Origin of the sequence: Citrobacter sp. BDA59-3 (assembly GCF_015167655.1) — a bacterium.
GTDB classification, from domain to species: Bacteria; Pseudomonadota; Gammaproteobacteria; order Enterobacterales; family Enterobacteriaceae; genus Phytobacter; species Phytobacter diazotrophicus.
This window is the reverse complement of record NZ_CP063427.1, coordinates 2,071,339-2,302,024: the sequence shown is the minus strand read 5'-3', so window position 1 is coordinate 2,302,024 and position 230,686 is coordinate 2,071,339. Positions and strand designations below refer to the sequence as shown.

Here is a 230,686-nt window from a genome sequence, read left to right as displayed (position 1 = left end):
GGGGCTGGCTTCATGGGTTATTCTTTCGCTGATGATATTACGCGTAATCGACCCGGCAATTCTCTTTGCTAATTCTGGCTCTGCTTCGGGTAAGATAACTACAAACTCTTCGCCGCCATACCGGGCTGTCACAGCATTAAACTCTGTTAAACTCGCTTTTATTATTGCCGCCACACTGCGTAAACAGTCGTCTCCGGCCACATGGCCATACTTATCATTGTAATTTTTAAAAAAATCAACATCGATCAGCAAAAGCGATATCGATTTTTTATTTTTCGCACACTCCGAAATTGTTTGAGGGAAAATGTCATCAAACTCCCTGCGATTAGCCAGTCCTGTTAAACTGTCAACCGAAGCCATCTCTTTTAATTGTGCATTAGCAGACATCAATGACTCTTTTGCATTTGTAAGTTCTTTATTAATCTGCACACGTCTGCTCATTTCTTTAAAAACATAACCACCTGAAAAACAAGCACACCCAACAAGGAATATAATGGTCGCGCTCAGAATCTCTGCGTGATGCCGCCATGAATTTAAGGCTTCATCTGTACTTACCGCAACCGTTGTGACTAACCCATAACGCTTATTTTTCTGAAAAGCGAAAATACGCTCAATATGGTCAACACGAGAAACCACGGTTGCCGTTCCTGAGTCACTCTCTTTCAGATAATGGGTGAACAGAAGCGAATCAGAGAACGCCTTCCCGATATATTCCTCACTGAACGGAAAGCGGACCATAAGCGTTCCTGAGTCGCTAATCAGCGAGATAGAACCATTTTTTCCAATATCTAATTTGCCGTATGTTTCCAGAAAATTTTCAACGTTCAGCGTTAAAACGACCACACCTCTGAACAGGGCATTAGCATCCTCCAGCCTTCTACTGATGGTAATAACCCACTTACCCGTTGTTCTGCTGACAACAGGAGGACCAATAAAGATATTTTTAGAGGGATTATTACGATGATAGATAAAGAAAGATCTGTCTGCGCCATTTCTGCTTCCCTTGGGGATATCACGCATGGCAAGGATCTCCCCTCCATTTTCATCGTAAATGACGATATTATTCAGTTGTTCAAGAAATATTGTTTGTTCCGACAAGAGTGTTCGGATGCGTGAGATATTCTGATGATTTAGCCCATAGATTTCTGTCATGCTGGAAATGGTTTTAATAAGCATCTCACCTTGACGAATAATGCCTTCCGAATAAGTATCAAGCGTGCGACTTAAGTTTATGACATTTATATTAAGCTCATTTATAGTCTGAGTACGCGCTGAGAACATCTGGAATGTCAATAAAACTGAAGCGATAAGGAAAGCAACCGTGACCACCAGTGATATTAATAATTTCTTTTTCTTCATGTTGCTTACCCATACCTGCAACTAAAAAAACACCAGAGCATGCAGAAATCTGTCCAATCACATTTGCGCATAGTATGTCATCAGAAAAGGCAAAATAAAATAGGAACATGCATCGTAACAATATCAAGAGTGCGCTGTGAAACCGGCGCCTGATGCCCCTGGTTAAGTACCCGCATACTGTATCGATTCTCAATTTCATCAAAAAAGCAGGCAAATCATCTCGCTTGCAAGTTGCGCAACAAACGGTGAATGTGCAATAAGTTTGCGTGAGCAACGTTTCAAATGCGATAAGGGAATCGCGGCTGTTAACTTATCGCGAGAAAATTCAAGTAACACACTGGTTAATATTTAAATTGATATAGTAACCCTATTTAAAATAGTGAATAAGCCAGAATACAAACCTGTTTAGCCGTTCTGAATCTTAACCCTTATGATGTCTGCAAAAAAAGTCGGAACACCCGGCGACAAAATAAAAAACCACCCTAACAGAGCAGAACCCCGAATGCTTATGCAAATAAACTTTCAAACGTTATTCTCGCCAGGGGAAATTTAATGTAAAGATACTCTTTTGTACCGTGGAGCAAATGCATGAGTCTGACGTCCGGTTCCCCCGATAACACGCATCCGGTTAGCCTCGAAAAGTCACAAAGTCGCAAAGTTCTGGGGGCAACCAGTCTTGCTCACCTTTTCCATGACGGCGCCACCGACCTGCACTACGTCCTTTTTGCTATCTGGCAGCAGCAATTCGGGCTTTCCATGGCTCAGATAGGCCTGCTTAAAATGCTGTTCTCCGGCGCGATGTCAGCCTTTCAGATCCCCGCAGGAGAATTAGGTCGAAAGTACGGCGAACGCAAAGTCTTGATGGCTGGCACCCTGCTTTTGACCGTCGCGCTGCTCCTCTACGGCACCTCATCAACGCTGATACAGCTCATGGTACTCATTGTCATCGGTGGGCTGGGCGCCAGCGTTCAGCATCCCTTATCGTCCAGTTGTATTACGCAATATTATTCCGCGAAGCAGGCCCGTATTGCGCTTAGCACATATAACTTCTTTGGCGATGTCGGCAAAGGGGTGATTCCCAGCACGCTGTCGGCCTGCCTGCTCGTCATCTCCTGGGGAAGCGCCCTGCAGTGGATTGCCCTCTTTGGCTTCCTCGTCACCCTGGGCCTGTACCTGTTATTGCCGGTTGGCAGCAAGGCCGCGCAGGCAAAGCCGCTCGCCGCCAAAGAGACACACAGCCAGCCTCATCAACAGGCGATAAATCTTCCCGACCCCTTGCGTCGCAGGGCTTTCGCCGCGTTATGCGTGATCGGCAGTATTGATAACGCAACGCGCACGGGCACGCTGACGTTTCTGCCTTTTTTGATGGCCGCACGCGGGGCATCGGCGACGCAAATTGGCTTTGCGCTGACCTTAATCTTTATTGGCGGGGCATTTGGTAAGCTGGTTTGCGGAATATTGTCGACCCGGCTTGGTATCATCAAAAGCGTCGCGGCCAGTGAGATAATCACCTCCGCTATCGTGCTGGGGATGGCGTTTGCCCCGCTGCACGTTATCTGGTTATTGTTGATTCCTCTGGGTGTGGCGCTCAACGGCACCTCCTCGATTCTCTATGGCAGTGTTGCCGAGCTATCCCGCCCGCAACAGCAAACCCGCGCGTTTGCCATTTTCTATACCGCGTCACTGGGGTGTGGCGCCCTGATGCCAGTCATCTACGGTATGGCAGGCGATGTGATGGGGGTACAACAAACCTTAATTCTTGTCGCGCTACTGGTGCTTTGCATCCTGCCTTTGCTCATTCCCATCAGAAGCGCAACCAGGTATAGCGGGCAGTAAGTGACGAAAACAGTCTCCCTGTCACCCGTCGCTCAAGGCCTGGACGGGTGTTCGCATTTTCTAAACTAAAGCCTCGGATTATGCTGTTTTGTTTGTTTTGCCTGTGCGGGTATACCTTGCGGGGAACCCACTTACTGGCAGGACACGATGAGCACACATACCCGCATTCGCAAATTTAATACCAAAGACACCTACCCCAATCAGTCACTGGATAACGATCTTTGCCAGGCCGTGCGTGCAGGCAATACCGTGTACGTACGCGGCCAGATTGGGACCGATTTCGACGGCAATCTGGTGGGGCTTGGCGACCCGGCAGCTCAGGCTGAGCAAGCAATGAAGAACGTTAAACAGCTACTGGAAGAGGCGGGCAGCGATCTGTCGCACATCGTCAAAACGACCACCTATATCATCGCCCCCCGCTATCGCGAGCCGGTTTACCAGGTTGTCGGCAAATGGCTAAAGGGTGTGTATCCCATCTCAACCGGGCTGGTTATTTCCGCGCTGGGTCAGCCGCAGTGGCTGATGGAAATCGATGTTATCGCGGTGATTCCGGACGAATGGCAAGCCCCTGGCTGCGCAGCAAGGTTGGCGCGGTCTCAACCCAAAACATCACCTTACCGGCGCAGGGGCCGCGTATTCTTGACAGATTACAACAGGGCGAGAGTGCCGAAACCGCGCTGAAAAGCGGCCTGGACACGGATGACTATTCTCTGTACCGGCAGGTGACCGTGCTGACCGCCGGGGGTGAAAGCGCCTTCTACAGCGGCGAAAAAACCCTGGGGGTCAACAACGCCCTGAGCGGCGAGAACTGCGTGGCAGCGGGCAATATGCTCGCGGATCCCAATGTCATTGTCGCGATGATAAACGCGTTCGAACAGCAATCCGGCCATCTTGCTGACAGGCTCATTGCCGCCATGCACGCGGGCCTGCGCGCAGGAGGTGGCCCGTGAGCTGGAAAGTTACGCACAGCGCGAACTCCTGCCCGCAATGCATGCGGTAAATCGTGACGCCGCGATCCGCTTTTATCCCATCAGTAGTTACCCCGGTTTGTACACCGCCGCGCAAAGCGCCGGGGTGCATCAGATCCACTCCTCGGTCTACAAAAATCCGCAGCAACTGCCCGCAGGCGGTGTTCTGGTTGTTGGAGCAGGCGCGTCCGGTACGCAAATTGCCGAAGAGCTGCACCAGTCGGGGCGTGACGTTTATCTGTCGGTGGGTGAACATTATCGTCCACCGCGCACTTACCGCGACCGTGATTACTGCTGGTGGCTGGGCGCGCTGGGTCTGTGGGATGAGGTGAAAATAAAGCCGAAGAAAGAGCACGTTGCCTTCGCCGTGAGCGGTTATGAAGGTGGCAAAACCGTCGATTTCCGACGCCTGGCGCATACTGGTATTACCACCATTATCTGGGCGACGGGATTTAAATTTGATTTCGGCTGGTTACAAGTGGATGCCTTCGATGAAAAAGGTCTGCCGTTCCATAAACGCGGTATTTCAGCGGAGCGTGGCATTTATTTCCTTGGCCTGCCGAATCTGGTCAACCGAGCCTCTTCGTTTATTTACGGCATATGGCATGACGCGAAATATATTGCCGATCATATTGTTTTGCAAAACGCCTACAGCGACTACGTTAAAACATAGTGTTCAGGGTATCGCGGCTGTTTATCAGCCGTGAGACATACTCATTTGCGACAGAAAAGCAAGGAACATAAGGTGAACGGAATGACCATCAGAGCCGCCTTTTCCCCCTCACCCTGGCCCTCTCCCTCAGGGAGAGGGGACCGTTCGTGCTCGCATTTTTGTGGAGATTCCTCACATTGCGGGGGGTGAGCGTAATGCGGCCCCTTTTGAAACAGAAAGCTTATCGGACATACGATGACACCAGTAGCTTTTCGATCTCATGGGCAGGCAACGGTTTCGAAAACAGATACCCCTGCATAGCGTCGCATCCCAGATCAATCAACAACTGTTTCTGTTCCTCTGTTTCAACGCCTTCCGCAATCACGCCAAGTCCCAGACTGTGCGCCATCGCAATAATGGCCGTACAGAGTTCAAAACCCACGCCTTTTAAATCTTCCACGAAGGAGCGGTCAATTTTGAGAAAATCAATGTTAAATTTTCTCAGATAGGCCAGCGATGAATAGCCAGTGCCGAAATCGTCGATGGCAATCTGAATACCAATCTGATGCATCATTTTTAAATTGTGGTTGACGCGTGTTTCCGAATTAAGCAGCAACCCTTCGGTGATTTCAATGGTAACCGCATCACCCATGAGGTTATGATTCTGTAGATCCCGAATCCAGGGGATATCTTCAAACTCCTGGCTGCGTAACTGTATCGGTGACAGATTGATGGCCATTTTGAGTTGAGGATCATATTTTTGCCGCCAGTAAGCCAGTTGTGTGATGGCCTGGTTTGCGATCCAGTTGCCCATGGGGACGATAAGACCGGTATCTTCGGCCAGCGGAATAAAGGTATCCGGGCTAATAATCCCCTGTACCGGGTGGAGCCAGCGAACCAGTGCTTCCATTCGGGTAATCTGCCCCGTGGTGAGCGAGACAATCGGCTGGTAATAGACCACAAACTGGCTCTCTTCGAGCGCCTTTCTTAAATTTCTCATCATCCGCAGACGCGCATGAATCGCATCATGCAGGGCGCGGGAGTAGTAGCGGAAATTCTTACGCCCCGCGTTTTTAACCGCATACATCGCCTGGTCGGCATTCTTGAATAAATCTTCGAGGTTTTCTGTATCAGTGGGATAAAGAGAAATGCCAATACTGGCCGAGACAAACATGGTCTCGCCGTTAATCGTAAATGGAATTTCCAGTTTACGGAGAATCTTGCGGGCAATATCCGTACATTCCGCCGGATCGTTAATGTCCGGGATAATGATGGCAAATTCATCGCCACCCAGGCGCGCGATACATTCGGCGTTACTGGCACACTCAAGTAAACGCATCCCCACGCGGCCTAATAATTCATCACCCGCCCGGTGCCCCATACTGTCATTAACCGATTTAAATTGATCGAGGTCGATGAGCATCAGCGCCATGATACGATGGGTGCGCGAGGCATGGCGGGCCGCCTGTTCAAGTTTACTTTGAAATAAATGACGGTTGGGCAAACCGGTAACCGCATCATAATTCGCTTGTTGCCAGATGAGTTCTTCCTGTTTTTTACGTAGGGTAATGTCGGAAAACATGCCAACGTAATTAATCACATTACCCGCAGGATCTTTTATCACCGAAATGCTCAGTTCTTTGAGAAATTCAGTGCCGTCTTTATGCCGGTCCCAGACCTCCCCCATCCACTGTCCGCTGTCGTTTAATGCCTGCCACATCTCGGAATAAAAAGAACGTGGATGGCGGCCCGACTTAAATTCCCGAGGATTGTGCCCCTTCACCTCCTCCAAAGACCACCCCGTCAGGATGGTGAAAGCCGGGTTAATACTAATAATATTATTGTCGCAGTCGGTCACGACAATCGCTTCCTGGCTCGCCTCAAACACAGCAGCCGCAATTTTCATTTGCTCCTGCGCTTTTTTACGTTCGGTGATGTTCTGAACGTAGACCAGCCTGGCGGGCAGTCCCTGGGCAGGATAAAAGGTCACGGATTCAGAAAAGACCGTCATCTGCGATCCATCATGATGCAGAACAGGCCACTCTCCGCCAAGGCGGGTGCCTTCTTTGATAAACTGATAATGACGTTGCAGAACAGCCTGTTTATCTGCGGCTGGAAAAATCATGGTGAAGGAGTGATGCAACATCTCTTGCTGCGTATAGCCATAGATATCGCAATAAGCGGGATTAACAGTCAGATAATGTCCGTCATAATCAATTACCGCTATTCCGACGGGACATTTGTCGAGGATTGCCTGAAATAAGCCACTTTCATCCCAGTGAGTTTTATTCATATTGCCCCCGCCACGATCAATAAAAACGGTGATTTTCCCTCAGCGCGTAATCACTGTTTCAACCCCACGCCATAATAAGCAAGCTCAATATGGAAATCGGTAGCGAACAGGTTTATAACGCAGAAAAATAACAGAATCGATTTATCTCGTTCAATGTATACATCATGTATTCTTTAGCGTTTTTTGGAAATGCCTTTCCTCTTTCAGAGCGGCCATTTGCTTTAATTAGCGCCTTTCACTACTTAGCGATCGAAACATACGTCTTCACGCTGGCTTAAACGCGACCAGGCGCACTTTATGCAGATCCCGAAAGAGCCTCTCAGTAGGTAAAAGCAGGCAGCCAGGCGGATAATACCAACCATCACATCACCACACCTGCCGCCCGGTCACCCGGTTAATAGCCATTTTCACCCGTTCTTTTACAACAAGTTAATAACATAAAGTGATAATTAGAAACCCTCCCTGTAAATAAATTTGATGTTTATTGTTAAAAAACCCTGTGTTTTGTGAGGTTGTTCACTGTTCCCTGTCAGCTTTTCCTTAACATTGCCTGCGCATGTTCAGTCAGCGCTTTTATTCGCATCAGCAGAGTATCGTTATTCTGCGGCAGGAATACGTTGCCAGGAGTTTAAAAGCAGTCATGGACACTCTAACAATCACATTTATGAACAGGGGATGATCAATGTCGACATATTATTTTCTACCAACACGCAATGTATTTGGTGAAGGTAGTGTTCAGGAAGCCGGTACCTTGGCAAAAACGTTAAATGTGAAAAAAATCCTTATCGTCACGGATGCATTTCTGGCAAAAAGCGGCATGGCTGATAATATTGCGAAGATTTATCAAGAAGCCGGTATCGATGTACATATTTTTGGCGGCGCAGAGCCAAACCCCACGGACAAAAACGTCGCGGCAGGCATCGAATGCTATCGTGAACATGGCTGTAACGGGATTGTGTCACTCGGTGGCGGCTCCTCCCATGACTGTGCCAAAGGTATTGGCCTGGTTGCGGCAAACGGCGGGAATATTCGCGATTACGAAGGGGTGGATAAATCCAGCAACGATATGATCCCGTTGATGGCGATTAATACCACGGCAGGTACCGCTTCTGAAATTACCCGCTTCTGTATTATTACGGATACGGAACGCAAGGTGAAAATGGCGATTGTCGACTGGCGCGTCACACCGCAAATTTCCATCAACGACCCGGAATTAATGGTCGGCATGCCCCCCTCCCTCACCGCTGCAACCGGTATGGATGCGCTGACGCACGCTATCGAAGCCTACGTGTCGACAATGGCGAATCCGTTAACCGATGCCGCCGCATTGCAAGCCATTAAAATGATCACGCAATACCTGCCCAAAGCGGTCGCCAACGGTGAATATATGAAGGCAAGGGACAATATGGCCTATGCCCAGTACCTCGCCGGGATTGCATTTAACAACGCGTCACTGGGCTATGTTCATGCGATGGCGCACCAGTTAGGCGGCTTCTATAACCTTCCTCACGGCGTGTGTAACGCGATTCTTCTGCCCTATGTTGAATCATTTAACCTTATCGGCAACCTTAATCGCTTCCGTGATATCGCCGAAGCCATGGGTGAGAAAGTCGCCGGTCTGTCGACCGATGAAGCCGCCGTAAGGGCGATCGCCGCCATTCGTCGCCTGAGCAAACAGGTCGGTATTCCTGCCGATCTGAAAAGCCTGGGGGTTAAACCGGAAGACTTCGCCATTATGGCGGAGAACGCCAAAAAAGATGTTTGCCAGTTAACCAACCCACGAAAAGCGACGAAAGAGCAGGTCATCGAGCTTTATCGTCAGGCTTACGAAGGCGAAGGCGCGCTCTGACTTAGCGCCGTTTAGCGTATAACGGCACAGGCCACTGAGAAAGATCCACGCTCCGGCGTGGATCTTTCTCCCGACAAGACTACCCTAGTTTTCTGCCAGCATTTTTGCCATCCATACACGGTCAATCGCACCGGTGTCATAATGGGCAAGGGTAAATACCTGGGCCCGACTCATCGCCTGCGCGAGTTCAGGTGTGATATTAAAGCTTGCCGCCACTTCATGCTCTTCAAGGCCGGGGCGACGCCGACGACGCTCAACGCGAAAACGTAGCTGGTTATATTTAGCCCAGCCGATAAGTGTCAGACTGATCATACAGGCCACCAGCAGATAGACGCTCAGGGTACTGAGCGTGGTATAAAATGGCCGGACGCCCATAAAGGGATCGTGTTTTATCGCCACCACCAGCCCGCTATAGATCAGCCAGCAAAATCCCAGCCAGGCAACAAGCGTTAAAAACACATCAAGCATGCGCGGAAACAGACGCTGTTCAGTAAAAATTAACGGTTCGATCATGGTTCAATTCTCCCGATACCGCGGTCGGGGCTGACCCAACGCGCTCTGCTGCGTTTGCGCCGCAGCATCACTTTCGGGAAAGCCACCAGGGTTGTGAACAGGCTCAACATCCAGTACACCACCGGAAACCAGATAACCCAGAACAACGACGCTGCAATGCCTTTTTCATAGCGCCGTTCAATAAACAGGCTGACCGCGAATTGCAGCAGGCAGACGACGCCAAGCATCAGGCCAGTAAATGCGGGTGGAAAGAGATGCTGAACATGCAGTGAATCAGGCAGAGGGACGACAAGCCCGATGAGAAACAGCACAATCGTCATCGCATAGGCAAATGCCCACACGCTGGACATACAAAACTCAATAAACAACGGCCACATGCGTCGATATTCCCAGCCCCAGAGGCGACGCATATTGACAATAAAGACTTCGGCACCGCCCTGTGCCCAGCGCAGACGCTGCTTCCAGAGCCCTTTTAACGTCTCAGGCATCAGGATCCAACACAGCGCACGGGGTTCAAAAAAGATAGACCAGTGGCGCAGTTGCAACTTCCAACTGATATCAATGTCTTCGGTGATCATATCCGGGCTCCAGTAGCCCACCTCAGCCAGCGCACGACGACGAAACGCGGCAATAACACCGGAAACAGTAAAAACCTGCCCATAGACACGTTGGGTTCGCTTGATCAACCCGATGATTGATGAGAACTCACCGACCTGCACCCGCCCGATAAGCGTTGATCGCGTGCGAATACGCGGGTTACCGGTCACCGCGCCCACGCGCGGATGATTTAACAGTGGCGCGACCATGTATGCCGCCGCATCTTTATCCAGCAAGGCGTCGCCATCAATACAGACCAGAAAATCACTGCGTGCCGCGGCGGCTCCGGCCGCAAGCGCTACCGCTTTACCCTGGTTTTCCGCCAGATGGATGACCCGCAGCCGCGAATACTCTTCGGCCAATTGATCCAGCACAGCCCCCGTGTTGTCTTTCGAACCATCGTTAATGGCAATGACTTCGATATTGTCGTAACGCTGGGCCAGGGCGGCTTCGATGGTTTCCCGCGCATTTAGCCCTTCGTTAAAGCACGGTATAAGAATGGAAATCAGCGGATTTCCCGCAAGCGTTGGCGCAGGTGTCCCTTCCCCCCATGGCCAGTAACGCTCACGATGAAACCAGAAATAGAGGCCACCGCTCATCCAAAGCGCAGACATAAACAGCGGCCAGAAAAAGACGAAATCCAGAATCACTTCACCCGTAAAGACCACCGCCACACCGAGCGGAAAACTGAACATCAGGCAAAGGATCAGGAATGCGATGATGCGATCGGTCATTTTTGTGGATACCAGTATGATGAGAAAGCGGGGCGTATCTCCGCCATCCGGGGTTGATCGTTGATGAAGTCATCCGGGTAATAGCCGTAGTTTTTGGCGCCGCTCAACCGAAGCTGCTGCATCCACCCGATAAGCATTTCATCACTGATGCCGTCCTGCCCTGCCCCTTTGCGCCAGTCACGCGCCTGCAACTCAAAGACCGTTTTCTCCATTGCGCCAGGGTAACGGGCCACGCGCCCAACCAGCCTGTCCAGCCAGTCGTTCGCCTCTTTCGGCGAAATATCTTCCATCAACGGCATCGCCATCGGTGCCGTCCAGTCATAGGTGCCAAGAAAATCATTCAAATTTTGGGCAAACCAGGTTTCGCTTTGTGGCTCCAGCACCGGCATCGCGTAGATATTGCGCGCCGTTTTCACCTGCGGGCCGCGTATGGATCGAACGGTTTGCGTGAGTTGTTCGGTGAAATCGATAAGCGCCCGGCTTTTAAAACGCGTCCAGCGCTCAAGGAGCTGGGGATTGGCACGAATTTGCGCGATGTCGTGAGGAAACCCGGCAGCGCGATACGCGTCCAGCGCTGCCGGAGAGGCATCTTCATAGTCCGTCAGAAACGCATCATCGTGGAACAAAATGCCCTGAAAGCTGGCGTGGCGAGCCAAATCTTCGTAGATATCGTTGATCCGCTTACGGGCCACGGGGCTCCAGGGTGAAAGCCGCGCATAGTGCCTGCTGTCAGGCGCTGTACGCCCGGCGCCCGGCGACCATGCCATCACACGTGGAACAGAGGCATCAAGATTGAAAGCCAGCACCGGCATCCAGGCATAGACACTCACAGCCGCGCGGGTCTGGAGTTGCCATGCGACAAAGTTGAATAAATCAGCGCGCATCGGCAGCCAGCGGTTCGGGAAATAGAGCGCCTGCACATTGCCATCCCCTTTCGGGTCGGCATAAGCCTGCAAAAATACGTGCGTGATATGCATATCAAAGACGCGCTGAATGAGCGCATCGATATTTTTACGCTGCTGCGCGGGGTTTTTGTCATACACATAATCCAGATCGATGTGCATAACCCGCATAGACTCAGGCTCTCTGACCTGCGCGATCTGGTCGGCAAACTCACGAAGCGACGGATTACCAGTGATAAGCATACGGGGAATGTCGTCCAGGTTTGCCGCATTGGCCAGGCCCTGATTGAGGGTAAAAGCCATCTGATAACCCTGCTGCTTCGCCAGCCTCAACGTGGTGCCACTCGCCGCGCCATACGGCCAGACCCACGCGCGCGGTGAATGCCCCGTCACCTCGGTAATTTTCCGGCTGATATGCACAAGGTCAGCGGTCATTCGTTGCTCAAACTGGCTATCGGTTTCGTACTGCCCCGTGGCGTCATTGAATCCGCGATTAGCCGCGGCAGGCTCGCGGCTGCCCTGCGGATTCGCTTGTTGCCCATAGTGCGAAGCCCAGGTATGTGCGCCAATCTCCATCAGCGACGACTGGCTGGCTTCGCGTACCATTTGCCAGGTCGCAAATTTATCGCGTGGCGTCTTTAGCCCACCAAAATCAATCGGAACATTGGCTGGCGCATCTACCCAAATACCGACAGGCGCCCATAAAGCATGCCATTGATAGGATTTGAGCAGCGGTAAGACGCGCGTGATAAAACTGCTGTAACCGTCATCAAAGGTCAGCAGTACTGCTTTCGGAGGCAGGACACTCTTGCCGGCGTGAGCATCGAGCACCTGCTGCACGCTTATCGGGTGGTAACCATTAACATGCAGCCAGGCAAACTGATCGTTAAGCGCACTGGTGCGTACGGAAAGATAGCGCTGATCCGCGGCGTTATCCTCCACGTCGTGGTACGCCAGCACCAGGAAGCTGTTTTTTGGCCAGGGCTGTTCCGCGTAGAGTGGCGCCCGCGCGGAGGGGGAAAGGTAGCGTGGCGCTGGCGCGCTGGCACACACGTTTGCCAGTATCCACCCTGCGATCACAATGAAGATGCGTAGCCAGTGTTTAAACATGCGTGTCCTTAAAATCTGACATTCAGATCAAAAGCGAGGGCGATATTTCGCTCACGCTTGCCATCGTAAGGACGTTTGTCCCAGGAGAGCGTCACCCCGGCATCCACTACGTTATTCCATTGAATGCGCTGCCCGTAGCCAAGCTGGGTGATGGCACCGCTATTGTGTCCTTGTTGCCAGTAGCCCCCCGCGCCCACGATAAACTGCTGTTTCCAGACGGTATCGTAATGGTGATACATCACGTGCTCCGCACGCAGGCCTGCAACGGCTGAAACGTCACGTTTGGGGTTGTAATAAGGCGTATTGTCTTTGCTGTTGTGGCTACCGTTGATGGCGGGGATGAAATCCAGCGTAAAACGCGGCCGGGTCCATAGCCGCTCTTTGCCGCTGATGCCGTACTCCAGGCGATCATTGCCGTCAGTAAAATGGGCGCCCGCCAGTGAAAACTGGTATTCGCGACGTTCGTTGTGGTACCAACGCAGCCAAAGGTCGCCACCGTTGGAACTTACGCCATTGCGTAACGCACGCAGCGGCGTATTACGCGACAACCGCTCCGCCGAACCACCCACCCGCCAGTTGTCATTAAAATCGTGCCAGGCAGACAGGCGTCCACCGACTTTCTGCCCGTCGCCGTAGTTATGCCCGGACACTTCCAGTTCGGCCCAGTTATCCCGTGAGGTCCACTCCGCACCGGCGCCGATATCGCGGTTAATCCCCTTGCCTTCTTCAAACTCACCGCTGGCAAAGTTATAGCCCGCAAAGAGTCGCCAGTTATCATCAATGGGCGGGCTGTACAGGGTGGTGTTCAGGGTGAAATCATGTTTGCCGCTAATCGGGCTGTCCGACGAAATCCCCTGCGTGCCGCTGATACGCAGCTCCGCTTTATTGTGTACCGCCAGCAGGCGTTCGAGCTGACGGGTGGCGAAATCATCGGGACTTCGTGCGACCACATCACTGGTCAGTTCATTGGCCTGCCGCCACTCCTGCAATTCCAACGCCGTCGACGCCTGCTGTCTCTCCAGCGCCAGGTTGGTGGGTTCAATGACCTCAGCAAGCTTAAGTTCGCGTTCTGCCGCGTGCGGGAGGCCCCGCGCCAGCAAGACCGACGCTAAAGCAATACGCAGATCCTGATTACCCGCGGCCTTACTCACCAGCGTTTGCGCTTGTTTTTGTGCGGCAGCTAAGTCATTGGTTGCCGTGAAATAGTCGATAAGCAATGACTGACCGAGCAGCCAGTTATCGTTAGGTTGCGGTGTGGGTGACCCCTCGAAATAGATTAAGTAAGGGCTTTTACTGATGTAGGTGTCCAGTTGCTGCTTTGCTTTATCGAAGTGATTATTGTCGAGACGTGCATAGAAAAGGTCTTGCTGGTCATCCATGGTGAGCGGCATCACCGCGACAGGGCCATGCGGGTAGAAAACCGCTTCCAGCATTGATTCCGCTTTATCAGGCTGTCGCTCGGCAAGCCAGGCAGAGGCAACCCAGCGCCGGGCATAATTGGGAACGTGTTGTCCATCGGCCTCCAGCGCTTCATATTCGGCAATGACCTCAGCACTGCGTTTGCGAATCACCAGGGCACCCAGTCTGTCGATTCTGGCGCGCCGCACATCCTCTTGCGCCTCAGGGTTATCTTTCCAGGCAGCGATGAAGGCGTCATAGCGGGCAAGCGCTTGATCGGCCACCAGATAGCGCTCTTCTTCGTTGCGGGCGGGCGTAAACGCCGCGCGTACTGTCTGGGCGGCGGCATCGAGTTCAAGCTGGCGGGTGATCGCATCGGACTGCGGGTTGCGCTCATAAAGCGACAGCGCGGGGCCGGCTATCCGGTTAGCCGTCATGGCGGACAGCAGTGTCGGCACCACATTTTTGCTTGCCGGTGAATCCGAATCAACGCGGGTCGCGGCGAGTAACGCATCCCAGTTTTTACCCTGCGCCTTGTAAACATAAGCCAGCAGCGCATCGCGTTCCGGCCCAGGAGACTGCTCTGCCCACTGCTGTGCGGCGGTAAGGGCCTCTTCGTTACGCCGGGCATCGGCGAGGGTCATTATCCATCCGGTTCGCGCGTCATTGTTGTCGGGCTCCTCACGCAAAACGCGCTCCCAGATATTCAGTGATTCATCCCACTTTTTCAGATTGCGCAGGGCGCGTGCCACGGCGATTTGTCCGCGGACCGGAATGACCATTTTGTCCTGATAGCGGCCCCATACTTCCAGCGTCTGCGCATCGTTATCTGCCCAGGCGGATACCTGTAGCCAGTCGGCAACTTGCTCTGGCGTCAGCGGCGTAGTTTGCTCACGGGCATTGAGATACGTTAGCAGCGGCTGGCGATCCCCTTTTCGTGCCTGAATAATCAGCTCATCGTAGGCAGGGTTCGCGCCATAGGCGAAAAATGGCAACATCATGCTCACCGCAAATAAGCAGGTTCCTGATTTAAACCGTTTCACTGAATTAACACGCCGATGAAGAGTAACCATAACCATCCCTGCACCTTTATATCGAAAGTGAGCATTTCATTACTTTATTGCCGCAATATGACGAAAAATTAATAAATACACCAGACCTACAAATTCATGACGAAATAAAAAAATATCATACTTTTCTCCTATTTTTATTTATTAAAATGCAAACTATGGAAAGCAATAAAATAAATAAAAAACGCTTACAAACGTTAGCTTCACTATTTTAATTTAGCCATAAGAAAATAAAAAAATATTATTACGCTACAATAGAAATAACGCCAGCCGCCTCAACCCCCTGACAGGCCTGGGATGCAGTCAGTCTGTACAGGTCATGGTGATGATGGTATTACCGATGGCTATACACTCCAGAGGATTATTCATTCCGGGACTCATGAATTACACGTTTCAGCACCTGAAATCGTGGGCTTCTTTGCTAACGCTTTACTGAAATAGGGATGTTGCGACATATCAGGGGGCAATCATTTTATAGGGAGGAAATCATTTTCTGTATTACCGACACACATCACAAAATTTCGAGATTATGGGATTAGCCAATCGCTAATAAAAAGCATGCTGTTATTGCCAGTATGGGCGCGACATTATTTTTTACCGGCCAGGTATTGTAAAACTCACCTTCTCACCGTGACGGTGAAAAACACGGGGCCGGCAGAAAATGAGCGCTACCGGGTGGGCGACAACAGAACGCTATCGTCTGCACGCCCGCCCGGGTCAAAGGCGTCATTCCCGGTCTGCGCTGTCGCCCCGACTTATCGCTCCCAGGGGGCAGGCTCGGCAAACTTCTCCAGCAGAAAATTAATAAAGGCCTTAATGCGCGGCGTCTGCATCAGGCGTGTGGGTGTGACGGCGTGAATAAAACTCTCCTGCACCGGATAATCAGGCAGGACAATCTGCAAGCGCCCGGCCTTGAGATCATCGGCAACATGCCAGACAGACTGGAGTGAGATCCCCCGTCCATATACCGCCGCGTCACGTAACAATTCACCGAAGTTGCTCTCGATCTTGCTGTTTATTTTTACCCGAAAGGTTCCCTCGCCAGGGGCGAGCAATGTCCAGATATCCCGCTTGCCGTCGGCGTCCGTCATCAGTAATCCGTCATGCGCTTCGAGTTCGGCAGGATGCTGCGGCACCCCGCGTCGCGCCAGATAGGAGGGCGACGCCACCAACACGCGCTGGTTTGGCGCGATCCGTCGCGCGACCAGGCTTGAGTCTTTAAGATTGCCGATGCGGATAGCGAGGTCGTATCCCCCTTTTACCAGGTCGACCACTTCATCACTGAGGTGCGCCACAAAATTGACGTCCGGATGTAACGACTGAAATTCCGCCAGCAGCGGCGAAATGTATAAACGCCCGAAGGACGCTGACATCGTGACTCTGATAGTCCCGGTCACTTCGGAGCGGCTGGTATGCAAACTCTCGCCAAGGGCATTTAACGCCTCAATCAACGGCCGCCCTTGTGATGCCAGTAATTCTCCTTCCGGGGTGGGATAAAGACGCCGGGTTGTACGGTTGAGGAGCCTGGCCCCCAGGCTCTCCTCCAGGCGCTGTATTCGCTTGCTGGCCACCGCCAGCGAGAGATTTTCACTGCGTGCGGCGGCGCTGATAGAGCCTAAATCCACCACCCGCAGGAAAAGCGAAATGTCACTGATGCGCTCCATAAATTCTCAATTTGTCGTCGATAATAATTTTGCATTGTAGTGATTTATTTGATGAAGGCGCAATGGCACGGGCCGTTTCCCGCCCTGCCATTTCGGGCTTACCCTTTCCCCAGTTTTGACAACATCTCCGGGCGCATAAATTTATGAATAACCAGCATAAACAGCAGCGACGGCACCAGTAAAATCAGGGCGGTAATGGACGACACCTGATAGTTCCCCGACATACTGGCGTTATACAGCAGCAGCGGTAAGGTGGTGATGTCCGGCGCGCCAACGAAAAAGGTGCCGGTAAACTCATCGAGCGATTCGAGGAAGACAAAAATACTGGCGGCGATAATGCCCGGCGAGGCCTGCGGCAGCACGATATACCAGAAGGTGTAGACTGGCCCGGCCCCGAGGTTCCGTGACGCCCTCGCCAGCAGCGGATCCACGGCGGAAAACGCCGCCACGCAGATCCATACCGAGTACATCAGGCCGTGTACGCTGTGCACCAGCACCACGCCGGCTACCATGCCATTGAGACCCCACTGATAGAACAACCGGGCGATATTCATATATACCGTCAGGTTCGGGAACGCCTGCGGAATCAAAAACAGCAGCATAAACAGCACCCGCAGCGGCATCCCGCGCCGTGAGAGCGCATACCCCGCCGGGACCGAAATCAGCAGGCAGACGGCCACCGACAACACGGCGATAAACACGCTGGTGAGCAGCGAGCCGGAGACATCACTGTAGGGGCTGAACACCTGATACCAGTATTTCAGCCCCCACTGACCGGGTAGCGCATGAGGGAAAAACCAACTCTCCGCCACCGTCCAGATAAGTAAATTCAATAACGGGCCAAACATCGCCAGCAACATACAAAGTAACAGCAACGTTTGCAGAGGCAGGCTGGCGCTCAGTTTCCTGCGCCCTTTCGCAAGCCATGTTTCCGGTAATGTCATTGTTGCCTCTTTCACCATTCGCCTCCCTTCTGTTGCAGGCTGTGGCGCAGATAGAACCATGACAGCGCGCCACAAATCAGTAGCGACACCACGCCAAGCGCGTTTGCCACGGCATAGTCACCGTAGGAGTTAACGCGAAACGCCATATCCACGGTCATCATGGTTGGCGTCCCCACACCGATCATCAGCGGCACGGACAGCACCGACATCATGGTCACGGTGGAGAGCACCAGCGCCACGCCGATGGCGGGTAATACCTGCGGCAGGATGATGTCGAACAGAATACGTGGACGCGAGGCTCCAAGATTTCGGGCGGCCAGTATCTGTGACTGCTCCAGCGCCGCCATCGCGCCGCAGATAAGCAGCGTGGCGAACGCCAGTTGTTTCCAGACAAAGGTGATGATGATCCCTTTCCAGCCCAGCCAGGAGACGGTCTCCAGCGGCGTAAAGAGATCGGTTGCCACCAGTGCATTGTTCATCAGGCCGTTTTTCGCCAGAAAAGTGCGCATCATCTGCGCGGCCACAATAAAGGGGATAAACAGCGGCAGGCGGTACAAAAACCCCAGCATTCGCACAATGGGCCGACAGGGTGACAAGGTGATCACCGCCGAGAGGGTGATGGAAATCACCGCCAGCAGCGCGACTGAAACCAGCACAATCACCAGCGTAAAGGCAATATCGCTGGAATAGAGCGCGTAGACTTTACTGAAATGAGCCAGCGTTAGCTTTCGGTCATCGTCAGTAAACGCGGCAACCAGCGAGAACCCCAGCGGATATAAAAAGAGTACGGCGATCATCAGCGCGGCAGGCGCGACCAGTAACACATTTTTCAACGAACGGCGCATAGCAAAACCTGGTGTCAGCAATAAGAAAAAGCACAGGGCGGCATCCTGCCGCTCCTGAGTATCAGCGGTATACCCTAAATGTTAATTGGCGACATGGCTTTCATAGCCCTCTTTTATGTCGTCAAAGTAAGGGGTAATCGGGAAACTTTTGCCGTAATCCGCCAGCGCTTTCGGCGAAATTTCCGCAAACAGTTTCTGCCAGGTCGCCGGATCCAGCTTCGGCTTCACATGCTCGGCATCAATACCCGGGTACCAGTTAAACTGTTTCACAATGCCTTGCGCCTGTACGTCCGGGCTGGTTGCCAGCTCGATAAACTCACGCGCGAGCTGCGGATTTGCCGCCTTTGCCGGGGTGACGTAGTACATCGGTTGCCCTGGCATACCCGGCGAAAGCAGCGTCAGTTTGATGGACGGCGGTAGTTTGCCCTGATCTTTCCAGCTATAGAACATATCCACCCACACCGGCCCCATCGTGATCTCGCCACGACTGAGCATATCGAGCGTCCCGGCATTGCCTGGCGTGAAGGTCACGTTCTTGTTGAATGCCTTTAGCTTCTCGAACGCCTGACTCCAGTTTTTCTCCACGCCTTTATCGTAAGGCAGTGCGGACAGACGCTGAGCATCCGTACCATAGGCGTACATCCAGCCCACCACAAAGCTCACGCCGGACATACCGTTCTTGATCCCGTTATAGCCAAAGGCCTGCGGGTTTTTCTGCGCCCAGTTCACCAGCTCATCGTAGGAGGCCGGCGGGGTTTTGATCGCCTCGCTGTTCCAGGCGATGGCGGTCTGGCTTAAAAACATCGGCATGACGTACCCGTCGACATTCACGCCGAGGGCATTTTTCGCGTTATCCGCGCTCACCATGCTGCCGGTGCTGATCTGCTGACGGTATTTCGCAAGCAGCCCTTTTTCCACCAGTTCGCCACCGGCTTTTTGGTGAACGACCGCCACATCAATATCCCAGGTCTTCGCATCGCTCTCTTTTTGCGCGGTCAGTTTCTCAATGATTTTGTTCGAACCGGCATCGCCAGGACCGGTGCCCACCACCTGGACTTTGACGCCAGGATGCGCCGCTTCAAATTTCGGCCCCAGCCAGGTTTTTACGTAATCCACCATATTCTGATCGCCTGCTGTGGCAACGTTCAGGATGGTGTCGGCCTGTGCGCCGTAGCTTAGAAACAATGCAGTCACTACCGCAACTTTCGTTTTAATAAACATGGTCTATCCCCAAAATGAACACGATGATGTCAACTTGCTTGTGATGATGGAAAAATATGTAACGCGGGTGCCGGGACGTGGAGCCGGACGGTTGTCTGCGCGGGCCAGCACTGTGTTGAATCCGCCAGTAACAGTCGATCATGGCAGCGCACGCTGTGGCGATATAAATTGCCAAGAAACGCACTTTGCTCGACAACGCCACTGAGCGTTAACCCCTCTTCTGGGGTGCCCGTACTTAATGCACTGAGTGCCGCATCGGCGCTGCGAAAATAAAGAGTGCGGTCACGGAAATCGTCGGTTGAATATTTCCCCTGGGTACGCAGGGAAATATCCTGCACGGCAAAGAGTTCGTTTGCGGGAATTTTATTATCGGCCCCCATAAAATCGGCGACAAAAGGCGTTGCCGGACGCTGATAAATATCCTCCGGGGTGCCTATTTGCTCGATTCGGCCATTATTTAACACTGCAATACGATCGGCCATTACCAGCGCTTCCTGCTGATCGTGAGTAACAATTAATGAGGTGAAACCGAGGCGTTTTTGCAGCGCCTTAATTTCATGGCGCACATTGAGGCGGACTTTGGCATCGAGGTTCGACAGAGGTTCATCGAGCACCAGCACATCGGGTTCGATCGCCAGGGCACGCGCCAGAGCGACACGCTGGCGCTGGCCGCCGGAGAGTTCTGTCACCTTCACATCCGCAAGACCGGTGAGATTGACAATGTTCAGCAGATCCGTAACCCGGCGGTCAATGTCGTCGCGGCGCCATTTGCGCAGCTTTAACCCGTAGCCAATATTGCGCGCCACCGTCAGATGCGGCCACAACGCGTAGCTCTGAAACACCATGGTGATATTGCGCTGCTCTGGCGCGCTGTGGGTAATATCGCGATGGGCAACGGCAATCTCCCCGCTTTGTACCGGAATAAAACCGCACAGCGCATTTAGCAGAGTGGTTTTTCCACAGCCCGACGGGCCCAGCAGGGCAATCATTTCCCCTTTTTCGACCTGCAGATCGATATTATGCAGCACGACCTTATCGCCATAGCTAATTTTAAGACCGCTTATCTGTAAATAACTCATATTCGCTACCCAAAAAATCGCTGCTTATTTTTTCACGCCGATGAACACGTGTTCATTCGAATGTAAAAAAAATGCAATGTTGACTCGACATCATGTGTGCCTACTTTGTCGGGTATTTGTGACAATTTAATTAAGACTCTGGTCATCAGGCTATTTTATTTGTCCGTTTGGCCCAGGGCAGTGCTCAGAAGCCTAAAAAATTTTTGGTGAGGGAAAAATGAAAATCGATGTTCTTGGCTGCGGTAGCGCTTTCTCCCGTGAACAAAATACCTCTGCGCTGCGGGTCATTGACGAGGCGAACCGGCAATGGTTAATCGACTGCGGCCCCACGATTCCCCGTGCACTCTGGCAGCGCGGAGGGGATATCAACGATATCGACGTTATCTATTTCACCCATGTCCACCCGGATCACTGCGTCGGGCTGACGGCTCTGCTGAACTACTGGAAAAGCTTCTCGCGCCAGAAACCGCTGGTTATCTATTGTCAGCCACAGCAGCGCCCGGTACTGATGCAACTGGCGGCGCTGGCTAACTGGCCGCAAACCACCCTGAGTTTCGATCTCGACTGGCGCGACACCACCGACGCATGGCACTGGCACGACTGGCATATTCGCACCGCAGAAACCCGGCATGAACTGACCAACCGCGCCATTCGCATTACCTTTGGCGGGCGGACGCTGTTTTATAGCGGCGACGGTCGCCCGACGGCGGCATCCATCGCGTTAATGGCCGGGGCCGACCTCGCCTTTCAGGAGTGCGCTTCACTGACCGCACTCAGCGACGATGCCTCACACGGCGATTTCCCCTCCTGTCTGGCGCTTTTCCGGCAACTGGCTATCCCGTTTTTTGGGCTCTACCACTGCTATGACGCGATACTCGATGATCTTAAGACCGCCTGTCAGCCCTGGGATGGCCTGTTCGTCAGTCGCGACGGCCTCCAGTTGCCACTGGATACACCCCAGATTGACGGTGAGGAACGCCCGGCATGAGCGCACTGCCTCGCAAACAGAGCGTGACCGCGCAGGATGTCGCCCACCGGGCGGGCGTCTCGCGGGCGGTGGTCTCCCGCGCGCTCAGCAATAACGGCAGTATCTCTCCCGACACCCGTGAGCGTGTATTGCGCGCGGCAGAGGAGCTCGGCTATCAGGTCAATTTCCTCGCTCAGGGGCTGAATCGCCGCCGCAGTCATCTGATTGGGGTCATGGTCTCGCGCATCAGCGATCCGTTTCGCAGTAGTTTGCTTGACGCTCTGCTTGGCGAGATCCAGCGTCGCGGTTTTCAGGCACTGGTGAGTGAAATTCGCAGCGAACAGGATCTGGCCCGCACGCTGCGCCGCTTTGCCCAGTTTCGCGTCTCCGGGGTCATCGTCACCTCCGGGCAACCGCCGGAATCACTGGTCAACGAGTGCGTTTCGCAACAGATCCCGGTGGTGGGTATCAACCGTCAGCCGGATATCCCGTTTGTGGATTATGTCTGTTCCGACAATGTCTGCGGCGCGACGCTCGCCGCCGGGCAACTGGTCGGCAACGGCTGCCGACGTTTCGGCTGGCTCAATACGTCTCACTCCACCTGGGCCGGGCGGATGCGTGGCGATGCGTTTTATCAGGCGTTGCAGGCGCTCGGTGTGGATACCACGCGCGATCTGCAGGCGCTCATCGCCCCTACGGAGGGGTACGATGGGGGGGTTCAGGCGGCTTTAAGCGCAGATGCGAATCTTGAGGGCATCTTCTGTGCCAATGCGCAGCTCGCCTGCGGTTTTCTTGACGGAATGCGTCAGCGCGGCAGACACGCGCCGGACGATTTCGAGCTTATTGGTTTTGACAATACGCCACAAACGGCGCAATACAGTTATCAACTGACCACCCTGCATCAGGATGTTGCGGAAATTTCCCGCCAGGCCTTAACCCGCCTGCTGGAACGGGCCGACGATCCGCAACAGCCTTCGCGCACGACATGGGTGGATGTGCAATTAATTCATCGGCGCACGTCGCCATTATCTCAATAAGAGCAGGCCATGACGGAAGAACAGCAGCAGTCATTATGTGCATTGATTCGCCAGTTGGGCGCACAGGCGCAGGCATTACGTAATGCGGGATTACAGGTCGATAAAAAGGCCCGCCAGGATTTTGTGTCTCATGCGGATCTGTTTGTCGAAAAGGAGGTCAAAAGCTGGCTCAACAGCCACTGTCCACAAGATGGTTTCCTCGGGGAAGAGAGTGGTCTGCAAGGGGGTGAGCAAGGTACCTGGGTGCTCGACCCTATCGACGGGACCACCAATTATATTCAGGGGATGGATTACTGGTGTATTTCGCTGGCTTATGTTCGCCATAACGTGATTGAACTGGGGATTGTCTATGCCCCGGATCGTGATGAGTTTTTCTTTGCCCGCCGTGGCAAGGGAGCGTTTCTTAACGAGCAGCGTTTGACGCTACGCGAACCGGATCCGGATACGGTGATTATTGGGATGGGGCGCTCCAGCCGCGCGCCGGTGGAAAACTATACCCGCACGATTGCCCGTGTGATCAATGCAGGTATGGAGTATCGCCGGTTTGGTGCCGGGGCGCTGATGCTGGCCCACGTCGCCACCGGGCAGGTGCACGCCTATTATGAGGAACATATGAATAGCTGGGATGCGCTGGCGGGGTTGTTGCTTATCGTTGAAGCAGGCGGCACCAGTAATGCGTTTCTCGCCGATAACGGACTGATCAATGGCAATCTGGTGCTGGCCGGTTGCGTCGATGTGCAGGCGCGTCTTTCCGCTCTGCTGGTTGGTCACTAACTTCTTCCTGCAAAAAACTCCCCGGTGGCGCTACCGCTTACCGGGGCTACTCGCTATTTCGTGAGGCCTGAACGTCTGGTAGCCCGGATCAGGCGCGTGCGCCGCCATCCGGGTTCCGTATCGCTACACCAATGTCGCCAGACTACAGATAGCCGCCAGCATCACGATAAACAGCGCACCCTGACCAAACCGCCGCAGCACGCGCCATTGCTGAAACTCACGTTCATCAGCTTCATCCATCAGCCGTTCCGCCGCTTTCTCTGCTTCTCCGCACGCCACCGACCTGCGTACGAGGATATGCGTATAATATTTGCGCATGACATAAATCGTGATCTGATTCCAGATAAAGGTGGCAGGCAACAACGCGAAAATAATGGTCACAAAACTGTGTGCGAATGTCCCTTTACCAGGGAAAACGCGATCAAAAACGACAGAGAGCCCCACCATCAAACCCAAATAAACAACGCCCCCCAGCCAGGTCTCCACATGGCTGTTGGCACGCGATCGGGCTTCTTTGTAATTTTTATGGCCGACGCTGGCAGGCAGCCCCGTAAGCTCCGGAATATCTTTGCCACTCCAGTAGATCTTCATCTCAACCCTCATCCCGAATAAACGCCGCATTTACGATATCCGCAATGTCCATCCGGGTATATTAAATTCTGCGTAAACCATCACGTCATTGTTATTAAGGGCAAAAACCCATCGGCTCAACCCCCGGCGTCTGCGTTACACTTATCCTTCTACCCTAATTACTATTCCGGCCGCGGCAGACATCACAGGGAGCAGGAAAGATGTCAAAGAAAACCATTTTACCCTCCGTACTGGCTGAGATCTTTTCGCCCGCCACCCGCGACTGGTTTGTCTGCGCTTTTCAGCACCCCACGCCGGTACAGGCGCAAACATGGGCGGCAACCAATGCCGGGGAACATGTGCTCGCCATCGCGCCTACCGGTTCAGGTAAAACGCTGGCGGCCTTTCTCTACGCCCTGGACCAGCTTTATCGTGAAGGTGACGCCCCCTCTGAGGAGGCGGTTGAGAGAAAAAAAACCACGCGCATTCTCTATATCTCGCCGATAAAAGCCCTGGGCAGCGACATTCAGCGCAACTTACAGATCCCGTTACAGGGCATCAGCGAACAGCGGAAAAAATACGGCGCGCCGGAAGTGGCAATCCGCGTGGCGATGCGCACAGGCGACACCTCTTCTCAGGAACGGGCAACACTTGTGCGCCATCCTCCTGACATCCTCATCACCACGCCGGAGTCGCTCTACCTGATGCTCACCTCCAGGGCGCGTGAAACATTGCGCGGTGTCGAAACGGTTATCGTCGATGAAGTCCATGCGGTAGCGGGCAACAAACGTGGCGCGCATCTGGCCCTCAGCCTGGAGCGGTTAGATGCCCTGCTTGCCAGACCAGCCCAGCGTATTGGCCTGTCCGCGACGGTGCGTTCACCGGGCGATGTAGCGCAGTTTCTGGGGGGCGATCGTCCGGTTACCGTGGTCAACCCACCGGCCCTTCGCCATCCGGACATTCGTATTGTGGTGCCCGTTGCCAATCTCGATGACGTCCTCTCCACAAGCGCCGGAACCGGGGAAATCAGCCACGCGGGCAGGGAAGGCTCCATCTGGCCGCATATCGAATCCGGTATCCTCGACCAGGTACTCAGCCACAACTCGACTATTGTGTTTACCAACTCCCGTGGTCTTGCGGAAAAACTGACTGCCCGGCTCAATGAACTCTATGCCTCACGCATGGCAGAAGCGCTCGAAGAACAAAGCGACTCAGCGCACTTTGTTTCGTCGTCCGGGGCGACATCCAACCGTGCACAAACCGGGCAGGTGTTTATCGCCCGTTCGCATCATGGATCCGTATCAAAAGAACAAAGGGCCATCACGGAACAGGCGCTGAAATCCGGGGAATTGCGCTGCGTGGTCGCCACATCAAGCCTTGAACTGGGGATTGATATGGGAGCAGTGGATCTGGTGATTCAGATTGCCTCCCCCCTTTCTGTTGCCAGCGGCTTGCAGCGTATCGGCCGCGCCGGACATCAGGTGGGCGGTATATCGAAAGCCCTTTTCTATCCGCGCACCCGGCGTGAGCTGATTGATTCCACGGTCGTGGTCGACTGTATGCTGGCGGGTAAACTCGAAACCCTGACTCCGCCGCGAAATCCCCTTGATGTGCTGGCCCAGCAAACTGTCGCCGCCGTCGCCATGGATGCGCTAAACGTGGATGACTGGTATGCCACCGTTTGTCGCGCAGCGCCGTGGAAAGCGCTGCCACGGGATGTCTTTGACGCCACGCTTGATATGCTGGCGGGACGCTATCCTTCCGGTGATTTCTCTGCTTTCCGGCCACGGATTATCTGGCAGCGGGAGAGCGGCCAGCTCACCGCCCGACCCGGCGCGCATCTGCTGGCGGTGACCAGCGGCGGCACCATCCCTGACCGGGGAATGTTCAGCGTCCTGCTCCCGGAGGGGGAAGAACAGCCAGGTGCCCGGCGGGTGGGCGAACTTGATGAAGAGATGGTCTACGAGTCCCGTGTTAATGACATCATCACACTGGGGGCTACCTCCTGGCGCATCCAGCAAATCACTCATGACCAGGTGATTGTGACCCCGGCCCCCGGTCGCTCCGCCAGGCTGCCGTTCTGGCGCGGCGAAGGGAACGGGCGTCCCGCCGAACTCGGCGAACTGATCGGCGATTTTATGCATGCCCTTGCCGACGAGGCATTTCTCGTCTCACCCAACGCGCTCGCCTTGCCGGGTTTAAGCCACGATGAAAACGCGCTTGCCAACATCAAAGGGCTCATTGAGGAGCAACGCAGCGCCACGGGGATCATTCCGGGCAGCCGACATCTGGTGCTGGAGCGCTGTCGCGATGAAATGGGCGACTGGCGCGTCATCCTGCATTCGCCGTATGGCCGCCGGGTACATGAGCCCTGGGCGCTGGCGATCGCCGGACGTCTTCACGCGTTATGGGGGGCAGACGCCTCCATTGTCGCCAGTGACGACGGTATCGTCGCCAGGCTACCGGATACCGAGGGAAAAACGCCGGACGCCGACGTATTTCTTTTCGAACCCGAAAAATTAGGCCGACTTGTCCGGGATGCGGTGGGCAACTCTGCGTTATTTGCCGCCCGTTTTCGCGAGTGCGCCGCGCGCGCATTGCTTATGCCTGGGCGCACGCCCGGCCGTCGCTCCCCCCTCTGGCAACAGCGCCTGCGTGCGGGTCAGTTGCTGGAGATCGCACGCGGCTATGCGGATTTCCCCATCTTGCTGGAAACCGTACGCGAGTGTCTGCAGGACGTGTACGACCTGCCCGCGCTGGACAGGCTGATGCGCCGCCTGAACACCGGGGAAGTGCAGATTTCCGGGGTGACGACGACCACCCCGTCGCCTTTCGCCGCCAGCCTGCTCTTTGGCTATGTGGCAGAATTTATGTATGAGTCCGATGCCCCGCTCGCCGAACGCCGGGCTTCGGTATTGTCGCTGGATAGCGAACTGCTGGGTAACTTGCTGGGCCAGGCCGATCCTGGTGAACTGCTCGATCCGTCGGTCATTCGACAGATCGACGATGAGTTGCAGCGTCTGGCCCCCGATCGCAAAGCCCGTGGCAAAGAAGGCCTTTTTGACCTGCTGCGCGAACTGGGCCCGATGACGCCAGACGATCTCGCCGCGCGCCACCGGGAGAGCCGGGATGCGGTTAACCTCTGGCTGGAGAAACTGCTGGCGGAGCGGCGCGCCTTTGTGGTCACGATTGGCGAAAGCCAGCGCATCGCCTGTATGGACGATGCCGCACGGCTTCGGGATGCGTTGGGGGTGCGGTTGCCGGCAGATCTGCCCGACATCTGGCTTAATCCGGTGGCGACCCCGCTCGCTGACTTATTTTTGCGCTATGTTCAGACCCACACGTTGTTTACCGTCCAGCAGATCGCCCACGCCTTCGGCCTTGGGGTCGCCGTGGCGCAAGAAGCGCTGGAAAAATTGCGCGACCAGGGCAAAGTGATGCGCCTGCGCGCCGGGAAACCCGCCCAGCCAGACGCGCGCTCCGCCTCAGACTGGGTGGGTGAAGAGATTTTCCGTCGCCTGCGTATCCGCTCGCTGCAGGCGGCCCGCGAAGCGACACGCCCGGTCCCGGCGACGGCTTTTACCCGCCTGCTGCTGGAGCGCCAGGGGGTGCTTGCCGGGTCTGATGGCAGCCCGGCGTTTCATAGCAACTTATCCGGCGGCGTGTTTGAAGGCGTTGACGGCGTCCTGCGCGTTATCGAGCAACTGGCCGGACTGGGCTTACCGGCTACGCTATGGGAAAGCCAGATTTTACCCGCACGCGTGCGGGACTACGCCCCGGAGATGCTTGATGAGCTGCTTTCAACGGGCGAAGTGATCTGGTCCGGGCAGAAGAAACTTGGTGACGATGACGGGCTGGTCGCCCTGCATATCCAGGAGTATGCAGCGGAAACCCTCAGCGTGCCGCACGCAGACAACGCGGCACTCTCTGCGCTACAGCGGGACATTCTGGCGGCACTTGCCAACGGCGGGGCCTGGTTCGCCCACCAGCTTAGCGCGCTTATTGATTCGCACCGCGCCCCAGGCGATGAGACGCTGACGCCGGATGCCCTGCATGAAGCGCTGTGGGGGCTGGTCTGGCTGGGGTATATCACCACCGATATCTGGTCGCCTCTGCGCGCGTTATCCCGCATGGGGAGCACGTCCCGCCCGTCATCTCAGCGTCGCGTTCGAAGCCGACGCGGGCGTCCGGCGCTGGCACCCCACCCGGCCAGGGCGGTGCATATGTCGTTCAGTACGCCGACGCTTGCCGGGCGCTGGTCGTTGTTGCTTGCCGATAAACTCAGTGACACCGAATGGTTACTTGCGCTGGCAGACAATATGCTCGACCGCTACGGCATAGTCAGCCGACGGGTGGTGATGATGGAGAACCTGCCGGGCGGTTTTCCGGCGATGCAGGCCGTCTATCGCAATATGGAAGATGCCGGGCGTATTCTGCGCGGGCGTTTTGTAGAAGGGATGGGCGGCACGCAATTTGCCGAACGGCTGACCATTGACCGTTTGCGCGAGCTGTCGACGACACAACCTGAAAAAGCTGTCTTCACGCCGGTTGCGCTATCTGCCAGCGATCCGGCGAATCCCTTCGGTACGCATTTGCCGTGGCCGGCTCATCCTTCCTCACTGGTGCCGACTCGCCGCAATGGCGCGCTGATTGTGATTACCGGGGGCATACTGCGCCTCTACCTTGCTCAGGGCGGCAAAAAAATGATTGTCTGGATGGACGATGACGAGGCCATCGCCGGGCAGGTCTTCCGCGCGCTGGCGGTTGCGCTGCGCCGGGAGCCGCGTCTGCACTTCACGCTGGAGGAGATTAACGACACCCCGGTGCGCCAGATGCCGATCTTTACCCTGCTGCGGGAGGTCGGTTTTTCGAGCTCACCGCGCGGGCTGGACTGGGGGTAACCTCCCCTTTTGTTACATCAGTTCGCTGGCACAGGCGCATATCAGCTTACGCAGCCACTTTTGCGCGCTCCCCCCGTCGGAACGGCGGTGCCAGAGCAAATTGAACTCAATGGCGGGCAGTTCCACGGGTGGCGTCAGCATCACCACGTCCCTGCTCTGCTCGCTGGCAAGCACGCTGCGCCTGAGCACCGTCGCGACATAATGGGTCTGCTGAACAATGGAGGACACAGCAACCATGACCGGTAAGGTCAGGCGGATCTCCCGGCGTAACCCTTTGCCCCTGAGCCACTCGTCCACAAGGCCATAATGGCTCCCCTCCGGGGAGACAAGGATGTGCCCCATGCTGAGATAGGTTTCGAGCGTCATGCCATCGCGTGCCGCATCGCTGTCACGCCGCACCAGGGTGACAAACTCATCGCTGAAAAGCGGCTGTGAGAGGATGCGGCTTTCTGACTGGGTGGGCGCGATGCCGATGACCAGATCAACTTTGCCGGCATCCAGCATCGACACCGCTTCATCACGATCAACAAACGTATGCACATGGATCGTCACCCCAGGCGCCTGCTGGCTGATGGCGCGCATAATACCCGGCAGCAACACCAGCGTTGGGTACTCAGACATCCCCAGCGTAAAGGCGATTTTTTTCTCCTGCGGCGTGAAGGCGTCATCCGGCGTCAGCAGGTTTGTCAGCTCCTGCAGCGCTTTCGTCACATGGACCGCAATCTCCTTCGCCCTGGCAGTCGGCACCAGACCAGAGGCGCTGCGAATAAAGAGCGGGTCGGCAAAATGGGTTCGCAGGCGCGACAGTGCCGCGCTCATCGCAGGCTGACTCACCGAGGCCCGAATAGCCGCGCGGGTGACATTCTGCTCTTCCATCAGCGCATCAAAGGCCACCAGCAGATTCAGATCAAGCCCTCTAAAATCCATAGAACGAATATTCCTCTATATCTGTTATCTATTTCATTTATACCACCTGCCGATGGGATACTGGCGGCACATTAAAGCATTTCCCCAAAAAGCGTCCCAGCCCGAGGTAAAACCATGTCAGACCATGAAGAAATCGCCCATCGCCTTTTGACAGAACGTAAAGCCGTCGAAACGCTCTACCAGGCATTTAGCCTGCAACAGCCGGATTTAGTTAATGAGGCCGTTACCGCAGACTGGGCCGATATCCCGTTAGCGCCCGGCCAGCAGCCAGGGCCGGAAGGGCTCAAGCCAATCATAGCGATGTTTACCGCGGCGTTCCCGGATGTGCGTATCGTTATTCATGACGTAATCCAGGTTCCGGGGCAGATTGCCGTGCGCGCCGAGATAATCGGTACGCATAAAGGCACCTTTATGGGGATTGCCGCGACGGGTAAAAAAGTCAGCATTCGCCTGCATGAGATGCATCAGCTTAACGGTGAGCGTATTACGGCCACCTGGCATATGGAGGACTGGCTCGGTCTGTTCATGCAGCTAGGTCAGTTTCCGCCGCAACCCTAACTCCCCCGCCTTTTCGCATCCTCTCCTGGCGCAACGCCCTGAGAGGGTGTGAATAGTGTTAAAGCATTCCGCTAAGCGTGCCGTTAATAGAAAGAATGGACCTCCGGAGTGATACGCATGCTACGACCAACCCTCACAGGTAATGCCAGCTTTTCGTTATCCACCGCGACATCGGACACGACGTCCCGAAACCGCGAACAAAATTCAGCATCCGCGCTGCCACAGCAGGCAACGGCCACCGCCGATAGCACGGTCTCGTTAAGCCAACAGGCGAAAGATTACTACACCAGGTTGCAGAACGACCTTGAAGCCGTTAACCGGTTGAATGAGTTCAGCGCCGCCTCACGCAAAGCCGACGCGCGCGCCAAACTGGAAGCGATAAAGCGAGAAATTGAGCGCCTTAAAGCCATGCTGATGCGTTTTGGCAATGCCTCTGCTTACGTCCTTAAACAGCTCAAACAACTCTCGGCCCAGATGGGTCAGGCGGCATCGCAACTCGGGCAAAGTGACAGTGCCAGTGCAAGCAATAGCGTCGACACAAATAGCAGCGGTACGGCGGCGTACAGTGCGATTCAGTCCCTGACAGACGGCAATGCCGGGAGCAAAACTGACGCTATGGCCGCTGCACGCGCCCCCGACGACGGCCAGGAAAACCACAAGTCAGCGAGTGATGACAGCGAAACCAGTGATAGCGCTGGCCTGACGCAATCGCTTTCTGGTGGTATCCGTGAACAGTTGCAGGAGAGCGACTCGCGGCATAAAGACGCGCAGCTATTAAAAGATGTCGTGCGTGAACTGCGCTCATTGTTGTCGATGGTCAAAAGCAAAATGCGCGATGAAGACAAGGATGACCGCGACGTGAAAAAAGATATCGATGCGGTGCAACAGCAGCTTAATACCGGCGATCAGGCCATTCAGCAGATGGGTTTTCAGAGTATCGTCTGACCGCTTTTAAACCGAAGCTTCCTCACCGCTAACCCTCCTCGTTCAAATCCGCACGCCGGTGCGGATGTTTCCATCCTTGCGGCGTTATGCCGTCGCCAAAATCACCCTGTCTATACTTGGCCTGTACTGCGTCTGAATCTGCGTGGCACGCATAACCCCTTGCATGGAGAACTGCATGACCCAGATAAACTCACTTACCGACCATGATCTCGCCTTGCTTGACCGTTACTGGCGAGCAGCCAATTATCTCTCCGTCGGGCAAATCTACCTGATGGACAATCCGCTCTTGCGCGAGCCCCTCAAACCAGAACACATCAAACCCCGCCTGCTGGGACACTGGGGAACCACGCCGGGTCTGAACTTTATTTATGCCCACCTGAACCGTGCCATTCGTCAGCGCGATCTCGATATGCTGTATGTATGCGGCCCCGGACACGGGGGGCCGGGTATGGTGGCCAATACCTGGCTTGAAGGCACCTACAGCGAAATCTACCCCGACGTTACCCCCGATGGCGAAGGCATGAAAAAGCTGTTTCGCCAGTTTTCCTTCCCCGGCGGGATCCCCAGCCATGCGGCACCGGAAACGCCCGGTTCCATTAACGAAGGGGGCGAGCTGGGTTATTCGCTTTCCCATGCTTTCGGTGCCGTGTTCGATAACCCAACGCTGATTGCCGCCTGTGTCATTGGTGACGGTGAAGCAGAAACCGGGCCACTCGCCTCAAGCTGGCACGGTATAAAATTTCTCAATGCCGCCCGCGATGGCGCCGTTCTACCCATACTGCATCTCAATGGCTATAAAATTGCTAACCCGACCATTCTCGGTCGCGCCAGCGATGAAGACCTGTGCCAATTATTCCGTGGCTATGGCTACGAACCGCTGTTGGTTAGCGGCCACGAGCCAAAAATCATGCACCACCAAATGGCCCAGGTGCTGGACGACGCGCTCGATACCATTCGTGATTACCAACACGCGGCGCGAAGCGGCGGTGCCACAGCGTCCGTGCCGCGCTGGCCGCTGATTATCCTTCGCAGCCCCAAAGGATGGACCGGTCCACAAACGGTTGACGGTAAAAAAGTGGAGAATTTCTGGCGCGCGCATCAGGTTCCGGTTTCATCGTGCCGTGAAAATGAAGAACACCGACACATCCTTGAACAGTGGATGCGCAGCTACCATCCCGACGCTCTCTTTGATGAGCAGGGACGGCTGCATCCAGAACTGCGTGCCCTTGCCCCGACAGGGGATAAGCGGATGGGAGCCTCGCCCTGGGCGAATGGCGGTCGGCTGCGCAAAGACCTGATCTTACCTGAGCTGGCGCCGTATGCCGTAGAGGTCACCTCGCCGGGCGATAGCCAGGCGGAGTCCACCGCCGCACTGGGAGCGTGGCTTGCAGGTATTTTTCAGCGTAACCCGGATAATTTTCGCCTGTTCGGCCCGGATGAGACCGCATCGAACCGGCTAAGCCGCGTTTTTGACGTCACCAGCCGCACATGGCTGGAACCGCTTAAATCGTATGATGAGCAACTTGCGCCCGATGGCCGCGTCATGGAAATCCTCAGCGAACATCAGTGTCAGGGGTGGCTTGAGGGGTATCTGCTGACCGGACGTCACGGTCTGTTCAATTGCTATGAAGCGTTCATTCACATTGTCGACTCCATGTTCAATCAGCATGCCAAATGGTTGAAGGTGTCGCGCCATCTGCCCTGGCGTGCGCCGATATCGTCCCTCAACTACCTGCTCTCTTCCCATGTCTGGCGACAGGACCATAACGGTTACAGCCACCAGGATCCGGGCTTTCTCGATCATGTTGCCAATAAGAAAGCCGAGATTGTCCGTATTTATCTGCCGCCGGATGCTAATACGTTACTGTGCGTAGCCGGGCACTGCCTGCAAACCTGGGATCGCATTAATGTCATTGTGGCCGGAAAACAGCCCGCTCCACAGTGGCTGACACTGGATGGTGCGGCAAAACACTGTGCCGCCGGGATGGGCATCTGGTACTGGGCCGGTACGGTATCGGAAGGCGAAGCGCCGGATGTGGTGATGGCCTGTGCGGGCGATGTGCCGACAATGGAAACACTTGCTGCCGTCGACCTTCTGCGTAGCTATGTGCCAGAACTGCGTATCCAGGTGGTGAATGTGGTGGACTTAATGGCGCTACAGACGCAGGATCAACACCCGCATGGCCTGAGTGAAGAGGCTTTTGATGCGATTTTTACGCGTGATAAACCGGTTATCTTCGCTTTTCACGGCTATCCAAGTCTGATTCACCGTCTCACTTACCTGCGTAACAACCATCAAAATTTTCATGTTCGCGGCTTTATGGAAGAAGGCACCACCACGACACCCTTTGATATGACGGTGCTTAACGGGCTCGACCGTTTCCATCTGGCCCAGGAGGCGCTTTTGCGCATACCGTCTTTGCAGGGAAATGTGGAGGATATTCTGGAAGCGTTACAACAGAAGATTGCCGCGCACCATCAATATGTGCGGGAATATGGCGAGGATCTTCCCGAGGTGCAAAACTGGAAATGGCCTTCCCAACAAGGGGAAGGCACAGTTCCCGAGTAACTTAATATCGGGATCTCAGGCGACCATTTGCAGGCACGCTTGTGCACAGGCCCGACAGGCCTGTGCACATTGCTGGCAATGCGCGTGCTGATGCCTGCCACACTCTTCCGCACAGGCTCTGCAAACATCCACGCAAATACGGCAAAGCGGCATAATATGGTCGCTTTCCAGCGTCATGAATTGAGCTGCCAGGCGACACAGCGCAGAACACTGCACATCCAGCTTGATGCAATTTCGCATCATCGCAAGGTCGTCTTCGTTCAGACAGCTTGCGGCACAATGCTCGCAGGCGATGGCACACTGATAACAGGCATCGATACAGTCTTGATGTTCGGAATGCATATTCGTCTCCTCATGTTGATAAGCGACTCACGTCATCTGACATTCGCCCTCTCACGTAAAATCAACTTTTTATGTTCCGATGTCACACTCAGCCACGGCGTATTAAAAAGGCGTAACACGTCAAAAACGCAGAATGGCATATTCAATAAGCCATCGATTTAATACACAGTTCTTACTGAGCGTAGAATTTGTGCGCACAACATTTGTAAAGATTTGTATATATACAGCTTTAATGGCCGAAAAAACCAGCAACATCCCACAACAAATAACGGATGTAATGAATATTCCTGAATTACATTTCTCACCAACTCTATTGATTCAATAACGTTTTATTTTCGCTGCAACTTTTTATTTTTAGAAATCAAATAAATTACTCCCCTCGCTTTGCGACAAAATGTTTCTGCGCTGCGCTTTGACGAATTTACGCGAACAGCTAGAGTTAATTCCTGAACGCGATTGATACGGTATTTACTGTCGTATCGATTATATCAAAAACCCATACGGGAGATATAGAATGGCGGAACATAGAGGCGGCTCAGGTAATTTCGCAGAAGACCGTGAGAAAGCATCAGAAGCAGGGAAAAAAGGCGGGCAGCACAGTGGGGGTAATTTTAAAAATGACCCTGAACGTGCTTCTGAAGCCGGTAAAAAAGGTGGCCAGAACAGCCACAGCGGTGATAAAAAATAGTGTTTATTTTATCACCCCGCTTAATACTCATTGAGCGTCAATAAACGAGTCGGTAACGGCTCGTTTACTTTTTTTGAAGCTTACTGACGGCTTTACCGATAACACTTAACCCACTGCAAACAAGGAGCTTATAACATGAAGTCATTTATCCTGCCACTGCACACGCAGTCAAACCATAAAAAATAAGAGAGTTGTTCATGCCAGCACAAGATCCACCAGAACAAAATGAATCGACAATAGCAGATAATACTGTCGTTAAATCACCCGATATCATCACTATTCATTACTCTGATAACGACGATATACCGCTTCGTCTTGCCCCCTGGCAGTTACGTCTGGTGAGATGTTTAGCCGATCGCAAGCTATCGAATGAAGAATAAAAGCAAAAGGTTTTCAGCGTCCTTCTCATCCCCTTTCTCTTTATTATTCTGTAACGGCCTGGTTTTATTGCATACCCGACAATACTGTCTCCTCATCACCCATTTATTTCTCTCTTACTGACCGGTTCAGGCACTGTCCGAATGCGACCAGTTAGTGAGTTCCCGGCTTAATTAGCATAAGGAACATGTCATTACCACCAGATGCAGGGGAAATCCCTCTGCATCTGTGGTGGTACGTCTCTATAAGCGATCGTACACAATTCTGCTGTTTCGCTTACTTTACGGGGCAGGATATGCCCCCCCTAAAGAGGTATCTTTGTCATTTATCAGCAATTTATTGGGCATCCCCCCGACTGAGATAAGTCTTAAAATGATTAAAATATGTTATCAATCGCAGACAAAAAAAGAGCGAGAATTGTCAATTAATGTCAAGAAAAGCCACCGGGATCCCTGGTTTTAATAGATAGTAACCCACGTTATTAATGTATTTGCATTGAACTTTGACTTAACTCCCTTATTTGAAAAGATATATGCTAAATACCATTATCGCTTAAAATAAAACCACGAGGTTAATTTTTATTCGATAATAAGTTTACCGCTTCGCTTTGACTAATTTCAGTACTCGGCTAGTTTTGAATACGAACACCGACGACATGAGATGCAAAATATGTCGTTTTATTTAAACAACGAAACTGGAGAAATAACATGGCTGAACATCGTGGCGGTTCTGGTAATTTCGCAGAAAATCGTGAAAAAGCATCCGAAGCAGGTCGTAAAGGTGGTCAAAATAGCGGCGGTAATTTTAAAAATGATCCGCAGCGCGCCTCTGAAGCAGGTAAAAAAGGCGGTCAACAAAGCCATGGCGGCGGCCGCAAATCGGGTGACTAATTTTTCACCGACCTATTAAGTTTAACGTTTGGTTTAATAGCAACACTGATAGCGAGTCGGTTTCGGCTCGCTATTATTTTCGCTGACCTCGAGGGTAATATTTATGCAGATCAATTCACTGACTGATTTCTTTATCCATGGCCTGTCTGATATTTACAGTGCAGAAAAGCAGCTCACTCGTGCATTATCGAAACTTGCCCGCGAATCATCGAATGCTGAACTCGCTGACGCGTTTAAAAAACATTATGAAGAAACACAGGGGCAAATTGAGCGTCTCGACCAGCTCATTGAAGCCGAACCGAATATCAAGCTCAAGCGTATGAAATGCCATGCGATGGAAGGGCTTATTGACGAAGCAAATGAAGTTATCGAAGCCACAGAAAAAGGCAGTGTTCGTGATGCCGGGCTTATTGCCGCTGCGCAAAAAGTTGAACATTACGAAATTGCTTCTTACGGCACGCTCTGTACGCTGGCAAGCCAGTTAGGGCTTAAAAAAGCCTATGACCTGCTTTCCGCGACGCTTGAAGAAGAAAAAACCACCGATAATCTTCTCACAAAAATTGCCACCTCATCGATTAATAAAAAAGCCGAAGGCAAATAGATGCCCTCGTAATGTATTCGCTTAATTTCACTTACTGGTAAGTAAAAATGACGACGATGAAAGGAAAAGAACATGACCCCACAAGAGAATTATCACGACTGGTTGCGCGATGCCCACGCGATGGAAAAACAGGCCGAATCCATGCTCAACGCCATGAGCAAACGTATCGATAATTATCCGGACTTGCGCGCGCGAATTGAACAACACCTGACGGAGACTCAGGGGCAGATCACCCTTCTTGAAGAGGTGCTTGATCGCAACGGCATCAACCGCTCCATCATGAAAGATGCCACCAGTAAAATGAGCGCCATGGGTCAGGCCGCGGGCGGCATGTTCGCTTCGGACGAGATCGTAAAAGGCGCGATTAGCAGCTACGTTTTCGAGCAGTTCGAAATCGCCTGTTATACCTCATTAATCAGCGCGGCAAAAAAGGTGGGCGACACCGCAAGCGTTGCGACCTTTGAGCAAATCCTCGCCCAGGAAGAGGCCATGGCCGATTGGGCACTTAAGCATCTGCCAGATGTGACCGAACAATTTTTACTGCGTGACGCCGCCGACGGCGTCGAAGCGAAAAAATAACACGACACATCAGGAGAGACTATGTTTCGACACGTTAAACAGTTGCAATATACCGTTCGCGTCAGTGAGCCGAATCCCGGTCTCGCCAACCTTTTACTGGAACAGTTCGGTGGCCCGCAAGGCGAATTAGCCGCAGCCTGCCGTTATTTTACCCAGGGGCTGGGGGATGATGATGTCGGTCGCAAAGAGATGCTGATGGACATCGCTACCGAAGAATTGAGCCACCTGGAAATCATCGGCTCTCTCGTGGGAATGCTCAATAAAGGCGCTAAAGGCGAGCTTGCAGAGGGGACGGAGAACGAAGCAGAGCTTTACCGTTCGTTAACGCAGAACGGGAATGACAGCCATGTCACCTCCCTGCTCTACGGCGGCGGCCCGGCTTTAACGAACTCTGCGGGTTATCCCTGGACGGCGGCGTATATTGACACCATTGGTGAAGTGACGGCAGATCTGCGTTCGAATATCGCGGCCGAAGCACGTGCTAAAATTATCTATGAGCGCCTGATTAACGTCACTGATGATCCGGGGGTGAAAGACGCGCTGAGTTTCTTAATGACCCGTGAAGCCGCGCATATGCTCTCCTTCGAGAAAGCGCTCTACTCGATTCGCAACAATTTCCCGCCGGGCAAATTGCCGCCTATCGAACAATACACCAACGTCTATTACAACATGTCCGAAGGGGACGACCCACGTGGCAGTTGGAATAGTGATGAAAACTTTGAGTACGTTGCCGATCCGCAGCCTGCTGTTGACGGTGGCGATGGTTTGGCCTCTGTCACGCTTAACAAAGAGCAACAGGCGCTGGTGAAAGCCATGGCTAAACGTACCCAATCAGACCCTTCTGTCGACCCCCTAACCGGTGCCGAACTCGGAAATGGGGAACCACAACCCAAATAACATCAGCAGTCGCATGCCTGTGTTATTCACCCCTTAGCCAAGGGGTGTTTTTTTGATAAGGGGATCGTGATGTTTGAATTAGATGCCTTTCATCTGGCAAGAATACAATTCGCTTTTACGGTCTCTTTTCATATTCTCTTTCCGGCTATCACGATTGGGCTTGCCAGCTATCTCGTGGTGCTGGAGGGGTTATGGTTAAAGACTAAAAATCCTGACTGGCGCGCCTTGTATCATTTCTGGTTAAAAATCTTTGCGGTTAACTTTGGGATGGGGGTGGTCTCCGGTCTGGTCATGGCCTATCAGTTCGGGACCAACTGGAGCGGCTTCTCGCAATTTGCCGGGAGTATTACCGGCCCCTTGTTGACCTATGAAGTACTAACAGCCTTTTTCCTTGAGGCCGGGTTTTTAGGGGTGATGCTCTTTGGCTGGAATAAGGTAGGCCCCGGTCTGCACTTCTTCGCGACCTGTATGGTGGCGCTCGGCACGCTGATGTCCACCTTTTGGATCCTGGCGTCCAATAGCTGGATGCACACGCCACAGGGGTTTTCGATTGTAAATGGTCAGGTGGTACCCACCGACTGGTTTAAGGTCATCTTCAATCCCTCTTTCCCTTACCGTTTATTGCATATGACGATTGCCGCCTTTTTAAGTAGCGCCCTCTTTGTCGGCGCCTCTGCGGCCTGGCACTTATTGCGTGGCAATGACACCCCTGCCATCAGAAAGATGTTATCGATGGCGATGTGGATGGCGCTGGTCGTCGCCCCGGTGCAGGCCTTTGTAGGCGATATGCATGGGCTCAACACCCTTGAGCATCAGCCGGCCAAAATAGCCGCCATTGAAGGACACTGGGAAAACCCGCCAGGCGAAGCCACTCCTTTATTACTTTTCGGCCTGCCGGATATGGAGGAAGAGCGCACACGTTACGCCGTTGCCATTCCCGCGCTGGGCAGTCTGATTCTGACTCACTCTCTCCACGACCAGGTTCCGGCGCTAAAAGACTTCCCGAAAGCTGACAGGCCAAACTCCACCATTGTGTTCTGGTCTTTCCGCCTGATGGTCGGGATGGGGCTGCTGATGATAGCGCTGGGTATTCTGTCGCTGTGGCTGCGATATCGACACCGCTTGTATACCTCAAGGCCCTTTCTGCACTTCGCGCTTTGGATGGGTCCGGCTGGCCTTGTCGCCCTGCTTGCCGGATGGGTGACAACGGAGTCAGGTCGCCAGCCCTGGGTTGTCTATGGCCTCCTGCGTACGATTGACGCCGTCTCGTTACACAGTACATTGCAGATGAGCCTGAGTCTGGCGACATTTATTATCGTCTACACCTCCGTCTTCGGTGTGGGATATGGCTATATCGCACGCCTGATTAAAAAAGGCCCGCAGCCGTGGGATGAGCACCCCACCGACGGCAGACCCGCACGCCCGCTCTCTGCGGCTGGCGAGAGCTTACAGACCGGGGAGAGAAAATAATGGGTATCGACTTATCGCTTATCTGGTTTGTCATTATTGTCTTCGCCACGCTGATGTATATCGTGATGGACGGCTTTGATCTTGGCATTGGCATTCTTTTTCCTCTGATCACGGACGAGGGGGAACGGGACGTCATGGTCAATAGCGTCGCACCGGTCTGGGATGGCAATGAAACCTGGCTGGTGCTCGGCGGTGCTGGTCTGTTTGGGGCCTTCCCCCTCGCCTACGCGGTGATCACCGACGCACTGGCTATTCCCCTGACGCTGATGCTCATCGGCCTTATTTTTCGCGGCGTTGCCTTTGAGTTTCGCTTTAAAGCGACACCCCACCATAAGCCCTTTTGGGACAAAGCCTTTCTTGCAGGGTCTTTACTTGCCACCTTTACGCAGGGGGTGGTCGTTGGCGCGGTGATCAATGGTTTTACCGTCACGGGTCGCGCCTTTAGCGGCGGCGCGCTGGACTGGCTTACGGCATTTAACCTGTTTTGCGGTCTTGGACTGGTGATTACCTATGGCTTGCTTGGCGCAAGCTGGCTGGTGATGAAAAGCGCGGGCGCGTTGCAACAAAAAATGCGGGTGGCCGCCAGGACATTACTTCTCGGTTTACTGCTGGCCATGGCGATTGTCAGTCTCTGGACACCACTCACCCACGAGGCGATCGCGGCGCGCTGGTTTAGCTTCCCTAACCTCTGGTTTTTTGCGCCCGTTCCGTTGCTGGTACTGATTTTAAGCGTGGGATTATGGCGTACTTTACATAACCCGCAACACCATACCCTGCCTTTTATATTGACCCTGGGGTTAATTTTCCTCGGTTTTAGCGGACTCGGCATCAGTATATGGCCAAATATTATTCCGCCTGATATTTCGCTATGGCAGGCGGCATCACCGCCGCAAAGTCAGGGATTCATGTTGGTGGGGGCGCTACTGATTATTCCCGTCATCCTTGTCTATACCTTCTGGAGCTATTATGTGTTCCGCGGGAAAATTGAACATGGGGAGGGTTATCATTGATGAACAGTAAACAAAGCGGCGCAGTGAAAAAAGTACTGTGGTTTATTTCACTGTGGTTTGGCAGTGTGCTGGCGTTATTTATCGCCAGCACACTGATTAAATTATTGATGACGATGGCAGGTCTGCATACCTGACGAAAGAGATGTGCTTACTGATCATCCGCTAATAGCATAATTAAGGTGCCTAATGAATAACTGGCGGCCTGTTTTATAACCGATTCACTGTCACCTTCAAAATGTTTTACTTTAGCGACAATGACAGTGTCAGGAAGTTGCCAGGCAAACCAGACCGTCCCGGCCGGGGTGCCATCTTCACCACCATCCGGCCCGGCATAACCGCTGACGGCCAGGCTGACATCCGCCCCGGAGTGGGCGATAGCGCCGGAAACCATCTCCTTCACCGTCTGTTCACTCACCGCGGTATGGGCTGAAATTGTCTCTTCTTTGACGCCCAGCACCTTGATTTTCGCGCCATCCGTATAGGTGATAAAGCCACAGCCATAAAACGAGGGCGTATCGTCAGAAGCACAGAGTGCCGAGGCGATTAACCCACCGGTGCAGGATTCGGCCGTCGTCAATCGTAACTTCTTTTCAGTGAGCAATCGCCCCAGTTCGTTGGCGATAGATAAAGCGGGTGTTGTCATTATTTTCCTCCTGTCATCCACATGGCGGTTGCGCAGGCAACCGCCGTTTCCCATCAGAGGGTTGCTTTTTCCGCGCTCAGGCCCGGCACCAGAATAACCTTACGGCACTCCTCCTGGCGCTTATCGAAGATTTCATAGCCCCGCGCCGCCTCTTCAAGGGGAAGATGATGTGTCACAATCTCTTCCGGAGAGAGGTGGCCCTGGTCGATAAGTTCAAGTAAATCAGGCAGGAAAGCATGGACGTGGGTTTGGCCCATTTTGAAGGTCAGCCCTTTATCAAAGGCATCGCCAAACATAAATCCGTGGATAAATCCGGCATAGACGCCGGGCACGCTGACAATACCGCCACGGCGCACGGCTGCGATGGCTTGCCGGAGGACCTTGCCGCTACTGCCTTCAATCTTGAGGTTGCTCATGACGGTCTCGGTCAGGCTGCCTTTCGCTTCAAAGCCAACCGCATCGATCACCGCATCGACACCGCGATGGCCCGCCGTGTTTTCAATGATCCAGGCGGCGGGATCATCATTCTTATCGAAATTAATGGGAATGGCGCCATAGCGTTGGTGGGCATACGCCAGCCGATAATCATTGTGATCAATGATAAAAATCTGCTCGGCCCCATTCAGTCGCGCACATGCCGCCGTCAGTAGTCCTACCGGTCCGGCGCCGTAGATGGCCACGCTTGAGCCTTTTTTTATCTCTGCGTTTTTCACAGCCTGCCAGGCCGTTGGCAGGATATCGGAGAGGAAAAGCACTTTTTCATCAGGCAAGTGTGCGGGGACTTTAAACGGCCCGGTGTTGGCTTTCGGGACGCGAACATACTCCGCCTGCCCGCCAGGAATACCGCCATAGAGGTCACTGTAGCCAAACAGGGCCGCGGGCGGCGTAATGCTCTTACGGTTCAGTGCTGCGCCCTTCCCGCTGTTAGTGTTTTCGCAGGCGGAGTATTGCTGCAGTCGGCAGAAAAAACAGTCGCCGCAGGCAATCACAAATGGAATAACAACGCGGTCGCCTTTAGTGACATTTTTGACTTCCGGGCCCGCTTCAACCACTTCGCCCATAAATTCATGACCAAAAATATCACCATGATGGGTGCCCGGTATTTTACCGTGATAGAGGTGCAAATCTGAGCCGCAAATAGCCGTTGCGGTTACACGCAGAATAATATCATCCGGGGCCTCAAGACCAGGGTCGGGCATCGTATCCACTTTAACGTTATGAGGTCCATGATAGGCGAGTGCTTTCATAGGCGCGTCTCCTGATTAACGGCTTTGAATAAACAGAACGGTAAGTTTTAGGTATTAATCTGAATTATCTGCCGCCTTTTATTAAGGCTGCATCGATTACGCTCCATCTTATTTACCGATTAAGAATATAAAGGATAGAACAAAAATTAAGTTTCCATTCATTGTTCCTCTCCGTAGACAATAAAATAAAAATAACAAGCGCAGCGGAATATGTCTTGAAAGCACCCGTCTGTTTATTCATCATGGCGAAAATGTCTGTTCTTTAATTGGCGGGCAGCTAATGAATCTTGCCGCTAAATACGCGAAAGACCCAGGTGTTATAGGCTAAGGTTATCGGCGCCAGCAGGCCAAAGCAGAGGAGAAGAAACTGTTGCGTCTTCACCGGTGCCGCCGCCTGTTGAATCAGGAGATTCACGGGCACAATAAAAGGGAACAACGTAAAGGCCAGCGCCGCGAACGCACAACTGACCAGTATCTGAATGGCCGCCATCGACAAGAACACATAGTGCCGTGAAAGGCTAATCCACAGCACCGCAAGCCCGGCAGCCGCAAGGGTTAACAGCGGCACCCACAGCCAGGGGTTGAGGAGATGCTGCCGCCAGGTCTCATGAAGAAAAATGGTCCAGACCAGTAACCCGATCACAAGAACCAGCGTCAGGGCGCTAAGCCAGGGAATAGCGCGCCTTGCCCGGTATTCCAGACTGCCCGTACAACGCCAGTTCAGCCATCCCGCCCCCATCAGGCAGTAACCCGTAATCAGGGCAATGCTGCAAAAGAGAGGGAAAGGGCTCAGCCATTCCCACCCCGTCCCGGTAAACTGTTGGCCGTCGTTGGGGAGTCCCATAATCAGACTGCCAACGATGACACCCTGAGAGATGCTTGCCAGTAATGAACCGCCCACCAGCATCGTGTCGAAGAAACGTGGCGCATAGTGCCGGTATTCAATGGCCATGCCGCGCGCCACAAGCGCCAGCAACATCATAAAGACCGGCACATACAGCGCGCTAAGCATAATGGCATAGGCCAGCGGAAACAGCCCCAGCAGGCCCCCTGCCGCCAGCACCAGCCAGGTTTCATTACCATCCCATACGGGCAATAAAGAGAGGTTAAGCTGATGGCGGGCGTCGGCATCGCACTGGAATGCGCATAACATGCCCGTACCTAAATCGGCGCCATCGAGTAAAACATAGACCCACAGGCTCCCCGCCAGCGCCGCAGCAGAGAGGGTCTGTAACCAGGGCAGCCCCAGAAGTTCACTCATTCTGCGCCCCCCTGCCCTGTACGCCTGGCGACATCCGGCATTGCCCCTTCTTCGTCCCGTTGCGGCGGGCGTGACAAAATGCGCAGCAAAAACCACAGCCCAAGCCCAAACAGTGCGAGATAGACCGTCACAATACACACCAGGGAACCCAGCACCAGCGATGGCGATACGGGCGAGGCGCTCTCAGCCGTGCGCAGCAGACCGTACACAGTCCACGGCTGTCGCCCGGCTTCGGTCACCACCCACCCGGCCAGCATGGCGACAAACCCCGCCGGGGCCATCAGCACCATCAGGCGAAGCAGCCAGCGTGCGTGAAACAGACGGCGACGCAGGCGCACCACCAGGCCGGCAACCCCGGCAAAGGTCATCAGCAGCCCCAACCCAACCATCACCCGAAACGACCAGAAGACCAGCGGAACCCAGGGCAACGTATCCTGGGGGTACTGATTGAGGCTATGAATTGTTCCCTGCAAATTGTGGCGCAGGTACAGGGAACCCACATCCGGTATCGCCACCTCATAGTGGTTGCGGCGGGCCGCCATATCCGGTATGGCAAACAGGCGCATCGGTTCGCCCTCGCCGGGCGGCGGCGGGTTCCAGTTGCCTTCGATAGCCGCCAGTTTCACCGGCTGGTGATCGCGCGTGTTTTCACCGTGCAGATCGCCCAATACGATTTGCAGGGGGGCCATTACGACCAGCATCCACATGGCGAGAGAAAACATATGCCGTGCCGCCGGATGGCGTGCATCGCGCAGCAAGTGCCACGCACCACAGGCTGCCACCAGGCAGGCGGTGCCGAGCATGGCGGCCGCGACCATATGCGCCATCCGCCACGGAAACGAAGGGTTGATAATCGCCGCCCACCAGTCGACAGGCTCAAAACGCCCCTCTGCACCTATCACAAAGCCATCCGGTGTCTGCATCCATGAATTTGCCGCGAGGATCCAGAAGGCGCTGAAAAACGATCCCAGCGCCACAATAGAGGTCGCCATAAAGTGGACCCACGGGCGCACCTTGCCCATTCCGAATAGCATAACCCCCATAAATCCGGCCTCAAGGAAAAAGGCCACCAGCACTTCCATATAGAGCATCGGGCCCAGCACGGCCCCCGTGCGGCTGGCAAGCCCGCTCCAGTTGGTGCCGAAGGAAAACTCCATCACCACACCCGTCACCACGCCAACCGCCACATTCAGGGCAAATATCTTGCTCCAGTAGCGCCACAGGCTCAGCCAGACCTGCTGCTTTCGCCAGAGCCACAGCCCTTCAAGTACCATCAAAAATTGCGCCAGCCCAAGGGTAAAGGCGGCCAGCACAATATGAAAACCGATGGTAAACGCAAACTGACCACGTGCCAGCAGCAGTGCGGTTTCCGGGCTCATGCTAGGCGTCGCTGGGTTTGCCGGTATATGAAGAGATGGGCTTATCGACCTGCTCCTCCATCCGGCGGGAAAAGGCCTTAAGCCCGTTAAGAACAGGCTGCAACGAGCGCCACAGGTCGTCATCCTGCAACATTTTCCAGACTCCCTGCACGCCGGGCGCCTTTTGCTCGCGGGTCTGTTCAGGCTGGCTCAGCGCATCCGCCATATCCCGCAGGCCAAAGGCCAGTTTATAGACCCGATCCGGCGGCAGAGAGGAGAGCGCCAGAACAATGACCGACACATTCTGGATGACATTGAGTGTGCCTTCCCGTTGCAGCCCCTTCACCAGAACCTGCGCGACCTCGTTATTCGCTGCCACCAGATCGTTGGCTAAACGCAATACGCCATGCTGGTGCAGGGTCTCCAGCAGACGTTCCAGTTCGTCGTGGGCGTCCGGCCCGATTTTTGCCGGTTCCGGCTGATACTCTATCGATTTCGCCATCAGAATCTCTCCGGATGTGGTTCATGCGCCGGTGGCTCGTCATAATCATCACGACGCCATTTCTCCTCCACGGGCACTTTGTTAATGGGGGTGCGCTTGCCGTGGCGGAAATTGTGTACGGGTAAGGGGCCAGGGTGAGCAGGCCGTTGCAGCGGCTGCAACTGAACGGCGATTTCTTTATAGGCAGGCGTATTCACCGCCGGATCGTGATGCTCGCCGGTCAGTTGATTAATCCCCGGCTTGCCCTGATGGATAGAGATGAAAAGCACGTTACCCTGCACCCGATCCGTCACGACAATCGGGACATCAAGCGTTCCCCTGCGCGAGCTCAGCCTCACCCAGTCGCCCTCATTCAGGCTGCGTCCCGCCGCCAGTTCAGGGCTCACCTCTACATACCATTCGGGCGAGAGGCTGCTCGTCCGTCCCCCTCTGCCGCTCTGGTTGGTCGACTGGAAGTGTTCAAGCATGCGGCCATTGTTCAGGATAAGGTCAAACTCGGCGTCAGCCTCTTCCGCAGGCGGCTGCCAGCTCAGGGGATAAAGACGGGCACGTCCGTCAGGGAATTTAAAGCGCTCGGTGTAAAGTAATGGCGTACTGACGCCCTCAGGGCTCACCGGCCAAATCTGTGATTTCCAGCCTTCCAGACGCGCGTAGCGGACTCCGGCAAAACTTTCGGCAATCTTTGCCACTTCGTCCATGATCTGCCCCGGATGGGTATAACCCCAGTCATACCCCATTTTCGCGGCCAGTTGCGTGAGGATAAGCCAGTCTGGTCGGCTGTCGCCGAGCGGCGGCATCACCGGATAAAACCGCTGGATGCGTCGCTCGGTATTGACGTAGGTGCCCTCTTTTTCCACGCTCGGGCACCCCGGCAATACCACATCGGCAAACTGCGCCGTGCGGCTGAGAAAGAGATCCTGCACCACCAGGAAATCGAGCTCCGTAAAGCCCTGATGCACATTGGTTGTGTCCGCGTCAGAAAAGGCGGTCTCCTCACCGATAACATACATCGCGCGAAGTTGATCGCTGGCCGCCAGCTTGACCATCATAAAATTGTCCTCACCCACGTCGAGTGAGAGTTTTTCTGGTGCCACGCCCCATGCCCGCGCCCACTTCTCGCGCACCTGCGGGTCACTGACCGATTCGTACCCCGGATAGAAATTTTTCAGGCAGCCGAAATCACTGGCCCCCTGTACGTTGTTGTGACCACGCATGGGGTAGCCCCCCGTTCCGGGGCGGCCATAGTTACCGGTCACCAGCAGCAGGTTGGACAACGCCGTACTGGTATCCGCGCCATGACTGTGTTGCGTTATCCCCATCGCCCACAGGATGCACATGCTTCCCGCCTGGCCTATCAGTTCCGCCGCTTCGCGCAACGTGTTTTCCTGGATACCGGTAATTTGCGCGGCATAGTCCAGGGTAAACGGGGCCAGCGAATGGCGATACGCCTCCACGTCATTCACGCGTGCGGCAAGAAACGCCTCGTCGGCATAACCGTGGTCAAACATGTAGCGTGACATCGCAGATGCCCATACCAGGTCGGTGCCAGGGTGGATACGCAAATGCAAATCGGCGCGTTCTGCCATCTCATGACGGCGCGGATCGACAACCAGCAATTTTTGTCCACGGTGTTTGCGGGCGGATTTCAGTTTCGAGGCAATAACCGGGTGGTTCTCTGCCGTGTTGCTGCCCACAATCACAATCAGTTCCGCCTGTTCCAGGTCGTGTATCGTGCCTGCATCGCCGCCATAACCTACCGTGCGAAAAAGCCCCTCCGTCGCCGGGTTCTGGCAATAGCGCGATGAGTTGTCGACACTGTTCGTGCCGATGATCAGTCGCGCGATTTTTTGCGTCAGGTAAGCCTCTTCATTGCTGCCTTTACTGGAGCCTATAAAGCCAATGCTGTCCGGCCCTGTTTCATCACGGATAGTCAGCAGGCGTTGCGCGACGAGGTTGAGCGCCTCCTCCCAACTTGCCGGGCGAAAACGGTCATTTTCGCGGATAAGCGGCGTGGTCAGGCGTTCCGGGCTATTGATGAAATCCCACGCGAACTTGCCCTTCACACAGGTCGAAATGCCATTCACCGGCGCATCAATCACCGGCTGAACTTTGAGGAGATGCCGGTCGCGGGTCCACATTTCGAAACTGCATCCCACGCCGCAGTAAGTGCAGACCGTCTTGGTGCGTTTGATCTCCGGCTGTCGCAGATGGGTATCAATAACCGAAATGCCGGAAATAATTTCTGCCCCGGTGGCATTCTCCAGCGTTTTGATAACATCAATCAGCGGACGTTTCAGGGACTGGCGCATTGAGGTGAACGGACCGGCATCGGGCTGCATGGTTTTTTCGAGCAGCGCGTTACACGGGCAGACCGTGACGCAGTGACCGCAACTGACACAGCTTGAGCCCGCGATGCGGTTACCGCCGTCCCATAACACGCGTGGATATTCCATTGTGTAATCGATGCTCAGCGTCTCGTTGACTTCAACGTTCTGGCAGGCCTCCACGCAGCGCCCGCACAGGATGCATTGATCGGGGTCATAGGTGTAAAACGGATTGGATTCGTCTTTCACATAAGGCTTGCGCTGGAAAGGGTAACGCTGGATAGGGATATGCATGTCCACCATGGTGTTATGCAGCGTGCAGTCACCGGTATTGTGTTCGCAGACGGTGCAATAGAGTTCATGCTTTGCCAGCAGGCGATCCATCCCCTCCTCTCTGGCGGCACGCGCATGTTGGTCGGCGCTATTGATGACCATCCCGTCCTGGCTGCGCAACGTACAGCCTCTGACCAGCGTCCCCTCCTGTTCAACCCAGCAGACATCGCAGGTTTGCAGCGGCTCCAGCGCCTGGTGATAGCAGACGTGGGGCAAGGTGATATGGCAGGCATCAAGAAAATCGATAAGCGGCATGTCCGCCGGGCCGACAAGGGCCTTGCCGTCGTAAATGACGGTACATTTTTGCAGGCTCATTTTGCTTCCTCAGACCAGTCATGTACGCGCACTCCCGTTTTGGTAAAATGCGTTACGTCTTATTCTGATGAATAACGCGTTTTTACTCACGCCATGGGTGACGTATCTGTTATGGCAGTTAAAAAGAGTTTTTGCTAAACCGAGTGGCAAAGCCGGGAATATTCCGTCTGTCTGTTTGTTGTGAAAAAATCGTAGTGAAAAAAACACTGTCGCTCTAAAAAAGAGTATGAGCAAACGTTACAAAACGAAGCGGTAAAATTGCGCCGGAGCAATAAAGAAAATGGTTTGTATTAGTTGGCCCGATATACTTTTTATCCGCATACGTTAATGCATCTGACTAGAGATACCCAAATCAGCTAAATGGTGCAGACAGGCCCACCCTCAGGGAAACGTATGACTCCCGTCCGCAACAAAGTCACAACTCATTGACTCTAAAATATAAAAGGCCACACAGCGTGGCCTTTAGACTCTTCTATTTTTTATCCGGATCGGGTTTTTTATCACCGGACTCTGGTGCTTCACGGGGATCATCTTTCTCAATATACAGCATAAAAACCGCCTCCTGTTTTCAATAAGAGATTAACTATAGATGGTCTCACGGAAAATAAACCAGGCGGCAGCGCCATGTTAAATCCAAAATACCGTTACGCTTGTTGAAGTATTGCATGAAGATTGCGCACAAATAATGCCAACAGAAAAGAGGGTTACATCGAAAGTTGCCCCTTTTCTGGCCCGATAAAAAAGACCTGCCGAATAAGCAGGTCTGAGAATTAAAATAAAAGACGTCGGGATGGCGGTCAGGACAGCGCTTAATCAGGGTAAGGCATACGCCATTAACGCGTCTCCGGAGCGGGTTCCCAGCCCTCCATGCCCACCGGCAGCGATAACCACATACTGTTTGCCATCATCGCCCTGGTAGGTCATTGGCGTTGCCTGTCCTCCTGCCGGAAGCCGTGCGCGCCAGAGTTCGTTGCCACTGGCCTCGTCAAACGCGCGCAGGTAATCATCCGCTGTGGCGCCGGTAAAAATCAGCCCACTTTGGGTGATGACATTTCCCCCCATCATGAAAATCCCGGTCGGCAGAGGCAGATTGGTATGGGTGCCGAAAATGTTCATATCGCGCGTGGTTCCCGCCGGGCGCTCCCAGATAATCTTTTTGCTCACCAGGTCGATGGCGTAGATTTTCCCCCACGGCGGCGCGTTGCACGGAGCATCCAGCACACCCAGCCAGGGTTTAACGATGGCCGCCCAGGGGGTGCCATATTGCGGCCCGACGGAAAACTCTTTCGGTTTGGGATAGGGTTTTCCACTTCCCCAGCCGGCCCATTTCTGCATTAATCCCTGCTTAATCGCCTCTTCGCTTTTCATTACCTGCATGGTGAACGGGATATAGCTGGTATTGGCAATCAGCACATGATGGCGCGGATCGACAGAGGCGCCGTACCAGTCAATCACCCCGTCAAAGGCCGGATAGGCAATGGACGTGCCCTCTGCAGGCGGCGTGAATTTACCCTGATATCGGTAACGGTGGAACTGGATGCGACACCAGAGCTGATCAAAGGGAGTGGCACCCCACATATCGGTTTCGCGCAAATCAGCCGGAGAGAGATCCGGCATCCCCACGGAGTCAGGTTGTGTTGCCGATAAACGCTCGCCAGGCAGCGAGGGATGCTGTGGAACGGGCTTTTCGTTAACCTGCGCCAGCGGTGTGCCCGTTCGTCGGTCGAGCAAGAACAACTGTCCCATTTTGGTGGTCTGCACCAACGCGGGTACCGTTTTACCCCCCTCAACGGGCAGGTCAATTAACGTTGGACCAATGGGCACATCATAATCCCAGACATCATGATGTACCGTCTGGTAATGCCAGCGTTCCTCCCCGGTGCGGATATCCAGCGCCACAATGGCGCTGGAGTAACGGTCATCAAAGGGGCGCCGACCCGCACCATAATAATCAGGCGTAGCATTGCCCAACGGAATATAAATCACCCCCAGTTGAGCATCCACAGTATAGGTTCCCCAACCGTTCGGCGTCCCGCGCGTATAGTTCTCACCGGGGTTAAGCGGCGCGGTGGGCGGATTACGCCCCATATCCCAGGCCCAGGCCAGTTCACCGCTGTTGACATCATAGGCCCGGACAACGCCAGAGGGCTCGCCGGTAGACTGGTTATCGTATATCCAGCCCCCCAGCACAATGCGTCCATCCATCACCATCGGCTGTGAGGTGATGAAATGGAAACCGGGCGGCACATCGCCCAGATGATCGGTCAGGCTGACAAAGCCATTCTTACCGAAGTTTGCACAGGGCTTACCCGTCTGTGCGTTGAGCGCCACCATACGGGCATCCGCCGTGGTCGTGATAATTTTTTGCGGGCAAATCGTATCGTCAGCATTTTCGCTCCACGCCACGCCGCGGCAGGCCAGATACTCATTGGCCGAGGTATCGTTCTGCGGGTCGAACCGCCACAGCATCTTACCCGTCGTGGCATTAAGCGCGATCACCTGGCGATGGGGCGTACAGATATAGAGCGCATTACCCACCTTGATGGGCGTCACTTCAAGGTTAAATTCACGCCCGGCTTTGTCCTCCCCCTTTTGCATAACATCGCCAGAGTCAAAGCGCCACGCCAGTTTCAGTTGCGCGACATTCGCAGGCGTGATCTGCGCCAGCGGTGAATATAGCTGACCCTCAGCGGTGCGCCCGTAATATTTCCAGTCCTTTTCGCCGTCTGTCAGGGCGGTTGTTTTCTCCGCCGGAAACAGCTGGTGATGGACAAAACGCGTGTCCGAAATCTGCCAGCCGCTCCAGAAAATGCCGATAATCGCGACCACATACACCAGGGCGATGGCGCTGCCATTTCGTCTGGCTGGCGCAGAGCGCGTCAGAGGGCGAACCACCCAGGGCATGCTTACCCACAAGCCCAAAACCGCAGGCAGCAGTAAACGAGGCATCAGTTGCCAGCCATCCAGGCCGACTTCCCACAAAGACCAGATGACGCACAGGACAAAGGTGAAAAGATAAATCCAGACCCCGGCCAGACGCTTTCGCCACAACAACACGCCGCTGAACAGGAAGCTGCAGCCAAAAAGCAGATATCCGGGCGAACCGCCAATAAAAGCCAGCCAGCCGCCAGGCAGCAAAAATGCGAGCCCGAAAAGGGCCACCAGAACACCGGTGACTCGCGCCCATAAAGGCGATGTAGTCTGTGACACAACCCACCTCTTTTGTAAATTCATGTCAATAAAGCTTAGGAAATTTCACATAAGGCGTATTTAAAACCAGAATCGGGAGTATTTCTGGCACATAACCCCTTTATTTTCAAACAGATAAAATCACTGCTTGTTCTTTGCACTCACTGTCCGCCCTGGAAGAACGCCCGGTTAAGGGCTATACCCTTTCGATGAGCAGACGCTGTGCTGAGGATTGAGGAGGTGTATGGGATATCTGGCGTGGACCGCAGCAACCGGTGGTTTATTACTTTTGATGTCGTTGTCCTATGGGTGGATTAGCCGCGTACCGGTCCCCGTCTTTGGGCTGTATCTTATCGTCGGTATCGGCTGTGGCCCCTGGGGTCTTGGCCTGATTAATCTTGATATCGTCCAACACGCCTCCTTAACCAGCCGAATAACCGAGATTGCGATGGCGGCCTCGTTGTTTATTACCGGCCTTAAAATTCGCCTGCCGCTCAGCTCCCCATACTGGAAAATGGGGTGGATGCTGGCCCTGCCCGGTATGCTGTTAACTATCGCAGGCATCATGGTCGCGGCACATTTTCTGGCAGATCTCTCCTGGCCCCTCTCGCTGGCGTTAGCCGCTATCCTGGCCCCCACCGACCCCGTGCTGGCAAGTCTGGTGGCAATCAACGACGCCCGCGACGGCGACCGGCTGCGCATCGCGTTATCCAGCGAGGCCGGTCTGAACGACGGTAGCGCCCTGCCGTTTCTGATGCTGGCGGTGGTCTGGTATAAAGCAGGCGGTACGATCGGCGCCGATGAATGGCTACGCTGGGTGAGTGTCGATCTGGTCTGGGCGCTGATTGGCGGGTTAGCGATCGGCTTTCTTCTTGGCAGAGTCATTGGCCTTGCAGCCACCCATTCCCGCCATGCGCAAGGAGAAGTCGCCCCCAGCGATTTCATCGCGCTTTCCCTTATCTGTCTGAGCTTCTCGCTGGCCATGGCGGTGAGTGCGTCCGGTTTTTTGGCGGCGTTTGCCGCAGGTGTCGGCTTGCGTAGTGCGGAAGTGAGCGTACAGAAACGCCATTCTGAGGAAGACGACCATGACTTACCTGCGGAAATGCAGGTGAATCCCCATACCCGACATGCGCTGGAAGAGCGCAACCCAATAAAGCAAGTCGGTCTCGTCATCGGCGATGCGTTGTCTTTTGGCGATACGGTGGAGCGTTTGCTGGCCGCCACGCTGGTCATCGTTCTGGGGGTAACCTTCGCATTACACTGGGACGCCACTGCTCTGATGCTGGCATTGATTATCTTTGTGATCGTCCGGCCACTGGCGGTATTCATCCTGACATGGCGCGCAAACGAATCGCTGTTTCATCGCATAAGCCTCGGGTGGCTCGGTATCCGTGGCATCGGCAGTCTGAACTATATCGCTTATGCCTGGGTTCATGGCCTGGCGGGAAGCGAGGCAAGCAGGATGGTGGATATTGCCATTACGGTTGTTACCCTCAGTGTATTTATCCATGGCATATCGGTGACGCCTTTATTGGCGCTGCGCCGCAAACGTGAAGAAGACCAGTAAAGCGGTGTTTTCGCCGGGTAGCGATAATCTGGATTTTCTTCTCATCCTCGTCTTCACGCCTGCTGCAACCAGAAGAGTTTTCACTTGCCTCTATACTTAGTGCCGGAGGTCATTTGATGAGAACGTTTTTTAAATCTTTATTTGCCAGCCCGGACGCCTTATTGCAGGTGATGAGTCACAGTGAAATTCAGGACGCCATTGAGGATGGCGAGCGGATCGTTGTTGACGCAGATGGTAACACGTCGGTGAATATCCACTGCCAGAAGGTGCAGGATGATTTCAAACGGCATGTCGATGCGTTAAAGAGGGCTTAGGGATGGGCACAGCGATTTTTATGGTTTTGATGGTCTGTGGTTACTGGTACAGCTCGCATGACCTCTCCACCCGTTTCAAATTCAAACGTAGCTTTGGCTGGGATGTCTATTTCCTTGTCGCCCTGTATGGCTGCGTGTTCGTTTTGCAGGGTATGCTGGCCACCGCCGTTTTATGGCTGGCGCTGTTGACAGGCTCACTCGTCACCAATGCGTTACCCGGCATTTTTGGCCCGGAATATCACCACTGGCATATGACGTTTATGAACTGGACCTTTTTAGGCATCCAGGCGCCGGTAGTCATTATGCTGGCCTTCGCCGTCGTTTTTTGTTTGTGGCGTTCTAACTGGTCGCCAACCGCCCGCCTTGATACCCGCGGGCGCAGGGAGTTGTATAAGCATTTGTCCCGCGCCAACGGCGTTGAGGGGCTGGTTTATCAGTGTATGGAGAAAGGCGATCTCGCCTGGATAACCCTGACGTCGCAGCGCATCTATATTGGCATGATCCACACCGCCACCTTCGACAGCGCGGATGCCAATAACATTGTGCTGATCCCGATGCTGAGCGGTTATCGTGACCGCGAAACCCTGGACCTGCACGTTGAGCACAACTACAGCGCATGGTACGACGCCCATGATATCGACGTGCGTGCGGCGGTAGATTTTCGCAAAGTCCTGCTTCTGTCGCAGGTGGAAAGCTTGTCGCTATTCCACCCGGCGCAGGTAATGGCGATGGGCATTCACAAAAGCACGGACACCCCGGCGCAGCATTTATAGCCAGTTGCGGCCTGGCGCGCTGGGTTCAGTACGTTCAGGCGGGCGCAGCTCTATCTGACGTGAGGCAAGATGCCCGGCCCACAGCCCGGCAATCCACTTCACGCCCCGCGCGGTAAAGCGCGCCTGTGACCAGGTGCGCTGGTTTTCACCGACGCCATCGTGCACCGTAAAATAGCCCGCCTGGCTATACTGCTTCGCCGGCAGTAACGTCCCGCTGACGCGCTGCATGATATTGCGCTCCAGCAAAAACTGACGAAACTCGGGCTCTTTTGCCTTGAGCATTTTACAAAGCTGGCGGAAACCCAGCGACTCATCGACGTTGACGAACCAGTCAAAAAACTCAGCCTTTGGCAGTGTCAGCGCGAGCTGCGCTTCTGCCTGCTGACGCTTTTCATACTGTTCGGCCCAGGCGTGAGCCGCCGCCGCAGGGTTGGTGAAGTCCGGCAGATTCATTGTTTGCTCGCGCTCTTGCCATTTGTCCAGGATATCGGCAGTAAAACCGGGTGAGATACGCGCAACGGTCAACACGGAATCCCGCTTGTTAAGCAGGAACTCCTGACGCATCTCCCCTTCCCGTTCATAGAGCTGCATCTGTACCGGTTGCGACAAACGCTGCGTTGTCTCGAGGCTTTTGACCATGCGTTTGACTTCGTTGTGGGCTATCCCTGTCAGCTTTGCGATTTCACGGCTGCTCATCCTCGCCGACCGATCGTTCAAATTGAGAGTGTCCAAAGGAATCACCATAGCGTTCACCACTTATGCTAAAAAACAACCAACTTGCAGAATTAGTATACAATTACATGGTTAAATATCCAGTATATTTTTAAAGGAAAAGAACAGGTCGTGGGGAAGGCAATAACGCCTGTCTGCGCAGGTTAGTTCTGCTGCCCTTGCGGGTCGCAGCAGCGGGATGGATTATGCGCCGTTTAGCTCAGCCAGGCCGTCTTCGGGGAAGACGGCTTAAAAGAGGCGGCGCTCGCAGAGGTCAATCATCAATCCGGCGCGGATCAGCCCGGCCCTTTGCTGCCCGCCGCCAGCAGAGGGACAAGCACATCGCTGATGGGAACGGGAATACCGTGAAGGTGACCATAACGTTGTATGACGCCGTTGCGAATATCCCACTCCATTGGCCGGTTAGCCTGACGGTCAGCAAGAATCGAGGTTCCTAAATCGGCTGGCGCGCGTTTAAAACCCGCCAGAATCTCCTGCGCGACCGCGTCGCCCAGCGCCGCGCCCTCCGCCCTGGCAACAGACAGGCACTCGCGCAAATACGCCAGCGTCAGTTCACTGATATCTTCGCGGGAGAACATTCCGGCGCGGCGATTGGCAAGGACCATCAAACCGGCCGCCGCATTTTGCAACAATTTACGCCAGGCGACAGAGGGGAAATCCGCCGACAGCTCAACCGCACAGCGCGTCCCCTGCAAGGCCTCCACGACCCGTTTTGCCTGTGGAACATCCGGTAGCGTCAGTCGCGGGCTGGCACGCAGCCAGACGGAGGCATCCGCTTCACGCTGCGCCGGGAACCAGACCACTGAGGGCAGTACCGTTGCGCCATTGACCCAGGGCGCAAGCTGTTTTTTTTGTTCCACGCCGTTTTGCAGCGCACAAACCACCGTATTTTCATCACACAACGCGCTCAGCCAGCCTGCGCTGTCAGCGTTCTGGGTTGTTTTCACCGCCACAAAAACCAGATCGCAGGGATGTTCGATCTTCGTCGGATCGGTCAATACCGGCCCCGGCACCACAATTTCACCCTCATCGTGACGCAACACTAACTTCGGATGCGCAGTACGTCCGCAAAGTCGCGGCGCGCGGCCAGCTTCATGCAACACGGCAGCAATGGTTGTGCCGATTGCACCCGGGCCAATTAGCGCGATGGTCGGATTTTCTGACATCGTTGATTCTCCTGATTCACTTAGCCCATGATCAGTGTGCCGGTGACAATCACCGCGCACGCCAGTAGTTTTCTAAACGTCAACGCTTCGCCGAAAAACAGGTAACCGAGCACCGCCACAAACAGCACGCTGGTTTCACGCAGCGCGGAAACGGCGCCCATCGGTGAGGCGGCCATGGCGAAAATAATGATGCCGTAAGCCAGCAGTGATACCAGCCCGCCTGCCGCCGCACTCAGCAAGCCTGGCTGCCAGCGAAGCAAACTTTTGCTATCACGCAGGATGATATAAAGCACCGGCATCAGCAGCCCCCAGAGCATGCTCATCCACACGGTATAAGAGAGCGCATTGCCGGAAAGCCGTACCCCCATACCATCAGCCACGCTGTAGGCGGCGATAAAAACTCCGGTCGCCAGGGCCTGTTTCACCCCCGGCATTGCCAGCCGACGCTGTCTGAATGCCAGCATCAGGATCCCGGACGAAACGAGTACGATGCCGCCAAGAGTATGAAAGGCGATTTTTTCACCGGCGAACAGCGCCGCCGCGCAGGTGATCAGCAGTGGCGAAGAGCCTCGTGCAACCGGGTAGGTTTGGCTTAGCTCGCCACACTGATAACTGCGTACCAGACACCAGTTATAGCCCACATGCAGCAGCGCGGACAGCAGCGCATATGTCCAGCTTGCGCGAGCGGGTAGCGGCAGAAACAGGGCAGCGGCTGCGCTTGCCAGCGCAATGGCAACGCACATGATGGTCATCGACCATAGCCTGTCTGCGCCCCCGTGTAAGAGCGCGTTCCAGGTGGCATGCAGCAAGGCTGCAAATAGCGTCAGCGAAATCATCGTTACAGGCATGCATTGATGCTAAACAGCCCTGACCACGAAGAACAGTGAAGTGTTGTCATCCCGGCATGAATAAACACTCATACCTTAACGATACCGCCGCTGCGCCTGCAGTGACTCATCCAGTAACCAGTGGCGGAATTTCACAACATGCGGCTGGGTTTCAATCCCCTGCGGGCAGACAAAGTAGTAGGCGGCCGGTGAAGGAAACCGGATATCAAAAAGCCGCGTCAACGTCCCCCCGGCAATCTCTTTTTCCACATGTCCGCTGCGCGCCAGCGCAATACCCTGCCCGAGAAGCGCGGCTTCAATCGTCATATTGGTATCCGCGAAACGCACGTTCTCATGCAGAACGTTGATATTGACGCCAGTTTGCTCAAACCAGGCGTCCCATTTTGGCACCAGGTCAGCGCCGTCACGCGTTAGCAGCGGGTAGCGCAGCAGTTCGGCGGGTTCAGCAGGCGTACCAAAACGCTGCAAAAGTGACGGGCTGGCGACCGGAAATATCTGCTCGCGAAACAAAAACTCGGTAAAGAGCCCAGGATAATTACCGTGACCAAAGCGAATGGCCACATCGGACTCGCTCCCCGCAAAATTGATGGCTTTATCCGAACTGTCCAGCGACACCAGAATCTCCGGATGTAACCGCGCCAGAGCGGGCAGGCGCGGCAACAGCCATTTCAGCGCAAACGAATAGGTGGTGTTGACACGCAATCTTACCCGACCATTTTGTTCACGCAGATCGGCAAGGGTCGTATCCAGTTTGCTGAAAAATTCGCGCACCAGCGGCGCGAGCGCTGCACCGGCAGGCGTCAGGCTCAGGGTTTTACCGCGCTGAAAAAGTTGCATCCCCCAGAGTTCCTCAAGATTTTTTAGCTGATGGCTGACGGCGCTTTGGGTAATGAAAAGTTCTTCGGCGGCAGAGGTAAAGGTGGCATGGCGCGTGGCAACCTCAAACGCGCGCAAGGTGGCAGTGGGTGGAAGATTACGCATGCTTTTCGCCCTGTTAATGAGTAATGACTCATATGACCATAGCGGCGCATCTCTGTGCCAGAGAAATAACAGGGCCCCGCAAACCCAGCGCGCTGGTAAGCAGGGTGCCCGGCAACGTACTGGCATCGAAGACGCGTGCCGGGCAAAATGATGATGCGGTGATGATTTACACGGACGATGCAGCAGAAGCCTGGCTATAGTCGCTCTTTAACAGCGCATAGAGATACTCATCACCCCACGCGCCTTTAAAGAAAATATTCTGCCGGTAATGTGCTTCGCGGCAAAAACCGAGTTTTTCCAGCAGGTTCACAGCCGCTGTATTGCGGGTATCAACAACCGCGGTGAGCCGGTGCTTTGCAAAATCATTAAACAGCATCGCGATGAGGCTACCCAGTGCCTCCCTGGCAAAACCTTGCTTCTGATACGCCGCATCAAAGGTCATACCCAGTTCAGCCTGTCTTCCCTCATCAAAGAAATGAATGCCGATATCGCCGATGAGCGCTCCCACGTCCAGCCGCTCAACGGCCAGTTGGAACCAGGTTCCCTCGCTGTTGAACGCCAGCGAACACTGCTGCGCATATAATGTCTGCGCATCATGCTCAGTGTAATGATCCCAGCTTTGAAACCGGGCGACCTCGGGCAGGCTGCGGTAGCGCGCAAGCTGCGGCAAATCAGCGGGTGTCAGTTTGCGCAATAATAATCGCGGGGTGAGTAGCGGCAACGCCTGTGTCATGGTTCCTCTCTTATCGTTAATCATCCGGGCGATGGGCCGCATCGATATGTTGCAAGCCCCGCAAACGAAAATCTGCGAGGCGGTACGCTCTGTGTTTATCGTTCCTGCGCTTGGGCGCCACGGTCTACAGAAGCGATCGCTTCAAGCCCAACACGTTGGCCGAATGACAGTTCTAACGTATTGCCGTCCGGGTCGGCAAAAAACACATAGTAACCGACGGGGTCACCCAGGTTTTCCGGCGCTTTTCTTAATACGCCTTCCGCGATGGCCATCCCGGTTTTGCGGTCAATCTCTTCGCGGGTTGCACAGGCAACGCCAAGGTGACCAAAATGGCCCAGCGGCGTATCCGTTACGGTGTCCGCCTGAACCAGCACCAGCGCAAACGGGCGGGTATGATCGCTTAACCACGCGACTTTGCGCGCATCCGGAATGCCGGGTTCGCGCTGATGTACGACTTCCATGCCTGCATAGCGGCGATAGAACGCAATACTTTTCTCCAGGTCCCTGACCATAAAAGCAACATGGGTGAATCCAACATCAATATCTTTCATATCCAGAATAACTCCCTCTTGGTCCGTGGCAGCCATCATAAAAGCTCAAGTTAACTTGAGGTCAACAGCAGACTGCCCGCTCCCGATCCCTAATATTTGTAGTGTCACAACGCTAAGAGAGCGGGCCTGTACGCTTTCTGACAGAGACTTTTGCTGTTAAAGCTTTTTCGCCAATGCTTCTGGATGGGGCGCTATTTCGGCAAGTAACCAGCGCTCGAAATCCGCTAATGCGGCGTTATTCGCTCCCGTTTCGCTCGGTTTGACTAAACAGAAGCGTTTGCTGAGGGTTGCGGATTCGGGCCAGGGTGAAACCAGCAGGCCATGCTTCAACTCATTTTCGACATACATCCTCGGCACCAGCGCCACACCCTGCCTTGCCATCACGGCGGCTATTGCCATTTCGTGCAGATCGTAGCGAACCCCCTGCCCCGGGTTATCCAGGTGTATCCCCTTTTCCCGGGCGTACAGATGCCACGCCTCGGGATTTTGCCGTCGGTGAATGCGCGGCAGTGCGTTTAACTGTTCAAAAATATTCTGTTGCGATAACAGCGAAGGGTGACACACCGGAACCAGTGTTTCCTGAAACAGAAACTGCGTGCGCATACCGGCCCACGCGGGATGTTCAAAATGAACCACGGCGTCAAAGCCGCTTCCGGTGAGAATAAACGGGTCGGTGCTGGCGGCGATATTTAAGGTTATGTCCGGGTACAACGACGTGAAGCTATGCAGACGGGGGATCAGCCATCGGCTGGAAAAGGTAGGCAGGACGGCAATATCCAGACTTTTGCCCCCCTCGGGTAATCCCATGATGTACTGGGTGTCCCTTTCGAGCCGCTCCAGCGTTTCGTGAACATGCCGGGCATAACGTGCTCCGGCAGGGTTAAGCTTTACGCGGCTTCCTGTCCGATCAAACAGTTTGCAGTTGAGCAGCGATTCGAGGCGCGCTATCTGGCGGCTGATGGCCCCTTCCGTCAGCGAGAGCTCCTCGGCGGCCCTGGCAAAGTTGCCGTGTCGTGCGGCGGCATCAAAGGCCTGCAGGGAAGTGCTACTGGGTATTTTTCTGCGCATACAAGGGCCTCTCTTTCGCAACTGACCATGCCGTTCAGTGAGGAAATATCACTGACTGGTGAAATATTATCGATTTCCAGGCCACAAAACACCTTATAGCATGAGTAAAAATCATTAAGCAGAGTGAGTGGTTGTCTGCTGGTACTCATGCGGAGGCAGGACAATGTTGTATTTGGTGGAGTGCTCATATACCGATCCAAAGAGCGAGCAAGAGTGGAATGAATTTTATCCTCAGGAGAGATGCCGATGAACGCGCCCTTATTCCCAACATGTCAGATTGGCGATTTTCAGGTAACGGCGCTGAGTGATGGCGATATGTCTGTTAGCCTGGATTTATTGTCAGGCATTGCAGCAGCGGATGCCGCAGCCATTCAGCGCCAGGCCGGAATGGCTGAGCCGGGCAATATCCATATCAACGGCTATCTTATTCGCGGCCGGGGGCGCACCATGCTGGTTGATGCCGGTACAGGCGGGTTGAACAACGCGGGGGGCCAGCTCAAAGCCAGACTCGCAGCTATCGGCATCAATCGTAACGATGTGGAAAGCGTATTATTGACACACTGTCATCCGGATCACATTGGCGGCCTGCTTGATGCCGAAGGACGGCCTGTATTTGAACATGCGGAACTCTTTTTACATCCTCTCGAAGCGAGTCACTGGCGGGATGATGACAAATTAAAAAAGGCGAGTGCGGACGGCCAGCGTAATTTCCGTCTGGCCAGACAAACGCTGGATGCCTATGCAGATAATGTGCGTTTTTTTAGCGCAGATAACATCGCAGAAGGCATCACCCCGGTCTGGTTACCGGGTCATACGCCGGGGCATTGCGGGTTTCGCATTGACGCGCATGAAAGAAGCCTGCTGATATGGGGCGACATTGTCCATTATCCGCATATTCAGACGGCACAGCCCGCCGTGACGATTTTGTTTGATGCCGACCCCGCACAGGCCGAAGACACGCGCAAAAGAATCCTCGCACAAGCCGTGCGTGAAAATCTGCTTATTGCGGGCATGCATCTGGGACCGAGGGGGTTTGCGAACATTGTCAGAAATAATACTGGCTACGCTATTGCGTGGCCCGACGAGCTGAGATGAATTCCGGCTGTGTGTTCAGACGCACCGGTTAAGTGCCCGGCGTTTTCCGGGCCTCTCGTTGTGTGTTAAGCAATGCCCTCTTCGCTCAAGAGGGCACCGTTTTTTTTGGCTGGTTATCAGAACGATTCCCAGTCAGAACCGTTCGCTGTTGACGCTGCGGGTCGCAGGCTAACCTTAGCGCGCGCTGCCGCTGGGGCGTATTTTGGCTTAGCCGTTTCTGAATTCAGTTTGAACACAGAAACCAGTTGCGCCAGTTGCTCGGCCTGTTGTTCCAGTGATAATGACGCCGCAGACGACTCCTGAACCAGCGCCGCATTCTGCTGGGTTGTGGAATCGAGCTCCGTTACCGCTTTACCAATCTGATCGATACCCCTGCTCTGCTCTTCCGAGGCGCTGGAGATTTCGTTCATGATCCCACTCACATTGGTGACCGAGGAGACAATCTGCTCCATGGTGGTACCGGCTTTGTTCGCCATCTCTGAGCCGGTCGTCACACGTTGTACGGACTCTTTTATCAATCCTTCGATCTCTTTGGCAGCCTGAGCGCTACGTTGGGCAAGGCTTCTTACTTCACCCGCTACCACCGCGAAACCGCGCCCCTGCTCGCCTGCGCGCGCCGCCTCAACGGCTGCGTTAAGCGCAAGAATGTTGGTCTGGAACGAAATACCATTTATTACGCTGATAATGTCGGTAATTTTGTTGGAGCTTTCGGTAATGGTTTCCATGGTGCTGACCACGTCCCAGACAATTTTGCCACCGGAACGCGCATGCTCTGCCGCCACGCCTGCAAGCTGGCTGGCCTCACGCGCATTGTCTGCGTTGCGTTTAACCGTTGAGGTCAACTCTTCCATACTCGCCGCCGTTTCGACCACCGCGGCTGACTGCTCTTCGGTGCGGGAGGCAAGGTCAGTGTTGCCTGCGGAGATGTCCGACGAGGCATTCGCCACGTGAATGACCGACTCTTTAATTTGGGTGATCATGTCACGAAGCTTATCGTTCATGACGCCCATTGCCATTGTCAGACGGCCCAGTTCGTCGGTTGACTGCGGCTCAATGGTCGCGGTCAGGTCGCCTTCGGCAATGCGTTCTGCCAGCGTCAGGTTGTGTTTAATCTGGCGGGTCATCTGGCGGGTAAGCAGCCAGGCAACCAGTAACCCTGTCAGCACTGCGCAAACGGCGACGATGCCCATAATGATCATCACACGTTGAATAATATCGATATTTTTCTGAGTCTGACCAGTTACCAAATCATTCGTAATGGTATTAATTTTTTCTGCAACGCCGGTGAGTGCTGTCGCGGCACTCTGTGACTCTTTCTGGGCTTTCGTATAAGCGGCAACATTATCCTGTATTCCGTTCAGGAATGTCTGAGCCATCTCTTTATCTTCGGCTGTAAAAGTGACATTTTCGGAATGAATAAGCTTCGCCGCCTCATCGTATTGAGCCTTAAAGATATCCATCCCCAATTTTCCGGCAGATGACTGAATTTGATAAGCGGCCGCCCAGGTGTGATTGAGGTGATTGAGCAACGCGACTTCATCTTTTGAAATGGTTTCCTGCTGCTCAAGGCGGGTACTGAATTTATCGAGCAGGGTTTTGAGAGCAGGAGAGGTTAAATTCTGCGATTTTTCGACGGTCACCTGTTCGAGTTTAACGAACGTATCACGGTGGGTGGCATAGTCAGGAATAGTACTGCGCAGCTCATCAAACAAAACACGGGCATCGCTGTCCCAGGTAAAGTCGAGACCCGTAATCGCTTTTTGATCCATCTTATCAATGGCGACTCTATTCGCCTGCAGTGATTTTTCATCATGGTTTAATTGATAAGTCAAACGGTTACGTCGCGCCGTATTGAGCTCGGTGCTGATCTCATTGATTAATTTGCCCTTTAAGGCATGCTCACGGATACTCGCGGACTGTTGAATGCTGATAAGTGAGGACAGAACAATAATAACGATTAAAACTGCAAACCCGCCAAAAAGTTTGGCAGCCACAGGCAGATTTTTTATTGACGGTAACAGCTTTGACATAGACGTATCCTCAGTGTTCTTTTTTAATATTTAAAAAATAGTTTCATTTTTACTTCTTATTCGATTGCGGTTTTTCATTTCTTTTTGAGGAGTCACAAAAAGTGGGCTATCACGTTACTTATCGTCAATTACGCAATTTAATTTAATAAAAAAATCAAAAAAAAGATCTGCAGAAAACATATCCTAAGAAAATTAAGGTTGTTGCATAAATAATGTGAACGGCCCAGCATATTGCGGTGTTCTTACCGTGATAATCATGAGCCTGCAAAGTTGTTTATGTCCAACTGCCACTGCGTAAAATTAAAAGATATAATATATTTCGCTAACTATGTATATTGCGAGGATTACTGTTCGGCATGTTATTAAATATCATCCTGTGAGCTTTTTTGCTGCTCACTATCGAAAATACTCATCGTGTCAATCAAGAACGAGAAGCACCTGAGATTGTAGCCGTATTTAAAATAACGCACTGTCTCAACGATTTTCTTTATTCATGTTGCACTGAGTGCCCCATCCGGCTGACGAACCACCCCGGTTTTGCGGCGCGGTTCAGCCAACCGTGGAAAAATCACATAAATCGCTCTGCCCCGCCTGACGCTTCAATTGTCTGCCCGGTAACAAACTGATTTCTGTCTGAAAGCAGGAAAGCCGTAATTGCCGCAATATCCTCAGGAAGCCCAAAGCGCCCCACCGGGGTTTTCTCTTTCCCCAGCAGTGCCATCACCTCGTCGTCCGTTTTTTCAGCCAGTTCAGGGCGCCGATGGCGGACATTCGGCAGCATATTCTGCGCCCAGTTATCGGTCGCGACAGCGCCCACACCAATAGCATTGACCAGGATACCATCCGGCGCCACGCTCAACGCTAAGCTCCGGGTCAGATTGTTAATTGCCGCACTCAGGGCGTGTGAGACGGTAAGTTGTGGGTTAGGATAGATACCGCCGATGGAAGAAATATTAACAATGCGCCCCCAGTTTCGCTTCTGCATGCCGGGAATAACGGCCTTACAAAAGCGCCGCATGGCAGAGAATTTGGTCTCCGTCATTAATTGCCAGTCCTCTTCTGACGAGGTGAGCAGAGTACCCGCATGCGCTCTTCCGGCATTATTGACCAGTAAATCAATTCCCTGAAAAACCGTTTCTGCGTGTTCAACCACCCGTGCCGGGAGGTGGGGATCGGTCACATCCCCGGCAACAGGCAGCGCCGAAACACCATATTTATCGGCAATCTTCTTCGCGGCCAGGATCAGGTCAGACTCTTGTCTGGATACCATGACTAAATGCGCCCCGTTTACCGCCAGTTCTTCGCAAATGCTAAAACCAATGCCGGTTCGGGCTCCGGTGACCAGCGCCACTTTTCCTGTCAGTTTTAAATCCATGTGTTGTTCCTCATAGTAAACACAATGACCAGATGAAGAATATGAGTAACAAATAACGCATTCAGGGGCTTGCGCAGCAGAATTCAGACGTCTGAAAAAAACGCACAAAGCGTTAAGCATCACCTCTTCTTATACTGCGGCAACATTTTATTCCGGGTGAGGAGTGGTCAATGCAGACCCACAACCACGCGCTTTCTTCTGCCAGGATCCTGATGCTGGCTATTATTTGCTGTATCGTGGTGGCGAATATTTATTTTAATCAATCCGTTCTGAATTTGATGGCGGGCGCCTTTCCCAATGAACGGAATGCGGTTTCTTTGATCCCCATGGCGACCCAGTTAGGTTATGCGGCGGGGTTATTCTTTCTCATCCCATTAGGCGATTATATTGAACGTCAGCGGCTGATCTTGCGCCAGGCCCAGGTGCTTTTCCTGGCGCTGCTCGGCATGATGTTATCCCCAACGGCGACTGTGCTGGTGTTTTTCTCTTTTATTACGGGCATGTCCGCAACCGTGGCCCAACAAATCGTGCCGCTGGCTGCTTCTCTTGCCGGGCCGTCATCCCGGGGTAAAATCGTGGGTACCGTGATGAGCGGCGTTCTCGCCGGTATCCTTGCCGGACGGGCGATTGGCGGTCTTATCGGTCAGTATTTCGACTGGCGGGGTGTCTTTTTGTTCGGCGCGCTCATGACGCTACTGGCCGTCGTTTTTATCGTGCGCATTCTGCCTTCTCAGTCGCTGCCTGCGCCAACATTTAACTATCTGGCGGTATTGCGTTCACTCGGACAACTGTGGAAAAGCGAACCGCAGGTGCGCAGGGCAACGCTGACACAAGCCATGCTGTTTGCCTCCTTCAGCGTGCTGTGGACCGTACTTCCATTCTGGTTAGCCCATCGCTACGATTACGGCGCGGGAGTAACCGGAACACTGGCGGCGCTGGGGTTAATCGGCATTCTGTGTGCCCCGCTGGCGGGGAGTTTCAGCGATCGTCAGGGCCCCTTCCGGATGGTGATGTTGGGCGTCATTCTCATGCTGCTGGCCTGGATTGTTTTTTGGGGCTGGAACAGTATGGCGGGGATGGTGGTGGGCATTCTGTTACTGGATGCGGGCGAACAATGTGTACTGATAGCGAACCAGCACACCATTTACGCGTTGCGCCCGGATGCCAGAAACCGTCTGAACACCCTCTTTATGTGCGTTATGTTTATTGGTGGCGCCTGTGGTTCCCTGACAGCCACCGGGTTATGGCAGGCAACGCAAAGCTGGACGCTGATTTCTGCGGCGGGGGCCGCTCTCGTACTCAGCGGGATGCTCATTGCTGTGAGACGTAAAGATTAGCGCCCTATTCGGGCACACAAGGCCAGCGCATTTCTTACCTCTGTCGCCCGGTGTGAACCATCAACATTGTTTAAAGCGTTCCGAATTAACTGCTTTGCTGCCCCGTTTTCCCCGGCTTCGGCCTGAACGGTTGCCAGTGAACAGGCAATACGCAGAGCCCAGCCGTGGGCCCGCTGCTGACGCGCTTTATCCAACGCTTGTGTCAGCAATAAACGTCTCGCCTGGGCTGGCGATTGCATGGCGCAAAGACGCATCAGTTCTGGCGCGCACCAGTTGTCTGGCCCCTCGCTGGCGGCTTTCTGCGCCAGCGCGCCATCAATTTCTGACAATAAAGGGGAGTATTGCCAGTCTAATCCCGTCGCCCGCAGCGAACTGAACAGTGTGGTTTGACTGACATCGGAATGAAGGAACTGTTGGGCCCAGACAAGAAACAGTTCGCCGTAGGTCTTCCAGAAATACAAATCATGTTTTTCTGCCAGTTGAACAAGCCAGTTCGCGGCCCTGATCACCCAACGCTGACGGCGTTCCAGCGCCGCTGTCATACAGGCGCCCTCGGCGAGCGCACAGCAGAGAGAACAGGCATGCTGCAAACGGGCGGCTTTTTTAACGCCGCGCAACGCCATCTGTTTTGCGGCCTTATACTCACCCTGAACCCAGAGTAAGCGAGACAGAAAAGCCATGCCGGCGGTCTCCTGATCGAGACCAAAACGAAAGGAGTGGCTCATACTTTCCTGCGCGTACCAGGCCAAAGATTGCAACAGATAATGGCGGCCTTCGCTATGCTGACCTAAAAAATGCAGCGAGACACCGAGAATACGCAGCCCGGCGGCATGGGCTTCTGCATCATTAACGGATCGCGCCAGTTCGCACATTGACTGTGCATGTTCACGCGCTTTACCAGGGGCGCCCGTGCGCAGACAATACAGCCATAACCCATAGTGCGCCTGTAAACGTATCTCTTTGTCATCGAGCTTTTCTGCCAGCGTCAGTGCGGTTTGCCAGGCCAAATGAGTTTCAGATGTCGGGCCTTTTGCCCAGGTCGATGCCTTACCTGCTGCGGCGCACAGATGCATTCTCTGATGTAACGTTAATACGACCCGCGCGTTATCTTCATAGAGCAGAGGTTGAATATGACGCTGACACTCATCATAGAGTGAGTATTCAATCCAGAACGGCGTCATCGCCTGTAAGATCGCAAGCCCTGTTGAGGGATCGCGCCCCTCCGTTAATGTTTGCTGTAAAACGCGGCGCAAATCATTAAGGATGGGGCGATAACGCTCCCGCCACTGCTCCGTTGGTAAGCTAAGCCAGTCCCTCTGCGCCTGTTCCACCAGCACGCTATTGTAATGGGCAAAATCGGCTGCAAGCGCAACATATTCATCCTCATCCCGGAGCTTCGCGCAGGCGAACTGGCGCAGGGTTTCCAGCAGACGAAAACGCGTAACAGGCGCCTGGCTACTGACCTGAATCAGCGACAGAGACAACAGGCGCTGCAGATCGTCAATAACCTGCCAGCTATGGTTGTCCTTTGTTCGCAGAAAATCACTGACGGATTGCACACTAAACGTGTCGGTAAAGATGCCCAGCATTCTGAATAATCGCTGCTCACGCGCGTTGAGTAACTGATAAGTCCACTCCAGCGTCGTCACTATTTTCTGATGTCTGGGCTCCAGCGAACGGTGGATATTGCTCAACAACGGGAAGCGGTCCTCAAGCCGATGATAAACCTCACTCACACTCATAAAGGGCAGACGGGAGGCCGCAAGTTCAATAGCCAGGGGTAAGCCATCAAGATGACGGCATAATTCACCAATCAACACCAGTTCACGTGCTGAGGGTTGGAAATCATGCGCACTGGCCCGGACACGCTCAATAAAGAGACGGACGCTGGCAAAAGAGATTAACGTGGCGTTATCGGCGCCCTCTTCGTGCGGGACTTGCAACGGCGGGAGTAAATATTGTTGTTCACCAGCAACCTGTAGCGCCACCTGGCTGGTCAATAACAGTTTGATCCGGGGGGCCAGCCTCAGAAGCCGCGTCATCAGCGGTTCCAGTTCGCTCGTCACGTGTTCGCAGTTATCAATAAGCAGCAAACACCGACGACTCGCGAGCTGTTGGCGTAAATCGGCATCCTGCTCAAGACCGGCTAAGGGAAGATGTAACGCCTGAGAAATAACGGAAAGCACGCTGGATGCGTCGGTAATATGGGCCAGTTCCGCCACACAGACGCCATCGGGAAATTGCGGGTGCAACTGGTTAACCACTTCCCATGCCAGACGCGTCTTACCCACGCCGCCTGGACCGGTTATCGTCACCAGAGGGTGCTGATTTAGCAGGGCACAGAGTTCCTGCACCGCCTGGTCGCGCCCTAAAATCGAGCTCAGAAAGGGGGTAACAGGCGGAACCGGTATTTCCGGGTCGGGAGATGCCTGCAACGGTACGTTCTTGATGTTAAAGCGGTAGCCACTGCCAAATTCAGTAACAAGGAGATGCCGGTCACGCCCCAACAGGCGGCGAAGCGCTGAAATTTGCGCCTGAAGATTGTTCTCTTCGACGATTTCCTTTCCCCACACCTGGGTCAGGAGAGACGCTTTACTGACCGCTTTACCGTCGGCCCTGATCAGAACCACCAGAACATCAAATGCTCTGGCAGAAATTTTTACCGGCTTACCCCGGTGCAACAGAATCCTTAGCTGGGGCCAGAGTTGCCATTCAGCAAAGTGAATCTCGTCCGTTGTTATCATAGTCTTGAGATCTTCTGTTTTTCACCATCACACGCACTGTATGCCGGAAAAGCCATTTTTACCGTAAGAACGTCAGGCTATAAAGAGACCCGGTATAGCCTGACCTGAACCGTTGATAAGTATAGGGTCATGCCCCTGTGGCGCATAGCCCTGCGATGTATTCATTCACTCGCAATGGGAGTCATTATCAGAGGTTTGTCAGCACAATTTTACCCTGAATCCCGCCCATCGCGGCACGCTGATGGGCAGCGGATGCCATGGCTAACGGATAGGTACTGTCTATAACCACCCGGACAAGGCCATTTTCCAGAAGACGGCCTGCTTCATTTAATTGCGCGCCGCTGGAGCGTACCTGGGTGGAAGAGACCGTAATCTCTTTTTGCGCGGCCTCGTCCCTTGCGGAAAAACCCAAAGGGTTAACCAGAAAAAGAGCCCCGCCTGGCTTTATACAACGCAGAAAGCGTTCCATATGCGCCCCGCCCACCGCATCGAGAACCAGATCAACATTGTTGACCACCTCCTCGGCTGCCGTTGTGGTGTAGTCGATAAATTCGTCGGCCCCCAGCTCACGCAACAGCGCCTCATGGCGCGAAGAAGCCACAGCGATAACTTTCGCCCCTTTCCAGTGGGCGATTTGCACGGCAAGGTGCCCCACGCCGCCGCCAGCGCCATTGACCAGTACCGTCCGGCCTTTTAATGGCACGGCTTTATGAGGAAAAGGCTGGAAGGGATTAACCGCATCATGCCCTGTGTCGACAAGAAACTGCCAGGCGGTAAGCAGCGACATTGGCGCGGCGGCGGCCTCCACATGCCCAATCCTCTGGGGTTTGAGTGCCAGTTCGGATGCGGGCACACTGACATATTCTGCATAGGCGCCGCTGCCCGTCATCACCTTCTCAGGAAAACGCACCATCGAATAGACGTCATCTCCGGGGCGAAACGCAGTCACATTTTTACCGACGGCGGCAACGATGCCTGATACGTCAGTGCCCAAAATAAGGGGAAAAACGGGATCGGGACGCCATTCCGGTGGCAGTGTGCGAAAGCCATCGCGCAGATACCAGTCCGGCGGGTTAAGGCTGGCCGCCTGCATATGCACCAGGACATCGTCGTTGCCCACATGTGGTCTGGGTGCATCTTCATAAAGCAGGTTTTCTGGCCCGCCAAACGCATGGAGTTGTACTGCTTTCATCATCTCAGTCATCATCATCTCGCTCTAAAAGACCTCAGGTGACAGAGCATAGGATCAATAACCCAGGTTGATAATATGGCTGAATTTCGCTTTACTTATGCCATGAAGGAACAAATCGGTTTTGAGAGACTCACGGGTCTTATTGCATTCGCTCGCGCAGGCGCTCTGGGTAGCTATAGTGCCGCTGCCCGTTCGCTTTCTGTTTCCCCCTCAGCCATCAGTAAAAGTATTCAGCGCCTTGAGAAGCAGCTCGGCATTACCTTATTCACCCGAACGACACGCTCACTGGTGTTAACTGCCGAAGGGCGCGAACTGCATGAGCGGGCTTTGCGGTTGCTACGGGATGCGGAGGAGATTGAACAGATAGCGAAACACGCTCGCGCGGAGCCCGCAGGGATATTACGCATTGCGGCGTCACTGCCGGTGGGTATCCATATGATTGCCCCTCTCCTTCCCGCCTTTTGCGCACGTCATCCAAAAGTGACCATTGATCTACGCCTGAGCGACCAGCGAGTAAGCCTCGTTGATGAGAATATTGATATTGCCATTCGGCTTGGCGAGCTCGCGGATTCCAACCTCCTGTTGCGTCGCCTCCCGCCCTATCAGATAGGTTGTTATGCCTCGCCTGACTATTTAGCCCGCTGCGCCCCTCCGCTGCATCCCAATGATTTATCCGGGCATACGACGATTAATCTGCGTTATCAAAATACAGGGCAGCTTTTTCGCTGGCCGTTTCGCGTCGGGGAGCGCGAGATAGACATTGTGCCGTCATCAACGATCATTGCGGATACCAGCGAAGCCGTCATTGCCGCCATTGTTGCCGGTGCCGGAATCGGTATGGCCGCGAATTTTATGGCGGCGTCCCGGGTAAGCGATAAAAAGCTTGTTCCGCTGCTCTGCGATTTCGCGGTGGAGCGGCATGATATGTCGGCTGTGTGGCATGAAAGTCGACGTTCCAATCCTGCGGTACGCGCTTTTCTGGATCATATGCTTAGCCATTTTTAAGCTACCGGTTTTCAGCGATAACACCCACTGCACCGTCAAATGGGCCTCGTCAGGCGCAATGCGTAGCGTCGAGCCTGTCACAATAAATTTCTTACCTGTACACCGTGGCATCGCCATTTCCTGAAATCATCTTTCCGCTCAGTTGATTTAATATAAAACAATAAAAATTTATTGTAAAACGATAAACTCCAGGCTAGCCTGCACACACTTCAACCTACCGTTTGCCAGGAGAGGCATCGAATGAAAAGAAGTCTGCAATATGGCGTTTCGCTTGCGGGAATCATGCTTTGTGTTCCTTTACACAGCGCGGATCTGTCCGGGTACGCGGGTCTCGGCGTTGCAGTCAGCCCCGTCTATTCGGGGTCACAGCACGCTGCGCCAGGTCCGTTACTCAAAGGTGGCGTAAGCCTTAGGAGTGATGGCTGGGGATATTGGGATCTGTCTACAGACGGTCTGGCATGGACGCTGCCAGCGGATTCCCCGTTTGCCGTGAGCCTGCTGTTAACACCGGATGAGGGGCGAAAAGAGGTGTTCAACTACCCATTTTCCGGCAGAAAAAACCGTGACTTGCAAGGGATGGGAGACCTGTCCGACATCCTCATGGCGGGTGCGGAATTGCGGTATCAACGTGAGGGCTGGATGGTATGGTTGCGCGCATTAAGTGCAACACAAAAGCACCGATACGGGGGCGAAACGCAGGATCCGGGCATGACGTTAAACAGTGGCGTGAAGGCAACGCTATGGCACTGGCGGGATGTCGATTTTTCAGTCGCTGGCGATATCACCTGGGCGAACGGCGGTTATCAGCAGCGCCATTACGGTGTCACCACAAACCAGGCGCAACGCACTGATTTTTCTGTCTATCGCCCGTCATCGGGTTTCCAGCTTGGTGGAGTGACTACCGGGCTGGTCTGGCACATTAGCGAAAACGTAGCCGCAGGAGTGAGTGGTCGCGCGGCATACCTGTTTGATGAGGCGGGCAAGAGTCCGTTGGTCAAAAGCCGAATGCAGTACACCCTGTCATCACTGATTCAGTATGAATTCTGAGGCGGACAACCATGAAGAAGCACTCTGTGCGCAGTCGTACGCGGTTGTTAGCCGCCGGTACAGCTTTTGTGTCGCTGATAGCGGCGGGGATCTACCTGCAACCCGGATTTAGTTCACCGTCTTTGCATCAGACGGGAGATGCAACGGTAGCCTCGTTTTTAACCCCTTTGCTGAAAGGATCAAGAGGCAGCGTTGCCGCCGCCTTCATCACCCCGCGAGGCGTACAATATGCGCTGTGGAACAGTGATTATGCAAAACAGTATGAAATTGCCAGCCTGACCAAAACCATGACCAGCAGCCTGCTGATTGAAGCGCAGCGACGCGGCGAAGCAACGGCACAAACCCGCGTAGGAGAACTCGTCCCGGAAATCACTGGCCCGGCGAGCGAGATAACACTTGAGCAACTGGCATCACATCGCTCTGGCCTGCCGCCGCTGGCGACATCATTACGACAGAAAATTCAGGTGATTAAGTCCATCATCCTGCGTGACAATTTCTGGGATTACGATAACGAGGCATTAATAGAGATGGTGAACACCACCCGCGTTGAAAAACCCGCTGTATTTGATTACTCCAATACCGGCTATGCCCTGCTGGGATTGGCGCTGGCGCGCGCATCACATCAATCTTTTGCCACGTTGTTGCACACACGGGTTTTTGCGCAAGCGCAAATGAAAAGTTCCGTCATCGCAGACGATTCGACACCCGACATCCCTACATTCAGCCACGGCTGGTCAGTTTCCGGATTCAGCGAAGCGCCGTGGGTATTGCACGCATTTACCCCCGCCGCGGGAGTACGATCGACCATTGTCGATATGGCAAATTATGCGCAGGCGTTACTGGCAGGAAAACTCGCAGGAAGCGAAGCGATGCCGCCGCGATTTGCCACTGACGATCCCGATTCACGGATTGGTTATGCCTGGTTTACAACCCGCATACATGGGCGCGATATCACCTGGCATGACGGCGAGTCCTCGGGGTTTGCCAGCGCTATCGCCCTGGATCCGCAGCGTAAAAGCGCCGTGGTTATCCTCTCCGACACCGGATGGCCGGTGATTGGTCCGGCTGTTCGGCTGTTACTCACCCAGCCATCTTCTGAAACAGAGGCACACCGTGAACTGGATTGATATTCTCTGGGCAATTCTCGCCTTTGCTTCGACCATATTGTTTGTGTGCGGAAACTGGGCTTCGCATTACAAACTTCGCTTAGTCAATTATATCCTGACCGTTGGCATTATTATTTACTGCGTGGAGATGATGCAGGCAATAACGCACCTCAGTAAGCCGGGTTACTTATTCAGAATGCTGACCTGGGCGATTCAGGCATCTTATATCGCTTTTGGTGTCTACCGCGTATGGCCAAATCCCTGGCTAAAACGCGGCGCTAAAGGTCTGAACGCCAGCAAGATTGCTATCGCGCTGATGCTTATGTCATGCTTTAGCATACTGGTCTTAAAATAGTGCGTATTATTCAGGAAGGTTCAATGTGAAAGGTGCGAGAAATAAAATCAGCCTGGCGCTCATCACCGGTGTGCTACCGCTATTTCTCATCCTGGTGGTAATTACACCGCTGTGGATGTATTTCACGGGTTCGTCGTTTTTTATTTCCAGTATGCTCAGGTTCGCCGAGATTCAGGGCGATAATTTGCCAACCACGACGGTATCGTCACTTAACCAGCTACTTTTGCTGGTGATTCTCTATTTCCCGACGGGGCTGTTTGCTTTTGCTATCTGGCAAGGTATGAAAGTCACGCAACTGGTACGCCAACAACAGATCCTCACTCAAGCGCTGGCGCACAGTGTACGTAAAATCGCGATAGTGATGCTAAGCCTTGGGATCGTCCTGCCAGTGTGCCGCTTTTTGATCCCTCTGGTCGTCTGGTGGCCGGAACATTTCTACCAGGTCACCCTGCTGATTGGCGATATTGTTCTGCTATTAGCGGGCGGCTTGCTGCTTGTGACGTTTCACTCCCTGGTCGAGGGGATCAGAGCGGAAGAAGAAAATAAGGAGTTTATCTGATTATGGCTGTCGTGGTTCATCTGGACAAAGTGTTGGTAGAGAAGAAAATGACGTCCAGAGCGCTGGCAGCCTTTGTGGGTATCACCGAGCAGAATCTCTCGCTGCTCAAGTCCGGGAAGGTTAAAGGCATTCGGTTTGATACGCTGGCAAAAATCTGTGAGGCGCTGCAGTGTCAGCCCGGCGATATTATTTCCTGGGAGCCGGATAGCCCACCAGCCGTACCGGATGACGCGGTCTGACTGGCTCACTGAAAGTGAAACGTCATTTGAGACATTACAGTCCCCCTCAGAGATATGAATAAACCAGCCAGTAGCTGAATGGGGTCACACATGACGAAACCACAATGGCAGGTTGCGGCAGACCAGCCTGATTATGCCGCGTCGTTATGGTTTCCTTGCATTTTGCACTTCCCGGGCGAATAACCGAATTTACGCATAAATGCGCGCGAGAATGCCTCAGCGCTGCCAAAGCCCACCATCGCGGCGACGGATTTAACGCTCCGTCCGGATCGTAATTTGGCCGCGCCCAGCGCTAAACGCCAGTTGGTCAAATATGCCCCCGGCGAGGCGCCGACCGTTTTCCTGAACACCTCGATAAATTGCGCGCGGGACATTTCGGCAATCGCAGCCAGGTCGGTGATCTGCCATTTCCGCGCCGGATCATCGTGTATAGCGACAAGGCTCCTGTGCAATTTAGGGTGGGCAAGTCCCGCTAACAGCCCTGCATCCACGGTTCCCTGCGCGATTGCCCGACGAATGGCTAATACCACCACGACTTCGCACAGCCGGGTCTGGACGGCTCCGCCACCGCAACGGTTCACGTCGTACTCCGCCACGATCAGTTCAGACAGGCCAAGTAATTGCGGCATCTCCGCCATGGAAAAGCACAGCTCGTCCGGTAATGCGCTAACCAGTGGGTTCGCACTGCCGCCAAAATCTACCCTTGCGGCGGCGCACAGTGTCGCCCCGGAAGGCAGGCCACCCGATGTTCTGGCGCGGTAGAGCAAATGGGTCGGCCCGCCTGAGCAATTCACATCGATAATCAGCAGGTTTGCCGACGTTGGCGACTCGCACTGTTCCACATGGAGCGGAAAAGCGTGCAGGAAGGCCGTCAACCGATCATATCTTCGTGGAATATTCAGACTTTCAATCATGTCTTTCCCGAACTTTATTACCCAGAATCTTTTATTCTACGTCAACGAGAGAGAATGACCTACTACCGGAATGACTGCCTGGAGATGCCATGACACAAGATTCTGCTGCTAAATTCGACGCCACTCGCGCAGGGGAATACGCACAACAAAGCCGGATTGCGCTGGCCGGATATGATGCCTGCCACGAACTTTCTGCATGTATGCTCTCTGCCGCGCTGGGTGAAGCGAAGCCTGCGCGTGTGCTGGTGGTGGGGGCCGGAGGAACAGCCGGGGAGATCATCGCCGCTGCGAAACTCGAGCCACGCTGGTCTTTTGTCGCCGTCGATCCCTCTCAACCGATGCTGGATCTTGCCCGTGCCAATATCGCCAGTGCCGGAATAGCAGACCGGGTTGAAGCTGTTCCCGGTGCGGTTTCTGATCTGGATGCCTCCCCCGCCTTCGATGCCGCCATCATGATTGGCGTGTTGCACCATCTGCCAGGCGATGAGGCAAAACACGATATTCTGGCGCAGATTGCGATGCGCCTGAAACCGAATGCCCCGCTGGTCGTTGCAGGAAACTATCGCGCTTACGCATCGCAACCCGTGCTGATGGCCGCATGGGCAAATCGCTGGCGAATGAATGGCGCAGAACCCGAAGAGGTCCGGTCTAAAATGAACAAAATTCTGCAGGGCGCAGAGCCACCCCGGTCAGAAGATGATGTCTTAGCCTTACTCTTTGGCGCCGGATTTGCGGCCCCGATTCGCTTCTTTTCCAGTTTGTTCTGGGGGGCCTGGCTGGCCCGGCGTACGTCAGCGGTGAAATGAGCGAGAAACGGATATTCTGCGGGTATTTTTCTGCTTCCTGAGATACCAGCACAGGCAAAATCTGTTTTCATTAGCCGGACACATCTTGCGCTCCTGATATTGCTGGCGGGGTTAATCCGTAGAGTTTAAATAAGTCAAACAGCATGACGACCCGCCACACCCTCTGAGAACAAGCCTGAATCTCTACAAGCGTGTTGAGCTAACACCTTTTATCCCCGCCGGTCCAGCGCTTGATATCACCTATTTTTGGCGACCGGATCCCCACACTCAGGATGTTCTTGGTGGTATATAAGCTGACCTTCGCGTTGTCGCTACCCTGACTTTCCACCTGAATAAGCGTGTTGTTAATCAACAGCCCATCCGCAAGGAACTTTTGGTTGATCTCACCTTCTTTATGCTCCGCGTCAAATTCGCTTAATACGATAACCGGATTGCCTGAATAGGCCTCATATTCCAGGCACTGCCTTGCCATGTGCCGTAAGGTTCGATAGGTATCGGAGGGCCCCGTCTGGCTGGTAAAACTGCCATCAAAAGATGACTGGCTGCTTTTTAAATCACTGACGGTGATGGCGCACCCGCTCATGAAGATTGAAAAGAACAGTGTTGCCACAGACAGGTATTTCACTTTCAACTCCATTGTTCTGGTAGAGGCCCTCCGCCAGGCAGGGATCAGATGTTGTGTTTCAGGCGTCTCTGGGCTGAGGAATCCCCAGTCATCTTACGTTTTACAGCGATAACATTGCTCAATGAGAATAAAACAGTCACCGCGATGACAAGGTCCGGCTGAAAATCGATGAGGCATTGGCGGCTGACCGGGGTAGCCAGGGGGGTGGCGGTGAGCCCCCCTGGCACGTTCACGGGTTCTGTCGCGACAGAAAAGCAAGGAACATAAGGTGAACGGAATGACCATCTGAGCTGCATTTTCCCCTCACCCTGACCCTCTCCCCAAAGAGGAGAGGGGACCGTTCGTGCCCGCATTTTTGTGGGGATTCCTCAGGTCCCTGGGGTTGGGGAAGTCAATCGTCACCATCAGTCCACCTTCTGCAGATGTACTGAGGCTTACGCTGCTGTTGTGTTGCTGGGCAACCGCCTTGACGATGGCCAGGCCCAGGCCGCTTCCGCTTTGCATCTGCCCGGGATCGCGAAAAAATCGATCAAATACGCGCTCCCTCAATTCAACGGGAATGCCAGGGCCGGCGTCTGAGACACGTAACTGCGTGGATTCATCGCGTGTTCGGACCTCTACCTCAACCCGTCCGCCCTGCGGGCTGTACTTCACGGCATTTTCAATGACGTTGTCGATAAGCGACATCAGGCGTTCCCTGACGCCGGTCACCCAGCTTTCGTCATGGGAGTAAAATTCAAGCTCAATCCCGCGTTCAGCAGCCAGCGGTGACAACGCCGCCATACGCTCTTGTATGAGCGTCGTCAGCGGCACAGGCGCCATTACCGTGTCAATGCGCGCCTCACTGTGCATCAGCAATAGCAACTGATTAACGAGACGCGCCGCACGGCTATTGCTGCGAATAATCCCTGCCAGCAACTCCTGTTGCCTGCCGCTGCTGACATAGGATTGTAACGCTTCAACATTGATACGCATCGCCGCGAGCGGCGTACGTAACTCGTGAGCGGCATCGGCAATAAATACCCGTTCCCGTTCCGTGCTTTCCCGCACCCTGGCAAGAAAGAGATTGATCGCGTCAACCATCTGGCGAAGCTCCCTGTGCTTTGGCACTTCTTTTAAGGGCGAGAGATCGTCTGACGGTCGTAAGGAAACTTCATTAACCACTTTGTTCCACGGGCGCATTGCAATACGGATGGATAACCACGCTGGAAACAAAAGAAAAGGAATGCACACCAGCAGCGGCAATATGTAGTAGCCACGCGAGTTCAGATAAAAAAAGAAATTCCAGCCTGCGGCAGGGGTAACAAGTGTTACCTCCACGTCAGCGTTGTCTGACCTGAGCGTACGGCCACTCCAGGCGCGCCCTTCGCTCTGATTACGCTGAATCTCCCCAAACCGGGTATTTATCACCCCTGTCGGCGCGCCAGGCGATGAATAAATGAGTGCTTTATTCTTGCGAACAATCAGGCTGATTGAGAGCTCAGGATCTTCACCGCCGCCATAACCTTCCCGCAACGCCTTGCTGAACGCGTCAAGCACGACGGTTCGCTCCTGCGGTCGCTCGTCCATACTCTGAACCAGGGTAAAAACGGCGTCGTAGGTCTTACTGCCCGTGAGTATCGAGGGGCTGCGCAAGTCCTCCCACAAGACGAAGGTCAGAAATAGAGACCAAAGCAGTGTAAGCAGGAGCATCTGAGCGACCATAATTCGCCGCACGAGCGTTGGGGTTCTCAGTTGTCGCCAGAAATTTCGCATCAACCTTCCCCTTTCTGGATAGGCACGGTATCAATGACATACCCTACGCCCCTCACCGTTCGCACATAGCCTTCGCCAATTTTGCGACGCAAATTGCCCATATGTACATCGAGCGCGTTGCTCATATTTTCTTTTGAGCCGAACACCCTCTCTTCCAGAAACCTGCGTGTCAGCACGCGATCGGTGCGCAACATTAAAATTTCAAGCAGCGCATATTCACTGGCCGTCAATTCAATATGACGTTCGCTCACTGTCACACGTCGGGTCGGCACATGAAGCTTTAACCCCCGAATCTCTATCACCTCATTTTGAAAACCGTAACTGCGGCGCGCAAGCGCCCTCACCCTGGCCAACAATTCGGCCAGAACAAAAGGTTTGACGAGATAGTCGTCTGCACCGGCATCCAACCCGCTCAGGCGATCCTGCAGCGTACCTCGCGCAGTCAGGATGATGACGGGGATCCCTTTGAGCTGCTGACGCATGTACGTCATCAGGCTCATGCCATCACCGTCGGGCAGCCCGAGGTCAAGCAACACGAGTTCCGGCACGCAGGCATCGATTTGATGCAGCGCATCCTCTTTGCGGCGAACCCATATGACATCAAATCCTTGATCTGCAAGGGCGATACGCACACCGTTGCCCAGATCCAGGTCGTCTTCGATTAGGAGAATTTTCACAATGGTTACTGTATCAACAGTGAATGAAGATCGTCTGAAGAACAGACGGTAGCAGGAAATTCATCAGGTTTGCAGCACTGGCACTTGCTTCAGCATTTCTTCATTTTTGGCTCATGAGAACTTTAGGGTAAGCATTCACACTGAGCATTCTGGCGATTAACAACCGTTTGTCTTGTAATCAGTTGAATCCACAAGGACTTCTTTAATGAAAAACAGAAACCTGCATCCTGAGTCCCCCTGTTCATTTCCGTACCGCAGCCTGAAAAAAATGGTGCCCGGCGTTGTCCTGGCATTACTGACCACCCCGGTACTGGCGGCGGAACAGAAACAGAGCAATGAATTGACCCTGGGTGGAGGCGTGGATGTTGCGCCCTACTACTCGGGTTCGGATAAAAGTCGTGTCACCACTGCCCTGGTCGTTGATTACGCTATGGCAAACGGCTTCTTCGTCAGCGCCACGCGCGGTCTCGGTTACGGCAACAACATCGGCAAATTTAATTACAGCGCAGCGCTGAGCTACCGCGCAGGCCGTAAGGATCGTGACGTGGACAGCGACTCGATAAACGGCGGCAGCGACTATTTGCGCGGTATGGGCGATATCAAAGGTTCAGCTATCGGTGTGCCGACCCTGGGGTATGAGGTGACCGACTGGCTTAATGTGCAATTGCAGGCTGAGGTGCCCCTTTCTGAGCGAGACAATGGTACGGCCTTGCATTTCGGCATTGTCAGCCCGCTCTATAAGTCATCGAGCAATGCCGTGACGCTGGCGCTAACCGGCAGTTGGGGGACAAGCAAGTATATGCAGACATACTACGGGGTAAGCGCATCGCAGTCGGCCGCATCGGGCTTTACGCGATATGATGCCGGTTCCGGCATTTATGCCTGGTCCACAAATATTGACTGGACGTACAAGATTAATCAGGACTGGAGCGTGATTACCGAAGCGGGCTTTACGCAATTAACAGGGGATGCACGTAATAGCCCCATTGTTCAGCGAAAAACATCGCCCACCGGAAGCCTGAAGGTGACATACAGTTTCTGATCGCTGTTCGCGGTGCGTTTCCGGCAAACTTATGGCGATGCCATCTCAATGAATCCCTTTCGCGCCGTCCCGGCTCAGATGGCGGGGGCGCGACTTCGGATGTGCCGTTAGCAAAGGCCACGCTGGAATAACGTGGCCGGTGCGCCAGAGCGTTGTCGATAAAGGTTTATCGTAGCGCGATTTCAGCCTGTGGAGCGTTAAGTGCGGCCTGAAAGTGTTGTTTTCCGGGTCCCGTAAGCCATTGATCCAATTTCATCATTTTACCGAACATCTTTTCCAGTGCCGGAATATCAGCAACGCCCGCAACAATGCCATTGTCTACCAGTTCGGTAAGCCGACGAAGGAAGCTGTTTTGTGTTAATAGTACGTCGGGAAAGCGCTGATAGTGGATGGGGAAACCTGCGGCGTTTGAGAAAGCACGCTCCAGATCCTCCCCTGTCAGCGTCTGGCTGGAGATTTCCAGCACTTTTCCGGCGAAGGTTTGCGGGTTACACAGAATGCGGGCATTGATACGCCCGAGATCGTCCAGCGTGATCATTTGCATCGGCTGGTTACGCTGCATGAAGAAGGAAAAATTCCCGGTGTTCAGCCCCATACCGGGCAGCATCAGCATTTCAATAAAGCTGGCCGGACGCGTGATCGTCCAGCAAAGTGGCAAAGAGCGGACATACTTTTCTATTTCCGTCTTGCTGTCGAAATGCCCCATACCTGTAGGGCCTTTCCCCGCCGCGCCGGACGAAGAATAAACAAGATGGCTGACACCAGCCGCCAGGGCGCTGTCTGCAATGGCTTTTCCCTGAATGATCTCCTGCTCATCACTTATCTCTCCCTGCGGAGAGCTGGTCTGAACACTGAAAACCCCCTTGATGCCCACCATTGCCCGCTCAATGGAAGCCCTGTCAAAAAGATTGCCGACGGCAAGCGTGATGCCTGCCGCCATCAATGCCTGCGCCTTTTCGCTATGCGGATCACGCACAAAGGCCCTGACTTCACGGCCCGCCGCCCGTAGCGCATGAGCCACCGCTCCGCCCTGTTGTCCGGTGGCGCCAAAAACAAGAAATTCTGCTGTTTTGTTCATGAAAGTTCTCGATAGTAACTATTGAAGGTCACAGTATGGAACTATTATGATTTCCTCCACAAGACGGCACATTTTTGGTCCCTGGTTACACAGAAGTAACTATCAGGAGCCTTCAGCGGAGAAAAGTTATGGCGCGTGAGATTAATGGCAGACCGATCATTGAAACACCCGACGGACCGAAACTGACGCCGTGTGCCCCAGGGAGTGTGCTGGAAAGGTTGGGTGATAAATGGACCATTCTTGTTATTTCGCTGCTGTCGCTTTCGCCTGATATCCCCCTGCGATTTAGCGCCATCCGACGCGGTATTCCCGATATCTCACAGCGTATGCTGACGTTGACGCTACGCAACCTGGAACGAGATGGTCTCGTGAACCGTTATTATTACCCGGAGCTTCCACCCAGGGTGGAATATCAGCTCACTGACCGTGGCCATTCGATGCTAAAACCCCTCGCCGGATTCACCGACTGGATCAGGGATACATGGCAGGATATTGAGGCGTCCCGAAAAGCCTTCGATGAGGCAGCCGGGAAAAAGACGACACTATCGCGTTAGTTCAGAGTGAAACCTGATTTTTATGCATGACGCAGGCAGACTGGTGTCAGCCACGCTGGTCCAGGACCGCGGTTCTATCCGCTTATTTCAGTGTCTTTTCTCTGCGGCGTAATTATTGTTGATAGCGTACAGCGTGCATTGAGGTGCCCCTTTCCGTTGTTCCTTTGTACAGATATTAAGTGCCGTTGCGGCAGCTTCCTGACTGTTTCTGGCCCAGTATGCAGCGCCCCAGTCTCCGTCCGGATCGGTGGCAAAGGCTTTTTCATATCGCTGCGTTGTTTGATACTCTGAAAAGGCTTTTTTTCCGGCAGCATTCAGGGCTGGCGGTTCAATGAGATTTACGACGGGAAGCCTGATTATCTCCTGAAACGGCTGATGGTACTGTTCAAGAAAAGTGGCAACGGTATTCCACCAGAAACTCTCCGGCGCAGAATCCATAAAGACATGACCATCCTTCCCATAAGGAGGCATGACGACGAACCGGGCCGGGCTTTTACCCTGCTGATAGGCATTAAACATCTCTCGGCCTGTATCCGGGGGAAACGACTTGTCGTTTTCTGCATACAGCCACAGCGAAGGGACCTTCGCTGCTTTTCCGTATTGCGCATACGATTTCATCAGCCCCGTCTTATCACAAAGAGATTTCCCGTCGATGGCCCCTCTGCCGCCATCAAAATTGATCACTGCCTTTACGCCTGGCGGATTTGTGGCACCCGTTGCGATAACGGCAAATCCACCGGCGGACATACCAACCAGCATCGCATTATCAACAGATGCCCATGAATTCCGGCGCACAGCGTTAAGCGCCGCAACCATATTTTGGATGTCCTGCTCTCCGGCCTGCAGATGAAAGGGCTGAATGCACGAGTGTCCTGCATATTCCGCAGCGCCACTGGACTGACCATATCCCTGCCGCAGGACGACCACTGCAGCATATCCATGGCGTGCAAACGCGATTGCTGTTGAGGAATACCGGTTTGGGTTAAGCGTCCAGCGGTCAAACTCGGCCTTACCGGTAGTTCCGTTGGTGATTAACACAACCGGCAAAGGCTTCTTGCTAACCGGACGTGTGACAAAAGCATCAAGTATTGCAGGCTGGCCGTTATTTAACGTGACAGACAGCGTGAGGGGTTCCCTGATAAGCCCGCTTATCTGTTGATATTCGGCCCTGTCCGTTAAAGATTCTGCATGACCCGGTAAACTTATGATGAAGCCTGCCAATGGCAAAAAGAAAGAGACTGCGTGGGTTATAAAACGGCTGAGCATCAGAAGATATCCTTATTTGGCCTGGAGATATAGCGCTTTGCAGTTGCGTACTGGCAGGTAAAAATGCTGACGCTGACAGTCCCTGTATTAATGACTTAAGATCCTTAATCCACCAAGTGAGATGAAGAACATTAACGTAAGTAAATATGTGTGGGATGGAGGTTTTTCTTAAAACAGCTATCAAGTTAGATGCTGACTTTAGAACCGCCAAATGGTTATAATAGCAGTGGTGCGCTTAAGGCTATTTATTTTAAATAGTACGAGTTTTGGTTACATTATCGTTAATGCGAAAAACCAGTTAATTATACTCATTAAGAACAAAGGAAATTACCGATGAATAATGCATCACTGGAGGAAAGAATCGATGCTATAAACTGGAATTCATCCTGTACAGCATATGGACCCGCAAACGATGTTCCTGAGCTATTATTACAATTAGCATCTGACGATCACGAGGCAGCAATGACCGCCTGTCATAAACTTTGGTGCGGACTGTGTCATCAGCATGTTTCTATGGCGCCAGCGGGATATATTGCCCTTCCATTTATATTAGAGATTCTTGATAGCGCCGATGAGTTACTTACGGTTGAAATACTCGACATCTTATGGGGATTCGCCCAATGCTGTATAGAGACTGGGCCGCATGCTCCCGACTATTTCGAGCCAACCAGAGAGCGTCTTATCGTCGAACTCCCCCGTTTTTCGTTACTATCCGAACACAGCAATGAGTTAATATCTCATTTCGCTTCTGAAATAATCAAATCGTTAAGCCAAAGATGAAATAGTTATAGTTTGGCTCCGGGACATTAAAAGGCGCTTAAATACCTTTATATTCATTCCCCTACCGCTCGCTCCGTAATGGCCTGACTTCCTGGGTTATTTTTGCAGTGGCTGTTTCAGCCTCGGTGTAGTTCTGAACAATAATTAGCTAAACGAATTTACGTTTCAACGCTGCACTGAAATTCCTTTTTTCATCAGAGCACCTGTATTATCCCGACGTGAGCATACCCCATCTGTTCAGGTGGCCAAATTCAATGCACTACTACAGAGCGAGCAATGTTTCAACTATACCAGGCGGGAGCAAGCCTGATTTTTTTCCATTCCTTAGGGTCATGACCGGGTATAAATATCGCGTTGTATCGCTCGCTAAGCTTACGCAGCTTGCGGACAGAGTGGGCGACATCAGTGGCGGACGTCATCAGGCCAGGGAGCGCCCTTTCATGGTAATGATCTAAGGTGTAAGCCGCATCAATCGCCAGCGTAAAATATGTCCCGCCGGGTAATCTGATGAGAAAAGATTGATGTCCCGGTGAATGCCCTGGCGTGAAAATACACTGCAACGTGCCATCACCGTAAAGGTCATAGTTGTCATCTGATAAGCCGTCGAGAAAAAGCCAGTCAAGTTCAGGATGATCGTAATCGTGTCGGCAGTAGGCTCCAGATGTAAACCAGTCAGGAGCAAAGGCATATTCATACTCTCGCCGCTGAACCACATGAGTGGCATGTGGGAAACGGCCAATCGCCCCCGTATGATCGGAGTGTAAATGGGACAGTACCACATAGCGGATATCCTCCGGCGCGATGCCAATCCTTTTAAGCTGTTCCAGGCAGCCCTGCTCTTCTGACATCACCGGTTTAAATTGCTCTGTCGCACTTCCCCAATAGGCAAAAGGATCTTTCAATCCTTCTACAGCCAGACCACCGTCAATCAGAGTAAAACCATCCGGATGTGTCAGCAGGAACCAGGGGACAGGAATTTCATAATTCTCTCCCACGCCCTGATTCATCCTTATATGCTGATATTTACACTTCTGCGTTCCTGACTGGAACATGAAAAGCCTGATTTCTGACATAATTACCTTCCACTACTAAATAAATGAAATAGATTACTATTTTGCTTAACGCTTACCTGAGCGTTGAGTTTTCATCATTTCGCAGAAGAACAGTAGATACCTGTGTCGAATTACATTTATCGGTAAAACCGATATAATTGCTAAATGGATCTTTTCTCAGCAATGCGCATATTCATCAGGGTCGTTGAACGGGGCAGCATGTCGGCTGCAGCCCGCGATCTCGGCATTGGCCAACCCGCCGTCAGTGAAAGAATAGATAAACTGGAAGCACATCTTGGTACGCGTTTGCTAAGGCGCAACACGCGGAACATGTCTCTGACGCATAGCGGTAATCTGTTTTATGAGCGAAGCAAAGCGGCCATTCAGGCGGCAGAGCACGCGCTTTCCGTGAATGAAGAAAAACAGGGGCTGCAAGGCAAAATCCGTATTGCGGCGCCCTATTCTGCCGGGGAGAGCCTGCTGATGCCTGCACTGTTGCAGCTTCAGAACGAACATCCGGGGCTACAGATCGATGTCATTTTTAATGACCGCGTTATCGATCCTGTCACGGAGGGGGTGGATTTATCACTGAGGCTGGGAGAGGTCTCAGAAGGTTTTTTTGTCGCCCGTCCACTTGGTAGCGTACGCAGAGTCTTGCTCGCCTCCCCTGCTTTGCTGGCCAGAATGGGTTATCCGGACTCTCCGGATGCGCTGGCTGGTTATCCATTTGCTGCTGTTTCTGGTGTATTTGCCAGCCATCGCATTCCATTGATCAATGCTGATGCCCAACCCATTAACGTTCCCGTTGACGTTAAATTTCAGTCCACCCACTGGCGCAGTGTCCTCACCTGGTTATTAGCTGGTCATGCCATCGGTGTTTTGCAATTTCCGGTTTGCAAAAACGAAATGGAAAAGGGGGCGCTAATCCCCCTTTTAAGCCACTACACGGTCCCGCCTTTTACTGCCTGGCTGCTTCATCCACCGGCGGGCATGATGTCATATGAAACACGCATTTGTGCATCTCTGCTGGAGGGGTATCTCAAAGATTCACTGCTTGCGTTGATGTGCCAGAAATAGCATCTGCGTCTGGCACACACATGCCCGTCGACAGCGCAACCTTGTCTGCTATGAAGAGGAGCGAAAGGATATTCGCCTCCCCGGAATGATTAATAACCCTTACTCAGAACGTTGAAGCGTAAGTTCATAAACGACGCAGGGCACATCATAATGCTGTTCTATTGCCTTATAGGTCATGCCTAAGCGCTGCATAACGCGATGCGAGGGGATATTGTCAGGATCGGCAACAGCCACCAGATACGTGGTGCCTGTCCGCTCTACCGCGAAAGCAATAATCGCTTTAGCGGCTTCTGTTGCATAACCTTTGCCATGATGTTCCGGGACGAGTCGCCAGCCTATCTCTAACGGCGCGCCATCCACATTTGCCAGGTGCTGGAGGCAGGCGGCACCAACGATCTCCCCGGACGCTTTTTCTTTGATTACCCACCACGAGTACCCGTATTGCTCCCAACGGGCCTGGACACGTCTGATACCTTCCCAGGTCTCTTCGGGTGTTTTAGCAATACCATGGTTGATATAACGCATCACACGGGTATCGCTATCCATCCTTCTTAAGCCTTCGTAGTGTGAGTCATTATAAGGTTCAAGCGTTAGACGTGCGGTTTCTAAATCCATCTGACATTCCTTTTTACGTAAAGGTGTTGGCTTCGGTGACCTACTCATCCTGAATCAACTTATCATGATGTAAGCAACATCATCTACTCGCACTCAGTGGGCGTCAGTTCTGCGGTGAGCAAGACGGGGCGCAACGATATTTATCCCGATGAACAATATTGCGTTGTTCAGAAAGGAACTACACGACAAACATTATGGTTACGGTCGCCCGGAAATCATCAAGCAGGATTGGGGAGAGGTTATGGAAGTCCATGATCCCTATGGCAACCGGCTCCGTTTCTGTCAAAGCTAATTATTAAAGTAAGGGGCGCAAATCTGTTGCGTCCCTTATGCCATCGCCGCGTTTTTATCAGCAGTCGAATTTTCCCTGGTGCGTCTTCACGGTTTTTTCAACATCAGTACAAGCATCATACTGCCCCCAATAATACCTGCTGCCAGTAACGCCAGCCCCTGAAAGCCTGTCACGGCTAACACCTGGCCACCCGCAAGCGCGCCGGTTCCAATCGCTGCGTTAAAAATTGCGACGTAAATGGCTGACACCGGTTGTGCGGCATCGCCGGCGCTATGAAGCAACCACGTCTGTAACCCGACGAATACAATCGAAATACCCGCTCCCCACAAGGCAAGCAGCATCCCCATTAACCAGAAAGGAAGAGGTGCGACGCTACTCATACCAAGCATACCGAGTGCGAGGGCACTCAAAAGAAGTGACGTGAAAATAAGCGTTTTAAGATGCCGGTCAATCAGCTTACCGGCAATGACATTCCCTGCCAGGCCAGAAAGCCCGAACACCAGCAGCAAACCCGAGACGGAAGCCGCCGGTACGCCATGGACCTTCATCAACAGGGGTTCCAGATAGGTGAAGGCCGCGAAATGGGCCGAAATAATGCAGGCTGTTGCACAATACAGGGACATGAGCACCGGTTTTTTGAATAGCCCACAGTAAAGACGCAGCTTTAGTGGCTGCGGCGCCGCCAGTGCGGGAAGCGTCCAGAATAATGCACAGGCGGCAGCCAGCGCCAGCAGCGAAATGAGCATAAAGGCATTACGCCATCCAGCCATGCTTGCAATAAAACTCGAAAGAGGGACACCCAGAACGCTGGCTGCCGAGACGCCGCCAAAAATGATTGAGGTGGCAAGCCCAAGCTTTTGCGCCGGAACAAGCTGCGCGCCCACTATGCCAATCATTGCCCAGAACGCACCGTGCGCAAGCGCCCCGGCCATGCGCGCACTCATAAATGTGCTCATGGAAGAAGAAAAAGTCGCAGCCATACAGGACAAAGCAAGAATAAGCATCAGGCCAACAAGCAGAGTCTTGCGGGAAATGCGTGCGGGTATCGCGCCGGAGAGCAGCGCTGCGAGCGCACCAACCCAGCCATAGGCGGTCACGACAAGACCCGCGCCGGATGCTGTCTGATTCAAATCCTTTGCTAAGGTACTGAGCATACCAACCGGCGCAAGTTCGCTTGTCACGATTGAAAATGCACTGATCCCAAGTACGGTAACTGCCAGCCAGGTGCGCAGCGGCACGAAACTTACGTGTACAGCCGTTTCATTCATAAAATAAATACTCTTAAAAAAGTGGAAATGTGACTGAGGCGTTTTTTGGTTAGTGATTTCAGGCAGCCGCGCCTTTCATTTTTTGAACAGCGCATCGAGGTCCGGCAATGGGGATGACAGCCAGGTTGAGCGATGGCGTTAATGTTGGTTTTTTCATGTTTATCTCCTTATGGGAACGACAGTATTAACTTGTTAAAATCGATAAAACAGACCTGAAAATGGAGAGCCGTTTTCCATAAACGGAAAAACTATGAGTGCCAATTTTAACTGGGACGATACGCGCATATTTCTGGCCATCGCCCGCGCGGGGACGTTGAGCGGCGCAGCAGAAGCAATGGAAATGGGCATCGCTACGATTTCAAGAAGGCTGGACAGGCTTGAGCAGTCGCTGTCCGTGCCGCTTTTCAGCCGACATCAGAGCGGATACCGGTTAACGGATGATGGTGAAGCGCTACTGGAGCAGGCGGAAGCGCTGGAATACGCGGGGCTCGCTTTTGGTGAGAAAGCTAAACTACAGGGTAATGTTGCAGGGCTTGTCCGGCTGGCAACATCGGACAACCTGGCTACGCATTTCATCCTGCCTTCGCTGGAAGGGCTGATGAACAACTATCCTGAACTGCGGGTGGAAGTGCTCAGCGGCGTGCAGTCAGTTAATCTGCATCGCAGAGATGCCGATTTAGCGATACGCATGGTCAAGCCAGAGAGCGGAAATCTGACGCTAAAACGTCTGGGAACGGTGGGATTTGGCGTATACGGCGCTGAGGCATATCTAAAAAAAGTGTCTGGCGGGCCCGCGGTAGTCTCGTTACAAAATGCGCACTATATAGGCTGGCCGGAATCACACCAACACCTGCCTGCGGCGCGCTGGATAACGCGAATGCTTCGCGGCAGGCCATGCAGGCTGGAAGCAAACACGCTCGCGGCACAGGTCTCCGCCGTTTTAGCGGGTCTCGGTTTAGGCGTTTTGCCGCACTTTATGGCAAGGAAAAACGGTCTGCACTGCGTTAATCCCGAGCCTGGTGTGGATCAGCCGTTATGGCTGGTGATGCATTCAGACTTAGCTGGGTCACGACGGGTCAGAGTCGTTGCCGACCACTTAATTGCATTATTTGATGAACATAAAGCTCATCTGGCGATGCCATAAGTATTTCGCACCTACCGATCGTGGCCGCTTTTTGTGCTTTCCAGGCATACCCAGTGCTGGCAGGCAAACCAGATGGGTGACGGGCACCCGCAGAAGGGGGGTATTTCTCAGAAGAGAAGTGAGAGAACGTATGGATCTGACAAATTATTTAACGGATATCGACGGGGTTTTTTACCGAGCCATTGATCCCGCATATCGGCATTTTGCGTTATCGGGTTCCAGAGCGCCGGGCAGGTATTCAGACAGCCATCAACCCACGCTGTACCTCAGTTCCTCGCCAGAAGGGGTAGCAGCGGCCATGCAGTCGCACAGCGGTAACAGAAGTCACAGCCTTGAAATCGTCAGGGTTAGTGTTACCAGCGATAAAATTATTGATCTCAGAAATGCTGAGGCGCTGTGCGCCGCAGGTATTGACCTGAATGATGCCATTGCGCCCTGGCAGGAAATCGTGCGTGAAGGTGGTGTTCCCCGGTCGTGGAATGTGCGTAACCGTCTGACGTCGCTTGGGGTAAAGGGGTTAATTGACCCTTCCCGCAAAGCACCGGGACTCTGGCATCTGGTGCTTTTTAGCTGGAATCATGACACGCGTTCGCGGGTGTCTCTTCTTGAATGAATTGAAGCGTGCAGCCATTTCTTTATCATATGGTCTTGCGCTTCTGAGCGCGTGGATTTACCCACGCGCCTCAGTTTTTCACGGTTTTACTCCACAACACTGGCTACATGACCTGCGCCGTGTGACCCGAACACTCACTCTCTCTTCTCTTTCAGTGCCAGGCGCAGATGGCCGTTATTGCGCTGTAGTGCTTCGCTCGCATCCCACGCATCCATGCCGCTGAGCAGCATCAGAATGGCGGTTTTGCACTGCTGATTGCAGCTTGCCAGCGCCGCTTTTGCCTCTTTGCGTGAACAATCACTGGCCGCCATCACGATCGCTATCTGGCGCTCCTGCCATTTATTTTCCGTCGCCGGAATATCCACCCGCAGGTTGCTGTATACCCGGCCGCTGCGGATGGCAAGCGTGGTCGTTAACATGGTCAGAATAGTTTGCTGCGCGCGCCGCGCTTTGGGATTCCCGTAACCCGCAACCACTTCCGCGCCCGTTGGCGGCGCAATCACGATATCCCCGAGGCTTGCGGCTTCGCTATGTTGATCGGAAGTAAGTACCGCCACCATTGCGCCGGTCTCGTTGGCCTGGCGCAGCGCGCCCCATACCCACGGCGTTTTACCGCTTAGCGTGAGCGCCAGCAGCACATCATTGTGGTTAAAATTTATCGCCTGTAGGGCACCGATCCCGCCGTCGTAGTCGTCGGCATGCGTGTCATTAACCGCAATGCAACGCACCTGTGTCTGGCTGTCCGGGGCAAAATCATTAATCGCCTGCTGCGCCAGTTCGCCAGAGGCACCGGCCCCGATAATGACAACTCGCCCGCCGCGACTGAGTGCCGCCACGGCATGCTCAACCACTCTCGCTACATCAGGCAAACAGTGCGCCACCGCGTCGTGAGCAGCGACATCTTCCTGATGAATGAGTTGCAGGACATCGTCTGTTGAGAGTCTGTCTATCTCCGTTGTCCGGTCATTACGTCGCGCTTTCGCCGCTACCGTTAACAAAGTGCTCATCATTACCTCCTTTTTATTTATCCTGCCCTACTATAAAGCGATTCATATAATTGCCTTGCGAGACGTGTCACGTAACTGAGGGGATAAATTCAAAGGTGACAAGCCGTTAGCCGCTTTGAGATATGCGCCCCTTCGGCGATAATTACCCTCTTTCTGTGAATGATTTTGAGGCCGCAGTGAACGGAAGGCATCCACATCCTGCTTCGCGCAAGCGCACCATGAAACTCAGTACCCTGGTTACGCTGATGCTGTGCAGCGTTATTGGCTCGGTGTTACTGGTGGTTTACGCGCTCTATTTTGTCCAGATCGCCAATGTCACCCGGGAAGGGGTGAAGGACACTGCGATGGCCGTTGCACGCACCCTTGCCGATGAACCGGAGATCAAACGCGCGCTCTCGATGCCTGTCGGGAGCCAAACGGTGCAGGACCTTGCCCAGGCGGTACAGCGCAGAAACGATCTGCTGTTTGTCGTCGTGACCGATATGGACGGCATCCGTTTATCACATCGCGAGGCCAGTGAAGTTGGCAAACACTTTATTGGTGATGATCTGATCCCCGCCCTGCATGGCCGGGAGAATGTCTCGGTCAACCACGGCGTCCTCGCCGAGGCGCTGCGCGTTTTTACACCGGTATTTGATGCCCGACACCAGCAAATCGGTGTAGTCGCCATCGGTATCTCGCTCAGTAAAGTGGATAAACAGATAAGCCATAGCCGCTGGGGATTGCTGCTCACCATGCTCTTTAGCGCCATGGTCGGCACGCTTGGCATCTGGGCGCTGGTCCGGGTGCTCAAGCGTATTCTTTTTGGTCTGGAACCTTATGAAATCTCCACCCTGTTTGAACAGCGCCAGGCCATGCTGCAATCGCTCAAAGAGGGGGTTATTGCCGTTGATCGCGAGGGCAATATCACCCTCGCCAACCAGGCCGCGCGCCAGATGTTGCTCAGCACCAATAATCACGGCACCCGGGATATTCGCCACACGCCGCTGTTTGCCGACCTGCAAACCGTGTTGCAAAGCGGACAGCCGCTGTCCGATCAGGAGATCGGCTGCAATGGGCATTTGCTGCTGTGTAACAGTGTGCCCGTGCGCGGCCAGGACGGGGTTATTGGCGCGGTCAGCACATTCAGGGATAAAACCGAAATCAGCCAGCTACTGCAACGTCTCGACGGGATGGTCAATTATGTGGATGCTCTCCGCGCCCACTCCCATGAGTTTATGAACAAGCTGCACGTGATCCTCGGCCTGCTCAACATGAAGCGTTATGACACGCTCGAAGAGTATGTGTTACAGACGGCAGAAGGTTATCAGAACGACATCGGCACCCTGCAGCATCAGATACAGACGCCCGTCGTAGCAGGTTTTCTGCTGGGTAAAATCAATCGTGCCAGAGAGGCCGGGGTTATCCTGACCCTGGCGAATGAATCCCTGGTGCCGGATAACCCCAACCAGCAACAGGTGACGGCGCTGGTAACCATACTGGGTAATCTTATTGAAAACGCCCTCGACGCCATGACCGATCAATCCGATGGCGAAATTGGCCTGTTGCTGCACTATCAAAACGGCTGGTTAAGCGCCGAGGTCAGCGACGATGGTCCCGGTATCTCCCCGGAACATATCGATGCTATTTTCCACAAAGGTTACTCAACCAAAGGCGAAAACCGGGGCGTCGGGCTGTTCCTCGCCCGCCAGCAGTGCGAAAATCTCGGTGGCAGCATTACGGTGGAGTCGGAACCTGGCGTATTTACTCAATTTTTTGTACAACTCCCCTGGGACAGTGAGAGGAAGAGCGTGTGATTAATGTATTAATTGTCGATGACGACGCCATGGTGGCGGAGCTGAACCGCGTCTATACCACGCGGCTATCTGGCTTTACCTGCTGCGGTGTCGCCTCCACCCTGCGTCAGGCCGAAAATATGATTAACGACCCGGCGCTGGATATCGATTTGATCCTGCTTGATGTCTATATGCAGCAGGATAATGGTCTGTCACTGCTCCCGATCATTCGCGCCAGCGGACGGAAAATTGACGTCATCATGATCTCCTCCGCCTCCGATGCCGCGACCATTCAGACATCGATGCACTACGGCGTGGTGGATTATTTAATCAAACCGTTCCAGTTTCCGCGCTTTGAAGAAGCCCTGACCCACTGGCAGGAAAAGAAGAAGCTGATGAGCGCGCAGCAGTATTACGAACAGGCGGATGTGGACAGGCTGCTTCACGGCGGGCCGCAGGAGGTTGCCGATACCCGACGCTTACCAAAAGGGCTTACTCCGCAGACGCTGCGAACCATTTGTCAGTGGATTGATGCGCACCCGGATATCGAGTTTTCGACCGATGAGCTGGCGAGCGCGGTCAATATTTCCCGCGTCTCCTGCCGTAAGTATTTGATGTGGCTTGCGCAGATCGGCATTTTATTTACCACCATCCACTATGGGGTGACGGGTCGCCCGGTCTATCGTTATCGCCTGCTGGAAGAGCAGTACGGATTGCTTAAGCAGTACTGTCAGTAAAGGTATAGCTATCATCCATTAGCGTAAAACGGACATTACGCGTGGATGAGGCCACCACCCGCCGGTCTTTTGTGACAAAGATTGCTTCGATCTCCGGCTTGTTGCGCAGCGCCTGGCATCCTTGTTCCACCCCCATCCCATAAAGCAGCGTGGTCCAGATATCGCCATCGAGTGAGTCGGTTGAAATCACCGTCACACTATCGAGTTCGTTGTCGAGCGGGTATCCCGTCGCCGGGTTAAGGATGTGATGATAACGTTTGCCGTCTACCTCAAAGTAGCGCTCATAGGTTCCCGACGTGACCACCGATTTATCTTGCACATCGATAACCCCCACCAGCGCATCCGCCGTCGAAAACGGCTTTTTCAGTCCGATGCCCCACCCGCCCTGCGGCGCGCCGAGCGTATGCACATTCCCGCCAAGATTAATCAACGCCTGCGTGACCCCTTCGCGACGCAGGAAATCGCGTACCCGGTCAGCAATATACCCTTTGGCAATCGCCCCCAGATCGATCTCCATCCCCGGACGCGCCAGATAAACCGTGCCTGCGGCCTCGTCCAGCAATACGTTTTGTGGGTCGGTCAGCGCCAGCAGTGCAGCCAGTTCCTCAGCGGGCGGTACGGCGTTGTCGTGGCGAAAACCAATCCGCCAGCGCTTGACCAGCGGGCCAATCGCCAGATTAAAGCAGCCGCCCTTGACCAGACTTGCCGCCTTCGCGCAGGCAATTAACGCAAAGACCGGACGGCTAACCGCCACCGGATGCTGCCCGGCGGCCAGATTGATATCCATCACCTGCGAAGGCGTGCGGTTGACCGTAAACAGATCTTCATAGCGTTTGATCAGGCGAAAGGTGTCGGCGGCAAGCGAGGGGTTGTGGCTGAACAGTTTGAGCAGGATCGGCGATCCCATCAGGACGGCGGAGTATGACCAGACACCTTCTTGCTGTTCCATATTCACTCCTAAAAAAATGCCCCGGTCTCTGCCGGGGCTTATCATCAGGCCTGCGCTTTCGCCCAGTTTGCCGCATGGTGCCCGGCCAGTGAACCAAAAATAATGATGTCGGCCACCGCATTACCGCCGATGCGGTTGCTACCGTGGATCCCCCCGGCCACTTCGCCTGCGGCGAACGCCCCCGGAATGACCTGCTGCGCTTTATTCAGCACCGCTGTCTCAGTGTTAATGGTTACACCGCCCATCGTATGGTGAACCCCCGGCGCAATGCGGATCGCATGGAACGGCCCTTCATTAATCGGGTTACGCAGTGCGGTGGTACGGCCAAAATCGCTGTCGTGTTGCTGCTCAACAAAGCCGTTGTAGCGCTCCAGCGTCGCCAGGAAAGCATGATAATCCATCCCCAGTTTCTCCGCTAACTGACGCGGTGAGCTGGCGCTGGTGACAAAGCCGCGGGCGATATACTCATCTGCCGCTTTGTTTTTCGCCCGTACGTGTTCATCAAACACGATGTAAGCGTAATGTTCCGGCAAGGCGATGATCTGCGCGGAGACTTTGTCGCGGGTTTCCATTTCATTAAAGAAGCGGTTGCCCTGCTGGTTAACGAGGATCGCCCCGCCGCCGCGAATCGATTCGGAAATCAGGTACGAGGTGTTCTGTTCCACCGTCGGGTGGATCTGAATTTCACCCATGTCCACCGTGCCTGCACCGATATGTTCAAGCAGTGCAATACCGGCCCCGGTCGCCCCTTTGTGGTTGGTGGTGACAAAACCTTCAAGATCCGGGCGATATTTCACCACCATCTCGCTATTAGCGCTAAAGCCGCCGGTGGCGACAATCACACTTTTCACCGCGATGGTCAGGGTTTCGTTTTCGTCATTGATCAGACGTACCGCGCTCACTTTACCCTGCTCGCAGAGGATCTCTTCAACCGAGGTGTCGAGCATCACGTCGATACCGCGCTTCGTCACATTACGAACCAGACCGCTAATCAGATAACCGCCGACCGCTGAACCGTCTTTCGGACGGTGGGTGCGGTCAATGCTCATGCCGCCAGTGGTGGTGATGTCGTTAAGCATAATGCCGCGATTCGCCAGCCATTCGATGGCCTGCGGCGCATGTTCCACGAAACAACGCAGCAGCTCAGGGTTGTTGCGGTTTTGGCCGCCTTTCAGCGTCTCCTGATAGAAAAGCTCTTTGCTGTCCTGAATGCCTTTCACCCGCTGGAAGCGGGTTTCTGCGGCATTCATCCCGGCAGAGGCTTTAATGGTGTTACCGCCAAAGGTTGGCATTTTCTCCACAATCAGCACGCGCGCGCCTTCGTCATGCGCCTGGATCGCAGCCGCCAGTCCGGCACCGCCGCTGCCGACCACCACCACATCATAATTTTTCGGCGTGCTGTCGTCCGCGCCCTCTTCCTGCGCCAGCGCTTTACCCGATTTCACCATCGCTTTGGAGACGGCTTTTTTCACCGATTCGCTCTGGCTGGTTGCCCCGGAAATCGCATCCACATGCGGGCTGTTGGCGGTCAGAATGCGTGAACGAATTTCATCAAAGCTGGTGACAAAATCCACATCATCGCCCGAGCCTGACAGCAGTTCGATATCCGCGATACGGTCGGTTTCAAGGCTGATATTGAGCACCAGCTCGCGGGTATCATCCTGTACGGTTTCGGTGTACACGCCCGGTTTGAATTTTTTGTTCGCCATGCTCATGTCGCGGATCATCGCCTCCACCAGCGAAAAGCGCCACAGCGGTTCCGGGATGGTCAACGCTTCGCGCTGGGTGCTGTCGATGAACAGCTCCAGCGTTTCACCCCGCATGATGCGATCCGTCCAGTCCGGATAAGCAATGCAGGCGCGCCCTACGGCAATCAGGTCATAGCCGTGGTCAACCGCGTCCTGTGCGTCAGCCGCGTTCACCACGCCGCCCACTCCCATCACCGGCACCTGGGCCAGGGTTTCGGAACGCAGGGCGACATATTTTTCAATCAGCGGTGTGGGATCGGTGGTCTCAACAATGGAAGGACGCAGCGTTGCGCCAACGGAGAAGTGCAGGTAATCCAGGCCACGCGCGGCCAGTTTTTCCAGCAGATACATGGTGTCATCAAAGCGGATCCCTGGCACTTCCATCTCTTCCGGCGAGAAGCGATAACCGATGATAAAGGCGTCATCCGCATACTGGCGGACCATTTTGTGAGTGATCTCCAGCACCGCCAGCGGGAATTTCGCACGGTTGTCGCGGCTACCGCCCCACTCGTCATCACGCTGGTTGGAGTTTGGCGAATAGAACTGCTGAATGAGATAGGTGTTCGCGCCGTGTAGCTCGACGCCATCAAAACCCGCGAGAATGGCGCGGCGTACGGCGTCACCGAACTTCGCGACCATCTCTTCCACTTCCTGAGTCGTCAGGGCGACCGGGGTAGCCGCGCCGTCACGCGGTGCCGCCAGCGCACTTGGGCCAACCGGCGTGCGACCACCGATCAGTTTCGGGTCGACCATGCGGCCGCCGTGGTAAATCTGCAGGATAGCTTTCGATCCTTTGGATTTAATGGCGTCAGCAATTTTCGCCAGCCCGGCCACTTTTGCATCGTTATCAATCCCGATGGCGCCAGGGAACGCGAGGCCCAGGCTATCAACAAAGCAGCATTCGACAATCACCGCCCCGATAGCCCCGGCACGCTCACGGTAGTACTCGATAAGCTCGCTGCTGACCGTACCGTCAAAATAGCCTGTGCAGGTGGTCATAGGTGCCATCAGCAGACGATTTTTAAGCTCGGTACCATTCGGTAGTGTAAAGGGGGTGAGAATTTGCGAGTAATGGCTCATAAATAAACTCCAAACTTTAAAAGTGAAATTTGAGAATTCTTATCGGACATTATTTTCGTTGTCGTTTTTGCCGAATACATGTCTTTAATATAATAATTTCTTTAGTTTCTTAATTGCTTACTTTAGTTAAAAAACTATTTAATACACTCAATAACATCGCTAACTCAAAGGTGTTATTATTTAAATAAAATAGAATTAACATTTGCGCTAACAAATATAACTTACAAGTTACTAACAGGTAAGTACTACAGGCTGAAATAAAAGAGGCAAAATACAATAAAATCAATAAATTAAAAAAAATTATTCGGGTAAAAACCATAATTAATACCCACAGGTTTTGACAAAAAGTGTATCGATTCAGCAAAAACCACAAAACACCGATATTTTTTATATTGGCGGAATACAATAACACCATTAGATAATTTTCTTGATCGCGATCAATTGTCGAAAAAGCGAAAGCAGCATTATAGAAACAGACCCAATTTTTAATTCCTCGTAAAGCTTATTGCGGGAAACACCCATTTATTTAATGTGCCAGAGTTGAATTTAATAAGTAAAAAAAGTTTTGTAACTAAAGTCATTAAATTCCCATTGTCTGGCGTGAAAACAGAATCCTTATCAACCTTAGAACGCTATTATGAACGAGAAATCATCCGCTTTAGCACCGTCACAGGTGAGTAGTAAAAAGAGTGGTAACCAGAGCAAGCTATTGATGCTGGCGCTACCGGTTATTGTCGCAGTACTCCTGCTGTTCGTACCTGTTCCGCAAGGTCTGCCGCCGTTCGCATGGCACTATTTCGCCATCTTCGTGGGTGTGATCGTCGGGCTTATCTTTGAGCCCCTGCCTGGCGCGGTTATCGGTATGACCGGTGTTGTCGTGATTGCGCTGTGCAGCCAGTGGCTGCTGTTCAGCCCGGAACAACTGGTGGATCCAAAATTCAAACTCGCCGCACAGTCCTTTAAGTGGGCGGTCAGCGGTTTTAGCAACTCCACCGTGTGGCTTATCTTCGGCGCCTTTATGTTTGCCGCCGGTTACGATAAGACCCGCTTTGGCCGCCGCCTGGCGCTGATTCTGGTGAAATATCTGGGCCGTCGCAGCCTGACACTCGGCTACGCCATTACCTTCGCCGATCTGTTGCTGGCACCGTTCACACCGTCGAATACCGCGCGCAGTGGCGGCACCATTTTCCCGATTATCGCCAACCTGCCGCCGTTGTACGGCTCAAAACCCAACGATCCGAGCGCACGTAAAATTGGCTCCTATCTGATGTGGGTGGCGATCACCGCCGCCTGTATTACCAGCTCCATGTTCCTGTCCGCGCTGGCGCCAAACCTGCTTTCACTGGCACTGGTGAAAAGCATTACCGGGCTCGACATCTCCTGGGGGACCTGGTTCCTGGCCTTCCTGCCGCTGGGTATTCTGCTGATTTTGACCATGCCGCTGCTGGCCTACTGGTTCTACCCGCCGGAAGTAAAAGTGAACGATGAAGTGCCGCTGTGGGCCAGTCGTGAGCTGGAAAAACTGGGCAAACTGTCGCGCAACGAAATCCTGCTGTTGGTGTTCGTCTGCTCCGCGTTGGTGATGTGGATCTTTGCCGCCAACTGGCTGGAACCGGCCCTCGCCGCACTGCTTATTATCGTGCTGATGTTGTGGACCGGCGTGCTGGAGTGGAACGACATCACCAGCAACAAAGCCGCATGGAACACCTTCGTCTGGTTTGCCACTCTGGTGGCGCTGGCAGATGGCCTCTCCTCCACCGGGTTTATCGCATGGCTGGGTAAAGAAGGCGGTTCGCTGATGGGCAATGTCTCACCGGGCGTGGCGACCATTGTTCTGCTGCTGGCGTTTTATCTGCTGCACTACCTGTTCGCCAGTACCACGGCGCACACCACCGCCCTGCTGCCCGCCATGTTGACCATCGCGTCAACCATTCCGGGGATGAACATGCAAGTGTTTGTGCTGGTGATGGTTACCTCGCTGGGCGTGATGGGGATTATCACCCCTTACGGTACCGGTCCGAGCCCGATTTACTACGGTAGCGGCTACCTGCCCACCAAAGACTACTGGCGTCTGGGGACCATTTTCGGTGCCATCTTCCTGGCCGCCCTGCTGCTGATTGGTTATCCGTGGATTTCCATGATGTTCTGATTCCTCGCCGCCGGACACGCTCCGGCGGCGTTTTTTTGTCGCTGCCGCATGGATGTATGCGGCTCTAACCTTACAAAAAGCGAGAGAGCTATGTCGACGAAACCGTTTTACTATCAGGATCCCTTCCCGCTGGCGCATGACGATACGGAATATTATCTCCTCAGCCGCGAGCATGTTTCTGTTGCCGAGTTTGAGGGGCAGCAGATACTGAAAGTTGAGCCGCAGGCACTCACCCTGCTGGCGCAACAGGCCTTCCACGACGCCGCCTTTATGCTGCGTCAGGCGCACCAGCAGCAGGTAGCCACTATTCTGACCGACCCGCAGGCCAGCGAAAACGACAAGTATGTGGCGCTGCAATTCCTGCGTAACTCCGAGATTGCCGCCAAAGGCGTGTTACCGACCTGCCAGGACACCGGCACGGCGATCATCATGGGTAAAAAAGGCCAGCGCGTGTGGACCGGCGGCGGTGATGAAGCGGCGCTGACCCGCGGCGTCTACAACACCTATACCGAAGATAACCTGCGCTACTCGCAAAACGCGGCGCTGGATATGTACAAAGAGGTGAATACCGGCACCAACCTGCCTGCGCAGATTGACCTCTACAGCGTGGATGGCGACGAGTACAAGTTCCTGTGTATGGCGAAAGGCGGTGGTTCGGCGAACAAAACCTACCTTTACCAGGAAACCAAAGCGCTGATCACTCCGGCGAAGCTGAAAAAATACCTGGTGGAAAAAATGCGTACCCTCGGTACTGCCGCCTGCCCGCCGTACCATATCGCCTTCGTGATTGGCGGAACGTCTGCGGAATCCACCCTGAAAACGGTCAAACTCGCCTCCACCCATTACTATGACGAACTGCCGACCGAAGGCAATGAACATGGTCAGGCGTTCCGCGATACGCAACTGGAAGCAGAATTGATGATCGAGGCGCAAAACCTTGGCCTCGGCGCGCAGTTCGGCGGGAAATACTTCGCTCATGATATCCGGGTGATTCGCCTGCCGCGCCACGGCGCCTCCTGCCCGGTGGGCATGGGCGTCTCCTGCTCAGCAGATCGCAATATCAAAGCCAAAATTAACCGCGACGGTATCTGGATTGAAAAACTGGAGTCGAATCCGGGCAGATTCATTCCGCAGGCACTGCGCGAAGCGGGCGAAGGCGATGCGGTAAAAGTCGACCTCAATCAACCGATGGCTGACATTCTTAAACAACTGTCACAGCACCCGGTCTCCACCCGCCTCTCCCTCTCCGGCACGATCATCGTCGCCCGCGACATCGCCCATGCGAAATTGCAGGAGATCATCGATCGTGGCGAAGAACTGCCGCAGTATGTGAAAGATCATCCGATTTATTACGCAGGCCCGGCGAAAACACCGGAAGGCTATGCCTCCGGCTCCCTCGGCCCGACCACTGCCGGGCGTATGGACTCTTATGTCGATCAGTTGCAGGCGCAGGGTGCAAGCATGGTGATGCTGGCAAAAGGCAACCGCAGCCAGCAGGTGACCGATGCCTGCCATAAACATGGCGGCTTTTACCTCGGCAGCATTGGCGGCCCGGCGGCGGTACTGGCGCAGCAGAGTATTAAAAGCCTTGAGTGTGTGGCCTACCCAGAGCTGGGAATGGAGGCTATCTGGAAAATCGAGGTGGAAGACTTCCCGGCCTTCATTCTGGTTGATGATAAAGGCAATGACTTTTTCCAGCAGATCCAGAATAAACAATGCGCTAACTGTGCAATGAAATAATTATCTTACGCAGGCCGGTATTTTCCGGCTTGCGATTTTCCGCAAAAGCAATATTATTAGCACATCATCTCCCCTCACTAATTAAACTAAAGTAAGCATTCTGTAATTATTTAAAGCGGAGTGAGTGTGACTACCGTCACTCACTATTACAGAAGAGACCGCTAAATTATCCACTGTCAGTACCCTTATAATAAAACATTGGCACAGGATAATTTATGCAATCAATTTTACTTCAATCTTTGTTCCCTTTAGTTTTCATCATGGTATTAGGTTGGTTGAGCGGAAAATTAGGCTATACCAAACGTGAAGATGCCAATGTCATGGCATCTGTGGTTATCCGTTTCGCTCTGCCTTTTCATCTTTTTATTGGCGCATTAAATACTGACCCGGAGAAAATACAGAACCTGTCATTTATGGCTGTGCTGGTTATTGGTCTGATGGGGTCTTATTTATTTACCCTGCTTGTGTCCCGTTTTGTGTTTCGTCACGATATTAAGACCAGTGCCATACAATCACTGGTCTGCGCCTTCCCGGATATGGCCTATTTTGGCGCGCCGGTACTGGCGGTATTAATCGGCCCGGAAGGCTTTTTAGGCGTGCTGATTGGCAACGTGGTGACCAGCGTATTCATGATTCCGCTGACCATTGTCCTTATCCGTATGGGCGATAAAAACCACACCGAAGACCTGAACCCGGTGAAAATGGTGTTGCAAAATCTGTGGAAAGCGGCGCGTAACCCTATCGTCTGGATCCCGGTAACCGGTATTCTGCTGAGCCTGGCGGGCGTGAAGTTGCCGCATCTGCTCAGCTCGCCGATTGAGATGGTAGGCAAAATCGCCGGTGGCTTATCGCTTTTCGCACTCGGTCTGCTGTTTTACGGCGAGCGCCCTTCTTTCAACATTCAGACCTGTACCAATATTGGTATTAAAAATTTAATTCAGCCGATCATGATGGCCGTTGCCGGCTTAGCGTTCGGCCTGAATCATACGCTGATGCAGCAGGTTGTGATTATTGGCGCCACTCCTTCGGCTATTGCCGCCGGGATGTTTGCCCTGCGCAGTGATACTTATGTCGAATCGGCGTCATCGTCCATATTATTAGGGACGGCGTTGGGCGTTATAACCGAAGGGTTCATGATATATTTGGTTTCATAAATCAAGTATCAACAAATGTTATTTAACTAATTAAAGCTTTAATAAATTAAACAAACCCAAAGTCAGCGCCATGTGCGATTAGAATGGCATGGCGTAACTTCATCAACACCAGGCGACCTCATTAATAGCGGCAATACGTTGCCGTTTTTGCGGGCAAGGTATGTGTTTATTCAGGAGTCGTAACATGTTAAAAAAAGAGATACTGTACACGCCCTATACTGGCGCAGTATTGCTGGAAACCCCATTATTAAATAAAGGGCTGGCGTTTACCCAGGAAGAGCGCCAGGCACTCAATTTAAATGGATTGCTCCCTGACACGGTAGAAACTATTAAAGAACAAACCGACCGGGCATGGGCGCAATTTTGCGATTTCAAACGTGATATTTCAAAACATGTTTATTTGCGCAATATTCAGGATACCAACGAGACATTATTTTATAACCTGGTGCGTACGCATTTAAGCGAAATGCTGCCAATCATTTATACCCCGACAGTGGGCGAAGCCTGCGAGCATTTCTCCGCTATCTATCGCCGGGCCCGTGGCCTGTTTATCTCCTGGCCGAACCGCCACCAGATTGATGAGATGCTGCAACAATTTTCACGTAACGATATCCGCGTCATTGTGGTGACAGACGGTGAGCGCATTCTGGGCCTCGGCGACCAGGGCGTGGGCGGAATGGGGATTCCCATTGGCAAACTCTCACTCTATACCGCCTGCGGCGGCATCAACCCGGCTACAACCCTGCCTATCATGCTTGACGTCGGCACCAACAATGCCCAACGCCTGGACGACCCGCTCTATATGGGCTGGCGGCACCCGCGTATTAGCGATGATCAGTACATGGAATTTATGGACATGTTCATCGATGCCGTCAAAGCCCGCTGGCCGGATGTCCTTTTACAGTTCGAAGATTTCGCCCAGAAGAACGCGACGAAATTGCTCAACCGCTACCGGGATAAACTGTGCTGCTTCAATGATGACATTCAGGGCACCGCCGCCGTTACGCTGGGCACCCTGATCGCCGCCTCGCGTACCGCAGGCGTCAATTTGCAGGATCAGCGGATCGTCTTTTTAGGCGGTGGCTCCGCAGGCTGCGGCATTGCGGAAAAAATCATTGCTTATATGGTCTCAACAGGCTTAAGCGAAGCCCAGGCGCGCGGTCGCGTCTTTATGGTCGACCGCTTCGGCCTGCTGACGGACGACATGCCGAATCTGCTCGATTTCCAGCAAAAACTGGTGACCCCGCGCGAGGCTATCGCCCACTGGGATGTGGAGCAGAACAATATCTCTCTGCTGGATGTGGTGCGTAACGCCCACCCGACGGTCATGATCGGTGTTTCCGGTCAGCCGGGCCTGTTCAGCGAAGAGATCGTCAAAGAGATGTACAGCCACTGTCCGCGCCCGATCATTATGCCGCTCTCCAACCCCACCTCCCGGGCGGAAGCGCAGCCGCGTGACCTGATTGAATGGACCCAGGGCGCAGCGCTGATTGCCACCGGCAGCCCGTTTGCGCCGGTGCATTACGATGGCGCGGTCTACGAGATTGCCCAGTGCAACAACGCCTACATTTTCCCGGGGCTGGGGCTTGGGATCCTCGCTGGTAACGCAAAGCGGGTAACGGAAAATATGTTGATGGCCGCAAGCCAGGCGCTGGCCGCCCATTCACCGCAGGCCACCCTGGAGCGCGGCGGTCTGTTACCGGCAGTGGAAGATATTGCTGAGATTTCACGAGCCATTGCGTTAGCCACTGCGCGTGCGGCTCAGCAGGATGGCGTTGCCCCGCAGGCCAGCGACGACGAACTGCATGCGGCAATCGAGAAAACCTTCTGGGAAGCGCAATACGCCCCCTATAAACGCGCATCGTTCTAAACCCGCGCAGACAGGGGAAAGGATCTCCCCTGCTTTCAGGCCGTAGACCGTGAGTAAACATGGCGGATTTTATAATTTTTGACATACCCTAAACGGAGGACAATGATAGCGGTCTCATGCTGTTGCGTGGATGCTGTCGGCGCGCGCAAAAAACGTCATCACAAGGAAAAACCGATGAACGCATTTTTCTCTACCCAGGCCGGTTGTGTTGTCCGCTGGTTAGATCTCCCCGGCGACGGTGTGCCGCTGGTCTTTGTGCACGGCCTTGGCTGCGCCTCCTCTTACGAGTACCCCCGCGTGGTCTGCGATAAAAACTTCCAGGGCCGACGCGCCATCCTGATTGACCTGCCAGGTTACGGTTATAGCGAGAAACCAAAAGAATTTCGCTACTCCATCAGCGAACAAGCCGCTGTTGTCTGCGAACTGATCGCCCATTTACAGCTCGATGATTACTTCCTGTATGGACATAGCATGGGGGGCAGTATTGCCATTGAAGCCGCAACCCAACTTAGCGCTTTACGTGGTCTGATAGTCTCGGAGCCCAACTTCCGCCCCGATGGGGGATTTTTTAGCCGCCAGATTTGTCGGGTCGATGAAGAGACCTATATTACCCATGTCTATGCGCTCATGATGAACAACTATAAAAACCCCTGGACCGGAAGTTTATCGGCCGCCGCCCCCTGGGCCGTCTGGCGTGGCGCATCCAGCCTGATTGCCGGCAATCAGTGGCTTGAGATGTTTGTTGAACTCAATAAGCCCATCTGCCTGCTGTTTGGCGCAAAATCCCTGCCGGATGCTGATTTTACGCAACTGAGCGCCATGGGCATCGCCACTGTGGAGCTGGCCGACTGCGGGCACAATATGTCGTGGGAGAACCCACCCGCCCTTGCCGCCGCGCTGGCCGCGTTCTGCACAGCGCACGAATAGCTCTTAGCGCAGATGTGCGCGCTTAAACTGGCTGGCGTCAATGTCGTACTGCTTCATCTTGCGCCACAGGGTGGTACGACCAATATTGAGCAATTGCGACATCTCCTGTATTCGCCCGTTGGTCACTCTGGCGGCCTGGATAATCGCCTCTTTTTCAACGGCGGAAAACGTCAGATTGGCAGCCAGTCTGGCGCCCGGTTCCTGCGGTGCGCCCCCTTCGTTAAACAACCACTCCGGCAGATGACTCAGGCGAATATGGCCCTGTTCGCTGCTGATCGCGATATTTTCAATAATGCTGTTGAGCTCGAAATCATTCCCCGGCCAGGAGTAGGCCACCAGCCGGGCCAGCGCATCGTCATCTACCCTAAGCCGCGAGGAAAATCGTCGCTCCAGCCCGCGCAGACGGCTTTGTACCAGGGCAGGAATACTGTCGCGACGTTCCCGCAGGGGCGGGATGACGACCTCAAAGGCGCGCAAAGCATAATAAAGCTGACGGCTAAAGCGGTTTTGCTCCACCAGATTCCCCAAATCGACCGTGGTGGCAGCAATGACTTTGATATCCACCGGCACCAGACGTCGGGCCTCAAGCCGGGTAAGCACCCCCTGCTTGATGACCTGCAATAGCGCGGATTGTAGCTCAGGGGCCAGATACTCGATTTTTTCCAGAAACAGCGTACCGCCATTGGCCAGTTCCAGGCGGCTGAGGCGCCCTTTCTCATTTTCCGTCGCCGCGCTGCCCATAAAATCCAGCCCCAGCGCACTGTCGGCATACAACTGACAGTTAACGGCGATATACGGCCCCCCGGCGCGTTCGCTCTCATTGTGAATGGCCTGCGACATCAGCTCCTTACCCACACCCTCTTTCCCATACAGCAGAACAGGAAACGCCCCGCGCGCCGCCTGACGACCGGCCTGGATCAGTCGGCGGGTTTGCGGATCGTCGGCGGGCATCTGCTCGAAGGTATGGCTGACTTTACCCAACTGGCTGGTCATTAACTGACGCATCTGCTCAACCGGGTGTAGCAGCAAAATAAAGCTATTCCCCTGCTCTTCGACGATGGGTTTGAGGGTCACCACCGCATCAATAAACTGGTGCTGGCTTTCGAACGTCACCTCTGCGTGATTGACCGCCCGGGCATGTTTAATCGCCCGGCGAAGCAGCGCAGGCAATGTCACCAGATCGCTAATGTTTTTCCCCTGGCTGACCTGGGCGTCAAGAAACAGCATGCGCGCCGCCTGCACGTTGAGAAATTGCAGCACCCCCTGCTCATTCCAGGCCATCACCCCGTCATCCATGCTCTCCAGCAGGCCGTACATCTGATTCAGATGGCGGTTAGATTCCGCCAGCAAATTGTCCGTCAGGAGCGAGTTGCCAATTTCTCTGGCCGTTGCCAGCGTCAGCGACAGATCCGCCGGGGAAGCATGTTCCGCCCGGCAGCACAGCGCAATAGAACCGGACAGGCGGCCATGGTTGTCGAATACCGGCGTTGAGCAAAAGGCCCACGGGAACAGCGCCTGTTTGAAATGCTGGCAGCCCAGCGTCTTTACCGGCTGGCCCATCATCGCCGCCAGCGACAGCGCACAACTGCCAATAATACTTTCCGCACAGTAGCTGCCCGGCAGGAAGCCGAGCCGGGACAGCGCGTCAAGCGTGTCGGGATGGCCACAGCGACTCAAAATACAGGCAGACTCATCAAGGATAAACAGCGCGCAGGGCCGCCCTTCCATATATTCCAGGGCATCCTCCAGCGCCGCCTGACCAATCGTCAGCAACCCGGTTTTACGGCGGCTGATCGTCTCAAACGTCAGCCCCTGCGCCTGGTGCGGCGTGCCCCAGGCGTCACGCTGCATGATTTTTTCGCAGCGCTGCCAGGAGTGAGCGATGAAGGTGGCGACCTCCTGTTCTGCCGTTTGATGCTGTGTCATGCGCGGTTCCGTCTGAGTCGGGTAAGGGACGTTATTGTCGCTACAGCCGAAAAAAGAAATCAATGTAAACGTTCCATTATGGAACCTGCGTCAATAACGCTGTCCCAGGATGCGCTCCGCCTCGCGTTAGCCGCAGCACTGAGTGGCTGGCACTGATCGCTGCCCGGGTTCGCCGATTTTTTGCACAAAATATATTCTGCATCGGAACCGGGGTAAAAAAGGCGGGCATTGCTCGCATTTTCCCCCTTTCTCCGGCAAAAACGTTCCGTTATGAAACATTTATTCGCAAGGGCGTTTCACTATGAAACCCAATTTTTTGGCATTTTCTTTTTCGCTCGCCAGAGGAGAATCAGCACATCGGCCAGGGAAACCCGCACGACGGGTATCCGCCGCTGATGCCCTACAACATCAGGCCTGCGCGCTGCGGATGGCCTGGCTCACCTCCTGCGGAGTATGAATAATGAAAAAACTGATTAACCGTGTGGAAGATGTATTAAGCGAACAATTAGCTGGCCTGGCAAAAGCGCACCCTGAACTGACGCTGCACCAGGACCCGGTATATATGACCCGCGCCGATGCCCCGGTCGCCGGGAAAGTGGCGCTGTTATCCGGCGGCGGCAGCGGTCATGAGCCGATGCACTGCGGCTATATCGGCAAAGGTATGTTAAGCGGTGCCTGCCCTGGCGAGATTTTCACCTCCCCCACGCCGGATAAAATGTTTGAATGCGCCATGAACATTGATGGTGGCGAAGGCGTGCTGTTAATCATCAAAAACTACACGGGCGATATCCTCAATTTCGAAACCGCCGCTGAGCTGCTGCACGACAGCGGCGTGAAGGTCACAACCGTGGTGGTGGATGACGACGTCGCGGTAAAAGACAGTCTCTATACCGCCGGACGCCGTGGGGTGGCAAATACTGTCTTGATTGAAAAACTGGTCGGCGCCGCCGCCGAACGCGGAGATTCACTGGATGCCTGCGCGCAGTTGGGCCGTAAGCTCAACAATCAGGGGCACTCCATTGGTATCGCCTTAAGCGCCTGTACGGTTCCTGCGGCAGGTCAGCCTTCGTTTACCCTTGCGGACAACGAGATGGAATTTGGCGTGGGTATCCACGGCGAACCGGGGATCGACCGCCGCCCGTTTAGCTCGCTTGATACCACTGTCGACGAGATGTTTAACGTGCTGCTGGAAAATGGCAACTACAGCCGCACCCTGCGCGAATGGGATCACACCAGCGGAAGCTGGCAGGAAGTCAAACAGAGCAAACAGGCTCTGCAGCGCGGCGATCGCGTTATTGCGATGGTCAACAACCTGGGCGCAACGCCGCTGTCTGAGCTGTACGGTGTTTACAACCGGCTGGAAACTCGCTGCCAGGAAGCCGGTATTGTCATCGAACGCAACCTGGTCGGTAGCTGGTGTACATCACTGGACATGGGCGGCTTCTCCATTACCTTGCTGAAAGCCGACGATGAGATCCTCGCTTTGTGGGATGCGCCTGTCCATACACCGGCCATGACCTGGGGTAACTAAGGAATTTTTTATGTCGCTGAACAGAAACCAAATTGTTGACTGGCTCTACCGCTGCGGCGAGGTCTTCACCAAAGAGAGTGATTTTCTCACCGGCCTGGACAGGGCCATTGGTGATGCGGACCACGGCCTGAACATGCATCGCGGCTTTAGCAAAGTGGTGGAAAAACTGCCCGCCATTGCAGACAAAGATATCGGCTTTATTCTCAAAAACACCGGTATGGTGCTGCTCTCTAACGTCGGTGGGGCCAGCGGCCCATTGTTTGGCACCTTTTTTCTGCGCGCCGCGCAGGCGACACAGGCCCATCAAAGCCTGACGCTTGTTGAGCTGCATCAGATGATCCGTGAAGGCGCCGAAGGGGTAATCAGCCGTGGTAAAGCAGAGCCCGGCGACAAAACTATGTGTGACGTCTGGCTGCCCGTCGCGGAATCGCTGGAGCAGGCCATCGCGCAAAACCTGTCCATTACCGCCGCTCTGGATGCTGCAAGTCAGGTGGCGGAAAAGGCAGTTCAGTCGACCATCACCATGCAGGCCCGTAAAGGCCGTGCCAGCTATCTGGGCGAACGCAGTATTGGTCATCAGGACCCTGGCGCAACCTCGGTGATGTTCATGGTGCAGATGCTGGCGGCAGCCGCGAAAGCGTAAAAGAAGGAAACGGCGATGGTTAACCTGGTGATTGTTTCTCATAGTGCCCAACTGGGCCAGGGTGTCGGGGAACTGGCCCGGCAGATGTTAACGGGAGATGGCTGCAAGTTAGCCATCGCCGCTGGGATTGACGATCCTGATAATCCGATCGGCACCGATCCAATTAAAGTCATGGAAGCCATTGCGTCGGTGGCCGACACCGATCATGTGCTGGTGATGATGGATATCGGTAGCGCCCTGCTAAGCGCGGAAACCGCCCTGGAACTGCTTGACCCGGACATTGCCGCAAAAGTGCGTCTGTGCGCCGCGCCACTGGTGGAAGGCACACTGGCCGCCACGGTTAGCGCCGCCACGGGCTCTGACATTGACAAGGTGATTGTCGATGCGCAAAACGCGCTTGAGGCAAAGCGCGTTCAGCTTGGTCTCGACGCCCGGCAGGAAGCGCCCCCACAACCACAAACAGACGATGAGACACAGGAAGAGGCGCTCACCGTCGCAGTGACTGTGAACAACCCTAACGGCCTGCACGTTCGCCCGGCATCTCGCCTGGTGGCTGCGCTGGCCGGTTTTGATGCCCGGCTGTTGCTGGAAAAAGAGGGAAAATGCGTCAGGCCGGACAGCATCAATCAAATCGCTCTGCTGCAGGTACGCTGCCACGACACCCTGCGCCTGATTGCCCGTGGCCCGCAGGCAGCGCTGGCGCTGGCGGCCTTTGAACGGCTGGCACAGGAAAACTTCGGGGAAACGCTCACAGCTCAGCAACCTGCGGTAACGCCAGATATTCCAGTCCAGATTAAAGGCCAGGCGTTGCGCTATACCCCTGTCGAGCTGCCGCTGGCCCAGGCCACCGTGCGAACACCGGAAGAGGAAATGGCTCGTCTGCACAGTGCCGTTAAGGACACGCTGGACGATCTGAGCGACCTGATTCGCCTGGCGGAAGAGAAGTTTTCCCCCGAGATCGCCGCCATTTTTGCCGGTCACCAGACCCTGCTTGACGATCAGGAACTGATGGATAGCGCCTGGGAGATGCTGCGCCAGCGAAAATGCACGGCGGAATGGGCGTGGCACAAGATGCTGATGGAACTGAGCAGCCAGTATCGCCATCTGGATGATGCCTATTTGCAGGCACGCTATATCGATATAGAAGATTTACTGCATCGCACGCATCTTCATCTGGCACAGGCGCTGGAAAACATCCCAACGCCGCTGCGCCCGAGTATTCTTATTGCAAGCGATCTCTACCCGTCCGTCATGCTGCAACTGGAGAAGAAAAACATCGCCGGGATTGCCCTGCTGCAGGGTAGCCCGCACTCTCATAGCGCGATTATCGCAAGGGAAGCCGGGATCCCCGTGCTGTATCAGCAAGTCAGCGCACTGGCTAAAGTGCGCAGCGGTGACGTCCTTACCCTCGACACTGTCCGGCCCCAATAAACTGGCGACGCTCCCCAGGCGGGAGTGTCGTTTTTTAACGCCTGTCTGACGGGTGTGTTCACTGTGTCACATTATTCACGCAATACGTCCAGGCTGTGGATGTCCTGCTAGCTGGCGGGATTGGCCTTATCAAACGCCGCCTGGGCCGCCAGCATGGCGTCCATATTGTCTTCTACCCACAGTGTCAGAAACGACATGGTGTGCGTCAGCGTTTTGCCTAACGGCGACAAACTGTATTCCACCGTGACAGGCACCGTGGGGAAAATTTTCCGCGAAACAAGCCCGTCACGCTCCAGCTTGCGCAGCGTCTGCGTCAACATTTTCTGCGTAATCCCGCGAATATGTCGTCGCAAACTGTTAAAACGCTGCGGCTCTTTTTCCAGACAGCCCAGAACCAGCAACGCCCATTTATCGGCAAGCCTTGAAAGCACATCACGCGTCGGGCAGCGATCGTCGTAAACATCGTAAGGTAATTGCAGTTTATTCATAACGATAGTTTCTCTTACAAGGTTTCCTCAGGGAAACTTAGTGGCCTTCAGGTGCCTTCTTTCATGACCACAAGATAATGTGTATAAATCGCTTCAGGTATCTATTGGATACTAAGGCACTCTGAATGACAAAGTATTTATACATACCTTGCTCACCCGCTGTGTCGAAAAATAAACCTGCGATTATTTGACCACCTTTCGCGCAATAACGCGGCAACCCGTGGTGCAACAAAATAAGAGATGACATCGTGTTGAATAAATTTGATGAAGCGTTTACCCGGTACACCAGGCATCCTGATTTTGGCCGATTACTGCTTCGGTTAACGTTCGGCATTTTAATGCTTTTTCATGGCATTGCCAAAGTGAACCACGGCGTAGACTGGATTTCCGCGATGCTTGAAGCAAAGGGGTTACCCGGATTTATCGCCCAGGGTGTTTATATCGGCGAAATTGTTGCGCCCGTCCTGATCATTATTGGCTGGTTAACCCGCCCTGCCGCTTTTATTTATGCCTTTAACATTGTGGTGGCAACATTGCTGGTGGGTACAGATAAATTCTTTACCCTGACCAGGGTCGGGGCATGGGGACTTGAAAGTGAAGCACTCTATTTCCTCGGCGGCCTGTGCATTATGTTTCTTGGCGCCGGGAAATACAGTCTGTCTGGTAATAAAGAATAATCATTCACCATTGAGGGACTACCTATGAGTATCGTTGTTGTCTATTTTTCTGGCTACGGCCACACCTCCCTGGTTGCGGAAAATGTTGCTGCCGGTGCCAGTGCGGAGCTGATTGCTATTAATGAAAATGGCGAAATCACAGAAAGCGACTGGCAAAAGTTAAACGACGCGAAGGCGATTATTTTTGGCGCGCCGACGTACATGGGCGGCGTACCGTGGCAATTTAAAAAGTTCGCTGATGCCACCTCTAAAGCATGGTTTACCCGTAGCTGGCAGGATAAAATTTTTGCGGGTTTCAGCAACAGCGCCAGCCTGAACGGTGATAAACAGGTGACGTTGCAGTACCTGCAAACCCTGGCGTCTCAGCACGGCGGTGTGTGGGTGAGCCTTGGCTTGCCGCCGGCGAATACGCTGGCCGCGTCGCGTGAAGATCTGAACAACCTGGGCGGTTCCGTGGGCCTGCTGGTGCAGTCTCCGTCCGATGCGGGCGCGGATAAAATTCCGTCTGGCGACCTTGCCACAGCGACTAAATTTGGCGAACGAGTTGCGGCGATTACCGCACGCTTTAACTGATTTGGCGCACGCATAAAAAAGGGCAGCAGGCTGCCCTTTTTCCATATCAAAACAGGCTTAACGGTAAACAATACCGCCATCAATCAGAATCGACTGGCCGGTAACATAGTCAGAATCCGGGCCTGCCAGGTAAGAGACCAGGCTTGCCACATCATCCGGGGTTTCCGCGCGTCCCAGTGCAATCCCTTCGACATATTTCTTATACGTTTCACCCACCGGTGCGCCTGTGATCGCCGCGAAACGCTGGTCGATTTCGGTCCACATTCCGGTGCCCACAATCCCCGGACAGTAAGCATTCACAGTAATACCACGGCTGGCATACTCTTTTGCCGCCGCCTGCGTCAGCGCACGGACGGCGAATTTGGTCGCCGAGTAAATGCCTAACATCGCAAAACCGTCATGGCCGGCAATAGAACAGGCGTTAATAATTTTGCCTTTCTGCTTACGTTCTTCGAATTTTTTCGCCGCGGCCTGAATCCCCCACAGGGTACCCTGCACGTTAATCCGCATAATGCGATCCACCTCTTCCGGGGTGACATCGGAGAGCGGTTGTACCTGCGCGATACCGGCGTTGTTAACGATGATGTCAAAACCGCCCAGTTCGCGTTCCGTCTGGGCGATAGCCGCATAGACCTGTTCACGATCGGAGATATCGGCCACGAACGTCGCGGCTTTGCGCCCTAAGGCTCTGACCTCAGCGGCGACAGCTTCCAGCGCTTCTGCCTTCATATCCACCAGCATGATTGCTGCGCCGTCTTTGGCCAGACGCAACGCAATGCCTCGCCCAATCCCTTGACCGGCACCGGTTACCAGCGCGACTTTATTTTCGATAGCCATACTTTCTTCACCTCATCCTGACAAAAAACACTGCCTTAGCCACGGCAGCAGACTGGGCTTACACTACCGCCCGCCCGAGGCGTGGCCTACCCCCTCTGATGGGGGGGTGAGCACGCGAAGTGACGTGTCGCCCGGGTGTGACGCTGGTTCCGCCCTGCCTCCTTGAGTACACTCGGGGGAAAGAGAACAGAACGAGGTTGCGGTTGTATGGCATTTTTGTCCCCCACAGGTCACCAGCCCATAGAGAATGTTGACGAAGAACCTTTCCGATTTACACGCAACCTCCCGCTGATCCTCACAAAACTCACGCCGCCGCGTACCCCTGGCGTCGTGCTGCAACGCGACCGTCTTCTAACGCGGCTGGACAACGCCGCCTCCGGTAGTCTGACGCTGGTCTGCGCGGCTGCCGGGTTTGGCAAAACCACGCTGCTTTCCCAGTGGTATCAACACCGTCAGGCACAGGGCGATGCGCTGGCCTGGATCAGTCTGGAAGAAGAAGACAGCACGCCATTACTTTTCATGCGCTATCTGCTGGCGGCGCTGAGCCCGCTCTATCCGGGCTGGAGCGATACCTTCCAGCGATACCCGGACGGGGCGCATCCTGGCGATTTTTCACTGTTTCTGGCAGAACTGGTCAATCAGCTTCATCGCTGTTCACACCCGCTTTATCTGATTCTCGATGATTACCAGAGCATCCGAAGCCGCGAAATCCATGATGGGCTGACCTGGCTGCTCCACCATGCCCCGGCGTCGTTACATCTGGTTATCGGCAGTCGCAACCGCCTGCCTCTGGTGCTCAGCCGCCTGCGGCTTTGGGAGCAGTACACGGAAATCGAAGACAGTGAATTGCGCTTTAACGATGCCGAAGCCCAGGCCTACTTCGCCCGGTCGGTAACGCCACCGGTTAATACGCGCGATATCCCGCAACTGATGACACTGACAGAAGGCTGGGTCGCAGGGATGAAAATTGCCGCCCTCTCTCCGCGCAGGCATGACGCGATGCCCGGCATTGGGGGAGTACTCAGTGGCGGTTCGCGCTCAATCAGTCGCTACCTTGAAGAGGTCATTTTCGCACCGCTGCCTGCCAGTGTGCTCCACTTCCTGATGCTGACTTCGCTGCTGAATCGTCTGCATCCGGCGTTGTGTGATGCGGTGACGGGGTTAAATAACGGCAAAGAGATGCTCGCGTGGATTGAGCAACACAATCTGTTTCTTAGCGCCCTGGATGAGGCGGGATTCTGGTTTCGCTACCATCCGCTGATGCGCGATGCCCTCTCCCATCGCCTGCAACAGGATGCCACCATCGACATTCGCCAGCTTCACGAGCGCGCGGGTAACTGGTTCGCCGCCCAGCAACTCTGGGCGGAAGCGATACGCCATGCGCTGGCGGCCGGGAAGTCGCTCGCCCGACACGCAGAAGCCGGGGCACAATCGCTGGCGGAAGAAGGCGATATCGACACCATGGTGCGCTGGATCCACCATCTACCCGCCACGCCCGATCCTTCGCGCATTGAACTGCAGCTCAATCTGGCCTGGGCGCTGGCGCACCATTGCCGCTTTACCGACGCCCGCCAGTTGCTTGATGCCATTGAGGCAATGGTGGCGACACGCGCAGAACATCTTCCACGGTCAACGTGGGTAAAGCAGCGCGTGGTGCGCGCCATTTGTGAGGCCTTCGCCGATAATATTTCCGGCAGTCTGCCGCTGGTTGAACCGTTGCTGCATGAGGTTCCCTGCGGTGATATCTGGGTGGATGGACTGGTCTGCAATATCCTCAGTTATTGCCATCTCGCTCTTGCCCACCCACAGCAAGCGCTGGAGGTGCAGCAGCACGTTTCCGGCAACCAGGCCACCAACCGCAACCTGTTTGTTGAGGTCTACCGGGTCTTTGTGCTGGCACTCGGTCAGTTGCGTCAGGGGGACCTGCAGGAAGCCGAACGCCAGGCCATCCAGGCGTTACACCATGCGGAGCACCATACCGGACAAAATTCCAGTAGTGGCGCCACGCTGGCCCCGCTGCTGGCCGAAATCGCCTGGGAGCGCGGCGACAGTGAACGGGTCAACAGTTTGTTGAACCTGCGTCTGGGCATGATTGATGATTTTTGCCCGTCAGATGGTCTTAGCCTGTGCTACGTGGTGCTTGCGCGTCAGGCGCAGTTGAATGCGCAACCTGATGAGGCCATGACACTCTTACGCCATGCCGGGCAATTGTGTAGAGATCGCGGCTGGTGGCGTGCGCGCATTGCGCTGCTTGCCGAAGAAATCACCCTCCACCTGAATACCGGCAAGAAAGATAACGCCCGCAGGCAGTTCGCCTTACTCCAGCAACTGGCGAGCGAGCCGAGGGCGATGGAAAATAGGGTTGTCGTCTGGCACAGGGGGATCTGCGAAAGCCGCCTGTTACTGGCCGAAGGCGATGCGCTGACGGCGGCGGCGACGCTGACTCCCGTGATAAATGAGCAGGAGCGCTGTGGTGAATGGCTGGCGGCAACGCGCTTGCGCATCCAGCAGGCTGTGGCCTTCTGGCAAGCCGGTGACGAGAAACAGGCTATGGCGGCGTGCGCTCCGGCACTCCCGCGCGCCGTCGCGCAAAACATGCAGCGCACGCTGCTCGATGGCGGGTCGCCTTTACTGGCCCTGCTCAGCCGGTTGCGTGAACAGTCCCAGTTCGATTCGGCGTTGACCGCCGTCATCGCCAGCGCCGGGGCGATGCTAATGTCCGGGGGGATTCCCCCCCTGGCGACACACGAAGCCGCGACGCAGGGGCTACGATTGACCGAGCGCGAGCAGCAAATCTTACAGCTCATCGCCGAAGGACACTCCAACAAAGGCATCGCCCGCACGCTTGGCATCTCGGTTGAGACCGTCAAGTGGCACCTTAAGCAGTTGTATGAAAAGCTGGCGGTGAGCGGACGTATTCAGGCGGTGAACCGGGCGAGAAAATTGGGTTTAATGGGTTAGCGAATTTTCACCTGCCTTGTGTGACAGGCGAAGAACACATTAGTCACCGATTACGCCGACCGACGAGCGCAAAATGCCACACACATTCCCACCAGCGCGGCCCCACTCAGCCACTGGAACACCAGACGCCACGCCTCCAGTGACGGATGCGCCCCCAACAGCACGGTGATAATTGCCAGCATCATCGCCCCGGCGGTGTACTGACTGGTGACCATCAGCGCACTGGCCCGCCCCTGTAGCGCCACAGGCGTGGCCGTCAGCCCGATGGCAAACATCGCCGGATAAATCAGCCCGTGACCCAGGCCACTGAGCGCAATGCCGAGCATAAAGGCTAGCGAAAACGGCACAGTGAGCGTCGTCGACAGCAGCCACAGCCCCAGCCCCGCAGCGGCAAACCCAACGGTTAACACCCCCGCGCTGGAAAAGCGTACGCTCAGGCGGGTATAGAGACCGTTGCCAGCCACAATCAATACTGCCAGCGGGGTAAACAACAGCCCGGTCACCACCGCCCCCAGCGCCAGTGTCTGCTGCCAGAGCAGCGTCATGGCATAGAACTGGCTACCGACGCTTGCCATATAGCAGGCGCTACTGAGCCAGCCGCTTTGCAGCCCCGGTAACGTGCGAAGCCGTTCCGACAACAGCGGCCTGGTGGCAAAGCGCTCATGCGCGATAAACAGCACCAGCATGCCCAGCGCCAGACGGTTTGCCAGAAAATCAGGCTGCCCGGTTTCGGCGTAGCGCATCAGCGCCCAGACGACCGCCCCGGCAGTGGCACAGCCTGCCAGCGCTCCCCACCCTCCAGGCTGTTTCTCTCCTTCGGTTCTCAATAGCGGAAAGTCCCGGCTAACCCGCCAGAGCGCCAGCAGCCCTGGTGGCAGATTGATAAAAAAGATAGCCCGCCAGTTTAACTCAGCCAGCAGACCACCCAGCATTACGCCTGCCACCAGCCCGAGCGCGCCAATCGCGCTCCAGATAGCCAGCGCCCGGCGATGGGCTTCGCCCTGAAAACGCTGCGCCATCAGCGCCAGTACCGCCGGTTGCAGGAGTGCCGCCGCAACGCCCTGACCCGCACGAGCGGTTAACAGCAGCGCGGCGCTCTGCGCCAGCCCACCGATGACGGACGCGAATAAAAACAGTCCCATCCCGATGGTAAATATCCGCCGGGCCCCCAGACGATCGCAGAGGCTTCCCCCCAGCAGTAGCAGCCCGGCAAAAATGAGCCCGTAGAGGGAAACAACCCATTGCATTTCGCCAGCCGTGAGCGCTAAATCCTGCGCCAGCGTGGGCAGCGCCACGTAAACAATGGCGTAATCCAGCGCAATCAGCGCCTGGGCAATGCCCGGTACCAGCAGAGGAAGAGAACGCGATGTTTGCGGTGTTGTCGTCAGATTAATGTGCGTCATCAGGCTTCCTGTTCGTTGAATAATGATGAATAATCCTCATGGATTACTTGCTCTTCATACAGGCTACGCCTTATTTATTGAAGCAATCAAAGTCATAGTTTTCAGCCAAAGATGAGTTAAATTCATCCATGAAATTACGCCGTCTGCCACCGCTTGGCGCTATCCGCGCTTTTGATGCCGTTGCCCGCCACGCCAGTTTTAAACTGGCCGCCGAGGAAATTGGCGTCACCTCCACGGCTATCAGTCACCAGATTCGTCAACTGGAAGAGACCCTCGGCCAGCGCTTGTTTACCCGTTCCGCCCGCGCGGTAACGCTCACCGCCAGCGGCGAGATCCTTTTTCGCGCCTCGGAGAATATGTTCACCACCCTGCGCGAGGCCGTCACGCTTATCGAGGCCGGTGCCCCGCCCGATGCGCTGACGCTCAGCACCACCTCGAATTTCCTGACCAACTGGCTGGTGCCGCGCCTGCCGCTTTTGCACCGCCAGCTCCCGGACCTGGAACTGCGCTTTCACAGCAGCACCAGCCTGGTGGATGTGCGCGGCGCGATGGCCGACTGTGCCATTCGCTATAGCATGCAGGCAGACGCGTCGCTGGAAAGCACGCTACTCTGGCGGGATCGTTTTGTGCTGGTCGCCAGCCCGGCTATAAAGCTGCAAAGCCCGCAGGATCTGGCCGGACTTACGCTGTTTCACATCGAAAACCGCCATGTGCCAACGCCGGAACCGGACTGGCAGCACTGGAAAGAGACTTTTGGCCCGGCGGATTTAGCCGTGCAGACGGGGATCCGTTTTGATGATGAGACACACGCGATTCAGGCAGCGATTGCCGGACAGGGCGTGTTACTGGCAAGCGAACTGCTAATCCAGTATCCGCTGGCACAAGGGCTACTGCATATTGCCCTGCCGGGGGCGCTTCCCGGCGGCAATTACTATTTTGTCACCAGCGCGGATAAAGCCAGCCGCCGCGATGTGCAACAGTTCAAACAATGGCTTATCAGGGCTTTTGATGACGTGACGGTGTAACAAAAAGGTCAGAAACACGCGCTGTGACCAGGTGAAAACGTAAGCGGTCCCCCCTGGGTTTTGCTATGGTATTTTTTTGCTGATGAGAAGCGGGTAGAACGAATGGAGCGGCTGGATTGCGACCGTATGTTTGTCGCGGTGATGGAAACAGGCAGTTTTACGGCGGCGGCGCAACGGTGCGGTACCAGCCACGGTCAGGCATCGAAATTGATCTCCCGGCTGGAGAGCGAACTGGGCGTTAACCTGCTGCGCCGCAGCACCCGCTCACTGACCCCCACCGAGGTGGGCCTGGCCTACTACGAACGAATCCGTCAGCTTCTGGTCGATTACGACGCGCTTAATGATGCCGTTCGCAATAGCGCCAACGCTCCTTCCGGGCTGCTGCGCATTTCGGCCCCTGTCACGTTTGGCGTCTCACAACTGGCGCCACATCTGGTGGAATTCGCCCGCCGCTACCCGGATATCGAACTGGATGTCAGTTTTTCCGACAGGCTCGTTAACGTGGTGGATGAAGGCTTTGATCTGGCCCTGCGTATCGGCAGCCTGAGTGACAGCAGCCTGATTGCCCGCCGTTTATGCCCGATTCGCAGTGTGGTCGTCGCCGCCAGAAGCTACCTTGAACGCCACGGCGAACCGGTACACTGGTCAGAGCTGGAACAGCACGCCCTGATTGTCGATACCAATTTTCGCGATCCCTGGCACTGGCCGTTTCGCGACACCCAACAGCAAATGCATTTGCAGCCGGTTCGCGGGCGAATCAAATTCTCCAATGCGGAAGTCTGTATGGAGGCCGCCTGCGCAGGGTTGGGGATTGCCAGAGTGCCGATGTTTATCGCTGAAAAAGCATTGAATGCGCAGCGTGTGGTGCCCGTTCTGGCTCCTTTTGAGGCCCCGCCGCTGGCGCTCTATGCGGTCTATCCCCCGGCCCGCTATCTGGCGCAGAAAGCCCGGGTGTTAATCGATTTTCTGGCGGCAACGTACGCCTCGCTGTCGTAGCCATGATTGTTTCCATTATGGAAATAAATATCCTCTTTTTGACCCAATAATCATTAGGCTGGAAACACCCTATAGTCCTTTCATCAACCTATTCGAGAGGACACAACCATGACTGATTCACGTACTGCTCCCTATGCATCTCTGCTGTTGCGCCTGGCGCTGGGTATTCTTTTTCTGGCGCACTTTAGCCTGAAATTCTTTGTTTTTACCCCGGCGGGTACCGCGAAGTTTTTCGCCTCCCTCGGTCTGCCTGGCGGGCTGGCCTATCTCACCATGGCGGTTGAACTGGTGGGGGCGATTGCGCTGATCCTCGGTATCTATAGCCGTATCGTTGCCATCGTGCTGATTCCGATTCTGTTGGGCGCTATCTTCACCGTTCACGGCCCGGCTGGCTTTTTCTTCACTAACCCGAACGGCGGCTGGGAATTCCCGGCATTCTGGATAGTGGGTCTGCTTGCTCTGGCGCTGACCGGTGATGGAAAATACGCGCTCAAACCGACCCCTTTTAAAGGCTAAAGGAGTACACATGCTGATTGACGGAAAATGGACGGCGGACTGGCACCCGGTGCAGGCCACCGATGAAAAAGGCGGGTTTGTGCGCCAGACTTCCAGTTTTCGCCACTGGGTGACGCCTGACGGGGCGCCCGGTATCACGGGCGAAGGCGGTTTTATCGCTGAACCGGGACGCTACCATCTGTATGTCGCGCTGATTTGCCCGTGGGCCTCGCGTACGCTGATTGCCCGGAAGCTGAAAGGGCTGGAGGAGGTTATCAGTGTCTCGGTGGTTGAACCCTGGCTGCTGGAAGAAGGCTGGCATTTCGGCGATTACCCCGGCACCGACCGGGACACGATCAATAACGTCGAGTGGCTGCATCAGCTTTATACCAGGGCCGATCCAACCTTTACCGGTCGCGCGACGGTCCCGGTGCTGTGGGATAAGAAAACCCATACCATCGTGAATAACGAGTCCGCTGATATTGTGCGGATGCTCAACAGCGGCTTCGGCGAGCTGGCGCGTGGCAGTATTGATCTCTACCCCGCCGCCCTGCGCGAAGAGATTGATCAGCTCAACGCCGCGATTTATCCAACGCTGAATAACGGTGTGTACCGCGCCGGTTTTGCCACCACTCAGGTCAGTTATGAGGAGGCAGTCAGCGATGTGTTCTCCATGCTCGATACGCTGGAAACGCGTCTTGCAACGCGGGAATTTCTCTGCGGTGGACAGCTAACCGAAGCCGATATCCGTCTGTTTGTGACCCTGGTGCGTTTTGATGCCGCCTACCATGGGGTGTTCAAATGTAATCGGCGTAAGCTTGCGGAATATCCGCATCTGGACCGCTATCTGCGGACAATGCTGGCGGTTCCGGGCATCCGGGAAACGGTGAATATTGATCACATCAAGCAGGGCTACTATTCCATCAAGGCGCTCAATCCGAATGGGATTGTTCCGCAGGGGCCGGATCTCAGCGCGTATGGTTTATAAGTCAGTCGCAGAAAGCGAGATCATCGCAGGGTGAGGAGGCCAGGCGGCTATAGATGAGGGTTCCGTTCACTTAATATTCATGGCGAAATGGAACCTCCGGTCACGTGAAGGAGTAAAGGGGAACACCGCGTTCCCCTTTACAATCCCGCGGCCCCGGATGGCGGCGCAAGCGCCTGATCCGGGCTACAAAACGTTCAGGCCGCACGAAATAGTCCCTTCTCCCTGTGGGCTGAGGAATCCCCACAAAAATGCGAGCACGATCGGTCCCCTCTCCTCTTTGGGGAGAGGGTTAGGGTGAGGGGGAATATGCGGCTCGGGAGGTGAGTTCCGTTCACTTTACGTTCATGGCGAAATGGAACCTCCGAGCATGTGACCGGGTAAAGGGGAACACCGCGTTCCTCTTTACAAGCCCCGCGGCCCCGGATGGCGGCGCAAACGCCTGATCCGGGCTACAAAACGTTCAGGCCGCACGAAATAGTCCCCTCACCCTGTGGGCTGAGGAATCCCCACAAAAATGCGAGCACGATCGGTCCCCCTCTCCTCTTTGGGGAGAGGGTTAGGGTGAGGGGGAATATGCGGCTCGGGAGGTGAGTTCCGTTCACTTTACGTTCATGGCGAAATGGAACCTCCGAGCATGTGACCGGGTAAAGGGGAACACCGCGTTCCCTTTTACAATCCCCGCGGCCCCGGATGGCGGCGCAACCGCCTGATCCGGGCTACAAAACGTTCAGGCCGCACGAAATAGTCCCCTCTCCCTGTGGGCTGAGGAATCCCCACAAAAATGCGAGCACGATCGGTCCCCTCTCCTCTTTGGGGAGAGGGTTAGGGTGAGGGGAAATATGCGGCTCGGGAGGTGAGTTCCGTTCACTTTACGTTCATGGCGAAATGGAAGCTCCGAGCATGTGACCGGGTAAAGGGGAACACCGCGTTCCTCTTTACAAGCCCCGCGGCCCCGGATGGCGGCGCAAGCGCCTGATCCGGGCTACAAAACGTTCAGGCCGCACGAAATAGTCCCCTCTCCCTGTGGGAGAGGGTCAGGGTGAGGGGAAAATGCGGCTCGGGAGGTGGGGTGTTATAAAAACGCGGTTTCGCTGCTCCCCACGCTGTTCAGCTCAAGCCCGACAAATTTGAGCCCTATTCCGTGTTCACGATCTATATCGGTTGCAAACATAAATCCGAACTTATCTTTTTCATCAGGAGACAGATAAATTTTCACCAGAATAAGATCTGTCGCCTCTGCGCCGTACACCCGTTTACAGTAAGCCTGAGTTTCCGCTGTGATTTTCTGCGAGAAAGCGTTCTGTTTCTCGATAAGAAACTGGATATCGTTCCTCATCTTGTCATCAGGCGAATGCGCTTCCAGATTTATGCACTGAACAGGTTCAGAACCGAATATCGGTAAATGCAAATCAACTGCGGCGCCTTCATCATCGGCATAGTATTCCAGATCTATGGACATCTGTTACCTGTTGGCAATAAGCAGCAATATGGCCTCTCAGCCATCCTTAATAGCAAGAAATAATAACAGCTTCTCTTGCTTGATACTCACCACCATCATGATCGCCTCGTCGATTCATTTCCCTTTTCACCCTCGAATATCAGTAAGAAAAGGGGGAACGTTGCTGCGCCTCTTGTAAAAAATGGGTGGCATCTTCACCGGCAGCGGTATACAGCGGTGCGTTTTGATCGTTCGCAACGGCAAAAATGGCAGTCGCGACATCCCCGGAATGAGTCACTGGCGAGTGGTTATCGCGTGCCATCTGAATAAACGCATCCACCATCGCGCCATATACCGGATCGTCTTGTCCGCCAAAATAGGCCCGCGCATTCTCGCCAAACTTCGTCTCTGGTGAGCGCCCCGGCAAGACCACATGAACGCGAATACCCAATGGCCTGACCTCAATGGCTAATGACTCGCTCCAGGCATTCAGCGCCGCTTTACTTGCACGATAAAGCCCAATCAGCGGCATGGCTTTGGTTGTCACTGACGATGAAACATTGATGATAACCCCTGATTTTTTCTCTCTCATTAGCGGCAGAAATGCCTGGGTTAATGCGAGCGTCCCCAGAACATTGGTGTTCATTAACTGCTGCGCGGTTGCCTGTGGCGTGAGTTCAACAGGGACCGGTGCGCCAAAACCGGCATTATTCACCAGCAGGTCAATCGCCCCGGCCTTTTTCACTACATTATCAATGCTGTCAGCGGAAGTGATATCCAGCGGCAAAAGGGTCAGGTTGCCGCTTTCAGGTAACAGCGTCGGATCGGGCGTTCTCATGGTTGCAATCACTTTCCAGCCTTTGTCTAAAAAGAGTTTTGCTGTGGCAAGCCCAAAACCCGATGAGCATCCGGTAATCAGTGCAGTCGACATGTTTAATCCTCTCTGTTGGCAAGAGCAACGATCATAGCCGCCTCTGTCTGGACAATATATAATCAAAAATCCAGTAAAATTAAGAGAGCGTCCAATGTCAGACCCGTTAACCGATATTGTTACCTTGCTCAACCCCAGGCCTACCCATACCAAACTCGTCGAGGGAGCGGGTCAGTGGCGCATTGTCCGGGAATCTTGCGGAGAAGCGTTTTACTGCGCAGTGTTACAAGGCGAATGTCTGATAAGCATTAACGGCAAAGCGCCAAAATTATTGGTATCCGGCGATTTCATTCTGATACCCGCAACCTACACGTTTGAAAACACCAATGCGGGCACGTCTGCGCCGACGGACATTACGACGCCGACCCTTATTGGCGATGGGCACGTGAGAATTGGCTCAACAACGGGACCGGCTGAATTTCTGATGAATGTGGGGCACTGCGAATTCGACACACCGGACAAACAGCTTATCGTCGCATTACTGCCCAACGAGATCCTGGTGAAAGGACAACAGCGTTTTGTCACTCTGCTTGAACTTCTGCTAGATGAAAGCCAGGCCCGGCGGCCAGGACGTGAAGTGGTATTGATGCGTCTTTTACAGTTATTACTGGTTGAGTCGTTGCGAAGCCATGATTGTCTGTCGGGAACGGCAGGTATTTTGCGGGGATTACAACACGAAAAGATCGCCATCGCGCTACATCTCATTCATGAAAAACCCGACATTGACTGGCAAATAGCACAGCTCGCCAGCCACTGTGCGATGTCGCGTTCCTCTTTTTTCGCCATATTCAACGAGACAGTCGGTATGCCACCCATGCAATATCTGCTCTTCTGGCGAATGTCGTTGGCCAGAAAAGCCCTGTTGAGCAGTACGGATAAAATCGAACAGATCGCATTTCGCATTGGATATCAGTCAGCGAGCGCCTTCAACGTCGCCTTCACGAAATATGTAGGGATGCCGCCGGGAGTATTTCGACGCCAGAAACCCCATGTTATCTCTGTCGAGCCGCATTACTGATGAAAAGCCAGTGGTGAATACTCTTTCTGTACGCTATCACTGGCCTTGTCTTTACGCACTTTCCCCGTTAAATAAAACAGGCTTTGCGGCACCTGTTGAAGGGGGAGCCATTACGCGGATTATCTTACCTGCATCCGATATTCAATCATGCCGCTTTTTTTCGCAATCCAGTCATATAATCTTTGCGCACGATAATTTGCTTCGTGGGTGTGCCAGTAAAGATGGCTGGCATGACGTTTTCGGGCTTCTTTCTGGACATATTCAATTAACTGTTTGCCAATCTGTTTGCCGCGTGTATTTTCGCTGACATACAAATCTTCAAGATAACAGTAATCACTTTCCGCCCAGGTTGAACGGTGAAAAAGATAATGGGCGAAACCCACTACCTCGCCATTACTTTTCGCGACAGCACAGAATATCGGCTCGATTGGATTGGCAAAGCGCTCCCAGGTGCGCGTTGTGACCGCGTCAGGAATATCAACGTTATAAAATATTTGATAATTTTTCCACAGCGGCAACCAGCTTTCATAATCCATTTCACTGGCTGCTTCAATTGTGATAACCACTGTATTCATAATAACCTCTTTATTTTCTGGCTTGTTCTGTATTGGGGTGAATCATTAATTAAAAAACGCAGGCAGCGTAGGTATTGGCTTTTTTCAAACACGAAAAGCACAGGCAACGTGCCAATATATGACGCGCCTTATCGCCGCCGCTCCACCCTGCCCGTCATTGACGCTTCGGGAATAATGATAAGGTGAAAATGGCAGGTTTAGCCCCACCAATTTTTCACAATGCAGCAGACCAATTTATCTTCTGGCAGCAGACCATCCTGTTATAGACTGGATGATGACGGAAGTAATAACGGAGAAACGGATGTTTAAGCATGCCCAGCTTGAAACGGTAAAGGCCTGGATGATCGATCCGGCAAACGGTTCACTGCCTCTTCATGAAAGGATCCAGAGAGCAATACGGGCACTTATCCTGGAAGGCATTTTATCTCACGGCAAAGCCCTCCCCGCCTCGCGTGCATTAGCCATCTCACTCAATGTTTCCCGTGACACCATTGAAGCCGCCTATACGCGTCTGCATGCGGAGGGGTTTATTGAAAGACACACGGGTAAAGGCAGCTTTGTTTCCGCCAGCGCCCGATTTCTGAAATCACATTCCCGGCAACGCCAGTCCGCCGCTGAGGTACGTGAACCCACGCTCAGTGCACGGGGAAATGTGATGTACAAAAGTGGGGGGATACGCGAATTTTCATCGCCTCGCCCACTGGCGCCGGGGATCCCCGAAACTCGTCTGTTTCCGGTGCAAACCTGGGAGCGACTTGAGCGACAGGTACTAAAAGAGTATCGCCACCGTGCGCTGGAGCAAAGCCCGCCTCAGGGGACAGAGCGGTTACGCCGGGCCATCGCAGAGTATGTCAATCTGGAGCGCGGCGCGCATGCCACGCCAGAACGTATCATTATTCTGACAAGTTCCCAGCAGGCGCTCGCCCTCTGTTCTCATGTCCTGATTGACAGCGGCGATGCCATCGTGATTGAAGATCCGACCTATCAGGGGGCGCAAAAAGCGTTTAAGGCTGCCGGGCTGAACAGCCTTCCGGTCCCGCTGGATGAGAAAGGGCTGTGTATTGCGTCACTTAATGCTCTGACAGCGCCGGCGAAAGCTATCTATCTTACCCCTTCCCATCAGTACCCTACCGGCGTCACCCTGTCACTTGACCGACGGCTGGCGGTCATCGACTGGGCAAACCGTCACCAGGCCTGGATTATTGAAGATGACTATGACAGCGAGTTTCACTATGAAGGCAAGCCGATGGCCTGCGTGCAGGGGCTGGACGCCTTTAACCGGACAATCTATATCGGGACGTTCACCAAGTCTCTTTTTCCGGGACTACGCATTGCCTGGATGATTGTACCCGCAGAACTTGTTGAACCGCTGACGATGGCAAGGACGTTAATGGACGGTCATACCGCCTCCATCACCCAACTAACCGTCGCCAAATTTCTGGAGGGTGGCCATTTTGGTTCCTATGTCCGGATGATGCGGGAAGTTTATGTTGCTCGCCGTGACAAACTGGCAAGCCTGATTGAAGAGCGTCTTTCTGATTTTGTCGTTGGCATAACGCCAACGGGCGGAATGCAGATGCCCTGCCATCTCAGGAAGGGCATTTCCGAAGCAGCCGTCGCCACAGCCGCCCGACGTGCAGGTATTGATATGCTTGGGCTTGCCGAATTATATGCAAATGAACCGGCGTCAACCGGTTTTTTGATAGGTTTTGCGGCTTACACGGAGAAGGAAATAGAAGACGCTGTAGAAAAAATCGCCGCCCTTTTTCGTCTTCTCTGAGGCTTTGGCGTGTCAGCCCGACACCCGCCTCACTCCATGTGCCTGCCGCTGGCAGGCCGCCAATATCATCCTGAACGGATGCGAGCTATGTGGATTGCTAGCCTAATCGCTGCATTTCAGCGCGGCCAATACTGCGTCGCCATGCGCCAGGGGCCTGCCCGTAGTGACGCTTAAAGCTGCGGTTGAAAGACTGCTGAGAGTCAAAGCCCAACGCGATGGCCACGTTCAAAATCGGTTCGTCGCTGCGGGCTAACCGCTCGACCGATTTTTGCAGCTTTTGCGCACGAATATACTCGGCGAGACGATAGCCCGTATGCTCTTTGAAGATCCGCTGGAGGTGCCACTTCGAATAACCGGCGCGTCTGGAAACGGTATTGATATCGAGACGGCTTTCAATATTGTTGTCGATCCAGTCGAGTAAATCGTGAATAAATGCGCCATTGTTCATTTTGTTTCCTCCCGCGCGGCTTACCAAAAAAGCATCTTTGTCTGTTGCATTTAAAGGTGGCCTGCTTTTGCGGTAAATGCAAGTTTTATTATTGCATTTAAATCCCTGCCGGAAATCTGACTTCAGCCCCTGACGCAAACAGCACATAAAGTGCAACAATTATTCTTGCACTTAATTTAGCACCTCCCTACAATCGCCGCGATAGTGTATTCGCAACTGTTACAGTTTTGTGGCGATGAACGACACAAATGGCCTTAAGCCAACCCGGACAAAGGAAGTGGCGCGGCGTCCCCTGCTGCGTCTTGCCCGGCGGCTACAATTACCGGAATAAAAATAATGAGCCTGCAAAAACATTGGGTTAATTTTCGTCTGAATGCGCTGGGAGCGGTATTACTCTCCGTCATGCTCGTCGGATGCGATGAGGGTGTCGCGCAAAATGCCGTGCCACAAGCGCCCGCCGTGAGCGCCGCTGACGTGGTCGTGAAATCGATTAGCCAGTGGGATAGCTTTAACGGTCGGATTGAAGCGGTGGAGAGCGTTCAGCTACGCCCCCGTGTCTCTGGCTACATTGATAAAGTGAATTACACCGACGGCCAGGAAGTGAAAAAAGGCGAGGTGCTGTTCACCATCGATGACAGAACATATCGCGCCGCGCTGGAACAGGCGCAGGCAACGCTGGCGAGAGCCAAAACGCAGGCCAGCCTGGCGCAAAGTGAGGCCAGCCGTACCGATAAATTAATCAACACCAATCTGGTCTCCCGTGAAGAGTGGGAACAACGTCGTTCTGCCGCCGCCCAGGCGCAGGCCGACATTCGTGCAGCGCAGGCAGCAGTTGATGCCGCACAGCTTAACCTGGACTTCACCAAAGTGACCGCCCCCATTGATGGCCGCGCCAGTCGTGCGCTGATCACCAGCGGTAACCTGGTCACAGCGGGCGACAGCGCCAGCGTACTCACCACGCTGGTATCGCAGAAGACAGTTTACGTCTACTTTGACGTGGATGAGTCGACCTACCTCCACTACCAGAACCTCGCCCGCAGCGGGCAAGGCGCGTCCAGTAACCACCTGGCGTTACCGGTTGAGATTGGCCTGGTTGGCGAGGATGGCTATCCCCATCAGGGCAAAGTGGATTTTCTGGATAATCAGTTAACGCCAAGCACCGGCACTATCCGTATGCGTGCAATCCTGGATAACGCACAGCGTCAGTTCACGCCAGGGCTCTTTGCCCGTGTGCGTCTGCCAGGCAGCGCTGAGTTCAAAGCCACGCTTATCGACGACAAAGCAGTGCTGACCGACCAGGATCGTAAATATGTTTATATCGTTGATAAAGAAGGTAAAGCGCAGCGTCGCGATATTACGCCGGGGCGTCTGGCTGCCGGTTTACGCATCGTGCAGAAGGGGCTGAACCCTGGCGATAAAGTCATCGTCGATGGTTTACAAAAAGTGTTTATGCCGGGTATGCCGGTTAACGCGAAAACCGTTGCCATGACCACCAGCACCGCCCTCAACTGATCCCTTAACTGAGAATCCGACACATGGACTTTTCCCGCTTTTTTATCGACAGGCCGATTTTCGCCGCGGTGCTGTCGATTCTGATTTTCATTACAGGATTGATCGCTATCCCGCTGCTGCCGGTCAGCGAATATCCTGATGTCGTACCGCCCAGCGTGCAGGTACGCGCGGAGTATCCCGGCGCAAACCCGAAAGTGATTGCAGAGACCGTGGCGACGCCGCTGGAAGAAGCGATCAACGGCGTTGAAAACATGATGTACATGAAGTCTGTCGCCGGGTCCGATGGCGTACTGGTCACCACCGTCACCTTCCGTCCGGGTACTGACCCCGATCAGGCACAGGTTCAGGTGCAAAACCGCGTATCACAGGCCGAAGCGCGTCTTCCGGAAGATGTGCGGCGTCTGGGTATCACCACCCAGAAACAGTCGCCGACGCTGACGCTGGTGGTGCATCTGTTCTCACCCAACGGTAAGTACGACTCCCTGTATATGCGTAACTACGCCACGCTAAAAGTGAAGGATGAGCTGGCCCGTCTGCCGGGCGTTGGTCAAATCCAGATTTTTGGCTCCGGTGAATACGCCATGCGCATCTGGCTGGATCCCAATAAAGTCGCGGCACGTGGGTTGACCGCCTCCGATGTGGTGACGGCAATGCAGGAGCAAAACGTCCAGGTTTCCGCCGGGCAGCTTGGCGCCGAGCCGCTGCCGAAAGAGAGCGATTTCCTGATCTCCATTAACGCCCAGGGTCGCCTGCACACGGAAGAAGAGTTTGGCAATATTATTCTGAAAACGGCGCAAGACGGCTCGCTGGTCCGCCTGCGTGACGTGGCGCGTATTGAAATGGGCTCCGGCAGCTATGCGCTGCGCTCCCAGCTTAACAACAAAGACGCGGTCGGGATTGGTATCTTCCAGTCGCCGGGGGCCAACGCCATCGATCTGTCTAATGCGGTGCGCGCCAAGATGGACGAGCTGTCGAAGCGTTTCCCGGATGATATGAAGTGGGCGGCTCCTTACGATCCGACGGTGTTTGTTCGCGATTCCATTCGCGCAGTCGTGCAAACGCTGCTGGAAGCGGTGGTGCTGGTTGTGCTGGTGGTGATTCTGTTCCTGCAAACCTGGCGCGCGTCGATTATTCCGCTGATCGCGGTGCCGGTATCGGTGGTGGGCACGTTCAGTATTCTCTACCTGCTTGGCTTCTCGCTGAATACCCTGAGTCTGTTCGGTCTGGTGCTGGCTATCGGTATCGTCGTGGATGACGCCATCGTGGTGGTGGAAAACGTTGAGCGAAATATCGAAGAGGGTCTGGCTCCACTTGCGGCGGCGCATCAGGCGATGCGTGAAGTGTCCGGGCCGATTATCGCGATTGCGCTGGTGCTGTGCGCGGTGTTCGTGCCGATGGCGTTCCTCTCCGGGGTGACCGGTCAGTTCTATAAACAGTTTGCGGTGACGATCGCGATTTCGACGGTGATCTCGGCCATCAACTCGCTGACGCTCTCACCAGCGCTGGCTGCCCTGCTGTTAAAACCGCACGGCGCGCCGAAAGACTACCCTACCCGCCTTATCGATCGTCTGTTCGGCTGGATTTTCCGTCCGTTTAACCGCTTTTTCCACCGTAGCTCGGACGGCTATCAGGGGCTGGTGGGCAAAACGCTCGGACGCCGTGGCGCGGTGTTTGTTGTCTATGTGCTGCTGCTCTGCGCCGCGGGCGTAATGTTTAAAGCCGTCCCCGGCGGGTTTATTCCGACGCAGGATAAGCTCTATTTAATTGGCGGCGTGAAAATGCCGGAAGGCTCTTCGCTGGAACGCACCGATGCGGTGATCCGCAAGATGAGCGAAATCGGCATGAATACCGAAGGCGTGGATTATGCGGTCGCCTTTCCAGGGCTGAATGCGTTGCAGTTCACCAATACGCCAAATACCGGGACGGTCTTTTTTGGCCTGAAACCGTTCGACCAGCGTAAGCATTCTGCTGCGGAAATTAACGCGGAGATCAACGCGAAAATCGCGCAAATCCAGCAGGGCTTCGGTTTCTCCATTTTGCCGCCGCCGATATTAGGGCTGGGTCAGGGTTCTGGCTATTCGCTTTATATTCAGGACCGCGCCGGGCTTGGCTATGGCGCGCTGCAAACCGCGGTGAACACGATGTCCGGTGCGATTATGCAGACGCCAGGAATGCACTTCCCGATCTCCACCTACCAGGCTAACGTGCCGCAACTGGATGTGCAGGTTGATCGTGATAAGGCGAAAGCACAGGGCGTGTCGCTGACCGATCTTTTCGGTACGCTGCAAACCTATCTGGGGTCATCGTATGTCAACGATTTTAACCAATTCGGTCGTACCTGGCGCGTGATGGCGCAGGCCGACGGGCCATACCGCGAAAGCGTGGAAGATATTGCCAATTTGCGTACCCGTAATAATCAGGGCGAAATGGTGCCGATTGGCAGTATGGTCAATATCAGTACGACTTATGGGCCGGACCCGGTGATTCGTTACAATGGCTATCCGGCGGCGGATCTCATTGGCGATGCCGACCCCCGCGTACTCTCCTCCTCACAGGCGATGACGCAACTGGACGGAATGTCTAAGCAGATCCTGCCCAATGGGATGAATATTGAATGGACGGACCTGAGCTATCAGCAGGCCACTCAGGGTAATACGGCGCTGATCGTCTTCCCGGTCGCGGTTCTGCTGGCGTTCCTGGTTCTGGCGGCGCTGTATGAAAGCTGGACGCTGCCGCTGGCGGTGATCCTTATCGTGCCAATGACGATGCTGTCCGCACTGTTCGGCGTCTGGCTGACCGGTGGCGATAACAACGTGTTTGTGCAGGTCGGTCTGGTGGTACTCATGGGGCTTGCCTGTAAAAACGCCATTCTGATCGTGGAGTTTGCCCGTGAGCTGGAAATCCAGGGCAAAGGTATCATGGAAGCGGCGCTGGAAGCTTGTCGCCTGCGTTTACGCCCGATTGTGATGACCTCTATCGCCTTTATTGCCGGGACGATCCCGCTGATACTCGGCCACGGCGCGGGGGCGGAAGTGCGCGGCGTCACCGGGATCACGGTGTTCTCCGGTATGCTGGGCGTGACGCTGTTCGGTCTGTTCCTGACCCCGGTGTTTTACGTGACACTGCGTAAATTCGTCACGCGCGGTAAAGTGGAAAGAGAGGTTTTACCAGCCTGAGTCACTGTTGCAGATAACAAAAAACCGCCTTCACTGTGAAGGCGGTTTTTTTTCGCATATGAAAAGTATTAAAGCGCTTTTTTAAAGCGATCATCCAGTTCAGGCAGCAGATCGCACCCGCTGGTATCGGCTTTTTTGACCTTTTCCAGCGCGCTTGCCACGGTATGGCGAGCGAGTACATCTAACGACGCCTGCTCCGCTTCATCGGCAATCGATTTGAAATACCAGCACGCGTTAGCACTGACCACGCAGCGGGCCGGTATGTCGGGGCGCGACGCCCACAGTTTTTTATCTTCGATGACCGAAAGGTAGATATCGCGCAGGGTGATCTCTTCGGGCGGACGACCAAGATGAATAGAGCCGTTGCGGCCAAGCGTAGAGACGATAATCCCATCACGCGTGAGAGGTACCATTAATTTACGGATAAAGCTCGGGTTTGCTTCCAGACCATAGGCCAGAATCGCACTCGTCGAACGTTCACCCAATTGCTCCGCCATCGCTACGCTGAGAACCATCTGCAAAGCTGTCGGGAAGCGGTAATCTAACATTTTATTGTCCTGGGTCGCGGTGAATCTTGTTCTTTTTGGCACCGCAGAGGTGAATAACCAATGAGCAATAATATAACAAATACAGTCTTTTTTTTGAAGCAATCAACGCGTGACCTGGCCCGTAAAAAAGAGTTTCCACGTATGACAGAGATGTCATTCAATGCCAGATGACGACATTATCTGGTAAAAGCAAAAAAATCCTCAAGCGTGATCGATACAGGCCAGAGCCTTTCATGCCTGACCTGATTTATTTGCAAATGGAAACGATCACTTCATGCAACCAATATGCGCCAGGAACGGGGCATATATGATATTACCAAATGAACGTCTTTTTAACCCGAACCGAAAAACGGAAGTACGGTATCCATATACAGGCGAAAATTATGTATCTGACAATAGGCATAATCATGTCGAAATTCAGAGCAAGAGGCGCGAATAAGTATGAAGTGATGGCCCGGTCAATCATCATGATCGCGATACTGGCAACCAGTAGCACACTAAACGCCAGAGGTAACGCTCTCTTTTTACGCACAAAAAGAGACGTAACATAGATAACCAGGAGCAGTAAAATCAGGTTAATCCCTGCGGCAGTAAAAAGATAGGATGTCTGGTAAACAGGAATACGACCAATCATGTTCGTACCCAGTTTTAATGTCACTATCAGAGAGGTGAAATAATCGTAGGCCATGAGAAAAATATTGAGGAGTGGCAGGAACAACAGGCCACCGATTTTTCTGTAGCGCTTTTCCTCACATTCAGCACAATATTCAAGGTGTTGCGCGATCTCCTTATCACAAGTTAAGCAGGTCCATTTGAAAGGGGTCTCCGTCATTATTCATCCTTTTTAGTGTGTTCGCTCTTAACGAACTTGCTTCATTCCAGGATGAGTTAACGGCTAACCGTGAAGATTCTTTAGGGTGATTGCGTTTTTACCGTTGAGTGAAGAGTGACACGAGTATAAAAATGCCCTGCCCGTGCGAAATGGCCATGGCCCCGTAAGCTTGATTAGTTTATGAAAAAATCTTAGGCTACCCCCTAAAATATACTGGATAATCAAAGGCTAAAAATGAAAAATATAACCCCGGAATATACTGTTGTCGACTTATCGCGCTGGGCAAGGAAAGAACATTTCGACGCATTCCAGAGCTTCGCGCAGTGTACATTTAGCCAAACTGTGCAAATCGATATTACCGCGCTGCTAAAACATATTAAGGAGGTCGGCTGGAAATTCTACCCTACGATGATTTTCCTCCTTGCAAAAATAGTCAACAGGCATGCGGAATTTCGTATGGCCATCAAGAACAATGAGCTTGTCGTATGGAATGACAGCCATCCAGCCTATACGATTTTCCATGATGAAACGGAGACCTTTTCGTCATTATGGAGTCATTACGACGGTAATATTCACCACTTCCAGAACGTTTTTTCAGAAGACGTGGCGCGCTATCGCAATAACCTTTCCTATCTGCCTAAAGAAGACTCACGGGAAAATATATTTTTTGTATCGGCTAATCCCTGGGTAAGTTTTACCGGTTTTAATATCAATGTTGCCCATATGCAGAACTTTTTCGCCCCCATGTTTACCCTTGGTAAATACTACACACAGGGTGACAAAGTCTTGTTACCCCTCGCCGTCCAGGTACATCATGCCGTCTGCGATGGTTTCCATGTGGCAAGATTGATCAACGAATTACAAGAGATGAGTGATGACTTGTCGCACTATTCAGAGTCACGTAATAGCTGATGCGCCCGACATTTTTGTATGGAGCTGGCAATAAGGAGAGCAGATGGGAAAATCTCAACAACCAGGGACAGTGGAAAAATGAAAGAAAATAAACACTCTCCCTGCTTATGCTGCGGTAAGAGAACGCTCGAAGAGAGAGGGAATTATGAAATTTGCGCCGTCTGCGGATGGGAAGATGATCCCGTACAGTTTGCAGATCCTGATTTTTCGGGCGGGGCTAATTCGTTAAGTTTACATGCGTGCAGACGGGCGTGGGCGGCTGTTCAACGTAATAAGCCAACACAGTCTGAATAGCCATTTCCGCTTCGGGTTCGAAGCGGAGATATTGCATGATACACAGACCTGTTTATTACACGGCCCGTTGCAGAATTTCACCGGGCAGACCGTCAAAATCTCTGAATTCACGCGTGATAAAACTATTCTTCATCAGGATCTTTTTTGATGCCAGATTTGCAGGATCGATAATCGCAATGAGTGTAGAGACTTCAGCGTTTCTGCAGGCCTGCTCGACCAGTATTGTGGCAACTTTGCTCGCAATACCAAGCCCCCAATATTCCGGTAGCAGCATATAGCCCAGTTCGGCGGTCTTCGGTTGGTCAGCCACAGATGCCAGTTTGGCGAGGCCGATAAAATTACCCTGCTTATCATCCGTGATTCGGTAATAGCCCAAATCTGGATGGCAGGCATTCTCGTCGAGTATGAGTTTAAAATCACGAGAGGCCTCATCACAGGGAATGGCACGTTCTGTGATCATCGCCATAACATCGATATTACTGACAAGTTTTAAATAATCCGCAAAATGTATTTCAGAAAACTTTTCCAATAACAAATCCATTTATTACCTCATAAAACCATTAGCAGCCAAAATAAATATCGCATTACTCTATCTGTATGGAGAGCAGTATTGGCATTGTATCAATATGAATGCACTTTTAAAATTGATGGGACCAGAACCCGTTTTTTACATATGGTGTTTTCTGGTACGAAACAGCTAACACTGGCAGGCGAAATCAGCATGTCCATTTTTATTCTACCGCCCCTTCGCTTAAGGTGCGCTCAAATCCGTCGCCGGCAGCACAGTTCTTACCGAAAGCTCTCTGATGTCGCACAGGTAACGAATGTATAAGCGAAATTTTTCAGTCAAACCGTCGAACCAACTTTTTCCAACCTCCGACGCCCTGCTCCCTGTTTATTCACCGGTATATCAGGACCCGCACTAAGTAGACAGACTCTGTATGGGGGCGGGAGGTCAGATAAGAGCGAGGAGAGGAAGTTCTCGATTGTTCTCATAGAGAAGGAAGGTGCTCATCATACCGGAGAGGCGTATAAACTATCACAGACAGTTTCAGGCTCACAAAGTAAGATCGTTATGTAGATCCGTATGATTTCGAGCCTTTTGGCCCTGAAATTCAACAGATGTTAGCTTATAATGGTGTAGTTTTGGTCACGGGAACCAGAAGCAATCCCGCAATAAAAAATATTGGGAAAGTAGCGACAAAAAATGAATATAGATTAACTGAGAAAAAATTTTGCAAAGCTTAGTTGATATTTGATCAGATAGTGCAACGCTAATTAATAATTAAACTGTAACTTAATATAGTTTCAAAGTGAATGATAGGAGCCGCAATGAATTACAATATCAATATTACTGAGGGATATCCATCCTTGCTTAACCTGGATAATACCTCTGGGTTGTATTCTTACTTTGCGATAGATCCCATTTGTGAGAATGACAAGATCGTTGTGAGTGCCAAATATCTAGAAATAAATGCTGATAAAGATCTTTGGTGTTGCCAGGCCATTGATGAAAACCCTCAGGGAGTAATTGCGAAAGTTGCTGATAGATTTGTTTCTGAAAATTCATTAGTATCATTCTTGTTGAGAAGGGCTAAAATAGTTGCCGAAGGGGATGTTACATATTGTATGTGTCTCGATAATGTAAAGGAAAAAATTTTTCATTCCCTTCCCATATCTTTCACTACTGGGAGTAAATATATTTGGCTATCAGGAAAGAGTTTGGATTATGCGGATTTCAATATAGGGTTGTATGTCTTTTTCTCGGGTAGTTTATATCTTCATTTTGAGGACAGAGATGTTATATTGCAGATGGAGAATTTTAAAAGCAACTTGAATATGGAAGACGTTCAAATCATTAATAAGTCGCAAGATATATTCAACAGAAAGAGAGATATGTTCATTGGACATGAGGTCTTTAATAATAAAAAATCACCTTTTTTTGATTTCGATTTTCTAACGAGCTACTTTGCGCATACAGAATATACAAATTTAGCGTTAAGAGATTTTCGAGATGATTTTAATTAATCAATCCTTCTTAACTATATATGCGTGCCCGCTGATTTCTATAATTAAAACAGAAGGTAATACATGATTTAACGCTGCCATGACCCATAGCCTTCCTCATTGTGATCAGATTGCAAATATACCACCCAGGCGGATCATATGCTTTTCGATATTTGTCCAGTTCACACCGTAACCTTCGCGATATCCGCTTTTTGCATACAGAAGAAACTCATGCCCGGCAAGGTCAGTAGTGAACCAGAAATGGACATCACATCAAAATCCATAATGGATGACAGCAGGTTGGGTAAGCCTGTTTCCTGGACGGCTATGTTGAATTGTCTTTTTCCTCGTGTGGTTTGCAACTTTTATTGATTTGATTGATGAAATCTGGATATTTTTGTTGAACCCCACCGAAGGAAATGATCACAATGATTTTAATAAGATCGGCAGAATCAAAAGATATTCCCTCTCTAAAAAAGCTTTTTCTACAGTTGGGCTATCAGACAGACACTGAGAGCTTAGAACAACGTATCTGTGAGACGCAGAGTACGCTTTGTACTTTAGTGGCTGAATTAGATAAGGAAGTTTGTGGAGTTGTTGTTATAAACTTTATCACACCTGTTCATGAAAATAACTTATGGGCATTAATTTCAGCTCTGGTCATAGATGAGTCGTCACGTGGGGCGGGGATAGGCCAGCAACTTCTGATTGCCTCTGAGCGCATGGCCCTCGATAAAAAATGTTCTCAGATTGAGCTTTCAAGCAGTGAAAGAAGAACCAGAGCGCATAAATTTTATGAAGATAACGGATACAAAGAAGTAAGGAAGCGCTTTGTAAAGCTCCTTGCTAAGTTGCCCGAGGTTTATTAACCCTGCAGGGTGATAGCACAGTCCGCGCCTGGCACAGAGCGGATAAACCGACTGAACAAAAGGCCTGCTATGAGCGAACATCTCGCGTTATATGCAGGCCTGTTTTTACACTGCCCGTTGCCGAATTTCACCGGGCAGACCGTCAAACCCTCTGAACTCACGGGTAATAAAGCTCTTCTCGTCAGGATCTTTTTTGATGCCAGATTTGCAGGATCGTAAATCGCAATGAGGCCTGATATTTCAGGGGTTCTGCAGGCTGCTCAACCAGTATTGTGGCAACCCTGCTCGCAATACCAGGCCACCACTATTCCGGCAGCAGCATAGAGCCAAAACAGACTCATTTTGCGGTCATCGCGGGATCCGCAAGCATTGCATCGGCGATATCCAGCATTACCCGCAGGCGATCCATATGCCGGAGGTCATAGTGATACCCCACCCATATATCTTTGGACGGCGGCGGCTCCGGCATATGAATCGACTGTAATCCAGGTATGGCATCGCCAATAGGTCGTGGCAATACGGCAATCCCCATTCCACGCTGGCACATCTGCGCCTGAACGGCCCTGCTGGTACTGGTGACCACTCGCCGGGACTGAGGGAACCTGTCGAGCAGCCAGGCCACGTCGGAAAAGTGGGACTGTGCCGTATTCATAAGGATAAGCCCCACTGCGGCCGGATCATGTTGCGCGATATACGCGGTTTCCGGCGTTCCATACAGCGCATAGGGCATACTCATCAGGCGACGCTGGACAATATCCGGTTCGGTAAAGGGAACGATGCGAAAGGCGATGTCAGCATCACGACGCGAGAGATTGAGTAAGCGGTAGCTTGCGATAATTTCCGGGACAATGGCCGGATGGCGGCGCGTCAGTTCGACCAGAACAGGCGCCAGAACATAGTTAGCAAACCACTCTGCTGATGAGATTCGCAATATCCCCTCAAGACGTTCGTGATTCCCTGCCAGGCGCCGTTCCATCGCCAGCGCGGAATCTTCCATCGCTTCTGCCAGCGTCATGACCCTGTCGCCAGCATCCGTCAGTACCAGACCTTCATTTGTCCGACGAAATAGCGCTTGCTGTGCCTCATCCTCAAGCGCCTTTATCCTGCGCCCCACCGTTGGATGGCTCACGCCAAGGCTGCGTGCAGCCTCCCCAAAAGACCCCTTACGGATGACTGCAAGAAACACCCGGACATCGCCCCATTCCATGCCATTGTCTCACCGTTCAAAATTGAACATCGAATATACAAAAGTGTCAGTTCCAAAACAATTATGTAAATATCACCATAGCCTTCTCAATAAACCGCCCTGGGCGGCGATTTCAGGAGGCTTACGGCATGAACAAATTACAAGACAACGTTGCCATCGCGACCGGGGGCTCCAGCGGCATCGGGACTGAACCGTTAGCAGATGAGTGTCCTGTGTCGACACATTCCATCACGCAAGCCGAGCCGCGTCGCTGGGCCATGTTTGTCATTTTACTGGTCGGCGCATTTTTGCCGCCGCTCGATTTTTTTATCGTCAATGTTGCGCTGCCTGCCATGCAAAGCGAGCTGGGCGCCTCCTCTTCCGCTGAACAACTGGTCATTTCATCCTATGCCGCCGTCTATGCGGTGACATTAATTACCGGTGGCCGGCTGGGTGATATTTATGGTCGCGGGAAGATGTTTTTTCTTGGGCTTATCGGTTTTGCTGCGGCATCGGTACTGTGCGGTTTAGCCTGGTCACCGTGGGTATTGATTACCGGGCGCATGTTACAGGGCGCCACGGCCGCCATTATGGCGCCTCAGGCGCTGGCTTCCGTGCAGGCTATTTTCCCGGAAGCGGAGAAGCCGTTAGCGCTGAGTATCTATGGCGCAGTGTTTGGCCTGGCCTCCGTTATCGGACAGGTTTTGGGTGGCCTATTGATTTCTGCGGACCTGTTTCATCTGGGATGGCGAACTATTTTTCTCGTTAACCTGCCGGTGGCGCTGCTGGTTATTCTCTTTGGCCTGCCATTACTGAAAGAAACGCGGGCGCAATCTGTACAGCGACTGGATCCCGTCGGCATGTTGCTGGCAACAGTCACCCTGAGCGCGTTGATTATACCGTTGACCGAAGGCCGTGAGGCGGGATGGCCCTGGTGGACGTGGCTGTTATTTCTTGCGGTCCCGCTGCTGGCCTCTCTGTTATGGCGTTATGAACGTCATCTTAAGCAAAATGGCGGCTCGCCGCTGCTTGATCCGGCGGTGTTAGGCGCGTCGGGACTGGGACAGGGACTGGCGATCGTTTTGCTGTTTTATTCCATCGGCGCCTTCTTTCTTTTGTTTTCTGTTTATCTGCAAGGCGCCTTGCATTTAAATGCCCTGGCCGCAGGCCTGCTTTTCCTGCCATTCGGCGTCGGCTTTCTGACTGGACCGTTGCTGACGCCTTACCTGAGGCGTTTTGTCGGAAATTACCTGAGTACGATCGGGATGGGATGCGAAACATCAGGCTTAGCAGGCCTTGCCTGGCTGATTGCCAGTACGCTGACGGGCAACTCTCCCGCGATGCTGCCGCTTGCAGTACTCCTTTTTGTTACTGGTCTTGGCCAGGGGCTGGCAATGCCAACGCTGGTGCGGATGGTGACTGGCCGTGTTGCCCCGGCATTTTCAGGAATGATTGCCGGAGTGACCAGCTCGACATTACAAATCAGCACTGCGCTGAGCGTCGCCGTCATCGGCGGCATTTTTTACAGCATGCTGGACACCGATAAAAGCGGAGCCAATATCACGCATGCCTTTATCGTGGCGCTTCTGGCGATGGCGGTATGTCTGGCGGCAGGCGCCGGACTAAGTATCCGGCTTATCCGGCGCGCCTCTGGTCTCCCCTCAGATCCGGCCAGCCGCACCCCGCAGCGATCTTAGTGCGATTCGCCTGAATGATGACGTAACCCGCTGGCAAGCAGCGTAAACACCTTAATAACGTCTGGCAGTCTCTTTTGCGGAGCGTCGCTCGCGGCTATCAACAGTGCAGCATTAAGCGCCGCTCCGTTCAACAGATGCGCAGCGGCCGTTGCATCCATCTCTTTGACGACCTTGCGTTCAATCATGCTTGTCAGGGTTTGTCGGGTGGATTCGAGGCAGCTATTCTGGCTGGGCCATTGAGCGGGATCGCCCAGGAAAGCCGGGCCGTCAAGCAGGACAATACGCCTCACTTCGGGGTCCAGCGCCATCTGAATGTAGGCAATGCCTTCGGCCAGCAATCTCTCCCAGTCATCGCTGGCTGTTGCGGCAGCAGCTTTTGCGCGCTTAGCCATTTCGCTATCTATCTGGGTGACGACCGCGGCAAGTAACCCCTTTTTATCGCCAAAGGTGTGATAAAGCGCACCGCGTGTCAGACCCACACTTGCGGTTAATTCATCCATTGATGCATTAGCAAAGCCTTTTTCTGCAAAGGCCTTACGCGCGGCTGAAATCATTTTTGCGCGATTTTCTTCCATCGCCTCGATTCGGCGGTTAACAGCCATACCCTCTCCTTTTTGACATACATCGCGTATCTCACTTGACATACGTGATGTATGTGATAATTATTACACATACATCACGTATGTTAAATCATTCCATCCTGTATTGCTTCATCTGCGCTATCTATTTGAAAAGAGAAAACCCTATGATTCAACGCGAACCTGTTTTTCCTGCTCATCGCCATGCTCTCTATAATGAACACGGTTATTCCGCCGCGATCCGTTCAGGCGACTTGCTGTTTGTTTCTGGTCAGGTCGGAAGCCGGCCAGATGGCACGCCGGAACCCGATTTTGCCGCTCAGGTGCGACTTGCCTTCGATAACCTGAAAGCGGTTCTTGATGCTGCTGGATGTACCTTTGATGATTTGATTGATGTCACGACCTTTCATACCGATCCCGAGAATCAATTTCCCGCCATTATGCAGGTTAAGCAGTCTGTTTTTCCGCATCCCCCTTATCCAAACTGGACTGCTGTTGGCGTCAACTGGCTTGCAGGATTCGATTTTGAAATTAAGGTAATTGCCCGAATTCCTGCGCATCAGTCATAACCAGAGGAAACAGGTCAATTTATCAGTAGAACTGACATGAAAATCGCCAGACGCCGTCTGGTGATTTGTGAAAATAGCCAATGCCGTTGTCCGCCCACATCCAGTTAACTTTTTCTTCAGATCCCACCTGAAAGACGAAATCCTCAAGCCCGACGCCATGTTGTATTTCCGCAGGGTATCCGCCAACTTTGGTTCCCCCGTAGCGGCTAAAGTCCTCAAAGAAACTGTCACTGGCTGGTTCATCATCGTTTACGGCAGAAAGATCAAGAATATCCCAGGCATCCTCCCAGCCCGGCGCATCATCATTCACACTTAACCATCGCACAGGAAACGCGCGATACGGCGTGGCCAGTTCAGGTAATAATTCAAGCCCATCAAGCGTGGCATATTCACGAATTAGCCAGCCTTCACCATGGGGTTGGTCAAAAGGATGGCTTTCCATATTATGAAAGAGAACCAGAAGAGCGACATTCTCGAGTTGTTCAGGAATAACAGGAAGCTCATCGATACGAATCTGAAGAAGCGGAAACATCGGTTTCCCTCTCCAGACAGGCAGTCCTTCACCTGCAAGCGATACTCCTTTTAAAAACCATGAAGTAAGAGGATCTGCACTGGGGCGAAAACCACCTACCTGAGCCACCGATGCGGGACGCAATTTGGACCTGAGATCTTCTAAAACTAACGCACTTTCGGATTTCATCTTCGTTGCCTTGCGTATGAGGATATTCTCTTAATATCGGGGATTCAGACCTGCTCATTATATATAAAAATGCTTCCCGGAAAGGCCCGGACCAAAGAAGACCTCAGTAACCCTTTCTCAAAACAGGTGACTTTTCACCCTCCCCCTGTTAGCTTCATCTGATGATAAAAATCTGTTCAGTATCTTCTTATGCGTTAATTATTATCACCTGCCCCTGTCAGGTGGGATAACGCTCGTCATTTTCCCGCCGATAAGGCGGGCCTTACCGGTAATCATCCAGTGAGGCAAACCATGAATACGGATACACCTGTCAAAGCAGTAAAACCAACTCTTCACCTTTTATGTGGAAAAATCGCTTCGGGTAAATCCACGTTAACTGCAAGATTGGGGGCATCGCCAGGCACGATCATTATCAGTGAGGACACGTGGCTGGCTGCGCTCTATAAAGATGAAATACAGTCCGTCGCGGCGTATGTGCAGTGCGCAGCAAAGATCAAAAATGCCATGAAGCCACACCTGGTATCCTTACTGAACGCTGGTGTTTCGGTCGTTCTGGATTTTCCGGCAAATACACGGGCGAATCGTGAATGGATGATGAGTATCATTACGGCGTCGGGTGCTAATAATTGCCTGCATTATCTCAACGTCTCTGACGATATATGCAAAGCCCGTTTACGTGCCCGTAACGCCGAAGGCGCACACGATTTTGCGGCAACAGATGAAGAGTTTGAAATGATAACGCGTTATTTCACAGCACCGAGTGCAGATGAAGGGTTCACTATTATTGAATACAGCTAAAATAGTGAACCTGAGCCGTCAGCAGACGGCTTTTTAATGCCCGTATTTATTCAAAGCATTTTCTCTACGTTATCTAACCAGTCGGGAAGATGTTCTTTGTACCAGTTAAGATACAAAGGAAAGGTTGATTTTTTCCGCTCATAAAGCAGCGTAATCACTTCGGTGACGATCCATGCTTTAGCAATAGCCATTTCCCTCGCCAGCGCTGTGGAATTACGCTGACCCGATAACTGGCAATAGCGTTCAGCAAGATCAGTAAAGGCGTGTTTCGTTCCCATTCCTTTTATAAGGGGAGCCAGATCGATGGCCGGGCTTCCTCTTCCAAACCTTTCCCAGTCGAAAAGCACCACATCACCGTTCGCTCTTCTTCCCCAATTACCGGCATTGCTATCGCCAGAAATCAGATTCTGATAACCAAACAAAACATCGCTACACTGCCGGAAGTGCCGAAATTGTCGTGCACTTTTGTCGGGTAATGCCAGGAGCAGAAGAGCGTGCTCAAGCGCGGAGTCTGACCATGCATGGTTGTGGTAAAGCCACTGCGGACTGGCGGTGTATCGATGTAAGTTTCCGAGCATAGCGAGTATTTCATCTGCGCAGACTTCATCCTGGTCAACTTCACGGGGGATATATTCCAGTCTTAGCCTGCGTAACTCAGGATCGGCAGATAACAGTTTTGGTACCGCAACGCCTGCGTGGGTGAGTGCATTGGCAGCCTGTTGATAAAAATGGTACTCCACCTCACCAACAGGACATTTCTCGATGAACTGATAACCCGCTTCATCCACAAGAAGCGCCACTCTGGCTACCCCCATTCGGGATAGATTTTCAACTGACATAGCTCACTCCCTCATCAGGTATTTTTCTGGTACTCCGGTGTTTAAAGCGATGGCATTTATGCGCGAATAAAATCGACAAAGGCCCGCAACGCGGTCGGCAGATTCCGCCGCCCGGAGTAGTAGAGGAAAAATCGCCCCGGCGGCGCGCTGAAGCTATCCAGTAGAGACACCAACCGACCCGCGGCTACCTCTTCTCTCACCATCGCCTCGTAAACGTAAGCAATGCCTGCACCGTCGCGTGCAGCCTGAATCATTAACATATCGTCGTCGAACACCAATGGGCCAGCAACAGCGACGGTCAGCGATTTTCCTGAGACCAGAAATTCCCAGTGATAGTGGCGGCCACTTGGAAAACGGCGGCAAACACAGGCGTGCTCCAGCAGTTCGTCCGGCGTTTTCGGCGCGTCACGCAATTTCAGGTAAGACGGCGACGCAACACAAACGAAACGTTGCGGCGGGCCGACAGGGACAGCCACCATATCTCCGGCCAGGCTTTCGCCAAAACGGATACCCGCGTCAAAGCCACTGTCCACGATATCAGCCAGGCCGTCGTCAGTCACAACGTCGACTTTTACGCACGGATACTTCGCCACAAATCCCGCCAGTATCGGGGCCAGCACCAGCCAGGCCGCCGGACGCGGTACATTCAGACGCAGCGTGCCTGCGGGTACCGCCTGTAATGCCGTCACGTCGGCGAGCGCATCGGCGACATCACGCAAAGCAGGAGCGAGCCGGGCCAGCAGGCGATTGCCTGCCTCGGTGGGCGTAACGCTGCGGGTGGTGCGGTGGAGCAGACGCACGCCCAGTCGCTCTTCAAGTCCACGCATGGCATGGCTCAGGGCCGAGGCAGAGACACCCCGCTCAGCGGCCGCTTTACGGAAGCTTCGATGCCGTGCCACGGCTTCAAAGGCGTCAAGTTCATGCAGATCGATTGTCATATTGATGAGAGTTATTCAGCAGTTCATCAAACATAACATGGCTTATCGCCTGCTATCTACCGTGACACACTGGCGCCGTCTACTTGATTGAGGAGTTAAACCATGCAACACAGAAGACTGGGGAATGCCGATTTCACTATCTCACCTATCGGGCTGGGAACCTGGGCCATCGCGGGGGCGGGCTGGGAATTTGGCTGGGGAGCGCAGGATGACGAAGAAAGCCTGTCCGCGCTGGAATACGCCGTGGAACGCGGCGTGAACTGGATCGACACCGCCGCCGTTTACGGTCTGGGTCATGCCGAGGAAATTGTCGGAAGACTGCTGCGCCGGGTGCCGGCTTCGCGCCGTCCGTTAGTCTTCACCAAAGGCAGCCTGGTCTGGGATCCGATAAGTCGGCAGATTTCGCACTCCCTGGCACCGGATTCGTTGCTTCGGGAGATTGACGCAAGCCTGCGCCGCCTTCGGACAGAAACTATCGACCTGTATCAGATCCACTGGCCTGCCTTCCCGGCAGACGGCCCGGATGACGGCATTGAGGCGGCGCTCTCAGTGCTGGACAGGGCTCGTCGGCAAGGAAAGATCCGCGCCATCGGCGTCTCCAATTTTAACGTCGCACAACTCAAGCGCGCCCGGGCCGTTACGGAGATTACCTCGCTCCAGCCGCCTTATTCAGCACTCATGCGCGAGGTCGAATCTGACATTCTGCCCTTCTGTGAGCAAACGGGTGTCGGCGTCATCGCCTATTCGACCCTGCAATCAGGTTTGCTAAGCGGTGCGATGACGCGTGAACGCATCGCCCGCCTCCCCGATGACGACTGGCGCAAAACCCGCAGTCCGGACTTTCGGGAGCCACGGCTGACCCAAAACCTTGCGTTGGTGGAAACCTTCCGTCGGATTGGCGATCGCCACGGGCTGACACCCGCGGCGGTGGCGATTGCCTGGGTGCTGAGACAGCCTGCCATATCCGGTGCGATTGTCGGCGCGCGCCGCCCGGCACAGGTCGACGGTCTGCTGGGGGCTGCCGGGTTCAGACTGAGCGAGGACGAACTGGCCGAAATCGCGCCGTTTCTGCCCGAAGGCATGGGCACCAATGTGCCAGAAGAAACGGCGTCCTGAATAGCGTCCCTTTATCCTTAATGGAAAAGGTCGCCACTTCTCACTCAGCGCTTTGGGCTGTTCATCCGGCACAAAGCGCACTCTTTTGCCGGGTATTTATACGGCGACCGGTTTTGTCCGCACGCCGACAAATACAATGAACATCGCCGTCAGCAGCAGTAACCCGCTGCCGGTGAAGACACCGCTTGCCCCGCTGACGTCGAATATTGCCCCACCGCCTGCCGCGCCCGCGCCAATGGCAAGCTGCACCGATGCCACCAGCAGCCCGCCCGCGCTTTCCGCCTCATCCGGCACGGTCGTCGCAAGCCAGGTGCTCCAGCCTACCGGCACCATGCCAAAGGCAAAGCCCCACAGGGTAACCAGCAAGCCATCCAGCAACGCCAGATGCCCAAACAACACCATCGCAACCGCCATCAGCCCCATTCCAAACGGCACCAGCGCCAGGGTCAGGTGTAAATTGCGCGATAGCAGATGCCCGGCGAGGGAGGTGCCGACAAAGTTTGCCAGCCCAAATCCCAACAGGATCAACGAAATGCTCTCCACACTCACCTGCCCGACTGTCTCCAGAAAAGGTCGCAGATAGGTGAAGAAGGCAAAATGTCCGCTGAAAATCAGAATACTCGCCAGCATCCCGCCCACCATGCCCGGTCGACGCAGTACGCGAAACAGTGCGCTCAGGCTGCTACTGTGTTCCGGTTTCATGGATGGCAGCACCCATAATTGCCACAGCAGCGCCAGCGCGCTCGGTGCGGTTGAAAGAAGAAAGACATTACGCCAGCCAATAATACTGCCCAGATAGCTGCCGAGCGGTGCGGCGACGACTGTTGCAAGCGACACGCTGGAAAAGATAATCGCCAACGCTTTTGGCACCTGGGCGATTGGCACCAGCCTTAGCGCGGTGGCGGTCGACATCGCCCAGAAGCCGCCAATCGCCACGCCTAACAGCAGACGCCCAAGCAGCAACACATGCAGCGAGGGGGCAAAGGCCACCAGCAGACTGGAGACGATTTGCAATACCGAAAAGAAAATCAGCACCCAGCGACGGTCGATATTTTTCGTAGCGGCGGCAATCAACAGCCCACTCAGCAGTGCCACCAGTGCCGTGGCGGTCACCGCCTGCCCGGCCATCCCTTCGCTTACCCCCAGACTCGCCGCCATGGGCGTCAATAAACTGGCGGGTAAAAACTCGGCGGTAATCAAACCAAACACCCCAAGCCCCAGTGAATAGACGGCTCGCCAGGCGGGCTTTACGGGCGCAGTCACCTCTCTCACCGCAACATCTGCATTCATTTGTTCTCTCCCGTCATAAAATGTGACCTGTGTCGCAAAGCATAGGAAGTTCCCCACGGACGATCTATGACATATAATCTCCAATTATTGATAATTCGTCCGGAGTTGTAGCGATGGCGGTTCAGACACCCGATCTCATCAGCGAGTTACTGCGCGGTATGCGCCTTTCTGGCGTGAAATACCGCCGCTTTGAGGCCAGCGCGCCGTTCGGTTTCGCCTTCGACGCCGCGCCCGGTAAAGCACAGTTTCATTTCGTTAGCCGTGGCCCGGCGGTACTACGGATGGAGAGCGGTACCCGTTTTGCGCTCAACAGCGGCGATGCGCTGTTTATTCCCAACGGCAACGCTCATGCCCTGCTCTCGGATGACAACGCGACGGCGACGCCGGTCTCCGCATTTCAGGGCGAAGCCATTTGCGGCTCGGTCTGCCAAATCACCTGCGAACCCTGCAAAGGCAGTGAAAACGTGGTGATATTCAGCGGTTGTATGGATTTCGAACTGGGCGGGATGCAGCCGTTGATTAAAGCGATGCCGGAAGTGATGATGGTCAGTAAGCTGATGTCAACCTGGCCGGAAATTCACCCCCTGCTTGCCGCCATGGAGCGCGAATCAATGACCCGTCAGGTCGGGTTTGCGGGTATCCTGGCGCGGCTGGCGGATGTGGTGGCAGCGCTGATTGTACGCGGTTGGGTGGAAGCGGGTTGCGGCAAAGCCACCGGCTGGGTGCAGGTGCTGCGCGACCCACGGCTGAGCCGGGCGATTTACGCCATGCATCAACAGCCGGGCATTAACTGGAGCGTGGCGGATCTGGCAAAAGAGGCAGGAACATCCCGCTCTGTCTTTGCCGAACGTTTCCTCTCTGCCACCGGTAGCACCCCGGCAAAATATCTCAGCGAGCTACGTATGCGGCTGGCGATCCAGTACATTAGTCATGAAAACCAGGCTATCGAAACCGTAGCGCTGCGACTGGGCTATGGTTCGCTCGCGGCATTCAGCCGGGCCTTTAAGCGCATTGTCGGCCACCCGCCGGGCGCCCTTCGCGAGACCGCCCAGTCACAGCCGGAGTTATGAGGGTTTGCACCGGTTGAAGACTACTGGCGAAGATGTCCGGCAATCATCTCTGACAAGGCGTTTTCTTCACCCAACCGGGCGAGCCGTTCTGTTATGGCATCAAAATACCGATCATCGGCTTTTGCCACGCAGATGGCCTGTTGAATTTCGGTGAAATCATCCTGCAACACGCGAAAGCCTGGATTGTTTTGGGCTGCGGCCTCAAGCGGCTGGCGAATACCGGCGGCCATCTCACCTTCCCCCGCTAAAAAAGCATCAATCGCCGCCTGAGAAGATGAAAGGCGGTTCAGCGTTGCATGATGTAACTCGCGTGATAGCCAGAGGTCATAGGCCGCGTTCTTACCCACATTGATGACGACACCCGGCTTATCCATATCGCTAACGCTTCGCCAGTCACTCTGTTCGCGCACCAGCAAGGTCCCTTTAATGGTGATATACGGGGACGTAAAGCGCAGGCGATCCTCGCGTTTGGGATCGATTGCCAAAAAGGCAATATCCCAGACGTCCTGACCGGCGTCCTCAACCACCTTCCCGGCGGCAGGATAAGTGATGAATTCCGGTCGGCAATGCAGATGACGGGCGATATCTTTTGCCAGTTCAACGGTGATACCTGCTGGCTGACCATCAGGCGTCAACGAGGCCAACACAGCATTACCTAAATTGATGGCAAAACGCAGGGTGGGTAACGTTTCATCTGACATGAGCTTCTCCTGTGCGCAACGCGGTGTGATCGGTTCTCCCGTCAGGAAAAGATAGCAACAGGCCGTTCGTCATGCGCGGGCAATCTGCAATTGAATTGCCCGCGCATGATTGCTACGCCCCACTTTCCAGCCGCTGGCGCTTACGAAGATTAGGGAACCACTTCATCCACAGCGCCACCACCACCAGCGTACCGATACCGCCAATGGCCGCGGCAGGCACGGCACCAAGCCAGGCGGCAAGCATCCCGGACTCGAACTCACCCAATTGATTTGAAGTATTGATAAAAATGGAGTTCACCGCGTTGACGCGCCCGCGCATCTCATCCGGCGTGTCGAGTTGTACCAGCGAGCCACGAATGACCATGCTGACCATATCACAGCCGCCCAGCGCAAAAAGCGCCAGCAGCGACAGCCACATCCAGCTCGACAGCGCGAAAACCAGCGTGGCAACACCAAACCCCGCCACACTCATAAACATGATCATCCCGACATTGCGCTTAAGCGCACGATGGCTTAACCAGAAGCCCATCAGCAACGCCCCCACGGCAGGGGCGCTACGCAGCACGCCCAGACCAATGGGGCCGGTGTGCAGCACATCGTGAGCGAAAATCGGCAGTAGCGCCGTTGCCCCGCCCAGCAGGACAGCAAAGAGATCGAGGGAGATAACCCCTAAGACATCCGGGCGCTTACGGATAAAATCGACACCGGCAAACAGTGAGGAAAGCGTCGGCGGGGTACGCGGCGGCAGCGCCTGCTCATAGCGCAACGTCAGCACCAGCATTAACGAGAGCAGATACAGCCCCGCCGTCACCGCATAAACCACCTCCGCACCAGCCGCATACAGGAAACCGCCCAGTGCAGGCCCGACAATCTGCGCCGCCTGGCCGGATACCGCGTTGGCGGCCGTAGCTCGCGGCAAAATCGAGGTGGGCACCAGTGCAGGTAGCATTGAGATCATCGCCGGTGATTCAAGGGTTTTCGCCGAAGAGATAATAAAAATCAGCGACAGGATCACCCCAACACTGGCATCCCCTTTCCAGGTCAGCCAGGCGAGGAGCGCAATGGCCGCCCATTCCAGTATCTGACCAAACATCACGACCCGACGGCGATCAAACTGGTCGGCAATATGTCCGGCGGGCAGTGCGAGAATAACGGAAGGGAAAAATTGCACCAGGCCTATCATGCCCAGCCAAAAGGCACTGTGGGTTTGCGAATAGATTTGCCAGCCAACGATGATAGACAACATCTGAAAGCCGAAGCTTGAGCTGGTGCGCGCCAGCCAGAACGAGACGAATGAGCGATGTTGCAGTAAACGGCCATCGTTGCCGGACAACAGTGGTGCCATAGAAAATCCTATAAAAGTGGTAAGCCAGGACATGATGTTTGCCCGGCGGTGGTTCCTGGTTCCCGTTTAGTGAATGCGGTAGCGCCTGGGATACGCATAGCATTATTCAGTACATGTCAGTTAAGTGGACCAGGTTCCATTCACTAATGCTCATGTGAACTCTGTCACGATCAGCCTCGTGAACGGGTAAAGGGGGCCACCGCGGCCCCCTGCTCAATCCCCGCGGCCCCATCGAGGGTAGCCACGGGTTTCATTGCGTCCAAAATGGCTGTGTCGTGGACGGAACCTTTCCTTCTCGCTAATATAACGTCCCTTCCCACTCTTATTAATGCCCCGCCGCTGGCGCTGCCCCCGGCGCACCGGCGCGAATAAACGGCGGTTTCGCAAACCAGATAATCACCACCAGCACCATAAACCCCCACCCCAACAGCCAGAAATAGTCGATGGTCGACATCATATAGGCCTGCTGTTCGATGGTTTTATCCACCGCGGCAAGGTGCTGCTGCGTGACGCCCCCCATCTTATTGAGGTAATCCATGGCAGGCGGGTGATACATCGAGACACTCTCGGTCAGATTCGCATGGTGAAAGACCTCACGCCGCGACCACAGCCAGGTCGTCAGTGACGAGGCAAAAGAGCCTCCCAGCACGCGGAAGAAAGTCGCCAGACCGGAGCCTTCCGCCACTTCATTGCCATGCAGGTTCGACAGCACAATCGTGGTGATCGGCATAAAGAACAGCGCTACACCGATACCCATAAACATCTGCACTTCGGCGATAGTGCGAAAATCCACGCTGGTGTTGAACTGCGCACGCAGCAGACACGACACTCCCATGGTCAGGAACGACAGCGACGCCAGAATCCGCAGATCGACCCGGTTGGCATAACGCCCCACGACAGGCGTGAGCAGCAGCGGCAGGAAGCCCATCGGCGCCGCCGCCAGCCCCGCCCAGATCGCGGTGTAGCCCATCTGGGTTTGCAGCCACTGCGGCAGAATAATGTTGATGGCAAAGAACGCCGCGTAGCCGAGCATCAGTGTGGTGGTGCCGATGGCGAAGTTGCGGTCGGCAAACAGCCGCAGGTTCACAATCGGATGGCGCTCGCCAAGCTCCCAAATCACAAAGGAGATCAGCGCAATCGCTGAGATCACCGACATAACAATGATCTCGGTCGACGAGAACCAGTCGAGATCGTTGCCTTTATCCAGTACCACCTGCAACAGACCCACCCCCAGCACCAGCAGCATAATGCCGATGTAATCAATGGGGGCATGGGTGGTGGTCTCCTCACGTTCGCGCAACTGCGTCCACACGACGATGGCCGCAAAAATACCGATCGGCACGTTGATATAGAAAATCCACGGCCAGGAGTAGTTATCGGTGATCCAGCCCCCGGTAATCGGCCCGACGATGGGCGCCACCACGGTCACCATCGACAGCAGCGCCAGCGCCATGCTGCGTTTGGTGGTCGGGAAGATAACCAGCAGCAGCGTCTGGCACATCGGGAACATGGGCCCGGCGAAAAACCCCTGCAGCGCACGGAAGATAATCAGCTCGGTCATGCTATGGGCAAAGCCGCACAGGAACGAGGTCAGAGTAAACAGTGTGACCGATCCAACAAACAGCTTAAGTTGCCCAAAGCGCCGGGTAAACCACCCGGTCAACGGCAGTGCAATGGCATTACAGACTGCAAACGAGGTGATAACCCAGGTGCCCTGGTCCGAACTCACGCCAAGGTTGCCGGCGATGGTCGGCAACGCCACGTTGGCGATGGTGGTATCCAGCACCTGCATGAAGGTCGCCAGCGACAGCGCAATGGTGGCGAGCAGCAGGCTGGGTGGCGTAAAGGCCGCCTTATCTTGCATAACGCCCCTCTTAGCGGCTGCTTGCCGCTACGGACTGACTGTTGTCATGAAGGATTTTCGCCACCATCTGATCGGCTTTATCCAGCGCGTTCTGGTACACATCGGTGGTAAAGCGCGGTGCTGCGACCGTTTTTTGCGGCAGCAGATGGCCTTCGGTGTCGCGGATATCCACTTTGGCAAACATCGACAGCCCGACACGCAGCGGATGTTTCTCCATATCGTGCGGGTCGAGGGTTATACGCACCGGCAGACGCTGAACGATTTTGATCCAGTTGCCGCTGGCGTTCTGGGCCGGCAGCAACGAGAATGCGCTACCAGTACCAATACCTAAGCTCTCAATGGTGCCCTGATATTCCACTTTATCGCCGTACAGGTCGGCGGTCAGGACCACCTTCTGCCCCAGACGCATGGTGTCCATCTGGCTCTCTTTGAAGTTGGCATCCACCCAGACCTGATCCAGCGGGACGATCGACATCAGCGTCGTGCCGGAGTCAACGCGCATCCCCAACTGGACCGCGCGTTTCGCCACAAAACCGCTGACCGGCGCCACAATGGTGCTACGGGCGTTATCCAGATAGCGCTGGCGCAGGGTTGCCACTGCGCTTTTAATTTCCGGATGGCTGTCGATGACCGTGTCATCCACCATCGCCAGGTTGGTACTCAATGCCTGTTGCGCCGCCGCTAAATCGCTTTGCGCCGTGGCCACGGCATCGCGATAGTGCGACATATCTTCTGCCGCAATCGCCCCGCTGGCAAAAATCTTCTGTCGACGCGCGAAGTCGTTCTGCGCGGTTTGCAGGGCCACTTTTTTCGCCGCCACCTGAGCACGGTAGTTGTCTGCGGTGCTGTACAGACCGCGGACCTGACGCACGGTGCTGGCCAGGTTGGCTTCCGCCTGTTGCAGGGCAATTTGCGTGTCGCTGGGGTCAAGCAACACCAGCGGCTGGCCTTTGGTGACGTAGTCCCCTTCATCAACGGCGACCTGGGTGACCGTTCCTGCAATTTGCGGGGTCAGTGTCACGAGGTTGGCATTAACGTAGGCATCGTCAGTGGTTTCGTAATAACGGGCATACAGGAAGTACCATGCCAGGCACCCGGCGGCAATAAGCACCAGGATAACCAGCAGTATGGCGAAGTTGCGCTTACGTTTGCTGGGTGCGCGTTCTGGTTGGGCAGATGACTGTGCAGATGAATTTTGCATCTTTATCGTAACCTTATTCAGGACAACTTAACGATGGGGTTTGGTGGCCTCGTCTGGCAGCATTTTGATCAATAGCTGTACCAGCAGGCGGGATTCTTCTGGGGTCAGACGGGCAGTCAGCGAGCCAAGAATGGAAGACAGTGCTTCGTTCTGAAAACGATCGCAAATTTTCTGCCCTTTCTCAGTCAGCGCCAGGATAACCTGACGTTTGTCTTCTGGATTGGGGGTGCGCAGGATCAGTTCGCGCTTCACCATCCGCTCGAGCATCCGGCTCATGGCCCCGGCATCCATCAACAAATTTTTGCTGACTTCAAGCGGGCTGTTGAAACCTTTGTAAATGCTGATCAGGACCTTAAATTGCGCAGCGGTGATATCCGTGTCGGCAAAAAAGTGGCTGATAAGCTGGTCTTTAAACTGGTTCGCCAGATGAATCAGTAAGCCGAGATGGAGCTTAGGATTAGGGGTATCTGTAACGTCTTTCATGTTATTTGCCTGGTCAATAATTACAAATGAAATTACTGACCAGGCAAATTTTTGTCAACGTGGTGTCAGCAAAAGAGCACAAATCTATACATTCTGAATGGTGCGTTTCGCGCCGCTGCGCTTATAGCCGAAGACAGTTGCGCCGTTTTCGGCGGTCCGGCGGGTCGATTTGCAGACGTTTCAGGGGTTCAGTGATAAACAGACAGGAGACAGCGCCCAGGATTTCTTTCGGTGACATATTGATGAGGATGCACCACCCGATTTTGCCGAAGCCTTTGGCAAAGAACGCAATGCTCATCACCACGACCAGCACGAAAACATCATGTCATCAAATCAATCCATTAGCAGGATTACGCCTGCTGAACTACAAAAAGTCAGTCAGCAGGCAACTACGCTCACTTACTAATCTCACTCACTTTTCATCGGCATGAAGCATTTTTATCTCTTCAGTATGCCGCTTATTAAGGTTGATTTGGCACTGATAAATATAGGGCCAGTAATCATAGGTATCCTCACCGATTTGCGACCCAACGCCTAAACAGAAGTTCTTGCGATACTCTTTCCATGAATTTTGCGACTCCAGGAAAAGCTTACTGAAGACATCACCAATGGTCAGTTGAGGATCCTGACTGTTATATACGGGCCCAGTATTGTTCTCCTTTATTTGCCCGATTGTTTTGGCAATTAACTCATCCATGCTTTTATTGCTTTTGTCACTAAGAGCGTGTAAGCATTCAGAAGCTTTTCCACGGTCAGCATTCTTATGCCAACAAGTATCAGTTTCTGGCCCGGCGATAATATCTGCTTTTTCAGCACTGAAGGCTGACGGAGCTAAAGCCAATGAAATAATCGCTAACATTATTTTCTTCATTGTAAATACCTGATTCTGTGTCTTGTAGGCTCATAACGCATGAGTGATGAATCTTCCCGGATGAAGTTAATAAGCGCTGTTCTGCCAGCAATTGCAGCCTCGATTAAGCTTGCTGGATGTCTTATGCCCTTGTAAAAAATATCGACAACGACATCTTTTATTTTCTGGTCGAGTTGATCCCATGAGGGTGCGTTCGTTTTTTTGCTGCTGTTTTTTCATAAAAAGGTTTGGCGTAATTCTTTTTCTCTAAATAAGAACGTTTGAATAACTCAATCTGCTGCACATAGCTTAGCTCACCAAATAGCAGCCATGTGGTATTGAATTGCGACTGTTTATGTAGACACTATTGTGGGGAGAGTCCAAAGTCCAATAAATGTCCGCTCATCGCTCAAAACTGTCGTAAATCAAAATAGCTGAGATTGATGATAGCGTCCGCCCCTCGCCCATAATGACCTTATTGTTTTTTATCCTTTTTCAATACTTTCACGCCCAGAACGTTTTTTCGTCCCGTTCATTATTTGTTCTCTGTTTCATCATAAAACGATCACACGCAATCCCCGTAATGTTGGGCATTCTCGTGAAAAATCTGGATGACACATGAACAGCGCACTGGCAGAACACCCGGAAACCCTGGCGCCCTCGTCGCACCACTTGCACAGCGCCCCGCTGCATAAAGTGCTGAGCGTCAAAAACTTAAGCAAATCCTATAACAGCCATCAGACCGTGTTACAGGACATCAGCTTTGACCTGCACAGCGGTGAGATGGTCGGCGTGATTGGCCGCTCCGGTGCCGGTAAATCCACCCTGCTGCATGTGCTCAACGGAACGCATAGCGCGACATCCGGTGAGATCCTGAGTTTCCCCGATGTCGGTCTACCGCGCGACGTTTCCCGCCTTAAAGGCCGTGAGCTGAGCCAGTGGCGCAGCCAGTGCGGGATGATTTTTCAGGACTTTTGCCTGGTGCCGCGTCTCGACGTGCTGACCAACGTACTGCTGGGCAGGCTTAGCCAGACCTCAAGCTTTAAGTCGTTGTTCAAAGTCTTTACAGCCGAAGATCGCGCGAAAGCTATTGCGCTGCTGGAGTGGCTCAACATGCTGCCGCACGCGCTGCAACGTGCGGAAACCCTCTCCGGCGGTCAGATGCAGCGCGTGGCAATTTGTCGGGCGTTAATCCAAAACCCCTCGATTTTACTGGCGGATGAACCCGTCGCCTCGCTGGATCCCAAAAATACGCAGCGCATTATGCGCGTGTTACGAGAAGTGAGTGAGCAAGGCATCAGCGTGATGGTAAACCTCCATTCCGTGGAACTGGTAAAGGAATACTGCACGCGCGTTATCGGTGTTGCACAGGGACGGATTGTTTTTGACGCCTCCCCTTCTGCGCTGACGCAGGATGTTTTGCACACGCTTTATGGTGATGAAATAAGTCAACTGCATTAATTCTTCCTTCAATTGAGACGACACAGGCAATGACAATGAAAAAGCATATTTCAGGCGCATTACGTTTATCGGCATTGATGACAGGACTTCTGCTGGCGTGGCAGGTGAACGCGGCTGAACAACCGAAGGAATTAAATCTGGGTATCCTCGGCGGGCAGAACGCCACCCAGCAAATTGGCGATAACCAGTGCGTAAAAGACTTTCTGGACAAGGAACTGAGCGTCGACACCAAATTGCGTAACTCGTCTGACTACTCTGGTGTTATTCAGGGCTTGTTGGGCGGCAAAGTCGACGTGGTGCTGAGCATGTCGCCTGCATCGTATGCTTCGGTCTATATCAACAACCCAAAAGCGGTGGATATTGTGGGCCTCGCCGTGGACGATAAAGACCAGTCGCGCGGCTATTATTCTGTGGTTATCGTCAAAGCAGACAGCCCCTATAAGAAACTGGAAGACCTGAAAGGCAAACCGTTCGGCTTCGCTGATCCGGATTCCACCTCTGGCTTCCTGATCCCGAACCAGACGTTCAAACAGCAGTTCGGCGGCACTGCCGACAACAAATACAACAACTTCTTCTCCAGCGTCACCTTCTCCGGCGGCCACGAGCAGGACATTCTGGGTGTACTGAACAATCAGTTCGCGGGCGCAGTAACCTGGACTTCTATGGTCGGCGACTATAACTCCGGCTACAGCGTGGGCGCGTTTAACCGACTGATTCGTATGGATCATCCGGATCTGATGAAACAGATCCGCATTATCTGGAAATCACCGCTGATTCCGAACGGCCCAATCCTGGTGAGCAATAGCCTGCCGGCTGATTTTAAAGCCAAAGTGATCACCGCCGTCAAAAAACTGGATACCGACGACCATGCCTGTTTCGTCAAGGCGATGGGCGGCACCCAGCACATCGGTCCTGGCAGCGTGGAAGATTACAAACAGATTATCGATATGAAACGTGAGCTGGTGACCGCACGTTAATTCGCACTCACGTGCGTTAAAAAATAGCCCCTGGCTGTACGCCCGGGGCTTTTGTTCGAGTGTTGTCTCCGCCTGAGACCGGTTAGCCATGAACACGAATACGTCGTTTGAGCAGTATTACCAGAACATCCGAATGCGCCAGAAACGTGACACGGTCGCCTGGTCGCTCGTCTTACTCGCACTCTATTTTACTGCCGGAAACGCAGCGGAATTTAACCTGAACACCATCTGGCATTCACTGCCGAATTTCTTCGACTACATGCGGGAGACCATGCCGACACTGCATGTATCCACGCTCTTTGCCGACAGCCATACAAAGGGGTCGCTGGCCTACTGGGGCTATCGCCTGCCTATCCAGTTGCCGCTTATCTGGGAAACCCTGCAACTGGCGCTGGCAGCCTCGCTGGTATCGTTTGTCCTGGCAACGGTATTCGCTTTTTTGGCGGCAGGTAACACCTGGTCGCCGCCGCTGGTCCGTTTTGGTATCCGCGCGCTGGTGGCATTTTTACGTACCATGCCGGAACTGGCGTGGGCGGTTATCTTTGTGATGGCGTTTGGCATTGGCGCGATCCCCGGTTTTCTGGCGCTTATGCTGCATACCGTTGGTAGTCTGACCAAGCTCTTCTACGAAGCGATTGAAAGCGCTAATGACCGCCCCGTGCGCGGTCTGGCCGCCTGTGGCGCGAGCCATTTTCAACGGGTCCGCTTCGCCCTGTGGCCACAGGTGAAGCCCCTTTTTCTCTCCTATGGATTTATGCGCCTTGAGATCAACTTCCGCTCCTCCACCATTCTGGGGCTGGTGGGCGCTGGCGGCATCGGCCAGGAGCTGATGACCAATATCAAACTTGACCGCTACGATCAGGTCAGCATCACGCTATTGCTGATTATTGTCGTCGTTGCGGCACTGGATACCCTGTCTGGCCGTCTGCGCCAGTGGGTGCTGGGGGGTGGAAAATGAGTCACTGGCAGGCCGCACCCGATGTGGCATTAAGTCGTCAGCAACATAAGACGTTATTTCAGGCGCAGGGGCGTTATTTGCGCCGTCTTGGACTGATTGCCCTGGCGGGGTTGCTCTATTACGTCTGGTTTTTTGCCCGGTTCGGCATTCCCACCGATCAGGCACTCAACGGCATCACGCAAATTGGCCATTACATCCTGCGTATGTTTGTCTGGCATGACTTTATGCACTGGCCGTTTCGCTACTACTTCACCCAAATTGCCATGACGCTCGCCATCGTCTTTGCCGGGACCCTGACCGCCACCTTTATCGCGCTGCTGCTCTCCTTCTTTGCGGCACGTAATATTATGAAAGGCGGTATCGCCGGAGTGGTGGCGTTTTTAATGCGTCGCCTGTTTGATATGTTGCGCGGTGTTGATATGGCTATCTGGGGGCTTATCTTTGTCAGGGCCGTGGGGCTTGGGCCACTGGCCGGGGTGCTGGCGATCATCATGCAGGATACCGGATTGCTGGGGCGTCTGTATGCGGAAAACCACGAGGCGGTGGACCGCTCACCGGCACGCGGGCTGACAGCTGTCGGTGCCAGCGGTCTGCAAAAACACCGCTTTAGTACCTTTACCCAGTCCTTCCCCACGTTTCTGTCGCTCAGCCTCTACCAGATTGAATCGAATACCCGGTCAGCGGCGGTGCTGGGCTTTGTCGGCGCGGGCGGGATCGGCCTGATTTACGCCGAAAACATGCGCCTGTGGAACTGGGATGTGGTGATGTTCATCACCCTGATTCTGGTGGCGATCGTGATGGCGATGGATGCGGCGTCCGCCTGGCTGCGACGCCGCTATATCGCCGGAAAGCCGGTTCCGCTTTATAAAGCGCCGTAGCGGTTTAGTCCAGACGCCAGTTCAGCACCGGCCAACGGTGCTGTTCTCCCCGGGCGGCGAGCTGTGAACAGGGATTGACCAGGAAAACCTCGTCGGCACGCAGACACAGGGGCAGATCATTAATTGAATCGGTGTAAAACGTCAGCGGACCATTGGCTTGCGGATGCGCGTCGAGCCAGTGGTGAAGGCAGGTGATTTTGCCCTCCTGATAGCTCGGGGTGCCGTCAATGATGTCGGTATAGCAGTCGTTATCCATTTTAACCTCAATACCAATGGCGTGCCGGATACCCAGCACAGGCGCGATTGCCTTCACCAGCAGGCTGACGGAAGCCGAGATAATCAGCATCGGCTGATGTTGCGCCTGTAATAACTGGATAAGCGCGAGCGCCTGCGGGTAAATACGCGGACGGATGTCGGTTTGCACACAGCGCGCCACCAGTTGGTCAACGTCATCACGGCTGAGTCCGATGAGCGGAGAGAGGATCAGCGCAACGTATTCCTGCAAATCCATCTCCCCCCGTGCGTAATCGAGCATCAGGCGTTCTTCATGCAGCAAATATTCCGGGTCGCTGACATACCCTTCGCGGACCAGAAAACGGCTAAAGATGGTGCTGCTGTCGCCATCTATCAGCGTATTGTCCAGATCGAATACGTAAAGCGGTTGCGACATTGTGGCTTCCTTTTTATCCGTTTTGGACGCACAGACTGACAAAAATATATGACATCACGATGTTGAGCGGTGCATTTTTTATGCATTGAAAAATGGCGATTTTACAAAAACAGGCACACGCTTGTGATCGGGGCAATACCGCTTTGTACCGGTCTTGATCAATGATGAGTCAATAAGAGCCGTTTTTATTTTAATTCCCCACAAACGGTGTTGCTTATAAAAAAGGAATTGGCTATCAAATCTGTAGATTCATTCAAATACCTCTAACTGGAAGCAGTGTATATCGTAACGAGACTCACTAGTGCAAATGGAGCCAGATATGAGCATGTCAGAAGATACGTCCCCGGAATCCTCCGCAGGCAAATGCCCTTTTCATGAAGGCGGCGCAAAACCCGCGAAGAAAAGCAGTGTCACCACCAACCGTGACTGGTGGCCAGAGCAATTGCGCGTGGACCTGCTTAATCAACATTCCAACCGTTCCAATCCTTTAGGCGAAAGCTTCAATTATCGTGAAGAGTTTAAAAAACTCGACTACTCCGCGCTAAAAGCCGATATCAGAAAAGTGCTGACCGACTCTCAGGAGTGGTGGCCTGCTGACTGGGGTAGCTATATCGGGCTGTTCATTCGTATGGCCTGGCACAGTGCCGGGACCTATCGCACCATTGACGGACGCGGCGGTTCAGGCCGCGGGCAACAGCGTTTCGCTCCGCTCAACTCCTGGCCGGATAACGTGAGTCTCGACAAAGCGCGCCGCCTGCTGTGGCCAGTGAAACAAAAATATGGGCAGAAGATCTCCTGGGGTGATTTGATGATCCTCGCCGGTAACGTGGCGCTGGAAAACTCAGGCTTTCGCACCTTCGGTTTCGGCGCTGGTCGCGAAGATGTCTGGGAGCCGGATCTCGACGTAAACTGGGGTAATGAAAAAAACTGGCTTGAGCACCGCCATCCAGAAAGCCTTGCCCAACAGGCCATCGGCGCCACCGAAATGGGGTTAATTTACGTCAACCCGGAAGGCCCGAACGCCAGCGGTGAACCCACCTCCGCCGGAGCGGCCATCCGTGCGACCTTTGGCAACATGGGTATGAACGATGAAGAGATTGTCGCCCTGATTGCCGGTGGGCATACGCTGGGGAAAACCCACGGTGCGGCCTCAGCCGACCATGTTGGCGCCGAGCCGGAAGCGGCGTCTATTGAAGCTCAGGGCTTAGGCTGGCAAAGCAGCTATGGCAGCGGTGCGGGTGCCGACGCCATTACCTCGGGCCTTGAAGTGGTCTGGACACAAACCCCCACCCAGTGGAGCAACTACTTCTTCGAGAACCTCTTCAAGTACGAGTGGGTACAGACCCGCAGCCCGGCCGGGGCGATTCAGTTTGAAGCGAAAGATGCGCCGGACATCATTCCTGACCCGTTCCACCCGGAGAAAAAACGCAAACCGACCATGCTGGTGACGGACCTGACGCTGCGTTTCGACCCGGATTTCGAGAAAATTTCCCGCCGCTTCCTGAACGATCCGCAGGCCTTTAATGAGGCCTTCGCCCGCGCCTGGTTCAAACTAACCCACCGCGATATGGGGCCAAAATCCCGCTACATTGGCCCGGAAGTGCCGAGCGAAGATCTGATTTGGCAGGATCCGCTGCCTGCCGCCATCCACCAACCGAGCGATCTGGACATTGCCAGCCTGAAAACGGCGATTGCCGAATCGGGTCTGTCGGTGAGCGAGCTGGTCTCCGTAGCCTGGGCGTCTGCGTCCACCTTCCGTGGCGGTGATAAACGCGGTGGCGCCAACGGCGCGCGTCTGGCGTTAGCGCCACAAAAAGACTGGGAAGTGAATGCGACGGCGGTCAAAGTACTGCCAGTACTGCAAGAGATTCAGCAGGCGTCCGGTAAAGCCTCGCTGGCCGACGTCATCGTGCTGGCAGGCGGCGTGGGTATTGAGCTTGCGGCTGCCGATGCAGGCGTGAAAATCAGCGTGCCGTTCACACCGGGCCGCGTTGATGCCCGTCAGGATCAGACAGACGTTGAGTCGTTCAAATGGATGGAGCCGCTGGCCGATGGGTTCCGCAACTATCGCCGCGTGGCAGATGAGATGCCGACCGAAACGCTGCTGATTGATAAAGCCCAGCAGTTGACGCTGACCGCGCCGGAGATGACTGTTCTGGTTGGTGGCCTGCGTGCGCTGGGTGCCAACTACGACGGCAGCCGGCATGGCGTCTTCACCGACCGCGTTGGCGTGCTCAGCACCGATTTCTTCGTGAATCTGCTGGATATGCGCACCGCGTGGAAACCGGTTGATGAGAAAGCGGAGCTGTTTGAAGGCCGCGACCGGGCCAGCGGCGAAGTGAAATATACCGCTACCCGTGCCGATCTGATCTTTGGTTCTAACTCGATTCTGCGTGCGCTTGCCGAGGTGTACGCCAGCGACGATGCCAAAGAGAAGTTTGTCGCTGACTTCGTCGCCGCATGGACGAAGGTGATGAATCTCGACCGTTTCGATCTGCAATAACCGACAACCCGGCGAGACCTCTCGCCGGGTTTATTGTTTTCCCCGGCGAGATGGCGACTCGCTATCTCCACCTTAACCTTAATCAATAAGGCGCGTCTCATCGGCCTCATAGCGTAAAAAATCAAAATGAGCTTCGTGTTGATGAAGCAGGCCATCCACACAGGCCAGCCCGAAAAATGCGCCGGTAAATTCCCCATACTGGCTATATTCATCAGAAAATGCCGTTGTATCGTAGCGCTCGCCGATCGGCTGAAAATCACCGTCACACAATGACCAGTAACAGGTTATATCCCGCCCTTCTATGCGCATCTGGAGAAATACCGGGCTGCTGCCAGCCCTGACAGGCCGGGCAATATCATGCCGCTGACCATTATCCACATGAATCACCGACAGCACGGATCCCCCGATCGATGCATCCCAGGTCTGCAACAGATAGAGATAGTTCATGTTGTCGTAATAGAGCACCAGACCTGCGCTGTGCTGATAGACCTGCGGGGAAAAGACGAGACGGGTGGTGATGGTGCAATAGACCGAGGTCAGCTTCTTTGCCAGCAGGCTCACTTTGTTGGTTGAACTTAGCGACTCCTGTCCCCGCAACGTGACATGACTTTCGCGTTTGTGCAGTGAGGCGAAGCGGCGAAAATCGATGCGCGGCGCATAATAACGGTTGTCCAGATCCGCTTTATCAAAATGATCTGTTGGCATGGAAGGCGCAAACGGGCTGGGCGGTAAGACCGATGGGCTGACCTTATGCCTGGCAATATTGCCGCCCTCTTTTAACCTTAACCAGTTATCCGGCGTCCAGTACATCGCCTGGATCGCGGTTTCACGACCAAGGGTGCAGCGTCGTTCATCACGAAACGGTCGACTGCACAGATGTACCAGCCAGACCTCACCCTCAGGAGTCTCAACATAGCTGCCGTGCCCGGCTTTTTGCAGATAAGTGTGTGGGTTAAAGTACTGTGGTTTGAGGTGGTTCGCATCGTGGCGTTCATTAAAATTTTCACTGTACGACGTGACAATCGGGTTTTGTGGGTCGCTTTCATACGGTCCCCAGACATTTTTTGACCGCCCCATCGTCACCGAGTGCCCGTATCCGGTGCCGCCTTCCGCCGTCATGATGTAGTAGTAATCGCCACGTTTCGTCAGATGTGGCGCTTCGATGCAGCCCCGGTCGGTACCGCCGGACCAGACGCGCTGAGGGAAACCAATAATGGCTTTTTGCGCCGGAGAATACTCAACCAGGCAAATAGCGCCGGGTTTTTCATAATCGGGGCGAGTTTCCCACTCCAGCGAGACAATCCATTTCCGCCCGTCGGTGTCATGCAGCAGTGACGCATCAAAACCGGCAGAGTGCAGATAGACGGGCTCACTCCAGGGACCCGTTATCTCTTTTGCGGTAATCAAATAATTGTCGACATCAAAATAGCGTGCATTCATAGAGTTCATGACGCCATAGATGACATAGAACAGTTGCTCTTCTTCGCACCAGGTCAGGCAAGGTGCCCAGATACCTTTGGCGGAGGGCAATTTACGCAGGTCGGGGGCATTATCATCCTGCAAAACATGCGTCAGCAATTGCCAGTTTTTTAAATCTCGCGAATGATAAACCGGGATCCCCGGAAACCATTCAAATGAAGAGACGGCGACATAATAATCATCACCCCGGCGACAAATACACGGATCGGGATTAAAGCCTTTGAATATCGGATTCTCAATCATAAATAACCACTTTTGTCCGTTATTAACATATTCTGTTATTCCTGATTTTACCGCCCGCATTTTTACTGAGGTATATGAAACGACCTCGTAAATATAAGAAGTGTCTCCCCGGCAGGTGATCTTTTTCACAGAAATAAAAGTACAGAAAATAAAAAGCACAGAAATAAAAAAAGCGCCATTATCTCGATGGCGCTGGCAGGGAAAATACGGCCCGTGCTATCAACGGTCAGTAGGGATCTGCCGAATAAGAGAAATAGTCGAAATCCGCATAGGCTCGTTCACCGGTCAAATCCTGGCAACACATGCCCACAAAGGTGCCGGTGAAACGCTCGATACCGCGTTCTTTAAAATATTCATCGGACAATTTACTGTATTCCACATAGTCCCCGACAGGGAACCACTCGGACTCATCCAGAGAATAATAAAACCACGCCGCATCGCCTCGCACACAGGCTTTGAGATAGACGAGCCCCTCCTGGGCAATACGAATGCCATCGCCGGTAATCATCGTGAATTTATTCAGATCATTAACCATCAGGTTGATGGTCCGGTACCCCTCTTCGTCACAAGAAATATTCAGGTACAGGTAGTTTGTCGTATCGTAAAAGCAGACCAATCCGGCCATTTGCTGAAACGCGCGCGGGGAAAAATCCACGCAGGTTTGCGCAGTATAAGCAACATCCGTTTGCCGCCGTGCCAGCAAACTTTGGTAATGACGAGAGCTGAGAGACTCGCGTCCGTACAGACGCAACCAACCTTTCCTTTCCCGAAGCGAACACATCTCCTCACCAAGGGGAATACGCAACGACTGATAGTGCAGCGGCAACGTCGGGGCATCAAAATCGTCTTTTACAGGCAGCGCGGGCCAGGGGCGTTCTTCCAGACGCGTGTGGACCACGCTTTCCGGCGTCGTCCTCTCATTTAGCAGCCGCAACCAGCCCTCTTCATTCCAGTACACTCGTTGAATGGCGGTTTCGCGCCCCATTGGGCTACGTCCTTTTGTTGGCAACGGCCTGCCACACAGATGAACAATGAACATCTCACCGAGCGCATTTTCAAACAGATCCGCATGCCCTACGCGCTGTAGCGGTAGACGGCAGTCGTAACGCGAGGTCATCATCTGGCCGATGGGGTCCGTTTCGTAGGGACCAAAGAGACTACGTGAGCGGGCCATCGTCACGCCATGGTTGTAGAAGGTGCCCCCTTCGGCCGTCAGTAGATAAAACCAGCCGTTGTGTTCGTAGATATGTGGCCCTTCCGTGGTCCCCAGCGCGCTACCCGCGTAGATTTTCCGGCACTCCCCTACCAGCCTGTTTTCCCGCGCGTCATACTGCTGAATAATAATGCCGTTCCACTTGGGAAAACCCGGTTTTCCGCCCTCCAGGTGGCTCATCTCCATGCTCAGCAGCCATTTCGTCCCATCGCTGTGGTGAAATAAAGACGGGTCAATGCCACGGCTGTGAAGATAGGCTGGCTCTGACCACTCACCTTCTATATCGTCAGTCGTCACCAGATAATTGTTCGCATCCCAGAAACGCCCGGCAACATTTTTAACATCGCTAAAAATCAGGTAAAAGCGCCCGTCGTGATAACTCAGACATGGCGCATAAACACCACCTGAATCCGGATTCCCGATCATATCAAGCTGGCTTCTGCGGTTTAACGGATAGGCTACCCGCTGCCAGTTTTTCAGGTCGTAAGATTTATACAGACTCACCCCTGGAAACCACTCGAATGTTGATGTGGCCATATAATAAACCTCGCCAACGCGGATAATTGACGGGTCCGGGTTAAAACCGGGAATAATAGGGTTAGTAATAGCGGCCATAATGGCGACTCCTTGTTATCGTCCGTAATAAATCGTTAGTGCCTGGCGGGCGCTTTTTGCGCAGCAATCATTACTCCCTGGTTATCGGGCTCTTCGTTACTGCGGTATTTTTTCAGAATTAAAATCAAGCTCAGAATCAACATTGCCGGAATGACCGTAAAAATGAGCCGGATAACCAGAGTCGCTGATTCGGTCTGTACGGGCGTGTTGCCAATATAACCGCCCAGGGTCAACAGCCAGCCAATAATGGCACCGCCGATAGCAATCCCAATCTTAATGGCAAAAATATTGGTAGAAAAAACCAGACCACTAAGCGATTTGCCAGTTTTCCTTTCCACACTATCAATAATGTCGCTCAGCAGGCTCCATTGCAGAGGCGTCGCCGTAGAGTTGATAAAGTGAATAACGCCAATCACAGCGCAGGTTACAATGATGTAGTCGGCAGGTACAAAGAACAACGTAATCATCACTGCCGCCTGTACCGTCATCGCGACTTTATAAGCCTGTAAGCGGTCAAGTTTTCCATACAATGTGGTCGTGAACATCGAACCGATAAATTTCGCGCCAAGGATAATAGAGAGCACCACGCTGACCAGATCCGGGCGATGCAAATAATAATTCACGAAGTACATAGCCCCGCCAGTTTTTAATATTCCGGCAACCAGGTTGACAACGTTGAGGCTAAAAATGCAGCGCCAGTTCTGGTCTTTCAGCAGTATTGTAAGCTCTTTGTAGATGCCGCTAAATTTCTGGGTTTTATCAACCTTTTTAACGTAGCGCTCTTTGGTCATCGCAAAACACATCAGGAACATAATGGTGCTCAGCGCGCCCATCAGGATCATGCCGTAGAAGTATCCCTTTTGCAGATCGCCATTGCCTAAAATTTTTGTCAGAGGCAGCGCCACGGCAGACACAATAATGCCGCCCAGGGCTGCAAAGGCAAAGCGGTACGATTGCATTGATACCCTCTCTTTCGCATCCCTGGAGAGGTTATTGATCATCGCGCAGTACGGAACATTCACCAGAGAGTAAAAAAGCGACAGCGTGGTATAGGAGACATAGGCGTAGATAATTTTACCGGTTTCTCCGAAATCAGGCGTATAAAACGTTAAGGCGCCAAAAATACCAAACGGCAAGGAAAACCAAAGTAAATAGGGACGAAACTGCCCGTATTTGGTTTGCGTATGGTCAGCTAAATAACCGGCGTAAACATCAGCAAAGGCATCAAAGACGCGGACAACCAGAAACATCGTTCCCATATGAAATGCGCTGAGGCCGTACACATCGGTATAAAAATAAGCCATAAACAGCATGATGGTTTGCCAGATGATATTGGATGCACCATCGCCCAGGCCATAGCCAATCTTTTCCTTAAACCCTGCTTTATTCATAACAATACCTTTATTTTTCAAGGGATATTCAGCATGGTGAAACAAGCACCGTCTTCACGTTATGAAAAATAGGCTTAATGGTGAGCAAAGAATGTATTCTTTGGCGGAGTTTATATGATTTTTTTGCGCAGTCATGGAAACAGCGATCACACTAAGTAAAAATAGCGCTGTCTTTGACGTATCCTGTTATCAACGAGGCCCACTGCCAACATCAGTAGTAGTTCTGACTTTATCTCTGAATGACAACGGGGTATCGTTCATCATTTCCCGGAACTTAAGACAAAAGTAAGCACTGTCGGTAAAACCGGCACGTTGAGAAATATCACTGATCCGCAGCTCGGTATTAGCCAGTAAATTAATGGCGATGTTGAGCTTTCTCAGTAACATAAATTTTTTAAAGCTGATACCAAACGTGAGCTTAAATGTTTTGGAAAACCATGATTTCGACCAGCCACAGGTTTTCGCCGCCTCCTCTGTGGTTATCTCATAATTTTCAGTAGCATCAATGGATTTAAGTAATTTGATGAGTTCGCCCACATACACATTATTTTCTCTTTCTGTGATATGCACAGCCGCTCTTAGGTTTTTAAATGCATGGAGTAAGATACTGCGGATGAGTGAGCGGAAAAGTGTGTCAGTAAAATCGCTAAACTCGCCACACCAGTCAAATAACATCTCCAGTCGGTCAGCGTCTTCTGCGCCAAGAATGGCCATCGCCCCGCAGTGCAGCGCGTCGGATGCCAGCGCATATTCATCAAGCCACTCTTTTTCGAATTGCAGGAGATAACGAACATGATTCGCCTGTGCCGGAATGCTCATCTCATGGATCATCAATGCCGGAACAAAAATTAATGTATTGTTTTCTATTGCTAATTTTTCACTGCCGATGGTAAAACTGCCCGCCGATTGTCGAAACCACATCAGCTCATGCATCATATGATAATGCGGCACCACCTCTATACCCTGAAAGTCACTGATGGCATCGACCCGGAAGGTGAACAGATCCCCGGCGCGAACGGGTATTTTCTCGAAAACGGGAGATTCATCACTCATGCAGTACACTCTTCTTATATTTATCAGGATTGTTTATACATATCGGATACGGGCTTAGCAATAACTTACTTACGTCTATTTAAGCAAGTTCGTTACATTTTAATCCGATGGAGTCTGTATGAACAGTACGCTAATAAGTGTAAAAGAAAAAATAAGTTATGGACTGGGCGACACCGGTTGTAATTTAGTGTGGCAGACCGTAATGCTGTTTATGGCTTATTTTTATACTGATATTTTTGGCTTAAGTCCAGCACACATGGGCACTATGTTTCTGGCGGTCCGTTTTCTGGATGCGATAACCGATGTATTAATGGGAGCAGTGGCGGACAGAACAAAATCAAAATATGGTCAATTCCGTCCTTACTTATTATGGTTCGCCATACCTTTTGGAGTATTGTGCTGTTTGACGTTTTATACCCCAGACTTGTCATACGGTAGAAAACTGGCTTACGCGTATGTCTCGTATACTTTATTGTCGTTGGTTTATACCGCTATTAATGTGCCCTACTGCGCGATGATCAATAATATCTCCAATGATTCCAGGGAGCGCGTTTCATTACAGTCCTGGCGATTCGCTCTTAGTACCCTGGGAGGATTGATTGTTTCCCTGACGGCGCTACCATTGGTGGCCTGGCTCGGGAAAGGTAATCTGCAAAACGGCTATTTCTATACCATGATGGTGATGGGTTCACTAAGCATCATCCTCTTTTTTATCTGCTTTGGTCTGACAAAAGAGCGTTTTTCGACGGATGTTGAATTAACCAAAAAGAACAGTATCATCGATGACCTTAAAACACTGCTCGCCAATAAAGACTGGCGAATTCTGTTTGCGCTCAATGTGGTAAATCTGGTGGCAGTGCTGTTTAAGGGCGGCACAACACTCTATTTTGTGAACAGCATTATCAAGCGCCCAGATTTGGGCAGTCTGTTACTGACCGCTACACTGGCATCTGGCGTGTTGGGCGCGATGATTTCATCGACCGTGTTTAAAAACATCGATAAAGTAAAAGGGTTTAAAGTGGCCATGCTGCTCGAAGCCACGCTACTGCTGGGCATGTATTTTATTCCTGGCAGCAATGTTATCGCCATTTTCTCGCTAGTCATTATCATCAATATTATCCAACTCGCCGCAACCCCATTACAGTGGAGTATGCTGTCAGACATTATTGATGCTGAAGAACAAAAGAGCGGGAAGAAACTCAGCGGCATCGTGTTTTCCACCAATTTATTCGCCATCAAGTTAGGGATCGCCATCGGTGGCGCACTGGTGGGGTATATGCTCGCCTGGGGAGATTATGTCGGGGGGGCAACAACGCAAACCGCGTCGGCACTGGAAACCATTCGACTATTATTCACCGTGTTCCCGGCCGTTCTGGTCGCGATGCTGGTGCTGATAATGCGCAAATACAGCCTGAACGATAAAGCGCTGACGACCCTGGCGCAGAAAAAGTCAGCGGCCTGAATGTAGAACAGCGATCGGCTCCCCCGGTCGCCTGTTTTTGCGTACTGCTGATCAATAAACGCTCACGCCCGGCTTAGAGATCATGTTTCGTAGATAGCTGTTTTGTTGTGCGGCTATTTTTTCTGAACATCTTCGGCGTCACGCCAACAATCTTTTTAAACTGAAAGCAGTAATAGGCACTGTCGGTAAACTCACACTGGTAGGCAATATCGGTTACATTCAATTCAGTATTGATCAGCAAGTCGGCAGAACGGGCAATTTTCTTCCTGACCAGATACTCTTTAAAGCTAACCTGCATGATCTTTTTAAAGGTCCGCGAAAAATGGCTTGCCGACAAACCGACGAACTCTGCTGCTTCATTCAACGTAATATTAAAAGAAGTACGCGTCTCCATATCAATGATAAAATTGATGATATTTTCAAACGCGCTATTACCTTCCCCCTCAGGCGAGATTTGCTCTGCTTGCGCGACGTGGTGAAATACAGTGTTGAGCAGCAAAATCATCAGCGGATTAATCTCGTGCACAGAGTTCGCCATTTCATCTATTTCTGTAAACCACTTGAACAAAAATTGCAGTCTTTCTGCGTCCTGTTCATTGAGCTGCGTAACAATACCAGTATGAGGTTTCATCGCCGGAAAAGGATATTTTAACCTGCTTAGTACCGCATTATCATATTGCAACAAAAAACGTTCATGGTCGGCGGTAAAGGCCAGTTCCATATCATGCAACACCAGAGGGCTCACGTAGATTAAGGTATTATTTTTAAGATTGAATTTTTCACTGCCAATACTGTAACTTCCCTCAGCTTTATGAAACCACATAATCTCATGCTCAAGGTGCATGTGTGGGCGAATGTATACCCCTTTTTCCGGTACGCCTTCCCTGGCGCGCAACATGTAGTCAACGCCGACGGTTGTTTCGATTTTTTCAAAAAAGTGATCTGTGTTCCACATGGTGAGCATAAAAATTATATAAACCCCACTAAAAACTACATTATCGCGCAGCATGTGCGCAAAAAATTACATCAAAGAGTAGAGCAGATTTTTGATGATGTATAGCAAAATAATAGTGGGCATAAAAATACGATGACTGATTTAATCTATATATTTTCCCCCATGAAAAACTCAGTCTCATTAAGACGCCATGTAGATCGGCCAGAAAGATATTCTGATAATAGTGTTAGTTTTAATACTGAATAAAATATCCGACATTCTTTATTTAGATTTAAAAAATGATTACGCGTGTTTGATACCCATGATGGCGTATCGCCCGCACAACCAGAAATATCGCTGACGCCTCCCTGATACGACCGGGTGTTTATTCGCTTAAAAAGAGATACGGTTTTTCACTGTGTGGGTGCTGCTCCACCCGCACATCCGCCTGATACCATTTTTCGATGATCGATTTCTGAATAACCGTCTGCGGCGTGCCCTGCGCCACCAGTTTTCCCTGATGTAAGAGCAAAATCCGGTCTGCCCACAGCGCCGCCAGGTTCAGGTCGTGAAGCACCGTACAAACGTGCAGTTTTCCACGCCGGGTCAGGCTTTTCATCAGGCGCAGTAGCTGCTGCTGATGGTAGAGATCTAACGCTGAGGTAGGCTCATCAAGAAACAGCCAACCCTGCGGGCCATCATCCTGCCAGAGCTGCGCCAGACTGCGTGCCAGTTGAACGCGCTGCTGCTCGCCGCCGGAGAGCGTGCTATAGCGGCGACCCGCCAGTTCGCAACAACCGGTCAGCGCCATTACGCTGCGCACAATCTCACTTTCTTTGCCCGGTCCCCAGGGGGCGCGCCCCATGGCGATAATGCCCTCAACCGGCCAGTCAAACTGCATCCGGGTTTGTTGCAGCATCACCGCCCGGTGGCGGGAAAGCACCTCGGGCGGCCAGTCGTGTAGCGGGCGGCCATCCAGAGAGCACAGCCCCTCTTTGGCCTTTAAAAACCCGGTCATCAGGCGCAGCAGTGTCGATTTCCCCGCGCCATTAGGGCCAATCAGCGCCACCAGTTCCCCTGCTTCGAGGGTGACGGAGACATCATTAATCAACTGGCGCGCGCCCACCCAGAGGTTGAGGTGCTCAGCCGTTAAAGACTTAACCATGGGTCGCCCTCCCCTGACGGAAGATAAGCCACAGGAACCAGGGCGCGCCCAGTACACTGGTGAGCAGCCCCACCGGCATTTCCGCAGGCGCCACCACGGTGCGCGCAATCGTATCGGCAATCAGCAACAGTATCGCCCCGGCCAGCACCGAACCCGGCACCAGCGCCCGATGGTCCGCCCCCAGCCACAGGCGCATCAGGTGCGGCACCACCAGCCCAATAAAGCTGATAATGCCGCTGATGGCAACGCTGGCCGCCACCAGCAGTGCGCTGCACAGCAGCAACAACCGCTGCAGCATGGGCACATTCACGCCGAGGTAATGCGCTTCTTCATCGCCCAGTTGCAGCAGGTTGATCTGCCCGGCCACGCGCCAGACCACGACGGCAGAGGGCACCATCAGCGTAGTGGCGACGGCAAGCGTTGACCACTGCGCCTGCCCAAGCCCACCCATCCCCCACAAAGAGAGCTGGCGCAACTGGGCATCATTACTGATCCACGACAGCACACCCACCAGCGCGCCGCACAGGGCGTTAATGGCAATCCCTACCAGTAACAGTCGTGAGAGCGAACTGTCGCGGGTTTTGCTGAGGATGAAAATCACCATCATCACCCCGACGCTACCGAGAAACGCCGCCAGCATCGGGGCATACAGGGCCACCAGAGCAGGCACCGTCAATGGCAGTACCAGCCAGCAGGCTACCGCCAGCGCCGCACCACTGCTGACACCCAGCAGGCCTGGGTCCGCCAGTGGATTACGAAACAGCCCCTGCATCACGCAGCCGGAAAGCGCCAGCGATGCGCCTACAACCAGCGCCAGCAGCACGCGCGGCAAACGGATAGTCAGCCAAATCTGGCGCAACGCTTCATCACCGCTGTGCCAGAGGCTGGCAAGCGGGAGCTGCATCGCCCCCACCGTGCTGGCCATCAGCGTTAGCCCGGCCAGCAGCACCGTCAGCCCCCAGAGATAGCGGGTCACAGGGCGCATTACGGCAATTGCTCCGCTTTATCACGCAGCACTTTCAGCGCCTGTGGAGTGCGAACGCCAAAACCGAGCAGCGCGATATCGTCCACGATCAGCAGTTGCTTACTGCGCCCGGCAGGCGTTTGTGCAAGACCGGGCAGTTTCCACAGGTTCTCTTCGCCGCCCATGCTTTTGACGCCGTCGGCGGAAATCACCACCAGGTCCGGTTTGCTGGCAATCACCCCTTCTTGCGAGAGGTTGCGATAGTGGCTAAAGCCCTGCATCGCATTGATTAAACCCGCGGCGCGAATCGCCCCGTCGGCAGCGGTCTCCTGCCCTGCGACCATCGACCCCATCCCGCCGTGGTTGAGGATAAACAGTACGCGTTTGTTAAGCGGTTGCGTCGGCAACGCGGCGATTTCGGCATCCAGTTTTTTGCGCAGTTCGGTCCCTTGTGCGGTTTTCCCGATGGCGGCGGCGACAACGTCCACTTTCTTATCAATAGCCGCCACGTCATAACCGCCCGGAACGTTGACCAGCTTCACGTTGTTCTCTTCCACTTTTTTCAGCACCAGCGAGGGCTGCGCCTGGGCGCTTGCCAGTACAAGGGTCGGGCGCAGCGAGAGGATACCTTCGGCATTCAACTGGCGCACATAGCCCACGTCGGGAAGCTTTTGCACCTCGCCAGGCCAGGTGCTGGTGCTGTCGCGCGCGACCATCTGCGGCCCCGCCCCCAGCGCCCAGGCAATTTCGCTGACATCACCGCCAAGCGTGATAATCCGTTCGGCGGCGGCGCTGGCCATCAGCGGCAGTGCCGCCAGCAGCAGGACGAGTTTTTTCATGCCGCTTTTCCTTTCTCTGCCAGCGCGTCAATCTGTGAGCGCCACTGGCTCTGTTCCGGCTGGCCTTCGCTGCGCTGGCCGTACAACTGGGCGATCTGCGTGCCATCGGCGGCAAACAGCTCAAGACTGGTGACATGCCCGTCGGCGGTCGGCTTGCGGGTGATCCAACTTTCGGCAATGGTCTCCTCGCGCAGATGCAGGGTGAAGGCCGGGTTGAAGATGTTGAGCCAGCCTTTCATCGGCGTCACCTTTTCCAGCGCGCCGGTAAAGATCTGCACACAGCCACGGTTGCCCACGAAAATCATGATTTCGTTGCCCTCCCGCAGCACGGTATTGAGCAGTTGCGACAGCGCATCGTTACCCACCCGCATAGCGAGATCATCCCTGACCAGCCGAAAGGCCTGCTGGCGGGAAATATTGTGTTGTTTCAACAGGCCAAAGAACTGATGCACATCGGTCATTGCGCGCCAGGCTTTGTCCAGCGCCGCACCGTCGGCATCCTGCGCGTAGTCAGGTGCGTCGATGGGTTGCAGCGTTAACGGCTGTGCTTGCGGGGCGCTAAAGCGGGCAACCACCTCACCCCACGCAGCGCGATCGGTCTGTTCCGTGGCGTACACCTTGAGCACCGCGTCCCCCTGATGATCAAAGAACTGTATGCTCTGGCGTTCGCCGTGCGCACTTGCTTCACGCACAAAAAAGGCGCTGGCCCACTGGCTGATAAACAGACGCAAATCCAGCGCCCGTGGGTTCAGTACCAGACCGGCACGCTCACTGATGTGCAGGTTGGTAAAACTGCCCAGATGTTCATGAACCGCATAGTCATTGCGACAAATGCACTTCGTTTCCCCTACCAACTCGAGTGCGCTCAGGATCTCGCGTGCGTCATTGATCAGCGCGATGGCGTCATGTCCTGTACGGGCGTGCGTGAGTTCCGCTTCGCTTACCCCCAGTTCGCTGGCAACGTCGCGCGCGTATTTGCCCGGCGTCGCGGTTTTGATCTCCTGATACTGCTGCCAGAGTACGGCGTAATCTTGCGATGAATGGGTCATGGGTGTGCTTCCTTTATGAGATTAAACCTCCGGCGCACAGGCCGGAGGGCAGGTTAAGTGGAACAAAAATCAGAAATCGACGTTCACGCCCAGTTGCCATGTACGGCCAGGCATGACGGCCAGCGCTTTGTCGTAAGCATCCTGATTGGTGGTCTCCTCCTGGGTACGGCTGTTCAGGTAATCCCAGTATTTGCGATCGGTGATGTTATAAACGCCGCCGTGCAGTTTGACGTTCTTCGCCACCTGCCAGTATGCGGTCCAGTCCAGCAGGCCGTAGCCCGGCACGCGCATGTATTCGGCGCTGGATTCGCCAAGGGACGAACCGGTATTGCTGTAGGATTCACGGGTGGTCGCAGTGGCCTGCTTGCCTTTGACGAAGGTGGCGGTCAGTGCGGTGCCATACCGTTTTGCCGGGTCATCCCAGGCCACGCCTGCAATGGCTTTCATCGGCGCGACGCTATCAAGGTCGATGTATTTGTCGCCCATATAGCTCGATTTCGACTGGCCCTGCGTATAGCCGTACGCCAGGGTCGCGCTCAGGCCATTAACCTCTTCAAACCAGGTGCCAAAGTTAAATTTAGTGCTGATTTCACCACCATAGATAAAGGCTTTATCACGGTTTTCCGCCTGATAAGTGGTGTAGATGTTGGACGGCACGCGGGTGAACTTGTCCGGGTTGCCGGTACGGGTGTAACGCGTATAGGCGATAAAGTTCTTATAACTGTTGTAGAACAGCGCGGTGCGCAGGGTAATGCCTTCCGTCACCTCGCCTTTCATCCCCCATTCGAGATTATCGCTGGTTTCGGTTTTAAGGTCGGTATTACCCACCAGCGCATACTGCCCGCGCCCTGCATAGTTTGAGCCCAGATTCCAGGAGCCGTACAACTGGCTGGCGTTGGGGAATTCCGCCCCGCGTTTGTATTGCAGGTAGGTCATCAGGCGCGGCGTCAGATCGTACTGGAAGGTCAGCGACGGCAGCCACTGGGTGTCTGAGTTTTTGCCATACAGCGTGGAGACGTCAGAGGCATCCAGCACAGTGCTGTTACTGGTCAGACTGGCGAGGTTGTCCGGCTTCATCGACTGATGCACAACACGCACGCCGGGGATAATCGCAAAGTTACGATCGGCAAGGTCGAAATTAATCTGATCCTGGGCGAACGCCCCCAGCGTGTAGCCACGACTATCGGCTTCCGGCTGCATAATTTCGCTAAACACACTCGGTATTGGCGACTGGCTGAACGGACGCTGTGTTTTGGTGGTGCTGGCGTTGAAACCGGCGCTTAAATCGTGGCGCCCGAGGGTTTTCGTCAGCGCGTTGGTGATGCCCCAGGTATCGGTATCGTAGTTCGAATTTACCGTCTCCATCGACAGCGTGGTGCTGTCCGGCATGTATGTCCAGTCGTGGGCTTCCGTATGCTGGTAGTAAACTTTGGTGGACATGCTGTCCAGCCAGGCATTCACTGGCGTCCAGTCATCTTTCAGGCTGACACCCCAGCGACGCGTCTGGCTGGTCTGGTTGGCGTTGCCGATAATGGAACTGCCTGCGCTGTTCCACGCATCGTAATGGGTGTGGTTGGTCTTGTGGTAGTAATCCAGCGTACCGGTAAATTTATGCACATCGTTCGGCTGCCAGATACCGGAAGCCAGCATCGCATCGGAGTGCCAGTTGGCCGGGTAGGCGTCAATTGTGCCGCTGTTATTACGGGTCTGCTGACCGTCACGACGGCTGTAAACAAAGATACCGCGCAGGGTTTCATCGCCGCCCGCCGCCGTCAGGCCGTTGTGCCAGCTACGATCCGCTGAATCATAATCCGACTGGTAACCAAAGTAGGTCTGCTTACCCGCGTGCAGGTAATTGTCTGCCGATTTCGGCTGGAACGAGACGTTGCCGCCGATAGAGGTATTGGCGGTTTCGGTGGAGGTGGCGCCAGACTGAATATCAATCCCACCGTACATATAGGGGTCGATATAATCGCGACCAATACCAAAGGTATTCAGGCCGGAGCGGCTGACATAACTACGTCCGGTGGCATCGGGTTGCGCAATACCGTCAACGTCGATACCGACACGGTTACTTTCCAGGCCGCGAATGTTGTATCCGGTATAGCCACCACGGTCAAAGCCGCTTTTGCCATTGCCGGAACCCCCGCTTGCGCCGGTGGCGCTAATAAGCGGCTCGTAGCGCATGATTGAGCCAAAGTCGTTGGCGCCTTTGTTTTGCAGATCCTCTGCATTTACCGTATGGCTGCTGCCCGCTTTCAGTATCGGTGCTGGTGCAGTAACAACCATCTCCTCGGCATTGTCCTGCCGGGTATCGGTTGCGGTGGTCTGTTTTACATGAGCATCAGCCGCCACGGCGGAGGTCTGATACAGTGCTGCGAGCAGTGAAGTCACCAGGACGCTCTTGCGAAACGGTGTCCGGGAAAGTTGCGATGTACCCATAATGTTGCAAGCCTTAGAATTTATTAGTATCAGGCCCACCGTTGCTTCCAGTCTTTTCATTGAGCGGGTGCTGTCAGCACAAGACACACTGCACCGCTCTTTATCTTGATCAGAATCATAATGATAACTATTATCAGTTGCAACAACTTCACAATTTCTTCACGCTTTGCGCATTCTTTTGTCTACACTAAGCCAACGTTTACACTTGCTGGTTAACATAATTATGCAAAACAAACCCGCCATCACCTTACAGTACTGCTCCCAGTGCAACTGGATGCTGCGCGCCAGTTGGATGGCGCAGGAGCTGCTTCACAGCTTTAGTGCCGACTTAGCTTCCGTCACCCTGGTACCGGGTACGGGCGGTATTTTTGTCATTGATATCGACGGAAAGGTTATCTGGGACCGTAAAGTGGATGGCGGTTTTCCGGATGCCGCAGAGCTAAAACGCCGCGTGCGAGATTACTGCTTCCCGGAAAAAGATCTCGGGCATCTGGAAAAGAAAAGCGACTAGCCAACATAAAATGTGCGAGCAGTTTATATTTGTTGCTCGCGCATAATCGAATACTTGTCAGACAAACAGCGCCCCGCCACCTTAATATCCCTGGTCATCATTGCTATTTCACTTTCCAAAACTACCGCTGCCAATAATTCTGCACAGAGTAAATATTTATTTACCGACTTTAATACAACGTCTTGATTCAAAATAAATTATTCTATTTAAGTGATCCGCTTCATATTGTTTAGCGTTCTCTATTAAGCCATTTCCGATGCCCGATATGATGCGAAAAATAAACCCAATGGAGATCACAATGAATAAAGATGAATCAATCAAGGATATTGGCTTATTTACCGACGCAGATACCGAGTGCATGAAATCATTTTCACACCTTGCAGAAATGATCGCAGGCCTGATAGGGCCACACTGCGAAGTGGTGCTGCATTCATTTGAAGATCACAACGCGTCGGTGAATAAAATTATTAATGGCCACCACACTGGCAGAACGATCGGCTCGCCCATTACCGATATGGGACTTAAAACGCTGCAATTGTTTAACAAGACCGGCATCAATAATACGCTGAGCTATTTTACGCGAAATAAAAAAGGCGAGTTGTTTAAATCAGCGACGTCGGTGCTCTTTGGCGAAGAAGGCAAAGCGATTGGGTTATTTTGCGTCAATATCAATCTCTCTGTTCCCTTTCACCAGATGCTCGAAACCCTGATCCCTGACGGAGAGGAACCCATGCCTTTTACCGAACATTTCGGTACCAGCCCGCATGAGGTTGTGATGGAAGCGGCAGACAACGTTATCGCCAGCGTACAAAGAGACGTCATGATAACCAGCAAATTCAAAAACAAAGCGGTGGTTAACCAACTGTATAATAACGGCATTTTTGAGCTAAAAGACGCGGTGAAGATTGTCGCCGCCCGTCTTGGCATCACCCGCTACGCCATCTACAAATATCTGCGTGAACGTAAGTCCCGCCAGGCTTAATGCCTTTCTTTGCGCGGCCATCATGGCTGCGCCCCGCTCATTTTTCCCTTCACTCCCGCTGCCAGTACCCGTGTACTTTGTGAACGCAAAACCAGGCACCCCATGCTTTACGATTCATTTAATTAACTGAAAAATAATGCTTTTACATCACAACACACTCTACCCGTAAAGTAATATTGACGATAATAAGTGGTCTTTATGAAATGAATGAAAGCGAAAACGGGATTTATTTCTCAATTTCGCTTCGCTGGTTCACATTTCAAAACAGCGACAAAAAAACGTCGTTCACCGAATGTTCCAGAATAAACGGGTTTATTGTGCTCTTTTTTATGTCATCATGACTTATCACTCACGCAATTAATTGAAAATACAATATATTTTATTGTCACCGTGAACTTTATCACCCGTTTTACATTATTTAAAAAAGCGCCAAAATCGAATTACCCCCTCACTATTCCCTTTGCCATCCCTTTATCGCATGATGCGTTTGCCAAATGATTCCCGAAAAGGGAAAAGGACAATAAGACGCCTCCAGAATTAACTGGAGGAATTCGATTCGCTATAACTTTTTAAATTACAGAACTCACTGGAGATATAAAATGATCTATCCGGCAGAACCATTCCGTATTAAAAGTGTTGAAACCGTCTCAATGATTCCCCGTGACGAGCGTCTTAAAAAAATGGAAGAAGCAGGACTGAATACCTTCTTATTGAATTCCAAAGATGTGTATATCGATCTGCTGACGGATAGCGGCACCAACGCCATGAGCGACAAACAGTGGGCGGGCATGATGATGGGTGATGAAGCCTACGCTGGCAGCGTCAACTTCTATCACCTGGAAGCCACCGTACGTGAGTTGTTCGGCTTTAAACATATTGTGCCAACCCACCAGGGACGTGGCGCGGAAAACCTGTTATCACAACTGGCGATAAAACCGGGACAGTATGTGGCGGGCAATATGTACTTCACCACTACCCGTTATCATCAGGAAAAAAATGGCGCCTCCTTTGTTGATATCGTGCGTGATGAAGCGCATGACGCCACGCTGAACGTTCCCTTTAAAGGCAATATCGACCTGAATAAACTGCAAAAATTGATCGATGAAAAAGGGGCCAAAAATATTGCCTATATCTGCCTGGCGGTGACCGTTAACCTGGCAGGCGGGCAGCCGGTTTCAATGGAAAACATGCGTGCGGTGCGTGAGCTCACCAGCGCACATAGCATCAAGGTTTATTACGATGCGACGCGCTGCGTGGAGAATGCTTATTACATCAAAGAGCAGGAAAAAGGCTTTGAGAATAAAAGTATTAAAGAGATCGTGCATGAGATGTTCAGCTATGCCGATGGCTGCACCATGAGCGGTAAAAAAGACTGTCTGGTGAATATCGGCGGTTTCCTGTGCATGAACGATGACGACCTGTTCTCTCAGGCGCGTGAGCTGGTGGTGGTTTACGAGGGGATGCCCTCTTATGGCGGCCTGGCGGGACGCGACATGGAAGCCATGGCGATTGGCCTGCGCGAAGCCATGCAGTTTGAATACATCGAACACCGTATTAAGCAGGTACGCTATCTCGGTGACAAACTGAAAGCGGCGGGCGTGCCGATTGTTGAACCCGTTGGCGGCCACGCGGTATTCCTGGATGCCCGCCGTTTCTGTCCGCATCTGAGCCAGGAACAGTTCCCGGCGCAGAGCCTGGCGGCCAGTATTTACGTGGAAACCGGGGTGCGCAGCATGGAGCGCGGTATTATCTCCGCCGGGCGTAATAAAGAGACTGGCGAGCACCATAAACCGAAACTGGAAACGGTACGCCTGACCATTCCGCGCCGCGTATACACCTATGCGCATATGGATGTCGTCGCCGATGGGATTATTCAGTTATATAAACACAAAGAGGATATTCGCGGGTTACGGTTCACTTACGAACCCAAACAGTTGCGTTTCTTTACCGCACGCTTTGAATACATTTAATGTGTTTTCCTGCCCCATGACCTGTTGGGGCAGTTTTGTTTCTCGCCGATAAAAAATGATGTTCAAACTTATATAACGCTACCCTGACTATTCGCGTTGCTGCCAACGCGTGTGCAACCTGAATAACGACGGGTAGGATACTTATTCAGGAATATCTATTATGGCCCTCTCTTTATCTGAACCGATTCGTGACGCCGGGCTGACCAGCGGCGCCATGCTTGTTATTGCCACCGTGGTGGGTGGCGGTATGTTTTCACTGCCTATCGCGATGGCGGGCGTCTGGTTTCCGGGCGCCACCCTGATCCTTATCGCTATTTCACTGATGATGCTGATGACCGGATTAATGCTGGTTGAGGTGAATCTGCATTTTGATGTCGGTGCCAGCTTTAATACTTTTACTCTGGAACTGCTCGGCAAACGCTGGAATTTCGTGGTTGGCCTCGCCTTCGGTTTTGTTTTATATATTCTCACCTACGCCTATATTTCTGGTTCATCGGCGGTATTATCGAACACCATCGCCAAATATAGCGGGATGCACTTACCTTCCCCTGTGTCGATTATTCTGGTTAGTGTGATTGTCAGCCTGATTGCCTGGTACAGCTCGCTGCTGGTTGGCCGCATCACCACCGTTCTGATCTTCGGTAAATTTATCGCTTTTTTCGCCACTTTTTCCGGCATGATCGGCACGATTAACGTCGATAATCTGTTCGACACCGCCAGCGTCGCCTTGCCGCAAACCCGCTATTTGCCCTATGTGTTAATGACACTGCCGTTTTGTATTATCTCTTTCGGTTTTCATGGCAATGTGCCAAGTCTGGTGAAGCTCTACGGTAAAGAGAATATTCACCACATTAAAAATTCCATCATCGTCGGAACGTTATTTGCGCTGATTCTCTATATCTTCTGGCTGGCGGTAACCATGGGCAATATCAGTCGTGCCGACTTCTCGCCGATCATCGCCAAAGGCGGCAATATTGATGTGTTTGTTGAAGCGATTGGCGGGATTTTTACCAGTCGCTATATGGAATTGATTTTGACCTTCTTCGGTAACTTTGCCGTTGCCAGTTCGCTACTGGCTGCCACGCTCGGTCTGTTTGATTACATCGCCGACCTGTTCCATTTTGCCAATAACGGCATCGGGCGCTGCAAAACGGCCATTGTGACCTACCTGCCCCCGGCGGCGGTGTGCCTGTTCTTCCCCAACGGCTTTGTCCACGCCATCGGCTATGCCGGGCTGGCGTTTACCATCTGGAGCGTGATCCTACCTCCTTTCCTGGTCAAAAGCGCCCGCCAGCGCTTCTCCACAGCCGCTTACCGTGCGCCCTGCAATAATGCCGTGCTCAACACCGTTATCGTCTGCGGCGGGATCGTCTATTTAACCGTTATTCTGGAAGTTTTTGGCCTGCTTCCCGTTTTTCACTGATGGACGGTAGCATGGAGGATAGCGATGTTTCTGACACTGCTCCAGTATCAGCAGCCGCTGTTTTGCCGGTTTACGTTGCTGCGTGTTGTGGTGACACTTTTACGCAGCGTGGGGCTACGTAGAAAAACACGCTGCCAGTGAGCAGGGCCTGCATTGCAGGCCCCGGTGGTAAAACGCTTTGCTGTGCTCGAATCCCCGCTTAACCCGGCTCGACGGTTTGGCGGGGATTACGCCTGGCTCCTGGCTGCGGTGCTGGCGCGAACAATGTTGCGTCCGGAACGCTTAGCCTCGTAGAGTGCGTCATCCGCCGCCTGAATCAAGCTGCCATAGTCTGTATGCACGCGTTGGTTGAGGCTGGCAACACCTACGCTGACGCTCACGACGTCGCCCGGCGAACCAGAATGCGGCAGCCCCAGCGCCTGAACACTCGCACGTAATCTTTCCGCCACGACGACGGCATCAGCCGAGCGCGTTTCCGGCAATAGCGCACAAAACTCTTCCCCGCCGTAACGAAAAAGCATGTCATAGGGGCGCAACAGTGAACCTCGCATGGCCGCCGCGATCTGTTGCAGGCACAGATCGCCCTGCTGGTGACCGTAGCGATCGTTGTAGCGCTTGAAGTAATCCACATCAATCAACAACAGCGCCAGTGGTTTGTTATTACGCTTACTGGCACGCCACTCTTTCTCAATACACAGATCGAAATAGCGACGGTTGCCCACCGCCGTCAGTCCGTCGGATAACGATTGTGAGAGCAGCACATGTGCCTGTTCGCGTAACAGCGACTCCCGGCGAACGGCCATGCTGACATCGACAATCTGAATGAGGCAGTAACGCTCCACATCGCCCAGCGGGACGATAGTGATCGCCTGGCTTAAACGCTCACCGGGCTGTGCGGGTTCCGCAAACAGCGGGAACGGAGAGCGATGCAGCGATTGCGACAACAGAGCCGGTAAGTTGTGGCATATCGCTTGTTTAACCGCTACGCCAACCCGGTGGTTACGCAAATCCGGAAAAACCGCGAAAAAATCCTGACCTTTGGCTGCGCTTGCCGCACGACCTGTATGTGCTTCTAACCACGCGTTCCACAACGTAATCTTGTAGTTCGCATCAACAACAATCACGCCCAGACTCAGGGCGGAAAATGCATCCAGTAGCAGCTTGTCATTCATGGTTATCAGAGCCCGTCGGAAGCAAAACCAGATTCAACGCGTTCAATATAGAGGCTGATTTGTTCGCGCAAATCACGCAACGCCGACATGTCCAGGATAAAAGCCAGATACCCTTCAATTTCCTGACGTTCCAGCGAAAAATCAATGCGCAACATCAGCACCGATGGGTCGCTGGGGTCGTGCGACGGGTTCAGGATCTGCTCACTGGTCCCCACACGAAACACGGGCAATGAACCCTGTAACTCTTTTTGAAACATATTCGCCAGCGTGCCCACGCAGGCATTGAGCACAATGTTGCCGATTTCGCTCATCGCTTCGCGCTCCATCTCACCCAGTTCATGGGCAGGGATGAGATCCCCTACCATCATGCGGACGATTTCAAAGCTGGCGGTCTCCGGAAACATCAGAATAGCTTCGGTGGCGTAAGCCCCTTTGTATTGCTGGCTGATGCCACACAATGAGAGACCGGCCCCGAGCTCATCGGCCGCTTCCGAACGGGTGGTAATGCGCACCGACGGGACAGACATGCGAACTTCTTCATTAACGATGTCACTCATCGCGGCAGCCGCGTGACCCACACCGATATTGAAGATCTCCATCAGGCTGTCTGCTTCGATTTCGCTCATATCCGTCAAATCGATCATTAGTTCGACTCCAGGTTTTGCAGCATGGCGCGAATTTGCGGTTCTTTAATCGGTTTGGATAAAAAGCCCAGACCAAGCTGGTCGGCCTGCGCCTGCACGGAGTTCTGCACGTTAGCCGTCAGCAGTACGATGTGCATATCCGGGTGCGTCTCACGCAGGATAGCCGCCGCCGCAAGACCGCCCATTCCTGGCATATTGACATCCAACAGGATCAGATACGGTTTTTTGATGGCCGCCATCTCAATAGCCTGCTCGCCCGTCATCGCCTCTTCAATCTGCCACTCAGGGTGCTGGCTGAGCACATACTGCTTTGAGATCATGCGTGACAACCGGCTGTCATCCACGATGAGAATATGTCTGGACATAATTTTACTTTCTCTTTTATTTATTCAACTGGCATAAAAATCACCCGACTAGCTGTGTCGGTCTTTGCACGCAGTACCGCTCATTCTCACCCTGATTGCGCAATATTTCCGTTAGGTAACTCTATTCATCGGCAACAATGACGAATTAATTAGTGCCAGATTGTAAGAAGTTGCATATCGCGTGCAGCTTAGTCTGCTAATTGATGTTTTATTCGCCACAACGCCATTCTAGTGCGAAAACAGGCGGGCAATGCGCAGAAAAAAGAGGCATATGTGCAAGGCGGCCATACATTACGCAGGGCACCTCGCCGTTAAAAAGAGAAAAGCGGAGCATGGTTGCTCCGCTTTTCCCCGATGTTGACGCAATAAACTCGGTATTAGTAGAAGCCCATCGCCTTACCGCTGTAGCTCACCAGCAAGTTTTTAATCTGTTGATAGTGGCTCAGCGCGAGTTTATGGGTCTCACGCCCTACGCCGGAGTTTTTATAGCCACCAAATGCCGCATGGGCCGGATAGAGATGGTAGCAGTTGGTCCACACACGACCGGCTTTAATGTTGCGCCCCATGCGCCATGCCCGATTGATATCCAGCGTCCACAGCCCGGCCCCCAGTCCATATTCCGTGTCGTTCGCGATACGCAGCGCTTCCGCTTCATCTTTAAAGGTGGTGATCCCGATAACCGGCCCGAAGATCTCCTCCTGGAAGCAGCGCATATGGTTCTCGCCTTTGATCAATGTCGGCTGAATATAGAAGCCATTTTGCAGATGGTTATCGTGTGCAACGTGCGCGCCGCCGGTGATGATTTCGCCCCCTTCTTCTCTGGCGATATTGATATAAGAGAGGATCTTGTCGTACTGCTCGCGGGAGGCCTGCGCGCCGATCATGGTGTCGGTGTCAAAGGGGTCGCCTTTGCGGATGTTTTCCATACGCGCCACGACTTTTTCAACAAACTGCGGGTAGATAGATTCTTGTACCAGCACGCGTGACGGACAGGTACAGACTTCACCCTGGTTAAAGAAGCCCAGCACCACCCCTTCGATGGCTTTATCGATATACTCTTCGTCGCCATTGAGCACATCTTCAAAGTAGATGTTCGGCGATTTACCGCCCAGTTCGACGGTGCTCGGAATGATGTTGTCTGCGGCACAAGAGAGGATGTGGCGGCCAATAGGCGTTGATCCGGTAAAGGCGATTTTTTCGATACGCTTGCTGCGCGCCAGCGGTTCACCCGCTTCGGTACCGTAGCCGTGCACCACGTTCAGCACCCCTTTCGGCAGCAAATCACCAATTAACTCCATCAGCACGCAAATGCCGAGCGGGGTCTGTTCTGCCGGTTTCAGTACGATACAGTTACCTGCCGCCAGCGCCGGCGCCAGTTTCCAGGCGGCCATCAATAGTGGAAAGTTCCACGGAATAATCTGACCGACCACTCCCAGCGGTTCATAAATGTGGTAGGCGACGGTATTGCTGTCAATTTCTGCTGCCGTCCCTTCCTGTGCGCGGATACAGCCCGCAAAGTAGCGGAAGTGATCCACCGCCAGCGGCAAGTCGGCATTCAGGGTTTCGCGGATCGGTTTACCGTTATCCCAGGTTTCCGTCAGCGCCAGCAGCTCCAGATTCTGCTCAATGCGATCGGCGATCGCCAGCAGCACGTTGGAACGATCCTGCGCGCTGGTTTTGCCCCACGCGTCTGCGGCGGCATGGGCGGCGTCGAGCGCCTTTTCAATGTCTGCGGCACCTGAACGCGGGAACTCAGCAATCACTTCCCCGGTTACCGGCGTGGTGTTGGTAAACCAGCGCCCTTCTACAGGATCGACAAATTCACCGCCAATGTAGTTGCCATAACGTTTTTTAAAGGAGACTTTAGCGCCAGTCTGGCCAGGGTGAATGTATTTCATAAGATGTTCCTCTATTTTTATGGGTACAGGTGAGGCGTCGCGCCCTGTGCGGACATCCCTTCATAAGCAGCTCTTATGCCAAAACCTGCGCCGAACAGAGAAAATCTTTTATCTTTTTCTAAAACAGCATGTTACGGAATTAAAATTTTTATCATTGCTGTCTGGCTGGCGAAAAAAATCGCTCCGCCCTTCGCGAACTGTGTCGTCCATCGCTACACGCGGGACACTTTTATGCTACACAATTGTAACATCTCAGTTCTCCGGAGTGTGCCATGCCGCATCGCGTACCGTCTTTTACTCTCGCCCCGCAGACCACCGGGCTTCCCTGCCAACTGGAAGACTCCTGGCAGCGTAGCCTCAATTACGGGCTTCACCGCGACGACGACACCCAGCCGTGGGTGGCCAGGTCGATGCTGAAAGACGCGCGGGCGGAAAATGCCTGGATAAGCCAGTTAGTTGCGCCGCTTCTTGCCAGGCTGCAACCGGAATTGTCCAGCCATCCGTCTATTATGGTGATGTCGGATGCCACCGGCCTGGTACTGGAAACCCACGGCAATGCCGATTTCCTGCATAAAGCGCAGCGTTATGCGCTGGCGCCGGGCAATTTGTGGGGTGAACATGCACGGGGAACCAACGCCATTGGCACCGCGCTGGCTATGCAGCGCCACTGCGAGGTCTCCGGCGGTGAACACTACCTTAACCGCAATGCCGGGCTGTTCTGTTCCGCTTCACCGGTGTTCCGCCCGGACGGCACCGTGGCCGGCGTACTGGACATCTCCACCCCGGCGCAACTGCCGAAACACGATGCGGCCGCCCTGATTCGCCGGGCAGTCTGCCAGATTGAGCATGCGTGGGCCGCCAGCGCCGTCAGTGCCGATCGCTGGTTGCTGAGTCTGCACAGTGACGCCAGCGTGCTGGGAAGCGCTCAGGAGCTGCTGCTGATTTTTGAGCAGAACACGTTGCTGGGAGCAAACAAGCTGGCGATAGACGAGTTCTGTCTCACACCGGGACACTTTGGTGCGACAGCAATCGAGACACTGTTTCCCGGCATCACTCTTAATGCGGGTGAAACCACCCTGGAAGCCAGCAATCGTCAGCGTTATTACGCCCGCCAGACCACACCCACGCGCCGCTATATGGGTCGTGGCGTCGCCCGCACGCCGGTTACGGTTGACCCGGAAAAAGAGAAAGCGCTGCGGATTATCAATGCCGGGATTGCCCTGTGTATCACCGGCGAGACAGGAAGCGGTAAAGAGCATTGCGCCCGCGAGTTACACAGCCGCAGCCAGTGGCGGGAGGGTAATTTTGTCGCCATTAACTGCGCGGCCCTGCCCGAGAATCTGATTGAATCGGAGCTGTTTGGCTATGCCCCTGGCGCATTTACCGGGGCCAACCCGAAAGGTTATAGCGGGAAATTCCGCGAAGCCCACGGCGGCGTTCTGTTTCTTGATGAAATTGGCGATATGCCACCGGGTCTGCAAACCCGATTACTTCGGGTATTGCAGGAGAAAAAAGTGACGCCGCTCGGCTCAAATACCGCCTACAGCGTCAATTTTGCGCTGATCTGCGCCACCCATCAGGATCTCGCCGCGCAGGTGGCCGCAGGGGCATTTCGTGAAGACCTGCTGTACCGCATTCAGGAGTTTCATCTGCGCATCCCGCCGCTGCGCGAATGGCCCGACACTCGCCAGTTTATCCAAAAATTGTGGCAAGAGCTGGGCGCCAGCGCGCGTGATATTACCCTTAGCGAAGAGGCTATCCACGCCCTTGCCGCCCGCCCCTGGCCGGGCAATGTGCGTCAGTTGTTAAGCCAGTTGCGGGTATTACTGGCGCTGGCGGATGACCATTCGGTGGTCCGGCTGGCGGATCTGCCCGGCGATCCCACTCCCGCCCCGGCGCCCGTTATGCTGTCTGCCCCTGCCGATGAGCAAATCGCCATCCGTGAGGCCCAGGGCAATATGAGCCTGGCGGCAAAAAAACTGGGAATTTCACGCAGTACGCTTTACCGGCGACTGGAAAAACGCCAGAGCGTCGGCAGCGTCTGAATTGCGCTTACAGGGGTGTTTCCCTTGCTCAGAACAGAGATTAGCTTTCTCTGTCAGTTGGGTTATTAGAGAGGATGAATCGGTGAGCCCTGAGGTGAAGTGATACCTCAGGGCTCACCGTTGTGCTTAGCGTAGCGGTATCCGGTGGTGATAAACGAAAATCGTCATATCGGCGTAGAGCAGCGTCTCGTCAGGTTTGCCCAACTGCGCTCTCACCGCCTCCAGGCGCGGATGGGGCGCCGTTTCCGTTTCGACTGCGGGGATCGCCACAAACTGGCGCTCCGGCGAGGTTTGCACGTAAGCATCGGTCAACCACGATCTCAGCGTCTGGGGGCGCGTGTTGTCAAACTGAATATGGAAATCGGTTAGATCAAACATTACCGGGGAAATATGGATTTCACCAAACGATAGCCAGTTAACGTTGTTAGATAATTTCCAGTAATCCCCGTAACCGAAAGTCAGATTATTCTTTTTCAGGAAGGAGATGTAGTCGTACGTCTGGTTTTCCTGGTCGTACAACGGCTTAGTAGTAACCTGATAAGAATAGGAATGCCGTAACAGTCACGGCATTGTAACTGTAGTAATTTATATCTGCCTGGTTAGCGGTATTATTTCTATATCAAATACAGTAATTAATACAATAGCAATGATATTCAATAAAAAAACCATCAAAGCACCCCATAAATAACAGATTTACAATAACATACGAAAAATTCCCACATCGTACGGGATAGTTAACAGGAGAAGCAACCTTCCTCTGATATTCACATATTGGTCAGAACATTGTCGACAAGCTCAAAGCCGGAAACCCCCATCGTTGTGTAATTAGGGTATTCAGCAACAGACAACCTCCTGATTTCCTCCTCACCATCATATAAACCACCAGCATAATTAAATATTTTTAATTGTTTTTTGTCCTCTGTGAGATCAGCGTGACCGATAATTTTCCAAAGGCCTTTAGTAATATTTTGATTACCAGTAAAAATAACTTTCATCCCTTTGCCAAACTTTTCAAAAGATAATGGTGTTAGTGCACCGCTATCTTTAAATTCGTCGGTATTCTGTATTGATAAAATGCAGAACCCTATCGCTTGTTTAAACTTTTGCTTTGGAGCAAAGACAATCTGACAAAGCGCATATTTGCCATTACTAATAGGAATGACAAATATGTCGCCTTCTTTATATTTTACTGTCATAAACCATTACCTTTCAGAATTGATAACGCATCTTTAGATACTTTCCACCCCAATCACTGCTATGACCCGCAATATCATATACACTAGCATTTGGGTTATTAGGGCTACATGATCAAATTTTATTGAAGAGGTTTATTAAGGAATTCGTTAATTTAGCTCTACCATTAAGATCCATAATCCTTTGTTATAACTATTTAGCTTCCGCTTTGTTACATCACCACGTCCTACATAGATAATATTCTTTCCATCCTGTAGCATATACAACCCTTGTCCATTTATAGGATCATAATGTTTGCCTGTACCTCCAGCCTGGTTGGTTAAACCAGGGTATTGCTGGCCCAGCATCAGCATGGATAGGGACGAGAACCTCATTGACTTTATATGGTTTATTCAGCGTATCCAATGGTAATGTACGCCTCTCAAAATACAAGAACTGTGCGAGCAGCTTTATCAGGCTAAACAGGTGGTTAAGGGAATTAAGAACGTAATTGTTTAGTGGATTAAACCAAATCCAGGTAATTAAAGAACCGGGAAGGTTTTATAATCACTTTGGTTACTTATGGCATCAGTTTTTTAATATCTTCAATAGTCAAACTAAAACTACCCATAGTATTTTCACTTAATCCCAAACAAAATTCATTATCTATTTTCTTCAACCAATAATAAAACTCAATAAATATACCCTCATATTCCTCTGTCAAATCCATAAAACCAGAATCAGTATATGACAACTCTAATGAGCTTATTATGGATTTAAAAACATCTTTGTTTTCTGCTAAGTCACCAGATTCAACGGTCATTAAAAAACTAATTATCAATAGCTCATCCGATATATCCATTACTGTAGGAAGGGATGAGACTTTATCCTTTATTTCTTGTAATTTCATATTAATATCTCAATAAGATGAACCATCAAGAGGAATATGGGCGCCATTAGGATCTGATTTAAACGTTCCCCATGTACCATCAGTTCTAAAGACCTCTCCAGTCGAAGTGTTTTTCATACTTACCGTTGGGCCATTTGCAGCATTGGAGTTAGGGAATTTGGCTGCCGCTAATGGATTAGCGCCACGACCATGTAAGGTATAACTACCTGCATCATTTTAAAATCCACCACTAGCGAATTTTACTGGATCATGTCCCCATGTATTAGAGATAATGCCTTGACTTGCCCAGGCATAAATATCGGATTTATTAATTCTACCATTATTTACTAATTCAGAAGGATCAGTTGGTCGTTTAGTAAAACGTCCAGTCTCATTATTTCGCCAACGATTTGATTTACTGTCAAAAGAACAACTTAATCCCCACGGATCAATCCAGCTCAACGCATTCGGCTGACAATGGAACCAGAAAATACCCGGATCCTCTAACATTTACCCAACCATTTTTATAGATACAAAAAATGGATACTTTTCATTGACTAATTATTTTTCGATCGCATAGCCTAATAATATTATTTTAAACTTGGATGGTTGGCTTTCACCTGCCGCGACAATAATATTTACAGCACAACCATCAACGTTATCACTATATACATACACATCTAAGTTCATATATTTATATAAAGGCATGTTATCATTTTCATAAATAATTGTTTTAACACCGCTAATTTCATCGGAAATTTGTTTTTGGAAGACTGAATCAAATTCCCATATAGGACTCGCCATTATATTATTAAATATAATATGTTTACCAATTTTGGGAATGATTACTTCCATGTTAAATTTATAAAATCCATCCTCCGCTCCATCATATAAATTTTTCTTTGGTTTAAAATTATAAAACTCCCTAGTTATTTCAACCTCATATCTCTCTTATCTTACCTTCTGCATGAAGCTGACTAATAGATTTAGAAAGCTCGAACAGTGTTCCCTTACCTGGTTGGTTAAACCAGGGTATTGCTGGCCCAGCATCAGCATGGATAGGGGCGAGAACTTCATAGACTTTACATAGTTTATTCAGCGTATCCAATGGTAATGTACGCCTCTCAAAATACAAGAACTGCGCGAGCAGCTTTATCAGGCTAAACAGGTGATTAAAGGAATGAACGAAGTTCTGGTTTAGTAGTGTGCTGAATAAGATTAAGTGTTGTGGCCGAAAGTTTTTCTCGGCCATATTAATTATTTCATCAAATCCAAATTCGTTGGGTTATTTACGTTAACTTTTATTTTTACGTTAGCAGTTGATCCTGCCAATATAGTATCATATTCATACTCATAAATATTAAAAAATGGATTTGATGTTTCTGAATAAATAACCCATTTCAATACCTTATTTTTGTCTAAACATGCAATAAATCCCTCTGAGCCGTAGCTACCCTCACCAACACAGCAGTAACAACCATTAGATAATTTGATATTCATTATCGTATCAATGGATGTAACTTCATCTTTGTTTTTATTATAAAAATCAACAAAGTCAAACGATTCACCTTTCTCTACTCTTGGAGTAGGGTAGTATGCAATTTTATAAGAAAAAGCTCTTCCATCGGGAACAGTTCTTTCCCCTGCGCCAATCGTACCGTCAGTTTTCACCATAACATGCTAAAAAGGCCTGCATCCTACAGACACGCTACCGCCACACCCTGATATACCCTTATCTGCACCGAGCTATTCTAAGCCAGAAGTCACCCTTTCCAAGACACAGCCCCGCTACAAAGTCAGCTATGTCAGAGTCCGCCGCGAAAACCGCCGGAATATTACCAAAACCTACTATTCATCCCACCCCAGCCTGCACCTTAAGGGCAACTGGCTGGCAGAGGCGGGATTTGAGACCGTGCGGGGCGTGACGGTCAGGATCTCGGAAGGATGTATTGTGCTGATGGCGGAGGGTAACGAGGTGCAGGAGCTGCGCGAGTAGCTTTACCAGGCTAAACAGGCGGTTAAGGGAATTAAGGACCGGGATGTTTAGTGTACTGAACGGGGATTAAATAATAAAAAAGCCGGGAAGATTTAATTTTCAACCCGGTTTTTATTATGTTATTACCTCCATCTTGATAGAGGAGAGTTATTACAGTATTTCTCCAGTAACTTATCATCAAGAATATTTTTTTCAAATAATGGTGAAATTATTTCATCCAATATTTCAAAATCTTCCTGACAACCTGTGTTATCAAAAAGGAGAAGCAACGCATCCTGCACAAGTAAAAACTCACTTGACTCATTTGATTTTATAATAAAATCAACAAGTTCAGCTTTTATCTCTTTATTTGCAAGATATTCATCCTCTTCATATAAATATTCTTCACTATAAAAATCATTCAGTTTTTTTGATATCTTTTTTAATTGAAAAATTAATTCATCGTTCATTTAATGATCTCATACGAACCAGATGAAATACCGTTAGTCAGGATTACCTCTTTATCTTTCCTGGCATATCGAGAAGCCTTACCAGACAGTCCTTGCCCATTACTAACATCAATAATTTCATTATCAGGTATCTTTGATAAATCTATTTTTAATTTACCATCATTTTTATTATAAAAATCTGCGGTGCTTTCTTTCTTCGTAGTAGATATCAGCTGAGTTGATAGTTTTCCATTTTCAATATGCTCCTGTACAGAATAGTTGGCATGAGGATCTTTTGGCGGAATCCTCCCCCCTCCCAGCGCACATTTTTTCTGTCCTTTAGTCAACGCACGAAAAACATACCCAACATGAATTTTGCTAAGACCTAGCGGATTAATCCAACTTAACGCATTCGGCGCATACGCATAAAGGTTTATCCCCCCGCCAGCCCTATCGGGTCCTGCCGGGTGAACCTGGCGCTATCCGGGTCGTAATAACGGAACAAATTGTAGTGCAACCCGGTCTCCCGATCCAGGTATTGCCCCTGCATACGCAGGTTCTGCGCATAGCCCGTCTCCTGCGGTATCGACTCGTGCAGCAGTTTACCCCACGCACTGTTCTGCCCTTCCCAGCGGATATGTCCTTCACGGTCCGTCATCCGTTCCGGCGTACCGTTTGGCTGACAGTGGAACCAGAAGATATCCGGATCCTCTGTACCATCGATACGCGCCAGCGGTTCGTAACTTTCCGCGTCGCTATAAACATAAGTCAGGGGCACATCGTCGTGAATTTCCTGCAACAGGCGAAAACCTTCCCACAGAAAACGTGTCGTCACCTGCTTTCCTACCGGCCTGCCCCCCAGCGTCTGCTGGCGTGTTTTGCTGATACGCCGGCCGAGCGGGTCATAGCGGAAACTGACCTGCGTTTGTGGTTTGTTGCGATCCCTCGGTACGGCCACCACATCGGTTAACCGGTGCTCGCCGTCGTAACGATAATGCCAGCGCGTCTGACCGTTGTCTTTTTCGGTGGTCCGCCCATGAATGTCATAGCTCCACTGAATGCCATTTAAACGGGTGAGACGGTTATGACGAACAGACTGCTGCAGGCTGTTATCCAGCGGGTTACCCGCCGCATCCCAGCGCCATTGCTCTTTTCCGGGGGACGTGCCGTCCTGTTCCAGCAGACGCCCGGCGCTGTCATATTTCCAGTTACACCAGTTGAACGGATCATCATCACGCTCTTCGCGCACCGGGTTGTTGCGGTAGTCGTAATCCCAGCGGCGTGACCAGCGTGCGGGTGCCGGACGCTGCGCATTGCCGGTGAACACATCCCGGCGATGGATGCGTCCGAGACGATCGTATTCATTGCGGCTTGTCAGCAAGCCCTGCGTACGGCCAACTTCCCGGTGTAACTCATCGCGGGTAAAGTCGCTTATCGGCAGATTATCGAGAGCCAGGCTCAGCAGATGCCCGCTTCCGTAATAGAAATATTTCAGATGACGCCCGTCGGGTAACTCCACCGATGTACGGTTGTTCAGCGCATCATAAGTCCAGCCCAGCCTGCCGTTTTCACCCTCTTCACTGATAACACGTCCCAACGCGTCATAGGTAAAAATCAGCTCCTGTTCAGCTTCCTGACTCCATACGTCATCACCCAGTGGGGGATGTAACGCCACTCGCGTAACCTGCCCATTCGCAGAGTAGTGATAACGGGTCTGCCCTTCCGGCGTGCTGCGGGCAAGCAGTTGGCCCGCCTTGCCCCAGCGAAATGCATGCGTTAAAGCCTGTGAATGCCCGGCGGCGAAAGTACGACGCACAGTGCGTCGGCAGGCATCATATTCATACTGTGTTGCGACACCGTCCAGCCCTGTTTCAGCAAGCAGCAGCGAATCCGCACCCCACTCAAAATGGTACGCTTCCCCGTTTTCATTTTGTAATGCCGTTAATCTGTCGCGGCTGTCCCAGCGACGGCGCACCTCTTCCCCTAACGCGTTACGGGTTGCCACCAGCCGGCCTGCGTCATCCCAGCTAAACTCGTGGCGCTTACCGTCCGGGGTAATATGGTATTCCGGTAGTCCACGTGAGTTCCAGCCGATAGACTCCTGCCAGCCCTCCGCCCGCTCCAGTTGCAGTGGGCGACCTGCGGCATCATAGTGATAGCGGGTGATACGCCCCGAACAGCATCCATCTCTTCCATCACCTGGCCAAAAGCGTCGCACTTGAGCAATGAACTCTGCCCCAACGGATCGACGATGCGCGCAGCCCGTGGTGCTTGTTCTGTTGTCTGCCCCTGCCTATGAGCAAATCGCCATCGGTGAGGCCCAGGTCAATATGAGCCAGGCGGAAAAAAACTGGAGATTTCACGCAATACGCTTTACCGCGACAGGAAAAACGTCAGAACGTCGGCAGAATCTGAATTGCGCTTACGTATCCGCAACTGTCCCGACTCGCCTGGGCAAACTATCAGACGGAGAGATTATTCAGCCAGTTGCCTGCCACCTGTGTATATATGAAAGCGGTCACCGTGTCAGTGCAGCACCGGTAGTTGATAGAACGATAAGTAAATCGTCGGCCAGGGGGACAAACATTGAGAAACATTGAACAGGGGTATCGATATAGCGTCAGCGATATCCCTTCTCCAGTAAGGTTTCGCCAAGCGAATCAAAATCTTCAAAAAGCACATGACGAAATACAACGCCTGTCTTCATGACGGTCCCCTCATCTGAGTAAAAGACGCACGTGAGCAACAACCTTGTACAGGGGAAAAAGCTTTTCAATGATCATATGTGAATGGGGACGGTACTTCGCAGAAGTATATTTTGTGAAAGCGCTGGGAAGAGATTACAGACTCAGGGTTAAACGCGGATGCCTCGCTCCAGGGATAATAGCCCTGGGGCACAGTGTTATTCGCGATGGTCGATCACGACTCCGCTTAGACACTCCGGATGAATTTCAGCAAAACTGAACGACACGTCCTGATCTTCATTCAGCATAGCGGTGTAGCTGGTAACTTCATAAACCGAATGTCCGCGCGGGGTATCGGTAATCTTTAGCGGTGAATAATGCTGACGGACTTGCGCAAGCGTTATGCACTGGCCCTTGAGTGAAAAACTGATAAAGGCGGATTGCTCTTTCGGAATCCGCCTCAGGCGCACGTCGATATCGTCAATTTGACTACCATCATCCAAAAACACCGCATCCGACTGATAAAAATTAACGTACTCATTTTGATTATTCAGGGTTAGTGACAACGGATACTGCGAAACGGTATCCACCGTCAGGTAGCGGGTTGCCGACTTAATGTAAACAATAAAATCCCAGAGATTGTTTGTTGGTGTTTTCGCCACAGCAGGGGCAGTTATCAGTAACGCAACCGCACCATAGATGCTGCGTTTTTGCTTCCGGAGGTATTTTACCATGTGTTTGGTCATTCCTTGTTCAAAAATATGGCGGATTCACATTCATAATGCTACGTAATAGGATATCAGGCTAACAAACAGATGCAATCAGTGTCATTGAATCTTTATACTTAGCCACTGTATCTTTCCCTGATATAAAAATATGAGGTTTTAATTCATTCCAGATGTGACGATGCCAGCTCTCTCTAATTTTATTGGCTAATGCTTTAAAATTACCACTCTCTTCATATTGGATAAGTGTCTCTTTCGATATAGTAAAAGAACGAAACACATCCATTTGCGAATGCAAATTGTATTCTGAAAAAACAACAGTAATCACCAACGTGGAGCCTTGGGAATATATATCGTAATCCCATGACTCCCTTAACAGTAAAAACATATCAGTCATAGCATTATCCTGAATGATTTTCTTATATACAAGAAAATGATATCATTGCTTTATTCACCTGACACATTTTATTTTTAGCATTTATTTCTTTTCACACAACCAACCCCCTCCTGGTGTGGAAAAATCGTTTTTTAATTTACAAGCAATTTTCGAAGAGATACGGTTAGCGTTAGATAAATGTTTTGACAGCTCAGGATCAACCGTATCAAATTGTTTTAAGGCTAACGATCCCAAATCATTATGTATCGCGCATTTATCTTTTTCGGTTCCAGAAAAAAAGAATTATATTAAAACTGATTTTTTCTATTACATAGAGAGAAAACCCAGGCGCTTTACAAGCCGAAGATTAATAACATCAAACACATCATTGATATAATCAATCGCGGTGTAGTACTCTTTACTCATTGACTGGATCCGAACATTTCCTTTTGATTTGAGAGCAATGATGAGCTTAATCATCTGACTGCCGGGGCCATGTTGCTCCGCCATCAAGGCCACCAACGTGCAAAGGATGCTCAGAGTTGTACAATTATTGTATTACCAGCGCAGCTTGTTAGCTGCGCTATATCGTCATAGTCGTATCAGGTTGCCTGTAAAAAGTGATAACCCAGTAACGTATTATCCCGGATAGTCATCCGGTGCACGATCAAACAATTGAGCTGCAAGTGATGCAATTCTGTCATGCTGTATCAGCTTATCTTTCCATTCTTGTGGAATACCCGACCAGCCATATAAAGCGCCGGCAAGTTGCCCGGCCGTCGCCGCCACGCTGTCGGCATCATCGGCCAGGTTCGCCGCCAGCAAGATGGCATCACGGAAATTATCGGTGTTCCACACCGCCCACATGGCAGCTTCCAGCGTATCGATGACATAACCACTGGAGCGAATTTGATCGCGGCTTTTTTCTTTATATTCACCGGCATTGATGATTAGCACGCGTGAAAGTAAAGGATATATATGTGGTGAAAAAGACATCTCCTTATCGTAACCACTAATGAGATAATGGAGCATAAGGGCCATAAACTGACTGGCGTCTAACGCATCACGTGCAAAATGTGTCGCATGGCATTGCGCTTTAGAATCAAAATAAATCGCCCGATGAGACTTTCGTCTGAATATTGAGACAGGCGCAATACGAATAATGGGTGCATTCCCTGCCGAATTATTAGCTGCTTTTGTGTCCCATTTCAGACCATGCAGGGAATATTGCTCCAGCGCATAACGCGTAGCATTACCAATATCAAAACATCGGCCATTGCTGCTATTTTCACCAAATTTATACCATCGAAGCATTAACTGGCAAAACAGATCAGCATCTAAGCGATTAGCCTGCAGATAGGTCTGCGCCAGGCATAATGCCATGGAGGTATCATCAGTCCATTCACCAGGACGCAAACGAAATGGTCCTCCACCAATCATATCGTGAACATGGTTTACGTCACGAGGCTTAAATTCAAGCGTTGTACCCACTGCATCGCCTACAGCGAGTCCGACCAAAGCACCTATCGCTTTATCACGGGACACATCCTCGCTAACGTCAAGCTCAAGTGTACGATCCCAATATTTATATTTTGGTTCGAGACTATCCAGCTCTTCTTGTGTCAGTCCACGCGTAGAGTAAGGAAGGTATTCCATATAACGGGTGACATAATTATTAATCTCTGAATCATCGGCATGTAAATCGATCATTGAACTTCCTTAAGCTTGATATGGATAAACCCATGACTTTCTACCCTGTCGATAACTTCAAATTTGGTGTTAGGCTTAAACAGCACTTCAGTCTCCAAATTAATATCTTTAAACTCAGATACAAAGTCAATTTGTTTACCAGAATACCCCTCCACCTGCATTTGAATTTTGCCTTTAAAAGGTTTTACCATATCCGTGCTGAAATAACCCGGATCGGAGACAATATTTCCCGGCACATGCTGATCAAGGACCTCAGGCGGCAAACTCCGTACGCCGCGTAAGAACGTACCGGATGTTGGCGGAAGCACATCCATCGCCTCCGATAGATGCTGCGAATACGCCTCCAACCCCGGCGTCATAGGCTCTGTTCCACGTAACGCAGGGTTAAGCATGGTATAGCCTTCGTTAGTTGTATAGCCATAGAGCGCGCCAACCTGATCATCCGTGAGTTTAGATGACAAATAAGGATCGCGTAATTCGGCATATTTTCTGCCATTCTTAATCCATGCCTCTCCCCAACCGGGCATCGCTTCTTCGAGTGGCATGGCCGGTTTTACCGGGTTTATTGCTGTCACAGCAACGTCCGGAGCCACTGGCTCTGCGCTGAGCCGCGCAGCACGCACAGCATCAAATTTCGCGCCACCTTTCATGCCAGCACCGCCACCTATCAGGCTGCCGAACAGCATGCTCCATTTTTGCCCGTCACTGCCCTCACCAAACAACCATCCCCCAGCCCAGTTTCCTGCAGTCCCCCCCAATAAGGCACCAGCGGTACTGAGCAAAGCGATGGCTGGAGTGGCGACCACAGCGAGTGCCGCGGTTCCTACCCCTAACATGACCCAGTTCACCCAGCCCGGAATCTCAGGACTTATCTCGTCCGTTTGTACTTTCGCGCCACCAAAAAAAACATTGGGTGACCCGGAAAAAATCTCGGCACTACAAGTGAGTTTGTCTCCTAGCCGTGCAGCAGGATAATTATTGATATAGATCTTAATGGAACCTTCGGCGACCCGCTTTGGCGAACCACTATGTTCATCGCATTTACCCAACGACAGATGCGCGCGAATTGCCTTACGGCTATTCACATAAACATTTGGCGAACCCTCAGTGAGCATGCCAGTGACATGTCGGGGCGCCCAGGACATACTTCCCAGCACCTCTCCCAACCCGCCTGCGGCGCAGGCACCTACAGCAGCTGACGCCACAACCAGCGCCAGCCCGCCGGTTGCTACTGTCGCAGCCCCCAGTATGGCACCACCGATAAGCCCAACAATCATCCAGGATTTCGATGCAGTGTGGGCTATAGGATCATCGACCCTTGCAGCCTGTAGCGCAGTCATTACGACGAAGTCCGTTGCCGGGTAAGAAACGCCAGTATCTGCTCAGGGGAAGCGAGTCCCTGCGGCCCGTTAACGGTGCGGCAGATACTGAGTTGTTGTTCCAGATGATGCCCGGGCACTGTGGCAACAGACCATAAGGCGTAGCGTATCGGCTGCGTGTCGGGGACAGGTGCGATACGCAGCGGGGAACCGTCCTGGGCATAGAGTAAGTAGAGACCTTCACGGGCACGCTGCAAAGGCAGACTTCGATATAACGCTTGCACACCGGAAAAAACGTCCAGATTACAGGTTTCCGTATCCAGCGCGAAAAAGAGATCCGGATTATCCGCGCGGATCATTTCCCCTAGCGTCACCTCATGTTGATTATGGTGAAAGCGGATACTCGCAATAATGTCCTGATATTGTTTCTGATAGAGCTCAGTAAATTCACCAGGACAGGTGCCTATATAGCAAACAACTTTTTTTCCACTCGACGGTTCATCCAAAAGAATAACGGTCTGGCGCTGAAAAATTAATACGTTGCCATTTTTGAATTGGTAAAAAAGCTCTACAGCCGGCTCGCCATCGATTAACTTCTGCTGTGTCGATTCCATGCGAAACTCTGGCACTGTAACTTCCAGTTCGCGGGCGATACGCGCCGCAACTGCCTGTACGGTCTCTCCGTTTTTCGCCCCCGCACGAGATACAACAAAGGTAAATTCACTGGCACCCGTGTCATTAAGGGTAAAAAGATTCATCGTACGGTCTTTAAATACATCAGGTAAAGCGAGTGTCGCCTCCTGGAGAATATAGTCAGCCATCGCGCTTCCCTTTATTTATTAGCTTTAACGATAAAAAAGTTATCAACTTCCTGCTGTATTGCGGTTTGTTGATTCGAGCCAACCGCCAGGGTTCCGGCACTGCCATCGGCCGGATTCAGGTGCAGATCGCCACTAAGTGTATTAATTTGCGCACTCTCTGCCGCCGTGAAATTAAAGTTATTGCCGATTATGCTGACCGTACCGTCCTTGAGCAGTTCAATTGCGCTTTGCCCGCATTCAATACGCAGCATTTCGCCTGCAGCAAGCGTAAAAGTGTTCACAACCTTATCATCGCGGTTATTACCCGTCAGACTCGTGAGATTTCCCTTAACGCCTGTATTCTGGTCCTTCACTACCCGTAAGGTTTCATTCTCACCAACGAACTGAGTGTGATTCTTCTCAATAGTATGCGTTTCGTCATTCTTAACGTTGGTGTCCATATTCCGTTCGGCCTGGATCCACACCTGCTCCTCCCCCGCTTTATCTTCAAAACGCAGGGCGTTGGCGGTGTCAGCAGAACCGTCTTTCGAACGGCTGAGGAACCCCATCTGGGTGGCGGCGGCAGGAAGCGCCCACGGCGGCATGCTGGCTTCGTTATAAACACGTCCGGTGATGATTGGTCTGTCCGGGTCACCGTTAATAAAATCGACCACCACTTCATCGCCGACGCGTGGAATTTGTACCCCGCCGAAACCTTGTCCCGCCCAGGCGCTGGAGACACGCACCCAGCAGGAGCTGGTATCGTCGCCCTTCGCCAGTCTGTCCCAGTGGAACTTCACCTTCACCCGGCCATAGCGATCGGTCCAGATGCTTTCCCCCTGCGGGCCGACGACTCTTGCGGTCTGTGGCCCATAGGTCCGCGGCCAGGCCGATTTTTGCGCTGGACGGTATGTAACGGTGGAGGGGATCACCGTGAAATCAATGCGGTGCATCGTTTGCGAGCTTCCCCCGCTGGCGTAATTGTTCTCTTCCAGCCAGTAGTTAGCCTCGGTGGTCAGGTATTCCGCGTTATCGCTGAAAAAGGGGGCGTTGTAGAGGGTAAACGTGTTACCCGGCGCGATACCGAGCGCCGTGGCGCTACCATGAATCTGTTGATGCTCCACCTGCCAGCGCTCCTGGCGGATGCGGGCATAGAAATCCGCATGATCGTGTTCGACAAAGCGCCCCGGCCAGTCGTACACATCAATGCTGCCCGGTTGTGGTGAGACCGGGTTCTGCCGGGCCTGAAACAGCCAGGCATTCGGTTTGCGGAAATCATAATCGTCCAGGCTGTAGATCCCCGGCGTCACGCTGTCGGTCAGCGCCCACTGGCTGATCCCCTCTTCATCCGTACTGCCACCGGACGGTGTCACGTGATAAGGAATGGTTTCGTAACCGGCAAACGGCTGATGCTGGGTCGCCGCATCGGTCAGTACCAGAACATGCCGCTCCGCCTCGTGGCGGAAGAAGTAGCTGATGCCCTCCAGTTCCATCAGGCGGCTGATAAAGTCGAAGCTGCTCTCCTGATACTGTACGCAGTAGTCCCAGACGCGATAGCTGCCGGTCAGCTTGTCTTCGACATTGACCTGGTTTTCAGAAAGCAGCGTTTTGACGATTTGCGGTACCGTCTGCCCCTGGAAAATACGCAGGTTACGGTCACGCTGCATTGGCCATAAGTCGGATTCAACGCTGAGTTGATAGACCGCGTAGCGGGTGCCGGACAGCTCCACGGCGCTCACCGCAACGCGGGTCACTTTGCCGTTAAAGTAGCGCGGCGATGTTATATCCTGCGTCGGGACCGTCACAGTGACGGCCTTTCCCAGTAGCTGGCTGCGATCCATGCGCGCATCGGTGCCCAGCAGCGTCAGGCCAAGTGCATAAGGTTCTGACAGCGCTTCACGCCCTGACAGTTTCCAGAACAGCAGCCCTTCGACCGGAAGCTGCACGGTAATACGGTTGAGCATAAGGTTCATTCCGTTAAAAGTAGCAACGCGCTGAAATCGTCAGCGCAAATGCCATTCGATAGAGAAAATCCACCCGCTAAGATTGCGGTATTTTTACTAAATTTTGATGTCTGGTGAGGTAAATTGTATCTGCCCGTCTGTACTGGCCGTTATATTTATCGCTCCGTATCGGGCACAATATAAGACCGTGTTCCTGGCTGTCTGCCGAGGTTATTATCAACCTCAGTCATGCCACTATTTTATTCCGTCGGCGTATCCTCATCCGGTGCCTGGTCAAATAAGGCCGCGGCCATAGAGACAATGCGGTCATACTGCACCAGCTTCTCTTTCCATGCCTGCGGAATCCCCGACCAGCCATATAAAGCACCGGCAAGCTGTCCGGCCGTCGCCGCCACGCTGTCGGCATCATCGGCAAGGTTCGCCGCCAGCAAGATGGCATCACGGAAATTGTCGGTGTGCCATACCGCCCACATGGCCGCTTCCAGCGTATCGATAACATAGCCACTGGAGCGGATCTGGTCGCGGCTTTTTTCTTTATATTCACCGGCGTTGATGATCAGCACGCGCGGCTCTAACGGCATCATTTGCGGGGAAAATACACGTTCTTTGTCGTACCCATTAATCAGCAGAAGCAGTAAGCAGCTCAGATAATGTGCGGAACTTACAGCCTCGGTCGCGCAATGGGTGGCCTGACTTTGAATTTTCGCGTTATAGAATGCCTGAGCGAAATTGCGACGAAAATAGATCGGTACAGGCGCTAATCGAATAATGGATGCATTTCCCGCTGTTTCCGGGGACGTATTACCAAACCAGTCCGCTCCGTTAATCTCATATTGTTCCAGGGCATAACGGGTCGCATTGCCAATATCAAAACAGACACCGTTAACGCTGTTATAGCCCTCGCGATACCACTTCACCAGCTTGTCCCTGAAACATTGCCTGCTGGCATATTTGCGCTCCAGCACTGTTTCAGCCAGACACAGGGCCATAGAGGTGTCGTCGGTCCACTCACCGGGTTTCAGGCGAAATGGCCCACCCCCCACCATATCCGTCACGGTACGATGGTCACGAGGCATAAATTCCAGCGTGGTGCCCACGGCATCGCCCACGGCGAGCCCGACAAGCGCGCCTATGGCCCTGTCGCGACAGATATCCAGCGGCTTGACCTGATCAGGCGTGTCATACCATTTTGTCGACGCGGCTTCTTGCGGGTCCTCTACCAGTGGATGTGCAATGTAGTCATACAGCATGCGGTGCTGCGTCCGCGCATTAGTAAACGGAATATAGTGCTCATACTGTTTTGCATAACGCTCTATTTCCCGAATATCAGAATGTAAATCGATCACGATTGTCCCTTCCCTGTCTTTCTTTGCTGCTGTATCGCAGGCAGCGGTTTGCCGCTACCGTCTTTTACAAAGACCAGGCTCTTGTTATTTTGCCCCAGCTTGCCCTGATAAACATTCCCTGGCTGATAAGCCGCAACGGCGATTAACCACGCCGTTTCATTATGTTTTTCGACCAGCCAGCTTTTATTAAACAGTGGTTGTTCCACCCGTAATGACATTTCAATGACCGGGTTGTTATTAATAAACAACCCGCTTTGCTTCATGGATAAAATGGTGATATTCACATCGCTGCCGTTGGCGAGAATGTCCTGCTCTTTGCGTTGAGAATTACACGCTACTCTTTTTGCCAGCCCGAAACCAATCACTATCAGCACCAGTGTGGCAACAACATTCACCATATCAAACGTCGAGATATTCATCCCTTAATACCATCCTGTTCCGTTATTACGGAGCAAGCATCAGCACTTTGAACTGGCTCGGCACGATACGCATACCAATCGCATTGGTGGAGTTTTGCAGGCTCACGCTGGTCAATCGCGTGGCGGGAGTGCCTTTTAGCAGCACGGTAAACGCACCGGTTAAATGCCGGGATGGCCCCATCACCGTACCAGAGGCCACGCCTGTTGCCACGCCGGGGTTATCGCCGTTGGTCAGTGGCGTGATGGTCGCCATATTGTGGGCTGGCATCCCCATAAACAGGATATTCATCGCATTAGGGATTGCCGTCGGCCCCAGCGCAATATCCGGATAGGGAATGGGCGTAGGGGCTGGCATGGGCGTCAGGCAGACATCCGGAAAGGCCAAATCAACCCCGAAAAGCTGGCAGTTCGCAAACATGGCGGTTCCTTATCCCATATGAATCTGTTCAGAATCGACTTTGGTGATCGCTTTGGACGTGATCACCGTGTTGTGAGCATGCAGGCGCGCATAATCCTCAGCCTTCATGTCCAGTTGCCCGGCGCGAACCTGCTCGGTCTGTCTGGTCGTGCGAAACAGACTGTGGCTGATTTGGGTGACGGTCTGCCAGACAGACTCTGCCCGCTTGCCGACAACGCGCGACAGGCTGACCCACGCCGAGAGTTTCTCGCCGCTGTATTTCATCTCGTCGATATGGCAGTCACCCTGCCCGGCTGTGACACGGAGCGCCTCGCTACTCAGGCTTAGCTCCCCTGCGCTACGAATATGCAAATCGCCCGGCACGCTGAGCTCCGCAACCTGCGGGTTGGCCCGTTCCAGTACCGCCAGCAGCCAGATTTGGCGCTCTACGCTGGCAATCAGTACCGTGTCGCCCGTCTGCGGTGCGATAACACAACTCGCAGCCCGGCGACAATGCCAGCCGCGTCCTTCGCTTTCTACCGTCAGGCTGCCGTCAGCAAAGCAGTGGGTCACAACCGCCGATGCCTGTACGGGCGGCAGTATGGGTTGGGCCATCAGATGGTTGACTTTACTCATTATCTCTCCTCAACGGCGGCTCTGGCGCTGCAGGCTCCAGGCCTCAGCAGCCAATAATTCTTCGTCATATTCGAGAATGCCCTGACGCCCGCTAAACCGGGCATTCTCCTGATTTGCCCGATGCATCCGGGTGCGGGAAAAGGTCGCACCGCGCAGGTCGGCCAGACGCAGGTCGGCGCCGGTAAAATCGCTATAGGTCAGGTCACAAAGGGTAAAACGCACACCGACAGCATTCACCTGCTGCAGGATACTTTGAAACAGGCGACTCTCGCTGAAATCGGCCTGTTCGAGCGTGGCGCCCACGAAAATAGCTTGATCAAAGAGGCTGCCACGACACTGCGCGCCGCGCAGATTCGCTTCCATAAACAGCGCCTGAGTTGCATTGACCTGGTTTAACCGCGCGGTCTGTAACGACGCCCCCTTAAAATTGCACTGGGTAAGCTGCGCGCCGCTAAAATCCGCGCCGTCTAACTGGTTGTCGGTAAACTGGCAGCCGGTAAAGCCGTGCCGGGCGTAATCTTTCCCGCGCTGATCGCAGTCGAAAAAGACCACCCGTTCAAACTGACTGCCCTCAAGCACCGTTGTACGCAGATCAATGCCATAAAAGGTGGTCAGCAGAAAACGGCACCCGGCAAAGCGGGCGTGAGCCAGCGGTGATTCAAAAAAGACGCTGCGTTCAGGTATTGCCCGATCAAAGTGGCTGTCCGCCAGCGCGCAGTGCATAAATTGCACGGTCTGTAGCGAGCAGCCCGTAAAATGGCTACCCGTCAGCGTGCAGTCGTTGAAGATACATCCATCAAGTGGCGTTTCCTCCACCCGCAGGTTCGCCATTTCGCACTGATTAAACACCGTCTGGGTTAACCGGGCTCCCCGCAGGTTTACTCCGTTTAACGCACATTCGGTGAACGCCGTTTCCTGCAAATTGGCCCCTTGCAGGTTTACCCCCTCCAGCGAGACCTCCTGAAAAATACCGCCGGAGAGATCGCAGCCCTGCAAATCCAGCCCGTCGAGGGAGATTTCGCTGATCGGCTCGCCGCCTTTCACCCGCTGTTGCAATTGTGCTGCGGTGAGCATCGTCATATCACTTCTCCATCGCGCTTCGGCAGCGTTTTGATGCGTTTCGTCCATGCCCCATCAAGGCGGGTGGTATCGCTAATGAACGCCTGCGAGAGATCGGCGCGAAAAAGATTCGCCCCGCTAAAATTGGCCCCGCCAAGCTGACTTTTTTGCAGCAACGCCCCCATCAGGTTGGCATCGGTGAAATCGGTATCGCGAAAATCAGTGCGCACAAACAGGCTTCCCATCAGGTTTGCCTGACCAAAGTGGCTGGCGCGGCAATCCGCTTCGCTGAGATCGCAATTCTCCAGCTTCGCCAGGCTGAATTGCGCGCCGGCGAGCGGCGTCTGACGCAGGTTGCACTGGATGAGCGAAGCCTGGCGGAAGTCGGCACCCGCTAAAGTACTTTCGGCCGCTATCGCGGTAGCGATTAAAGTGGCCCCGGCAAAACTTGCCTGTTCCGCCTGAGTCTGGACAAAGGAGCAGCTATCCAGCCGCGCTTCGCTAAACACTGCGGCCACCAGCACCGATTGCATAAACGCGCATTTATGCAGCCGCGCACCGTGAAAATCGGGTTCGGCCAGGGTGAGTTCCATAAAAATGCAGCCGTCCAGCGAGGCGTGGTGGAAACGACAGCGGCTCAGCCCGGTTTCGCGTAACAGCAGTCCATCCAGGCTGGCGTTATCGAAGATGCACGCCTCGAATAAGGCATTTTGTGTCTGCGTCTCTTTAAAGCGTGCACCGCTAAAATCACTCTCCTGACACTGAGCAAGCGCCAGGCTTGCCCCGGTAAAATCACATCGTTGTAATGAGGCGCGCCCAAATTGCGTACGGGCAAGCATCGCCCCGGCAAAACAGGCGTCATCCAGTTTGCTGTTGCGGAAATCAGCACATTCCAGCAGCGCCTTTGTGAAATTCGCGCCACTGAGATCCATACCGGAAAAGTCAGCGCCGGTGAGATCCATACCGCTAAAATCACCCCCTTGCGCGAATGTACGCCCGGCACGCTGGCGGATGATCTGTGCAAGGTCACCCGTCAGGCGTACGGCGGGGGGCTGTTGGGCCACAGCCGCCAGATACATCTGATGCAGCGCCTCGCTCGCCTGCTGGCGCTTTTTCTCACTCATCAGGTCGCTGTTGCGGTGAAGCATTTCCTGCATGCGATGCAGTGATTCCGGCCCGCGCGGCATTTGGTCATCCCTGTGCGGATATTTCGCTTCCATTTCGCGTTTGCGCTGCTCCGCATCGGCCTGTATCTGCTGCGCCTGACGCTCCATTTTTTCCATAAACTCAGGCAATTCATCGAGGGCAGGCATCTCAGGCTCTTCGATGTTGTCGAGCAGATCGCCAATGTCGCGCCCGTTTGCTTCCAGCCTTTCCCGGTACTGTTCGCGCAGCAGTTTTTCGCGATTCTTTATGTTGTCGCGCATCGGGCTCGGCGTCTGCTGCACCTCACTGTCAAGCCACGGGCCGATAAGCGATTCCGGCAGCAGATCCTTTTCCCGAAACGCGAACAACGCCCCTTTTTCTTTATCCAGGCGCTGGCTGAGTACTTTGCGATAGTGGTTGAGCGAACGCCCGGCACCGTTTTTTTCGAGCGCGGGCATTAAGTGCAAAACATCCGCCGCGTCGTCTTCATTAATGCGGATATGCCCCTGCCAGATAAGCACCATTTGCTCCAGATGCGGGAAAAACCAGACGGTGGTTGCGCGCAGGGTTATCTCTTCAAACAGGGTCTCTTCCTGGCGCAAGCGGCTGATAAAACAGCGCGCGTGCCAGGGTGGCAATGTACCTTCCTGCACAGGTTTTTGCGGGTGCATGTTCCAGATACGCCACGACGCCTGTTCCGGCAGGGTGTCTCTGTCCCACCACTGATCGGGGCTGGCGGCATTAAATACCGTCCAGTCGATGTCGCGGGCAAAGCCGGGAAAATCGTTCTGCAACCAACCGGCGTCATAGTTTTTGCCCATCCGGCGAAAGCGACGCGGCCAGGAGAGATCAAGCGGCCCAAAGCTCGCAGGCTCCGGCCTCTGTTTTGGCGAGGTCATGCGCCCGTGGAGGGGCTCAATGTTCGGCAGGCGGTGGAGGCTTTGTCCCTGATGATTTTCCGGGCAAACCCCCACCCCATGCGGGTTTTCTTCACAGCCTGCACCGCCCCAGGCGCGCGTCCAGTCCAGACGCATGTCGCCAAAAGGCTGCGGTGGGGTCATTTTGCTGCCCGACCAGAAACGGTCGCCAAACACCACCAGTGATTTACTGAGATTGTCGATATCCACCCGCGTCATCACCGCCGTTTTTTCCTGCTGGTGGTGAGTATAGGCATAGCCGGTGGCCAGGAATTCTGCACGGGTTTTCGGCATCGCCATATCAATAACGCCACCGCTGGTTTGCAGTTCACTGGCGGCAAGCTGCCAGAGCTCCATCTCCGGACGCAGTGTTGGGGCCTCCCCCATATCGGTCAGCGCCATCACCGACACGCCAAGATGGTTTTTACCCTGCCAGCGGAAAGGGCGATGGAGCACGCTCAGGCGCAAAGGTTTAATAATCTTCATCCGTAATACCTTATTCGCCTAAGATGAGTGGCCGATCGTATAACGCAATTCTTTTCGGGTCTTTGGGGTCATATTTGATGGTGGTGCCATTACCGGCTTTAAAGCGTTCTCTCTCTTCAAAGTTCATAGATGTATAGAAGCTTGCCTGTACTTCCTGCCCCTCACGGGTTTTAAAGTTCACCGTCAGTAAATAGACAGGGTTTTCTGCATCCCACATCCCCGTTTGCCTGGCGACAATAATATCCGCATTGGCACCAATACCGGTTTTAAGCACTGATGCTTGCCTAAAGGAGTCTTTAATATAAACAATAAGGTTATCGCGCAAGCTAAGGTAGATAATATAAAAGACGGCTGAAAATATCCCAATGGGCAGCAGATACCAGTAAGTGTCAAAAAATTCCATTAATTTGGACCTTTCGTGTATACGCAGAGTTATTTCCAGAAAAAACGCAGCCAGAAAAGCTTAGTCAAACACGTTCATTACTGCAATCCGTGGCAGTTTGTCATCACTGTATTTTACCGTCAGGGTTAACCCTTTTTTCAGTTTATGAATATCATTGGGTTTAACAGCGGCCCTGGCACGGTATTTCTTTCTCTTTTTAGAGAAATCCGCAAAGAAATAGCATTCGTAAAGATAATACTCGCCACGCTTCGTACCGGTACGCTGCCAGGACTCCAGAGGAACATGAATGGTTTTCCCGGCCCATTCTTCGCGTGATACCCAGTCTCGCAATAACCGCGCTTGTACCCCATACTGCTTAAAAAAAGCAACGGCAGACCACAGTCCCGCAAGGGTGATAATCAATCCAGAAATAAAGAAAGGGTCACTCATAACATTGATAAGAATGTTCATATGAATTTTATTTTAATGGCCAACCAATTTACCATTTTATTGATTTACAATCGCATGCAGCCAGATGTTTTCTTTATTTTCATCTCAAGGGCCAGGCTGTACGCCAGGAACCCTTTCAGTGCCTTTGCAACCAATAATTTTATTAAAATCATCGCCGCCGACGTTTTAAAGATGCATTCTCTATTTCCATAACAACTTGAGACGGATTATCTTTATTGTACGTAACATCAAAAAACTTCCCTATTTGATATTGTCTTAAATCAGAAGTATAAATAACCGCACTTCCTGTTCCAACGATATCAACACCCTCATCAGTGGTAAACTTATAATGTAGTTTAATATTTGTATAATCTGAAATTTTTCCAGTGTAGGCTTCAACATTCAAAATTTCAGCCTGTGCAAGCACGCCATTCTTGCGGATATGCGATTTTAATTTTGCATTCCTGATATCCCTGATAAGCAAAGACACAATAACATAGGCAAAAAAAGTCAGGACGGCGAATACAATGACATCTGTAACATATCTCATATTTATCATCAATGCTCAGCTTGCATGCTCAGTACTGCTATTTTCTGTGGCGGAACACCCTGATATTTAATCACAATGGGCATCCCTTTTTTAAGCTGGGGGATTTCAGATACTTTTAGAGCGGCAGCCGCTTTATATTGTTTCACCCCACCCTCCAGATTTGCATCAAAGGTAACAATAAAGAAATAATCAAAATTATGCGTAGTGTAAGTCTGTTTCCACTCGCGCAATGTTGCCGTCGTCACCTCACCCTGCCATTTATCTCTCGATAACCAGTATTTTATTTCTGTAACATCTTCTTTTTGCCCCTTCAATCCCTTAAGGCAGATAAAAATAAAAACCAGTATCACGCCCAGCGCTATTGAGTTTGAATGTTCAGATAAAAAATTCATGATGTTAGGTAATATTAAATATTAAGTGCCAGTCATTATTATCTTTAAGATCTGGTATATATTATTAGAAAAATTACATAGATAGCGTTTAAGGAGCAGCCAGTAAAGGCTTACCGCTGGCATCCTTAACCAAAATGATCTTATTTGTTTTGTCATCAAATTTCCCCTGATACACATTGCCAACCTGGTAGGAACCGACAGCGATGACATAAGCCGTTTCCTGATGATTTTCAACCAACCAGCTTTTCTTATTTGCAGGCTCTTCAATTCTCAGAGACATATCAATAACAGGATTATTATTTATAAACAAACCATTCTGCTTCATGGACAAGATGGTGACATTAACATCGCGACCTCGTTCAAGAACGATCTCTTCACGCTGTTGAGAATTGCGGACTACTCGATGGGCAAGATGCCATATGAACGCCATCAATGAGAGTGTCACCACAACATTAACGATATTAAAAAGCGACATAAATTTTCCTTTATTACATAACCATATAGAGAGCGAACAGCGCTGTTTTTAGGCTTCCACTATCCACACGAGCGGCCTCAACCCGTTGAGCATTGACTATCGTCCGCCCAAATGTAAAACCTTTATGCGACACATCGACACCAGTGAAAGCATAACTGCCTGCTTTTAACGCTACCGTACCAAGAGAGATTGTAAATTGCTTTACCAGATAATCCATCGCATCCTGAGCGAAGCTTGTTTTTTGGACATCATTACGTTCAAAAACTGGAGAGTCGATAAACACTTTGGTATCGCTCTTTATGGTGATTTGTTGTGGCGATTTAATGACAATCTGACCAGTAACGGTCTGCGACCATTCTCCGTTAATATCTACTTTAACGTTATCGCTTATTGTTTGATTTTGTCCACCCGAGGTAATAGTAATCCTCTCACCGGAATCGATAGTCTTATCATGCATTCCCTTTATATGAGTTGTATCATTTCCGCTGATTTCCCTGCTGTTGTTACCATTGAGTATAAGTTTCCTGTCGCCAGTAATTGAACTCTCATCACCGTCATTCTCAATCGTAAGCTTGCGGCCATTCTTAATGCTCGTGATTTCACTGTTATTAAAGCTTTTCGCTTCAACATCATCCACAGTAGTTGTACGCTTCGCTTTGTAATAAAAAGTTGCATCCTGCCGGACTTCATCCGTCTGCGTCTTTTTGATCGTCGTCGTCCGGTTACCGTCGATATTGACCGTCTGATCATTCTCGACCGACACCATCATGTCTTTCTCGGAATGCATCTGCACCGATTCATTACCCGGACTGTCTTCAAAAAACAGGAAGCTGGCATTATCGACGCTGCCATCTTTACTACGGGTCATAAAGCCCATCCGGGTGGCATCACCAGGCAGGTCCCACGGCGGCATACTGGCTTCGTTATAAACACGCCCGGTGATAATCGGCCTGTCGGGGTCACCGTTAATAAAGTCGACCACCACTTCATCACCAACACGCGGGATCTGCACACCGCCAAAGCCTTGCCCTGCCCAGGCGCTGGAAACACGTACCCAGCAGGAGCTGGTATCGTCGCCTTTTGCCTGCCTGTCCCAGTGAAACTTCACTTTCACCCGGCCATAGCGATCGGTCCAGATGCTCTCTCCCTGCGGACCGACGACTTTTGCGGTCTGTGGCCCATAGGTACGCGGCCAGGCCGTTTTTTGCGCCGGACGGTACGTGACAGTAGAAGGAATGACGGTGAAATCAATGCGGTGCATTGTTTGCGAGCTCCCGCCGCTGGCGTAGGCATTCTCTTCCAGCCAGTAGTTAGCTTCGGTGGTCAGGTATTCCGCGTTATCGCTGAAAAAGGGGGCGTTATAGAGGGTAAAAGTATGCCCTGGGGTGATGCCCAGCGCGGTGGCGCTGCCCTGTATCTGCTGGTGCTCAACCTGCCAGCGTTCCTGATGAATGCGGGCATAAAATTCACCGTGTCCATGATCAACAAAGCGCCCCGGCCAGTCATAAACGTTAATGCTGCCGGGCTCTGGCGAGTTTGGATTCTGGCGCGCCTGAAACAACCAGGCATTCGGCTTACGGAAATCATAATCGTCCAGGCTGTAGATCCCCGGCGTCACGCTGTCCGTTAACGCCCACTGGCTGATCCCCTCTTCGTCGGTACTGCCGCCGGACGGTGTCACGTGATAAGGAATGGTTTCGTAACCGGCAAACGGCTGATGCTGGCTGGCGGCATCGGTCAACACCATGACGTGGCGCCCGGATTCGTGGCGGAAGAAGTAGCTGATGCCCTCCAGTTCCATCAGGCGGCTGATAAAGTCGAAGCTGCTCTCCTGATACTGTACGCAGTAATCCCAGACGCGGTAACTCTCGCTCAGTTTGTCTTCAACGTTAACCTTGCTTTCAGAGAGCAGCGTTTTGACGATTTGCGGTACCGTCTGCCCCTGGAAAATACGCAGGTTACGGTCGCGCTGCATTGGCCATAAGTCGGATTCAACACTGAGCTGATAGACCGCGTAGCGAGTGCCGGACAACTCCACGGCGCTCACCGCCACACGGGTCACTTTGCCGTTAAAGTAGCGCGGCGATGTCATATCCTGGGTCGGGACAGTCACGGTGACGGATTTGCCCAGCAACTGGCTGCGGTCTATGCGCGCATCGGTGCCCAGCAATGTAAGGCCAAGTGCATAAGGTTCTGACAGCGCTTCACGCCCTGACAGTTTCCAGAACAATAGCCCGTCTACGGGGAGCTGTACGGTAATACGATTGAGCATAAGGTTAATTCCGTTACAAAAATCATGAAGAACCAGGTGCAATCATTAAATTATCGTGCCCGAACGACAAATATAATCAACCAGCAGTCAGTGAGGATATTACAAAAACGGGCAATCACGTCCGTTTTCTCTATTCATTGATATCGAGGAAGGGGGGCAGTCTTTTCTTTTCAGAAAATTCCTGGCAATATGCAGTTTAGCAAAACAGCAATTAAACGAAATGGATCACCCTATGTGAACCTGCTGTTTTTGCCATCGCCTCATCGATATACTTCTGTTTTATTTCATCAGTGAGCGGTGTTTTTTCATGCGGCGGTTCAAACTGCTGCATGCTTTTCATCAAAGCATAAAAACCGCCGATAACCCTCTCACCTTGTGCTTTAATTTTCCAGCCATCAATATCCAAAATAATATAAGCGCTCGTGCCAGTAATTTTCATTATCAGGTTACTTTGCCGTTCAAATATTCTGGCTAAGTCACACCACGTGTTCCTCTGCTTTGGCGCAAAAAAGCACGGTAAAGTGCAGCATGATCTACTTCCCACGATGAAACTTAATACTCTGAATAATTTCCTGATATTGCTGCTGATGACGTTCGTTAAATTCCCCCGGACAGGTCGCCACATAGCTCACCAGTTTTTTTCCGGCTGGCGCTGCGTCCAGTAAAATAATGGTCTGACGCTGGAAGATAACGCGATTATCATTTTTGAACTGATAGAAAAGCTCAACGGCCGGGTAGCCATCAACCGTCAACATTTGCGTCGACTCAAGATAAAAATCGGTCAGCGTATCTTTTAGTTCGCGAAGCGTTCTGGCGGCGACAGCATGTACTTTATCGTCGGCATTTGCACTGGCGCGAGACACGACAAACGTAAATTCATTGCCACCATCAACAGTGTGTGTAAATGCATTCATAGTTCGGTCTTTGGCTGTATAGGGCATTGCCACATTTATTTTTATGCAACCGATAGACTGCCGGAGCGATATTGCGCACCGGCAGCGAAGAGATTACGGTTGCGGATTTACCAGCCAGGTACCGGCACTGGTGATATTTAACGTCTGGTGACGGGTCTGACCGTTACCCTGCAACACCAGCGCATACTGGCCCGGTTGCAGTTTCAGGGTCGCGAAACCATTGCTGGCAGGTGTTATCGACTGCGATTCCCCGTTGAGGGTCAGTTTTTCTCCCTCATTCATGCGCACATAGACCTGTGCAATCGCCGCAGGCGGCGTGGTTGCAGCGGGTTTATCCGCCGCCACAGGCGCGGTTTGTGCCGGGGCAGTCGGCGCCGTATCACGTGCTGGCGCTGCGGAGGTGGACGTAGCTGCTGGCGGCGTCGAAACCGGCGCACTGTTTTGCGCAGGCGGAGCGGCCGGTGTGGCTGGCGCGACGGGGGTATCGGCAGGACCGGTGCTTGCCGTCTGATTCGCATTCTCCTGCGGCGCATTGCCCTGATGGAACAGCACGCCACCGGCGATCAGGCCAACCAGCACGCCAGCCGCCACCAGGCCTGGCACTTTGTAACGCCGCCAGTCCAGTACGCCAGGTTTGGTTTCAACCTCTTCAATGGGAACCAGCATGGTGCCCGGCTTTTTCACGTTCAGCACATCGTCGAGTCCGGCGACCGGCATTTCGATCAGCGCCGCAAATTCATCGATAGTCTGCGGACGGTCTTCCATTTTCAGCGCCAGCGCCTTGTCCACCGCCTGCAGCAAGGACGGGGAGTAACCGGGCAGATGACGATGGGCCAGCGGCTGATAACCATCCTGAATGCTGCGCACCACACTCACCGGCGGCGGTGAGCCCACAATCAGCGTATGGAGTACGGCACCCAGGGCATAGATATCTGTCCACGGTCCCTGCTCGCTTTCGTTATCGTCAGTGTATTGCTCAATCGGCGCATAGCCTGGGCGCAGCATGGTTTCGGTCTCGTCGGAGACCGAGCCAATACTGCGGCGGGCAGAGCCGAAATCCAGCAGGACGGGCAGACCGTTATCCTGAATCTGGATGTTATCCAGCGAGATATCGCGGTGCAGATAGCCTTCGTCGTGGATGGTTTTAATTGCCCCAAGCAGCATCGGCAGCGTGCGGCGGATCCACGCTTCGTTGATCATCTGCGGATTCTTTTCGCGCAAACGGGAGAGCGTGGTGCCGCTGTAAAAGACCGTCCCCATATAGGCGGTGTCGTTTTGCACCCAGAAACGCAACACGTGCAGCAGGTTCGGGTGATTAAAACGCGCCAGCAGACGCGCTTCCTGAATAAAGCTGTTCAGTCCGGCGGAAAAGGCCTTACCAAAGCGCTCGCTACGCAACACCAGCGTCATGTCGTCATTGCGTACCGCAAGCGTTGAGGGCATGAACTCTTTAATGGCTATAGTGCGTTCGAGCTGATGATCCCAGGCACGGTAGACAATGCCGAAACCGCCACCGCCAATCACCTCTTTGATTTCGAACTCATTAAAGCGGTATCCCGTCGGCAGTGCGTTCGGTACAGTCCGGTTGTTTTCGTGATCCGTCATAATGGAAAACTCTCTTGATAATGGCATTACGCCGCAAACTGACAGTGAAACTCGCCCTGTGCAAAGGTAACGTGTAAACGTCGGTACTTCTCGTCGCGCGCGCTGGCGTCAAGCAAAAGCTGACTCATTTGAGGCAACAGCGTATTGGTCAGAATCGCATCGACCATGCGACCGCCCGATTCAACCTCCGTACAGCGCTGGACGATTTGCGTGATGACGCTTTCATCCACCTCAGAGACAATGCCATGGTTCTCCTCAAGACGACGCTGGATGCGCTTGATTTGCAGACGCACGATCAATGCGAGCATCGCTTCGCTTAAGGGGTAATACGGCACCACCAGCAGACGGCCTAATAGCGCAGGGGGAAAAACTTTAAGTAACGGAGGACGCAGCGCATCACGCAGCGCGTCGGGATCCGGCAACAGTTCCGGGTCGGCGCACATACCGCTGATCAGTTCAGTCCCCACATTCGACGTCAGGATAATAATGGTGTTACGAAAATCGATATGTCGCCCTTCGCCATCTTCCATCCAGCCTTTATCAAATACCTGGAAGAAGATTTCATGGACATCCGGGTGCGCTTTTTCGATTTCATCAAGCAGCACCACGCTATACGGACGACGGCGCACCGCTTCGGTTAGCACGCCCCCTTCACCGTAACCCACATAGCCCGGAGGCGCGCCTTTCAGGGTGGAGACGGTATGCGCCTCCTGGAATTCACTCATATTAATGGTGATGACATTCTGTTCACCACCGTAAAGCGACTCCGCCAGCGCCAGTGCGGTTTCGGTTTTCCCGACTCCAGAAGGACCGCACAACATAAACACGCCAACCGGTTTATTCGGATCATCCAGCCGTGCGCGGGAGGTGCGCACCCGGCGGGCTATGGCCTCCAGACCGTGGCGTTGACCAATGACCCGCTCATTGAGGGTATCCGCCAGTTTCAGTACCGCATCGATTTCATTTTTCACCATCCGGCCCAGCGGGATGCCGGTCCAGTCGGAGACCACCGCCGCAACGATATTGGCATCAACGGCGGCAAACAACAGCGGCGCATCCCCCTGAACCTCGCGTAGCGCCTGCTGCTGATGTTCCAGTTCATTGCGCAGCGCCGGGTGTTCCTCCTCCGCCGCCTGGCTGAGCGCACGACGCAGGCGGATAATTTCATCCACGTGCCCCTGCTCCTGCTGCCAGCGCCGGGTCAGGGCATCACGCATCTCACCAAGACGCTCGCGTTCGGCCTGTAGCGTTGCCACGCGGCTTTCGTCACCGGCCGCCATTCGCGCCTCGCGCCCGGCGATCTCTATCTCCACATCCAGCCCGGCAATGCGATGCAGGCAATCTTCCAGTTGCGGCGGCGGCGCGCTGAGGCTCACCGCGACACGCGCACAGGCGGTATCGAGCAGCGCCACGGCTTTATCGGGCAACTGGCGCGCCGGAATATAACGATGGGATAGCTTCACCGCCGCGACCACCGCTTCATCTAACAGCAGCACCCGATGGTGTGTTTCCAGCGCTGAGACGGTGCTGCGCAGCATCAGTACCGCTTTTTCTTCATCCGGCTCGGCCACTTGTACCGTCTGGAAGCGACGGGTCAGCGCCGGGTCTTTTTCGATGTATTTTTTGTACTCAGCCCAGGTCGTTGCGCCAATAGTACGCAACTGGCCGCGCGCCAGCGCCGGTTTGAGCAGGTTAGCGGCATCGCCTGTTCCTTGCTGGCCACCCGCGCCAATCAGGGTGTGGATCTCATCAATAAACAGCATGATCGGCACCGGGCTGGACTGCACTTCGTTGATCAGCGCCTGCAGACGGGCCTCAAACTCCCCTTTCATGCTCGCGCCGGCCTGCAACATGCCGATATCCAGCAACCACAACTGCACATCACGCAGCGGTTCCGGCACATCGCCTGCGGCAATGCGCAGCGCCAGCCCTTCCACCACCGCCGTTTTACCGACCCCGGCTTCACCGGTGAGCAGCGGGTTGTTCTGACGGCGGCGCATCAGGATATCCACCATCTGGCGGATCTCCTCATCACGCCCGACCACCGGGTCGATTTTGCCGTCACGCGCCCGTGCGGTGAGATCCTGCCCGTACTGCGCCAGGCTCCCCTGACGTGCGGGTGCGGCGGCCGCGTTTTCCGGCACAGCAACAGACTGCGCGGCTTCTTTGCTGTCGGCAAAAATGGCGTCAAAATCATCGAGCAACGCGTCAACGCGCACCCGTTCAAACTGCGACGAGATACCTTTTAAGACCGTTGCCAGGCTCCAGGTTTTTAATAAGCCAATCAGCAGGTGGCCGCCGCGAATGCGGTTGACGCCAAATTTCAACGAACCGTAGACCCAGGCGCGTTCGACCGCGTTATCAATATGCTCAGACAGATCGGAGACGGAGCTTGCACCGCGTGGCAGACTATCCAGCGCGTGGACGATATCCTTCGTTAAGGCTTCCTCGCTCAATGAAAAATGACGAATCACCTGCTGAAGATCACCCTGGTCTTGTTGCATTAACGCATGCAGCCAGTGAACCAGTTCCACATACGGATTACCGCGCAGTTTGCAAAAGGCGGTGGCGCTTTCCAGCGAGGAAAATAACAGCGTATCCAGTTTGCCGAAGAGCACGGCACGGCTAATTTCTGACATGATCGATTCCGTGAATGTAAGAGATAACGCCTGGGAGACGGTGAGGGATCACCGCTCCGGACTGAAAACCAAATCACCGCGAGCAAGCGGCTGCGGCTGCATACCCAGCCAGGCGCTGTAGCCCAGGCGCCCTGAGCCGCCCAGCGCCGCGCCGTTCACATCCTGACTCTGTAACAACACGCGCAGGGACCATTGATACTCAATGCCGAGATACTGACGAACCCAGTCGCGAAGCCGGGTCACCCAGGCCTCTCCGGGCAGAAAATGGCGGTAGGTTTCAGCATCCAGCGGCCCCAGCTCGATGCGAAAGTTATGGGCGACATCGCGTACCGCCGCCCCCAGAAAGGCCGATTCCCCCAGACGCGGCGCACGACGCCCGCCCTGTAACCGCGCTCTTTCTCGCTCACCCAGAGGCATCCATTGTGGAACATTCGCCACCACCTTCACCGGCACGTTGAAGTAGGCACGCAGGATCTTCTCCAGCCCTTCCGGGTCACGGCCATTACGCGTTAAATGTCCGGCCAGGGCGAAACGGGCATGCGGGCTAAGAGACCCCTTTTCCAGTTGCCCCGGCTGCCCCATGCCGATAAGCGAAGCGATATACCGCTCGAAGCGTTTGTTGTCCGGGCGGTCCAGTGAAACCGTCGGTTGCGCATCGGCCCAGGCGCGATAAAACAACAGCGTCAGGCGGTGATGAAACAGGTCGGCAAACGCCGTCAGGCTCTCATCCTGATGATGATCCAGCCGCTCGCGCGCATACTCAGTCAGGTGCAGCGGCAGCGGTCCGTTCGGCCCGAACAGACCAAAACTTAAAATCGACACATCATACAGAGATGACTGGTCACGCTGACGCACCTCTGCCAGGGTCGAAGGGGCAAAACCGAGCGACGGTTTCTGACCAATACGCAGAGGTTCAAAGCGCGGTAGCGGCGCGCGCCCCAGCGGATAACGCTCGCCGCCCTGAGCATCAACACGGCGCAACAGGGTGAACAGATCGTAACGCCAGGGTGCCGCCATCACGTTCTGCCAGAACGACGGCGGCATGGCGGTTGCCCGCGTCACAGGCGAAAGACGGGTCAGCGTTTCGCTCATATCAGCGCCCTTTTGCCCATCCGCGGTGGCCAGTAGCCCACCTCACCGCGCTGCTGGCTGTAGAGCGTGAACTCGGTAAAGCTGTTCATTGCCACGAGCCGGGCAAAGACACGCTCCAGTACGCTCCCGAACAGCCACGGGCTAAAACCGGAAAACGCCTGTTCGTCCACCGTCAGCGAGATACTCACGCCACGGGCAAAGACAATCGGCCCCGGCTCCGGTACCCGGCGGTGTACCGGCTGCAACACGCATTTGCGCACGCCGTCAATTTGTCTGGCCACCGGAGCTTCCGCCAGCCGGGTGTAGAGACCCAGCAATTGGCGAAGCGCCGCCGCCCCTTGCCCTTCTTCGCCGTCCATCAGGCTCAGGTAATTCATCTGTAGCTGGCTCACCAGTTGCCAGGTACTGAACCCTTCCGCCAGCGCCGGACGCGGTGGCGTTGGCCCTTTGCGCAGATGCGGATTTTTAACCGGCAGTGAGTCCGGCAGCACAAATTTGCCCATCTCCTGCTGGAGCATCAGCGGCAGGTCGCGACTGGTACAGAGCACTTCGGCGGTGATGTAACGCAGCTCATCGCGCCAGGGCGCGTGCTGTTCATCCACCAGCGAGGCAAACACCTCCGAGCCGATATACCCGGTACGCGTACCGTATCGCTGGGCATGTTCGGACAGGCCGCGCTGTTCGCGGCGCAGTGAAAAGTAGGCGCCGTAGTTGCCGTTATCCTGGCTCTGGCTGCGCCAGAACGGACGAAACTCTTGATCATCACGTTGCCCGTCAACGCTGGCGTGAATACGGGTAACGGCGTAAATCTCGTAATCCATCGGACGAATGTTATCGACCACCAGATGGTATTCGTGCTGGCTGTCGCTCAGTTTTTGCCGTTCCGCCACTTTGGCGAACAGGTTCACCACCGGGGTGCAGTGCAGCGCCAGATGGTTTTTATCCACCACGCGCTCAAGCTGATCATCGGCTTTATCCAGCAGGATGATGATGTCAAAGGTGGTGGCATCACCGCTCTGCGCCAGCAGTGGACGCAGCCCTTTCAGGCTGAAAAAGAGGAAGCGCGACGGAAAAGCAAAATACTCTTGTAGCAGACGGTAACCGTCAAAGTTACGTAAGTCGTCCGGCAACAGCGCCTGGTCGGACTCGAACCCTTCCTGACGTAGTGCGTCTTCCGGCAGAACCAGCGGCGCGGTTGAGGTACCGGGAATCAGCGCCAGCGCCCCGACCTGGTGCGCCATCAGCAGCTCCAGCAGTTGCAATGCCTGCATATCCGGGCCGCTTAAAAAGAACTCCACGCGGTCAAAATCGAGGTGTGAGAGTTTCACCGGACCGTCACAGCGCAGCCGGATCCGCAGTGCGCTGACCGCCCCGCTCTGGCCGAGGCCGATACGCAGCAGCGGCAGGTCGGCGGGTACGCCGCCCAGTTCGACGGCGCTAATGCTCAGCGGCAGTAACGTCACATCATGTGCGGTGGTGTAACTGCAGGTGACGCCATTTTTCTTGAGCGTCTGGCTGTCCATCATGGTGCCGCGCGGCACCACAAAGCCTTTACTTAAATCGCCTTTTGCCGGGTCAGGTTGCAGTTCGGCAATCGCCATTGACGGGGTGGGCGCAAGGTAGTTTGGCGCGATCATCTCCAGCAGACGCTGAGAGAACCGGGGAAATTCGGCGTCCATCTTGAGCTGCACGCGGGAGGTCAAAAAGGCGAACCCTTCCATCAGACGCTCGACATACGGGTCGGCGACGTCCATGCCCTGCATTCCCAGCCGCCCCGCCACTTTCGGATAGCGGCCCGCAAACTCCTGACCCATTTCCCGCAGCCAGGCCAGTTCGCGGTTGTAATACTCGAGTAATTTACTCTCCACGCTTACCCCACATCTTTTAACTCGAAATGGCCATTTTCCAGGTCGACATCGGTGCGAAACAAAAAGGATAACGGATACGGCACGCACCACAGGCGGCCTTTGATTTCAATCGATAAGACGTTGTGCAGATCCAGCGATTTTGTATCGGAGATGCAGCGCACCATCAGCCCCTGAGGCAAAATACGCGGTTCGAAATGCAAAATCGCGTCGGTAAGCTTGCGCTGGATATCCTGCCATTCAATGTCGGACATGCGCTGACCGGCCAGTGGCGCCACGCCAAAATTGGCGACCGAGCGGCGCACGTAACTCAGTTTTGAGAGATCGTTTTGCGCCTCGTTATTGATGGTGTTGAACAGCCACTGCAGGTCACGCAGTACGTGGCGACGCAGCGCATTGTGCGAGACCAGATTGCTGTTGAGCGGCTCCTGCTTTTTGTCCGGCGCGTCATCGGTCAGGCGGTCCAGCAATGACGGCTGCATTTTGTCGCGCGCCCCCGGCGACTCTTTGCCGGTTCTGGCGCGCCAGCCGCTACGCAGCAGATCGCGGTCGTCCTGAGGCTGACTACTCATGCGCATCGCCTTTGGCAAAACGCAGGCTGGCTAAATCGAGCAGTGGAAATTCCGCCGTATCGTTAAGCCACACTTTTTGGCCGCGCCCCAGGTAATGGGGCTCCTCGCCCGGCAGCGGCTGCCACTCGGTGGTGCGTGAGAGCAAGAAGCGGTCTTCAACCTGATTGTCCAGCGGATAGCGCGCCGGGATCTGGCACACCTGCTCGCTACCGTCGTGCAGACGAATGCGGGTGTGTCGCCAGACCAGATCGATGACGCTCGCCGGGGCTTGAAACTCCATCTCTTCAATCGCGCTGAACGGCAGCCAGAAGTAGCGTCCGTTGACGATGGCCTCGCAGACCGGGCCAAAGCGGCAGTCGCCATCCATCAACCAGTCGAAGCTGTGGGTGGTGCCATCCTGTAAGGTCAGTTCGCCGGGAATGGCCTCGGCCTGTTCCAGCGCCCCAATGCGATGTGAGCAGGCTTCGGTAGCGGAAAGATCGAGGGCGGCAACCATTGTCGCCAGCCACGGCCATTGCTTGTCCGGCATCGCCGGACGCGCCCGTCCGGCCATCACTTCTGCGCGCTGACGTTCACCATTGATGGTTTGTTCAAGCAGGGTGATGGTCGGCTGCGCCTGTGGCGTCAGCGCCAGCCAGCTTTTGAGCTGTGCCAGGGCGCGTGGCCAGTTGCCCTCAAGGCAGAGCATTTGCGTAAAGGCCGCACGCAGGTCGGCATCGGTGGGCTGCGTGCGAATGCGGTTTTCCAGTTGCCCCAGACTCTCCCGGAGGGATTCTCCCGCGAGTTGTTGCTCTAGTGTGTTCATCACCGCTCCTCTGTGTAAAACGAATGAAATTGTGTTTTTTGCGCTCAGCGCAACACCCTCGTACGGTAGCCCCGGTAAGCATCGCGCCACCGGGGGCCGTCCCGGATGGCGGCGCAAGCGCCTTATCCGGGCTACGCGGTGAGCTGCTCGCTCGGTCCCCTCTTGAGGATTAGGGGAAACTAGTGAACAGCCTTATACGTACCGACCGCCGGGTCGCGCAGTTGCGGACGCAGGGAGTCAATCAGCAAAATGTTGAGGGTCGTACCGGGAGCAAACCACGGGGTCCAGACCTTACGCACCTCGTCAAGCCGTGCCTGCAGCCGGGCCTGATCGTTGACCAGCTCGCGCGAAACTTCGACGGCGACGGTGCCGTTCGCCTGCCAGCCGCTCAGAGAAGGCACATAAGGCAGGATCATCCAGCTCTGCCCGAGACTGCCTTCGCTGGCCACCATTCGCTCGTTGTTCACTGTGGTTATCAACAGACGGTCAGCGTCCGCACTCTCGCTCAGCCCGCTTACCGGGAAACCGTGGACAAAGGTCATGGTGGTTTTACGCTCAATGCCGTTGGTGATTTGGCTAACATCACTGCGACCATTGAGCCAGCCGCCCTTCTCACATTTGCCGTCGTCTTTGGCCGGGATAAACAGCGCCGGGCTGCTGCTATCACCCTGCCAGAATGTCCGCAGATGGCAGCCATCCTGGAGAGTAAACTCCTGCCACGGCGTGCGGTTCGCCGCCGGGGAGTTATCTTCCGGGCGTCCTTCCGGCAGTTGTAAGCCACTGGCGGTATTGGTCGCAGGCGGCGTACTTGTCGCCGCAGCCGCCGGAGTGACAACCGGCGCCCAGTCTTTCGCTTTGCTTGCGGTCCCCTGAGCCAGCGTGTTGTTTTGCGCGTCGGTCAATTTCCAGCGCACCAGCGCCAGCGTGCCGCACTGGTTTTCGAGCAGCGCGCCCAGACGCGGCATAAAACTGTCGAGCACGGTGACTTTTTTATCGCCATTCGCCACGATACGCAGCGGTAATTCCCGCGCACACCAGCTTTTCGGCGAGTTATCCGCGATGTCGTCGATCCAGATATCCAGTTTTTGTGTAGGAGACTGCACGATACGGTAGTTTTCAGCCTGAGCGCCAAAACAGACCGCGAACAGCGCCAGCCCCGGAAGCCAAAGTTTCATAAAATTCCTTGTAAGCCTGTATCAATCACGAAGAGGGAAAAACTGCGACGCTTGTGCCAGCGAGTGCAGAAGCGTGGTGTCCTGTGGAGCACCGACCCATACCGCTACGGCGCTGTAATTGTCCTGCTGATCATGACTTTCCACGTTGGTGCGTAGCAGTATCTGATTCATTAATGTCAGCCATTCATGGGGTGTATTGACCATATGCAGGGACTGTTTCATCTGTTCTTCGCTCACCCCGTGCCAGAAACCGTCGGTGCAGAGCAAAAACACATCGCCATCTTCAATCGGTACCACATCGCTGTAGCTGGCTTCGCGCTCATCGTCACCCAGCCCTAACGCGAAATAGAGCAAGTTGCTGTTAATACCTTCGGTCTGGTGTCCGGCGTCTTTCATCTGCTGTACCAGGCTGTGATCGGTGGTGACGTGGTACAGCCACCCGCGGCGAAACAGGTAAAGTCGGCTGTCTCCCGCATGTACCCAGTAGGCAAGATGGTAATCACGGTCAATAAACAGACTCACCATGGTGGTGCCCATACGCTGAAACTGCTCAGCCGCTTTTTGTTCGGTGCGAATGGCGTTGTTGGCTTCGTTGATATACTCGCGAATGTATTGCGCATTCAGATGCTGGTCGCCATCGAAGCGGGTGATGATGGCATTGCGGGCGAGCTCGGCCGCCACATCGCCGCCGGGAAGCCCGGCAATACCGTCGCATACCACGAAACATGCGGCGCGCTCGCCAATGCTTTCACCGGTTTGATCCTGGTTACTCGCACGCGCGCCCTGTCGGGACATTGAGGCGGTGCTGATATTCATTGTTGTTCTTCCGATGCGCTTTGTGAATCTTTGTACTGGTTTACTTCCATGTCGTAGGCGTGCAGGAACGCCTCGCCAAACAGCGTGTGGAAGTCGTCATCGATTTCACCGGCCGTTTCAGCGTAAGAACGCACGAAATAGTCCCACAGCGCCGCTTTGCGATTGGAGAGCATGCCAAGACGCGCAGTGGCGCCGTCGCGTTTGGCATTCTCTTCCAGCAGTTCCGGGTTAAAGGATTGCAGCATGGCGGCGATAATGGCGCGAATGCCGGAAATCATCCCTAACTGGTGGGCCTGTAAGTCGATCAACGCATCGCGCACCGACTTTTTCGGCGGCATAAAGCCGGGCATACGGGTACCGAACATCTGCATCAACACGGTTTTGCCGGAAGGCAGCAATTTAAACGGGTTGTTGGCGTCATCGAGCACCATCGTCATGTCCGCTTTTACCCCACGTTTAAGGATTGAGCGTGATGACAACAGCGCCACTGTCCCTTGCGAAAACATGCTCAGCATCTGTCCGAGCTGACGCATGTTTTCCCGATCAAACTGCGGCGTGGGCTGCATATCACTGAGCCCCATCCCTTCAAGCAGCGCATCCAGCAGTTCGCCTTTAAGGACATCACCGCTGCTCTCACCGCTGCTGGTCGTTGCAGATTGCGCGCTTTCGCTCTGTACCGGGTCGATACGCAAGCGGCCTTTTGGCGTCTGGGCGGCGGCACGCTGTACGGTTTGCGGCGTGGGTAACGTGATGGGGACATATTCCGGCATCTCGCTGTTGGCTTCCGGCTCCACGGGTTCCGGCGCAACAAACAGCGGCTGCACATCCTCTGGCTCGGTGTGCGGCACGATATCGTCATGCGGCACGACCGGTTCAGGCTGCGGCGGGACAGGTGCCTGCCAGGCCGGTTCCGCTTTCTTCGGCTCAGACGGGGCAACATCATCTACATGACTTAGCGGCACAGCGCCACTGAGTAGCCCCAGCGGGTCGTCATCACGTGCCTGCTGCGTGCTCGCCCCGGCACCGCCAAAGAGAGCTAATGGATCCAGTTCATCCGGCGCGGGTGCGTCCTGTTTAGCCGTGGGTTCTACGGGCGGCACCAGCGTTGACGGCGTGACATCGGCGAAAATGCTGTCGTTTTTGAACAGCGGTTCGTCGTTAAACAGCTTGTCCGTGTCGATGGTACGCGGCGCGGCAACGGATTCATTTTTACTCAATAAGGCCAGTGGGTCTTCCGGGTTGCGTTCCGGCTCTTTCGGCGCGGCAAACGGATTGAGCGCCTGGGGCTCTGGTTTCGCACGGTTACTGGAGATGCTGTCGGAGATGGAAAACTCCTGCATCAGACTGTCCCAGATCTCCGTTGGCACGGCAGTGGTGGCGTTCTCTTTTTTCTCCACCGGGGCCGGATCGGGCGTAAGTCCTGCCTGCACATTCGCCGCCATACGGCTGACTGGCTGGGTGTCCAGGATCAAATCGGTCACTTCAATGCGGTATTCGTCAATATCCAGGATATCGCCATCCTGCAGTTCAACCTGGCGGCCCCGCTCCAGCGGAATGTCGTTAAGTACGACTCGGGTCACATTGCCACGGTTAGTAATGCGGCATTCACCATTCCCGGCGATATGTACGATCGCCTGCAGGCGCGAAATGGCGCGCTCATTGTCCGGCAGCACCAGGTTATTGTCCGTTCCGCGTCCAATGGTGCCTCCCGGCGGATAGAAATCGCAGCGGCTTTGCGGAGGTTGATGGCCGGGTTTATTGGTAACTATTGTGAATCGCATAGCGTATTCCTGCTGGAGTTATTAGCGTTCCGAAAAGGGTCAGTTCTGATAACGCTGGTGCTGGAAAATAAAAATGCCAGTGAAGCCTCAGTGGCTTAATTAATGGGTTGTAAATCATTAAGTTTAATATATCCCCGCGCCTCGCCCAGCAGACCGGGTTTATTTTCATCACGTACCGCAACCTGAATCCAGTTAGCGTTGATTGTTTTTATTTTTACCAGTGGCGTTCCGGAAGTGACAGGCTGTAAATCTTTCGCCCCGTCATCGGGTTGTTGCTTGAAGTGTTTATTCTCTACCCCTGATTTTAGGGTATAGGTCATCATCCAGGGAAAGGCTTCACAACCCGCGTTTTTTTCAAGTTTATCGGTATCAACAGCGTTTTTATCCGCAGCTGTGAAATGCTTCAGCTCGCCAGTAAAGTAACGATGATCGCACTCTGTCGATCCGGTAAGTTTATTGACCGTAATAGCACCAGCACGCTCAATGTGCCCCTCTTTCCAGGTCAAAAACTCAGATGGAAGATGGGTAAAGTAACGCTTGAGTTGCTCAGGTTCAGCGTCTTTTTTATCAACATTAAGGTTGATGACCTTCTCGACATTGTCGCCATCTTTAGTGACGAAATAACGGTATTTCAGTTCTGGCGTATTTCGCTGACCATCATCGCTCCATACGGGTAGCCAGTAGACCTGAAGAATACCCTGGTGCAGGGTCTGTTCTGCGGCTGTGGAGAGTGAAGCAAAAAACAACGTGCTGATAACAATAAATGTCTTGAGCATGACCCGTCCCTTTCTAATTACTGCAATTTACATAACATGATGTAATCGTTACTGTAAAATTCTCAATACCTTCTTGCGTCAGGAAATTTTTCAGCTCATTCAATTTCGTTACGCTGTTGCCGACAAAGTTATCACCTTTTATTGCACCAATAAGCAAACAGCCATCTGTATTGTCAGGGTAATTCCCATTATGAATTAAGATATAACGTGAGACTGGAACGGATGAGTTATAAAGCAAAGGAACAGGATTATGTGATTGTACAGTGGGAATATTACTATTATGCCACTGCAATCTATAAGATCCTTCCGGAATCCTTTTTCTTAGCCCGGATTCCGTCGTATCAGGTCCGGGGCGTTCAAGAATGTAACCACTTATCGTACTGCCGGAAATATCATACGTACTGATCGTTGAACTGTCAGTTTGCCAGAGACGCTTTATGGAGATGAGATAATTTGCCATACACTCCCCTTAACGCTTTCAGCGATCCCTTTCGGGATCGCTGCAAAAGACCTTACGCTTCTTTGTTTTCTTTGATATTCCAGCCGGCACTGGTTTCAGCGCCTTTACCGCCAGAAGAAGACTGCTCCCAGTACTGCTGTTTCACTTTCGCAGCCTGGAATGCGTAAGTTACGCCAACGGTGTCGCCATTATCCGCACCGGTGTACTGCACGGAAGTGACTAACACTTCCTCCAGCGTAATGCGCGCATATTCAACCTGCTGACCGCCCGCTTTGCAGACAGAAAGCTCTACTTTGGTTAAGTGCTTGCCGCTGGCGCAGTGTTTCAGGATTGCCGTTGTGGATTTGTCAATTAATGCGTTTACATGCAGGTCATTGAAATTAACTTTACCGGCACCACCGCCGCCGCCGACGCTCATATTCCCTGGCTGTGAAGCGCCCCAGGAAAAAGAAGTAATATCAGTCCAGCCGGTGTGGTTAGAATCTTTCGACTCACCCGTAACGCCATCGACCTTCAGAAACATATCAATAGCCATAATATTTACTCTTCGTTAATGATGATTATTGCTTTCGAAAAAGCGTGTATATACCAGTCATCGCTGATGGTATAGAACTAATGGGTAAATATGGGGCCAGCTAAAACCGTCCATATTTTACCTCTCCCTCATATCCGCCATCATGACCCTGACGGATATGCTTTGCACCCTCTGAACAACAAGGGTCGCGAAGATTAACGCTGTGAATTGTCTAATAAAATAATTCTAAAAACAGATTATATTGTGTTCCCGGAACCCGTTTTCCGGGTAGCCTGAGAAGAGTTTAATTTACATATCATTATTGTGATGGGCAGTTCCAGATATATCACAGGGAAAAACAGCAGACAGTGATTCAACAATAAGGGTTGATGCCCGGGTTTTACGCTCCTGCGTTGTTAAATTCGCAAAACGGGAAGAGAGATGTTCATGGGCTGAGGAGGGAAGTAGCCGTTGATAACTGCACCAGGTTTTTCCTTCCGTCGCATCCATCACGCCAAGAAAATACATTTCAGCCTTGATCCGCTCCCGTTCGTTGGTTTTCGAGAACCAGGCTTGCGCAAAACGCTCACTGCTCATATTGACGTCAAACCCTGTCAATAACCCGGTATCTCGCAGCAAATTCGCGGTGTCATCCTGGGGTAGCGGCTCTGCTCGCGGATATTCGTAGGTCTCAGCGTTTGCCAGTCCCGTCGCGAAACAACACAGCAGGCTAAGTGCGATGTAACGTTTTTTCATATCCAGCTCCCTGTTCCCGGATGCGGTAAACATCACCGAACCTGTTCCTTACGTAGCCCCGGTAAGCGCAGCGCAACCGGGGGAAATATGACCGTCGTCCTTAAAAAACAGATCAATGACCATACTGTCTGCTTTTCGTTAATGATGATCATTGTTTTTGAAAAGTACTTATATGGCAGCAGCATCGCATGAGTCCGAATAACACTTTTCATACTGTACACTGGTTTTTACTACAGCGAATGACATGCTATTATTCTTTCACTCCCTGCCCTTTCAAATTTAAGGATTGAAAATGAAAAAATTCCTCGCACTGACTGCAATGTTTATTTTACTGCTTGCCGGAGTGTATACCCTTGTGGATATCATTCAATCGCTCTGGTTGGTTCTTAAATATGAATCACTCAATCCCTACTCCACCGGCGCAATAACAGGAAAGGTGCTGTTTCTCCTGGTTGACTGCGGTTTATTTTTTCTTGTTCGTCGGATTTACAAGAATAAACTCACTCATCGTTAAGGGCCAACCACCCTGCTCCTGCGGTGCCTGAGGAATAAGGATGAAAATACCGTTTGCTGTATTCTTCACGCCTTTGGCGCCATGGCAACAAAATGGTCAATGATCTGCTCGGTGAACATTCGGTTGGTACTGAGATAATTAATCGCCTCAATCCACGGTTCCAGTACGTCCTCTACCATAAAATAAAGCAAATCCAGATCGCCCGCCTCGCGCAAGGCATAGTAAATAGATTCATTAAGCTCTTTCAGATCCCGTGAGCTATAAATGGACCGTGAAATCATTGCCCCGACACCCAGCACACCGGTTATTTTGGCTGAAAGTAAAAAGCGCGGGATGATGTATGTGCCGAACCAGGAGGCCAGTTCACTGGCAAAAACCGTTTTAAAGGCCAACTTACCTAATTGAGAGCCAGCCACTTTTAGCATTATTTTTTCCAACTGCTCGTGATTTAAGCCGTGGACATAGCGATTGATGACAATATAGATAAGTTGCCAGAAGTCTTTGGACGTCACCCCACGCTTTGTTAGCTCGCCCAGGCGAATGCGCTCCCTCTCATTGAGGCCACTGTTCTCGGTATCAAACATGTCCTTTGCCAGGGTCCACATATCCTGTGGTAAAGAGACAAAGCTATCGATGGCCGCCTGCAAGACGATATCCGCTGCGCTTTGCTTCTCGGGATTTAAAATCTTTAACATCCCTTCCGCTATCTGAACGGGTGAACCAGACATAATGGTGTGCTCCCTGCT

The 230,686-nt window shown here is 53.2% G+C and carries 209 protein-coding genes and 4 pseudogenes (1 of these 213 cut by a window edge); 83 read left to right on the top strand and 130 right to left on the bottom strand.

Annotated features, from left to right (window positions below; all coding sequences use genetic code 11):
• On the bottom strand, window positions 1-1,359 hold the 5' portion of the coding sequence (locus IP582_RS10820; RefSeq protein ID WP_193795935.1) for a sensor domain-containing diguanylate cyclase. Its footprint begins 144 nt before the window's first position; the window shows 1,359 of its 1,503 coding nt (coding positions 1-1,359); the start codon lies at window positions 1,357-1,359; its stop codon lies off the left edge, out of view.
• 588 nt (window positions 1,360-1,947) lie between these two features.
• Here IP582_RS10820 and IP582_RS10815 point away from each other — a divergent pair.
• The 4 genes and pseudogenes from IP582_RS10815 to IP582_RS10800 form a co-directional block, all read left to right on the top strand.
• Window positions 1,948-3,195 (top strand): MFS transporter, encoded by a 1,248-nt coding sequence (locus IP582_RS10815; RefSeq protein WP_193795934.1) that lies wholly within the window; start codon window positions 1,948-1,950, stop codon window positions 3,193-3,195.
• A gap of 147 nt (window positions 3,196-3,342) precedes the next feature.
• Window positions 3,343-3,759, top strand: a pseudogene (locus IP582_RS10810) (RidA family protein); the annotation flags it as partial.
• The gene (locus tag IP582_RS10805; protein WP_370551804.1) at window positions 3,648-4,145 is read left to right on the top strand and encodes a DUF1028 domain-containing protein; all 498 of its coding nucleotides are present in this window, start codon (window positions 3,648-3,650) and stop codon (window positions 4,143-4,145) included. The pseudogene IP582_RS10810 and the gene IP582_RS10805, both read left to right, overlap by 112 nt.
• Before the next feature lie 43 nt (window positions 4,146-4,188).
• Window positions 4,189-4,836, top strand: a pseudogene (locus tag IP582_RS10800) (FAD-dependent oxidoreductase); the annotation flags it as partial.
• Between the two features lie 220 nt (window positions 4,837-5,056).
• Here IP582_RS10800 and IP582_RS10795 read toward each other — a convergent pair.
• Entirely contained in the window at window positions 5,057-7,108 is a 2,052-nt protein-coding gene (locus IP582_RS10795; protein WP_193795933.1) for a bifunctional diguanylate cyclase/phosphodiesterase, read from the bottom strand.
• Window positions 7,109-7,790: 682 nt separating this feature from the next.
• Here IP582_RS10795 and IP582_RS10790 point away from each other — a divergent pair.
• Complete coding sequence (locus tag IP582_RS10790; RefSeq protein ID WP_193795932.1) at window positions 7,791-8,957, top strand: iron-containing alcohol dehydrogenase; 1,167 nt, start codon at window positions 7,791-7,793, stop codon at window positions 8,955-8,957.
• An 84-nt stretch (window positions 8,958-9,041) separates the two neighbouring features.
• Here the strand turns inward: IP582_RS10790 and pgaD are convergent, their stop codons facing one another.
• The 9 genes from pgaD to IP582_RS10745 all read right to left on the bottom strand — a co-directional run bounded on the left by pgaD (window position 9,042) and on the right by IP582_RS10745 (window position 21,034).
• A complete protein-coding gene (gene pgaD / locus IP582_RS10785; RefSeq protein WP_071194903.1) occupies window positions 9,042-9,470 on the bottom strand; it encodes a poly-beta-1,6-N-acetyl-D-glucosamine biosynthesis protein PgaD in 429 nt (142 codons plus the stop codon).
• Window positions 9,467-10,801: a poly-beta-1,6-N-acetyl-D-glucosamine synthase gene (pgaC, locus tag IP582_RS10780; protein WP_193795931.1), complete on the bottom strand. Its 1,335-nt coding sequence runs from the start codon at window positions 10,799-10,801 to the stop codon at window positions 9,467-9,469. Before pgaC ends, pgaD begins: the two co-directional genes overlap by 4 nt.
• The gene (gene pgaB, locus IP582_RS10775; RefSeq protein WP_193795930.1) at window positions 10,798-12,813 is read right to left on the bottom strand and encodes a poly-beta-1,6-N-acetyl-D-glucosamine N-deacetylase PgaB; all 2,016 of its coding nucleotides are present in this window, start codon (window positions 12,811-12,813) and stop codon (window positions 10,798-10,800) included. Before pgaB ends, pgaC begins: the two co-directional genes overlap by 4 nt.
• Before the next feature lie 8 nt (window positions 12,814-12,821).
• On the bottom strand, window positions 12,822-15,284 hold the full coding sequence (pgaA, locus tag IP582_RS10770; RefSeq protein WP_193796237.1) for a poly-beta-1,6 N-acetyl-D-glucosamine export porin PgaA: 2,463 nt from the start codon (window positions 15,282-15,284) through the stop codon (window positions 12,822-12,824).
• A gap of 752 nt (window positions 15,285-16,036) precedes the next feature.
• Window positions 16,037-16,945 carry a LysR family transcriptional regulator gene (locus IP582_RS10765; protein ID WP_193795929.1) on the bottom strand — a complete coding sequence of 303 codons (909 nt, stop codon included), beginning with the start codon at window positions 16,943-16,945 and terminating at the stop codon, window positions 16,037-16,039.
• A gap of 98 nt (window positions 16,946-17,043) precedes the next feature.
• Window positions 17,044-17,889 (bottom strand): ABC transporter permease, encoded by an 846-nt coding sequence (locus IP582_RS10760; RefSeq protein ID WP_193795928.1) that lies wholly within the window; start codon window positions 17,887-17,889, stop codon window positions 17,044-17,046.
• Window positions 17,890-17,900: 11 nt separating this feature from the next.
• Window positions 17,901-18,734, bottom strand: a complete 834-nt coding sequence (locus IP582_RS10755; protein ID WP_193795927.1) for an ABC transporter permease — start codon at window positions 18,732-18,734, stop codon at window positions 17,901-17,903.
• A gap of 81 nt (window positions 18,735-18,815) precedes the next feature.
• Window positions 18,816-19,955 carry an extracellular solute-binding protein gene (locus tag IP582_RS10750; RefSeq protein WP_193795926.1) on the bottom strand — a complete coding sequence of 380 codons (1,140 nt, stop codon included), beginning with the start codon at window positions 19,953-19,955 and terminating at the stop codon, window positions 18,816-18,818.
• A gap of 29 nt (window positions 19,956-19,984) precedes the next feature.
• Window positions 19,985-21,034, bottom strand: coding sequence for an ABC transporter ATP-binding protein (locus IP582_RS10745; RefSeq protein WP_193795925.1), 1,050 nt, complete (start codon window positions 21,032-21,034; stop codon window positions 19,985-19,987).
• Between the two features lie 217 nt (window positions 21,035-21,251).
• Here IP582_RS10745 and IP582_RS10740 point away from each other — a divergent pair, with 217 nt between their 5' ends.
• Genes IP582_RS10740 through IP582_RS10730 form a run of 3 tightly spaced genes read left to right on the top strand, consistent with a single transcriptional unit; the run spans window position 21,252 to window position 23,812 of the window.
• The gene (locus tag IP582_RS10740; protein WP_193795924.1) at window positions 21,252-22,022 is read left to right on the top strand and encodes an MBL fold metallo-hydrolase; all 771 of its coding nucleotides are present in this window, start codon (window positions 21,252-21,254) and stop codon (window positions 22,020-22,022) included.
• Window positions 22,019-23,038, top strand: a complete 1,020-nt coding sequence (locus tag IP582_RS10735; protein WP_193795923.1) for a LacI family DNA-binding transcriptional regulator — start codon at window positions 22,019-22,021, stop codon at window positions 23,036-23,038. The genes IP582_RS10740 and IP582_RS10735 overlap by 4 nt, the downstream gene beginning before the upstream one ends.
• Before the next feature lie 9 nt (window positions 23,039-23,047).
• On the top strand, window positions 23,048-23,812 hold the full coding sequence (locus tag IP582_RS10730) for an inositol monophosphatase (protein ID WP_193795922.1): 765 nt from the start codon (window positions 23,048-23,050) through the stop codon (window positions 23,810-23,812).
• 123 nt (window positions 23,813-23,935) lie between these two features.
• Here the strand turns inward: IP582_RS10730 and IP582_RS25325 are convergent, their stop codons facing one another.
• The gene (locus IP582_RS25325; RefSeq protein WP_228007967.1) at window positions 23,936-24,403 is read right to left on the bottom strand and encodes a hypothetical protein; all 468 of its coding nucleotides are present in this window, start codon (window positions 24,401-24,403) and stop codon (window positions 23,936-23,938) included.
• A 200-nt stretch (window positions 24,404-24,603) separates the two neighbouring features.
• Between IP582_RS25325 and IP582_RS10720 the strand changes: the two genes are divergently transcribed.
• Complete coding sequence (locus IP582_RS10720) at window positions 24,604-29,283, top strand: ATP-dependent helicase (RefSeq protein WP_193795921.1); 4,680 nt, start codon at window positions 24,604-24,606, stop codon at window positions 29,281-29,283.
• Between the two features lie 12 nt (window positions 29,284-29,295).
• Here IP582_RS10720 and IP582_RS10715 read toward each other — a convergent pair whose 3' ends face one another.
• Entirely contained in the window at window positions 29,296-30,210 is a 915-nt protein-coding gene (locus IP582_RS10715; RefSeq protein ID WP_193795920.1) for a LysR family transcriptional regulator, read from the bottom strand.
• A gap of 114 nt (window positions 30,211-30,324) precedes the next feature.
• On the opposite strand from IP582_RS10715, the gene IP582_RS10710 reads away from it, so the two are divergent.
• The 3 genes from IP582_RS10710 (at window position 30,325) to IP582_RS10700 (ending at window position 34,282) form a co-directional block, all read left to right on the top strand.
• Complete coding sequence (locus tag IP582_RS10710) at window positions 30,325-30,768, top strand: ester cyclase (RefSeq protein ID WP_193795919.1); 444 nt, start codon at window positions 30,325-30,327, stop codon at window positions 30,766-30,768.
• 117 nt (window positions 30,769-30,885) lie between these two features.
• The gene (locus tag IP582_RS10705) at window positions 30,886-31,713 is read left to right on the top strand and encodes a hypothetical protein (protein ID WP_193795918.1); all 828 of its coding nucleotides are present in this window, start codon (window positions 30,886-30,888) and stop codon (window positions 31,711-31,713) included.
• Between the two features lie 175 nt (window positions 31,714-31,888).
• Entirely contained in the window at window positions 31,889-34,282 is a 2,394-nt protein-coding gene (locus tag IP582_RS10700; RefSeq protein ID WP_193795917.1) for a phosphoketolase, read from the top strand.
• A gap of 15 nt (window positions 34,283-34,297) precedes the next feature.
• Here IP582_RS10700 and IP582_RS10695 read toward each other — a convergent pair whose 3' ends face one another.
• Window positions 34,298-34,624, bottom strand: a complete 327-nt coding sequence (locus IP582_RS10695; RefSeq protein WP_039079286.1) for a four-helix bundle copper-binding protein — start codon at window positions 34,622-34,624, stop codon at window positions 34,298-34,300.
• 514 nt (window positions 34,625-35,138) lie between these two features.
• Here IP582_RS10695 and IP582_RS10690 point away from each other — a divergent pair.
• The 9 genes from IP582_RS10690 to IP582_RS10650 all read left to right on the top strand — a co-directional run bounded on the left by IP582_RS10690 (window position 35,139) and on the right by IP582_RS10650 (window position 41,271).
• A complete protein-coding gene (locus IP582_RS10690; protein ID WP_064572407.1) occupies window positions 35,139-35,312 on the top strand; it encodes a general stress protein in 174 nt (57 codons plus the stop codon).
• Between the two features lie 197 nt (window positions 35,313-35,509).
• A complete protein-coding gene (locus IP582_RS10685; RefSeq protein WP_193795916.1) occupies window positions 35,510-35,692 on the top strand; it encodes a hypothetical protein in 183 nt (60 codons plus the stop codon).
• Window positions 35,693-36,397: 705 nt separating this feature from the next.
• On the top strand, window positions 36,398-36,580 hold the full coding sequence (locus IP582_RS10680; RefSeq protein WP_039079287.1) for a general stress protein: 183 nt from the start codon (window positions 36,398-36,400) through the stop codon (window positions 36,578-36,580).
• A gap of 103 nt (window positions 36,581-36,683) precedes the next feature.
• Entirely contained in the window at window positions 36,684-37,181 is a 498-nt protein-coding gene (locus IP582_RS10675) for a ferritin-like domain-containing protein (RefSeq protein ID WP_071194890.1), read from the top strand.
• Between the two features lie 72 nt (window positions 37,182-37,253).
• Window positions 37,254-37,760 (top strand): ferritin-like domain-containing protein, encoded by a 507-nt coding sequence (locus tag IP582_RS10670; RefSeq protein WP_039079289.1) that lies wholly within the window; start codon window positions 37,254-37,256, stop codon window positions 37,758-37,760.
• Between the two features lie 21 nt (window positions 37,761-37,781).
• A complete protein-coding gene (locus IP582_RS10665; RefSeq protein WP_193795915.1) occupies window positions 37,782-38,657 on the top strand; it encodes a manganese catalase family protein in 876 nt (291 codons plus the stop codon).
• 69 nt (window positions 38,658-38,726) lie between these two features.
• On the top strand, window positions 38,727-40,127 hold the full coding sequence (locus IP582_RS10660) for a cytochrome ubiquinol oxidase subunit I (protein WP_039079291.1): 1,401 nt from the start codon (window positions 38,727-38,729) through the stop codon (window positions 40,125-40,127).
• Window positions 40,127-41,137, top strand: coding sequence for a cytochrome d ubiquinol oxidase subunit II (gene cydB, locus IP582_RS10655; RefSeq protein ID WP_193795914.1), 1,011 nt, complete (start codon window positions 40,127-40,129; stop codon window positions 41,135-41,137). Before IP582_RS10660 ends, cydB begins: the two co-directional genes overlap by 1 nt.
• Window positions 41,137-41,271 (top strand): DUF2474 family protein, encoded by a 135-nt coding sequence (locus IP582_RS10650; RefSeq protein WP_193795913.1) that lies wholly within the window; start codon window positions 41,137-41,139, stop codon window positions 41,269-41,271. The genes cydB and IP582_RS10650 overlap by 1 nt, the downstream gene beginning before the upstream one ends.
• 14 nt (window positions 41,272-41,285) lie before the next feature.
• On the opposite strand, the gene IP582_RS10645 is transcribed toward IP582_RS10650, so the two are convergent.
• From IP582_RS10645 to IP582_RS10615, 7 genes are all read right to left on the bottom strand, one after another.
• Complete coding sequence (locus IP582_RS10645) at window positions 41,286-41,780, bottom strand: 2-oxo-tetronate isomerase (protein WP_193795912.1); 495 nt, start codon at window positions 41,778-41,780, stop codon at window positions 41,286-41,288.
• 53 nt (window positions 41,781-41,833) lie between these two features.
• On the bottom strand, window positions 41,834-43,027 hold the full coding sequence (locus tag IP582_RS10640) for a zinc-dependent alcohol dehydrogenase (protein ID WP_193795911.1): 1,194 nt from the start codon (window positions 43,025-43,027) through the stop codon (window positions 41,834-41,836).
• A 277-nt stretch (window positions 43,028-43,304) separates the two neighbouring features.
• The gene (locus tag IP582_RS10635) at window positions 43,305-44,288 is read right to left on the bottom strand and encodes a cytochrome d ubiquinol oxidase subunit II (protein ID WP_193795910.1); all 984 of its coding nucleotides are present in this window, start codon (window positions 44,286-44,288) and stop codon (window positions 43,305-43,307) included.
• Window positions 44,285-45,667 carry a cytochrome ubiquinol oxidase subunit I gene (locus IP582_RS10630; RefSeq protein WP_079496599.1) on the bottom strand — a complete coding sequence of 461 codons (1,383 nt, stop codon included), beginning with the start codon at window positions 45,665-45,667 and terminating at the stop codon, window positions 44,285-44,287. Before IP582_RS10630 ends, IP582_RS10635 begins: the two co-directional genes overlap by 4 nt.
• A gap of 1 nt (window position 45,668) precedes the next feature.
• Window positions 45,669-46,148 (bottom strand): DUF1641 domain-containing protein, encoded by a 480-nt coding sequence (locus IP582_RS10625; RefSeq protein ID WP_193795909.1) that lies wholly within the window; start codon window positions 46,146-46,148, stop codon window positions 45,669-45,671.
• Window positions 46,148-49,120, bottom strand: coding sequence for a formate dehydrogenase subunit alpha (fdhF, locus tag IP582_RS10620; protein WP_193795908.1), 2,973 nt, complete (start codon window positions 49,118-49,120; stop codon window positions 46,148-46,150). Before fdhF ends, IP582_RS10625 begins: the two co-directional genes overlap by 1 nt.
• A gap of 813 nt (window positions 49,121-49,933) precedes the next feature.
• Complete coding sequence (locus IP582_RS10615) at window positions 49,934-52,330, bottom strand: membrane-bound PQQ-dependent dehydrogenase, glucose/quinate/shikimate family (RefSeq protein ID WP_228007966.1); 2,397 nt, start codon at window positions 52,328-52,330, stop codon at window positions 49,934-49,936.
• A 223-nt stretch (window positions 52,331-52,553) separates the two neighbouring features.
• On the opposite strand from IP582_RS10615, the gene IP582_RS10610 reads away from it, so the two are divergent.
• The 3 genes from IP582_RS10610 (at window position 52,554) to IP582_RS10600 (ending at window position 54,963) form a co-directional block, all read left to right on the top strand.
• Window positions 52,554-53,876 (top strand): sodium:proton antiporter, encoded by a 1,323-nt coding sequence (locus IP582_RS10610; protein WP_193795906.1) that lies wholly within the window; start codon window positions 52,554-52,556, stop codon window positions 53,874-53,876.
• 116 nt (window positions 53,877-53,992) lie between these two features.
• Window positions 53,993-54,190 (top strand): hypothetical protein, encoded by a 198-nt coding sequence (locus IP582_RS10605; RefSeq protein WP_039079301.1) that lies wholly within the window; start codon window positions 53,993-53,995, stop codon window positions 54,188-54,190.
• Window positions 54,191-54,192: 2 nt separating this feature from the next.
• Window positions 54,193-54,963, top strand: coding sequence for a hypothetical protein (locus IP582_RS10600; protein ID WP_193795905.1), 771 nt, complete (start codon window positions 54,193-54,195; stop codon window positions 54,961-54,963).
• Here IP582_RS10600 and IP582_RS10595 read toward each other — a convergent pair.
• The 7 genes from IP582_RS10595 to IP582_RS10565 all read right to left on the bottom strand — a co-directional run bounded on the left by IP582_RS10595 (window position 54,958) and on the right by IP582_RS10565 (window position 61,042).
• Window positions 54,958-55,707 (bottom strand): phage antirepressor KilAC domain-containing protein, encoded by a 750-nt coding sequence (locus tag IP582_RS10595; protein WP_193795904.1) that lies wholly within the window; start codon window positions 55,705-55,707, stop codon window positions 54,958-54,960. The two genes, IP582_RS10600 and IP582_RS10595, sit on opposite strands and share 6 nt — an antisense overlap.
• A gap of 263 nt (window positions 55,708-55,970) precedes the next feature.
• A complete protein-coding gene (locus tag IP582_RS10590) occupies window positions 55,971-56,861 on the bottom strand; it encodes an oxidoreductase (protein WP_193795903.1) in 891 nt (296 codons plus the stop codon).
• Between the two features lie 20 nt (window positions 56,862-56,881).
• Window positions 56,882-57,709 (bottom strand): DMT family transporter, encoded by an 828-nt coding sequence (locus tag IP582_RS10585; RefSeq protein WP_193795902.1) that lies wholly within the window; start codon window positions 57,707-57,709, stop codon window positions 56,882-56,884.
• Between the two features lie 75 nt (window positions 57,710-57,784).
• Window positions 57,785-58,690: a transcriptional regulator GcvA gene (gene gcvA, locus IP582_RS10580; protein ID WP_193795901.1), complete on the bottom strand. Its 906-nt coding sequence runs from the start codon at window positions 58,688-58,690 to the stop codon at window positions 57,785-57,787.
• 166 nt (window positions 58,691-58,856) lie between these two features.
• A complete protein-coding gene (locus IP582_RS10575) occupies window positions 58,857-59,423 on the bottom strand; it encodes a GNAT family N-acetyltransferase (protein WP_193795900.1) in 567 nt (188 codons plus the stop codon).
• Between the two features lie 95 nt (window positions 59,424-59,518).
• Window positions 59,519-59,974: a VOC family protein gene (locus IP582_RS10570; protein ID WP_193795899.1), complete on the bottom strand. Its 456-nt coding sequence runs from the start codon at window positions 59,972-59,974 to the stop codon at window positions 59,519-59,521.
• 156 nt (window positions 59,975-60,130) lie between these two features.
• Entirely contained in the window at window positions 60,131-61,042 is a 912-nt protein-coding gene (locus tag IP582_RS10565) for a LysR substrate-binding domain-containing protein (protein WP_193795898.1), read from the bottom strand.
• 246 nt (window positions 61,043-61,288) lie between these two features.
• Between IP582_RS10565 and IP582_RS10560 the strand changes: the two genes are divergently transcribed.
• Window positions 61,289-62,137: an MBL fold metallo-hydrolase gene (locus IP582_RS10560; protein ID WP_193795897.1), complete on the top strand. Its 849-nt coding sequence runs from the start codon at window positions 61,289-61,291 to the stop codon at window positions 62,135-62,137.
• A gap of 116 nt (window positions 62,138-62,253) precedes the next feature.
• Here the strand turns inward: IP582_RS10560 and IP582_RS10555 are convergent, their stop codons facing one another.
• Together IP582_RS10555 and IP582_RS10550 are read right to left on the bottom strand one after the other, a co-directional pair.
• On the bottom strand, window positions 62,254-64,167 hold the full coding sequence (locus tag IP582_RS10555; protein ID WP_193795896.1) for a methyl-accepting chemotaxis protein: 1,914 nt from the start codon (window positions 64,165-64,167) through the stop codon (window positions 62,254-62,256).
• Between the two features lie 568 nt (window positions 64,168-64,735).
• Window positions 64,736-65,542 carry an SDR family NAD(P)-dependent oxidoreductase gene (locus tag IP582_RS10550; protein ID WP_193795895.1) on the bottom strand — a complete coding sequence of 269 codons (807 nt, stop codon included), beginning with the start codon at window positions 65,540-65,542 and terminating at the stop codon, window positions 64,736-64,738.
• 170 nt (window positions 65,543-65,712) lie between these two features.
• Between IP582_RS10550 and IP582_RS10545 the strand changes: the two genes are divergently transcribed.
• Window positions 65,713-66,879 carry an MFS transporter gene (locus IP582_RS10545; RefSeq protein ID WP_228007965.1) on the top strand — a complete coding sequence of 389 codons (1,167 nt, stop codon included), beginning with the start codon at window positions 65,713-65,715 and terminating at the stop codon, window positions 66,877-66,879.
• Here IP582_RS10545 and IP582_RS10540 read toward each other — a convergent pair.
• A complete protein-coding gene (locus IP582_RS10540; protein WP_193795894.1) occupies window positions 66,876-69,623 on the bottom strand; it encodes a winged helix-turn-helix domain-containing protein in 2,748 nt (915 codons plus the stop codon). The genes IP582_RS10545 and IP582_RS10540 overlap by 4 nt on opposite strands.
• Window positions 69,624-69,810: 187 nt before the next feature.
• On the bottom strand, window positions 69,811-70,827 hold the full coding sequence (locus tag IP582_RS10535; RefSeq protein WP_193796235.1) for an NADP-dependent oxidoreductase: 1,017 nt from the start codon (window positions 70,825-70,827) through the stop codon (window positions 69,811-69,813).
• 90 nt (window positions 70,828-70,917) lie between these two features.
• Here IP582_RS10535 and IP582_RS10530 point away from each other — a divergent pair, with 90 nt between their 5' ends.
• The 6 genes from IP582_RS10530 (at window position 70,918) to IP582_RS10505 (ending at window position 75,126) form a co-directional block, all read left to right on the top strand.
• Window positions 70,918-71,820: a LysR family transcriptional regulator gene (locus tag IP582_RS10530; RefSeq protein WP_193796234.1), complete on the top strand. Its 903-nt coding sequence runs from the start codon at window positions 70,918-70,920 to the stop codon at window positions 71,818-71,820.
• A 240-nt stretch (window positions 71,821-72,060) separates the two neighbouring features.
• The gene (locus IP582_RS10525; RefSeq protein WP_193795893.1) at window positions 72,061-72,867 is read left to right on the top strand and encodes a MipA/OmpV family protein; all 807 of its coding nucleotides are present in this window, start codon (window positions 72,061-72,063) and stop codon (window positions 72,865-72,867) included.
• An 11-nt stretch (window positions 72,868-72,878) separates the two neighbouring features.
• Entirely contained in the window at window positions 72,879-73,994 is a 1,116-nt protein-coding gene (locus IP582_RS10520) for a serine hydrolase (RefSeq protein WP_193795892.1), read from the top strand.
• Window positions 73,981-74,328: a hypothetical protein gene (locus IP582_RS10515; RefSeq protein ID WP_193795891.1), complete on the top strand. Its 348-nt coding sequence runs from the start codon at window positions 73,981-73,983 to the stop codon at window positions 74,326-74,328. The genes IP582_RS10520 and IP582_RS10515 overlap by 14 nt, the downstream gene beginning before the upstream one ends.
• Before the next feature lie 25 nt (window positions 74,329-74,353).
• Window positions 74,354-74,887: a DUF2975 domain-containing protein gene (locus IP582_RS10510; protein WP_193795890.1), complete on the top strand. Its 534-nt coding sequence runs from the start codon at window positions 74,354-74,356 to the stop codon at window positions 74,885-74,887.
• A gap of 2 nt (window positions 74,888-74,889) precedes the next feature.
• Window positions 74,890-75,126, top strand: coding sequence for a helix-turn-helix transcriptional regulator (locus tag IP582_RS10505; RefSeq protein WP_193795889.1), 237 nt, complete (start codon window positions 74,890-74,892; stop codon window positions 75,124-75,126).
• Between the two features lie 131 nt (window positions 75,127-75,257).
• On the opposite strand, the gene IP582_RS10500 is transcribed toward IP582_RS10505, so the two are convergent.
• On the bottom strand, window positions 75,258-76,040 hold the full coding sequence (locus IP582_RS10500; RefSeq protein WP_193795888.1) for an AraC family transcriptional regulator: 783 nt from the start codon (window positions 76,038-76,040) through the stop codon (window positions 75,258-75,260).
• 89 nt (window positions 76,041-76,129) lie between these two features.
• Here IP582_RS10500 and IP582_RS10495 point away from each other — a divergent pair, with 89 nt between their 5' ends.
• Window positions 76,130-76,846 carry a class I SAM-dependent methyltransferase gene (locus tag IP582_RS10495; RefSeq protein WP_193795887.1) on the top strand — a complete coding sequence of 239 codons (717 nt, stop codon included), beginning with the start codon at window positions 76,130-76,132 and terminating at the stop codon, window positions 76,844-76,846.
• Between the two features lie 199 nt (window positions 76,847-77,045).
• On the opposite strand, the gene IP582_RS10490 is transcribed toward IP582_RS10495, so the two are convergent.
• From IP582_RS10490 to IP582_RS10480, 3 genes are all read right to left on the bottom strand, one after another.
• Window positions 77,046-77,483, bottom strand: a complete 438-nt coding sequence (locus IP582_RS10490) for a hypothetical protein (RefSeq protein WP_193795886.1) — start codon at window positions 77,481-77,483, stop codon at window positions 77,046-77,048.
• Window positions 77,484-77,774: 291 nt separating this feature from the next.
• Window positions 77,775-79,226 carry a HAMP domain-containing sensor histidine kinase gene (locus tag IP582_RS10485; protein ID WP_193795885.1) on the bottom strand — a complete coding sequence of 484 codons (1,452 nt, stop codon included), beginning with the start codon at window positions 79,224-79,226 and terminating at the stop codon, window positions 77,775-77,777.
• On the bottom strand, window positions 79,226-79,903 hold the full coding sequence (locus IP582_RS10480) for a response regulator transcription factor (RefSeq protein ID WP_193795884.1): 678 nt from the start codon (window positions 79,901-79,903) through the stop codon (window positions 79,226-79,228). The genes IP582_RS10485 and IP582_RS10480 overlap by 1 nt, the downstream gene beginning before the upstream one ends.
• A gap of 205 nt (window positions 79,904-80,108) precedes the next feature.
• Between IP582_RS10480 and IP582_RS10475 the strand changes: the two genes are divergently transcribed.
• Window positions 80,109-80,945, top strand: a complete 837-nt coding sequence (locus IP582_RS10475; protein WP_193795883.1) for a MipA/OmpV family protein — start codon at window positions 80,109-80,111, stop codon at window positions 80,943-80,945.
• Between the two features lie 166 nt (window positions 80,946-81,111).
• Here IP582_RS10475 and IP582_RS10470 read toward each other — a convergent pair whose 3' ends face one another.
• A complete protein-coding gene (locus IP582_RS10470; RefSeq protein ID WP_193795882.1) occupies window positions 81,112-82,023 on the bottom strand; it encodes an NmrA/HSCARG family protein in 912 nt (303 codons plus the stop codon).
• Window positions 82,024-82,151: 128 nt separating this feature from the next.
• Here IP582_RS10470 and IP582_RS10465 point away from each other — a divergent pair, with 128 nt between their 5' ends.
• The gene (locus tag IP582_RS10465) at window positions 82,152-82,577 is read left to right on the top strand and encodes a helix-turn-helix domain-containing protein (protein WP_193795881.1); all 426 of its coding nucleotides are present in this window, start codon (window positions 82,152-82,154) and stop codon (window positions 82,575-82,577) included.
• An 87-nt stretch (window positions 82,578-82,664) separates the two neighbouring features.
• On the opposite strand, the gene IP582_RS10460 is transcribed toward IP582_RS10465, so the two are convergent.
• Complete coding sequence (locus tag IP582_RS10460) at window positions 82,665-83,843, bottom strand: dienelactone hydrolase family protein (protein ID WP_193795880.1); 1,179 nt, start codon at window positions 83,841-83,843, stop codon at window positions 82,665-82,667.
• Window positions 83,844-84,176: 333 nt separating this feature from the next.
• Between IP582_RS10460 and IP582_RS10455 the strand changes: the two genes are divergently transcribed.
• Window positions 84,177-84,623: a hypothetical protein gene (locus IP582_RS10455; RefSeq protein WP_193795879.1), complete on the top strand. Its 447-nt coding sequence runs from the start codon at window positions 84,177-84,179 to the stop codon at window positions 84,621-84,623.
• Window positions 84,624-84,904: 281 nt separating this feature from the next.
• Here the strand turns inward: IP582_RS10455 and attM are convergent, their stop codons facing one another.
• Entirely contained in the window at window positions 84,905-85,699 is a 795-nt protein-coding gene (gene attM, locus IP582_RS10450; protein ID WP_193796233.1) for an N-acyl homoserine lactonase AttM, read from the bottom strand.
• A 159-nt stretch (window positions 85,700-85,858) separates the two neighbouring features.
• Here attM and IP582_RS10445 point away from each other — a divergent pair, with 159 nt between their 5' ends.
• Entirely contained in the window at window positions 85,859-86,752 is an 894-nt protein-coding gene (locus IP582_RS10445; RefSeq protein WP_193795878.1) for a LysR family transcriptional regulator, read from the top strand.
• 99 nt (window positions 86,753-86,851) lie between these two features.
• Here the strand turns inward: IP582_RS10445 and IP582_RS10440 are convergent, their stop codons facing one another.
• A complete protein-coding gene (locus tag IP582_RS10440; RefSeq protein ID WP_039079332.1) occupies window positions 86,852-87,367 on the bottom strand; it encodes a GNAT family N-acetyltransferase in 516 nt (171 codons plus the stop codon).
• A 148-nt stretch (window positions 87,368-87,515) separates the two neighbouring features.
• Here IP582_RS10440 and IP582_RS25315 point away from each other — a divergent pair, with 148 nt between their 5' ends.
• Window positions 87,516-87,659, top strand: coding sequence for a glyoxalase superfamily protein (locus IP582_RS25315; RefSeq protein ID WP_255520041.1), 144 nt, complete (start codon window positions 87,516-87,518; stop codon window positions 87,657-87,659).
• Between the two features lie 86 nt (window positions 87,660-87,745).
• On the opposite strand, the gene IP582_RS10435 is transcribed toward IP582_RS25315, so the two are convergent.
• Window positions 87,746-88,927 carry an MFS transporter gene (locus IP582_RS10435; RefSeq protein ID WP_193795877.1) on the bottom strand — a complete coding sequence of 394 codons (1,182 nt, stop codon included), beginning with the start codon at window positions 88,925-88,927 and terminating at the stop codon, window positions 87,746-87,748.
• A gap of 250 nt (window positions 88,928-89,177) precedes the next feature.
• On the opposite strand from IP582_RS10435, the gene IP582_RS10430 reads away from it, so the two are divergent.
• Both IP582_RS10430 and IP582_RS10425 read left to right on the top strand, forming a co-directional pair.
• Window positions 89,178-90,071 (top strand): LysR family transcriptional regulator, encoded by an 894-nt coding sequence (locus IP582_RS10430; protein WP_193795876.1) that lies wholly within the window; start codon window positions 89,178-89,180, stop codon window positions 90,069-90,071.
• A gap of 130 nt (window positions 90,072-90,201) precedes the next feature.
• Window positions 90,202-90,684 carry an RES family NAD+ phosphorylase gene (locus IP582_RS10425; protein WP_193795875.1) on the top strand — a complete coding sequence of 161 codons (483 nt, stop codon included), beginning with the start codon at window positions 90,202-90,204 and terminating at the stop codon, window positions 90,682-90,684.
• Between the two features lie 134 nt (window positions 90,685-90,818).
• On the opposite strand, the gene IP582_RS10420 is transcribed toward IP582_RS10425, so the two are convergent.
• The gene (locus tag IP582_RS10420; RefSeq protein WP_193796232.1) at window positions 90,819-91,691 is read right to left on the bottom strand and encodes an N-acetylmuramic acid 6-phosphate etherase; all 873 of its coding nucleotides are present in this window, start codon (window positions 91,689-91,691) and stop codon (window positions 90,819-90,821) included.
• A gap of 218 nt (window positions 91,692-91,909) precedes the next feature.
• On the opposite strand from IP582_RS10420, the gene IP582_RS10415 reads away from it, so the two are divergent.
• On the top strand, window positions 91,910-93,487 hold the full coding sequence (locus IP582_RS10415) for a sensor histidine kinase (protein WP_228007964.1): 1,578 nt from the start codon (window positions 91,910-91,912) through the stop codon (window positions 93,485-93,487).
• Window positions 93,484-94,203 carry a two-component system response regulator DcuR gene (dcuR, locus tag IP582_RS10410; RefSeq protein WP_039079337.1) on the top strand — a complete coding sequence of 240 codons (720 nt, stop codon included), beginning with the start codon at window positions 93,484-93,486 and terminating at the stop codon, window positions 94,201-94,203. The genes IP582_RS10415 and dcuR overlap by 4 nt, the downstream gene beginning before the upstream one ends.
• On the opposite strand, the gene IP582_RS10405 is transcribed toward dcuR, so the two are convergent.
• Window positions 94,184-95,152, bottom strand: coding sequence for an FAD:protein FMN transferase (locus IP582_RS10405; RefSeq protein WP_079496627.1), 969 nt, complete (start codon window positions 95,150-95,152; stop codon window positions 94,184-94,186). The genes dcuR and IP582_RS10405 overlap by 20 nt on opposite strands.
• A gap of 44 nt (window positions 95,153-95,196) precedes the next feature.
• Entirely contained in the window at window positions 95,197-97,980 is a 2,784-nt protein-coding gene (locus IP582_RS10400) for a flavocytochrome c (protein WP_193795873.1), read from the bottom strand.
• 637 nt (window positions 97,981-98,617) lie between these two features.
• Between IP582_RS10400 and IP582_RS10395 the strand changes: the two genes are divergently transcribed.
• The 5 genes from IP582_RS10395 (at window position 98,618) to IP582_RS10375 (ending at window position 105,820) form a co-directional block, all read left to right on the top strand.
• Window positions 98,618-100,129, top strand: a complete 1,512-nt coding sequence (locus tag IP582_RS10395) for an anion permease (RefSeq protein ID WP_039079340.1) — start codon at window positions 98,618-98,620, stop codon at window positions 100,127-100,129.
• Window positions 100,130-100,219: 90 nt separating this feature from the next.
• Entirely contained in the window at window positions 100,220-101,869 is a 1,650-nt protein-coding gene (gene fumA / locus IP582_RS10390; RefSeq protein WP_193795872.1) for a class I fumarate hydratase FumA, read from the top strand.
• Window positions 101,870-102,084: 215 nt separating this feature from the next.
• Window positions 102,085-103,023, top strand: a complete 939-nt coding sequence (locus IP582_RS10385; protein ID WP_047370704.1) for an AEC family transporter — start codon at window positions 102,085-102,087, stop codon at window positions 103,021-103,023.
• Window positions 103,024-103,207: 184 nt separating this feature from the next.
• Window positions 103,208-104,893 carry an NAD-dependent malic enzyme gene (locus tag IP582_RS10380; RefSeq protein ID WP_193795871.1) on the top strand — a complete coding sequence of 562 codons (1,686 nt, stop codon included), beginning with the start codon at window positions 103,208-103,210 and terminating at the stop codon, window positions 104,891-104,893.
• Window positions 104,894-105,067: 174 nt separating this feature from the next.
• A complete protein-coding gene (locus IP582_RS10375) occupies window positions 105,068-105,820 on the top strand; it encodes an alpha/beta fold hydrolase (RefSeq protein ID WP_193795870.1) in 753 nt (250 codons plus the stop codon).
• A gap of 3 nt (window positions 105,821-105,823) precedes the next feature.
• On the opposite strand, the gene dhaR is transcribed toward IP582_RS10375, so the two are convergent.
• On the bottom strand, window positions 105,824-107,746 hold the full coding sequence (dhaR, locus tag IP582_RS10370) for a dihydroxyacetone kinase operon transcriptional regulator DhaR (protein WP_193795869.1): 1,923 nt from the start codon (window positions 107,744-107,746) through the stop codon (window positions 105,824-105,826).
• Window positions 107,747-108,206: 460 nt separating this feature from the next.
• Between dhaR and dhaK the strand changes: the two genes are divergently transcribed.
• From dhaK to dhaM, 3 genes are read left to right on the top strand one after another with little or no spacing between them, the layout of a single operon-like run.
• The gene (dhaK, locus tag IP582_RS10365; protein WP_039079346.1) at window positions 108,207-109,277 is read left to right on the top strand and encodes a dihydroxyacetone kinase subunit DhaK; all 1,071 of its coding nucleotides are present in this window, start codon (window positions 108,207-108,209) and stop codon (window positions 109,275-109,277) included.
• A gap of 10 nt (window positions 109,278-109,287) precedes the next feature.
• Window positions 109,288-109,920, top strand: coding sequence for a dihydroxyacetone kinase subunit DhaL (gene dhaL / locus IP582_RS10360; protein WP_193795868.1), 633 nt, complete (start codon window positions 109,288-109,290; stop codon window positions 109,918-109,920).
• A gap of 15 nt (window positions 109,921-109,935) precedes the next feature.
• Window positions 109,936-111,351, top strand: coding sequence for a dihydroxyacetone kinase phosphoryl donor subunit DhaM (dhaM, locus tag IP582_RS10355; protein ID WP_193795867.1), 1,416 nt, complete (start codon window positions 109,936-109,938; stop codon window positions 111,349-111,351).
• 107 nt (window positions 111,352-111,458) lie between these two features.
• Here dhaM and IP582_RS10350 read toward each other — a convergent pair whose 3' ends face one another.
• Window positions 111,459-111,839 carry a helix-turn-helix domain-containing protein gene (locus IP582_RS10350; RefSeq protein WP_039079349.1) on the bottom strand — a complete coding sequence of 127 codons (381 nt, stop codon included), beginning with the start codon at window positions 111,837-111,839 and terminating at the stop codon, window positions 111,459-111,461.
• A gap of 248 nt (window positions 111,840-112,087) precedes the next feature.
• Here IP582_RS10350 and IP582_RS10345 point away from each other — a divergent pair, with 248 nt between their 5' ends.
• Together IP582_RS10345 and IP582_RS10340 are read left to right on the top strand one after the other, a co-directional pair.
• Complete coding sequence (locus tag IP582_RS10345; RefSeq protein WP_193795866.1) at window positions 112,088-112,516, top strand: DoxX family protein; 429 nt, start codon at window positions 112,088-112,090, stop codon at window positions 112,514-112,516.
• A gap of 24 nt (window positions 112,517-112,540) precedes the next feature.
• Window positions 112,541-113,089 carry a flavodoxin family protein gene (locus tag IP582_RS10340; RefSeq protein WP_071194842.1) on the top strand — a complete coding sequence of 183 codons (549 nt, stop codon included), beginning with the start codon at window positions 112,541-112,543 and terminating at the stop codon, window positions 113,087-113,089.
• 57 nt (window positions 113,090-113,146) lie between these two features.
• Here the strand turns inward: IP582_RS10340 and IP582_RS10335 are convergent, their stop codons facing one another.
• Window positions 113,147-113,926: an acetoin reductase gene (locus IP582_RS10335; RefSeq protein ID WP_039079352.1), complete on the bottom strand. Its 780-nt coding sequence runs from the start codon at window positions 113,924-113,926 to the stop codon at window positions 113,147-113,149.
• A gap of 207 nt (window positions 113,927-114,133) precedes the next feature.
• On the opposite strand from IP582_RS10335, the gene IP582_RS10330 reads away from it, so the two are divergent.
• Window positions 114,134-116,887, top strand: coding sequence for a LuxR C-terminal-related transcriptional regulator (locus IP582_RS10330; RefSeq protein ID WP_193795865.1), 2,754 nt, complete (start codon window positions 114,134-114,136; stop codon window positions 116,885-116,887).
• A gap of 50 nt (window positions 116,888-116,937) precedes the next feature.
• Here the strand turns inward: IP582_RS10330 and IP582_RS10325 are convergent, their stop codons facing one another.
• The gene (locus tag IP582_RS10325; RefSeq protein WP_193795864.1) at window positions 116,938-118,290 is read right to left on the bottom strand and encodes an MFS transporter; all 1,353 of its coding nucleotides are present in this window, start codon (window positions 118,288-118,290) and stop codon (window positions 116,938-116,940) included.
• 128 nt (window positions 118,291-118,418) lie between these two features.
• On the opposite strand from IP582_RS10325, the gene IP582_RS10320 reads away from it, so the two are divergent.
• From IP582_RS10320 to IP582_RS10305, 4 genes are all read left to right on the top strand, one after another.
• Window positions 118,419-119,315 (top strand): LysR substrate-binding domain-containing protein, encoded by an 897-nt coding sequence (locus IP582_RS10320; RefSeq protein ID WP_193795863.1) that lies wholly within the window; start codon window positions 118,419-118,421, stop codon window positions 119,313-119,315.
• 102 nt (window positions 119,316-119,417) lie between these two features.
• Entirely contained in the window at window positions 119,418-120,311 is an 894-nt protein-coding gene (locus IP582_RS10315; RefSeq protein ID WP_193795862.1) for a LysR family transcriptional regulator, read from the top strand.
• A 108-nt stretch (window positions 120,312-120,419) separates the two neighbouring features.
• A complete protein-coding gene (locus tag IP582_RS10310; protein WP_039079357.1) occupies window positions 120,420-120,827 on the top strand; it encodes a DoxX family protein in 408 nt (135 codons plus the stop codon).
• 10 nt (window positions 120,828-120,837) lie between these two features.
• Window positions 120,838-121,794 (top strand): glutathione S-transferase family protein, encoded by a 957-nt coding sequence (locus IP582_RS10305; protein ID WP_193795861.1) that lies wholly within the window; start codon window positions 120,838-120,840, stop codon window positions 121,792-121,794.
• A 1,072-nt stretch (window positions 121,795-122,866) separates the two neighbouring features.
• On the opposite strand, the gene IP582_RS10300 is transcribed toward IP582_RS10305, so the two are convergent.
• Both IP582_RS10300 and IP582_RS10295 read right to left on the bottom strand, forming a co-directional pair.
• Window positions 122,867-123,253, bottom strand: a complete 387-nt coding sequence (locus tag IP582_RS10300) for a hypothetical protein (protein WP_193795860.1) — start codon at window positions 123,251-123,253, stop codon at window positions 122,867-122,869.
• Window positions 123,254-123,392: 139 nt separating this feature from the next.
• Window positions 123,393-124,163 (bottom strand): SDR family oxidoreductase, encoded by a 771-nt coding sequence (locus IP582_RS10295; protein WP_193795859.1) that lies wholly within the window; start codon window positions 124,161-124,163, stop codon window positions 123,393-123,395.
• Between the two features lie 94 nt (window positions 124,164-124,257).
• Between IP582_RS10295 and IP582_RS10290 the strand changes: the two genes are divergently transcribed.
• Complete coding sequence (locus tag IP582_RS10290; protein ID WP_193795858.1) at window positions 124,258-125,181, top strand: AraC family transcriptional regulator; 924 nt, start codon at window positions 124,258-124,260, stop codon at window positions 125,179-125,181.
• Window positions 125,182-125,300: 119 nt separating this feature from the next.
• On the opposite strand, the gene IP582_RS10285 is transcribed toward IP582_RS10290, so the two are convergent.
• Window positions 125,301-125,756, bottom strand: a complete 456-nt coding sequence (locus IP582_RS10285) for a GNAT family N-acetyltransferase (RefSeq protein ID WP_172600664.1) — start codon at window positions 125,754-125,756, stop codon at window positions 125,301-125,303.
• Window positions 125,757-126,057: 301 nt separating this feature from the next.
• Between IP582_RS10285 and IP582_RS10280 the strand changes: the two genes are divergently transcribed.
• Window positions 126,058-127,536, top strand: a complete 1,479-nt coding sequence (locus IP582_RS10280; protein WP_193795857.1) for a PLP-dependent aminotransferase family protein — start codon at window positions 126,058-126,060, stop codon at window positions 127,534-127,536.
• A 97-nt stretch (window positions 127,537-127,633) separates the two neighbouring features.
• Here the strand turns inward: IP582_RS10280 and IP582_RS10275 are convergent, their stop codons facing one another.
• Window positions 127,634-127,984 carry a helix-turn-helix domain-containing protein gene (locus IP582_RS10275; RefSeq protein WP_039079365.1) on the bottom strand — a complete coding sequence of 117 codons (351 nt, stop codon included), beginning with the start codon at window positions 127,982-127,984 and terminating at the stop codon, window positions 127,634-127,636.
• A gap of 336 nt (window positions 127,985-128,320) precedes the next feature.
• On the opposite strand from IP582_RS10275, the gene IP582_RS10270 reads away from it, so the two are divergent.
• Window positions 128,321-129,496, top strand: a complete 1,176-nt coding sequence (locus IP582_RS10270) for an efflux RND transporter periplasmic adaptor subunit (RefSeq protein WP_071194830.1) — start codon at window positions 128,321-128,323, stop codon at window positions 129,494-129,496.
• Between the two features lie 23 nt (window positions 129,497-129,519).
• Window positions 129,520-132,672, top strand: a complete 3,153-nt coding sequence (gene oqxB, locus IP582_RS10265; protein WP_039079367.1) for a multidrug efflux RND transporter permease subunit OqxB — start codon at window positions 129,520-129,522, stop codon at window positions 132,670-132,672.
• A gap of 68 nt (window positions 132,673-132,740) precedes the next feature.
• Here oqxB and IP582_RS10260 read toward each other — a convergent pair whose 3' ends face one another.
• Window positions 132,741-133,220 (bottom strand): Rrf2 family transcriptional regulator, encoded by a 480-nt coding sequence (locus IP582_RS10260; protein WP_165158796.1) that lies wholly within the window; start codon window positions 133,218-133,220, stop codon window positions 132,741-132,743.
• Window positions 133,221-133,533: 313 nt separating this feature from the next.
• On the bottom strand, window positions 133,534-134,052 hold the full coding sequence (locus tag IP582_RS10255) for a DUF2569 family protein (protein WP_193795856.1): 519 nt from the start codon (window positions 134,050-134,052) through the stop codon (window positions 133,534-133,536).
• A 234-nt stretch (window positions 134,053-134,286) separates the two neighbouring features.
• Between IP582_RS10255 and catA the strand changes: the two genes are divergently transcribed.
• Both catA and IP582_RS10245 read left to right on the top strand, forming a co-directional pair.
• On the top strand, window positions 134,287-134,964 hold the full coding sequence (gene catA, locus IP582_RS10250; protein ID WP_193795855.1) for a type A chloramphenicol O-acetyltransferase: 678 nt from the start codon (window positions 134,287-134,289) through the stop codon (window positions 134,962-134,964).
• 18 nt (window positions 134,965-134,982) lie between these two features.
• Window positions 134,983-135,258 (top strand): CPCC family cysteine-rich protein, encoded by a 276-nt coding sequence (locus tag IP582_RS10245; protein ID WP_370551802.1) that lies wholly within the window; start codon window positions 134,983-134,985, stop codon window positions 135,256-135,258.
• A 55-nt stretch (window positions 135,259-135,313) separates the two neighbouring features.
• Here the strand turns inward: IP582_RS10245 and IP582_RS10240 are convergent, their stop codons facing one another.
• Window positions 135,314-135,799 (bottom strand): GNAT family N-acetyltransferase, encoded by a 486-nt coding sequence (locus IP582_RS10240; RefSeq protein WP_193795853.1) that lies wholly within the window; start codon window positions 135,797-135,799, stop codon window positions 135,314-135,316.
• Window positions 135,800-136,590: 791 nt separating this feature from the next.
• On the opposite strand from IP582_RS10240, the gene IP582_RS10235 reads away from it, so the two are divergent.
• A complete protein-coding gene (locus IP582_RS10235; protein ID WP_193795852.1) occupies window positions 136,591-137,286 on the top strand; it encodes a hypothetical protein in 696 nt (231 codons plus the stop codon).
• 407 nt (window positions 137,287-137,693) lie between these two features.
• Window positions 137,694-138,134 (top strand): GNAT family N-acetyltransferase, encoded by a 441-nt coding sequence (locus IP582_RS10230; RefSeq protein ID WP_193795851.1) that lies wholly within the window; start codon window positions 137,694-137,696, stop codon window positions 138,132-138,134.
• Between the two features lie 337 nt (window positions 138,135-138,471).
• On the opposite strand, the gene IP582_RS10225 is transcribed toward IP582_RS10230, so the two are convergent.
• On the bottom strand, window positions 138,472-139,341 hold the full coding sequence (locus IP582_RS10225; protein WP_193795850.1) for a LysR family transcriptional regulator: 870 nt from the start codon (window positions 139,339-139,341) through the stop codon (window positions 138,472-138,474).
• Between the two features lie 212 nt (window positions 139,342-139,553).
• Between IP582_RS10225 and IP582_RS10220 the strand changes: the two genes are divergently transcribed.
• Window positions 139,554-141,017, top strand: a complete 1,464-nt coding sequence (locus IP582_RS10220) for an MFS transporter (RefSeq protein WP_193796231.1) — start codon at window positions 139,554-139,556, stop codon at window positions 141,015-141,017.
• Here the strand turns inward: IP582_RS10220 and IP582_RS10215 are convergent.
• Window positions 141,014-141,619 carry a TetR/AcrR family transcriptional regulator gene (locus tag IP582_RS10215; protein WP_193795849.1) on the bottom strand — a complete coding sequence of 202 codons (606 nt, stop codon included), beginning with the start codon at window positions 141,617-141,619 and terminating at the stop codon, window positions 141,014-141,016. The two genes, IP582_RS10220 and IP582_RS10215, sit on opposite strands and share 4 nt — an antisense overlap.
• A 143-nt stretch (window positions 141,620-141,762) precedes the next feature.
• Here IP582_RS10215 and IP582_RS10210 point away from each other — a divergent pair, with 143 nt between their 5' ends.
• Complete coding sequence (locus IP582_RS10210) at window positions 141,763-142,164, top strand: RidA family protein (protein WP_079496650.1); 402 nt, start codon at window positions 141,763-141,765, stop codon at window positions 142,162-142,164.
• A 22-nt stretch (window positions 142,165-142,186) separates the two neighbouring features.
• Here the strand turns inward: IP582_RS10210 and IP582_RS10205 are convergent, their stop codons facing one another.
• Entirely contained in the window at window positions 142,187-142,864 is a 678-nt protein-coding gene (locus tag IP582_RS10205; protein ID WP_193795848.1) for a DUF1963 domain-containing protein, read from the bottom strand.
• A 291-nt stretch (window positions 142,865-143,155) separates the two neighbouring features.
• Here IP582_RS10205 and IP582_RS10200 point away from each other — a divergent pair, with 291 nt between their 5' ends.
• Window positions 143,156-143,662 carry an ATP-binding protein gene (locus tag IP582_RS10200; RefSeq protein WP_193795847.1) on the top strand — a complete coding sequence of 169 codons (507 nt, stop codon included), beginning with the start codon at window positions 143,156-143,158 and terminating at the stop codon, window positions 143,660-143,662.
• Window positions 143,663-143,712: 50 nt separating this feature from the next.
• Here IP582_RS10200 and IP582_RS10195 read toward each other — a convergent pair whose 3' ends face one another.
• Window positions 143,713-144,501: a phosphotransferase gene (locus IP582_RS10195; protein WP_193795846.1), complete on the bottom strand. Its 789-nt coding sequence runs from the start codon at window positions 144,499-144,501 to the stop codon at window positions 143,713-143,715.
• A 56-nt stretch (window positions 144,502-144,557) separates the two neighbouring features.
• Window positions 144,558-145,439, bottom strand: a complete 882-nt coding sequence (locus IP582_RS10190) for a LysR family transcriptional regulator (protein WP_228007963.1) — start codon at window positions 145,437-145,439, stop codon at window positions 144,558-144,560.
• 102 nt (window positions 145,440-145,541) lie between these two features.
• Here IP582_RS10190 and IP582_RS10185 point away from each other — a divergent pair, with 102 nt between their 5' ends.
• Window positions 145,542-146,555 carry an aldo/keto reductase gene (locus IP582_RS10185; RefSeq protein ID WP_193795845.1) on the top strand — a complete coding sequence of 338 codons (1,014 nt, stop codon included), beginning with the start codon at window positions 145,542-145,544 and terminating at the stop codon, window positions 146,553-146,555.
• A 96-nt stretch (window positions 146,556-146,651) separates the two neighbouring features.
• Here IP582_RS10185 and IP582_RS10180 read toward each other — a convergent pair whose 3' ends face one another.
• On the bottom strand, window positions 146,652-147,845 hold the full coding sequence (locus tag IP582_RS10180) for an MFS transporter (RefSeq protein ID WP_193795844.1): 1,194 nt from the start codon (window positions 147,843-147,845) through the stop codon (window positions 146,652-146,654).
• A gap of 113 nt (window positions 147,846-147,958) precedes the next feature.
• Here IP582_RS10180 and IP582_RS10175 point away from each other — a divergent pair, with 113 nt between their 5' ends.
• On the top strand, window positions 147,959-148,915 hold the full coding sequence (locus IP582_RS10175) for an AraC family transcriptional regulator (RefSeq protein ID WP_193795843.1): 957 nt from the start codon (window positions 147,959-147,961) through the stop codon (window positions 148,913-148,915).
• Between the two features lie 20 nt (window positions 148,916-148,935).
• Here the strand turns inward: IP582_RS10175 and IP582_RS10170 are convergent, their stop codons facing one another.
• From IP582_RS10170 to IP582_RS10140, 7 genes are all read right to left on the bottom strand, one after another.
• On the bottom strand, window positions 148,936-149,616 hold the full coding sequence (locus tag IP582_RS10170) for a transporter substrate-binding domain-containing protein (protein ID WP_193795842.1): 681 nt from the start codon (window positions 149,614-149,616) through the stop codon (window positions 148,936-148,938).
• 112 nt (window positions 149,617-149,728) lie between these two features.
• Window positions 149,729-150,961, bottom strand: a complete 1,233-nt coding sequence (locus IP582_RS10165) for an MFS transporter (RefSeq protein ID WP_079496658.1) — start codon at window positions 150,959-150,961, stop codon at window positions 149,729-149,731.
• Window positions 150,962-151,286: 325 nt separating this feature from the next.
• A complete protein-coding gene (locus tag IP582_RS10160; RefSeq protein WP_193795841.1) occupies window positions 151,287-152,825 on the bottom strand; it encodes a DHA2 family efflux MFS transporter permease subunit in 1,539 nt (512 codons plus the stop codon).
• Window positions 152,826-152,835: 10 nt separating this feature from the next.
• Window positions 152,836-154,026 (bottom strand): efflux RND transporter periplasmic adaptor subunit, encoded by a 1,191-nt coding sequence (locus IP582_RS10155; protein WP_193795840.1) that lies wholly within the window; start codon window positions 154,024-154,026, stop codon window positions 152,836-152,838.
• Window positions 154,027-154,053: 27 nt separating this feature from the next.
• Window positions 154,054-154,509 carry a MarR family transcriptional regulator gene (locus tag IP582_RS10150; RefSeq protein ID WP_071196112.1) on the bottom strand — a complete coding sequence of 152 codons (456 nt, stop codon included), beginning with the start codon at window positions 154,507-154,509 and terminating at the stop codon, window positions 154,054-154,056.
• Between the two features lie 121 nt (window positions 154,510-154,630).
• Window positions 154,631-154,807: a hypothetical protein gene (locus tag IP582_RS10145; protein ID WP_193795839.1), complete on the bottom strand. Its 177-nt coding sequence runs from the start codon at window positions 154,805-154,807 to the stop codon at window positions 154,631-154,633.
• 114 nt (window positions 154,808-154,921) lie between these two features.
• Complete coding sequence (locus IP582_RS10140) at window positions 154,922-155,380, bottom strand: lysozyme inhibitor LprI family protein (RefSeq protein ID WP_193795838.1); 459 nt, start codon at window positions 155,378-155,380, stop codon at window positions 154,922-154,924.
• A gap of 597 nt (window positions 155,381-155,977) precedes the next feature.
• Between IP582_RS10140 and phnC the strand changes: the two genes are divergently transcribed.
• From phnC to phnE (IP582_RS10120), 4 genes are all read left to right on the top strand, one after another.
• Window positions 155,978-156,820, top strand: a complete 843-nt coding sequence (phnC, locus tag IP582_RS10135; protein ID WP_193795837.1) for a phosphonate ABC transporter ATP-binding protein — start codon at window positions 155,978-155,980, stop codon at window positions 156,818-156,820.
• Between the two features lie 35 nt (window positions 156,821-156,855).
• Window positions 156,856-157,797, top strand: a complete 942-nt coding sequence (gene phnD / locus IP582_RS10130; RefSeq protein ID WP_193795836.1) for a phosphonate ABC transporter substrate-binding protein — start codon at window positions 156,856-156,858, stop codon at window positions 157,795-157,797.
• Between the two features lie 88 nt (window positions 157,798-157,885).
• On the top strand, window positions 157,886-158,755 hold the full coding sequence (gene phnE, locus IP582_RS10125; RefSeq protein ID WP_193795835.1) for a phosphonate ABC transporter, permease protein PhnE: 870 nt from the start codon (window positions 157,886-157,888) through the stop codon (window positions 158,753-158,755).
• Window positions 158,752-159,633: a phosphonate ABC transporter, permease protein PhnE gene (phnE, locus tag IP582_RS10120; protein WP_193795834.1), complete on the top strand. Its 882-nt coding sequence runs from the start codon at window positions 158,752-158,754 to the stop codon at window positions 159,631-159,633. Before phnE (IP582_RS10125) ends, phnE (IP582_RS10120) begins: the two co-directional genes overlap by 4 nt.
• A gap of 4 nt (window positions 159,634-159,637) precedes the next feature.
• Here phnE (IP582_RS10120) and IP582_RS10115 read toward each other — a convergent pair whose 3' ends face one another.
• A complete protein-coding gene (locus tag IP582_RS10115) occupies window positions 159,638-160,303 on the bottom strand; it encodes an HAD family phosphatase (protein ID WP_193795833.1) in 666 nt (221 codons plus the stop codon).
• A gap of 319 nt (window positions 160,304-160,622) precedes the next feature.
• Between IP582_RS10115 and katG the strand changes: the two genes are divergently transcribed.
• Window positions 160,623-162,806, top strand: coding sequence for a catalase/peroxidase HPI (katG, locus tag IP582_RS10110; RefSeq protein WP_193795832.1), 2,184 nt, complete (start codon window positions 160,623-160,625; stop codon window positions 162,804-162,806).
• A gap of 78 nt (window positions 162,807-162,884) precedes the next feature.
• Here the strand turns inward: katG and IP582_RS10105 are convergent, their stop codons facing one another.
• From IP582_RS10105 to IP582_RS10090, 4 genes are all read right to left on the bottom strand, one after another.
• Entirely contained in the window at window positions 162,885-164,528 is a 1,644-nt protein-coding gene (locus IP582_RS10105; RefSeq protein WP_193795831.1) for a glycoside hydrolase family 43 protein, read from the bottom strand.
• 226 nt (window positions 164,529-164,754) lie between these two features.
• On the bottom strand, window positions 164,755-166,356 hold the full coding sequence (locus tag IP582_RS10100; protein ID WP_193795830.1) for a glycoside hydrolase family 43 protein: 1,602 nt from the start codon (window positions 166,354-166,356) through the stop codon (window positions 164,755-164,757).
• A 35-nt stretch (window positions 166,357-166,391) separates the two neighbouring features.
• Entirely contained in the window at window positions 166,392-167,747 is a 1,356-nt protein-coding gene (locus IP582_RS10095) for a glycoside-pentoside-hexuronide (GPH):cation symporter (protein WP_193795829.1), read from the bottom strand.
• A gap of 189 nt (window positions 167,748-167,936) precedes the next feature.
• A complete protein-coding gene (locus IP582_RS10090; protein ID WP_193795828.1) occupies window positions 167,937-168,800 on the bottom strand; it encodes an AraC family transcriptional regulator in 864 nt (287 codons plus the stop codon).
• A gap of 118 nt (window positions 168,801-168,918) precedes the next feature.
• Between IP582_RS10090 and IP582_RS10085 the strand changes: the two genes are divergently transcribed.
• Entirely contained in the window at window positions 168,919-170,262 is a 1,344-nt protein-coding gene (locus tag IP582_RS10085) for a glycoside-pentoside-hexuronide (GPH):cation symporter (protein ID WP_193795827.1), read from the top strand.
• 73 nt (window positions 170,263-170,335) lie between these two features.
• Here the strand turns inward: IP582_RS10085 and IP582_RS10080 are convergent, their stop codons facing one another.
• From IP582_RS10080 to IP582_RS10055, 6 genes are all read right to left on the bottom strand, one after another.
• The gene (locus IP582_RS10080) at window positions 170,336-171,226 is read right to left on the bottom strand and encodes an AraC family transcriptional regulator (protein WP_228007962.1); all 891 of its coding nucleotides are present in this window, start codon (window positions 171,224-171,226) and stop codon (window positions 170,336-170,338) included.
• A 355-nt stretch (window positions 171,227-171,581) separates the two neighbouring features.
• Window positions 171,582-172,361, bottom strand: coding sequence for a heme ABC transporter ATP-binding protein (locus IP582_RS10075; protein WP_193795826.1), 780 nt, complete (start codon window positions 172,359-172,361; stop codon window positions 171,582-171,584).
• Entirely contained in the window at window positions 172,354-173,346 is a 993-nt protein-coding gene (locus IP582_RS10070; protein WP_193795825.1) for an iron ABC transporter permease, read from the bottom strand. Before IP582_RS10070 ends, IP582_RS10075 begins: the two co-directional genes overlap by 8 nt.
• Window positions 173,346-174,164: a hemin ABC transporter substrate-binding protein gene (locus IP582_RS10065; protein WP_193795824.1), complete on the bottom strand. Its 819-nt coding sequence runs from the start codon at window positions 174,162-174,164 to the stop codon at window positions 173,346-173,348. The genes IP582_RS10070 and IP582_RS10065 overlap by 1 nt, the downstream gene beginning before the upstream one ends.
• Window positions 174,161-175,213: a hemin-degrading factor gene (locus IP582_RS10060; RefSeq protein WP_193795823.1), complete on the bottom strand. Its 1,053-nt coding sequence runs from the start codon at window positions 175,211-175,213 to the stop codon at window positions 174,161-174,163. The genes IP582_RS10065 and IP582_RS10060 overlap by 4 nt, the downstream gene beginning before the upstream one ends.
• Before the next feature lie 69 nt (window positions 175,214-175,282).
• Window positions 175,283-177,655, bottom strand: coding sequence for a TonB-dependent receptor domain-containing protein (locus IP582_RS10055; RefSeq protein ID WP_193795822.1), 2,373 nt, complete (start codon window positions 177,653-177,655; stop codon window positions 175,283-175,285).
• A gap of 223 nt (window positions 177,656-177,878) precedes the next feature.
• On the opposite strand from IP582_RS10055, the gene IP582_RS10050 reads away from it, so the two are divergent.
• From IP582_RS10050 to IP582_RS10035, 4 genes are all read left to right on the top strand, one after another.
• Window positions 177,879-178,166 (top strand): SelT/SelW/SelH family protein, encoded by a 288-nt coding sequence (locus IP582_RS10050; RefSeq protein WP_039079459.1) that lies wholly within the window; start codon window positions 177,879-177,881, stop codon window positions 178,164-178,166.
• Window positions 178,167-178,464: 298 nt separating this feature from the next.
• Entirely contained in the window at window positions 178,465-179,148 is a 684-nt protein-coding gene (locus IP582_RS10045; protein WP_193795821.1) for a transcriptional regulator, read from the top strand.
• Between the two features lie 599 nt (window positions 179,149-179,747).
• Window positions 179,748-181,118, top strand: a complete 1,371-nt coding sequence (locus tag IP582_RS10040) for a tyrosine phenol-lyase (protein ID WP_193795820.1) — start codon at window positions 179,748-179,750, stop codon at window positions 181,116-181,118.
• Window positions 181,119-181,278: 160 nt separating this feature from the next.
• On the top strand, window positions 181,279-182,541 hold the full coding sequence (locus IP582_RS10035; protein ID WP_193795819.1) for an aromatic amino acid transporter: 1,263 nt from the start codon (window positions 181,279-181,281) through the stop codon (window positions 182,539-182,541).
• Between the two features lie 227 nt (window positions 182,542-182,768).
• On the opposite strand, the gene IP582_RS10030 is transcribed toward IP582_RS10035, so the two are convergent.
• From IP582_RS10030 to IP582_RS10015, 4 genes are all read right to left on the bottom strand, one after another.
• On the bottom strand, window positions 182,769-183,713 hold the full coding sequence (locus IP582_RS10030) for a diguanylate cyclase (protein WP_193795818.1): 945 nt from the start codon (window positions 183,711-183,713) through the stop codon (window positions 182,769-182,771).
• Between the two features lie 5 nt (window positions 183,714-183,718).
• Window positions 183,719-184,357, bottom strand: coding sequence for a chemotaxis protein CheC (locus tag IP582_RS10025; protein WP_039079419.1), 639 nt, complete (start codon window positions 184,355-184,357; stop codon window positions 183,719-183,721).
• Window positions 184,357-184,722, bottom strand: a complete 366-nt coding sequence (locus tag IP582_RS10020) for a response regulator (RefSeq protein WP_223878705.1) — start codon at window positions 184,720-184,722, stop codon at window positions 184,357-184,359. Before IP582_RS10020 ends, IP582_RS10025 begins: the two co-directional genes overlap by 1 nt.
• A 377-nt stretch (window positions 184,723-185,099) precedes the next feature.
• A complete protein-coding gene (locus IP582_RS10015; RefSeq protein WP_039079421.1) occupies window positions 185,100-186,620 on the bottom strand; it encodes an aldehyde dehydrogenase family protein in 1,521 nt (506 codons plus the stop codon).
• Between the two features lie 272 nt (window positions 186,621-186,892).
• On the opposite strand from IP582_RS10015, the gene IP582_RS10010 reads away from it, so the two are divergent.
• On the top strand, window positions 186,893-188,665 hold the full coding sequence (locus IP582_RS10010) for a sigma-54-dependent Fis family transcriptional regulator (protein WP_193795817.1): 1,773 nt from the start codon (window positions 186,893-186,895) through the stop codon (window positions 188,663-188,665).
• Between the two features lie 126 nt (window positions 188,666-188,791).
• Here IP582_RS10010 and IP582_RS10005 read toward each other — a convergent pair whose 3' ends face one another.
• The 8 genes from IP582_RS10005 to IP582_RS09970 form a co-directional block, all read right to left on the bottom strand.
• Window positions 188,792-189,184: a hypothetical protein gene (locus tag IP582_RS10005; protein WP_193795816.1), complete on the bottom strand. Its 393-nt coding sequence runs from the start codon at window positions 189,182-189,184 to the stop codon at window positions 188,792-188,794.
• A gap of 245 nt (window positions 189,185-189,429) precedes the next feature.
• Entirely contained in the window at window positions 189,430-189,861 is a 432-nt protein-coding gene (locus tag IP582_RS10000; protein WP_193795815.1) for an immunity 26/phosphotriesterase HocA family protein, read from the bottom strand.
• A 283-nt stretch (window positions 189,862-190,144) separates the two neighbouring features.
• Window positions 190,145-190,264: a glycohydrolase toxin TNT-related protein gene (locus IP582_RS25550; protein ID WP_193795814.1), complete on the bottom strand. Its 120-nt coding sequence runs from the start codon at window positions 190,262-190,264 to the stop codon at window positions 190,145-190,147.
• A 154-nt stretch (window positions 190,265-190,418) separates the two neighbouring features.
• On the bottom strand, window positions 190,419-190,748 hold the full coding sequence (locus IP582_RS09990) for a hypothetical protein (protein ID WP_193795813.1): 330 nt from the start codon (window positions 190,746-190,748) through the stop codon (window positions 190,419-190,421).
• A gap of 216 nt (window positions 190,749-190,964) precedes the next feature.
• Window positions 190,965-191,237: a hypothetical protein gene (locus tag IP582_RS09985; RefSeq protein ID WP_193795812.1), complete on the bottom strand. Its 273-nt coding sequence runs from the start codon at window positions 191,235-191,237 to the stop codon at window positions 190,965-190,967.
• Window positions 191,238-191,288: 51 nt separating this feature from the next.
• Window positions 191,289-191,582, bottom strand: coding sequence for a hypothetical protein (locus tag IP582_RS09980; protein ID WP_193795811.1), 294 nt, complete (start codon window positions 191,580-191,582; stop codon window positions 191,289-191,291).
• An 85-nt stretch (window positions 191,583-191,667) separates the two neighbouring features.
• Window positions 191,668-191,979, bottom strand: coding sequence for a TNT domain-containing protein (locus IP582_RS25545; protein ID WP_193795810.1), 312 nt, complete (start codon window positions 191,977-191,979; stop codon window positions 191,668-191,670).
• A 5-nt stretch (window positions 191,980-191,984) separates the two neighbouring features.
• Complete coding sequence (locus IP582_RS09970) at window positions 191,985-192,401, bottom strand: hypothetical protein (protein ID WP_193795809.1); 417 nt, start codon at window positions 192,399-192,401, stop codon at window positions 191,985-191,987.
• Window positions 192,402-192,453: 52 nt separating this feature from the next.
• Between IP582_RS09970 and IP582_RS09965 the strand changes: the two are divergent.
• Window positions 192,454-192,793 (top strand): annotated as a pseudogene (locus IP582_RS09965) (SymE family type I addiction module toxin).
• A 52-nt stretch (window positions 192,794-192,845) separates the two neighbouring features.
• Here the strand turns inward: IP582_RS09965 and IP582_RS09960 are convergent.
• From IP582_RS09960 to IP582_RS09780, 38 genes and pseudogenes are all read right to left on the bottom strand, one after another.
• Window positions 192,846-193,172 (bottom strand): hypothetical protein, encoded by a 327-nt coding sequence (locus IP582_RS09960; protein ID WP_228007960.1) that lies wholly within the window; start codon window positions 193,170-193,172, stop codon window positions 192,846-192,848.
• Entirely contained in the window at window positions 193,169-193,498 is a 330-nt protein-coding gene (locus IP582_RS25310; protein ID WP_228007989.1) for a hypothetical protein, read from the bottom strand. Before IP582_RS25310 ends, IP582_RS09960 begins: the two co-directional genes overlap by 4 nt.
• Before the next feature lie 27 nt (window positions 193,499-193,525).
• Window positions 193,526-195,427 (bottom strand): annotated as a pseudogene (locus tag IP582_RS09955) (RHS repeat-associated core domain-containing protein); the annotation flags it as partial.
• Between the two features lie 626 nt (window positions 195,428-196,053).
• Window positions 196,054-196,569 carry a hypothetical protein gene (locus IP582_RS09950; RefSeq protein WP_193795808.1) on the bottom strand — a complete coding sequence of 172 codons (516 nt, stop codon included), beginning with the start codon at window positions 196,567-196,569 and terminating at the stop codon, window positions 196,054-196,056.
• A gap of 70 nt (window positions 196,570-196,639) precedes the next feature.
• Entirely contained in the window at window positions 196,640-196,957 is a 318-nt protein-coding gene (locus tag IP582_RS09945; RefSeq protein ID WP_193795807.1) for a hypothetical protein, read from the bottom strand.
• An 81-nt stretch (window positions 196,958-197,038) separates the two neighbouring features.
• Entirely contained in the window at window positions 197,039-197,191 is a 153-nt protein-coding gene (locus IP582_RS25540; protein WP_370551801.1) for a hypothetical protein, read from the bottom strand.
• Between the two features lie 72 nt (window positions 197,192-197,263).
• Window positions 197,264-197,446: a hypothetical protein gene (locus IP582_RS09935; protein WP_193795806.1), complete on the bottom strand. Its 183-nt coding sequence runs from the start codon at window positions 197,444-197,446 to the stop codon at window positions 197,264-197,266.
• 129 nt (window positions 197,447-197,575) lie between these two features.
• Window positions 197,576-198,646 carry an ADP-ribosylarginine hydrolase Tri1 gene (gene tri1, locus IP582_RS09930; protein WP_193795805.1) on the bottom strand — a complete coding sequence of 357 codons (1,071 nt, stop codon included), beginning with the start codon at window positions 198,644-198,646 and terminating at the stop codon, window positions 197,576-197,578.
• On the bottom strand, window positions 198,643-199,986 hold the full coding sequence (locus IP582_RS09925; protein ID WP_193795804.1) for a PAAR domain-containing protein: 1,344 nt from the start codon (window positions 199,984-199,986) through the stop codon (window positions 198,643-198,645). The genes tri1 (IP582_RS09930) and IP582_RS09925 overlap by 4 nt, the downstream gene beginning before the upstream one ends.
• Window positions 199,986-200,786, bottom strand: a complete 801-nt coding sequence (locus tag IP582_RS09920) for a DcrB-related protein (protein WP_193795803.1) — start codon at window positions 200,784-200,786, stop codon at window positions 199,986-199,988. The genes IP582_RS09925 and IP582_RS09920 overlap by 1 nt, the downstream gene beginning before the upstream one ends.
• 11 nt (window positions 200,787-200,797) lie before the next feature.
• Window positions 200,798-202,729 (bottom strand): type VI secretion system Vgr family protein, encoded by a 1,932-nt coding sequence (locus tag IP582_RS09915; RefSeq protein ID WP_193795802.1) that lies wholly within the window; start codon window positions 202,727-202,729, stop codon window positions 200,798-200,800.
• Window positions 202,730-202,968: 239 nt separating this feature from the next.
• A complete protein-coding gene (gene tri1 / locus IP582_RS09910; protein WP_193795801.1) occupies window positions 202,969-204,075 on the bottom strand; it encodes an ADP-ribosylarginine hydrolase Tri1 in 1,107 nt (368 codons plus the stop codon).
• On the bottom strand, window positions 204,072-204,494 hold the full coding sequence (locus tag IP582_RS09905) for a hypothetical protein (RefSeq protein WP_228007959.1): 423 nt from the start codon (window positions 204,492-204,494) through the stop codon (window positions 204,072-204,074). The genes tri1 (IP582_RS09910) and IP582_RS09905 overlap by 4 nt, the downstream gene beginning before the upstream one ends.
• Window positions 204,495-204,519: 25 nt before the next feature.
• Entirely contained in the window at window positions 204,520-204,912 is a 393-nt protein-coding gene (locus tag IP582_RS09900) for a DUF4150 domain-containing protein (RefSeq protein ID WP_039079463.1), read from the bottom strand.
• Between the two features lie 9 nt (window positions 204,913-204,921).
• On the bottom strand, window positions 204,922-205,527 hold the full coding sequence (locus IP582_RS09895) for a DUF3540 domain-containing protein (protein ID WP_039079464.1): 606 nt from the start codon (window positions 205,525-205,527) through the stop codon (window positions 204,922-204,924).
• Window positions 205,528-205,536: 9 nt separating this feature from the next.
• Window positions 205,537-206,607 carry a pentapeptide repeat-containing protein gene (locus IP582_RS09890; protein ID WP_193795800.1) on the bottom strand — a complete coding sequence of 357 codons (1,071 nt, stop codon included), beginning with the start codon at window positions 206,605-206,607 and terminating at the stop codon, window positions 205,537-205,539.
• Complete coding sequence (locus IP582_RS09885) at window positions 206,604-209,135, bottom strand: DUF2169 domain-containing protein (RefSeq protein WP_193795799.1); 2,532 nt, start codon at window positions 209,133-209,135, stop codon at window positions 206,604-206,606. Before IP582_RS09885 ends, IP582_RS09890 begins: the two co-directional genes overlap by 4 nt.
• A gap of 10 nt (window positions 209,136-209,145) precedes the next feature.
• Window positions 209,146-209,538 carry a DUF3592 domain-containing protein gene (locus tag IP582_RS09880; RefSeq protein WP_071195239.1) on the bottom strand — a complete coding sequence of 131 codons (393 nt, stop codon included), beginning with the start codon at window positions 209,536-209,538 and terminating at the stop codon, window positions 209,146-209,148.
• Window positions 209,539-209,598: 60 nt separating this feature from the next.
• The gene (locus IP582_RS09875; protein WP_193795798.1) at window positions 209,599-209,988 is read right to left on the bottom strand and encodes a hypothetical protein; all 390 of its coding nucleotides are present in this window, start codon (window positions 209,986-209,988) and stop codon (window positions 209,599-209,601) included.
• Window positions 209,989-210,136: 148 nt separating this feature from the next.
• Window positions 210,137-210,517, bottom strand: a complete 381-nt coding sequence (locus IP582_RS09870; protein WP_193795797.1) for a DUF3592 domain-containing protein — start codon at window positions 210,515-210,517, stop codon at window positions 210,137-210,139.
• An 8-nt stretch (window positions 210,518-210,525) separates the two neighbouring features.
• Window positions 210,526-210,909 carry a hypothetical protein gene (locus tag IP582_RS09865; protein WP_228007958.1) on the bottom strand — a complete coding sequence of 128 codons (384 nt, stop codon included), beginning with the start codon at window positions 210,907-210,909 and terminating at the stop codon, window positions 210,526-210,528.
• Window positions 210,910-210,997: 88 nt separating this feature from the next.
• A complete protein-coding gene (locus IP582_RS09860) occupies window positions 210,998-211,384 on the bottom strand; it encodes a hypothetical protein (protein ID WP_193795796.1) in 387 nt (128 codons plus the stop codon).
• A gap of 13 nt (window positions 211,385-211,397) precedes the next feature.
• A complete protein-coding gene (locus IP582_RS09855; protein ID WP_193795795.1) occupies window positions 211,398-213,656 on the bottom strand; it encodes a type VI secretion system Vgr family protein in 2,259 nt (752 codons plus the stop codon).
• A 211-nt stretch (window positions 213,657-213,867) separates the two neighbouring features.
• On the bottom strand, window positions 213,868-214,095 hold the full coding sequence (locus IP582_RS09850) for an Imm74 family immunity protein (protein ID WP_193795794.1): 228 nt from the start codon (window positions 214,093-214,095) through the stop codon (window positions 213,868-213,870).
• A 94-nt stretch (window positions 214,096-214,189) separates the two neighbouring features.
• Window positions 214,190-214,570 (bottom strand): DcrB-related protein, encoded by a 381-nt coding sequence (locus IP582_RS09845; protein WP_039079471.1) that lies wholly within the window; start codon window positions 214,568-214,570, stop codon window positions 214,190-214,192.
• Between the two features lie 93 nt (window positions 214,571-214,663).
• The gene (locus IP582_RS09840) at window positions 214,664-216,175 is read right to left on the bottom strand and encodes a serine/threonine-protein kinase (protein ID WP_193795793.1); all 1,512 of its coding nucleotides are present in this window, start codon (window positions 216,173-216,175) and stop codon (window positions 214,664-214,666) included.
• Window positions 216,176-216,201: 26 nt separating this feature from the next.
• Window positions 216,202-218,814, bottom strand: a complete 2,613-nt coding sequence (gene tssH, locus IP582_RS09835; protein ID WP_193795792.1) for a type VI secretion system ATPase TssH — start codon at window positions 218,812-218,814, stop codon at window positions 216,202-216,204.
• 48 nt (window positions 218,815-218,862) lie between these two features.
• Window positions 218,863-219,906: a type VI secretion system baseplate subunit TssG gene (gene tssG / locus IP582_RS09830; RefSeq protein ID WP_039079474.1), complete on the bottom strand. Its 1,044-nt coding sequence runs from the start codon at window positions 219,904-219,906 to the stop codon at window positions 218,863-218,865.
• Complete coding sequence (gene tssF / locus IP582_RS09825) at window positions 219,903-221,774, bottom strand: type VI secretion system baseplate subunit TssF (RefSeq protein ID WP_193795791.1); 1,872 nt, start codon at window positions 221,772-221,774, stop codon at window positions 219,903-219,905. The genes tssG and tssF overlap by 4 nt, the downstream gene beginning before the upstream one ends.
• A gap of 2 nt (window positions 221,775-221,776) precedes the next feature.
• On the bottom strand, window positions 221,777-222,343 hold the full coding sequence (gene tssE / locus IP582_RS09820; protein WP_193795790.1) for a type VI secretion system baseplate subunit TssE: 567 nt from the start codon (window positions 222,341-222,343) through the stop codon (window positions 221,777-221,779).
• Window positions 222,336-223,148: a type VI secretion system accessory protein TagJ gene (locus IP582_RS09815; protein ID WP_193795789.1), complete on the bottom strand. Its 813-nt coding sequence runs from the start codon at window positions 223,146-223,148 to the stop codon at window positions 222,336-222,338. The genes tssE and IP582_RS09815 overlap by 8 nt, the downstream gene beginning before the upstream one ends.
• Window positions 223,149-223,327: 179 nt before the next feature.
• Window positions 223,328-224,323: a hypothetical protein gene (locus tag IP582_RS09810; RefSeq protein ID WP_071195231.1), complete on the bottom strand. Its 996-nt coding sequence runs from the start codon at window positions 224,321-224,323 to the stop codon at window positions 223,328-223,330.
• A gap of 21 nt (window positions 224,324-224,344) precedes the next feature.
• A complete protein-coding gene (locus IP582_RS09805) occupies window positions 224,345-225,139 on the bottom strand; it encodes a PP2C family serine/threonine-protein phosphatase (RefSeq protein ID WP_039079479.1) in 795 nt (264 codons plus the stop codon).
• Window positions 225,136-226,920, bottom strand: coding sequence for a type VI secretion system-associated FHA domain protein TagH (tagH, locus tag IP582_RS09800; protein ID WP_193795788.1), 1,785 nt, complete (start codon window positions 226,918-226,920; stop codon window positions 225,136-225,138). Before tagH ends, IP582_RS09805 begins: the two co-directional genes overlap by 4 nt.
• Window positions 226,921-227,015: 95 nt before the next feature.
• Window positions 227,016-227,696 (bottom strand): hypothetical protein, encoded by a 681-nt coding sequence (locus IP582_RS09795; RefSeq protein WP_193795787.1) that lies wholly within the window; start codon window positions 227,694-227,696, stop codon window positions 227,016-227,018.
• Between the two features lie 13 nt (window positions 227,697-227,709).
• Window positions 227,710-228,156, bottom strand: coding sequence for a DUF5675 family protein (locus IP582_RS09790; protein ID WP_193795786.1), 447 nt, complete (start codon window positions 228,154-228,156; stop codon window positions 227,710-227,712).
• Between the two features lie 52 nt (window positions 228,157-228,208).
• The gene (locus tag IP582_RS09785; RefSeq protein ID WP_039079483.1) at window positions 228,209-228,691 is read right to left on the bottom strand and encodes a type VI secretion system tube protein Hcp; all 483 of its coding nucleotides are present in this window, start codon (window positions 228,689-228,691) and stop codon (window positions 228,209-228,211) included.
• A gap of 288 nt (window positions 228,692-228,979) precedes the next feature.
• Window positions 228,980-229,426, bottom strand: coding sequence for a Rap1a/Tai family immunity protein (locus tag IP582_RS09780; protein WP_193795785.1), 447 nt, complete (start codon window positions 229,424-229,426; stop codon window positions 228,980-228,982).
• A gap of 292 nt (window positions 229,427-229,718) precedes the next feature.
• Here IP582_RS09780 and IP582_RS09775 point away from each other — a divergent pair, with 292 nt between their 5' ends.
• Complete coding sequence (locus IP582_RS09775; RefSeq protein WP_193795784.1) at window positions 229,719-229,940, top strand: hypothetical protein; 222 nt, start codon at window positions 229,719-229,721, stop codon at window positions 229,938-229,940.
• Window positions 229,941-230,005: 65 nt separating this feature from the next.
• Here the strand turns inward: IP582_RS09775 and IP582_RS09770 are convergent, their stop codons facing one another.
• A complete protein-coding gene (locus tag IP582_RS09770; protein WP_193795783.1) occupies window positions 230,006-230,668 on the bottom strand; it encodes a hypothetical protein in 663 nt (220 codons plus the stop codon).
• Between the last annotated feature and the right edge of the window lie 18 nt (window positions 230,669-230,686).

Bases quoted from the DNA above. Each gene is read 5' to 3' on its own strand.
- IP582_RS10815 (WP_193795934.1), top strand. From the start codon at position 1,948: ATGAGTCTGACGTCCGGTTCCCCCGATAACACGCATCCGGTTAGCCTC.
- IP582_RS10805 (WP_370551804.1), top strand. From the start codon at position 3,648: ATGGCTAAAGGGTGTGTATCCCATCTCAACCGGGCTGGTTATTTCCGC.
- IP582_RS10795 (WP_193795933.1), bottom strand. From the start codon at position 7,108: ATGAATAAAACTCACTGGGATGAAAGTGGCTTATTTCAGGCAATCCTC.
- IP582_RS10790 (WP_193795932.1), top strand. From the start codon at position 7,791: ATGTCGACATATTATTTTCTACCAACACGCAATGTATTTGGTGAAGGT.
- pgaD (WP_071194903.1), bottom strand. From the start codon at position 9,470: ATGATCGAACCGTTAATTTTTACTGAACAGCGTCTGTTTCCGCGCATG.
- pgaC (WP_193795931.1), bottom strand. From the start codon at position 10,801: ATGACCGATCGCATCATCGCATTCCTGATCCTTTGCCTGATGTTCAGT.
- pgaB (WP_193795930.1), bottom strand. From the start codon at position 12,813: ATGTTTAAACACTGGCTACGCATCTTCATTGTGATCGCAGGGTGGATA.
- pgaA (WP_193796237.1), bottom strand. From the start codon at position 15,284: ATGGTTACTCTTCATCGGCGTGTTAATTCAGTGAAACGGTTTAAATCA.
- IP582_RS10765 (WP_193795929.1), bottom strand. From the start codon at position 16,945: ATGGAGCGCATCAGTGACATTTCGCTTTTCCTGCGGGTGGTGGATTTA.
- IP582_RS10760 (WP_193795928.1), bottom strand. From the start codon at position 17,889: ATGACATTACCGGAAACATGGCTTGCGAAAGGGCGCAGGAAACTGAGC.
- IP582_RS10755 (WP_193795927.1), bottom strand. From the start codon at position 18,734: ATGCGCCGTTCGTTGAAAAATGTGTTACTGGTCGCGCCTGCCGCGCTG.
- IP582_RS10750 (WP_193795926.1), bottom strand. From the start codon at position 19,955: ATGTTTATTAAAACGAAAGTTGCGGTAGTGACTGCATTGTTTCTAAGC.
- IP582_RS10745 (WP_193795925.1), bottom strand. From the start codon at position 21,034: ATGAGTTATTTACAGATAAGCGGTCTTAAAATTAGCTATGGCGATAAG.
- IP582_RS10740 (WP_193795924.1), top strand. From the start codon at position 21,252: ATGAAAATCGATGTTCTTGGCTGCGGTAGCGCTTTCTCCCGTGAACAA.
- IP582_RS10735 (WP_193795923.1), top strand. From the start codon at position 22,019: ATGAGCGCACTGCCTCGCAAACAGAGCGTGACCGCGCAGGATGTCGCC.
- IP582_RS10730 (WP_193795922.1), top strand. From the start codon at position 23,048: ATGACGGAAGAACAGCAGCAGTCATTATGTGCATTGATTCGCCAGTTG.
- IP582_RS25325 (WP_228007967.1), bottom strand. From the start codon at position 24,403: ATGAAGATCTACTGGAGTGGCAAAGATATTCCGGAGCTTACGGGGCTG.
- IP582_RS10720 (WP_193795921.1), top strand. From the start codon at position 24,604: ATGTCAAAGAAAACCATTTTACCCTCCGTACTGGCTGAGATCTTTTCG.
- IP582_RS10715 (WP_193795920.1), bottom strand. From the start codon at position 30,210: ATGGATTTTAGAGGGCTTGATCTGAATCTGCTGGTGGCCTTTGATGCG.
- IP582_RS10710 (WP_193795919.1), top strand. From the start codon at position 30,325: ATGTCAGACCATGAAGAAATCGCCCATCGCCTTTTGACAGAACGTAAA.
- IP582_RS10705 (WP_193795918.1), top strand. From the start codon at position 30,886: ATGCTACGACCAACCCTCACAGGTAATGCCAGCTTTTCGTTATCCACC.
- IP582_RS10700 (WP_193795917.1), top strand. From the start codon at position 31,889: ATGACCCAGATAAACTCACTTACCGACCATGATCTCGCCTTGCTTGAC.
- IP582_RS10695 (WP_039079286.1), bottom strand. From the start codon at position 34,624: ATGCATTCCGAACATCAAGACTGTATCGATGCCTGTTATCAGTGTGCC.
- IP582_RS10690 (WP_064572407.1), top strand. From the start codon at position 35,139: ATGGCGGAACATAGAGGCGGCTCAGGTAATTTCGCAGAAGACCGTGAG.
- IP582_RS10685 (WP_193795916.1), top strand. From the start codon at position 35,510: ATGCCAGCACAAGATCCACCAGAACAAAATGAATCGACAATAGCAGAT.
- IP582_RS10680 (WP_039079287.1), top strand. From the start codon at position 36,398: ATGGCTGAACATCGTGGCGGTTCTGGTAATTTCGCAGAAAATCGTGAA.
- IP582_RS10675 (WP_071194890.1), top strand. From the start codon at position 36,684: ATGCAGATCAATTCACTGACTGATTTCTTTATCCATGGCCTGTCTGAT.
- IP582_RS10670 (WP_039079289.1), top strand. From the start codon at position 37,254: ATGACCCCACAAGAGAATTATCACGACTGGTTGCGCGATGCCCACGCG.
- IP582_RS10665 (WP_193795915.1), top strand. From the start codon at position 37,782: ATGTTTCGACACGTTAAACAGTTGCAATATACCGTTCGCGTCAGTGAG.
- IP582_RS10660 (WP_039079291.1), top strand. From the start codon at position 38,727: ATGTTTGAATTAGATGCCTTTCATCTGGCAAGAATACAATTCGCTTTT.
- cydB (WP_193795914.1), top strand. From the start codon at position 40,127: ATGGGTATCGACTTATCGCTTATCTGGTTTGTCATTATTGTCTTCGCC.
- IP582_RS10650 (WP_193795913.1), top strand. From the start codon at position 41,137: ATGAACAGTAAACAAAGCGGCGCAGTGAAAAAAGTACTGTGGTTTATT.
- IP582_RS10645 (WP_193795912.1), bottom strand. From the start codon at position 41,780: ATGACAACACCCGCTTTATCTATCGCCAACGAACTGGGGCGATTGCTC.
- IP582_RS10640 (WP_193795911.1), bottom strand. From the start codon at position 43,027: ATGAAAGCACTCGCCTATCATGGACCTCATAACGTTAAAGTGGATACG.
- IP582_RS10635 (WP_193795910.1), bottom strand. From the start codon at position 44,288: ATGAGTGAACTTCTGGGGCTGCCCTGGTTACAGACCCTCTCTGCTGCG.
- IP582_RS10630 (WP_079496599.1), bottom strand. From the start codon at position 45,667: ATGAGCCCGGAAACCGCACTGCTGCTGGCACGTGGTCAGTTTGCGTTT.
- IP582_RS10625 (WP_193795909.1), bottom strand. From the start codon at position 46,148: ATGGCGAAATCGATAGAGTATCAGCCGGAACCGGCAAAAATCGGGCCG.
- fdhF (WP_193795908.1), bottom strand. From the start codon at position 49,120: ATGAGCCTGCAAAAATGTACCGTCATTTACGACGGCAAGGCCCTTGTC.
- IP582_RS10610 (WP_193795906.1), top strand. From the start codon at position 52,554: ATGGGATATCTGGCGTGGACCGCAGCAACCGGTGGTTTATTACTTTTG.
- IP582_RS10605 (WP_039079301.1), top strand. From the start codon at position 53,993: ATGAGAACGTTTTTTAAATCTTTATTTGCCAGCCCGGACGCCTTATTG.
- IP582_RS10600 (WP_193795905.1), top strand. From the start codon at position 54,193: ATGGGCACAGCGATTTTTATGGTTTTGATGGTCTGTGGTTACTGGTAC.
- IP582_RS10595 (WP_193795904.1), bottom strand. From the start codon at position 55,707: ATGGTGATTCCTTTGGACACTCTCAATTTGAACGATCGGTCGGCGAGG.
- IP582_RS10590 (WP_193795903.1), bottom strand. From the start codon at position 56,861: ATGTCAGAAAATCCGACCATCGCGCTAATTGGCCCGGGTGCAATCGGC.
- IP582_RS10585 (WP_193795902.1), bottom strand. From the start codon at position 57,709: ATGCCTGTAACGATGATTTCGCTGACGCTATTTGCAGCCTTGCTGCAT.
- gcvA (WP_193795901.1), bottom strand. From the start codon at position 58,690: ATGCGTAATCTTCCACCCACTGCCACCTTGCGCGCGTTTGAGGTTGCC.
- IP582_RS10575 (WP_193795900.1), bottom strand. From the start codon at position 59,423: ATGACACAGGCGTTGCCGCTACTCACCCCGCGATTATTATTGCGCAAA.
- IP582_RS10570 (WP_193795899.1), bottom strand. From the start codon at position 59,974: ATGAAAGATATTGATGTTGGATTCACCCATGTTGCTTTTATGGTCAGG.
- IP582_RS10565 (WP_193795898.1), bottom strand. From the start codon at position 61,042: ATGCGCAGAAAAATACCCAGTAGCACTTCCCTGCAGGCCTTTGATGCC.
- IP582_RS10560 (WP_193795897.1), top strand. From the start codon at position 61,289: ATGAACGCGCCCTTATTCCCAACATGTCAGATTGGCGATTTTCAGGTA.
- IP582_RS10555 (WP_193795896.1), bottom strand. From the start codon at position 64,167: ATGTCAAAGCTGTTACCGTCAATAAAAAATCTGCCTGTGGCTGCCAAA.
- IP582_RS10550 (WP_193795895.1), bottom strand. From the start codon at position 65,542: ATGGATTTAAAACTGACAGGAAAAGTGGCGCTGGTCACCGGAGCCCGA.
- IP582_RS10545 (WP_228007965.1), top strand. From the start codon at position 65,713: ATGCAGACCCACAACCACGCGCTTTCTTCTGCCAGGATCCTGATGCTG.
- IP582_RS10540 (WP_193795894.1), bottom strand. From the start codon at position 69,623: ATGATAACAACGGACGAGATTCACTTTGCTGAATGGCAACTCTGGCCC.
- IP582_RS10535 (WP_193796235.1), bottom strand. From the start codon at position 70,827: ATGACTGAGATGATGAAAGCAGTACAACTCCATGCGTTTGGCGGGCCA.
- IP582_RS10530 (WP_193796234.1), top strand. From the start codon at position 70,918: ATGAAGGAACAAATCGGTTTTGAGAGACTCACGGGTCTTATTGCATTC.
- IP582_RS10525 (WP_193795893.1), top strand. From the start codon at position 72,061: ATGAAAAGAAGTCTGCAATATGGCGTTTCGCTTGCGGGAATCATGCTT.
- IP582_RS10520 (WP_193795892.1), top strand. From the start codon at position 72,879: ATGAAGAAGCACTCTGTGCGCAGTCGTACGCGGTTGTTAGCCGCCGGT.
- IP582_RS10505 (WP_193795889.1), top strand. From the start codon at position 74,890: ATGGCTGTCGTGGTTCATCTGGACAAAGTGTTGGTAGAGAAGAAAATG.
- IP582_RS10500 (WP_193795888.1), bottom strand. From the start codon at position 76,040: ATGATTGAAAGTCTGAATATTCCACGAAGATATGATCGGTTGACGGCC.
- IP582_RS10495 (WP_193795887.1), top strand. From the start codon at position 76,130: ATGACACAAGATTCTGCTGCTAAATTCGACGCCACTCGCGCAGGGGAA.
- IP582_RS10490 (WP_193795886.1), bottom strand. From the start codon at position 77,483: ATGGAGTTGAAAGTGAAATACCTGTCTGTGGCAACACTGTTCTTTTCA.
- IP582_RS10485 (WP_193795885.1), bottom strand. From the start codon at position 79,226: ATGCGAAATTTCTGGCGACAACTGAGAACCCCAACGCTCGTGCGGCGA.
- IP582_RS10475 (WP_193795883.1), top strand. From the start codon at position 80,109: ATGAAAAACAGAAACCTGCATCCTGAGTCCCCCTGTTCATTTCCGTAC.
- IP582_RS10470 (WP_193795882.1), bottom strand. From the start codon at position 82,023: ATGAACAAAACAGCAGAATTTCTTGTTTTTGGCGCCACCGGACAACAG.
- IP582_RS10465 (WP_193795881.1), top strand. From the start codon at position 82,152: ATGGCGCGTGAGATTAATGGCAGACCGATCATTGAAACACCCGACGGA.
- IP582_RS10460 (WP_193795880.1), bottom strand. From the start codon at position 83,843: ATGCTCAGCCGTTTTATAACCCACGCAGTCTCTTTCTTTTTGCCATTG.
- IP582_RS10455 (WP_193795879.1), top strand. From the start codon at position 84,177: ATGAATAATGCATCACTGGAGGAAAGAATCGATGCTATAAACTGGAAT.
- IP582_RS10445 (WP_193795878.1), top strand. From the start codon at position 85,859: ATGCGCATATTCATCAGGGTCGTTGAACGGGGCAGCATGTCGGCTGCA.
- IP582_RS10440 (WP_039079332.1), bottom strand. From the start codon at position 87,367: ATGGATTTAGAAACCGCACGTCTAACGCTTGAACCTTATAATGACTCA.
- IP582_RS25315 (WP_255520041.1), top strand. From the start codon at position 87,516: ATGAACAATATTGCGTTGTTCAGAAAGGAACTACACGACAAACATTAT.
- IP582_RS10435 (WP_193795877.1), bottom strand. From the start codon at position 88,927: ATGAATGAAACGGCTGTACACGTAAGTTTCGTGCCGCTGCGCACCTGG.
- IP582_RS10430 (WP_193795876.1), top strand. From the start codon at position 89,178: ATGAGTGCCAATTTTAACTGGGACGATACGCGCATATTTCTGGCCATC.
- IP582_RS10425 (WP_193795875.1), top strand. From the start codon at position 90,202: ATGGATCTGACAAATTATTTAACGGATATCGACGGGGTTTTTTACCGA.
- IP582_RS10420 (WP_193796232.1), bottom strand. From the start codon at position 91,691: ATGAGCACTTTGTTAACGGTAGCGGCGAAAGCGCGACGTAATGACCGG.
- IP582_RS10415 (WP_228007964.1), top strand. From the start codon at position 91,910: ATGAAACTCAGTACCCTGGTTACGCTGATGCTGTGCAGCGTTATTGGC.
- IP582_RS10405 (WP_079496627.1), bottom strand. From the start codon at position 95,152: ATGGAACAGCAAGAAGGTGTCTGGTCATACTCCGCCGTCCTGATGGGA.
- IP582_RS10400 (WP_193795873.1), bottom strand. From the start codon at position 97,980: ATGAGCCATTACTCGCAAATTCTCACCCCCTTTACACTACCGAATGGT.
- IP582_RS10395 (WP_039079340.1), top strand. From the start codon at position 98,618: ATGAACGAGAAATCATCCGCTTTAGCACCGTCACAGGTGAGTAGTAAA.
- fumA (WP_193795872.1), top strand. From the start codon at position 100,220: ATGTCGACGAAACCGTTTTACTATCAGGATCCCTTCCCGCTGGCGCAT.
- IP582_RS10385 (WP_047370704.1), top strand. From the start codon at position 102,085: ATGCAATCAATTTTACTTCAATCTTTGTTCCCTTTAGTTTTCATCATG.
- IP582_RS10380 (WP_193795871.1), top strand. From the start codon at position 103,208: ATGTTAAAAAAAGAGATACTGTACACGCCCTATACTGGCGCAGTATTG.
- IP582_RS10375 (WP_193795870.1), top strand. From the start codon at position 105,068: ATGAACGCATTTTTCTCTACCCAGGCCGGTTGTGTTGTCCGCTGGTTA.
- dhaR (WP_193795869.1), bottom strand. From the start codon at position 107,746: ATGACACAGCATCAAACGGCAGAACAGGAGGTCGCCACCTTCATCGCT.
- dhaK (WP_039079346.1), top strand. From the start codon at position 108,207: ATGAAAAAACTGATTAACCGTGTGGAAGATGTATTAAGCGAACAATTA.
- dhaL (WP_193795868.1), top strand. From the start codon at position 109,288: ATGTCGCTGAACAGAAACCAAATTGTTGACTGGCTCTACCGCTGCGGC.
- dhaM (WP_193795867.1), top strand. From the start codon at position 109,936: ATGGTTAACCTGGTGATTGTTTCTCATAGTGCCCAACTGGGCCAGGGT.
- IP582_RS10350 (WP_039079349.1), bottom strand. From the start codon at position 111,839: ATGAATAAACTGCAATTACCTTACGATGTTTACGACGATCGCTGCCCG.
- IP582_RS10340 (WP_071194842.1), top strand. From the start codon at position 112,541: ATGAGTATCGTTGTTGTCTATTTTTCTGGCTACGGCCACACCTCCCTG.
- IP582_RS10335 (WP_039079352.1), bottom strand. From the start codon at position 113,926: ATGGCTATCGAAAATAAAGTCGCGCTGGTAACCGGTGCCGGTCAAGGG.
- IP582_RS10330 (WP_193795865.1), top strand. From the start codon at position 114,134: ATGGCATTTTTGTCCCCCACAGGTCACCAGCCCATAGAGAATGTTGAC.
- IP582_RS10325 (WP_193795864.1), bottom strand. From the start codon at position 118,290: ATGACGCACATTAATCTGACGACAACACCGCAAACATCGCGTTCTCTT.
- IP582_RS10320 (WP_193795863.1), top strand. From the start codon at position 118,419: ATGAAATTACGCCGTCTGCCACCGCTTGGCGCTATCCGCGCTTTTGAT.
- IP582_RS10315 (WP_193795862.1), top strand. From the start codon at position 119,418: ATGGAGCGGCTGGATTGCGACCGTATGTTTGTCGCGGTGATGGAAACA.
- IP582_RS10310 (WP_039079357.1), top strand. From the start codon at position 120,420: ATGACTGATTCACGTACTGCTCCCTATGCATCTCTGCTGTTGCGCCTG.
- IP582_RS10305 (WP_193795861.1), top strand. From the start codon at position 120,838: ATGCTGATTGACGGAAAATGGACGGCGGACTGGCACCCGGTGCAGGCC.
- IP582_RS10300 (WP_193795860.1), bottom strand. From the start codon at position 123,253: ATGTCCATAGATCTGGAATACTATGCCGATGATGAAGGCGCCGCAGTT.
- IP582_RS10295 (WP_193795859.1), bottom strand. From the start codon at position 124,163: ATGTCGACTGCACTGATTACCGGATGCTCATCGGGTTTTGGGCTTGCC.
- IP582_RS10290 (WP_193795858.1), top strand. From the start codon at position 124,258: ATGTCAGACCCGTTAACCGATATTGTTACCTTGCTCAACCCCAGGCCT.
- IP582_RS10285 (WP_172600664.1), bottom strand. From the start codon at position 125,756: ATGAATACAGTGGTTATCACAATTGAAGCAGCCAGTGAAATGGATTAT.
- IP582_RS10280 (WP_193795857.1), top strand. From the start codon at position 126,058: ATGTTTAAGCATGCCCAGCTTGAAACGGTAAAGGCCTGGATGATCGAT.
- IP582_RS10275 (WP_039079365.1), bottom strand. From the start codon at position 127,984: ATGAACAATGGCGCATTTATTCACGATTTACTCGACTGGATCGACAAC.
- IP582_RS10270 (WP_071194830.1), top strand. From the start codon at position 128,321: ATGAGCCTGCAAAAACATTGGGTTAATTTTCGTCTGAATGCGCTGGGA.
- oqxB (WP_039079367.1), top strand. From the start codon at position 129,520: ATGGACTTTTCCCGCTTTTTTATCGACAGGCCGATTTTCGCCGCGGTG.
- IP582_RS10260 (WP_165158796.1), bottom strand. From the start codon at position 133,220: ATGTTAGATTACCGCTTCCCGACAGCTTTGCAGATGGTTCTCAGCGTA.
- IP582_RS10255 (WP_193795856.1), bottom strand. From the start codon at position 134,052: ATGACGGAGACCCCTTTCAAATGGACCTGCTTAACTTGTGATAAGGAG.
- catA (WP_193795855.1), top strand. From the start codon at position 134,287: ATGAAAAATATAACCCCGGAATATACTGTTGTCGACTTATCGCGCTGG.
- IP582_RS10245 (WP_370551802.1), top strand. From the start codon at position 134,983: ATGGAGCTGGCAATAAGGAGAGCAGATGGGAAAATCTCAACAACCAGG.
- IP582_RS10240 (WP_193795853.1), bottom strand. From the start codon at position 135,799: ATGGATTTGTTATTGGAAAAGTTTTCTGAAATACATTTTGCGGATTAT.
- IP582_RS10235 (WP_193795852.1), top strand. From the start codon at position 136,591: ATGAATTACAATATCAATATTACTGAGGGATATCCATCCTTGCTTAAC.
- IP582_RS10230 (WP_193795851.1), top strand. From the start codon at position 137,694: ATGATTTTAATAAGATCGGCAGAATCAAAAGATATTCCCTCTCTAAAA.
- IP582_RS10225 (WP_193795850.1), bottom strand. From the start codon at position 139,341: ATGGAATGGGGCGATGTCCGGGTGTTTCTTGCAGTCATCCGTAAGGGG.
- IP582_RS10215 (WP_193795849.1), bottom strand. From the start codon at position 141,619: ATGGCTGTTAACCGCCGAATCGAGGCGATGGAAGAAAATCGCGCAAAA.
- IP582_RS10210 (WP_079496650.1), top strand. From the start codon at position 141,763: ATGATTCAACGCGAACCTGTTTTTCCTGCTCATCGCCATGCTCTCTAT.
- IP582_RS10205 (WP_193795848.1), bottom strand. From the start codon at position 142,864: ATGAAATCCGAAAGTGCGTTAGTTTTAGAAGATCTCAGGTCCAAATTG.
- IP582_RS10200 (WP_193795847.1), top strand. From the start codon at position 143,156: ATGAATACGGATACACCTGTCAAAGCAGTAAAACCAACTCTTCACCTT.
- IP582_RS10195 (WP_193795846.1), bottom strand. From the start codon at position 144,501: ATGTCAGTTGAAAATCTATCCCGAATGGGGGTAGCCAGAGTGGCGCTT.
- IP582_RS10190 (WP_228007963.1), bottom strand. From the start codon at position 145,439: ATGACAATCGATCTGCATGAACTTGACGCCTTTGAAGCCGTGGCACGG.
- IP582_RS10185 (WP_193795845.1), top strand. From the start codon at position 145,542: ATGCAACACAGAAGACTGGGGAATGCCGATTTCACTATCTCACCTATC.
- IP582_RS10180 (WP_193795844.1), bottom strand. From the start codon at position 147,845: ATGAATGCAGATGTTGCGGTGAGAGAGGTGACTGCGCCCGTAAAGCCC.
- IP582_RS10175 (WP_193795843.1), top strand. From the start codon at position 147,959: ATGGCGGTTCAGACACCCGATCTCATCAGCGAGTTACTGCGCGGTATG.
- IP582_RS10170 (WP_193795842.1), bottom strand. From the start codon at position 149,616: ATGTCAGATGAAACGTTACCCACCCTGCGTTTTGCCATCAATTTAGGT.
- IP582_RS10165 (WP_079496658.1), bottom strand. From the start codon at position 150,961: ATGGCACCACTGTTGTCCGGCAACGATGGCCGTTTACTGCAACATCGC.
- IP582_RS10160 (WP_193795841.1), bottom strand. From the start codon at position 152,825: ATGCAAGATAAGGCGGCCTTTACGCCACCCAGCCTGCTGCTCGCCACC.
- IP582_RS10155 (WP_193795840.1), bottom strand. From the start codon at position 154,026: ATGCAAAATTCATCTGCACAGTCATCTGCCCAACCAGAACGCGCACCC.
- IP582_RS10150 (WP_071196112.1), bottom strand. From the start codon at position 154,509: ATGAAAGACGTTACAGATACCCCTAATCCTAAGCTCCATCTCGGCTTA.
- IP582_RS10145 (WP_193795839.1), bottom strand. From the start codon at position 154,807: ATGAGCATTGCGTTCTTTGCCAAAGGCTTCGGCAAAATCGGGTGGTGC.
- IP582_RS10140 (WP_193795838.1), bottom strand. From the start codon at position 155,380: ATGAAGAAAATAATGTTAGCGATTATTTCATTGGCTTTAGCTCCGTCA.
- phnC (WP_193795837.1), top strand. From the start codon at position 155,978: ATGAACAGCGCACTGGCAGAACACCCGGAAACCCTGGCGCCCTCGTCG.
- phnD (WP_193795836.1), top strand. From the start codon at position 156,856: ATGAAAAAGCATATTTCAGGCGCATTACGTTTATCGGCATTGATGACA.
- phnE (WP_193795835.1), top strand. From the start codon at position 157,886: ATGAACACGAATACGTCGTTTGAGCAGTATTACCAGAACATCCGAATG.
- phnE (WP_193795834.1), top strand. From the start codon at position 158,752: ATGAGTCACTGGCAGGCCGCACCCGATGTGGCATTAAGTCGTCAGCAA.
- IP582_RS10115 (WP_193795833.1), bottom strand. From the start codon at position 160,303: ATGTCGCAACCGCTTTACGTATTCGATCTGGACAATACGCTGATAGAT.
- katG (WP_193795832.1), top strand. From the start codon at position 160,623: ATGAGCATGTCAGAAGATACGTCCCCGGAATCCTCCGCAGGCAAATGC.
- IP582_RS10105 (WP_193795831.1), bottom strand. From the start codon at position 164,528: ATGATTGAGAATCCGATATTCAAAGGCTTTAATCCCGATCCGTGTATT.
- IP582_RS10100 (WP_193795830.1), bottom strand. From the start codon at position 166,356: ATGGCCGCTATTACTAACCCTATTATTCCCGGTTTTAACCCGGACCCG.
- IP582_RS10095 (WP_193795829.1), bottom strand. From the start codon at position 167,747: ATGAATAAAGCAGGGTTTAAGGAAAAGATTGGCTATGGCCTGGGCGAT.
- IP582_RS10090 (WP_193795828.1), bottom strand. From the start codon at position 168,800: ATGAGTGATGAATCTCCCGTTTTCGAGAAAATACCCGTTCGCGCCGGG.
- IP582_RS10085 (WP_193795827.1), top strand. From the start codon at position 168,919: ATGAACAGTACGCTAATAAGTGTAAAAGAAAAAATAAGTTATGGACTG.
- IP582_RS10080 (WP_228007962.1), bottom strand. From the start codon at position 171,226: ATGCTCACCATGTGGAACACAGATCACTTTTTTGAAAAAATCGAAACA.
- IP582_RS10075 (WP_193795826.1), bottom strand. From the start codon at position 172,361: ATGGTTAAGTCTTTAACGGCTGAGCACCTCAACCTCTGGGTGGGCGCG.
- IP582_RS10070 (WP_193795825.1), bottom strand. From the start codon at position 173,346: ATGCGCCCTGTGACCCGCTATCTCTGGGGGCTGACGGTGCTGCTGGCC.
- IP582_RS10065 (WP_193795824.1), bottom strand. From the start codon at position 174,164: ATGAAAAAACTCGTCCTGCTGCTGGCGGCACTGCCGCTGATGGCCAGC.
- IP582_RS10060 (WP_193795823.1), bottom strand. From the start codon at position 175,213: ATGACCCATTCATCGCAAGATTACGCCGTACTCTGGCAGCAGTATCAG.
- IP582_RS10055 (WP_193795822.1), bottom strand. From the start codon at position 177,655: ATGGGTACATCGCAACTTTCCCGGACACCGTTTCGCAAGAGCGTCCTG.
- IP582_RS10050 (WP_039079459.1), top strand. From the start codon at position 177,879: ATGCAAAACAAACCCGCCATCACCTTACAGTACTGCTCCCAGTGCAAC.
- IP582_RS10045 (WP_193795821.1), top strand. From the start codon at position 178,465: ATGAATAAAGATGAATCAATCAAGGATATTGGCTTATTTACCGACGCA.
- IP582_RS10040 (WP_193795820.1), top strand. From the start codon at position 179,748: ATGATCTATCCGGCAGAACCATTCCGTATTAAAAGTGTTGAAACCGTC.
- IP582_RS10035 (WP_193795819.1), top strand. From the start codon at position 181,279: ATGGCCCTCTCTTTATCTGAACCGATTCGTGACGCCGGGCTGACCAGC.
- IP582_RS10030 (WP_193795818.1), bottom strand. From the start codon at position 183,713: ATGAATGACAAGCTGCTACTGGATGCATTTTCCGCCCTGAGTCTGGGC.
- IP582_RS10025 (WP_039079419.1), bottom strand. From the start codon at position 184,357: ATGATCGATTTGACGGATATGAGCGAAATCGAAGCAGACAGCCTGATG.
- IP582_RS10020 (WP_223878705.1), bottom strand. From the start codon at position 184,722: ATGTCCAGACATATTCTCATCGTGGATGACAGCCGGTTGTCACGCATG.
- IP582_RS10015 (WP_039079421.1), bottom strand. From the start codon at position 186,620: ATGAAATACATTCACCCTGGCCAGACTGGCGCTAAAGTCTCCTTTAAA.
- IP582_RS10010 (WP_193795817.1), top strand. From the start codon at position 186,893: ATGCCGCATCGCGTACCGTCTTTTACTCTCGCCCCGCAGACCACCGGG.
- IP582_RS10000 (WP_193795815.1), bottom strand. From the start codon at position 189,861: ATGACAGTAAAATATAAAGAAGGCGACATATTTGTCATTCCTATTAGT.
- IP582_RS09990 (WP_193795813.1), bottom strand. From the start codon at position 190,748: ATGAAATTACAAGAAATAAAGGATAAAGTCTCATCCCTTCCTACAGTA.
- IP582_RS09985 (WP_193795812.1), bottom strand. From the start codon at position 191,237: ATGTTAGAGGATCCGGGTATTTTCTGGTTCCATTGTCAGCCGAATGCG.
- IP582_RS09980 (WP_193795811.1), bottom strand. From the start codon at position 191,582: ATGGAAGTAATCATTCCCAAAATTGGTAAACATATTATATTTAATAAT.
- IP582_RS25545 (WP_193795810.1), bottom strand. From the start codon at position 191,979: ATGGCCGAGAAAAACTTTCGGCCACAACACTTAATCTTATTCAGCACA.
- IP582_RS09970 (WP_193795809.1), bottom strand. From the start codon at position 192,401: ATGGTGAAAACTGACGGTACGATTGGCGCAGGGGAAAGAACTGTTCCC.
- IP582_RS09960 (WP_228007960.1), bottom strand. From the start codon at position 193,172: ATGAACGATGAATTAATTTTTCAATTAAAAAAGATATCAAAAAAACTG.
- IP582_RS09950 (WP_193795808.1), bottom strand. From the start codon at position 196,569: ATGGTAAAATACCTCCGGAAGCAAAAACGCAGCATCTATGGTGCGGTT.
- IP582_RS09945 (WP_193795807.1), bottom strand. From the start codon at position 196,957: ATGACTGATATGTTTTTACTGTTAAGGGAGTCATGGGATTACGATATA.
- IP582_RS09935 (WP_193795806.1), bottom strand. From the start codon at position 197,446: ATGGCGGAGCAACATGGCCCCGGCAGTCAGATGATTAAGCTCATCATT.
- tri1 (WP_193795805.1), bottom strand. From the start codon at position 198,646: ATGATCGATTTACATGCCGATGATTCAGAGATTAATAATTATGTCACC.
- IP582_RS09925 (WP_193795804.1), bottom strand. From the start codon at position 199,986: ATGACTGCGCTACAGGCTGCAAGGGTCGATGATCCTATAGCCCACACT.
- IP582_RS09920 (WP_193795803.1), bottom strand. From the start codon at position 200,786: ATGGCTGACTATATTCTCCAGGAGGCGACACTCGCTTTACCTGATGTA.
- IP582_RS09915 (WP_193795802.1), bottom strand. From the start codon at position 202,729: ATGCTCAACCGTATTACCGTGCAGCTTCCGGTCGAAGGGCTGCTGTTC.
- IP582_RS09905 (WP_228007959.1), bottom strand. From the start codon at position 204,494: ATGAATATCTCGACGTTTGATATGGTGAATGTTGTTGCCACACTGGTG.
- IP582_RS09900 (WP_039079463.1), bottom strand. From the start codon at position 204,912: ATGTTTGCGAACTGCCAGCTTTTCGGGGTTGATTTGGCCTTTCCGGAT.
- IP582_RS09895 (WP_039079464.1), bottom strand. From the start codon at position 205,527: ATGAGTAAAGTCAACCATCTGATGGCCCAACCCATACTGCCGCCCGTA.
- IP582_RS09890 (WP_193795800.1), bottom strand. From the start codon at position 206,607: ATGACGATGCTCACCGCAGCACAATTGCAACAGCGGGTGAAAGGCGGC.
- IP582_RS09885 (WP_193795799.1), bottom strand. From the start codon at position 209,135: ATGAAGATTATTAAACCTTTGCGCCTGAGCGTGCTCCATCGCCCTTTC.
- IP582_RS09880 (WP_071195239.1), bottom strand. From the start codon at position 209,538: ATGGAATTTTTTGACACTTACTGGTATCTGCTGCCCATTGGGATATTT.
- IP582_RS09875 (WP_193795798.1), bottom strand. From the start codon at position 209,988: ATGAACATTCTTATCAATGTTATGAGTGACCCTTTCTTTATTTCTGGA.
- IP582_RS09870 (WP_193795797.1), bottom strand. From the start codon at position 210,517: ATGAGATATGTTACAGATGTCATTGTATTCGCCGTCCTGACTTTTTTT.
- IP582_RS09865 (WP_228007958.1), bottom strand. From the start codon at position 210,909: ATGAATTTTTTATCTGAACATTCAAACTCAATAGCGCTGGGCGTGATA.
- IP582_RS09860 (WP_193795796.1), bottom strand. From the start codon at position 211,384: ATGTCGCTTTTTAATATCGTTAATGTTGTGGTGACACTCTCATTGATG.
- IP582_RS09855 (WP_193795795.1), bottom strand. From the start codon at position 213,656: ATGCTCAATCGTATTACCGTACAGCTCCCCGTAGACGGGCTATTGTTC.
- IP582_RS09850 (WP_193795794.1), bottom strand. From the start codon at position 214,095: ATGAAAATTACTGGCACGAGCGCTTATATTATTTTGGATATTGATGGC.
- IP582_RS09845 (WP_039079471.1), bottom strand. From the start codon at position 214,570: ATGAATGCATTTACACACACTGTTGATGGTGGCAATGAATTTACGTTT.
- IP582_RS09840 (WP_193795793.1), bottom strand. From the start codon at position 216,175: ATGACGGATCACGAAAACAACCGGACTGTACCGAACGCACTGCCGACG.
- tssH (WP_193795792.1), bottom strand. From the start codon at position 218,814: ATGTCAGAAATTAGCCGTGCCGTGCTCTTCGGCAAACTGGATACGCTG.
- tssG (WP_039079474.1), bottom strand. From the start codon at position 219,906: ATGAGCGAAACGCTGACCCGTCTTTCGCCTGTGACGCGGGCAACCGCC.
- tssE (WP_193795790.1), bottom strand. From the start codon at position 222,343: ATGAGTAGTCAGCCTCAGGACGACCGCGATCTGCTGCGTAGCGGCTGG.
- IP582_RS09815 (WP_193795789.1), bottom strand. From the start codon at position 223,148: ATGAACACACTAGAGCAACAACTCGCGGGAGAATCCCTCCGGGAGAGT.
- IP582_RS09810 (WP_071195231.1), bottom strand. From the start codon at position 224,323: ATGAAACTTTGGCTTCCGGGGCTGGCGCTGTTCGCGGTCTGTTTTGGC.
- IP582_RS09805 (WP_039079479.1), bottom strand. From the start codon at position 225,139: ATGAATATCAGCACCGCCTCAATGTCCCGACAGGGCGCGCGTGCGAGT.
- tagH (WP_193795788.1), bottom strand. From the start codon at position 226,920: ATGCGATTCACAATAGTTACCAATAAACCCGGCCATCAACCTCCGCAA.
- IP582_RS09795 (WP_193795787.1), bottom strand. From the start codon at position 227,696: ATGCTCAAGACATTTATTGTTATCAGCACGTTGTTTTTTGCTTCACTC.
- IP582_RS09790 (WP_193795786.1), bottom strand. From the start codon at position 228,156: ATGGCAAATTATCTCATCTCCATAAAGCGTCTCTGGCAAACTGACAGT.
- IP582_RS09785 (WP_039079483.1), bottom strand. From the start codon at position 228,691: ATGGCTATTGATATGTTTCTGAAGGTCGATGGCGTTACGGGTGAGTCG.
- IP582_RS09780 (WP_193795785.1), bottom strand. From the start codon at position 229,426: ATGAAAAAACGTTACATCGCACTTAGCCTGCTGTGTTGTTTCGCGACG.
- IP582_RS09775 (WP_193795784.1), top strand. From the start codon at position 229,719: ATGAAAAAATTCCTCGCACTGACTGCAATGTTTATTTTACTGCTTGCC.
- IP582_RS09770 (WP_193795783.1), bottom strand. From the start codon at position 230,668: ATGTCTGGTTCACCCGTTCAGATAGCGGAAGGGATGTTAAAGATTTTA.